Consider the following 190,865-nt stretch of genomic DNA (forward strand, 5'->3'; position numbering starts at 1 on the left):
CGCGACCCCTCCATCGTCCAACCACAACGAGCCAGCCACAAGATCCTTTCCCCGCCCTGCACTGGCGCCGAAGGCGCCCCCTCCGCTCGATACGCCCTCTCCGAGGGCTACTCGATCAACATGAAGCGCCCACGCGCAGACGGCAGAGCTACCAGAGCATGCTGGTCGAAGTGCCGCGCAGCGGCGCCCCCGTGCTCATGGAAGAGCCGCGCAGCACCGCCCCCATGCTGGTCGAGTAGCCGCGCAGCGGCGTATCGAGACCGACGCGTCCGAGCACCGGCCACGCGTCTCGGGCTGGATCCGGCGCGCGGTTCGCCACTTTCTGCGGTTCTGAGCCGGAGGGACCAGCAGAAAGTGTCGAATCGGGACGAGCGGCGCCCGTGATCCGGCACGAACGGTCGTCCGCCGGCGCGGAGGACGACCGTTCGTGACGGATCGGCGGGGGCAGCGCGGGTCAGTGCTGCGGGTCGCCGCCGAGCTGGCCGATGGGGGGCAGGGGGCCGCCGTCGTCGGCGCCGGTGCGGCGCCAGCGGGCGACGGCGTTGCCGAGGTGGTAGATCACGAGGGCCGCGGCTGCGCCGAGCACGATGCCGCCGAGCTCGAAGCCGCCGGAGCTGAAGGAGAAGCCGGCGATCGCGATCACGAGGGAGACGGCGGCCGTGTACTGGTTGACCGGGCGGGAGAAGTCGACGCGGTTGTCGATCCAGATCTTGATGCCGATCACGCCGATGAGGCCGTAGAGCGCGGTGGTCGCGCCGCCGAGGACGCCGGCCGGGATCGAGTTGAACACCGCGCCGACCTTGGGCGAGAGGCTGAGCAGCACGGCGGTGACGCCGGCCACCCAGTAGGCGGCGGTGGAGTAGACGCGGGTCGCGGCCATCACGCCGATGTTCTCGCCGTAGGTGGTGGTGCCCGAGCCGCCGAACGCGCCGGAGACGGTGGTCGCGATGCCGTCCGCGATCAGGGCGCGGCCGGTGTGCTGGTTGACCGAGGAGTCGGTCATCGTGGCGACGCCGCGGACGTGTCCGACGTTCTCGGCGATGAGCACGAGCACGACGGGCAGGAACATCGCGATGCCGGACCACGTGGATCCGGACGCGAAGTCGGGGAAGCTGAACGGCGGCAGGCCGACCCAGGCGGCGTCGGCGACGGCGGAGTAGTCGATCTCCTGGCGGATCAGCGCGACGACGTAGCCGATGACGACGCCGACGAAGATCGAGACGCGGCCGAGGAAGCCGCGGAAGAAGACGCTGCCGAGGATGATCGCGGCGAGCGTGACCGTCGCGGTGACCGGCGCCTGCTGGAAGCTCGACCAGGCGGTCGGGGCGAGGTTGAAGCCGATCAGCGCCACGATCGCGCCGGAGACGACCGGGGGCATCAGGCGGTCGATCCAGCCGAGGCCGGCGAACTGCACGACGAAGCCGACGAGCGCGAGCAGCACGCCGACGGCGACGACTCCGGCGAGCGCCGATCCCGTCCCGCCGACCGCCGTCGCCGCGGTGACCGGGGCGATGAACGCGAAGCTCGAGCCGAGGTAGCTGGGCAGCTTGTTGCGGGTGATCAGGAGGAACAGCAGCGTGCCGACGCCCGAGAAGAGCAGGGTCGTGGCGACGGGGAAGCCGGTGAGCACGGGCACGAGGAAGGTCGCGCCGAACATCGCGACGACGTGCTGGATGCCGATCGCGACGGTCGCGGGCCAGTTGAGCCGCTCGGCGGGGCCGACGACGGCTCCGGGCGCGACGGTGCGGCCGTCGCCGTGCAGGGACCAGATGGGCATGGGGCTCCTCGGCGGGAAGGGGGGATGGGGGCGCTTCAGAGTAGCGAGGCGGCGGGCGGGCGACGGCGGCGGTCCGGCGGACCTCCGGCACGCGGAATCGGCTCCGGCACGCGGGAAGCCGCCGGAACCACGAGCCGGAGCTCGAATCACGAGCCAGAGGTACGCGGGGCGACCGGTGGCGCAGCTCCGGCACGCGGAATCGGCTCCGGCACGCGGGAAGCCAGCAGAACCGCGAGCCGGAACCGAAACCGCGAGCCGAAGGTGGGCGGGGCGGGCGGAGGCGCACCTCCGGCACGCGGAAACCGCTCCGGCACGCGGGAAGCCAGCAGAACCGCGAGCCGAAGCCGGAACCGCGAGCCGGAGGATCTCGGCGCGGGCGGAGGCGCACCCCCGGCACGCGGAAACCGCTCCGGCACGCCGGGATCCGGCAGAACGACGTGCCGGAGCCGGAATCGCGTGCCGGAGGTGCTCCGAGCAGGCGGCGCCGGCGCTCCCCGTGACGCAGCCGGGAGCCGGATCGGCGCGCCGGTGAAAGAACGGCGGGCGTGCCGGACAGGAGGGAGCATGAGGCACATGCCAGCTCCCCTCGCGGGTCCCGACCGCTTCGCCGCGCTCGCCGGCGTGGTCGCCGACCCCGTCCGCCGCTACCTCTGGCGCCGCACCGACGAGGCCACGGCCGACGACGTGCTCGCCGCCACCCTCGCCGTGCTCTGGCGCCGCGTCGCCGACGTGCCGGAGGACGACCCGATCGCCTGGTCGATCGGCGTCGCCCGGCTGCAGCTGCAGAACGCGCGCCGGATGCAGCGGCGCCAGGTCCTGCTCACCCACCGGATCGCCGTCGTCGACCCGCCGCAGGAGGTGCGCGACCCGGACGGGCCGTCCGCCACCGACGACGCCGTGCGCTTCGTGCTCTCGCGGCTGCGCGAGTCCGACGCCGAGCTGCTGCGGCTCTGGTCGTGGGAGGAGCTGGACGCCCGCGGGATCGGCGAGGTCCTCGGGATCACGCCGAACGCCGCGTCGATCCGGCTGCACCGCGCCCGCCAGCGCTTCGCGGAGCTCTACGAGAGCCGCGCCGCCCAGGACCCGACGACCTCAGAAGGAGGAGCACGATGACCGCGATCGAGGACTCGGAGCTGCGCCGCCTGGTGCGCTCGACCGACCCGGCGGAGGGGCTCGCCCCGCTCACCCGCGCGCAGCTCGCCGAGCACCGGGAGCGGGCGATGGGCGGCCAGGCTGTGGGCGGGCAGGGCACCGACCCCCACGACTCCGACCCCGCCGCCGTCCGCCGCCGCCGCTCCCCCTGGCTGATCGTCGGGGTCGGTGCGCTCGCCGTGGGCGCCGCCGCGTCGCTCCTGCTCCCCTTCGCCCTCGGCGTCACCACCGGCGGCTCCGCCTCCGCGCTGCGGCTGCCCGCGACCGGCGGGCCGATGGACCAGTGCGCCCCGGTCACCGCCGAGGCGCTCGCGCCGTCGCAGCTCGCCTTCCGCGCCGAGGTCGCCTCGATCGACGACGGCACCGTCACCCTGCGCGTGATCGACCGGTTCGCCGGCGACGTCGGTGACGCGGTGACGGTGACCCAGGCGGCGGAGTCGGCCGTCGACGGGGCCCCGATCGTCTTCGAGCGCGGCATCGACTACCTGATCGCCGCCGACGGCGACACGATCCTCACCTGCGGGCTGAGCGCGGCCGACTCCCCCGAGCTGACGAGCGTGTACCGGGAGGCGTTCGCGCAGCGGTAGTCGCCGGCCTCAGGCGAACAGCCCGAGCACCCACCCGAGCACCAGCGGGCCGAACGCCACGGCGAGCACCCCGAGCCCCAGCACGAAGCCGACGAGGCTCACGCGCGCGCCGCGGAGCGTCTCGTCCGCGCGCAGCCGGTTCCGGGCGCCGAGCGCCAGCACGATCGCGACGACGGCGAGCGCCGACGCGAGCAGCGGGACGCCGACCAGCAGCGCGCCGAGCACCGCGACGCCCGCGCTCGCGAGCGCGCGGGAGTCGACCGGTCGCGGAGTCGTGCGGGTCTGCTCGGTCATGCTCCGAGCCTGGCACAGGGCGGCGGACCGGGGTGAGCCACCCGCCCGGTCGCACGCGCACCCCCTCGGTGGCAAGGGGCTCTGCAAACGCCAGGAGCGCGGCGGAGGGTGGGAACACCGACGATCCTTCTGGAGACAATGGTGTACTTCCACGTTCAACGACTCATCACCGACATCGAGCAGGACGAGCCGGATCCGGCCGCCGCGAACGCGCTGCAGGAGGGCCTCGGCGGGCAGTTCGGCGAGATGCGCACGATGATGCAGTACCTCTTCCAGGCGATGAACTTCCGCACCGAACTCTCGGCGAACGAGCAGGCCCCCGAGGGCGTGCCGTCGACGATCGCGCCGGAGCGCTTCGAGGAGTTCTCGCCCGGGCTGGACCCCGAGCTGCTCAAGCTCATCCAGACCACGGCCGAGATGGAGCTGGACGAGATCACCTCGTTCTACGGCCCCACCGCGAAGTAGCACGACCCCTCCGGTCCCGCGCGGTCGCTTCCGCGCGGGACCGGTCCGTTCCCAGGAGACAGGCCCATGCCGACGTTCCGGCTCCTCGAACCCCGCCGCCCGGCGGGTGTCCCTCTGCACGAGCTCGGCGACGCGTCCGCGCTGATCGGCGACGGCGACGTCCTGATCCGCAGCGTCACCCTCGCGCACCGCGAGATCTCCCCCGGCGCGCTCTTCGCCGCACTGCCCGGCCGGCGCCGGCACGGGGCGGACTTCGCCGACGAGGCCGCCGCGGCCGGAGCGGTCGCCGTCCTCACCGACGAGGCCGGGCTCGCGGCCGCGCGGGCGAGCGGCCTGCCGGTGCTGGTGTCCGCGGATCCCCGGGCCGCCCTCGGCGCGATCGCCGCCCGCGTCTACGGCACCGACCGCGACCGTCCCCAGCTGCTCGGCGTCACCGGCACCAACGGCAAGACCAGCACCGCGCACCTGCTCGACGCGGTGCTGCGCCGGCTCGGCGTGCCCTCCGGCCTCAGCTCGACCGCGGACCGCCGCAGCCGCGACACCGTCGTCGCCAGCCGCCTGACCTCGCCCGAGGCGCCCGAGCTGCACGCGCTCCTCGCCCGGATGCGCGAGGACGGCGTCGAGTCCGCCGCGATCGAGGTCAGCGCGCAGGCGCTCATCCGCTCGCGGGTCGACGGCCTCGTCTTCGACGTCGCCGGCTTCACCAACCTCAGCCACGACCACCTGGACGACTTCGGCGACCTCGGCGCCTACCTCCGAGCGAAGCAGCGGCTCTTCCGCCCCGACCGCAGCCGGCGCGGCGTCGTCGTCGTCGACACTCCGGAGGGGCGGACGGTCGCCGCGGAGGCGGAGGTGCCGGTCGTCACCGTCGGCTCCACCGCCGAGGCGGACTGGCGCGTGGACGTCCTCGCGCTGAGCGCCGACGCGACCCGGTTCCGCCTGACCGCGCCCGACGGCTGGGGCGTGACCACCTCCGTCCCGCTGATCGGCCGGCACATGGCCTCGAACGCGGCGCTGGCCCTGGTGATGCTGATCCAGGCGGGCCACGACCGCGACGCGCTCGCCCGCGCCGTCGCCGACGGCATCGACGTCGCCGTCCCCGGCCGCACCCTGCTCGTCTCCGGCGAGGCCGGGCCGCGGCTCTACGTCGACTTCTCGCACACCCCCGACTCCGTCGCCCGGACCGTCGACGCCCTCCGCGAGGTCACGCCGGGCCGGGTGCTGGTGATCCTCGGCGCGGACGGCGACCGCGACCCGAGCAAGCGCGCGCCGATGGGCCGCGCCGCCGCCGAGCGGGCCGACCTGCTGATCGTCACCGACCACCACCCGCGCTTCGAGGACCCGGCGCGGATCCGCCGGGCGCTGCTCGACGGCGCCCGCGACGGCCGCTGCGAGGTGCAGGAGATCGCCGAGCCCGCGCAGGCCGTGCGCGCCGCCGTCGGCCGGGCCGGGGCGGACGACTCGATCCTCTGGGTCGGCCCGGGCGCCACCGACTACCGCGTGGTGCTGGATCAGGACCTGCCGTACTCGCCGCGCGCCGATGCGGCGCTCGCTCTGGCGGAGGCGGGCTGGGCGGTCTGAGCCGCCGGCTCCCACGGCCCCGTGCTTGACTGGCCGGGTCGTCGCGACCGGAGGGGGTGCAGGTGTTCTCCTCCCTCCCCGTGCGCCGAGTGCAGAAGCACCCCTCCGCGCTCGAGTCCGTCGTCTGGCCCGCGACCCTGCCGCCGGTGCGCCAGGTGCTCGACGAGGGCTGGGACCTCGGCCCCGTCTCGGTGATCACCGGTGAGAACGGCTCCGGCAAGTCGACGCTGCTCGAGGCGATCGCGCTCGCCTACGGGCTGAACGCCGAGGGCGGCTCGACCGGCGCGATGCACTCGACCCGCGTCTCGGAGTCGGACCTCTCCCAGCAGCTGCAGCTCGTGCGCGGGGCGGGCGCCTCGAAGCGCGGCTTCTTCCTCCGCGCGGAGACGATGCACGGCTTCTTCACCTACCTCGAGGACATCGGCCTCGGCGATGCGGATTACCACGAGCGCTCCCACGGCGAGTCGTTCCTCGACATCGTCGTGAACCGCTCCCGGATCCGCGGGCTCTGGCTGCTCGACGAGCCGGAGTCGGCGCTCTCGGTCTCGGGCTGCCTCGCGCTGATCGGGCAGCTGCGGTCGCTGGTGGCGGGCGGCTCGCAGGTGATCCTCTCGACGCACTCGCCGGTGCTGGCGGCGCTGCCGGGCGCGGACCTCTACGAGCTCGGCGAGTGGGGCCTCCGCCGCTCGGAGTACGACGATCTGGACCTCGTGCGCACCTGGCGCGGCTTCCTCGGCGACCCGCAGCGGTACCTCCGGCACCTGGACTGACCGGGGCCGCGCACAACATCAGCTGAGAAGGGTGGGCCTCCTCTGTGGGGGGGAGGGACCCCCTTCTCAGCTGATGTTGTGCAGCGCTCACCGGCAGGCCGGCGCGGTCAGGCCGTTGAAGGCGAAGCTCTCGCCGGGATGGGCGGGCCGGATCGACGCGCGCAGGTGCTCGAAGGCGGCCTGCGTCGTCGCGCCCGCTCCGGGCGTCGCCGCGCACTGCAGCGACGACGAGGCGAAGGAGTCGACGACGGGCCCGGAGCCGTCGGCCGCCTCCGCCGCGATCTCGGCGCCGATCGCGTAGCCGCTCCCCCGGTCGGTCATCGCCGTCATCGTGCCGAGCACGCGCGGCCAGACGACGGAGTCGCGGAGCGAGCGCGGGGTGGACCCCCCCGGCGACCCCGTCAGCGCGACGTTCAGCACCGCGCCGTTCAGGTGCACCGTCGACTGCCGGACCCCCGAGAAGGAGCCGTCGATCTCGCGGGCGAGGCGCACGATCTCGTCGGCCGGGCGCTCCTCCTGCACGCGGATCGAGGCGGCGCCGCGCGACTCGGTCGCGGGCTGCTCGATCGTCCAGTCGAGGTCGCCCTCCGTGAGGGCGGAGCGCTGCTCGAGGAGGAGATCGAGCGCGTCGAGTGCGGTCGCCGCACTGGTCGGGGCGAGGACGATCGCGAGGACGGGGTAGCTCTCGACCGTCCGCACAGAGAGGCTCCCGTCGATGCCGCGGCGCAGGGCGTCCCAGGCGTCGACCGGTGCCGTGCGCTCCCGCGGGTCCGCGATCGACAGGACGTCGTCGCCGACCCGCAGCACCAGCTCGCTCGAGCGCCGCCCCGCCGGAGCCGCGCCGAGCGCCGCGTCGATCGCCTCGGACGCCGTGGCCGCGACGGCGACGAGGCGCTCCGCCGGACAGTTTTCCCGGGCGGTGACCTCGACGTCGAAGACCGCCTGCTCACCGCGCACGAGGAGCGGCGCCGGCCGCCAGTCCGCCCTCGCGCTCTCGACGCAGTCGTCCGCCGACAGCGCCAGCTCGAGTCCCTCCGCAGGCCCCGTGCCGGTCGCGACGACCGCGATCGTCAGAAGTACCGCCGCGCCCGTGAGCGCTCGTCCCCGTCGTCCCACGCCGTTCCCCCGTCTTCGCTTGCTGCCGTGTATCGAAGGCGAGAGTATCGATTTTCGATAGGAATCGCATGTCTTTCGATATGCTGGCCTCTCGACACGCACCCCTTCCGACCCAGGAGCCCCGCATGCCCCGACCCGTCCTCCACGCGCTCCGCACCCTCCTGCTGGTGCTGCTGCTCGGCTGCGTGCTCGTGCAGCTCGCCGTCGGCCCGGTCGCCCGCGAGGCGCTCGACGGCGGGCCGGTCGACGCGGTGCTCGTCGCCGTCGTGGTTGCCGGGCTGCTCTGCGTCGAGGCCGTGCTGATCGCGGTCTGGCGGCTGCTCAGCCTGGTCCGCGACGACACGCTCTTCGCGGGCGACCACCGCTCCGACCTCTGGGTCGACCTCGCGATCGGCGCGTTCGTCGCCGGCGCGGTGCTGGCCGTCGTCGGCGCCGTCGCCTCGCTCGCCGCGGCACCCGCGCCCCTGCCGGCCCTCGCCTTCGGGCTGGTCGCCGTGGCGAGCGCGACGACCGCGCTGATCGTCGTGGTGATGCGGCGCCTCCTGCACCTCGCGGTGGCGCAGCGCAGCGAGCTCGCCGAGGTCGTCTGATGGCGATCGTCCTGCACCTCGACGTCGAGCTCGCCAAGCGCAAGATGTCGGTGACCGACCTGGCCGCCGCGGTCGGCATCACCACCGCGAACATCTCGATCCTCAAGAACGGCCGCGCCAAGGCCGTTCGCTTCTCCACCCTCGACGCGATCTGCGCGGTCCTCGACTGCCAGCCCGGCGACATCCTGAGCCGCGTGCCGGATGAGGAGGGGAGCGATGCCGAACTCGTCGGAAGCGGTGCGGACGGCTGATCGGAGACTCCCGCAGGGCGAGCGGGTCCTGGCGGCGGGAGTCGTGCAGCTGATGGTCGTCGTCGTCCTCGCCGTCCTCGGGCCGATCGCGCCGACCTACGGACTGCTCGGCGCCGACCGGGGGGAAGCGCTGTGGTGGGGCACGATCGTCCTCGGCGACGTCGTGCCGACGGTCCTCGGGATCGAGCTGGTCCTGCTCGCGAGCGGCTGCCTCACCGTCCTCGTCGGCGTCTGCCTGCCGTGGACGCAGCGGACTCCGTCGACGACCCGGAGCGTCGTCTCGGGCGTGGCCGGTCTGGCCCTGGCGATCTGCGTCGTGTGCTCCGTCTTCTTCTCGCTCGTCTTCGCTTTCAGCGCCTACCAGGTGCTCCCCGGCGCGAGCGACTCGGGCTGCCGCCTCGTCGTGCGGGAGTCCGCGTTCCTCCTCCTGGCCGATGGCGCGATCGGCGTGCTCCGTACGGGGTCGGCGGTCGTCGAGTGGCAGGAGGACTACTCCGCGGACGACGGCCACGCGCCGTTCAGCGCGGACGACTACGAGCTTCACTGGAGCGGGGACGTGGCGCAGCTGCGGCTCGGGATGAAGCGGATCCAGCCCGTGTGGCTCGAGGGCGACGGCCTGCTCGACTGCTCCCGCTGAGAGCGCTCCCTCCACACCCCGCGAAGGGGGACATCGGGCGCGCTCGATCGTCTCCGCGCCGAAACAGGCGTGCAACATCCGGCTCCGAGACTGGGGAGGCTCCAAGCCCCCTCCCACTCGATCCGAAGGTTGTCGCTTGTCCACCACCCCCTCGTTCCGGAGGGTCGTCCGACTCTCCGCCGCCACCGCCCTGTGCACCGGACTCGCACTCGGCACCGCCCTCGCCGCCCCCGCGGCGCTCGGCGCGACCACTCCCCCCGTCGACGCGGCCGCCCCCGCAGTCGTCGACCTCAGCATCACCGACGCCCTGGCGCTCCTGCAGTCCGGCGCGACGACGTCCGTCGCCCTGACCCAGCGCTACCTCGACCGCATCGCGGCCTACGACGACCCCTACGGCGACCAGCCCGGTCTCGCCGCGGTCATCCTGGCCAACCCGGACGCGCTCGCCACCGCGGCCGAGCTCGACGCCGAGCGCGCGGCCGGCTCGATCCGCGGCCCGCTGCACGGCATCCCGATCCTGGTGAAGGACAACTACGCCACGTTCGACATGCCCACCACCGCGGGCAGCGCCTCGCTGCACACGTACCAGACGAAGCTCGACTCGACGGCCGTGCAGCGCCTGCGCGACGCCGGCGCGATCATCCTCGCGAAGACCAACATGGCGGAGTTCGCCTGGCACGGCACCTACACGCTCAGCTCCGAGCGCGGCCGGACGAACAACCCCTACAACCAGGCGAACAGCGCCAGCGGCTCGAGCGGAGGCACCGGCGCGGCCGTCGCCGCCGGCTACGCCCCCGCGGGCCTCGGCACCGATACCTGCGGCTCGATCGTCGGACCGAGCGCGCACCAGAGCCTCGTCGGCTACCGGCCGACCATGGGCCTGACCAGCGTCACGGGCATCGTCCCGCTGTCGCCGCGCCAGGACGTCTCGGGACCGATGACGACGACCGTCACCGACGCGGCCCTCCTGATGGAGGTGCTGGCCGGCTACGACCCGACCGACCCGCTGACCGTCATCGCGGACCAGCAGGACAGCTCCACCTACGTCGAGGGGCTCAGCGACACCGCGCTCGAGGGCAAGCGCATCGGCTACGTGCGCTGGGACTACGAGGAGGACCCGGCCCGCCCGGGCCTCGCCGAGACCACCGGGCTCGTCGACCAGGCGGTCCTCGACCTCGCCGCGCAGGGCGCCGAGATCGTGCCGGTGCCGACCTTCACCCGCGAGTTCGTGGCGAACACGCTCGTCAGCGGCGGCTACCTCGACCTGCGCCCCGGCATCGACGCGTTCTTCGCGGACACCGAGGCCACCTGGCCCGAGGGCCTCGCGGGTCTCACGGAGCCGGTCGACGCGCTGACCTTCTCGGACGTCATGGCGGACGGGAAGACCTCGCTGCTGCCCGACGACGTCGCGTTCTTCAACAGCAACGCGGACATCCCGAACCCCGCGTACGACGCGGCGATCGCGGCCCAGGACGCGGGCAAGCTGGCGATGGACCAGTTCTTCATCGACAACGACCTCGATGCCCTGGCGATGCCGACCAGCGCGACGGCGGCGACCCCCGACTGGGCGGGCACGACGTTCTGCGACGTCGGCGCGAACACCGGAGTCCCGACGGTCTCGCTGCCCGCGGGCTTCACCTCGACCGGGACCGCCGCCGGCCTCGAGCTGGCCGCCCCGCGCAGCCAGGACGCGGCGCTGCTCGCGATGTCGTACGACTACGAGCAGGCGACACTGAACCGCGTCGCCCCGGCATCGACCCCGGAGCTGGCCGCCGCGCCGACCCCGGAGCCGACGGCCTCGCCCACCGCGCCGCCGGTCGAGCCGACGGCGGAGCCCACCGTGGCGCCGACGGGCGAGCCGACCGTGGCGCCCACCGTCGCGCCGACCGCGACGGCCGGGCCCGTCGCGCCGGCGCCGACCGCGACGCCGAAGCCCACGGCGAAGCCCGCCGCGTCGCTCGCGCACACCGGCGCCGAGGGCACGACGGGGCTGGCCGCGCTGGCCTTCGCCCTCATCGCCGGCGGCGCAGGTGCGCTCGCGCTGACCGCGACGCGCAGGCGCACCGCCCAGAAGTAACCACCGCACGGCAGGCGGGGTCGGCGGAGTTCCGCCGGCCCCGCTTCCGCGTCTCGGCCGCGCAACATCAGCTGAGAGCGCGTCTCATCGCCGATGAGCGACGAGGCCCACTCTCAGCTGATGTTGCGGAGAGCTTCCGCGGCTCGGCCGGCGCCGCCCATGCTGATCGAGTAGCCCGCGCAGCGGGCGTATCGAGATCCACCACCGCCGGAAGTCGAGCCAGCAGACCCCGCACCCTCAGGCGGCCACCGCGACCGGCTCGCTCCGCGCCCGCGGCGCCCAGCCGACGGCGATCGCCGCGACGGCGAGCGAGAGCTGCCCGACCCACGGCAGCACCGCGGACACGACCGACGCATCGCCACCGCTGGTCGCGAACGAGTCGGCGATGGACATCCCGATGCCGAAGCCCGTGAAGAAGCGGAAGAAGATCGCCGCGCCGACCAGCGACAGCATCACGATCACGAGCCGCCGCGGAGTGAGGGCGTCGCCCGCGCGGTGCACGGCGAGCGCCGCCACGAACAGCGCGGGCACCGTCCAGAAGGCCGCCCAGATCGCGGTCGCGACGAGCGTGCCCGTGATCGAGAAGCCGTCGCGCTCGGCCAGCAGCCGGTAGATCGTGGCGAGATCGGTGCCCGGCACCTTGGTGAGCGGATTCCAGACCAGCAGGTCGACCCCGCCGACCACGACCACGGCGACCACCAGCGCCGCCCCGCCCAGTGCGATCGGCACCCGCTGCGCCCGCGACGCGGTCCGATGCTCCCACACGATCGGCCGCGTCCCGCCGATCACCGCGACACCGGTCGCCAGCCCCGCGCTCGACACCAGGAAGCCCAGGAGCGGCAGCCACCACGGCGCCCCCGGCATCAGCACCCCGCCCGCCACCATCGCCGGCCCCGCGATCGCCGCGAGCAGCGACACCCGCGCCGTCCTCGTCTCGGCGGCGCGCGCGGCCCCCGCCATGTGCGCGGCGCCGACCAACCCGACGACGAGCGCCAGCCCGATGAGGACCCGACCCGTCGCCTGCATCACCGTGAGCACCCCCGCGGAGACCCCCTCCGGCACGACTCCTCCGCCGGTCAGGTACCCGCCGATCAGGATCACCGCGGCCGCCGTCAGCAGCCCGAGCCCGCGCCGCGCCAGCCGCCGCGGCCGCAGGAACCGCGGCTCCCCCGAGTGCACCGGCAGCCCGCGGTCGAGGGTCGCGCTGAGCACGAGCGCGCCGAGCACCACGTCGCGGCGCTGCAGCCCCGCCTCGCCGGCACCGGCGACGTCGGCCCGCCACTCCTCGAGGTAGCGCTCGCGGGCGAGCGGCGGGAGCAGAAGGGCCAGGAGTCGCAGCAGCAGGTCGATCACGCGCGGGCCTCCACTCCGGACAGCCGGACCGGCCGGGCGGCGGCGGCCTCGAACCGCGCGACCGCGGTCGCCGCCGCCTGCGCCCCCTCGCTCGTCAGCTCGTAGAGCCGGCGCCGCGGACCGCTGCGCTCCGTGTCCGTCTCCCACGCCGACGACACCCAGCCGGCCCCCTCGAGCCGCTCCAGGATCGGGTACACACTGCCTGCCGGACGCCCGGTTCCCTTGATGACGAGCATCCCCCAGGTCGGCCCGGAGGCGTCGAGGAGCGCGCGGAGCACGTCCGCGGTCGCGGCGGTCATGCGGCTGAGCGGAGTCATGCGCCGAGGCTACCTATGTAGAGATAGAACGGTCAACCGCGCTGCTGCGATACTCGCGGCATGACCGCGTACAACCCCGCCGTGTATCCCGAGCCCACCCCCGGCACCGGCCCGCAGCCCCCGAAGACCGGCAACGGCCTCGGGCTCGCCTCGCTGATCATCGGCATCGTCGCGCTCGTCGGCGCCGTGATCCCGATCGTCAACTACGTCTCCGGCTTCGTCGCCTTCGTCGGCCTGGTGCTCGGCGTCATCGCGCTGTTCCTCAAGGGCAGGAAGAAGGGAACGGCGATCGCCGGCGTGATCCTCAACGCCCTGGCGATCGTGCTCGCGATCATCCTGGCGATCGTCTACACCGCCGGCTTCGCGAGCGGCATCTCGAACGCCATCGCGACCGCGCAGGCGTCGGCGACGTCCGGCACTCCCCAGACCCTCGTCTACGAGGTCACCGGAGCGGGCACGAGCACGTCGATCGTCTACTCCACCCTCGACGGCGCGAACTCCGGCGTCGAGCAGGCCGCCGCCCAGCCCCTCCCCTTCACGAAGGAGCTGCAGGTCGACAGCACCGCCTTCCAGGCGTTCTCCGTCACCGCGACGAACGGCGCCGACGACGAGGGCGACATCACCTGCCGCATCACCCTCGACGGCGAGGTCCTCGCCGAGGAGACCGGTACCGGCGCCTTCGGCTCGGCCGTCTGCATCGCGACCCCGCGGTAGGACGTAACGCGACATACGCCACCATCAGCGGCGGCGACTGCTAATTTGTCGTTGATTTTTAAGCGAGGTCGAGCTGTGACAAATTCAGCAGTCGCCCGTCCTGGGCGCGGGCGTCCCAGCCGGGACGACGTCTTCCGGCGCTTCGCTACAGCGATCGACGAACTCGCCAACTATGGAGGACTGCCCAAGCCTCATGAGGCGAAGAAGCTGTGGGATGACCTCTGGCATCTCGAAGCGCACCACTCGACCGCCATCGAGGGCAACACTCTTGTTCTGCGGGAAGTGGAGCAGCTGCTCGAGCAGGGCCGCGCGGTGGGCTCGAAAGAGCTCAAGGATTACATGGAGGTGCTGGGCTACGCGGAGGCAGCGCGCTGGGTGTACCAGCAGGCGATGGAACCGACATCTTGGGGACACGACAGCCTCGTCGTCGTCACCGAGGTCCGCCGTATTCACGCCGTCATGATGGCGAAGGCCTGGGACGTTGCTCCTCACCCGGACGCCCAGGACTCTGAAGCGCCGGGGAACTGGCGTCGACACGAGATCCACTCCTTCGCCGGCGGGATGAAGCCACCAACCTTCATGCTCGTTCCTGCAGAGGTCAGCGCATGGGTGGACCGCGCCAACTCGATGCGCCGCCGTCTCGACGCAGGCGAGCTCTCCGTCGGTCAGGTTCCGGAAGAGCTCGCCAAGCTGCATCGTGAATTCGAGGCGATCCACCCCTTCATCGATGGAAACGGCAGAAGCGGACGTCTCTTGTTGAACCTGCTGTTGATCCGGCTGGGCTGGCCGCCGGCCATCATCCTGAAGGAACAAAGGGTGAAGTACCTCCGGGCCTTGCAGCGCTCCGACGAGGGAGACGACGGTCCCCTCGCGGAAGTCATCAGCCGATCCGTCATCGACAATCTGCACCGCCTGATTCCCAATATCGCAGGACCGGCGAAGTACGTTCCACTGGAAGCGCTCGCGGACGAGGAGTTCAGCCTCCTCGCGCTGCGGCAGGCCGCCGCTCGAGGGAGGCTGGAGGCGATCATCGGTAGCGACGGACGGTACCGCTCGAGCAAAGCGGCGGTCGCCGACTACCGCGCATCCAAGTACATCCGAACAGCAAAGTAGATCTGAAGGACCGGCCCTAAGGTCGCTCCTAATGAAAGTACTCGTCCTTCTCCAGGACGGGCGGCGCTGTCTGCCAGCATGAAGACCTGCACTCGACGAGGGGGACATCTGTGGGGATCGTGAAGTGGCTTCTGAGCCTGCTGGAGACAGTGCCGACGCCCGAGAAGCCGGCGGGTACGACCGGCGCAAGGGTCCCCGCCTTCGCCGTCATCGACGTCGAGACGACAGGCCTCTCCCCTCGGCAGGACCGCATTCTCGAACTGGCGATCGTCCGCACCGATGCGGCGGGAGTCGTGGTCGACGAGTGGGTGTCCCGCTTCGATCCTGAAGGCCCGGTCGGCGCCACCCACATCCACGGCATCCGGGCGTCGGACGTCGCCGGCGCCCCGCTGTTCCGCGACCTCGCCCCGACCATCGCCGCCGCACTCGGCGGAGTCACGATCGTCGCCCACAACGCGAAGTTCGACACGGCCTTCCTCCACGAGGAGTTCCAGGCGGCGGGATGGGCGGTTCCCAGACTGTCGACCTTCTGCACCATGGACGGAAGTCACCACTACCTCCCGGACCTTCAGCGCCGACGTCTCGCCGACTGCTGCTGGGGTGCCGGCGTCGAGCTGGTCGACGCCCACTCCGCACTCGGTGACGCACGCGCCACGGCAGCACTGCTCCGCAGCTACCTCACCGCCGATCGTCGTCGCCCGCATCCGACGCTGGCCGCACTTCCGCGCACACCGCTCTGGCCGAGCGCGCCGTCTCGAGCCGCTGTCTCGCGGCGCCGCGACGCCGGAGCACGGCGGAGCGCTCCCGTCCGCCTCACGCCGAAGCGCCGAGAGCAGCAGCCCCTCGTGCAGCAGCTGACGAACGTCGGCCTTCTCGAGCTCATCGACGAGGGCGCGCCGGTCGGAACGATCGCCTACCTCGAGCTGCTGCTCGACTGCCTCACCGACGGCGACCTCTCGGTGTCGGAGGCGTCCGCCCTCGATGAGCTGACCCGGACGTTCGGCCTCTCCGCGGCGGATGTCGCCTCCGCCCACACGGCGTTCCTGCAGGCGCTCGCGCACCGGGCCCTCGACGACGGCCGGGTGTCGCAGTCGGAACGGCAGCAGCTCCTGGCCCTCGCCGCCCTGCTGTCCGTCCCGGCGAACTCGGTCAAGACCCTCATCGAGCGCGCGGACGCCGCGCGGATCACCCGGCTGAGTGCCGGGCTCGGGCCGCTGCCCCGGATCTGGGCGCACGGCGCTCCCCTCCATGTCGGCGACCGCGTCGCCTTCACCGGTTGCGACGAGAGTCAGCGCGAGAAGCTGGAACGACGCGCCGAGCAGCTCGGGGTCCGGGTGCTGGGCAACGTCTCCCGCCTGACCGCGGTCCTCGTCGCAGACGGCTCCTTCTCGGGCGGCAAGCACGAGCGCGCCCTCGAGTACGGAACTCGGATCGTCCATCCGGACACCTTCGAGATCCTCCTCGAGCACCTCCAGCCGGCACGCTCGTCCGCCGAGCCGGAGACGCGCGCGACGCCTGCCGCGCCGCGCTCCCGACCTTCCGAAGTGGTCGTCGCTCTGCCGTCCGAGGCACGCTCGACGGCGTCCCCCTCCGAGATCCGCAGCTGGGCGCTGGCGAACGGCCACGACGTCGGCGTTCGCGGGCGGCTTCCGAAGGACGTGATCGCGGCGTTCGAGGCGGCGCGCCCGAGGGCATAGGCCCCACCGGATTCACCATCGACGCGACGGCGGGATTCGAACCCGCGTCAGCGGTGTTGCAGACCGCTCCCTGGCCTCTCGGGCACGCCGCGATGGCGGCGGGAGCCGGTGTTCACGCACCGGATCCCGCGTGCATCCAGGGTGCTGCCCGGACGCTCGCGAGCGAAGCCCACTACCCCCGATGACGGGGCGTTTCGCCGTGTGACGCCGTGAACTGCACGCTCGCGGGCAGGCGAGGGCCTAGCCTCCGAACGTGAACGAACGGCCCGAAGCGGCGACCAGGACCGGGACATCGAGACGCCCCCGGCGCCGCGCCCTCGTGATCGGCGGCGTAGTCGCCGTGCTGGTCGCGATCCCCGTCGGGCTCGTGGCGCTCGCGCTCAGCGACTGGGGCGACCCGACGGCCGGCACGGTGCCGCCGGAGGGCGACGGCCGGGTGCTGGTCGCCCGGCTGCTGCCCGTGCTCGACGACGACGCGGCGATCGCCGAACTCGTCCCCGCCGACACCGCGGAGCAGCGGGCGACGATCACGCGGTTCTGCTCAGACCTGGTCGGGAACGATCCGGTCGTGACGATCTACGACGCGATCGTGCCGACACCGTTCAGCGTCTCCCTGCACACGGTGCCGCAGCCGGGAGTCGCCCCGCACCAGTGCGCGCTCGGGTTCAGCTGGGTGAAGGACGAGGGCTGGCACGTCGGCGCGGAGGCGAGCCGCCTGGACTGACCCCGCGCCGACGCGGCCGGCTACTTGCGGAACATCCGGGCGGTCGTCTCGAAGAGGCCGGCGACCGGGCGCTGCTGCTCGCCCTGCTGGGCGCCGAGGACGATGATGACCGCGGTCAGCACCGGGATCGCCCACTGGGTGACCTTCTGGACGCGGAGTGCGGTCGTCAGCTCGTCGGAGTTGCTCGACGACGCCTCGGTGACGCCCTTCGCGCCCTCGTCGGCGTGCTTGGCCTGGGTCGCGCCGGCGATCGCGGCGGTGACGGAGGCGGCGCCCGCGAGACCGGTGACGATCGTCTTCACGACCGTGTTGGTGCGGCTCTCCTGCTGGTTCGCCAGGCGGGTCTTGTTGGAGAGGATCAGGCCGATGCCGCCGACGCCGTGGGCCGCGATCGCGGCGAGCTGCACGGGGGTCCAGCGGGCCCAGCCGTTCGCGGCGAGGCGCAGGCGCTCCGACGGGTCGGAGGAGGTGGACGCGGCGCCGTTCAGGCCGACGGCGCCCATCAGGGAACCGCCGAACCAGGCGGCGGCGCCGAGGTCGTGGAGGCTGCGGACGAGCGTGTTGCGTGAGGGCATGGAGGCCTCTTCCTGTGCGGGTCGTCTGAGGGTGGCTGGCTCCTGACGGTACGCGCGTGCCCGCGAAACGAACGGGGCTTGACCTCTCGGCCGTGGCGCGCTCGAGTGGAGCGGTACCGACCCGAGGAGCGAGCACGATGAGCGACGACACGACCGACGACGAGAAGCGCGGGATCCGCGACGACTTCCACGACGCCGTGAACATGACGGCGAAGGAGATCGAGGGGTGGCTCGAGAAGGACGAGTCGAAGGAGGTCGGCCAGAAGCCGGCGAGCGGCGGCGAGTCCGTCGGCCACCACAGCGGGCGCCGGATCATCGACATCCTCGGCACCAAGCAGGCCGACCTGAGCGAGGACGACTACGCGCACATGAAGAAGGTCACCGGCTACGTCGCCCGCCACTCGAAGCAGCGGCCCTCCGGCGACGTCACCGAGACGAAGTGGCGGTACTCGCTGATGAACTGGGGCAACGACCCGCTGAAGGGGTGAGCCGGGCCTCGCTGCCGAGGCGTCCCCGAACCGTCGAGACGTCCCTGTACAGCGGGACGCCTCGACGGGAGCAGGACGCCTCGGCGGCCTACGTGCCTGCGGTGGGCGGATCTCGATACGCGCGCTGCGCGCGCTACTCGATCAGCATGGAGGGGGCATCAGCACGGGGACGCGGGCAAGCAGGCGAGTCCGCACGACGGAGGCGTAACCCGCCACGTGACGTGCGTACGGCACCATGCTGGTCGAGTAGCCGCGGGACGCGGCGTATCGAGACCCACCCCGTGAGAACAGCCGCCCTAGGCGTCCGACCGCGGCCCTGTGCATGCTGGTCGAGTAGCCGCGGGACGCGGCGTATCGAGATCCACCCCGTAAGAACAGCCGCCGCAGGCGTCCGACCGCGGCCCTCCATGCTGGTCGAGTAGCCGCGGGACGCGGCGTATCGAGACCCGCCCCGTAAGAACGGCCGCCGCAGGCGTCCGATTGCCGGCCCCAGCGCGCTGGTCGAGCAGCCGCCGCAGGCGGCGTAGCGAGTGGAGCGCCGTCGAAGCCAGCGCAGGGCGGCAAGGAGACCGACGTCCTTGCGGTGGGCGGGTCTCGATACGCCCCTCCGGGGCTACTCGACCAGCATGTTCGAGGGCGTCATCCAGGTAGATCCCGCCGTCAGTCGACCGCGCAGCTCGCGTCGATCGGGCCGATCACGCCGCCGGTCACCGGGACGATGCCGCAGTTCGGGAAGCCCGCGCGCGGCCGGTGCGCGGGGTCGATGGCGCGCAGGAGGCTGCCGAGCACCGTGCCGTGGGTGACGACCAGCACGTCGCCGTGCTCGGCGGCCGGCAGGATCAGCGCGAGCGCCGCCTCCACCCGCTCCCGGACCGAGGCGGCCGTGTCCGCTCGGCCGGAGGGGTCGTGCCGGTGGATCGCGTCGATGACGCTGTCCAGGCCCGCGTCGGTCATCCGCGGCCAGTCCGCCGAGGCCGGCACGTAGGTGTAGCCGTGGTCCGCGAAGACCGGTTCCCAGAGCGACGTGTTCGGCTGCCCCTCGAAGCCGCCGAAGTGCCACTCCCGCAGCGTCGTCGTCGGCACCGGCTCGATCGACGGATGCCCCGCGAGCGCCGCCGCGGCCGTGGTCCGCGTCCGGGTCAGGTCGCTCATGAACGCCGCGACCAGCGGCACCCCGCGCATCCGCTCCCCGAGGGCCGCGATCTGCCGCTCGCCCCGCGAGGTCAGCGGCGAGTCGCACCACCCTTGCAGCTGGCCGTTGACGTTGAACAGCGTCTGGGCGTGCCGGACGAAGTGGACGGTGCCGCGGGTCATGGTGCTCTCTCCGTAGTGATGGACAGGACGGGAACGCGCCCTACTCCGGCGCCGCCCGCGCGATGTGCAGCGCCAGGAACGCCACCTCCTCGTTCGGCAGCTCCGCACCGTACTCCGCCCGCACGAACGCGCGCACCCGCTCCGCCGTCGCCACCGCCCGCGGATACCGCGTGCTGAGGCTGGTGAAGAGGAAGTCGTCCGAGCTGACCAGCAGCCCGCCCGAGAAGAACCGCTCGGCGAAGTACTGCAGGTGCGCCACGAAGCGCGCCGAGCGCAGGTCCTCGCGGTCCAGCGCCGCCCCGCTCGTGTGCTGGATGATCGCGGTCACGGAGCGGATCAGCTGGACGATCCGCAGCGAGTCGATGCCGACCTTGCCCAGCTCCGCGTTGGCGAGGTGGAAGGCCACGTTCGCCGCCTCGTCGTCCGGCACGTCCACTCCGAGCCGCGAGCGCATCGCCGCGACCGCCCGCTCCCCCACCGCGTACTGCACGGGGTAGACCGAGCGCATCTCCCAGGCCAGCCGGTTCGCGACCGCGAGCCCGCGCCGCTGCCGCTCCACCGCGAAGTGCAGGTGGTCGGTCAGCGCGAGGTACACGTGCGGGTCGAGCTTCAGCCCCTGCTCCTCCGCGTCGGCGACGACGGCCCGCGTCAGCTCGACGAACTCCGGCGGGATCTGCGCCAGCAGCTCGACGAGGTTCCGCTGGTCGGCGTCGTCGAGCGCGACGAACACCTGGTCCACCGCGGACGCCTCGATCACCTCGCCCGCCTTGGCGCCGAAGCCGATCCCCTTGCCGAGCAGCACCCGCTCGGCGCCGCGCTCGTCGACGACGAGCACGACGCTCGAGTTGAGCACCTTCTTGATGGTCTGCATGCGTGTCTCCGTCGACGGCGTCTGCGCGGCCCGGCAAGCGGGTGGAGCGAGGAGGGTCATCCCAGGTCGGCGCCGTTGGACGCGATGACCCGCTGGTACCAGAAGAAGGAGTCCTTCCGGTACCGGTTCGTGCTGCCATGGCCGAGGTCGTCCATGTCGACGTAGACGAACCCGTAGCGCTTCGAGATCTGCGAGCTGGAGGCGCTGATCAGGTCGATCGGCGCCCAGCTCACGTAGCCGAGGAGCTCCGCACCCTCGTCCACCGCCTGGATCATCTGCTCGAAGTGCGCGCGGAAGTAGTCGATCCGATAGGGGTCGTGGATGCGGGGATCCTCCCCCTCATTGTCCGATGCGACGAGCTCGTCCCGCATCCCGAGCCCGTTCTCCACGATGAACAGCGGCTTGCCGTAGCGGTCGTAGAGGTCGATCAGCGAGATGCGCAGGCCGACCGGGTCGATCTGCCAGCCCCACTCGCTCGACTCGAGGAACGGGTTCTTCACGCCGAGCACCGTGTTGCCGGGGGTGCGCTCGGCGTCCGGGCGCACCGACTCCGTCATCGACATGTAGTAGCTGAACGAGATGAAGTCGACCGGGTGCTCGCGCAGCAGCTCGGCGTCCCCCTCCGCGAACGGGATCTCGACGCCGCGTGCAGCGAGCGCGCGGAGGGCGAGGCGCGGGTAGGCGCCGCCGGCCTGGACGTCGGTGCAGAGGTAGAGCATCCGCTCCTTGGCCTGGGTGGCCGCGACGTCGTCGGGGTGGCAGGTGTTCGGGTACGTCGTCAGCATCGTGAGCATGCAGCCCATCCGCGCCTCGGGCCAGAGCTCGTGCAGGATGCGGGTGACCGACGCCGACGCGACGAACTGGTGGTGCAGCGCCGTGTAGCAGGCCTGCTCCACACTCCCCTCGACGGTCTCCTCGATGATGCCGCCCGAGGTGAACGGGTGGCGGATGATCCCGTCGATCTCGTTGAACGACAGCCACATGTCGACGAGGTGGCCGAAGCGCTCGAAGCAGGTGCGGGCGAAGCGCTCAAACAGCTCGATCGTCCGGCGCTCGACCCAGGCGTTGTGCTTGAGGGCGAGGGCGAGCGGCGGGTCGTAGTGCGAGAGGGTGACAAGCGGCTCGATGCCCAGGCGCCGCATCTCGGTGAAGAGCGCGAGGTAGTAGGCGATGCCCTCCTCGAGCGGCTCCGCCTCCTCCCCCGTCGGGTAGAGCCGGGTCCAGGCGATCGAGACGCGGAGGGTCGTGAAGCCCATCTCCGCGAAGAGCGCCAGGTCGCCGGGGTAGCGGTGGTAGAAGTCGATGCCGCGGCGCTTGGGGTAGTACTCGGTGTCGTCGTCCGCCATCGCCGCGGTGATGCTCGCCACCGTGTTCTGATGGTGGATCGCGTACTCCTTGGGGTCGGCCTTCGGCTTGTAGGAGGCGACGTCACTGACGGCCGGCCCGCGCCCGCCCTCGCGCCACGCGCCCTCGACCTGGTTGGCGGCGAGTGCGCCGCCCCAACGGAATCCCTCAGGCAGCGCCATCGGCGAGCTCCTTCTCTTTCTGGGTGACGGTGATGATCGCATCGCCCGCCGACACGCGGTCGGCGGGCTCGATGAGCACGGTGTACTCGGCCGAGTTGGTGATCAGCACCGGGGTGGTGGTGTCGTAGCCGGCGGCGGTGATGGCCGCGAGGTCGGCGGTGAGCAGCAGCTGCCCGGCCTCGACGCGCTCGTCGACGGCGACGTGCACGTCGAAGGGCGCGCCGTCGAGCTGGACCGTGTCGAGGCCGACGTGGATGAGGGCCTCGACCCCGTCGTCGCGGCGCAGGCCGATGGCGTGCTTGGAGCTGAGGACGGCGATGACCGTGCCGGCGAACGGCGAGCGGACGACGCCGTCGGTCGGGCGGATGGCGATGCCCTCGCCGAGGACGCCGGCCGAGAAGACGGGGTCGTTCACCTCGCTGAGCGGGATGACGTCGCCGCTGAGCGGGGCGGTGAGGGCGGTCGCGTCGTCGGCGTCCTTCGCGACCACGTCGCCGAGGGCCTGGACGCTGGCGGAGGCGTCGTCGCGCCAGATGATGAAGGAGACGACGAACGAGACGGCGACGGAGATCAGCAGGCCGATGACCGCGTTGAGCAGGTTCCACGGGTTGAGCCCGTCGATGAACATCGAGATGCTCGCGACGCCCGGGCTGACCAGCGCGAACGCGGCGACCTGGGTGGCGCCGATGTAGGCGCCGCCGACGACGCTGCCCGAGATCACGGAGATCAGCGCGCGCTTGTTCTGCAGGGTGACGCCGTAGAGGGCGGGCTCGGTGATGCCGAAGAGGGCGGAGAGTCCGCCGGAGAAGGCGGTCGCCCGCAGCGCCGCACTCTTGGTGCGCAGGGCGATCGCGAGGCTGGAGCCGGCCTCCGCCGCGTTGTGCGCGAGCGAGGAGGCGAGGTAGAAGGTGTCCTTGCCCGCGCTGGCCATCGTCGCGATGGTCGGCGGGATGAAGGCCTTGTGCATGCCGACCGAGATGATCAGCGGCAGGACGCCGGCGAGGAGCGCGACGGCCACCCAGCCGAGCGCGCCGTAGAGGCCGATCAGGGCGCCGGTGAGCATCGAGCCGAGCCAGTAGCCGAGCGGGCCGAGCAGGAAGATCGTGGCAGGCGCGACGATGACGAGACACATCAGCGGCACGTAGAACGTGCGGATCGGGCCCCAGGAGTGCTTCGTGAAGAAGCGCTCGACGACCGAGAGCAGGAGGACCGCGAGGATCGCCGGGAACACCTGCGCGTTGTAGGCGATCACCGGGACCGGGATGCCGAAGAGGGCGACGCCGCCCTCCTGGTTGAGCAGCGTGGTGAATGCCGGGAAGACCAGGACTCCGACGAGTCCGAGGGCGAGCGGCCGGTTGACGTCGAGCTTCTTGGCGCTCGTGTACGCGACGAGCAGCGGCAGGAAGCCGAACACCGCGTCCGGGATGGCGGACAGCAGCTTGAAGTTGTCACTGGCGGGGTCGAGCCAGCCCACCGCGGAGGCGAGGACGAGGAACGACTTGAAGATGCCGGCGCCGGCGATGGCCGGGATGATCGGCGTGAAGACGCTGACGACGAAGTCCATGATCGTCGCGCCGAGCCGCTTGAGCGACCGCGGCTGCTTGGTCTTGGGGGTGGTCGCCTCGGTGCCGCCGCGCAGCTTCTCGACCGCCGCGTACATCTCGGCGACGCCGTTGCCGACGATGACCTGCGTCTGCGGCCCCATGACGACGCCGATCACGCCGGGCACCGCCTTGAGGGCGTCGACATCGGCCTTCTGGTCGTCCGCGAGCGCGAAGCGCAGGCGGGTCGAGCAGTGCTGCAGCTTCGAGACGTTGCCGGCGCCGCCGACGTGCTCGAGGATCGCCTTCGCGCTGTCCTGGGTACTCATCGGTACTCCTTCGGGTGTGTGGGGGACGCGCGCTTCCCTGCGCTGTGCTGCGTGTTGTCCTGCCGTCCGTCGCTGTCCCCGCCCCGTCATCGGCGCGTCAGGAGGCGTCCGGGCACAAAAAAAGGACCCGACGACGCTTCGTACGCGTTTCGTCGGATCCTGCCTGCACGACCAGTCACATGTCCGAGAGCGAACGTAACACGGGGGTGGCGGGGGCGTCAAAGACGCGGGCGGAGGCGCAGCATGCCGGGCGGCTCGGCCTCGAAATTAAGGCTGAGCGCTCGGAAGGCAGCACAAGTGGGCGGATAGCGCCCCTCAACCTTCGTTGCGAGGGTGCCCCATGATGGAGTCGTGGATGTCCTCGAGGTTGTTGCTGCCGTCATCGAGAGCGACGGCCGCATCCTGGCCTGCCGCCGCCGACCCGAGACGGACAGCAGCGGGGCATGAAAAAACCGGCGAATCCACCCCGTCAACGTGAAATCGTAGAACACGAGAGTTGATATTGCTCATCGCCACGGGCTCTCCATCGCACAAATTGCATTCGCTCCCAACCCTAACCTGGAGATAATTCGGCCGTCGTCATCAACCAAGAAGTAAATCCGTCCATATTATTCCCGACACTTGCGGCACGCATGCCACTCATCAAGGTACCTGCTCAATCTTCCGCCAATCGCCCCCGACGATCACGGGCGGTGATCACCACTTCGGACTTCGATGCTGCAAAGACACTAAGGTTGAATAGCGGTTGGGAGCACGATCTGAAGCTCGCGACTCAGCGGCGATAAGGAAGCAGACTCGAGCGCGGCCTTCATCGTGGCATAAGCCTTCTTCTCAAGCTGACGGATGCGTTCCCTGGACACTCCCATCAGCACGCCGACCTCGTCGAGCGTGCGAGCCTCGGCCCCGTCGATCCCATAGCGCAAGACGATGGCGAGGAGCTCTTTTTCATTCAGCAGTCCGAGCGCGGCGCCGAGAAGATCTTTGGTGATCCCCCTGAAGCCGATGTCCCAGACGTAGTCGGGCGTTGTGTGCTGCTCGCGCGTCAACACTTCGAGCAGTGTCGCCTCGCCCTCTTCCCCAAGCTCGACGTCGTAAGAAAGCACTCCGAACGACGCCCCAGTGAGCTCCTTCACCTTCGCTACCGACAGGTCCGCGAGGCGGGCAAGACTTTCAGCCGTTGCTTCTAGCCCGCGCCCCTCGAGCTCCGCCTGCGCCCTTCGAAGCTTCCCCAGCTGCTCATGCGCATGAACAGGAATACGTATAGCTCGCCCCTTGTCGGCAAGGGCGCGGGAAATACTCTGCCGCACCCACCAGGTGGCATAGGTGGAGAACTTGAAGCCTTTGCTCGGATCAAATTTCTTGACCGCGGTAAGCAGGCCGATCGAACCCTCCTGTACTAAGTCGAGCATCTCGAGGCCTCGTCCGCTGTATCGTTTCGCGATACTTACGACAAGACGAAGGTTAGCAAAGACCATCGCATCAAACGCTGCATTGCCCCGGTCGACTAGATTTCCGTAGAGGCGTCTATCGGCACGAGAGAGCTCCTCCGTATTCCTGAGGCGTTCGAGCGCGAGCACCCCGACATCAGATATCGTCGCGAGCCGCACCTCGTCTTCGGCCCTGAGAAGGTACCCGCGAGAAATCTTGCGCAGGTGGTCATGGAAGGCGTCATCTGTCAGGTAAGCCTTACCATCGGAGGCGGCGAGCCTCACCGCGATGCGCATTCTTGGCGTGTCGAGGAAGCTGGGATCGAGCAGCGTGGCGACCGAATCGATGTCCACATCGTCGTGCTCAGATACCGGCCCGCGGTCCTCCTCGTCGTCATCCGATGGCGGACCATCGAGGTCAGCGCTCGTCGATGTGCCGGAGGTGGCCTCCTCGGTGGCGGTGCTCCCATCGAGGAGGTCTCGCTCGACTGTCTCGGTGGGAACTGGTAGCCGAGACGCCACCTCCTTCTCCCGCAGCACTTCGACCGCTAGCGAAACATCGGCGGTCGTCGCGAACGCGGTCGACAGCGCACGCACGTTGTCGAGCGAGACCGGGTACGCCTCGGCCAGAGCGCGCACAAGTGCCGCCAGTGATACATCTACGTATGTTGGAACCACCGGTACCCCCGTTCTAGCCCGCAGATCGAGGGCCATCCGATGGCCTATGTTGACAGAAGGGTTCGACAACGCTTCAGTCGCTGGAGAATCCGACATCATTGACGGCGCGACAAAGGCGAGCGAGTGGATACCGACAAAGCGACCCCCGGCGACGTCCGCGACCGATTCGTCCGATTTCTCGAGACGGAGCTGATCGGACCGACGGACGGCGAGACAGAGACGCTCACCGATCCCCCGCATCGGCGCTACCTCGCCGGCACGCTCTACCCGCGCCCGAACGAGGAATTGATCGCGAGCGCGGACGATCCGCGCCGGGAGCAGTCGGACCTCGACGACGAGAGTGACCCCGTGGCCTACGACGGCGTCGCCGAGAGCGACATGCAACCGACAGATGCACCGGTCGAGGCGAGTACCCGTTTCCTGCCGTCGTCGCTCGGGATCTCTTTCTTCACCACGGCGGACTCGATCGCTGTCAAATTTTCAGCAGGGCGGTACACCACCGTTGAGGCTCCGCCGCCCGAGGGCGCGAAGCGCGGCGAGCGGACGTGGGACCGCCAGCCGACGATGCAGGAGCAGCTCGCGGTGTCGGGCGCGGTGCGGGACAGGCCGGTCTTGGAGGACGGACGTGGACTAATAGATGTCCGGTGGCGCGACCGTACGGGTGGGCATCTGGTCACAGTGACTCTCAGCAACTCCGCTCGCGCCTCGACCCGGAAACCCGAGCAGATGTGGGACGACCTCCTGACGCAGGTTGAGCTCTCGGTCGAGTTGCCGCCAGGCACCCTTCTTGAGTATCCGGCAGTGGCGAGTGAGACCTTCGACGAAGAAGAGCTTGAGCTCCGGCTCCAATACCGCGAGCACACGAACTATGCCGTGGGACACGGCGCAGCACCAGAGTGGTCCAGAGACGGCACGTCTGACCGAATTCGAGCGAAGACCGTTCCCCTCTCCCTCGTTCACGGGACCCTCACGGAGCTGTCGGACCACTGGCAGGTCGATACGCTGGCATTCGACTCGACCGCGATGGCGGACCCTAAGACGAGCCGCATGGCGATCTGCTCAGCACTGGATTCGCTGGTCACCGCATACGGCCAGTGGCGGCGCGGCCTCGATATGACGTCGTCCGCCGCTGATCGCATCATTGGTCGGGTGGGAAGCACGGAGACCAGGATGGGTGCGGGTGTGGAGATCCTCCGCACCGACGACGTTGCTTGGCGTGCGTTTCAGCTGGCCAACCGCGCGATGGTCCTGCAATACCAGCGAGGCACGAAGGCATACGCCGGTGTGAGACGATCCCTTACTGAACCGGCTGATCTCGATCCAGAGGCGATGCGGTCGCCGCAGGGACGTCCGTGGCGCCCCTTCCAGATCGGCTTCTTCCTCGACATCCTGCCGGGTCTCGTCGATGCGTCGCACCCGGACCGGGAGCTAGTCGACCTGATCTGGTTCCCCACCGGAGGCGGAAAGACCGAGGCGTACCTCCTCGTCGCCGCTTTCGAAATCTTCCGACGGCGGCTTGTGGATGGCGAGTACGGCGCAGGAACGGCTGTTCTCAGCCGCTATACGATGAGTCTGTTGACTGCTCAGCAGTTCCAGCGAGCTGCCGGAACGATCCTCGCCTGCGAGATGATCCGCCGCGAGCAAGAAGACTTGGGCTCTTCGCCGATCTCGATCGGGCTATGGGTCGGAGAAGCGACCACGAAGAACAGGTTCGCTGACGCTCGCAAAGTGTTCGTTTCCACACGCGAAGACTCGGAACCAAGCGATGTTTTCATTGTCGATCGATGCGGGTGGTGCGGAACCGAGGTGATGCCGCGCCGCTTCTCGGAGGACGACGCCGCCTATGGGGTCAGGGCCAGCAGCACGCACTTCGCCCTTCACTGCCCTCGTCCCGACTGCCCCTTCCACGACAGGCTTCCCGTACATGTCGTCGACGATGAGCTCTACGAAGAGATCCCGACCTTCGTGCTCGGAACTGTAGACAAGTTCGCCGATCTCGCGTGGCACGAACGGGGAGGTGCTTTTCTCGGCAACTCAGGCGCCTTCGCACCGCCATCTCTGATCATCCAGGACGAGTTGCATCTGCTCACCGGCCCTCTCGGTACTACTGTCGGGGTTTACGAGCACGCGATCGAGCTGGCGTGCGAGCGCGAGGGCCGGCCGCCGAAGGTGGTCGCCAGTACCGCGACCGTCCGGCGAGCGAGCGAGCAGGTGAAAGGGCTTTTCGGTCGAGATGTCGCCGTCTTCCCCCCACCTGGTATCGACGAGGCAGATTCCTTCTTCGCGCGGAGGGACGAGACGGGTCCGGGCCGCCTCTACCTCGGGCTGATGCCGCAGGGTCATACCTCCGACACCGCGATCGTGCACACCCTCGCCGCCCTCTTGCAGGGACCTGCAGCCATGGCGCTCGAGGGGAGGGAACGCGATTTGTTCTGGACCGTCGTCGCCTACCACAGCTCCCTCCAGGAGCTCGGACGAACGATGACAATCGCGCGCGACGACGTGCCTCTACGCTTGGCGGCGCGTTTTGGAGAGAACGCCCGACAGCTGCTCGCTGATGACGTCGAGGAACTGACAGCAAACGTCCCGAGGGCCGAGCAACCGCGTCTGCTCGAGCGTCTAGGGCTCACCGCCCAGACGGACGACGCAGTCTCTGTCCTCGCTGCTACCAACATGTTCTCGGTCGGCGTCGACGTGCCCCGACTCGGACTGATGCTAGTCAACGGTCAACCGAAGGGGACCTCCGAGTACATCCAGGCCACGAGCCGAGTCGGACGAGCCGGACCGGGACTCGTCGTCAGCGTTTTCCGCTCTGCAAGGCCTAGGGACCGATCGCACTTCGAGACGTTCAGCGCCTACCACAGCGCCCTCTATCGACACGTGGAACCGACTAGTGTCACCCCGTACTCTCCGCCGTCGCAGCGGAGGAGTCTCCACGCTGCACTCGTGATCCTCGCTCGGTTCGGTGCGGGCTTTCGAAATAACGGCGATGCGGGCCGAGCATTCCCACACGGAGAAAGCGTCATTCGAGATTACGCCGAACGTCTACTTGCCGTTGTCGCACGGGTCGACCCATCCGAGGTGAACTCCGCCCGAGCCACACTAGAGATATTCATCGAGCACTGGGAGGAGAAAGCAGTTGAGACGAAGCTGGTCTACAACGACCCCAGCGGTCTTGACTCACGCCTGCTCAAAGGATTCGGGCAGAGCGGTGAGGGTAATGCGACACTCCGCTCAATGAGAAACGTCGACGCCCAGACCTCACTCTACGTTCGGGGCAGAACTTACAAGAAAGCAGGAAAGAAGTGAGTGAGGACCAACTTCGACAGTCTCAGGTGATCGCGCCCAATGGAGTAGGGGCGATCTTCGACGTATCTGGTCAATCTTTCGTCGTCGAATCCACTGCGACTTGGTTCCACCAGCAGTCGGTGAAAATCGAGGTACACTCTCCTCGTCTGTCCTCAGCACTCCGGGTCTCGAAGTTCTTCGCACCTCCGGCCGACAACCCCGACTTCCGGTTCGGATCGTCGAGTGGACAGCGCCTTCCGGTCACGCGATTCCCTTCTTGGCTGTTCTGCGGCGCGTGCCGCTTGATGGTGCGGTGGAGTTCAGCCATGGAGGACCTGAACCCGAGCGCTGTTTGCATGGCTTGCAAAATCACGAAGAAGAAAAGCTTTCGACTCGTCCCCATGCGCTGGGTCCAGATCTGTGAAAGTGGTCACCTGAGCGACGTCGACTGGAGGTGGTTCGCGCACTCTTCGACGCGTGCATCCTGCGAGAAGCGGGACGGGCTCAGGTTCCGATCGAGTGGTGGAACCGGTGCCGGCCTGGCCTCGGTCGAGGTGAGATGCGACTACTGCGCTTCCGGCCGATCGCTCGCGGATATCAGTGACCCGCAGTTGGCGACGCGGCTCGGGCTGAAGTGCGTCGGGCGCCATCCCTGGGACCGATGGGAAAAGGGCGCAATCTCCTCGTGCACACGAGAACCTCGTGTGGTTCAACGAAGAGCGAGCAACGTCTACTATCCCGAGGCGCACTCGGCTATCGAGGTGCCCTTCGCCACTCCTGACTTGTCACCCGCCGATCGGGCGGTCGTCAACCACCCGTTCCTCAAGGGGGTCATCGACGCCGTCATTGAGGGTAATGAGGCCTTGGCCCTCACCCTTGCAGCAGGTCTCGCACCGATGCTCTCTCGCTCCGCGCATGAAATTCTTGCCCTCGCGACTGCCGAGTCCGGGACGAACGGCAGCGATTTCGCCATAGACACCCCAGGAACAGTCGACGAAATTGCGGAATCAGAATGGGCCGCCTTCACCAATGCGGAGCCTTTCGCCACGGATGACTTTCGCACTCGCATCACCTCTCTCCAGCCAATACTGAACGGTGCAGCAACGGGAGCGCTCGCCGCTCTCGTCACGCGGGTGACACTCGCTGACGCTCTCCGGGAGGTCCGGGCATTCAGCGGGTTCCGACGTGTCACGCCAGGGACGGAGTCGGACTTCGTGCGAGCCGACGGACGCGGCTTCCATGAGACACCGCGTCCCACATGGCTCCCGGCCATTGAGATCCGGGGTGAGGGTATCTTCCTGTCGTTCGACGAGTCAGCACTATCGTCATGGGAGTCCGACCCTCGGGTTGCAGACCGCGTGGCGGGCCTCGGCGAGAAGGCCGCTCGTTCTTTCATGTGGAGCCGCCTGCAGAGGCGAACGGGCCCGAGCATCTCGGCTCGGTACGTCATGCTCCACACGCTCGCGCACCTGCTCATCCGGCGGCTGTCGTTCGAAAGCGGCTACGGAGCGTCATCTCTGCGCGAACGTATCTTCGCGCGCACGACCGCAGCGGGGGAGGTCGTATTCGGTGGACTCCTTATCTACACCGCCGCGGGAGATGCCGAAGGGACGCTCGGCGGACTCGTTCGTCAGGGCGAGCCCGGACGACTAACTCCGGCGTTGCTCGGCGCACTCGACGACGCGGCGTGGTGCTCTGCCGACCCGCTCTGCAGCGAGCAGCACACGGTCTCGCTTGACGGGCTGAATCTCGCTTCGTGCCATGCCTGCACGCTGGTTTCTGAAACCAGCTGCGAGAACGGAAACTTCCTTCTCGATCGGACGCTCGTCGTCGGTTCGGACGACGTCCCCGGCTTCTTTGCGCCCGTCCTGGAGGCCGCTGCTCTTTCGCAAGTGCCATGAGCATCGATCGCTCCCACCGCTGGAACGTGCACTTCGATCGACTCTCTGAGTACCAACATGCCGCGATCGCCCTCCCTTTCGGGTCGCCTCAGCTGGTCGTTGGGCGCTCCGGCTCGGGACGCAGCACAGTCGCGGCGTTCCGAGCAGCGACACTCCTCCAAGCGGGACCCCCTGTGAGTAGACCGCGACCCGTCATATTGAGCACCTCCGTCTTGAGGGCCCGTCGAATGCGCCATCTTTTGGGTCCTCTTGCGGAGGACGTCGACTTGATGACTGTTACGGAGTGGACGGTCAGGCGGTTTGAGACACTTACCGGCGAGCGCGCTCCCGCGCCGTCGGAGGTCGATTGGATTCGACTCGGGCTGGCGGTCGCTGCCACAGGCGCTCCACGCGTCCGCTCCGTGGTAGTCGATGACGCGCATCACCTCCAGGACGACCAGCTGATGACCCTGCGCCTGATGACTGAGGACCTTTTCGTCACAACCGACGGAATCGCCGCTCGGTCAGTCTCGGCTGCGACCGGGATCGACCCCGGCACAAGTCTCGACCGCCGGAGGCGGCAGCCGAGGGGCGTGCTGGCCGTCGCCGCCGCCTGGGGCGGCGACGCCCTTGCTTCCGACCGCGAGGGCAGCCATATTGAGGGCATCATCGATATCGCGCCAAAGAGCGGTCGACTGGCAATTGAAGCAGCGCTGGCACGTTACCGTCAGGACCGCAGCCTTCGCCTTGCGATCGTCCCGATGCATCCTGAGCATGTCGGTCGGATCGCGGATCTGCTCCTCCGCCTCGGCCTCGGTCGGAGCCGTCTGTTTAGCAGCGATGTACCCTTCTCGGCGATTCGCTCCTGGGACGTGGGCGCGCACGGCATTTACGTTCTGCAAGCGGGCCAGCTCGAGGGGCTCGAGTTCGACGACATCGTCGTGACGGGTCTGGAACGACTCGAGGAGGACGTCACTGAAGCGCCAGTTCGGCGCCGCCTGCTCGCAGTGACGAACGCCACGACGCGACGGCTAGGACTTCACTGGATGAGCGTGTCCGCCGCGGAGCCATCCGCGATCAGAGTCCTTCGGGCGAAGGGGATTCTCCAATGACGGGCTCAGCTACTGAACCCCGCGCTTGGATGATCGATCTGATTGCGACCGCCGCGACCAACATGTCCTCGTGCTCCCACACGCGCACCGAGAGCCAGCCCTGCTCTGCGAGCCGCGAATCGGTGTCGCGGTCCCTGGCAACGTTGCCCGCGAGTTTCGTCTCCCACCATGTTGCGTTCGCGGCGGGCGCGCTTGCATGCTGCGGACACGAGTGCCAGAAACAGCCGTCGACGAAGACAGCGACCCTGACCTTCAAGAACAGAGCGTCCGCCCGCCTCCTAGGCATGCCCGGCAGCGGAGCCTCTATGCGGTAACGGAGACCGAGCGCGTGCATCGCGCGGCGGAGTGACAGCTCCGGAGCAGTGTCTCGTTGCTTCTGTCGAGACATCCTCGCCGACACCGCAGGCGATGACGCGGCTCCCGCCCCTGCTGCCGTCAGCGGAGGCGGCGCCGATCCTTTTCGACTATCGTCCGGAGATGTGTCCACGCCAGCATTGTCACCCGCGGACGAGCGCGCTCCGATGAAGAGCGACACGATCCGGACCCTCGATCTCTTCGCAGGCGCGGGGGGCTTCTCTGCAGGTCTCCACAGCGCGAGCGACCGCTTCGTCACAGTCCGAGCAGTCGAGTTGGACGTTGCAGCCGCAGCCAGCTACCGCGCGAACTTCGGGGACGTGGTGTACACGGGCGGGATCGAGAACTGGCTCGACGAGGAGGACGTGCCTCAGGTCGACCTCGTCGTCGGGGGCCCGCCCTGCCAGGGCTTCTCCCCGCTGGGCAAACGCGCGGAGGATGACCACAGGAACTTTCTGTGGGAGAAGTACGCAGAGACGGTCCGCCGTGCGCGCCCCACCTACTTCTTACTCGAGAACGTGCCCGCGTTTCTCAGGTCACCGCAGTTCGACGTGTTCTCAGAAGCACTCCTCGACGGCGGGATGCTCGACGAGTACGAGGTTGAGGCCTTCGTCTTGAACAGCGCACATTACGGCGCGGCTCAAATTCGAAAGCGGGTAGTCGTCATCGGCCGCCGCCGCGGGTTACCACCTGTAGGCGCCCCTTCGGAGACCCACGCAACCGACTACGTCCCTCTCTCCAAGGTTTGGACGGGTGTTCCCGCCGAGCTGACCCAATCGGAGCTACCGGACTACGTGGTGCGACACGAGAAGAAAATGCTCCCTGGACCGTTTCGAAGCGATGAGTTACATCTCGCCAGAACTTACAGCTCGACTTCACTACTTCGGTTCGCGGCTATCCCCGAGGGAGGAAACCGCTTCGATCTCCCTGAGGAACTAAAGGCACCGTGTTGGCGAAAGCATACAAGCGGATCAGGTGACGTCATGGGACGCCTCACGTGGACCAAACCTTCCGTTACCATTCGGACCGAGTTCTTCAAGCCCGAGAAGGGGCGCTATCTTCATCCCACTGAGCATCGTGCTATCACGCACTTCGAAGCTGCTCGGATTCAGGGCTTCCCAGACGACTACAATTTTGTCGGTTCAAAATCGGCCATCGCCAAGCAGATCGGCAATGCGGTACCGATTCCGCTTGGTGCCGCACTCGGGCGACACCTCCTCACGGCCATCGACCGAGAACGATGACCCAAATAATCGACATTCGAAGACGATGAGTGCGCCCTACTCCGTTGACGCCAACGAGAAGCGCCTCTCCTATCATTAAGGTTTTTCGAACTCGCCGAATTAACGGGACTCGTCAAAGCCGCCGCCGACCAAGGCTGGCGATTGTTGTCGACTCGTCGGAAGATGCGCCAATCATCTAGCACTCAGTGCACGGCAAGGAAGACCAGGAGCGACGCGATCAGGAATGCGAAGACGGCGACAGCAGCGCCGATCACGGGAATCCACCAGATGCGACGCGACCTGTCGCGGCGCAGGAGCGCGACGATCGTCAGGAGGGCCGTCAGCGAGACGGCGCCAGGGACGAGCCAGGTCGCGAAGGCGAGGAGTTCGTAGTCGCAGACGCCCGGTGCTCCGCCGCAGGCGTCGACCGCCATGTCCTCGATCAGGACAAGGAAGAACAGGATCGCGCCGAACACCAGGAGCAAGACGAGGAGCAGGATCGCGGTGACGCGGTCCTCGCCTGCGGAGAGGCGGCGGGCGCGGCGCTTGCGAGACACGCGAAGGCTGAACGGCTCCGCCGTGTCGTCCCAGTCCGGGTCAGCGTCGAAGGCCATCGTGCCGCTCAGGGTAGCGGGGTAAGGCGGATAGATACCGGTGGTCGCGCGGACCGACGCGCATCAGCACCCGACCAGCACCGCCTCCGCCGCCTCCCGGGCCTCCGCCCCGATCGCCAGCTCGTAGGCCCCCAGCACCCCCACGAACTGCTCCACGTACCCGCAGCGCAGCTCCGGGGCCGGCGGCAGCCATTCCCCCGGGCCGGCGTCGCTCTTGGACTGGTTCGTGTCGTCCGTGGCGGCGACGAGGTTCGACGGGTCGTTCGCGAACAGCAGGCGCTGCTCGTCCGTCCACGCCCACGCGCCGTGGTGCCAGGCCCAGCCGAGGGCGACGACGTGGTCGATCTGCACGAGGCGCGACGTGTCGCTCCCGGAGACGAACGACACCGCGGTGCCGTCGTACGGGTCGACCAGGGTGCCGGAGAGGACCTTGCAGTCGCGGGTGCCGGGCTTGAAGACCGGGTCGAGCAGGTCCCGGCCCAGGATGTCGTTGCGGGTGTCGCAGCCGTTGCGGTCGACGTCCTTCCAGGACTCGCCGAACAGGTCGCGGTCGTAGGGGACGTCGGCGCGGCCGTCATCGACGGGCAGCGCGGCGAGGGTCGCCAGCGCGAGCGCGGCAGGGTCGGCAGGGTCCGCCGTCGGCGACGCAGGGACGGACGCGGACGCGGTCGGCGCGGTCGTCGCGGCAGCGGCGGACGGGATGGCCGTCGCGGGAGCGGCCGAAGCAGGAGCGACCGAAGCGGGCCCAGCAGCGACACCGGACGACGCAGACCCCGCCCCCGGCGCCCCGACCGTCTCCCCCACTCCCACCACCGCGAACGCGACCGCAGCGACACCGACGGCCGCGACGATCCACGCCCACCACGGCGCCCGCCGCACCCGCCGATACCGGGCCGGAGCCCCCGGCCGCCCAGCACCCCGCGAGAGCCCCGGAGCCCCCACGCGCCGCACCCCACCGGGCCGCGGCGGCGGCGGCCTCCCGACCACCGACTACACCCCCGAGTCGCCGTCAGCCGGGACGACGGGCGCCGAGGCCCGCACCGCCCCGTCCCACAGCCGGATCGCCGCGCGCGGCACCGGCCCGACGACGTCCACCCGCCACACCAGATCCACCGGCGACCCGGTCGACGCCTCGAACGGCACGACGTGGATCGGCGCCGACGGGTCGAAGCGCAGCCGCTCCTGCAGCCGCGACGGCGCGACGAGGAAGCTCGTCACGCGCTCGTGGTAGCGCTCGCCCACCTGCAGCTCGGTCAGCACCGTGGCGCTCACCGGGGTCATCGGGTCGGCGCGGGTCAGCGAGTCGAGCAGGAAGTCGTCCCACGGGACGTCGAGCTCGACGCCCTCGAAGTCCTCGGGGCGGCGCAGCGCGTTGAGCGGATTCGTGCCCATCGGGCGGACCCGCGGGCGGGCGATCGCCTCCTCGTCGCGCTGCACGGAGGCGACGATGTCGGCCAGGCGCGGGGCGGCGATCCGGGTGAGCAGCGACTCGTCGTCGAGGGCGCGCAGCAGCATCCGCCGGGTGTGGTTCGACGAGTGCGGGAGGTCCTCGTCCAGCGCCGACAGGCCGAAGCCCTGGCCGGCTCCGTAGTCCGCGGCCATCTCCTGCACGAGCGACTCGAAGGCCTCGTGCCGCCAGCCGCGGCGGACGAGCTTGGACGTCATCGCGGCGCGCATGCGGGCCACCGCCGCCGTCTCCTCGCCGCTGACGGTCGCGAGGCGCACCGCGAACGGCATGGCGCCGCGCTCCACATCGAAGGTCTCGTGCTGCAGCCAGACGGGCGGCACGTGCCACGGCCGGTGCACGGCCTTGGACAGCAGCACCAGCCACTCGACGGCCTGGCGGTGCACGGAGCGCAGGCGCGCTGCCTCCTCGCGGGCGCGGCGGGCGCTGCGGCCGTAGTGCGCGAGGCGGGTGCGCTCGAGCTGGATCCGCCGCTCGAAGCGCGACCAGCCGGCGTGGTACCGGACGAGCGACACCAGCGTGATCAGCACCCCAGCACCGGCGAGGCCGACCAGCACCCACAAGAGCACAGAGGTGATCAGCCCGGGATCGAAGCTGCCCGCGGGCTGCCGCGAGGCGTAGTCGTTGACGAACCAGATGCCGACGCCGACCACGATCGCGAGCGCCAGCACGGTGACCCAGCCGACGAGCAGCGTGCGGTGGAACTCGCGGCGCAGGCCCAGCAGCTCGCCGGGGCGCTGCGGGCGGATCGCGTCGATCTCGCCCTTGAGGTACGCGACCTCGTCCTCGGCGCGGCGGCGCTCGGCGCCGATCCGGTCGAGGAAGCGCCAGACGAACGAGGAGCTCTGCCGGCCGGCCCACAGGTCGTACTCGCCGAGCGCCTGCAGGCGGCCGGAGCGGCGCGCCTCGGCGTCGTAGGCCGACACGGGCGGCTCGACGGGCTCGGGAGCCTCCTCCAAGGGGACCTCGATCTGCACGACGGTCCGCGGCTCGGCGGCCTCGCCCTCGACGAGCGTCTCCTGCGCGGGCGGCGCGAACGCGGCGGAGTCGGAGGACCCGGCCCCGGACTCCTCCGCTGCGGGCGCCTGAACGGCGTCGGGAGCGGCCTCGACCGGCACCTGCGCGGCAGCCGCAGCAGCCGCCGCCTCGGACGCCGACACCCAGTTCTGCAGCCGCTCTCGCGGATCCGCGAGCGCCAGCGCGTACCAGTCCACCCGCTCCGGGAACCCCGGCGGCACGTCGTATCCCGACGACACCCACGGGTCGTCCGGCAGCGCGAGCACGTCGCCCACGCGGCCGAACACCGGCACGGCCCCCTCGACGGGCGCGAAGCCCGCGTCGCGGAGGTCGGCGCTGCCGTCGAGCGCGCCGAAGACCAGCTCGCGCAGGCCGGCCCAGAGCTGCGGCGTGGTGCGGACGTGCGCCATCGCGGCGGGCGCGTCGGCCTCGGCGCGGGCGCGGCCCTCGTCGTCGCGGAGGTGCTCGAGGTCGGCGACCAGGAGCCGGTCGCGGACGTCCAGCACCTCGTCGTAGTCGGCCCCGACCACGGCCGAGCCCTGCGAGGTGTGCAGGGCGCGGGTCACCGAGCGGTTCGCGCTCGAGGTGATCCAGAGCACGGCCCAGCGCGGGATCTGCACGAGCTTGCCGGCCGAGAAGGCGAAGAAGCGGCCGATCTGCGCCCAGAAGCCGATCCGCTCGGGCTCCGGCACGTCGAGCGAGCCGGCGGAGTCGTAGGTGAGCGCCCCGCCGTCCAGGCGCAGCGCGCCGGCGACCATGCTGTCGACGTAGCCGGCGATCTGGCCGTCGTCGATGTAGGCGGTGCCGGGCGGCGGTGGGCTGACGCTGGGGTCGATCAGCAGCGAGTCGGGGCGGGCGGCGTTCTCGAGCACCCCCGCGGCGACGCGGCGGCCGAGCGACTCGGTCAGCACCGCGTTGAGGAACACCCGGGAGATCCAGACGGAGTCGCCGCCGTCGGACTCGCGGCTCATCAGCTCGACGCTGCCGTCGGTGACGCCGTTCCACAGCCCGGCGACGCTCGCCAGGTGGGTGAGCGTGAAGCCGGTGAAGCGCTCGTCGTCGCGGACGAAGGCGTCACCGGACCACGGGCTCGAGCGGTCCTCGGGCGAGGCGATGACGACGAAGCCGTGCTCGTGCGCCTCCACCCGCTCGCGCAGCTGGAACGCGGTCGGCGCGCAGATCAGCGTGACCCGGCGGAGCTCCGTGGTCTGGTCGGCGAGGGTCGCCGACGGATTCGGCAGCGGCATCGACGTGCGCACCCAGCGGCTGACGAGGTCGGCGACCGCGTCCTGCGCCTCGTCGGTCTCGCGCTCGGGCAGGGCCGAGCGGAGGGTGACCAGGCGGACGAGGGCGAGCGGCTCCTCCGCCAGCGCCTCGAACAGGTCGACCGCGATCGCGACCGACTCGAGGTCGGCGCCCACGCCGAGCACCACGGCCTCGATCTGCGGCGGCGCGTAGGGCGAGGTCTTGACGTGCTCGGGCAGCACCCAGAGGGCCTGGCCGAGCAGGCCGGTCTTCGTCCACTGCGCCGCCAGCTCGAGCAGGGTCTCGCCCTGCGCGCCGCTGGGCAGCAGGACGATCGCCGCCTTGCCGTCGGGCCAGAAGCCGGCGGGCCCGTAGCCGTCCGGGCGGATCTCCGGGGGCACGCTCAGACTCCGGAGTCGCGCGGACCGGTCGAGACGACCGACGACACCAGCCCCAGCAGCGCCTCGCGGAACTGCTCGCGCATCTCCCAGGTGACCGGGTAGTCGTAGACCGAGACCATGTCGTCCTGCTGCACGATGTCGCTGTCGAAGCGGGCGAGCTCGGCGGTCAGGTAGGCCTGCACGGCGGAGCGGCGCGACGCGAGGTCGCCGTCCGCACTGCCGGCGCGGGACGACTCCGGCACCGGAGCACCGGTCGGCAGCGCGCCGGTCTGCAGCCACTCGGCCAGCTCGGTCTCCTCGCCGCGGCTGCCGCCGAGCGAGATCAGCACGCGGTAGGCGGCGAGTGGCGCCAGCGTCCCGTCGACGTTGCAGAGCGCCATCGCGATGGCGAGCGACTGCAGCACGACGCCCGGGAAGTCGGCGGGCCGGGCATTGCGCTCGCTCAGCAGCGGGTGCGGGAAGTCCGCCAGCGCGCGGGTCGCCGGGTCCCAGACCGAGAGCTTGGGGCCCTTCTCGCCCTGCGAGGCGTCGACGGCGAGGCGGCCGAGGGCCTTGGCGACGTACCAGCCGCGGATCATCGACTCGATCGCGCGCGGGTCCGCGGGGATGCTCTCGCCGAGCAGGCGGGCGCGCTTGAACTTCCAGAACGCCTCGCGGCTGTCCTGGGTGTTCGACTGCGCGAGCCAGCCGCGGGCGATCGGCTCCATCACGGAGTCCATCACGATGGGCTCGTAGGGGAAGCCGGACATCGCGAAGACCTCGATGCCGTCGACCTTCTGGTCCTGGAACCACGACTCGCTGGTCGCGTCGTCCCAGACGCCCATCTGGCCGAGCACGCCCTTGGTCACCTCGTACATCTCGGTGCCGGCGCGGAACGGGATCGAGCTGAAGACCAGCGAGGTGTCCTCGTTGATCGCCTTGCCGTGCACGGCGCGCAGCAGCGCCGGGTTGAGCTTGACCAGCGGCTCGCTGGCACCGAGGGCGGCCTGGAGCTGCTCGCGGTAGCGGTCGCGGCGGGCGGCGAAGACGTCGGGCGGCAGCACCTCGGAGTCGAAGAAGCCGAGCAGGTCCTCGCCGATGTAGGCGGCGAACGGCGTGCCGTCGCGCTTCATCCACGCGCGGGCGCGGCCGACGTAGACCTCCGGGTCGGTCGCGAGTTCGAAGGAGGCACGCTGGGCCGGGTTGGCGACGGCCGGGTCCGCGGTGACGGTCGGCTTCCAGGTGCGCGGGTTGCCGACGAGCGACCAGGAGCCCGCGTCCGACTCGCTGTCCGGGCTGACGCCGACGAGCTGGTCGGCGAGGACGCGCAGGACGGCGTCCTGGTACTTGGCGTCGCCGTCGACGGAGGCGCGCACCAGCTTCTGGAACTCGGCCGGGTACTTCTCCGGCTCGACGAGCATCCGCTCGTTGGGCGCGGGCCAGTACTTGCGCGGCACGGTCTCGTCGACGCGGCGGGGCCAGAACTCGTAGGCGTTCTCGCGGTCGTCGCTGGTCTTCCGCGAGTGCACGCGCTGGAGCAGCGCGGTGCGGGAGCCGTCGAGGTAGTCGGCGAGCGGGCCGAGGAAGGTCTCGCGCAGCTCGGCGAGCAGCGCCCAGGCGGAGTCGCGGAGGGCCGCCTCGGAGGACCACTCGAGCGCCTGGCCGAGGCGCTGGATGGCGAACTGCACCGCCTCCTGGTCCGGGCGGATCGACTGCTGATTGGCCGAGGTGCGCAGCTCGTCCGAGACGAGCGAGCTGAGGGTGCCCACCCACTCCTCGTGCTGGCGGGCCTCGACGCGCAGCGCGTCGACGGTGCCCTTGAGGCCGCGCTCGAGGCGGCGGAGCATCGCGGTGACGACGGGCAGGCCGTCCTGGGCGACGTAGCGCGAGACCGTCTCGAGGATGTGGCCGGGCATGGTGCGCGTCCACTCGTCGAGGCGGCGCTGGCGGGCCTCGCGGTCGCGCTGGAGCAGGCGCGGGCTGTGCCGGGTGAACTCGTTGACGAGCCGGTCGGTCCAGGTGGTGATGTCGGTGCCGCCCTGGCGGTCGAGCGACTCGGGGCGGGAGAGCTCGTCGTCGGCGCCGCGCTGCAGCTCGGCCTTGATCAGGTCGAGGGTGCTCTGGTCGCGCAGCGCGTCGGTGACGTCGTTGTGCTCGGCGGTCTCCTCGTTCAGGCGCAGCTCGCGGAGGAAGCGCTGGTACTCGCTGTCGGCCGACTTCTCGATGTACTCGCGCTCGGTCATCCGCTCGAACTGCGGGTCCTCCTCGGCGTGCGCGAAGAGCATCCGGTCGATCGCGGAGCGGGCGAAGCGCTCGGCGGAGTACTCCAGGAAGCGCTCGCGGCCGAGGGTGACCCGGCCGAAGCCGATCGAGGAGAACGGCGGCGAGTGGTGCGCGGGGCTCATCAGCCCGGAGTTGTCGGGCAGCACGTTGGCGGCCGAGCGGGCCTGCCAGTTGCCGGACGAGTAGGCGATCATGTCGTCCTGCACGCGCTCGTCGATCATCCACGCGGTGAGGCTGGTGGCGACGGCGTCGTAGACGGCGTTCTGGTCCTCGAAGGTGACCTTGCTGTTGCTGCGGCCGACGATGAAGGGGTACGCGGCGCCGACGCGGTCCATCGCGGCGCCGTAGGAGGGCGCGACGCCCTTGGTGCGCAGCAGCTCGAGGGTCGCTGCGGAGGGCGTGTCGGTCCAGAAGCCGTTCATCGTCTCGGAGATCGCGGCGAGCGCGTTGCCGGGCATGCCGGCGGTGACCGAGAGCTGATCGAAGACGTCGGGCGCGTAGAGCATGCTGAAGAACTGGTTCGACCACGGGTACTGCTTCGCGGTCGACTTGATGATCTCGATGATGTCGAGGAACTGGCCGGCTCCCGAGCCTCCGGCGACCGACGAGATCACGATGACGATCGGGCTGCCGTCTCCGCCGTCGTCGCGGGCGCGCAGGCGCTGGCCGAGGGTCTGCAGCTCGGCGAGCGACTCGGCGTCGTTCATCTTCCCGATCGCGAGGCGCGCGGCCTGGGCGATCTCCTTGGTGGCGGCGAGCGCGACGGCGCGGCCGACGGCGCGGTACTGGCCGGCGCCCTTGGTCACGTCGACCTTGACCAGGCGCGGGTCGGGCAGCTGGCGCTCGATGTCGTGGCGCATCGCGTTGTTGGTCGCGTGGGCGCTCGTGATCGAGCCGTGCACGATGTCGAAGGTCGCCGCGGTGCTGACCAGGCCGCGGTAGTCCTGCCGGGGCAGGAACGGCGCCTGGTACTCCATGCCGTCCTGGACGGTGGGGGTGTCGAAGTGCAGGAAGCGCCAGGCGGCGGGAATGCCGCCCTCCCAGCCGAGCTGCTGGAGCTTGAGCTCGAGCTGGTACTTGATGCCGCGGAGGGTCTTGCCGCCGGAGCCGCCGACTCCGATCAGGAGGAAGGGTCTGAGCATGAGGTCCTGCTTTCGTCTGGTCGCGCGGTGTTCCTGCGGTAGCGCGGTGTGTCGTGTGTCGTCGTGCGGGCGGTGCCGGGAGGCGGAGCGCCGTCAGCGACTGCGGGGCGGAGGGGTGCGGGGGCCGGCCCGGCCGGGCGGCGGGGGTGGCGGGGTGGAGCCGCCGGGCCGCGGGGGCGGCGGTCCGCCGGGGCGGCCGGGGGCGCCCTGCGTCCGAGGCGGCGGGCCCCCGGGGCGCGGGGGCGAGGAGGGGCGGGGCGGGGTCGCGGTCGGAGTGCCGCTCTGGGCGCTCCGCGGCGGGACGGAGGAGCGGGCCTCGGCGGCCGCGGGCTGGGCGGCGGGCACGGGCTGCTGCGGCTCCCGGCGCTCGGGGCGCTTCGCCGCTCGCTCGCGGCGGAGCACGTCGACCGTCTTCCACGCGGGCTCGCCGGAGTCGCGGAGCAGATCCTCGAGGCGTCGCTCGTACTGGCCCTCGTCGTCGCGGTCGACGCGGTGGTAGAGCACGGCCGTGGCGCGCACGGGCTCGTCGCCGCGGGGACGCTCGAGCTCCTGCTCCGAGACCACGATCGCCCAGAAGACGTCGAGCGGGAGGGCGGAGAACTCGACGCCGCCGTTGCCGAGCGGCCGCCCCGCGGAGGTGCCGCGGGTGCCGGTGCGGGAGGCGACGATCTCGCCGCCGGCGGGCGGCCCGACGCGGTAGCTCGGCGCCTTGAGCGGCCACCACGGCACGTGCGCGCGGAGCCGGCCGAGCTCGGGGTCGGGCAGCTCGCGCACGCCCGTCTCGCTGCGGAGGTAGCGGAAGCGCTCGTCGAGGCGGCCGTGGGTCAGCGCCGAGCGGACGCCCTCCGGCGTGATCTCGACGGGGATCGTGCCGCGCTGGAACGAGCCGTTCATCGCGATCTTCGCCTTCGCCCGGTTGAAGAGGTACAGGCCGAGCAGCGGCAGGAGCACGCCGAGCAGCAGGAGGACGAGCGCGACCAGGCCGATCGCCGCGGCGTTCACCGGGAAGGTCGACGGGAAGGACAGCGCGACGGTCTGCGGGGCGCTGCTGCCGCCCGCGGTGCGCACGTCGAGCGGGAGGGTCGCGGCGACCGACGAGTCGGCGGCGACCGGGTTCTCGGCCGAGACGGTCACGGTGCGCGCGGCGCCCTGCGCGACGTCGAGGCAGGAGCCCGGCGCGAGGGCGGTGCCCGACTCGTCGGTGAAGCTCCACTGCCAGGCGTCGGCGCGGTCGGCGTTGTCGCTGGTGACGGTCGGCGCGGCGGAGAGGCAGACCTGGCCGTCGCCGCCGGCGGTCGGCCCCTGGATCGCGAGAGTGCCCTCCGCGCGGCCGTCGGCGCCGGTCAGCTCGCTGAGCACGAGCGGCGAGGCGACGCTCGGGAAGGCGGCGGGCAGCACGGTCGTGATCCGCTGCTGCGTGGTGACCGGGGCGAGCTCGATCGCGTGCTCCGCGGTGGTCAGCGGGTCGAGCGAGGCGGTGACGAGCAGCTCGGAGGCGGTGACGTCGGAGGGCAGCGGGATCGTGATGACGCCGGAGGCCGCGTCGATCGCGGCGCCAGGCAGGTCGGCGGTCGCGCCGTCGGCGGTGCTGGTCGCTGCGAAGTCCGCCTGCCCGAAGACGGAGAGGTCGACCGGCTGGCCGTCCGGGTCCTGGACGCGGGCGGTGAGGGTCGCGGAGAGCGTGCCGTCCTCGCCGCGCTGCACCTGGTTGGCGTCGTCGAAGACGATCCGCAGGTCGCTGAACGCGAAGACCTCGGTGGTGCCCGGCGAGGTCAGCGTCCACTGCCCCTGCAGCTCCGGCCGGTCGACGGTGATCTCGAGCCGCGAGACGCCGGAGGACTGCGTGACCGTGACCTCGGGGGCGGTGGCGGAGGCGGAGAGGGTGCCGAGTCCGGAGGAGGCGGGCGCCTGCAGCGTCCAGCCGTCCTTGACCACGGCCTGGATCCGCGCGACGCCCGGGTCGACCCAGAAGGAGCCGTTCGCGTCGAGCGCCTCGGACGCGCCGCCGGCGATGCGCGCGCCGAGCTGGAGGAAGACGGAGGCGAGCGCGTCGGGGTCGGAGGCGTCGACGACGGCGCCGCGGACGGAGCCCTCGGGCGCGACGGCCGGTCCGCAGGTCGCGGTGCCGCCGCCGTAGGCGCCGCTGCCCTCGACGAGCGGCCACATCACGCGGGCCTCCTCGCGCTGCTCGCCGTCGGCCAGGAGCGTGCCGAGCACGACGACGCCGGCCTGGCGGAGCGCCGCGAGCAGGCCGTTGCCCTCGGGCTCATCGCCGTCGGGGTCGATCCGGACGCCGCAGAGCGCGTTGGTCGCGTCGGCGGTGGCCTGCGCGGAGCCGAGATCGATCTCGCCGTCGGTCAGCCAGATCACCAGCTGGCAGGCGGAGCCGGCGCTCGGCTGGTTCTGCAGCGCGGTCTGCACGCCCTGGAGTCCGGCGAGCCAGTTGGTGCCGCCGCCGGGGGTCTTGTCGCGGATCACGCCGGCGAGCGCCTCCGGGCTCTCCCGCGACCACGGCCGCCAGTCGACCGCCGGCTCGAAGGCGCGGCTGAAGAAGGCGGCGCCCCAGTTGACGGTGAGCGAGTCGCGCAGGCCGCCGAGCTCCTGCAGGCTGCCCGCGAGGATGCCGGCGCGAGCGACGTCGGGGTCGGAGCCGCGGCCGTCGTCGCCGCCGGTGTTCAGCGAGCCGGAGCTGTCGACGAGGTAGTAGACGTTGAGGACGTCGGAGGAGGAGAGGCAGGTGCGCAGGTCCTCGATCGCGCCGCGGCCGATGTCGGTGAGCGAGGCGGTGCTGGCGGCGGTGCCCGTGGTCGCCGCGCTCGCCGGCTGCGCCGCCGCCCCGAGTCCGAGGACGAGCAGGAGCGCGGTGACCGCGATCGCGAGGGCGCGGCGGATCACGTGCCCAGCCACTCGGAGATCGGGACGCTGATGTTGAGGACGTGCCAGGCGCCGAGCACGAGCGCCGCGGCCGACAGCCAGTAGAGGGCGCGGGTGAAGCGGGCGTCGGGCACGAAGCGGCGGGCGTCGCGGAGGGAGTGCGCGCGCTGGGAGGAGAGGTCCCAGCCGGTCGCGAGGAAGACGAGCAGCGGCGTCAGCACGTAGCCGGCGACGCTCAGCCAGACGGCGCTGCCGCGCACCAGCGGGAGCGGCAGCCCGAGCACGCGGACGGGCGCCGAGGCGACGGAGGCGGCCACGACGGCCAGCACGAGGCTCACGACGAGTCCCGCGGCACCCACTGCGAGAGGCAGGATGCTGGCGGTTCGTCGGGCCGCGGGGGCTCGGTCACGCACGGTCGACACCGCTCCACCCTCCGCTGTCGCAGCTGAACGCTCCCTGTTGGGGGCGGTCCTCCAGTATGCGGACCCCGCCACGAGCCGCCAAACCCCGCACTGGGGCTTCGGGTCTCGAGCATGCTGATCGAGTAGCGCGCGGAGCGCGCGTATCGAGATCCACCCCGCCCGCACCCCCGGCCGCACGCCCCCGCCCGGATGGTTGACTGGCCCCATGGAGATCGTTCTCGGAGTCGTCGGCCTGCTCGGCGGCCTCATCGTCGCGGCCGCCGCCGTGGTCGCCGTCGTCATCGGCCGGCGCCGCGCGAAGCCGGCCTCGCTGGTCGACATCGACGTGCGCCTGTCGCACGCGGGCGACGACTGGTGGCGGGTCACCGCGACGGTCCGCAACCTCGGCCGCACCGACCTGCCGCCGACGACCTTCGTCGCCGATCGCCCGATCTCCTTTGTCCTCGCCGGCTCCTCCTCCGCCGAGTGGTACGGCGGCCCGCCGCAGACCCCCGAGTGGTCGATCGACCCGTCCGGCTCCCTTCTGCTCGCGCCGCTCCTCCTCTCCCGCGGCGTCCCCGTGAGCGCGACGGCCGTCGTCCGCGGTCGCCCGGAGGTCCGCATCGACGCGCCGCTGCGCTACATCCCGGTCCGCGAGAACGTGGTCGAGACGACGGGAGCGGCGCACGCCTGGGGCGAGCCGGCGCCCGCCGCCGCCACACCCTCTCCCGACTCCTCCGCCCCGCCCGCTCCGCAGCGCCTCGTCGACGCCCCCCTCGAGCCGCGCCCCGAGCGCGAGAGCGTGCTCCGCGGCGGCTTCGGCATGTGGTCGGCGATGTCGGCGGGAGGGCTCGGCGCCGTCTTCATCGGCGTCGGGATCGCACTCTCGCTGGCCGGCCTGAACTCGACGCCCCTCGGCTCCTCCGGCGTCGTGCTGATCGGCGCCGGCCTGACCGGCCTCGTCGGCACCCTCGTCATCCGCCTGCTCCGCCGCTGGCTCGAGCCGCCGGCCCTCTGGCGCACCCCGCGGCAGCGCCTGCGCCGCCCCGGCACGATCATCGTGCTCGTCCTCGCCTACGCCGGCCTCGCGCTGTTCTGCCTCGAGTTCCTGGTCGAGGACGTCAGCGGCGACACCACCTGGGTCGCGGGAGTCGCCGTGCTGCTGCTCCTCGCCGCGCTGCTGGGCACGGGCCTCGTCGGCTTCCTCCGCCTGGTCGTGCTGCTCGGCGTGCGACGCGCCTCGCGGGGCGCGACGGCCTGACCGCCGCAGGGAGCCCTGTCACCGCCGGAGCGCCTCGATCGGCTCGATCCGCGCGGCCCGGATCGCCGGCGAGAGCCCTGCGAGCACCCCGACGAGCGTGCCGAGCAGCGGCGCACTCGCCGTGACCAGCGGATCGAGGATCGCGGTCCACTGCTGCAGGGCGGCGTTCGCGACGACGACCGCGATGCCGGCGGCCGTGCCGAGCAGACCGCCGAGGGTCCCGGTGATCCCGGTCTCGAGCAGGATCTGCAGGAAGACGTGGCGCGGCCGGGCGCCGATCGCGCGCCTCAGTCCGATCTCGGGGGTGCGCTCGAGCACCGCCACCAGCGTCGTGTTCGCGATGCCGACCGCCCCGATCAGGAGGATCACCGCGGCGAGCGCCAGGAAGAGGTCGGCGAGCGAGGCGGTCACGCTCTCCGCCAGCGCGAACCGGTCCGGCGGCGCGGAGGTCTTCATCGTCGCGGGAGCATCCGGCCGCAGCGCGAGCGGGAGCTGCTGCGCGACGACACCGGCGGCACCGACCTCCGTCTCCACGAGCAGCACGGCCGGCGCGCTCGTGCTCGGCGGCCCGTAGACCTGCCGGGCGACCGAGGCGGGCAGGTAGATCGTCGAGGCCGCGAGCGGGTCGCGCCCGGCCTCGCCGAGGATCCCGACCACCGTGTAGCCGACCCCGCCGAGGAACACGCTCGCCTCGCCCGCCACCGGCGGCAGGCCGAGCTGCCGCGCCGCTCCCGCGCCGACCACGGCGACCGGGACTCGCCGCTCCTCCTCCCACGCCTGGATCGCGCGGCCCGAGCGGAACGACGCATCGGCGGCCGTGAACCAGCCCGGCGTGGCCGCGGCGACGGTCATCGGAACGGCGGAGCCGAGCCCGTCCGGACGGGAGGAGACGGGCGTGGACCCGCTCGGCAGCGTCCAGCTCACTCCGGAGGCGACGACTCCGGTCAGCCCGTCCGCCCGACTCTCGGCGTCGGACGGGAAGCCGTCCACGGTGTCGGAGGCGTCGCTCCCGCCCGCGTCGGTGACGGTCACCTGCGTCGCCTCCAGCAGCGAGAACTCCTGGGAGATCTGCCCGGACGCCGTCGCCGTGAGCCCGAGGACGACGACGAACGCGCCGACGCCGAGCAGCGGCCCGAGCAGGGTGAGCACCGTCCGGGTCGGGCGCTGGACCAGGCCGGCCAGCGCCTCGCGCAGGAGGTCGGCGGCTCGCAGACCGCTGGTCGGGAGCGACGGCGCCATCAGCGCAGGCGCCCGTCGCGCATCCGCACCGTTCGGCCGGCGCGGGCGGCGGTCGTCGGGTCGTGGGTGACGACGACGACCGAGACCCCGTCGGCGTGCAGCTCGTCGAAGAGGTCGAGCACGCGCTCCGCGGAGCCGGAGTCGAGGTTGCCGGTCGGCTCGTCGCAGAGCAGGAGGCTCGGCCGGATCACGAGCGCACGCGCGATCGCCACCCGTTGCCGCTCGCCACCGGACAGCGTCCGGGGCAGCGCATCGAGGCGGTGGCCCAGGCCGACGCGCTCCAGCGCCTCCCGAGCTCGCGCCGTGCGCTCCGCCGCGTGGACCCGGGCGTAGAGGAGACCGAGCGCCACGTTCTCGGTCGCGGTGCGATGGCTGAGCAGGTGGAAGTCCTGGAAGACGAAGCCGATGCGCAGCCCCCGCAGGGAGGTGCGCTGCACCTCGGTCAGCCGGGTCACCTCGATGCCGTCGAAGCGGTACTCGCCACCGCTCGGGGTGTCGAGGAGCCCGAGGAGGTGCAGGAGGGTCGTCTTGCCCGAGCCGGACGGCCCGACGAGCGCCAGGTAGTCGCCGCGCGCGACGGTGAGGTCGATCCCGAGGAGCACGGTCGTCTCGGGCGGGCCGGGGAAGCTGCGGCGGACGTCGACGAGCGCGATCACGGGAGTGCCGGCATCTGCCTCAGCCCTCGACTCAGCCGACGACGACACGGTCGCCCTCCTCGAGCACCGCGCCCTCGGCCGGAGTGACCTCGACCTCGCCCTCGGCGATGAGCCCCGTCGAGACCGCGACGGTCACCCGCTGGCCCCCCTCCGACTGCAGCACGGTGACGAAGGTCGTGCCGTCGTCCGCCGACTGCACGGCCACGACCGGCACGACGAGGACGGGCGCCGGAGTCTCGCCGACGGTGACCGTCACGCGGACGTTCCGTCCGCGCCAGTCGGCGGGAAGAGCCGGCGACGGCGTGACCGTGAGGGGGAAGCCGGGCGCGGACTCCGTGCCCTCCGACGCACCCTCGGCGGCGCCTCCCCCGCTGTAGGCGCCGAGCGCGGTGACGGTCCCCTCGGCCTCTCGGCGGTCGACGTCGTCCACGACGGCCACCTTCTGGCCGGCGGCGAGCTGCTGCTCGCGCCCGGCCGGAACGATCGCGGAGACGATCGGATCGCCGACGTCGAGGGTGAGCAGCGCTCCGGTCGCGCCCGCCAGCGGCGCTCCGACGGGGAGATCGAGGCTGCCCACGGTGACGGGGAAGGAGGGGACGAAGACGGTCTCCGCGAGCGGCATCTCGACCCCCGTGCGCGCTCGGAGCGCCGCGAGGGCGTCCTCAGCGTCGGCCTCGGCGCGGGTCGCGAACTCGACCGCGAGCCGCGCCTGGGCCTGCGCGACGTCGTCGACGGCCTGAGCGAACTCGAGCGCGGCGGTGGCGCGCTGCTGCTGGGCGGCGACGACGGCCTGCTGCGCGCCGCTCAGCTCGGCCGCCTCGCCCTCGTTCACGTCGGCGGTCGTCAGCGCGTCGAAGCCGCAATCGGAGTAGAGGGCGGCGACCGCGTCCTTCGTCGCGCCGCCGAAGTGCCCGTCGACGTCGTCGGCCGCCAGATGGCCGAGCACGACCAGCGCGTTCTGCAGCTGCTCGACGTCTGCTCCCTCCGCCCCGGGCTTCAGGTCGCGGTAGGCGGGGGTCGCCCCCGGCAGCGCGAGGACCGGGCGACCCGAGACCTGCGCGAGGACGTCCCCCGCCTGGACGGCGGCGCCGACCGCCTTGGGCAGCGCCGTGACGATCGCCGCTCCGCCCGCGGTGGAGACCGCCGGCAGCACCCTGATCGTGCTCGCCGCCGCGACGGTCCCGCGCACCGTGACCGTCCCGGTGAGGACGCGGCGCGCCACCGGCTCCGTGAGCGTCGTCGGCGGAGGGGCGGCCTGGTCGGCCGCCTGCTGCGCGGGCGAGCGGATCGAGAGCGAGAGCAGCAGCCCGGCGGTCGAGAGGACCGCCGCCGCGATCGCCGCCCAGAGCAGCAGCCGCTGCCGCCGCTCCACCGGGGTCCGTCGGGGAGCGCGCGAATCCGTCACGGTGCACTCCCCCTCTCGCTCATCGATCGTGCTGATTCCTCTCGACCACGACTCTCTCCTCGCCTTCTCCAGAGGCACACTGATCCATAGGAAGAAGGCACAGTGATCCATCGAAAGAAGGCGCAGAGATTCTCCGGGAGAAGGCCACCTGGAGAATCGTCCGATAGAGCGCAGATACCGTCCGTCTCGACGATTCTGCGGACCCCTGCGAGATTACCGACGCCGATCACCGGACGGAACGGTCGGCGCGGATCGTCGCCTGCCGCCCGCCCCTCATCCCGCGTGTTCTCGGGGAACCGAGTGCCCGATCGAAGCAGCGGACCCGCGATAACGCGCCGCCTCTGGCCGTGGCCACCACGGCCGCCCTACCGTTTCCCGCATCACCTTCTCATGGAGAAAGAATTCCGACCTTCGGTCGGCTTCTCGCGCGTCGATCCGCATTTCATCGCCGCCTTCCACTGCGCATCTCCACTCGAACCCGAAGACGATGAGAACGGATCATTCATCATGAAGAAGCAGTCACTGACCAAGGCCATCGCCGCTGTCGGCATCGGAGCCGCCCTCGCGATCACCGCGTCCGTCCCCGCCCACGCGATCACCCGGTCCGATTGCGGCACCCGCACCGACTTCCTCAAGTTCCACACCGGGAACCACTGCTACGCGAACAGCGGCACCGCCGCGGATCGGCTGACCTCGCAGCAGACAGTGGGTGCGGGCAACAACGGCGGATTCTTCACCCTGTCCGGCGGTGGTGACGTCCCCTTCGAGCCGGGATGGGGCACCAGCTACGCGACGCCGCAGACGGTGATCGTCGAGCACATCGACTGACCGCCGGAGGAACGCGGTGAAGACTCGAACGCTGAGGGCGACGGTGGTCCTCCTGCTGTCTGCTCTCGCTGTCGCCGGTGTTCTCAGCGGGTGCGCGCCGGGAGTGCCGTCAGGGGACGAGAGCGGGGAGCCCGCCCGTCCCGAGCCACCGCTCGGCCCCATCAGCACCCCGACGGATCCGTCGCAGATCGTCCGGCCGATCGATCAGTACATCCCCGATACGCAGCTGGTCCTCCGGCTCGTGCGCGCCGAGCGCGCGAAGCAGATCGCCTGCCTGCGCGACGGCGACGACGAGCGGATGATCGAGTGGCCCCTCGACGAGGAGGCGGTCCTCGCCTTCCTCGGCGACGGCCAGGTCGAGGACATCCGGTCGAAGCTCTGGGGGTTCTTCGATCCGAAGAACGCGAGTCGCTTCGGCTATGCACGCGCGGGCGGAGACCTTGGCGCTCTGCCGAGTGGTGTGCCGCCGGGGGTCACGCCAGACGAGTTCGCCGCGTGCTCGATGTCCGTGCACGGGTCCTTCCCCCTCGGCGACGGGGGCGGGGCGTTCTCGGCCCGGTACCCGTCCGCCCTCCCCGACGGCGGACCGCCGGTCCCCTCCGGAGACAGCCGCGTCGAGGCGGTGGTCGGGGCCTGGAGCGCCTGCATGACGAAGCGGGGCTTCGACTACCCGGATCCCGTGAGCGCGGAGTTCGATCCGCGGTGGGGCGTCGGCGCCTCGAACGTCGGCGCCGAGCAGATCGCGACCGCCACCGCGGACATGGACTGCAAGGCCGAGACGAACCTCGTCGGGATCGAGCTCGCGGTGCAGTCCGCGTACGACCAGGAGTACATCGAGTCCCATCGGGAGGCGCTCGAGAACATGGCGGAGGTCATCGCCGACTACATCGGCGACGTTCCGGACGACTCGAAGCGCTGAACGGGTGCGCCGGTCAGGCGCGCGGCGGTCAGGCGCGCGGCGGAGCGGTCGACTCGCGGACGACGAGGCTGGTGGCCAGCTCGATGCGGTGCGAGAGGGGTGGGATGCCGTCGTGCATCCGGACGAGGGTCTCGAGGCCGAGGCGGCCGAGGTCGTGCATGGGCGTGTGCACGGTCGAGAGGAGCACGGCGGTCGGCAGCGCGGCGAAGGTGTCGTCGTAGCCCATCACGCTCAGGTCCTCGGGGACGCGCAGGCCGGCCGCGATCGCGGCGCGGATCGTCTGCAGGCCGTCGATGTCGTTCGTGGCGACGACGGCGGTCGGCGGAGCGTTCAGTGCCAGGAGCTCCGGCACCACGTGCTCGGCGGATCCCATCCCCCGCTCGGAGACGAGGGCCGGGTCCTCCGGCAAGCCCGCCGCGGCGAGCGCCTCTCGGTAGCCGCCGTAGCGGGCGCGGAGGCCGGGGTTGCCGGCGTCACCGCCGACGAAGGCGATCTTCCGGTGCCCGAGCGAGACGAGGTGCTCGGTGGACTGCTGCCCACCCACCCAGTGGTTCGAGCCGACGCTGACCACGGACGGGTCGAGCGGGTTCGGCGCGTCGACAGCGACGAGCGGGAGCGAGGCCTCCGCGGCAGCGGCCACGATCTCGGCGTCGATGGCGGTGGTCACAGCGAGGATCCCCAGGTGCCCCTTCGCCGCGACCGAGCGGACGAACGCGGCGTCGAAGCGCAGCGTCTCGTCGGCGGAGCCGCTCGGCGCGAGGACGCCGGTCGTGACGTCGACGCGCTCGCTCTGCGCGCCTCCGACGACGCCCTCGAGCACGCGCAGCGAGTAGACGCTGAGCAGGGTGTCGAAGACGACGGTGACGCCGCCGCCGACCCGGGGCGCCCGGGTGCTCGGGCTGTAGCCGAGCTCGCGGAGGGACTGCTCGACCCGCGCGCGCGTCGCCGCCGACGCGCCGGGTCGCCCGTTGAGCACCTTCGACGCGGTCGCCTTCGAGACGCCGGCGTGCGCCGCGACGACGTCCAGCGTGACGCGCGTGTCCGGCGTGCGGGCCACAGGCCCTCCTCTCAACGGTGCCCCGACCCTACCGAAACAGTTTCCTCCCCGCCCCCTGACCTGGCGCGCGCCCCGTCGCGCGTCGCGAGATGCCACTTGTGCACGCGACACGCCGTAAGAAGCGTGCACAAGTGGCATCTCGCGGAGGGGGAGGGAGGACTCGGGGCGTCATATCGATTCGACCGGCAGGGGACCCGCTGGTTGGATACCGAGTATGAGTAGGCATGTCGTCGTCGTCGGGGCCGGTCTCTTCGGGGCCGCCACCGCGCTGCACCTCGCACGCGGGGGCGCCCGAGTCACGCTGGTCGAGTCGGGGGACGCAGCGCGCGGCACCACGGCGGCCGGCGCCGGCTTCGTCGGCCTGTGGGCCGCGGGCTACGCCTGGTACTGGAACGAGTCGGAGCGCGACCTCGAGCAGTACGGCCTCGACTTCTACCGCGCCCTCGCCGTCGATCCCGACCGCGGCGCCGTCGACATCCTCCTCCGCGAGACCGGCAGCGCCTGGCTCGCCGTCACCGAGGAGGGCGTCCGCGACCACCTCGGCCCGCTCATCCAGCACCCGCTGCGACCGCAGGGCGCGCGCGAGCTCTCGCCGCAGCAGGCCGCCGAGCTCGTCCCCGGCCTCGACGCGAACGCGCTCACCGGCGGCTTCCTCCAGCCCGACGGCATCCAGATCAGCGCCCCCGACGCCGGGCTCGCCCTGGTCGCCGCGGCCCGCGCGGCCGGAGTCGAGATCGTCGAGCACGCGCCCGTCACCGAGGTCCTCGCGACCGACGGCCGCGCGAGCGGCGTCCGCACCGCCGACGGCCGCACCTTCTCCGGCGACAGCGTCGTGCTCGCCGCGGGCTCCTGGACGAACGAGCTGCTCGCCCCGCTCGGCCGCCGCCTCCCGCTGGCCCGCGTCGTCGCGAGCCGCCTCACCACCGCGCCCTTCGGCCTCCCGCATCTGCCGACGCTGATGCTGCCCGAGCTCGGCGGCCTCTGGGTCCGCGAGCACCTCGGCGGCCTCACCTACGGCAACGGCGTCGGCTACGAGCCGCTCGGCGAGTCCGCCGCGGACCGCCGCCCGCAGCGCAGCGACCTGGTCGAGGCGATGGACGCGCACCTCGCTCCGCTGATCGCCCGCCTGATCCCCGCCTCCGCCGACGCGCTGCGCGAGACCGAGTGGACGCAGGGCGTCGTCTCCTACACCGCCGACCGCCGCTTCCTGGCCGGCCCCGTCCCCGAGCTGCCCGGGCTGTTCGTCGCCGCGGGCGACAACGAGTCCGGAGTGACCCACGGGCCCGGTCTCGGCCGTCTCGTCGCCGAACTGGTCCTCCACGGCACCACGACACTCGGCGACGCCGAGCGCTACGCCCCGGCTCGCTTCGCCGCTCAGCAGTTCCCCGACGAGGCCGCCGTGCGCGCGGCGATGCCGGCCCGGCGCCTGGTCGACGCGGTGACCGCCCGATGACCGACCGGGACGTCGCCGTCGTCGGCGCGGGCCTCGTCGGCGCCGCCGCCGCGCGCTCCCTCGCCGAGCGCGGCGACCGCGTCCTGCTGTTCGAGCGCTTCGAGCGCGGCCACGACCGCGGCTCCTCGCACGGCGAGACCCGCATCTTCCGCCGCGGCTACGCGGAGGACGACTACCGAGCGATGACCGGACGGGCGGCCGCCGAGTGGGCGCGGCTCGAGCGGGAGTCGGGCCGGAGCCTCTTCACCGCGACCGGCGCGATCGACCACGGCGACGCCTCCGCCCTGCTCGCGATCGAGGAGGCCTTCGCCCGCGACGGCATCCCCTGCGAGCGCCTCGACGCCGCCGAGGCCGCCGCACGCTGGCCCGGCCTGCGCTTCGAGACCGACGTGCTGCTGCATCCGGAGGGCGGCCGGCTCGATGCCGCCGCCGCGATCGAGGCGCTGCTCGGCTCCGCGGAGTCGCACGGGGCCGTCGTCCGGGCGAGCACCGGCGTCCGGGCGATCGAGGAGCGCGCCGGCGGCGTCCGCGTCGTCACCGACGAGGGTCCGCTGCTCGCCGACGCGGTCGTCGTCGCCGGCGGCTCCTGGACGCCGGGACTCCTCGGCGGGCTGGTCGCCGCGGCCGGCCGCTCCCTCCCTCCGCTGCGGATCACGCAGGAGCAGCCGGCGCACTTCACGACGGACCTGCCGCTCGACGCCTGGCCGAGCTTCGTGCACCACCGCGGCGACGAGCCGACGATCTACGGCCTGGCGACCCCGGGCGTCGGCGTGAAGGTCGGCGAGCACGGCACCGGCCGCGTCGTCGATCCGGACCACCGCGACTTCCGCGCCGAGCCCGAGCGGCTCGCCCGGCTCGTCGAGTACGTCGCCGACTGGCTGCCGGGCGTCGACGCGGCGAGCGCCGACCCGATCTCCTGCCTCTACGACATCACGCCGACCGAGGACTTCGTGCTCGACCGCGTCGGCCGCGTCACCCTCGCGACCGGCTTCTCCGGCCACGGCTTCAAGTTCGGGCCCGTGCTCGGCGAGCTGCTGGCCGACCTGGTCGACGGCGCCGACGCGCTCGACCGCTTCCGGCTCGCGACCCTCTAGATCTCCACCACTCCCCCGCACCACGGACGAAAGCAGCAGCATGCAGACACTCCGCGCCCTCGGCGCCCTCGCCGCCCTCGGCACCGCCGTCGCCCTCGCCGGCTGCACCGCCCCCGGCAGCTCGAGCGACTCCGCCTCGGGCGAGCGCCTCGTCATCGGCACGACCGACTCGATCGTCTCGCTCGACCCGGCCGGCGCCTGGGACCGCGGCAGCTTCACACCGCAGAACCAGATCTACCAGCACCTCCTGAGCTACGCGGACGGCTCGACCACGCCCGTCCCCGAGGCCGCCGAGGAGTGCGGCTTCGACGACGCGACGACCTACCGCTGCTCGATCGCGCCCGGCCTGACCTTCTCGAACGGTGACGAGCTGACCGCGTCGGACGTCGTCTTCTCGTTCCAGCGCGTCGTCGACATCGCCGCGGACAACGGCCCCTCGCCGCTGCTCGCGAACATGGAGTCGGTCGCGCAGGACGGCGACGACGTCGTCTTCACCCTCGCGGTGCCGAACGACCAGACCTGGCCGTACGTGCTCTCGAGCATGGCCGGGCCGATCGTGGACGAGGAGGTCTTCCCCGCCGACGCGCTGCTCGACGACGCCGACGTGATCGGCTCGGGGCCCTACTCCGTGCAGAACTACGAGGCCGGCGGACTGCTGCAGCTCGCGGCGAACGAGTCCACCTCGAGCCCCGCGCCGAAGACCGCCGACGTCGTGCTGCGGCCGTACACCTCGTCGACGAACCTGCGTCTCGACGTGGAGAACGGCGCCGTGGACGTGGCCTACCGCTCGCTCACCGCGACCGACGTCGAGGACCTCCGCGGCAACGCGGACCTGCAGGTCGTCGACGGCCCCGGCGGCTCGGTGCGCTTCCTCACCTTCAACGTGAACACCCAGCCCGGCGGCACTCCCGAGCAGAAGCTCGCGATCCGCCAGGCCGTCGCCTCGCTGGTCGACCGCGACGAGCTGTCGGAGCAGGTCTACCGCGGCACCTACACGCCCGCCTACTCCGTCGTGCTCGACGGGCAGACCGGCGCGACGCAGGCCTTCGCCGACGCGTACGGCACGACCCCCGACGCGGACGCCGCCGCCGCGATCCTCAGCGCCGCCGGCGTCTCGACCCCGGTGACCCTGCCGCTGCAGTACACCTCCGACCACTACGGCCCCGACTCCGACCAGGAGTACGCGCTGATCAAGTCGCAGCTGGAGTCGTCGGGCCTGTTCACCGTCGACCTGCAGTCGACCGAGTGGACCAGCTACGTGAAGCAGCTCTCGCCGGACGCCGGCTACCCGGCCTACCAGCTCGGCTTCTTCCCGGACTACCCGGACCCCGACAACTTCCTCCGCTCGGCCTACTCGACCACCGGCGCCTCCGTCGCCAACGGCTACTCGAACCCGGCCGTCGACGCGCTGATCGACACCGAGGCGACCGCGACCGACCCCGCCGCGCGCGCCACCGCGATCGAGGCCATCCAGGCCCAGACCGCCGCGGACGCGCCGATCGTCCCGCTGCTCCAGGGCCGCGAGACCGTCGTCGCCGCCTCGGGCGTCACCGGCATCGAGGACACCCTCGACGCGACCTACCTCTTCCGCTTCGGAGCCCTCGCGAAGTAGCGGGGAAGCCGCTTCGCGTCTCAGTGGTGAGCGAAAGGACGCGGCTGCGCCGCGACATGCTGGTCGAGTAGCCCTGCAGGGGCGTATCGAGACCCGCCGTCATCAGCAGGGAGGGTCTGCAGACTCGTCCTGCTGACGCTCGTGGATCTCGATACGCCCGCTCCGCGGGCTACTCGATCAGCATGAATGCCACTGCGGACGACGGCTCCGGCCTCCCCCTGCTGGCCCAGCAGCCGCGCAGCGGCCCTTCCCTGCTGGTCGAGTAGCCGCGCAGCGGCGTCTCGAGACCCCGCGCCGTCAGCGGTCGACGAGCTCGGCCTCGGACCAGCCGTCGGGGGCGTCCTGGCCGTCGGGCGCTGCGGGCCGCCTCCGGCGATGCTGCGCCGCCGCGACCGCGAGCACCACGAGCAGCCCGAGCGCCGCGGTCATCACCGGCCCTGCCGCCTGGGACAGCGCCGACCGCCAGACGATCTCGATCGGGGCGGTCAGCGAGTCGCCCTGCCACTGGTTCGGCAGCACGAGGATGACCGCCGGGATCGCGAGCAGCGCGGCCCAGAGGACCAGGTCGAGGACGACCGCCCCGATCCACCAGGCGCGACCCGGCGTCATGCGCGCGACCGCCAGACGGCCTGCACGACGACGGCGGCGGCGAGGGAGCTGAAGCCCACGGTCAGCAGCGGTGTGGCGCTGAACTGCAGCAGCAGCCGGACGTACTGCTCGTACTCCAGCCGCTCGTAGACGGTGCTCGTCGTGTAGATGGCGAGCGTCGACCACCACAGCGCGGCCAGCCCGAGCGGGATGAGCACGACGCCGGCGATCGCGAGCGTCAGCGGGACCCGGCGGCCCAGAGGACGCACGGCCGTCGGCGCCTCGGGCTGCGGCGTCTCCGCGACGTCCTGATCCTCGGCGGCCTCGACAGCGGCGGGCTCCGGTACGGAGGAGAGGGCCGCGAGCGGCGACTCCGGCTCGGCCGCCTCCACGCGCGGGCTCGGATCCACGTGCGGCACTCGTAGGCCCGCACGCCGCGGACGCCGGTACGCGTCCTCCTCGCGGCGGCGCACCTCGGGCGCCGGCCCCTGGTACCCGCGCTGATAGGCGGCGTGGAACCGCGGATCCGTTCTGCTGCTGTCGACCATGACCGCCCCCGCCTCGTGCACTCGGAGTCCCATCCTGTCGCACGGCCGCCTGTGGAGGGGACCGCATCGTCAGGAGGGTCCGCGACCGCCTCCCGCGGGCAGCAGCTCGACGAGCACACCCTCGCCGAGCTCGACGTCCTCCTCCGCGTCACCGTCGACATCCTCGGCGGTGGCACCCCGCCCGGCGCGCAGGAGCCCGATCGCGAGGGCCGTCGCCGTCATGGCGAAGGCCGCTGTGCCGAGTGCCGGCGCACCGGGCCAGAGCAGAGTGGACACGATCGCGGCCAGCGGAACCTGGTCGCCCTCGGTGTAGCTCCAGTTGTCGGGCTGCACGGCCGAGACCCAGCAGGCCCCGACCGCCAGTGCCCAGAGCAGGGCGGTGTAGCCCAGGAGCAGGGGCCACCAGCCACCGCGGCCGCTCATGAGCGTGCCGCCCGCAGCGCGATCGCCGCGCCGATCGAGAGCAGCCCAATGGTGATGGCAGGGCCGGCCAGGTAGTTGGTGATCGCGCCGACGAACTGATCGAACTCGTTCGGCTGGACTCCGATGCTCCCGTAGATCGACGACGTGGCGGACCAGATCAGACCCACTCCGGAGACCAGGAAGAGCACTCCCAGCACGGCGAGCGCGAGCGGGATCCGGCGATCCAGCGCGGACGGCCGGCGGGGCACGGCCGGCCCGGACTGCTTCTCGATCTCGTCGACCGGTGCCTGCTCACCGTCCGGCTCCACGACGGCGGAACCGCTGTGAAGTGAAGGAGGGGTCGGCGGAGACGAGGGCTCCGACGACCGCGCAGATGCCGGTCGCCGCACCCGACTCGGCACGACCGCCTCGGGAGTCGTCGAGCGGCGCCGCCCCTGCGCCGCGTCGCCTCCACGCGGCCGGCGGAACCGCTCCTCCGCCGGCGCCACGGAGGCGCTCGGCGCCCCCTGCCCCTGATACCCCCGCTGATAGGCGGGATGGAACCGCGGATCCGTCCGGGTGCTGTCGGTCATGAAGTCCCCCACTCCGTGCGCGAGCCCCCATCCTGTCGCAGACCCGCGACGAACGGCGAGCGCGGCGATCAGCGCGCGGAGGCGACGCTCGCGCGGCTCGGCAGGCTCACGCAGCCGGCGCCGACGAGCAGCAGGGCGATCATCACCGCGGTCAGCGCGCCCCAGCCGCCCGCCTCGACGACGAAGCCGAGCAGCCAGCCGCCGACGCCCGAGCCCACGTAGAAGGCGATCGTGTAGACGGCGCCGGCGTGGCCGCGGAGGGCGGGGGCCGCTCGCGCGCCGGTCCAGGCCGCGCCGGTGGCGTGCACGGCGAAGAAGCCGGCGGAGAAGAGGACGAGCCCGATGACGACGACCACGATCAGCTCGGAGAGCATCACGAGCAGCCCGACGATCATCGCGGCGACGCCGATCCGCATCACGACTCGCGGGCCCAGGCGCGGCGCCCAGACACCGGCGAGCCGGGAGGTCGCGGTCCCGGCGAGATAGGTGAGGAACAGCAGCGAGACGAGCGCCGGCGGCAGCGCGAAAGGCGCGGCCTCGAGCCGGAACGCCAGGTAGTTGTACACCGCGACGAACACGCCGACGACGAAGAACGTCTGCGCGGCGACCGCGAGCAGGACCGGGTCGCGGAGCACCTGCGCGATCTTGCCGCGCCAGCCGCCCTCGCCCCGCGGCGCCCGCGCGACACCGCCGCGGGGAGCGAGCAGGACGAACGCGACGGCCGCGAGCGCGCAGACGATCGTGACGGCGAACAGCGCGCCCCGCCAGCCAACCGCGCTCGCGAGCGGACCGGCGAGGAGCCGTCCGGCGGCTCCGCCCAGCGTCGTCCCGGAGACGTAGGCCGCCGCGGCGGCGGTCGCGCCCGCCCCGCCGACCCGGTCGTGGATCGCCGCCACGGCGAGCGCCGGCACCGCGCCGAGCGCCGCGCCGCTGAGGAACCGCAGCACGAGCAGCACCTCGAAGGACGGTGCGACGCAGGCGAGCAGGGCGAGCACCACGGAGGAGAGCACCGCGATCCGCATCGACTCCAGCCGCCCGATCCGCTCGGCGATCGACGCCCAGGGCAGCACCATCAGCGCGAGTCCGACGGTCGCCGCCGAGACGGTCAGCGCGGCGTCCGAGGCGGAGATCCCCCACTCGCGCGAGAACTGCGGGAGCACGCCCTGCACGGCGTAGAGCTCGGCGAAGGTCGCGAGCCCGGCGGCGAGGAGGGCGATCGTCAGCCGGCGCTGCGAGACGGGAGGAGCGTCGACGGCGAGGCGAACGCTGGTGCTCATCCTCCGAGGCTAGAACCGCGGCGAACGCATGACCAATGCCTGTCGCGTGCCGACCTATACGCTGGAGGCATGGATGAGCCCGCGATCCTCCGGCTGCTGCCGACGCTCGTCGCCGTCGCACAGACCGGGAGCGTCACCGCCGCGGCCGCCGAGCTCGGCGTGCCGCAGCCCACCGCCAGCCGCTCGCTCGCGCGCCTGTCGGAGCTGGTCGGCGCTCCCCTGGTCCGCCGCGAGGGCCGAGGCGTCGTGCTGACCGAGGCCGGCCGGCGGCTCGCGGACGTCGCGCAGGACGGCCTCGCGCTGATCCGCGCGGGCCTGACCGAGGTGCAGCAGGCCCGCGACCTCGAGGACGGCCGCATCGCGATCGCCTTCCAGACCCTGCTCGGCGAGACCTTCGTTCCCGACGTGATCCGGCGCTTCCGCCGCCGCTGGCCGCGCGTCGGCTTCGGCCTCCGCCACGGCTCGCGCGCGCTGTGCCTCCGGGCGGTCGCCGACGGCGAGTCGGAGCTGGCGATCGTCGCCGACCCGCCGGAGCTGCCGGGCACCACCACGACCACGCTCTACACGGAGCCGCTGCTCGCCGTCGTCGACGACCGGCACCCGCTCGCCTCCCGCCGCTCCGTGACGGTCGAGGAGCTGCGCGGCCTCGACCTGATCATGCTCTCGCCCGGCTACGGCCTGCACGAGTCGGCCCGGCGACTGCTGTCCTTCGAGGGGCGCGATCCCGAGCCGGCCTTCGAGGTCGGCGACTACCGGGCGGCGCGCGGACTGGCCGCGGCGGGCCTCGGTCTGACGATCCTGCCGCCGAGCCCGTCCTCGATCGAGGACGGCGTGCGCGAGATCCCGATCGACGACCCGCGGGCCGTCCGCGAGATCGGCGTGCTCGTCCGCGACACCGGGAATCCGGTGGTGCCGGAGTTCGTCGAGGCCCTGCGCGCGGCGGCCCGAGCGCGCGTCCGGATGCGCTGACGCGCGAGGACTCTTCTGTCAAGCACAGGCACACGGGGCTCCTGTGCAGGATGCTCGGAGAGGATCCACTTCCCCCCTCACCGCGCACCATCAGCAGCCAGGACGGTCCCGGTCATGATCCTTCTCCGCACCCACTCCAACCGCTGGATCGCCCGCGCCCGCCGCACCGGCGTCGTCCACGGCCTGATCACCTTCGCCGACGACCTGCCGCAGCCCGTCTTCCGCACCCTCCGCCTGGACGCCGCGACCGGCGAGCGCGTCCTGCTGCGCGACACCGACACCCTCGAGGTCGCCTTCGCCGTGCTGATCGCCGCCGTCGAGCGGGCGCGCCTGGCGGAGGTCGCGGCACCGGCGGAGGACGACGTGGACTCCGAGGGTCGGGCTCCTCTCGCGTCGGTCGCGGTCCTCGCCGAGCCCGACTCCTTCGAGCCGGACGAGCCCACCGACCCGCTGGAGGACGCCGTCGCGGCGTGACGCGCGACGCGTTGAGGACCACCCAGCAAATAGTCAGATATAACCTTCTGAACAGAATCGTTCAAACGGTTATATCCTGCCTTCATGACCCGAGTCGACGCTGCGATACCGCTCCAGGAGCTGCTCTCGGACGCAGGAGCAGCAGCGCGCATCCTCAGCCCGCGCGACGTGCAGATCACCCCTCCCTCCGGAGCGCGGATCGATGTGCGCCTCGTCTTCCTGTCCCGTCCTCCCACCGCGCGCGAAATGCGCCAGCAGGTGGGGGCGGCGGCTGCAGGAACGACAATCGGATTCGTGACCCCCCGGATCAACAGCATCAGCCGACGTGTCGCGCTCGCCGATCCTCGAGTGGCGCTCTTCGGCACCACCGATGGAGTCGTCATCCTTCGCGGAGAAGAACTCACCCCGGCAGCGGACGATCGGCAGCCGAACAGCGGGCACCGGCGTGTGTCCTCCGCGCTCTTCGCGCTCCAGCGAGTCCTGACGAGGACACCTGAACCTCGGTTCCAGTCGGAGCTGGCGCGCGAGTGCGGGGTCTCGCAGGTGACCGTCTCGAATCTGCTCGCAGCCGACTCGGGCCTGGCGGAGAAGACCACCCGTGGATGGATCGCGCGCGACCCCCGCTCACTCCTCGACCGGTTCCTCACGGACTATCCGGGCGCAGGCGGCCTCTCGCAGCTCTGGTACTCGAGCCGGCCGGTGATCGAACAGGCTGAACGCGCTTGGAAGTCGGGCCCGAGGGCACTGCTCTCCGGCGACAGCGCCGCCGACGCGATCGCCCCCTGGAGGATCCCGACGTCCGCCGTCCTCTACGCGGAGAGCAGCCTCCCGCTGGAGTCGTCGGGCTTCGCGGAGACGGATTCCCCTGAGGCCACGCTGCGGGTCGTCGTTCCGGCGGACCGGACTCTCTGGGCGACGGCGACCGCGTGGTATCCGACCGGGAGGACGGTCGACCCGCTCATCGCCGCCTGGGATCTGAAGCGGACCGGCGGTTCCGACGTGGACGAGGCCGTTGATCACCTCCTCGACAAGGAGCTGGCATGGTTCAGATGAGGTCCGTCGTCCTTCCCTCGACGTCCGGAGCCGATGACGCCGCGCTCCACGCCCTGAAGGACGCGTCGCTCGCGATCGCCGACATGGAAGACGCCTGCATCGTCGGCGGGCAGATGGTGGCACTTCTCTCCGGTGCGTACCCGAGTCCGGGATCGATCGTGCGCCGGACCGCCGACGCGGATGCCGCGGTGTCCCCGCTCATCGCCGCCCAGGGGACGCTGCACGACGTGCTGATCGGGCTCGGATACACGCCGGCGGCAGGCAACCACTACACCTCGGGTGCACGGGTGATCGATGTCCTGGTGCCGTCCCTGACGGGAAGGTTCGAGAGCACCGAGCACGGCGGCCGGGGATTCGACAGTGCGCCCGGTCTGGATCTGGCACTGCACGGAACGCTCGAACTCAACGTGACGGCGGTCCTGCTCGACCAGACGCACCTCGCGTTCTCGTCCGGGACCACATCGCGGAGGTCTGAGGGAGGAGGGCCCGACGCTCGGAAGCGTCGGGCCCTCCGCACTCAGAGCGTCAGCGTGTGCGCGCCCGAGGCGAGCTCGCGGTCCTCGGTGCCGGCCGTGCGGACGACGGCGGTCGCGCCCTCCGGGACGGTGACGGCCAGCTCGATCGCGTCGCCGCGGCGGTCCCAGCGGACGGAGGCGAGGCCGTGCGGGGTCTCCAGCGTGGACTCCGCCCAGTCGAGGTCGGTGCCGGGCTGCGGGGCGACCAGGAGGCGGGAGTAGCCGGGCTCCAGCGGCGCGAGACCGCCGACGACGCGGTGCAGCCAGTCGGCGACCGCTCCGAGCGCGTAGTGGTTGAAGCTCGTCATCTCGCCCGGGTTGATGGTGCCGTCGGGCAGCATCGAGTCCCAGCGCTCCCAGACGGTCGTCGCGCCCATCGTCACCGGGTACAGCCACGACGGGCACTCGCGCTGCAGCAGCAGGCGGTACGCGGCGTCGATGTGCCCGGTCGAGGAGAGCGCGTCGGTGATGAAGGGCGTGCCCGCGAAGCCGGTCGAGATCGTGTAGCCGCTCTCAGCGACCAGCTCGGCGAGGCGGTCGCCCGCCCAGCCGAGCTCGTCGTCGTCGAGCAGGCCGAAGACGATCGCGAGGGAGTAGACGGTGGTGCAGTCGCTGAAGACGCGCTGGTCCGCGACGTACTTCGCGCGGAAGGCCTCGCGCAGCTCGGCCGCCATCGCGGTGAACTCCTGCGCGTCCTCGGTGCGTCCGAGCACGGCGGCGCTCTGGGCGACGATGCGGGCCGTGCGGTAGGCGCAGGCCGTGGCGACGACGCCGGTGTCGGCCTTCGCGTCGGCGGGCTTGTCGGGCGCGGCGTCGGGGTCGAGCCAGTCGCCGAACTGGAAGCCGGTGTCCCAGACCCCCGAGTCGGAGAGCTTCGAGCGCACCCGGCGGGCGTGCGAGGCCATCGACGCGAACGACTCCTCGAGCACGACCGGGTCGCCGTAGGCCTCCCAGACCGCCCACGGCACCCAGGCCGCGGCGTCGCTCCACAGCGCGGTGGAGTCCATGGGCGGGAAGCTGGTCTCGGCCGCGCGGCGCTTCAGCACGTCCGGCACGACGAACGGGACGGCGCCGTCGTGGTGCGCCTGCTCGAGGGCGAGGTCGCGGAGCCAGTCGCGGAGGAAGTCCTCGGCGTCGGCGAGGTAGACGGCGGTCGAGGCGAAGGCGGCGATGTCGCCGGTCCAGCCGAGGCGCTCGTCGCGCTGCGGGCAGTCGGTCGGCACGTCGAGGAAGTTGCCGACCATGCCGCGGTAGACGTTGTCGTGCAGCTGGTTGACGAGGTCGTCGGAGCTGCGGAAGGTGCCGATCCGGCGCAGGTCGCTGGAGACGACGACCGCGGTGAGGGCGCCGTCGGCGATCGACTCCTCGGGCCAGCCCTCGACCTCGGCGTAGCGGAAGCCGTGGAAGGTGAGGGTCGGCTCGAAGACGTCCGCGCCGCCCGAGAGGGTGAAGCGGTCGGTGGCCTTCGCCTCGCGCAGCGGGCGGACGCCCAGCTCGTCGTCCTCGAGGACCTCGGCGTGGCGCAGCGTGACGACGCTCCCCTCCGGGCCGGTGACCTCGACGCGCAGCCAGCCGACGAGGTTCTCGCCGAAGTCGACGAGGGTGCGGCCGGACGGGCTCGTCCAGATCTTCAGCGGCGCGACCTCGCGCAGTCGGCGCACCGGCGGCGCGATGTAGGGCTCGAGCGTCGAGAGGTCGACGTCGAGCTCGCGGGTCGCGGTCCAGGCGGAGTCGTCGAAGCCGGCGCTCTTCCAGCCCTGCGGCTCGAGGCGGGCGTCGATGTCCTGGCCGTCGTAGATGCTGTCGGCGGTCGTCGATCCGGTCGCGGCGCGCCAGGAGTCGTCGGTCGCGACGACCTGCTCGGCGCCGTCCGCGAAGGTGATCCGCAGCTCGGCGAAGCCGGCGATCTCGGTGCCGTAGGGCTCGGCGCCCTCGCCCCAGGTCAGGCGGCCGCGGTACCAGCCGTCGCCGAGCGCGAGCGCGAGCACCACGGAGTCGCCGGAGATCAGGCTCGTGACGTCGTGCTCGGAGTAGCGCAGGCGCCACTCGTAGCTCGTCCAGCCGGGAGTGAAGAGCTCGTCGGAGACGGGCTCGCCGTCGATCCAGGCCTCGACGACGCCCAGCGCCGAGAGGCGGAGGGTCGCGGAGACGACGTCGCCGTGCCCGGTCTCGAGGGCGGTCTCGCGGCGGAGCAGCGGGGCGGCGTCCAGGGCGGCGGCGGGCGCCGTGAAGCGGGCGGTCCAGTCGGTCATCATCGTCCTTCTGTCAGGAGTGGTCGGGGTGGTCGGAGTGGTCGGAGTGGTCGGGATGGTCGGGGTGTCAGGGGTTGCCGTGGGCGGTCGGCCGGTGGCGCGGGGCGCCCGGCGCGGAGGAGGAGCGGATGCGCAGCACGGGGGTGAGCTGGAAGTGCACCGGCTCGGTCCGGCCCTCGAGGCGCTCGAGCAGGAGGCGCACGGCGCGGTCGCCGAGCTCCTCGCCCGACTGGTCGACGGTCGTCAGCGAGATCCCGGGGTGGCCGGCGACCTCGATGTCGTCGTAGCCGACGATCGCGACGTCGGCCGCGGTGAGCCCGAGCTCGTCGCGCGCCCAGAGCGCGTCGAGCGCGAGCGCGTCGTTGCCCGCGAAGACGGCGGTCGGCCGGTCGGGCGAGCGGAGGAGCTCGAGCGAGCGCTCGTAGGCGTCGAGGCGCTCCGTGCCGAGATGGACGACCTGCAGCTCGTCCGCGAGACCCGCCGACACCATCCGCTCGCGGTACCGGACGAGACGCACCGAGTGCGGCGCTGCGGCCACCCGGCTGGTGATGTCGTCGCTGATGGTGAGGTGCGCGATGCGGCGGTGCCCGAGCTCCAGCAGATGATCGAGGACGAGGTCGGTCCCCGCGACGTCGTCGTTGGTGACGGTGTCGTAGCCGGTGGAGTCGTCGTGCCGGCCGAGCATCACGATCGGCGTGCGGGCGGCCAGCCGCTCGAGCCAGGCGGGCTCGACCATCGGCGAGACGGCGATCATCCCGTCGACCTGGCGGTCGAAGAGCGCCTCGATCGCGCGGAAGCCCTCGCCGGAGTCGCTCTGCGCGGGAGCGACGATCAGCTGGTAGCGGCTGCCCTCGAGCGCGGCGGAGGCGCCGGTGACGATGCGGTTGAAGAAGGAGTTGCCGAGCGAGGGCACCTCGACGCCGATGGTGAAGCTGGCCCCGCGCATGGCGCGAGCCGCAACGCTCGGCCGGTAGTCGAGCTCCTCGATCGCGGCGGTGACCCGCTCCCGCATCGAGGCGCTGACGCCGTAGGCGTTGCGGATGACCTTGGAGACCGCGGCCCGCGAGACGCCGGCGTGCAGCGCGACGTCCTGGATGGTCGCGGGGCCGGTGTGGCCGGTCTCGATCGAGCTCATCATCGCCTCCTCGCGCTGCCTGTCGTGCTGTGCGTGCCGTGGCGGACGCGCCCCGATCGGGGCCTCCGCGAACGCCACTGTAACGGTTCATTCTCGATCGTGTAGATCGATCCACGAATTTGCCCGTTTTCGTTGACACGTTTCACGGCGCGGACGTAGGTTCTCCCTGCGTCGCCCCGCGGCCCGGCCTTCCGAACGGTCCGGCGAGCAGGACGACAGCCCCCGGGCACCCCCGCAACGAAGAAGTTGTCCCTACATGGAGGTAGTGATGTCGACCCGACAGAACCGGCGAGCAGTGCTCGCCCTCGGCGCAGGAGGAGCGGCTCTCGCTCTCGCGCTCACCGGCTGCAGCACCGGAGGAGGAGGCGATTCCGCCGATGGCTCCACGCTGAGCGTGCTCATCGACAACCAGACGGCGACCGTCGAGCTCTGGGACGCGCTGAAGACGAAGTTCGAGGAGGAGAACGACGGCATCACCCTCGACATCGAGACCCGGCCGCAGGGCAGCGAGGGCGACAACCTGATCAAGACGCGCCTCGCCACCGGCGAGATGAACGACGTCTTCGCCTACAACTCGGGCTCGCTCTTCCAGGCGCTGAACCCCGACCAGAACCTCGCGCCGCTCTCGGACGAGGCGTGGGTCGACTCGCTCGACGAGGGCTTCCGCACCGTGGTCTCGACCGACTCGGACCTCTACGGCATCCCGCTCGGCCAGGCGATGGGCGGCGCGGTCCTCTACAACAAGGACGTCTACAGCAGCCTCGGACTGACCGTGCCGAAGACCTGGGACGAGTTCATCGCGAATAGCGAGAAGATCAAGGCCGCCGGCGACGTCGCGCCGATCATCCAGACCTACGGCGACACCTGGACCTCGCAGCTCTTCGTGCTCGGCGACTTCGCCAACGTGCTGGAGCAGGACCCGGAGTGGGCGACCCAGTACACGGCCAACGAGGCCAAGTACGTCGACGAGCCCGCGCTGGCCGGCTTCGAGCACCTGCAGCAGGTCGCCGAGTCGGGGCTGGTGAACGAGGACTACGCCTCGGCCACCTACGACGACGGCGTCCGCATGGTCGCGACCGGCGAGGGCGCGCAGTACCCGATGCTGACCTTCGCGGCCGGCCCGCTGATCCAGAACTACCCGGACTCGCTCGACAAGGTCGGCCTCTTCCCGCTGCCCGGCGAGTCGGCCGACTCCAACCCGCTGACCGTCTGGCAGCCCAACGCGGTCTACGTGCCGAAGTCGACCGAGGGCGCGAAGCTCGAGAGCGCCAAGAAGCTGATGGCCTTCCTCGTCACCCCCGAGAGCTGCGACATCCAGAGCGAGATCGCCGCGCCCCAGGGTCCGTTCGTGATCGACGGCTGCACGCTGCCCGACGACGTGCCCGCCCTCGTGTCGGACATGCAGCCCTACTTCGACAGTGGTGACACGGGCCTCGCGCTCGAGTTCCTCTCGCCGATCAAGGGACCGGCGCTCGAGCAGATCACCGTCGCCGTCGGCTCGGGCATCACGCCCGCCGCGGAGGGTGCTCAGCAGTACGACGACGACGTCACGAAGCAGGCCAAGCAGCTCGGCCTCGACGGCTGGTGAGCCGCGGGGGCCGGGAGCGGAGGCAGCCCCTCCGCTCCCGGCCCCTTCCCCCGGGCGCACCGCCCTCCCACCCCTCCCCCGGCCGATCGACGGAGATCTGATGACCGCAACGATGGAGAAGCGCCCGGCCCGGCGCTCCGAACCCTCCCGCTCCCCCGAGCCGCCGAAGCGGCGCAAGGCCATGAAGAGCCCGTACCCGACGTGGTTCTACCTCCCGGCCGGCGTCTTCTACGTGGTCCTGTTCCTCGTCCCGACGGTCGCCTCCCTCTACTTCTCCCTCACCCGCTGGACGCTCTTCGACTCGACCTTCATCGGCTTCGAGAACTTCGTCGAGTTCTTCCAGGACCCGGCGCTGACGACCGGCTTCGTCAACACCTTCATCTACGCGGCGATCACCTCGGGCCTGAAGATCGTGCTCGGCATGGCGCTCGGCGTGCTGCTGAGCTCGCAGATCATCGGCCGCGGCTTCCTCCGCAGCGTGGTGTTCTTCCCCGTGCTGGTGTCCACGATCGGCATCGGCATCACCTTCAAGGTGCTTCTCGACCCCTTCGACGGCCTGATCAACCAGGGCCTCGCGACGATCGGCCTCGCCGGGCCGGGCTGGCTCACCGACCCGCAGTGGGCGCTGTTCTCGGTCGCGCTCGTCGACGTCTGGAAGGGCGTCGGACTCGCGACGCTCATCTACATCGCCGGCATCGTCGCGATCCCGCAGGACTACTTCGAGGCCGCCCGCGTCGACGGCGCCGGCGCCTGGCACAACTTCCGGCACATCACGCTGCCGCTGCTGCGCCCCGCCACCGTGACGGTGATCCTCCTCTCGCTGATCGGCGGGCTGCGCTCCTTCGATCTGATCTGGGCGATGACCAAGGGCGGGCCGGGCTTCACCAGCGACGTGGTCGCCTCGGTCATCTACAAGCAGTACCAGGCCGGCTTCTACGGACTCTCGACCGCCGGCAACGTCATCCTCTTCCTCGTCGTCGCAGCGCTGATCTTCCCGCTGTCGGCCTGGCTCAACCGGAAGGACAAGGAGCTGTGACCACCACGCCGCTCACGCCCGCCCCGCTCTCGCCGACCCCGCTCCAGGACGACCCGCTGCGCGCCAAGGTGCGCCAGCGCGGCGTCGGCCGCGGCTCCCGGACCTGGCGCTACGGCGGCGGGATCCTCGCGATCGTCCTCGCCGTCCTCGTCTTCATCGTCCCCTTCCTCTTCATCGTGCTCACCGCCGCGAAGACGCAGCAGGAGTCGTCGCTGCTCGGCTTCACCCTGCCGACCCAGTGGGTGTTCCTCGAGAACCTGCAAGAGGTGGTCTCGGCGCGGAACTTCGTGCTGCTGCGGGCCTTCGCGAACAGCGCGATCCTGACGATCGTCTCCGTGACGGTGATGGTGGTCCTGGCCGCGATGGTCGGCTACGTCCTCCAGCGCCGCCGCTCGAAGTGGAACCCGCTCGTCAACGGCTTCGTCCTGGCCGGCCTGATCATCCCGCCCGCCGTCGTCCCGACGATCTGGGTCCTGCAGGGCCTCGAGCTCTTCAAGACGCTGCCCGGCCTGATCGCGGTGCACGTCGCGTTCGGCCTCTCCTTCTGCATCCTCCTGTTCCGCGCCTTCGTCTCGACGATCCCCCGCGAGCTGGACGAGGCGGCGACCATCGACGGCGCCGGTCCCTTCCGCCTCTTCTTCACCGTGGTGCTGCCGCTGCTGAAGCCGGTGATCGTGACGGTGATCGTCGTGCAGGCCGTGACGGTCTTCAACGACTTCACCTACGCGCTGTACTTCCTGCCCGGCGACGACAACGCGACCGTGCAGCTGACCCTCTACAACTTCTCCTCGCAGTCGGTGTCCTCCTGGAACCTGCTCTTCATGGACGTGCTGCTCATCACCATCCCGCCGCTGGTGATGTACATCTTCTTCAACCGCCAGATCGTCGCCGGCATGACGTCCGGAGCGGTCAAGGGCTGAGCGGAGCCGCCTCTCCTTCGGCCGGGTGCTCCCCCGGCGGGCGCCGCTCGGTCCAGCGGGCGATGTCCGACGGGGGCTCGGTCGTGGGGAGGTCCCGGGGGCCGACGAGTCGGCGCAGCCGGGCCGGTCGGCGCGAGCGGGTCAGGGCCGTGCGCCAGCGGACGTCGACCATGGCGCGCTGGAGCGGGTCGATCGGCTGGAGGACGCCGTCGATCCGCTCCTCGATGCGCACGAGCGGCGGGCGGACGAGGTGCAGGCGGCGGCCGGGCTCGCGCTCCGGATCGGCGCGGCCGGCCCGGGTACGGAGCTGCTGCTCGAGCTGCTCCGGATCGCGGGCCGACCAGGCGCTGACGCCGACGCGGCCGTCGGGCAGGGCGAAGCGCTCGGTGATCCGCAGCGGGAGCTCGTCGTGGGGGTGGGTCATCGTTCGTGCCTTCCGGTGGAGAAAAGAGGAGGAGGATCAGCGCTCGACGGGAGTCGCGGTGCGCCGTCGGCGCAGACGCCTCGCGGCGAGGAGGCCGCCGCCCGAGAGCAGGAGCAGTCCGCCTGCCAGCGCGACCGGGCTCACCGCCGTCCCGCTGACGGCGAGCGCCGTCGGCACGGGGCCGACCGGGGGCACGGACACCGCCGCGCAGCTGGCTGTCGGCTCGTCGTCGCAGGGGTGCTGGACCGAGGTCGGCGGGAAGCCCGGCGGCAGCCGCTCGATCCGCGCGCGATTCGCGATCGTCCAGGCGTCGACGCCGTCGGCGACCCGCCCCGTCACGGTGAAGACCGTCGAGGCGCCGGGCGCCAGGGCCAGGCCCTCGACCTCGAGATCGGCGGAGGCGGGCCCGCCGTCCCGCGAGATCGTCACGTCGGACAGGTGCTCGAGGGTCGGGACGTCGGTGAGGGTGAACCCCTCCGCGGGACGGGCGCCGATGTTCGCGACGACGATGCGGAAGCCGGCGCGGCCGCCGTGCGCGACCGTCGGCTCCAGTGCGGTCTTCGCGATCGCGAGACGGCCGTCGGCCCCTGGCGCAGGGACCTCGGGTACCGGCACCTCGGGCACCGGAACATCGGGCACCGGGACCTCGGGCACGGGCACCTCGGGCACGGGGATCTCGGCGCAGGAGAACGCGGCGTCGTCCGGGCACGGGTGCCGGACCGCGGGAGGCTCGAAGCCGCCCGGCTGCTGCGAGATCGTCGCCCGGTTCGGCACGGTGAGGGCGTCCCGGCCGTCGGCCACCCGGCCGCTGACGTGCAGGGCGATCTGCCCGCCGGCCGGAATCGCGAGCCCGGTCACAGGCTCCGTCGCGGGCTGGACGCCTCCGGCGCCGTTCTCGATCACGGCGTCGAGGAGGTGCTCGAGCACCGGGACGTCGGTGACGGTCACGTCGGCGGCGTCGAGCGAGCCCGAGTTGCCCACGACCACGTCGAAGCCGGCCTGCCCGCCGTGCTCGGCCGACGGCCGGGAGGCAGTCTTGTCGATCCACAGCGCCCCTCGGCCGATCGTGTGGGGGACGGTCGCGCACGGGTTCTGATCGGTCGAGACTCCCGAGGCCGAGGGCGCGAAGGCGGTCCCCGCGAGGCAGGCCGTGTTGGTGAGGGTGCGGTCCCCCGGCCGGTCCGTGCGCACGACGACCTCGAAGGAGAGCTCGGCGACGGTGCCGACCGGCAGGGTCCCCGCCGCCCAGACCAGCCGGCCCGTCGCCGGATCGACCGTGGCCGTGCCGTGCGAGGTCCGGATCGAGGCGGTGTCGAGGTCGGCGTCGTCGAGGACTCCCCGGTCGAGGTGGTCGACGACGGCCGCATCGCGGGCGTCCCCCGAGCCGTCGGAGGTGAGGGTCAGCCGGTACGGCACCCGCGCGCCCGGCCGCAGCGGGACGTCGGACGGCATCGACGAGCTCTTCGCCAGGGTGACGTGAGGGGTGAGAGCGCCGAGCCCGGCGACCGCCGTCGCGCCATCGGAGCCGGCGGCCCAGTCGTCGATCGCGCGCAGATCGCCGTAGGAGCCGTGGACGGAGTCGTTCGCGTTCGGCACGCGATTTCGGCCCGAGTCGTCCGCCTCCCAGCCGTGGACACCAGCGCTCGAGTCCGCGCCAGCGGCCGGCGAGGTGACGGCGGAGGTGACCGAGTAGCGCTCGCCGTTCGAGTCGGCGAGCAGGTGGTCGTCCCAGTGCAGGGCGGACGGCGCCGCATCGCCGCCGGTGGAGCGCACGACGGACAGGCCGCCGCCCGACGTCTCCGCATCGACACGGGTGACGTGGAACTCGTTCGTCCGCCCGATCGAGGCGCGGAAGCGGACGTCGGAGTCGGTGGTGTCGACCGCGTCGCCGCGCGCGTCGAGGCCGTCCCAGGCGATGTCGAACGGGCCGGGCTCCGCGACGATGCGGGAGAGGTGGACGTCGCGCGGGCCGTCGTAGGCCCCGTCCCCGTCGGCGTCGATGTCGGCCGCGACCGTGCCCGGCTGGGTGCCGAGCGTGCCGACGAGGGTGCCCGCGTTCGAGCCGGAGCCGGAGCGTCGATAGGCGAGCCCCTCGATCGTCGGGGCGGCGTAGGCGGGCGCGATCGCGGCCGGGAGATCGGCCGCGGGCGGGTCCAGGAAGAGCTTGTAGGTCTGCAGGCCGTCGATGCCGGAGCGCCCGGACGCCTGGACGTACTGCGCGCCGACCCCCTGCGCCTCGGTCGACTCCGGCATCGGCACGGACAGGTACGACGGATCGGAGGACCCGACCCGGACGTTGCCCTTGTTCGTCGCCTGGAGCGTCGAGGCGACGCCGTCGTAGTCGCGGAGCGTCAGGTCGTAGCGCGCCCCGGTCTCGGTGATCGCGTGCAGCGTGAACGTCGCGCGGCGCTCGGCGGGTGTCGCGTAGCTCGTCCTCGCACCCGACTGGATCCCGAAGGAGGTGGACCAGACCCGGCCTGCGAGCGGCGCGCCCGCCGCCGTGGCGACCCCGATGCTCCAGACCAGGTCGACGGGCGCCGTGACGTCGGCGTCGGTCACGATCACGCGGAAGACGCCGGTCTCCGAGGCGACGAAGTCGCCCCCGGCCGCGACCGACGGCGGAGCGCCCCGCGGGAAGACCTGCGCGTCGAGCACGGCGCCGTCCGGCGCGAGGATCGAGGCGGTGCCGCCTCCGGTCTCGCCCTCCCCCGTGCCCGACCCGCCCTTCAGCGGGTGCAGCTCGGCGCTCAGCCGCTCGCCCTTCTGCAGCCAGGCCGAGACCGTGGTCGCCCCCGCGTTGGTGGATCCGCCGTGCAGCAGGGTGTTCTCGATCGTCCTGCGCGGTGCCGGTGGCGCGGCACCCGCGGGCGGGCTGCTCGCCGTCACTCCGAGCAGCCCGCCGACGAGGGCGGTGCACAACCCCGCTCCCGCGAGCTGCCGGACGGCTCTCCCCCTGCGCCGGCCGGGGTGCCCCGTCCGTTCCGTTCGACTCATCCGCTCGTCCCTCTCCTCGGCCGCCCGCGCTCGCTGCGCCGGCGGCGGTCGTTCAGCCCCGTGGGAAGGAGAGTAATGCTCACCTCGATGTGGCTGAGCGCCTCTGCGGTGATCGGTGGACAACTCCGCGGCTCGGACGATGGGGAGGAGTAGCGTCTCCGGCGCCGGACGGCGACGGCGCGCGGGATCCGTGGCACGCTCGTGGAGACCGAAAGGCCGTGATGACCACCGCACCTCCCTCCGCTCCGACTCCCTCTCCCGCTCCGCTCGCCGGCGTCCGCGTGCTCGAGCTGGGCAACTTCATCGCCGCCCCCACCGCGGGCCGCCTGCTCGCCGACTTCGGCGCCGACGTGATCAAGGTCGAGCGCCCCGGCACGGGCGACGAGCTGCGCAAGTGGCGGCTGCACCCCGGATCGACGACGTCGATGCTCTTCCACACCCTCAACCGCAGCAAGCGCTCGGTCGCGCTGGACCTCCGCACGGAGGAGGGCCGCGACGCCGTCCGCGGGCTCGCCGCCGAGTGCGACGTCGTCCTCGAGAACTTCCGCCCGGGCACCCTCGAGCGCTGGGGCATCGGACCGGACGTGCTGAACGAGGCGAACCCCGAGCTGGTCATCGGCCGCATCTCGGCGTTCGGCCAGACCGGGCCGCTCTCCAGCCGTCCGGGCTTCGCGGCGGTCGCCGAGGCGATGGGCGGCTTCCGCGAGCTGGTCGGCGATCCGGACCGCCCGCCCGTCCGCGTCGGCGTCTCGATCGGCGACTCCATCGCCGGCCTCTACGCCGGATACGGGGTGATGATGGCGCTCTTCCAGCGCGAGACCCGCCGCGCCGCCGGACTCGGCCCGGCACCGCTGGTCGAGCGGGTGATCGACGTCGCGCTCAACGAGGCGATGTTCTCGATGATGGAGTCGCTCATCCCCGACTACCAGGCGCACGGCATCGTCCGGGAGCGCGTCGGCGGCCGGATGGAGGGCATCGCGCCGACGAACGCCTACGTCTGCGGCGACGGCTCCAGCATCGTCGTCGCGGCCAACGGCGACGCGATCTTCCAGCGCCTGATGGCGATCATCGGCCGCGCCGACCTGGCCGAGGACCCGGACCTGCTCACCAACGACGGCCGCTGGCGCCGCCGCGACGAGCTCGACGCCGCGATCGGCGCCTGGACCGCCACGACGACCTCGGACGCGGCGCTCGCGATCCTCGACGAGCGCGGCGTGCCCTCGGGCCCGATCCTCACCGCCGCGGACATCAGCACGAACGAGCAGTACGCGGCCCGCGGCATGATCCAGAAGTTCGACGTCGACACGGGCGCCGGGATCATCGAGGGCGTCGGCTTCCCCGGCATCGTCCCGGTGCTCGGCGACCGCTCGCTCCCCATCCGCACGCTCGCGCCCGCGCTGGGCCACGACACCGAGGAGGTCCTGGCGATGCTCGGACGGAAGCCGATCGACGACGCAGCGGCGGAGGAGACCCGATGACCGCCGCTGACCGCACCGTCCGGCTGCGCGACGTCACCCTCCGCGACGGACTGCAGCTGACCGGCAAGCTCCTCTCGACCGAGCGCAAGGTCGAGCTGGTCCGGGCGCTCCTCGCGGCGGGCGTCCCCGAGCTGGAGATCGGCTCGCTCGCGCGGGGCGATCTCGTGCCGCCGATGGCCAACACCCTCGAGGTCGTCGCGGCGCTGACCGCCGAGGAGCTCGAGCACTGCTGGGTCTGGGTGGCGACCCCGCGCCACATCGAGCGAGCGGCGGCGGCCGGCGCGCGAAACTTCCAGTACTGCCTCTCGGCGTCCGACTCCCACAACCGGGCGAACATCGGTCGCAGCACCGAGGCCAGCCTCGAGGCGATGCCCGACGCCGTCGCCCTCGCGCACGCGGTGGGCGGGCGCATCCAGCTCTGCATCGCCACGTCCTTCACCTGCCCCTTCGAGGGCCCGGTGCCCGAGGAGCGGGTGCTCGCGATCGCGAACGACCCGCGTGCGGCGGGCGCCGAGGACGTCGTGATCTGCGACACCCTCGGCCAGGCCCACCCCGAGCAGGTGTTCTCACTCGTCTCCCGGGTCGCCGCCGAGACGCCGCCGCGCGAGATCGTCTTCCACGGTCACGACACCTGGGGAGCCGGCGTCGTCAACGCGCTGAGCGCCGTCCGCGCCGGCGCGACCGTCGTCGACGGAGCGCTCGGCGGTCTGGGCGGCTGCCCGTTCGCGCCCGGTGCGAGCGGCAACACCGCCACCGAGGACCTCGTCTTCGCGATGCGCCCCGACTGGCTCGACACCGAGCGCTTCGCCGAGCTGGTGCGCCAGTCCGAGCGGCTGCTCGCCGACGTCGAGGAGCCGAACCGCTCGAAGGCCCGCCAGGGCGCCCGCTCGAAGGCCGAGGCGTTCCCCTGGGTGGTCGCGGACGCAACGGCCTGAGGCACGTTCCCGCGGGCGGATCCGCTTGGAAGAGCTGCCCGCAGCCTTTGCTGGTCGAGTAGCCCCGCAGGGGCGTATCGAGACCCGCCGTCACCGGCAGGGCGGGTCTGCAGACTCAGGTGCTGACGGTGGTGGATCTCGATACGCCCGCTCCGCGGGCTACTCGATCAGCATGGGCAGGGCCGCTCGGCGGACTGGTCGATCACTATGGGCGGGCCCGCTGCGCGGGCTCCTCGGTCCGCATGCGCGGGCCCGGTCCGCTGGCTGCTCGATCGGCAGGGTTCGCTGCGCGATCGGCGGCCGAGGGCGCGTCGGTCAGGCCGGGACGGGCTCGCGCGGGACGCGGGGCTTCGCGGCCGAGGTGAGGAGCGAGGCGAGGGCGACCAGCACCAGGACGACGGCCATCGCGCCGCGGAGGCCGAAGTGCTCGCCGAGGAAGCCGAGCAGGGGCGGGCCGACGAGGAAGGCGATGTAGCCGGCGGTCGCGACCGCGGCGACGGCGGAGGTCGGGTCCTCGCTCTCGCCCGCGGCGGAGAGGGTGACCGGGAAGCCGAGGGCCGCGCCCAGGCCCCAGAGGACGACGGCTGCGCCGGCCACGACGGCGTTGTCGGCGAAGACGACGATGCCGATCCCGACCGCCGAGACGAGGGTGCTCGCCAGCAGCACGGTCGCCTTGCCGAAGCGGGCCAGCAGGGGGGTGCCGAGGAAGCGGCCGACGGTCATCGCCGCGGCGAAGGCGGTGAACACCACGGTGCCGACGGTGGCGGAGACGCCGTGGCCGTCGACCATGAGCAGCGGCAGCCAGTCGGTCGCCGAGCCCTCGGCCAGCGCCAGGGCGAGCACGATCAGGCCGAGCATCAGCACGCGCGGCTGCTGCCAGACCGGCGTCGAGCGGACCTTCTCGCGGGGAGCGCCGGCGACGGCGCGCTCGACCCGACCGGTCTCGACCGGGATGGAGCGGATGACGGTGAGCAGCAGCGCGAGCGCGACGACCGCGACTCCGACGAGCTGCCAGACCACGGGGAAGTCGATCGCCGTCAGGCCGATGCCCGCGACCGCGCCGGTGACGGTGCCGAGACTGTAGAAGCCGTGCAGCGCGGGCAGCACCGAGCGGCCGGTGAGCGTCTCGAGCGCCGCTCCCTCCACGTTGAGCGCGATCTCGGAGATGCCGATCCCGAAGCCGACGAGGGCGAGGCCCGCCGCGACACCGAACGGCGTGGAGAGCTCGGCGAAGAGGCCGGTCAGCGCGATGCCGGTGACGAAGGAGGCGCCGCCGATCACGACGGTGAAGCGCACCCCCTGCCGGCGGACGACGGCGGCGGAGGACAGGACTCCGCTCATCGAGCCGACCGAGAGGCCCAGCAGGACGAGGCCCATCTCCGCGGTCGAGGCGGCGAGCAGGTCGCGGACCGCCGGGGTCCGCACGACCCAGGAGGCCATTCCGATGCCGAAGACGAGCATGAAGGCCGAGATGGCCAGGCGGCGCTTCGCGGCGGAGACGGGGCGGGACGGCATGACTACGACGGTATCGCCCGGGGGTGGACGGCAGGCGCCGCAGGACGATCGGGGCGCCCGTCAACCTCCTCCGCCGGCACGCGGGCCGCGGCTAGCGTCGAGGAGGGCCGGTGCCGCGGAACGACGGCGCCCCGCCCGCTCGACGACCCCGGAGGACCCCATGCCCGACCAGTACACCTTCACGAATCCCGCCACGCAGTACCCGAACGTCACGCCGCCGGTGCAGCAGCAGCCCGAGCCGGGCCTCCAGTCGCGGATGACGCCCGTCCCGGACCTCGGCGAGGACAGCTACCGCGGCACCGGCCGCCTGACCGGCCGCCGCGCGCTGATCACCGGCGCCGACTCCGGCATCGGCGCGGCGGTCGCGATCGCCTTCGCCCGCGAGGGCGCGGACATCGCGCTCGCCTACCTCCCCGACGAGGAGGAGGACGCGCAGCACGTCGTCGAGCTGATCCGCGCGGCCGGACGCACCGCCGTGACGATCCCGGGCGACCTGACCGACGCGCAGTACTGCCGCGACCTGGTCGCGAAGGCCGTCGAGGGGCTCGGCGGCCTCGACACGGTCGTCAACGTCGCCGGCAAGCAGGTCTGGCAGGACGACGTCCTCGAGCTCAGCGACGAGCAGTTCGAGACGACGTTCGCGATCAACGTCTTCGCGCCGTTCCGCATCATCAAGGCGGCGCTCCCGCACCTCCCCGCGGGCTCGACGATCATCAACACGGCCTCCGCGGAGGCGCACACGCCCGCGCCCGACCGCCTCGACTACGCCATGACCAAGGGCGCGATCAACAACCTGTCGAAGGGGCTCGCCCAGCAGCTCGCGTCGAAGGGCATCCGGGTGAACGTCGTCGCACCCGGTCCGACCTGGTCGGTACTGCAGGTGACCGCGGGTGTCGACCCCGAGAGCCTTCCCGAGTTCGGCTCGAGCGAGGCGCCGATGGGCCGCGCGGCGCAGCCGGCCGAGCAGGCGCCCGCCTACGTCTTCCTCGCGTCGGCGGAGTCGAGCTACGTGGTCGGCGAGACGCTGAACGTCAACGGCGGGATGGTCTCGCCGTAGCCGATGCCGCCGGGTCGGCGCCCGCCCTCTACCGTGGAGGCATGAGGACGAGGCGCCGGCTCCTGCCCGTGGTCGCGGGCGCGCTGCTCGTCGTGAGCGGGATCGTCGTGGCGGCGACCACTCCGCGCGAGGTGTCGTTCGGCTGGTTCGCGTACGCCCCGCTCTCGGAGACGATGTTCTCGCCCGGGACGATGGTCGTCACTCCCGGCCTCGCGACCGCCGCCGCGCTGATCGTGCTCGGGCTGCTCGTGCTGGCGTTCTGCGCGGGCTGGCTTCTCGCCCGACGGCGACTGCGTACCGCGAGTGGAGCATCGGGACAGGGCTCCTGACGCCTCGGTCCGCGCGCCTGCGCTGTGACGCGGCGCGAGTCGGCGACGGACCTCGGGTTGGCGAAACGCAGTCCGGCTCGCTGAGTCGGGAGGATTCCACGAGCCGAAGGTGATTCCGCGAGCCGGAGCTGGGCGTCGGCGGTGGCGCTCGTGACGTTCGGCACGTGGATCCGGGTCCGGCTCGTGGGATCGGCCGGTTCTCACGAGCCGAGGCTGTTCCTGCGAGCCGAGGCCGATGCGGGTGGACCTCCGGCACGTGGAACGAGGCTCGGCTCGCCGGATCGAGTCGATTCCACGAGCCGGAGCTGACTCCACGAGCCGGAGCAGATCCCACGAGCCGCCGCTGAGCAGGAACATCTCACGCGAACGGACCCGAACCGGGCCCTGTGCCCGGAGCGGAGCCCGATTACCGTCCACTCGCTCGCGGCTCCGACTGCGACTGGACGGGAAACGGGCCCCGCGTGGGTGTCAGGGCCCGTTCCGCGTCCGGTCGCGGAGCCGCCCCCGGGAACCGGCCCGCCGCTAGGGTGAGCGCACCCGCCGCCGCTGCGATCCCCGCGCGACCGGGACACCGAGAGGCGGCCGCCGTGGTCCCCGACATCAACCCGTGGGCGGTCGGACTCGCCACCCTGTCGACGATGCTCGTCGGCTCGATCTGGTACACCCCGAAGGTCTTCGGCACGCTCTGGATGCGCCTGGCCGGCATCAGCCGGGAGCAGATGAGCAGCCGCAGCGCGGTCGTCCCGATCCTCGTCACCGTCGTGGTCAGCCTCGTCACCGCGCTCGTCCTGGCCGGCTGCGTCGACATCGCGCACGCCTTCTACGGCGGCAGCTGGTTCGCGAACTCGGTGATCACCGGGCTGTTCCTCTTCGTCGGCTTCACCGCCGCGCGGATGATCACCCACGACGCCTTCGAGGGCCGCCCGGCCAAGCTGACGATCCTGAACATCACGCACGAGCTCGTCACGATCCTCGTGATGGCCGTGATCATCGGCCTGCTGCCGGCCTGACGCCGGCCCCGCCCCGGCGCCCCGGTCAGCCCTCCGGCAGCTCCGCGAACGTGCGCTTGGCGCCGTTGTACCAGCCCATCGACTGCACGGGGTGGCGCCAGCGGTTCTTCATCTCGTTGCGCGCCTCGTCGTGCGTCGCATCGCCGGCCTTCACCGCGTCGCGCAGGTGCCGGTCCTGCAGTGTGATGACGACGTCGGCCGTGTCGCCGCGGTGCTCGAGATCGCAGGGTCCGCCGAGCTGGCGGCAGGTCATGGTCTTCATCGGGTGCTCCTTGTGTCGGGCCCCGGGTGGGCCTCTCTCCTGGTCGACGGCCGGGCGGCCGCCGATGTGACACGACACGCCGGGGCGAGGTCAGCCCGCGTCGACCACGGCGCCCTCGCGCCGGCGGATCGACGCCAGCACGGCCGGATCCGCCCGGAAGACGACGGCGGTGACCCGCCCGTCCTCGACCGTGAAGTCGAACGCGACCTGCGGGGCACCCCGGTGGAACCAGGCGGCGCCCGGCCGTCCGTCGACGACCGCGGCGAGCGCCGCGTGAGCGCTGCCGTCGAAGAAGGCGGCCACGGCCTCACGGCCGTCGATCCGCTCGGGGGTCCCCGCGGCGAGCGCGTCCGCATCCGCGCGGATGCTCGCCCCTGGCGCCAGCAGCAGCAGCAGGCGCGCGAGGTCGCCGCCGCGCGCCGCCGCCATGAAGGCGTCGACCACCTGCCAGTCGGCGACCGGCCCGTCCGCGGGTCCGGCCGTGGTCTTGGCGCGCGCCCGCGAGGCGAGCTTGCGGGCCGAGACCGCGCTGCGCCCGAGGATCTCGCCGATGGTCGCGAAGTCGACGCCGAAGCTGTCCGCCAGCACGAACGCGACGCGCTCGTTGGGCGTCAGGGTCTCGACGACGACGTGCAGGGCCTGGCCGACGGCCTCGGCGCGCTCGAGGCCGGCACTCCCCGTGCCCACGCCTTCCACGCCCGTGCCGGTCTCGACGAGCTCGGCGGGCTCCGGGATGCGCGCGCGCAGCCGGTCGAGGCAGAGCCGGGTCGTGACCGTCGTCAGCCAGGCCGGCAGGTTGTCGATCGCGGCCGTCGTGCCGTGCAGTCGCAGCCACGCCGACTGCACCGCGTCCTCGGCCTCGTGGTGGTCGTCGAGCAGCCGCGAGGCGAGCCGGGTGAGCCGGCCGCGCTCCGCCTCGAAGGCGACGGCCTGCTCATCGTCGGAGCCGGACACGTGTCCTCCTGACCGGACCTGCGGCGGGGACAGCGCGACAGGGACGCCCCCAGTGTCGCGGCCGACCGCCGATCCGACAAGAGCGGCGCCTGCATCACTCGAGGAGCGGTGAGGAGTTGCATCCCGACGTGAGAACCCCGGCCGTCACACGTCGGTGCGCTGCGCCGGGGGCTGAGGCACACACGGTACCCCTGCCTCCGGTGCGGCCCGCGGCCCGCGTCAGCGGTCCGCGCGCGCGTCCTCCGGAGCCTCCGACCGCACCTCGGCGGCCGGGGCTGCGAGGCTCTCGCGGTGCAGGCGCTCCGCCTCCTCGCCGCCGACGGCCTCGCCGCGGGCGACCATGCCGGACTGGTCCGACAGCGGGATCTGCTTGAGCAGCAGCGCGAGCACGAAGGCGATCGCGATGAAGGGCAGCAGGTACCAGAACACCGGCGCCAGCGACTCCGCATAGGCGCGAACGACGCCGTCGCGGACCTCGTCCGGCAGGGCGTTCAGCGCCTGCGGGTCGAGGGTCGCGGTGGCCGCGCCGACGTCGGCGACGCCCGCGTCGGTGAAGACGCCGGTCAGCTTCTCGGCGAGGGAGTTGGTGAAGATCGTGCCGAACACGGCCACTCCGAGCGAGGCGCCCACCTCGCGGAAGTAGTTGTTCGTGCTGGTCGCCGTGCCGATCATCTCGGGGGCGACGGCGTTCTGCACGACGAGGACGATGACCTGCATGATCAGGCCGAGCCCCGCGCCGAAGAAGAAGAGGTAGACGCAGATCAGCGGGATCGGGGTCTCGGCGGTCAGCGTCGTCATCGCCGCCATCGCGAGGCCGGTGAGCAGGGCGCCGACGATCGGGAACGCCTTGTAGCGGCCGGTGCGCGAGATCGCGATGCCCGAGTAGATCGACGTGCCCATCAGGCCCGCCATCATCGGCAGCATCAGCAGGCCCGAGGCGGCGGCGGAGGTGCCGGACGCCATCTGCAGGAAGGTCGGCACGAAGGCGATGGCGGAGAACATGCCGAGGCCGAGCGTGAGGCCGATCGCCGTCGCGTTCACGAAGATCGGGTTGCGGAAGAGGCTGAGCGGGATGATCGGGTCCTCGGCGCGCGACTCCACCCAGATGAAGCCGGCGACCGCGGCGATCAGCCCGGCGCCGAACGCCCAGGTCTCGAGGGCGCCCCAGCCGTGCGCGGCGTCGCCGCCGAAGTCGGTGAAGAAGATCAGGCAGGTGGTGGCGATCGAGAGCAGCAGCACGCCGGGGACGTCGATCCGCTTGGTCGCGCGCTTGCTCGGCAGTGTCAGCGCGAACCAGGCGATGGCGAAGGCCGCGATGCCGACCGGGATGTTGATGTAGAACGCCCACTGCCAGGTGAGGTGGTCGACGAAGAGGCCGCCGAGCAGCGGGCCGGCGACGGCGGAGAGGCCGAAGACGGCGCCGAGCGGGCCCATGTACTTGCCGCGCTCGTTGGCGGGCACGATGTCGGCGATGATCGCCTGCGACAGGATCATCAGCCCGCCGCCGCCGAGGCCCTGCAGCGCGCGGAAGACGACGAACGACCAGAAGTCGCCGGCCAGCGCGCAGCCGACGGAGGCGAGGGTGAACAGCGCGATGGCGATCAGGAAGAGCGTGCGGCGGCCGAGGACGTCGCCGAACTTGCCGTAGATCGGCATCACGATCGTGGTCGCGAGCAGGTAGGCGGTGGTGATCCAGGCCTGGTGCTCGACGCCGCCGAGCTGGCCGACGATGGTCGGCATCGCGGTCGAGACGATGGTCTGGTCGAGGCTGGAGAGGAGCATGCCGGCGATCAGCGCGGAGAAGATGATCCAGATCCGGCGCTGCGTGAGCAGGAGCGGAGAGGCGGTGGCGGGGGCGGTCATGGTGTCCTCGGGGTCGGGTGGGGCGAGAGGGAGCGGGGGCGGGCTGGTCGGCGCGGCGGGGGCCGGGTCAGCCCAGGAGCAGGCGCGTCACGGCCGCGATGCGGTCCTGCGCGAGGCGCTCGAGCGGCACGGAGCCGTCGGAGTCGAGGTAGGCGCCGACGGCGCTGCGGATCACGGTGCCGGCCGTCTGCACGGCCAGCAGCACGGACGGCTCGGCGGGGTCGAGGCCCTCGCGCCGCGCGACGAGGTCGGCGACGAGCAGGTCGCGCTGCGTGCCGACGTCGAGCAGGGCCTGCAGGAGCTTCGGCTCGCGGTCGGCGACGGCGACGAACTCGCGGACGCTGTCGGCGTTCAGGCCGATCGCGGCGAAGTGCACCGCGCCGAGGGCGACGAGGGCCTCGAGCAGCGAGACGCCCGGGCGGCGGGTCAGGAAGTCCGCGACGCTGTCGTCGTCGAGGCCCTCCTCGGGCCGGCCGACGATCGCGTACTCCTTGCTCGGGAAGTAGTTGAAGAACGTGCGGCGCGAGATGCCGACCTCCTCGCAGAGCTCCTCGACGGTGAAGCCCGAGAAGCCGTGGCGGATGGTCAGCTCGCGGGCGGTGCGGGCCAGCTCGCCGCGCCGCTCGGCCGCGCGCTGGTCGCGCCGGGTTGCGGTCGCATCTGCTTGCATACTGTGCATCATTGCACCATCGGGGTCAGGGTGCAATGCTACGAGTGTCGCGCAGCCGTGACCCCCGTCCGGGTGACTAACGGCCCTCAGCGGCGACCGGGGGCGCACCGTTCGATACCGTCATCGCGGAGGCGAGACACCGTCTCCGCACGCAGACTCGGGGGGACGATGTCGCAGCAGACCAGCCAGGACCCGGCGATCGGCGCCGACGCACCGCTCGGGGCGGCCGACGACCGGGACCGCCGCGCCGCCGTGATCGAGGCGCTGGGCCTGATGGGCTCCGGCCCCGAGGAGCGCTTCGACCGGATCACCCGGATGGCGCAGGAGCTCTTCCAGGTGCCGGTGGCGGAGATCCACATCCTCGACGAGACGACGCTCTTCACGAAGTCGCCGCAGCCCGAGGGGCCGGTGTCCTACCCGCGCGCGGGGACGTTCTGCGACGCGACGCTCGCCCAGCGGAGCACGCTCGTCGTCCCCGACCTCGGCGCCGACGGAGCCTGGGCGCAGCACGTGCACGTCTCCGGACCGCCGCACGTGCAGTTCTACGCCGGCCGCCCGCTCACGGTGGACGACGGCCTGCAGCTCGGGACGCTCTGCCTGCTCGACTTCGTCCCCCGCGCGCTCAGCCCGGAGGAGGAGCTGCTCTTCGAGGAGTTCGGCCAGTGGGTCGAGCGCGAGCTGCGCGACACCGCGGAGTGGGACCGTGCCGCCGACGTGCAGGCCCGCCTCTCCCCCACCGCGTTCCGCCACCCCGCCGGCTACGACCTGGCCGGTGCCTCGCTGCCCAAGTGGCAGATCTGCGGCGACTTCTACACCTGGACCGCGACCGAGGCGGTCGTCGACCTGACCCTCGTCGACGTGATGGGCAAGGGCACCGGCGCCGCGATCCTCGCCGCCGGCATCCGCGCGGCGTTCCGCGCCCGGGCCGGCGGCGCTCCGGACGCGGTGGTCACCGCGGTCAGCGAGCAGCTGCAGCCGGACTTCTCCGCCACCGAGACCTTCGCGACGCTCTTCCACGGCCGGCTCGACACCGCGACCGGCCGGGTCGACTTCGTGGACGCGGGCCACGGGCTCACCGTCCTGCTCCGCGCCGACGGGACCTTCCACCGCCTCGCCGCGCTCGGCCTCCCCCTCGGCATCGCGGAGGACGGCGGCTGGGTCACTCAGACCGTCGATCTGGCCGTCGGCGACTCCCTGGTCTCCTTCACCGACGGGGTGCTCGACCTCTTCGACGGGACCCTGCAGTCGCTCGTCCTCGCGGCCGACCTGGTCCGCACCTCCGAGGGCGCCATCGGCTTCCTCACCGCCCTGACCGCGCTCGCCGGCTCCGGCCGCGCGCTCGACGACATCACCGCGCTCCTCGTGACGCGGACCCACGACACCCCGCGCCCCGCCGCGGACACCGACCAGGAGCAGGCATGACCTTCAGCACCGAGACGATCGCTCCCGGCGTCGCCGTGATCACGGCGGCGGGCCGGCTCAATCTCGCCGCGGCGCGGGATCTGCGGACGGAGGTGCGCAGCGCTCTCGACGAGGGCAGCAGCCGCATCGTCGTCGAGCTGAGCGAGGTCACCTTCATGGACTCGTCCGGGCTCGGCGCGCTCGTCGCCTGCCTCAAGAGCGCCCGCCAGGCCGGGGGCGACCTCCGGATCGCCGCCCCGAGCGAGCAGGTCACGATGGTGCTCGAGCTCTCCAACCTCGACCGCGTGCTCGTCGGCTACGCCTCGGCCGGCGACGCGTACCGTGACTGAACGCACCCTCGCCTTCCGGACGCCGCCCGACGACATCGAGCTCGTGCACGACCTGCTCGACTCGCTCTTCGGCGAGTGCGCCGATGTCGGCGCCCGCGACCGGATGGAGTTCGAGACGGCGCTCGTCGAGCTCGTCTCCAACGTGATCCAGCACGCCGTCTCGACCACCGCGGTCCTCTGCCGCCTCGTCGTCTCCGTCGACGACGAGGCGCTCCGGGCCGAGCTGGTCGACACCGCCGACCCGCCCGGCGTCGACACCGGCCCGCGGGAGATGCCGGACGCGTTCGCCGAGTCGGGTCGCGGGATCGCCCTCATCCAGGCGCTGGTGACCGCCTTCGACTACGAGCGCACGGCGAGCCGCAACCTCTGGTCGATCCGCAAGGACCGCGCCCTGCAGGCCTGACGCGCGGGGTCGCTCGCGCTCAGCCGATCGTGTGCGCCGTGATGACCGCCGCGGCGCGCGCGAGGTCCTCGACGACCTCCTCCGCGCCCAGGTGCGGGGACGCCCGCAGCACCTCGACGCTGACCGCGCCGTAGCGCTCGTCGACCGCCGCGAGCAGCGCGGTGCCGGAGTCGGTCAGCCGGAGCAGGACGCTGCGCCGGTCCTGCGGGTTCGAGACGCGGTCGAGGTGGCCGGCCTTGGCCAGCCGGTCGAGCAGCGCGGTCACCGCTCCGGTCGTCAGCGACAGCTCGAGTCCCAGCCACTTGGGCGTCAGCCCGGGCGACTCGGCGAGCGCCTCCAGCGCGCTCAGCTCCGAGATCCCGATCCCGGCGTCGAGGGCGACCGCGGCGCGCAGGTGGCGCTGCGCCGTCTCGAGCTGCCGCAGCGCCTGCCGGAGGGCCGCGCCGGCGGGCTGCTCGCCGCTGTCGGCGGGGGGTGTGTTCTCGGGATCCATGCGGCCTTCTCGGGTGTCGGAGCGGGGGTGGGAGCGGGTATCGGAGCGGCGATGTCGCCGTCGAGCTGACTGTCCCCACAACAGGGGGTAATGGAACGATTGCAAAGTATCTTTGCCATCAAGTAACTTACTCGACAAGCCAGAAAACACCCCACAGCGAACTGCACGGCAGTTCACCTTCTACCCGATCAGGAGTCCTGTCATGTCGAACCACACCGCAAAGCGCAAGCGCGTCCGCTTCGCCCCCCTCGTCCTCGCCACCAGCGTCGCCGCCGCCGCGCTGCTGTCGGTCTCGATGTCCGGAACCCTCTCCGGCTTCGTCGCCAGCATCACCAACACCAACAACACCGCCGCCTCCGGCTCGCTCGTCATGGAGGAGAAGTCGACCGGCACCACGCCCGTCACCTGCCTCAGCACCGACGGCGGCTCGGTCAGCACTAACACCGCGACCTGCTCGACCATCAACAAGTTCGGCGGCTCGACCACCATGGTCCCCGGCCAGACCGTCAGCACCGCGATCACCATCAAGAACGCCGGCACCGTCTCGGCCAACACCTTCACGCTGACCCCGGGCGCCACCTGCGCCCAGTCGGTCAACACCGCCGCCGGCTCCTCGGGCACCGCGACCGACTTCTGCTCCAAGCTGAACGTCGTCATCACCTCCGGCAGCACCACCGTCTACAGCGGCACCGCCGCCGCGCTCGCCGGCACCGCCGCCAAGTCGCTCTCCGCCGCCCCCGTCACCGCCGGCACCAGCACCCCCTTCACCATCGCCGTCACGCTCGACTCCTCGGCCGGCAACACCTACCAGGGCCTGTCCGCCTCGCTCCCCCTCACCTGGACCTTCGCCAGCTGATCGAGCCTCCCCGGCTCACGCCGATCGAGGAACCCTCGATCGTCACCTGATCAGCTCATGCTGATCGAGTAGCCCGCAGAGCGGGCGTATCGAGATCCACCACCGAAGACCGCTTCCCCCGAAGCACCCGCCCCACCCCGAGAAACGCCCCCGCAACACCCGACACCCGCACCCCGGGGGCCGCCGCCCAGGCGGCCCCCACCCCGCCGAGGAGGTGGACCCGTGACCACGCTGCAGACCCGCCCCGCCCCCGCGCTCCCCGGATCCACCGCCGTCCCCACCGGCACCGCCTCCCCCCTCACCCCCGCCACCCCCGTCTCCACCCCCGAGCCCCGCTCCCCCCGCTCCCGCCTGCGCACCGTCGCGACCTGGACCGTCAGCGCCCTCGTCGCCGCCCTGGTCGTCACCGCCTTCCTCTTCCACGCCTCCGGCGGACGCTGGTTCATCGTCCAGACGCCGTCGATGGGCACCGCCGCTCCCGTCGGCACCCTGGTCCTCACCGCCCCGACGCCCCTCGAGGACATCCGGGTCGGCGACGTCGTCAGCTTCCACCCCACCACCACCCCCGACGAGACCTACACGCACCGCGTGGTCGACCTCGCCGACGACGGCACCCTGGTCACCCGCGGCGACATCAACGGCGCGACCGACCCGTGGGCGACCGGCGCCGAGCAGCTGATCGGCAAGGTCGTCGTCGCGCTCCCCGGCGCCGGCTGGCTCGCGAAGGGCCTGCCGATGCTCCTCGCCGGCTCCGTCCTCGTCCTGCTGCTCACCCGCCTGCTCTCCTCCCCCACCCACCGCGCCGCGATGCGGGTGCTGGGGATCTCGCTCGTCGCCTCCTTCACCGTGTTCGTCCTCCGCCCGTTCGTCGGCATCGTCGTCCTCGAGGCGACCGTGGAGAACGGGCAGACGGACGCCTCGCTCGTCTCGGTCGGCATGCTGCCGATCCGCGTGACGGCCGTCGGCGGCACCCACGCCGACCTCGTCTCCGGCCAGGTCGGCAGCATCCAGGTGCCGGCCAACGGCGAGGACTTCTACAACGTGTCCTCGGCGCTGCACCTGCCGCTCTGGGGCTGGATCCTCTTCGGCGCGGTCTGCGCCACCCCCGTGCTCTGGACGATGCTGGTCGGACTCCCCTCCGAGGCCGAGCCGCGCGGCGAGCACGGCCGCCGGGCCCGCGCCGCCGAGACCGCCGAGACCGAGTCGGCCACCCGATGAGCCGCCACCGCCGCACCCGCTCCGGCCTCCTGGCCCGCCTCCGCTCCGCGGCGCCGCGGACCCCGCGCACCACCCTCGCCGCGCTGCTCGTCGCCGCCCTCTCGGCCGTGCTGTTCCTCGCCCCCGCCACCTCCGGCGCCTACGTCGCCTCCATCCGCAACTCGAACAACACCGTTGGCAGCGCGGCGGCCTTCTTCACCTGCGACTCGGCGCTCGCCGCCGACAGGGGCGACGCGCTGTTCTCCTACACGCTCGCGCAGGCCACCGGAGCGACGACCGCCGTCGACACCGACTCCGGCGCCTACCCCGGCACCTACCGTCCGGCGATGACCAGCTCCGCGACCACCCCGAAGGCCTGCCCGCGCGACGCCGGCGGCTCCTGGCTGCTGAACGGGACGAACGGCTACCTCAGCACGCCGCTGCAGCTGGCCAACCCGACCACCTTCAGCACGGAGATCTGGTTCAAGACCACCGTCGCGGGCGGCAAGCTCTTCAGCTTCAACAGCAGCCGCGACACCGCCGGCAGCCAGTACGACCGGCACACCTACATCGGCGCGGACGGCCGCCTCGTCTTCGGCATCTACAACAACGGCGTCCAGTCGATCACCAGCCCGAACCCGGTCAACGACGGAGCCTGGCACCACGTCGTCTCCACCCTCTCGCCGACCGCCGGGACGAGCCTCTGGCTCGACGGCGTGAAGGTCGCCGGCAACACCGCCTTCCGCAGCGCGGAGAACACCACCGGCTACTGGAAGATCGGCTACGACACCCTCGGCGGCTCCTGGACGAACGTCGGCCCCGCCTCCTTCTCCGGCAGCCTGCGCTACGCCGCCGTCTACTCGACCGCGCTCACCGCGACCCAGATCCAGAACCACTACAACGCCGGTCGCTGAGTCCCTGCTCTGCAGCCGCACCGCTCCGCCCTGCACCGCCTCGCCCGCTCCCCTCCGCACCCGAACGGACCCCGCCATGACCAGCACCCCCGCGCCCGGACTCTCGCGCCGCTCACTCACCACCACCGCCCTCTGGACCGTCCCCGTCGTCGCCGTCGCCACGGGCGCACCCCTCGCCGCCGCGTCGACCACCCCCTGCACGAGCGTCACGCAGTTCGCCGCGACGAACGCGAGCGGCAACCCCGCCGTCCTCGGCGCGACCTCCGCGTCCGGCCGCACCTCGACGATCCGCATCACCTCGACCCTCGCCGCCGGCACGACCGACCTCTCCGGCGGCACGCGCTACAACATGAGCCAGAACGGCTCGGGCTGGGCCGGGAACGCTCCCGGCGGCGTCCCCTCCGAGTACTCCTTCGCCGGCTTCGGTCCGGCGGGAGCGCTCGTGCTCAATCAGCGTCGCGAGGGCGACCTCGCCGTCCTGCCCACCCCCGGATCCGACGCGCAGACCCTGACCTTCGAGTTCCGCGACGCCGACGGCGCGCTCTTCGACCCCGTCGACTTCCAGCTGACGGTCTTCGACATCACCTCGAACACCGACGCGAACTCGTGGGTGCCGACCTACTGGGACGCCGTCGGCTTCAGCACCGAGCCGACCTCGATCGCCACGTCCGGCTCGCTCCCCGGCACCGGCGCCGGCACCCTCGCCGACCCCTTCCGCCGCGCGACCGGGAACGAGTACACGACGGACGGCGTCACCCGCTCCGACACCTTCCGCTTCGGCGTCTTCCCCTCGGGCAGCACCCTCACCTACACCCAGCACGACGGCCGCCAGGGCTGGCACTTCGTGTCGCTCACCGACCTCCGCTTCGGCGCCGACGACTGCTAAAGTCGTCCCGGACGCGTTGCTTGCGACGCTCCACTTCCGAGGCCCACGCGAGAGCGTGGGCTTTCGGCGTGAAAAGGCCGGTGTGCTCCACGGGCGTGTTTCATGGGGCGATGCACATCGCCTACCTCGACGAGTTCGGTCACATCGGACCCTACGTCTCCCGCGTCGACCCGAGGTACAAGACCCATCCGGTCTTCGGATTCGGTGGGATCGTGCTGCCCGCTGATCGCGTGCGGAGCTTCGGCTCCTTCTTCTTTCAGATGAAGAACCGTCTCCTGGCCTGGGAGCTGCAGCAGTCGGACGTCCACCCCAGTCGCTGGGAGAAGAAGGGCAGCGCCCTCCTCACGACGACGAACATCGAGCGGTATCCGGAGGTGCGCCGGGCGATCAACCGCATTCTCGCCCGCCTCGAGAAGGACGGCGGCCAGGTGTTCTTCTACGGTCAGCTGAAGCCGCTCGGAGACCCCTCCGTCGTTCTCGAGACGACGCGGAGCCGCTACGACCACGCCCTCATCCAGACGATCATCCGAACAGGACAGGCTCTCGACCCGGCCACGGGCTTGATGATGGTGCTCGACGAGGTCGACGACAAGTCCCGTATCGAGGCGTTCGCCTCCGCGAGCGGCTTCATCTACAGCGACGCACGCGGTCGCCACCTCATCGAGCCGCCGATGCAGGTCGAGAGCCACCTCTACCAGACCGTTCAGGCCGCGGACTGGATCTGCGCGCTCCTCGGCCGGATGAGCGCCTACCTCCTCGACACGGAGTGGTCGGAGTACGAGTGGGCGGACCGCTACTTCGCACGTCAGCTGGGCGCAGTGACGATGAGGCGCAGCAAGGTGTGGGACTGCGACGACGACGCGCGGAGCATCACCAGGGTCTCCCTCCTCGGCGATTCGGGTTCTCCCCGAGCGCTGCCAGGATGAGGGCATGCGCGCTCTCGTCCTCGACTCCGTCCGCGGCGAGCCGGAGGTCCGCGACGTCCCGACGCCGGTCGCCCCGGCCGACGGCGTCGTCGTGCGGGTGCTGGCCACCGGGCTGTGCCGGAGCGACTGGCACGCCTGGGCCGGGCACGACGACATCGCCTTCCCCCACGTCCCGGGGCACGAGCTCGCCGGCGTGATCGCCGAGGTCGGGCCCGAGGTCCGGAACTGGGCGGTCGGCGACCGGGTGACCGTGCCGTTCGTCTGCGGCTGCGGCCGCTGCGAGTGGTGCCTGCAGGGCGACGCCCAGGTCTGCCCGGACCAGGAGCAGCCCGGCTTCACCCATTGGGGCTCGTTCGCCGAGTCCGTCGCGCTGCACGCGGCCGACACCAATCTCGTCGCGATCCCGGAGGGCGTCGACTTCGCGACCGCCGCGAGCCTCGGCTGCCGCTTCGCCACCGCCTACCGCGCGCTCGTCGGGCGGGCCCGGGTGCAGCCCGGCGAGTGGGTGACGGTGATCGGAGCGGGCGGCGTCGGCCTCAGCGCCGTCATGGTCGCGCACGCGCTCGGCGCCCGCGTCATCGCGGTCGACCGGAACACCGCCGCCCTCGAGGTCGCGGCGAGCGTCGGCGCCGAGCACGTCCTCCTCGCCGACGGCCGCGATCTGCCGGCCGCCGTGCACGCGCTCACCGGCGGCGGGAGTCACGTCGCCGTCGACGCCGTCGGCAGCGAGCAGACCTGCGCCGACGCCCTCCTCAGCCTGCGCCGCCGCGGCCGGCACGTGCAGATCGGCCTGCTGCCGCCGGTCGAGGGCCACCCGCGCGTGCCGATGGCGCGCGTGATCGCCTGGGAGCTCGACGTCCTCGGCAGCCACGGGATGGCGGCGCGCGACTACCCGGGGATGCTCCGGCTCATCGAGCAGGGCGTCCTCGCCCCGCAGCGCCTGATCGAGCGCACCATCGGACTCGAGGAGGCGGCCGAGCTGCTCCCCGTCTTCGACCGCTCGAACCCCGCGGGCATGACGATCATCGACCCCACTGGTCGCCGGTAATCGCTTTCCGATACGCTGGCCGGATCATGCAGCGCAGACGAGACGACCGCAGCCGCCCGCTCTCCGGAGTCCGACCGTGATCCCGCGGATCGGGCTCGTCGGCATCGGCGGCTACGGCGCCTCGCACCTCGGCGCCGTCCTCACGGCGCACCGCGACGGCCGCGTCCGGCTCGTCGGCGTCGCCGACCCCCGACCGCCGGTCGAGGGGCTGCTCCCCGACGGCGTCGCGCACCACCCCGACGCGACCGGCCTCTTCGCCGCCGGCGGCACCGACGTCGTCATCATCAGCACCCCGATCCACACCCACGCGGCGATCGCCCTCGCGGCGATGGACCACGGCAACGACGTCCTGCTGGAGAAGCCGCCCGCCGCCTCGCTCGCCGAGTTCACCGTCATCACGGAGCGCGCCGCGGCGACCGGCTCACTCGTGCAGGTCGGCTTCCAGAGCCTCGGCTCCTCCGCGATCCCGGCGATCCGCGCAGCCCTGGCCGACGGTGAGATCGGCGACGTCGTGCGCTACGGCGCCTCGGGAGTCTGGGTCCGCGACGACCGCTACTGGTCGCGCTCCCCCTGGGCCGGCCGCCGCACGCTCGACGGCGCGGTCGTCGCCGACGGCGTCCTGACCAACCCCTTCTCGCACGCGACCGCCACCGCCCTCGCGATCGCCGGCGCCGACCGGCTCGAGGACGTCGTCGACGTGCGGCTGGACCTGCGCCGCGCGAACGACATCGAGGCGGACGACACGTCGGTCGCCGTGCTGACACTGGCCGACGGCCTGCGGGTCACGACCGCGGTCACCCTCTGCGCCGAGCGGCCGGAGGAGCCCTCCGTCGAGATCGTCGGCACCCGCGGGACGCTGCGGTTCTACTACACGCTCGACGTGGTGCAGCTCGTGCGCGAGGACCTGCCGCCGCGCACGCTGCAGTACGACCGGATCACGCCGTTCGAGGGGCTGCTCGCCGCCCGAGAGCTGGGCACGCCGCTGCACGCCGGGATCGAGCGCACCGGCGGCTTCCTCCGCCTGCTCGAGGCGGTGATGGCGGCTCCGTCGCCGCGCGCGCTGCCCGCGGACGCCTGGCGCGAGGTGCAGGACGTCGAGGGGCGCCACCGCGTGGTCGACGGCGTCGAGCACGCACTGCAGGAGGCGCTGCGCCGCGAGACGACGTTCGACGCGCTGGATCTGCCGTGGAGCTGAGCTCGCTAGGCCTCTAGAGAGCTCATTGGTCCTCGAGAAGAAGGAGCCCGGTCCGCCGCTCACCCTCCAGCGACGGCGGACCGGGAGTTCAGGGGTGCGCCGCTCAGAGGTGCGGCGACACCGTCTCGGCGAAGGACGCGACGACGCGCTCCGCGACCTCGGGGTACGCCGTGTCCCAGACCTCCTGGTGGAAGATCTCGACCTCGACGTCGCCGGCGTAGCCCGCCTCGACGACCGCGCGGGTGAGCGATTCGAAGTCGATGACGCCCTCGCCCGGGTAGCGGCGGGCGAGCAGCACGTCGGCCGGCAGCGGGGTCGCCCAGTCGCAGACCTGGTAGCTCGCGATCCGGCCCTCCGCTCCGGCGCGGGCGATCTGCGCGAGGACCTGCGGGTCCCACCAGATGTGGAAGGTGTCGACGACCACGCCGACCGCGGCCGCGTCGAACGGCGCGGCGAGGTCGAGGGCCTGGCCGAGCGTCGAGACGACGGCGCGGTCGGAGGCGTACATCGGGTGCAGCGGCTCGATCGCGAGCTGCACTTTCGCCGCCGCGGCGTCGTCGGCCAGCTCTGCCAGCGCGTCCTGCACGCGGGCCCGGGCGCCGACCACATCGCGCGAGCCGGCCGGCAGTCCGCCGGCGACGAGCACGAGCGCGGGGGCGCCGAGCGCGGCGGTCTCCTCGATCGCGCGGCGGTTCTCGTCGATCGCCGCGCGCCGCTCCGGCCCCTCGGGCGCGGTGAAGAAGCCGCCGCGGCAAAGGGAGGAGACGCGCAGGCCGGAGTCGGCGACGAGGCGCACGGCCTCCGCCAGCCCGACCTCGGCGACCGGCTCGCGCCAGAGGCCGATCGCGGACATCCCTGCCGCGGCCGTGGTGTCGAGCGCCTCGGCGAGCGACGCGTGCTTGATCGTGGCCTGATTCAGCGACAGGCGCGGGTCGGCGCTCACGCGGGCACCGCCTCGACCAGGTGCAGCCCCTCGACGGAGCGGGTCACGTCGACCCCGTTCAGCGCGAGCAGTCCGGTCCAGCGGTCGGCCGCGAGCTCCGGCCGTTCCAGCGCGCCGGAGGCGTTCGCGAGCCGGACGATCTCGGACAGGTGCGGCAGCGAGCGCGCGGAGTGCAGCCCGCCCACCATCGAGAAGGCCGGCTGGTGACCGTTCAGCCAGGAGAGGAACGCGACGCCGGTCTTGTAGTACTGCGTCGGCGCGGCGAAGACCTGGCGCGAGAGCGCCTCGGTCGGGCCCAGCACGCGGCGGTACTCGGCGGTGTCGCCCGCGTCCAGCGCCTGGATCGCAGCGGAGGCGCTCGGCGCCAGCGCGGCGAAGGCGCCGAGCAGCGCGTCCGACCAGCGCGGCGTGCCGTCGGCGTCGGGGGCGCCCTCGATCAGGCCGACGTAGTTGAAGTCGTCGCCGGTGAAGAGGGTCGCGCCCTCGGGCAGCCGCGAGCGCAGCGCGATCTCGGCGTCCGCGTCCAGCAGCGACATCTTGATGCCGCGCACCGAGTCGAGGTTGTCCTCGATGATCCGCTGCACGACCGGGAAGGCGTCGACCGGGTCGGCCGCGCCGAAGTAGCCCTCGAGCACGCCGTCGAAGGCGGTGCCCAGCCAGTGCAGGACGACCGGCTTCGTGGCGCGGGCGAGCACGGCGGCGTAGACGCGCTCGTAGTCGGCGGCGGTCTCCGCGGCGCGGGCGAGGTGCCGGCTGGCCATCAGCACGACCTCCGCCCCCGCGTCCTCGGCGAAGGCGAGCTGCTCGATGTACGCGTCGATGACGGTGTCCAGCGGGACGACGTCCTCGGTGAGCTGGTCGGTGTTGATCCCGACCACGAGCGCCCCGCCGACCGAGGCGGCCTCGGCGGCGCTGCGGCGGATCAGCTCCTGCGTCGCGCTCCAGTCCAGTCCCATGTTGCGCTGCGCGGTGTCCATCGCGTCGGCGACGCCCAGGCCCCAGGACCAGACGTGGTGGCGGAAGCCGAGCGTCGCGTCCCAGTCGATCTGGGCCGGGTGGCCGGGCCGGTTCTCGCCGTGCACCAGCGGCACGACGTGCGCGGCCGCGTAGGCGGTGCGCGAGCGCAGCGGGGCGGTGGGCCTCGTGTGCGCGGGCGCCGGGAGCAGCTCGATGGAGCGGGTCGCGCCGTCGGCGCCGAGGAGGGTCAGCCCGCTCACTGGACGGCGCCCGCCTGCACGAGCACCTCGGCGTCGGCGGCGGCGTCGAGCGCGGCGACATCGATCCGGCGGCCCTCGCGCGAGGACTCCAGGCCCAGCTCGGCCAGGCGCACGCCACGCGCTCCGGCGAAGAAGTCGTACTCGTGCGGAGCGTCCTCGACCACGTGGCGGATGAACTGCTCCCACTGGGTCTTGAAGCCGTTCTCGAACACGTCGTTGACGGGCAGCTCCTGCCAGTCCTCGGCGTAGTCGTGCGTCTCGGGCAGGTCGGGGTTCCAGGTGGGCTTGGGGGTCGCGACCCGCGGCTGGATCTTGGCGCCGAACAGGCCGACCACGGCCGAGCCGAGGGTGCCGTCGACCTGGAACTCGACGAGCTCCTTGCGGTCCACGCGCACGGCCCAGGAGGAGTTGAGCTGCGCGGTGATGCCGCCGGCGAGATCGAAGATCGCGTAGGCCGCGTCGTCGGCCGTCGCGGTGTAGGGCGCGCCGTTCTCGTCGACCCGGGTCTCGATGTGGGTGGTCGCCTTGGCGTAGACGCCCTCGATCGGTCCGAAGAGGTTCTCGAGCACGTAGTTCCAGTGCGGGAACATGTCGACGATGATGCCGCCGCCGTCCTCGCTGCGGTAGTTCCAGCTCGGGCGCTGGGCGGCCTGCCAGTCGCCCTCGAAGACCCAGTAGCCGAACTCGCCGCGGACGCTGAGGATGCGGCCGAAGAAGCCGGAGTCGATCAGGCGCTTGAGCTTCTGGAGGCCCGGCAGGTAGAGCTTGTCGTGCACGACGCCGTTCTTGATCCCGGCCTCCTTGGCCAGCTCGGCGATCTCGAGCGCCTCGGCGTACGACTCCGCCGTGGGCTTCTCGGTGTAGATGTGCTTGCCGGCGGCGATCGCCTTCTTGATCGCGGGGACGCGCGCCTTCGTCACGAGGAAGTCGGCGTAGACCTGCCACTTCGGGTCGGCGAGCGCGGCGTCGAGGTCGGTGGTCCAGTTCGTCAGGCCGTGCTTGCCGGCGAGCTCGGCGAGCTTCGCCTCGGAGCGCCCGACCAGCAGCGGCTCGACCTGCACGCGGGTGCCGTCGGAGAGCAGCACGCCGCCCTGCTCGCGGATCGCCAGGATCGAGCGGACGAGGTGCTGGCGGTAGCCCATCCGGCCGGAGGCGCCGTTCAGGATGATCCCGAGGGTGGGGGTGGTCGACTCTGACACGGTGGGCCTTTCGAGGAGTGGGAAGCGTTTTCCTGATGCTAGCCGCGGACCGGTCCCGCGGGCAAGCGCTTTCCCATCCAGCGGAGGAACGGTGGTGGCCGGGTCTCGATACGCCCTTCGGGCTACTCGACCAGCAAGGGATGGCCCACGTCGACGCGTTCCCCGCGCACTCCATGCTGATCGAGTAGCCCGCGCAGCGGGCGTATCGAGATCCACCCCCGTCAGAACAGGCGTCTGCAGACCTGCCCTTCGGGGGACGGCGGGTCTCGATACGCCCCTGCAGGGCTACTCGACCAGCACGACGCACGCTACGCGGGCGGCGCGGCCCGCGGCGGGGTGCTCGCGCGCAGGACGACGCGGGTGGGCAGCTCGACGGAGGCGCCGTCGGCCTCGTCGCCGAGGGCCGCGGCGACGGCGCGCTCACCGAGCGCCGCGAGCGGCACCGCGACCGTGGTCAGCCCCGGGTGCACGTCCTCCGCGATGGGCGCGTCGTCGAAACCCGCGACGCCCATGCCCGTGCCGGGCTCGACTCCCGCCGCGCGCATCGCGGAGGCGACGCCGACCGCCATCAGGTCGGTCACCGCGAAGACGAGATCGATGTCGGTGGAGCGCCCGGCCAGCAGCGCGGCCGCCGCGTCGAACGCGCCGTCCCGGGTGAGCGGCGCCTCGACGATCAGATCCGGATCGACGCTCACCCCCGCCGCGGACAGCCCCTCGAGGAACCCCGCGACCCGGTCGGACGACGTCAGCACCGCCTCCGGACCGCGCACGATCGCGCAGCGCCGGTAGCCGGCCTCGGCGAGCGCCGCCGCGAGCGCGCGGGCTCCGGCGCGGTTGTCCACCTGCACCGAGGGGAACGGCAGCCCGCCCTGGCTGATCATGGCGACCCGCCCGCCGGACGCCTCGTAGGCCTGCAGCTCGGCGATCAGCGCGTCGCGGTGCCGGTCGGCGGCGAAGCGGCTGCCGGCCAGGACGATCGCCCGCGGCCGCCCACCGCGCAGTGAGCGGACCAGGCCGAGCTCCTTGTCCGGGTCGCGGTCGGTGACGGCGATCCGCACGTCCAGCCGCGACGCGTCCGCCGCGCCGATCACTCCGGAGGCGATGCCCGAGAAGTACGGGTCGGTGATGTCGCTGACGAGCAGCGCGATCGTCGAGGTGGTCCCGCGCGCGACGGCCTGCGCCGCCGGATTCGCGGAGTAGCCCAGCTCGGCCGCGGCCGCCTCGACCCGCTCGCGGTACTCGCCCTGCACCTTGCGCGCGCTGCCGTTGAGCACCCGCGAGGCGGTGGCCAGGGACACCCCCGCCGCCCGGGCGACGTCGTGCAGCGTCGCGGCGGCGGTCGTTCGTCGTGCTGCCACGGTGCTCCTCGGGGTCCGGCGGCGGCTTCCCGCGCGCTCGCCAGTGTACGGAGGAGCCGGGATCGGGCGGGAGCGGGTGTCCTCGACGGGCGGTCGCGCTCAGCTCGCGTCGAGCGGAGACACCCCGGTCAGCTCGACGGCGCGGTCCCAGAGCCGGCGCGCGGCGTCCCGGTCGCGGGCAGCGCGGTTCGGGTTCACCTGGCGCGGCGCCCCGCGGACCTCGCCGAGGCCGCCCGGTCCGTAGTAGGCGCCGGAGCGCGCGTCGGGCGAGGTCGCCGCGAGCAGCGTCGGCAGCGCGCCGTCGTCACCGCTCTGCCCGACCGTGCGCATCAGGGCGCCCATGATCGCGCCCTGCCCGTCGCCGGTGTGCGTGTGCAGCTCCGTCACCGACATCCCCGGGTGCGCGGCCATCGAGCCGACGCTCGAGCCGGCCCGGCGGAGGCGCCGGTGCAGCTCGAACGCGAAGACCAGGTCGGCCAGCTTGGACTGTCCGTAGGCCGGCCACGGGCTGTAGCGGCGGCGCTCCCAGTTCAGGTCGTCGAAGTCGAGCGTGCCGAAGCGGTGGGCGAGGCTCGAGAGCGACACCACGCGGTCGGCGATCCGCGGCAGCAGCAGCCCGGTCAGTGCGAAGGGCCCGAGGAAGTTCGTGCCGGACTGCAGCTCGAAGCCGTCCGCGGTGCGCCCCTCCGGGACCGCCATGATGCCGGCGTTGTTGACCAGCACGTCGATCGGCCCGGTCGCCTCGGCGAACTCGCGCACCGAGGCGAGGTCGGCGAGGTCGAGGCGCCGGACGACGACGTCGCCGCCCATCCGCTCCGCGGCTCGCTCGCCCTTCTCGACGGTCCGGCAGGCGAGGACCACGCGGGCGCCGTGCTCGGCGAGCGCCCGCGCGGTCGCCTCCCCCAGTCCGCTGTTCGCGCCGGTGACGACGAACGTCCTGCCGGTCTGGTCGGGGATGTCTGCGGCGCTCCAGGAGGTCATCCGCCCACCCTAGATTCCGGGCGTGCACGCCACCTGGACGCCGGTCAGTCCTCGGTCCAGCGGTACCAGTGCGCCAGGACGACCGGGCCGAGCTCGAGAAGAGGAGAAGCGTCCCGTCGCCGGCGCTCCTCGGCGCTCCCGGTCAGGCCGATCCGGGCCTCCGGCGACATCGGCAGGATCTCCAGGAGGACGTCCCCGGAGCCCGCGTTCAGCGCGTCCAGGTCGAGCACCCACGGTCCGCCGTCCCAGAACTGATCGGCGACGGCCTCGCCGCCGACGAGGATCCGGGCGACGTCGCCGGCCCAGTGGATCTCGAGCTCGCGCCGCTGCGCCGCCGGATCGGTCTCCGGCAGCTCGAGCCGGTGCGCGGCCGCGGCGGCGAAGTCGGCGTCCCGGGGTGCGGAGGCGCGCCCCGCGGACTCGCCGTAGGACACCGGCACGGCGTCGCTCGCGCGGAGCAGGGGCGCCTCGACCGCCTCCGTCTCCGGCCGCATCGACGCCGCCGATCCGGCGACCGGGACGAAGCGCTGCCCTTCCTGGTCGTAGGCGCGCGGCAGGCGACTCCCCGCCCGGACGTCCCCCGCGATCCGCCCCGCTCCGTCGAGCCAGACCGGGTCCTCCGACAGCACGAGGCGGCGCTCCCCCGAGCCGGCATCGACGAGCACCGACGCCTCCTCACCCGCCTCCGCGGACAGGACCAGCACCGAGCACGCGCCGCCGTCGGCCTGCGCCCGCACCAGCACCGGCTCGTCGACGTCGAGGCGGAGGAGCGCGCCGTCCTGCCGCTCCCCGTCCACCGCCAGCCGCGTGCCCTCGGCGAAGGCCAGCTCGGCGACGACGCCCGCGGCCGCCACCAGGACCAGCGTCGGCTCCGCCCCGTCGAGGAGCGTCAGCGGCGTCGCGGTCGCCCAGTCCAGCCGGACCCCGCCGACCGTCAGGCGCACCGGCCAGACCGCCAGCGTCCCGGCCGGCACCGGCGTGCTCACCGAGGGGAACCGCACGACCTCGTCGTCGAGACCCATCTCGAGCACCACGCCCGGGTGCTCCGGCAGCGGCTCGTGCGGCTGGTGCCAGGTGACGAAGACGAAGCCGCTCGCCCCGTCGCTCCGCAGCGCCCAGCGGAGCGTCTCGGTGTCCTGCTGGCTCGACGGCAGCTCGTCCGGCAGCGTCGACGGCATCTGCGCGAGCCTCTCGCCGAAGGCCTCGAGGAAGGCGTGCTGGCGCCGCAGCAGCGCGAGGGTCGGCGACGGCCGGCCGCTCGCCCCGATCGGCGCGCGGAAGTCGTAGTCGAACCGCGGCAGGTCGTTCGGGTAGCCGGTCGCCTGCGACTCCTGCAGCCCGTCGGCGACGGCGCCGCGCGGGTTCGTCCCGCCGGCGTACATGTAGTAGCCCTGCCAGGCCGAGCCGTTGCCGATCTTGGTGTGCGCGACCGCCGCGATGTCGAGCGGCTGCACGGCCGGGCGCCGATGGTAGGCGGTGGCCATGCCGCCGCCGAGCTCGCAGGTCGCCGGCGGGTAGTCGAGCGAGGGGGCGCGGGGCGTCACCGCGTCCGTCGTCGCGCCGCGGACGTCGGCGCCGATCCCCGGGTCGTCCCACTGGTGACTGAAGAAGAAGTGGTCGCGGAACGTCGAGTCCCACGGCGAGTCCGACTCGACCCAGAAGCCGTCCGCGTAGCCGCCGAACAGCGGCAGCACCTCGTCCAGCGGCAGGTCGGCGCCACCCCAGCCCGTCGACGTCCAGATCGGCGCCGTCAGCCCCGCCTCCCGGGCCAGGCCCTTGAGGGTCCGGATGTGCCCGGGCTGGTCGTAGATCTCGTTCTCGATCTGGATCGCGACCACGTTGCTGCCCGGTCCGCACCGCGACGCCAGCTCGCCGCCCAGCGCGCCGAACCAGTCCCGGACGAGCGCGAGATACCCCGGGTCGTCGGTCCGGTGCTCCACCTCGGCGGCCTGCACCCAGTCCGGGAACCCGCCGTTGCGGACCTCGCCGTGGCACCACGGCCCCACCCGCAGCACGACGTCCAGGCCGATCTCCGCGCACAGGTCCACGAACGCGCCGACGTCGAGGTCCCCGTCGAAGCGGCGCTCCCCGCGCACCTCCTCGTGGTGGATCCAGATCGTGTAGAACGCCACGACGCTCACGCCGCTCGCCCGCATCAGCCGCAGGCGCTCCTCCCAGCGCTCGCGCGGCACCCGGCTGTAGTGCAGCTCACCGGAGACCGGGATGAAGGGCCGGCCGTCGCGCAGCACCGAGCGGCTGGTCAGCCGCCAGCGGTCGTGGCGGTCGACCGCGGTGCTCATCGCGGGCTCCCGCGCGGGCGCGGCCCACGGGAGGTGCCGCACGGTGGCGGCGCTGACGGTGTCCTGGCGTGCTGCGGTCATCGAGATGCTCCTTCGGATCCGGTCGACGATCCCGTCCACGCTAGCGGGAGGCCGATCCACACCCGCCGCCTCAGCGCCGCGCCCGCGTCGACGCGCGCGCGACCAGCTCCGGCAGGAACACCGTCTGCCGCGGGATCAGCTCCGGGTCCGCCGCCTCCTCGAGCAGCACGCGCAGCGCCGTCCGCCCGATCACGGAGCTCGGCTGCCGCATCGAGGACAGCGGCACGGCGGCGGCCGCGGCGAAGGAGATGTCGTCGAAGCCGATCAGCGCGATCTCGTCCGGCACCAGCATCCGCCCGTCCACGGCGAGCGCCTGCAGCAGCCCGAGCGCGACCAGGTCGTTGGCCGCGAAGAGCGCGTCGGGGCGGTCGCGCCGCGGCCGGGCCAGGATCCGCATCCCGGCGGCGACCCCCTGCGCGACGGTCAGCGCCGTGGTCGCCACCACCTCGAGATCGACCGACGCATCGCTGTTCTCCACCGCGACCCGAGCGCCCGCCAGCCGGTCGGTGACCTGGCGGATCTCGAACGGCCCGCCCACGAAGGCGAGCCGGCGCCGCCCGGTCGCGATCAGGTGCTCGGCCGCCATCCGCCCGCCGGCCACGCTGTCGACCGAGACCGAGCTGTAGCGGCCGTCCCCGCTGAAGCGGTCGACCAGCACGACCGGCACCCCGCGCCCGCGCAGCTTCTCCAGCCGCTGCGAGATGTCGCCGTACGGCGCGATCAGCACACCGCGCACCTGCTGCTCCTCGAACAGGTCGAGGTACTGCCGCTCGCGCGACGGGTCCTCGTCGGTGTTGCCGTAGAGCACGGCGATCTGGTGGCGCGACGCCTCGTCCTCCGCGCCGCGGACAACGTCGTTGAAGAACGGGTTCTGCCCGTCGAGCACTACGAAGCCGACGGTCGAGCTCACGCCGTTGCGGAGCTTCCGGGCCGCGTCGTTGCGCACGTAGCCGAGCGACTCGACGGCGGCGTTCACCCGGGCGAGCGAGTCGTCGGAGACCTCGTCCGGCCGGTTGAGCACGTTGGAGACCGTGCCGACCGAGACGCCGGCGCGCAGGGCGACGTCGCGGATGCTCACTCGCGCCACATCGCCTCCCCTGGGACGCCGAGCCGCATCTCGCGTTGACCGCTCCGGCTCAGCGTCCCTATAGTAGCGATGAAGCTGGATGAATCGATTCAGGTCCTCTTCATCCGAAGCCGGGACCTGACCGCGATTCCCCTCGATGAGGAGGTACCACCCGTGGCATCAGATCCGCCACCCGCACTCGAGCTCGCCCGCGTGGTCAAGGCGTTCGGCGCCGTCGTCGCGCTGCGCTCGGGCACCATCGCCGTGCACCGCGGGTCGATCCACGCGCTGGTCGGCGAGAACGGCGCCGGCAAGTCGACGCTCGTCAAGATCATCGCCGGAGTGCACCAGCGCGACGCGGGCGAGTTCCTCCTCGACGGCGAGCCGGTCGACTTCTCCTCGACCGCGCAGTCGAAGGCCGCGGGCATCGCCGTGATCTACCAGGAGCCGACGCTCTTCCCCGATCTCAGCGTCACCGAGAACATCTTCATGGGCCGGCAGCCCCGCGGTCGCCTCGGCCGCATCGACCGGAAGGCGATGCGCACCGAGGTCGTCGGCCTCTTCGAGCGCCTCGGCGTCCGGATCGACCCCGACCGCCCCGCCGAGGGCCTCTCCATCGCCGACCAGCAGATCATCGAGATCGCCAAGGCCATCTCGCTCGACGCGAAGGTCCTCGTGATGGACGAGCCGACCGCCGCGCTCTCCGGCGTCGAGGTCGAGCGCCTCTTCACCGTCGCCCGCTCGCTCCGCGACGAGGGCCGCGCGCTGATCTTCATCTCGCACCGCTTCGACGAGGTCTTCTCGCTCTGCGACACCATCACCGTGATGCGCGACGGCGCCTACATCTCCACCACCGCCACCGAGAACGCCACCGTCGACGGCATCGTCCGCGAGATGGTCGGCCGCGACATCACCGAGCTCTTCCCCAAGCAGGCGACCGAGATCACCGACGTCCTGCTCGAGGTGAGCGGCCTCACCTCGGCCGGCGTCTTCCACGACATCTCCTTCACCGTCCGCGCCGGCGAGATCGTCGGCCTGGCCGGCCTCGTCGGCGCCGGGCGCAGCGAGGTGGCCCGCGCCGTCTTCGGCGTCGACCCCTACGACTCCGGCTCGGTCACCCTCGTCGGCGGCCGGATCCCGGCGGGCAGCCCCTCGGCCGCGATGCGCGCCGGACTCGCGCTCGTCCCCGAGGACCGCCGCAAGCAGGGCCTCGTGCTCGACTCCTCCGTCTCGCGCAACATCACGATGGCGATCCAGAAGTCGCTGTCGAAGGGCGGCCTGATCACCGGCCGCGCCGAGAACACCGCCGCCCGCGACTGGGCCGCGCGCCTCGAGGTGAAGACCGACGCGCTCGACACCGTCGCCGGCACCCTCTCGGGCGGCAACCAGCAGAAGGTCGTGCTGGGCAAGTGGCTCGCCACGAATCCGAGGGTCCTGATCATCGACGAGCCGACCCGCGGCATCGACGTCGGCACCAAGTCCGAGGTGCACCGGCTGCTCTCGCAGCTCGCCGGGGAGGGAATGGGGATCCTGATGATCTCGTCCGAGCTGCCCGAGGTGCTCGGCATGGCCGACCGCGTCCTGGTGATGCGCGAGGGTCGGATCACCGCCGAGCTCGACCGGGCCGACGCCACCAGCGAGACCGTGATGCTCGCCGCCACCCGAGGAGCAGCCGCATGAGCACCGCCCAGGCGCCGACGCAGAAGCGCGTGCCGGCCGCGAAGCCCAACGCCTTCTCCTCCGGCTTCGGCTCCTTCATCCGGGCCCGCGAGACGGGCATCCTGCTCGCGCTGGTCCTCGTCGTCATCGCGACGACCGCGAAGAACCCGACCTTCCTCTTCTCCCCCGACGGCTGGCGCGACCTGCTGCTGACGCCGTCGATCCTGATCCTGATCGCGGTCGGCCAGGCCATCGTGATCATCACCCGCTCGGTCGACCTCTCGGTCGGCTCGATCCTGGGGCTGACCGCCTACCTCACCGGCCGGCTGTTCCTCGACGTGCCGGGGATCCCGATCCTCGCGGTCTTCGCCGCCGGCATCGTCTTCGGCGGACTGCTCGGGCTGATCAACGGCGCGCTCGTCGCGTTCGCGAAGGTCCCGGCACTGGTGATCACCCTCGGCACGCTCTACGCCTACCGCGGCATCAACGTCGCCTGGACGGGCAGCGACCGGATCAACGCGTCCGACATGCCCAAGGACTTCCTCGCCCTGGGCACCGGGCAGTTCCTCACCATCCCCTACCTCACGATCATCGCGCTCGTCGTGCTGGTCGCCGCGGGCTGGTACCTGCGCAACCAGCGCGCCGGCCGCGAGTTCTACGCGATCGGCTCCGACCCGGACGCGGCGCGGCTCTACGGCCTGCCCGTCACCCGGCGCATCCTCGTCGCCTTCGTCGTCTCCGGCGCGCTGACCGGCCTGGCCGGCGTGCTCTACGCCGCGCGCTACGGCACCGTCAACTCGCAGGCCGGCTCCGGCTACGAGCTCGACGCGGTCGGCGCCGCGGTGATCGGCGGCGTCGCGATCTTCGGCGGCTCCGGCACGGTCTGGGGCGCGGCGATCGGCGCGGTGCTGCTGCTCACCATCAACCGGGCCCTGCCGATCCTGGGCGTGCCCGACTTCTGGCAGCGCGCGGTCGTCGGCGTGCTGATCATCGGCGCGATCGTGCTCGACCGCGTGCTCTCCCTCCGACAGTCCCGCAAGCTCCTCGAAGAGAGGGACGACTCCTGATGAGCCTCGTCACCGACACCACCGCCGTGCGCACCGCGCGCGAGTACCGCGACTACGCCCGGCCGGCCTGGCAGCGCGTCCTGTTCAGCCGCGAGACGGCGATCGTCGTGCTGCTGATCCTCGTGATCGTCGTCGCCTCCGCCTCGGTGAAGAGCTTCGACAAGCCGATCACCATCACCTACCTGTTCCTCGACATCGCGCCGACGCTGCTGATCGCGCTGCCGATGACGCTGATCATCATCACCGGCGAGATCGACCTGTCGGTCGCCTCCACCGTCGGGCTGGCGAGCGTGCTCACCGGCACGCTGCACCAGGCCGGAGTGCCGTTCGAGGTCGCCGCGCTGATCGCGATCGTCGCTGGCGCGGTCGGCGGAGCGCTGAACGGCTTCCTCGTCACGGTGGTCGGGCTGCCCTCGCTCGCCGTCACGATCGGCACGCTCGCGCTCTACCGCGGGCTCGCGGTCGGACTGCTCGGCACCACCGCCGTCACCGACTTCCCCGAGTTCTGGACCGACCTCGCCAAGGCGAAGCTGGTCGGCCCGGTGCCGCTGGTGGTGCTGCCGTTCGCGATCCTGGCGATCGTCTTCGCGGTGGTGCTGCACTCCACCCGCTTCGGCCGCGGCGTCTTCGCCATCGGCCTGAACGACGAGGCGGCGATCTTCTCCGGCGTGAACGTGAACCGCACCAAGTTCATCCTCTTCGTGGTCTCCGGCGCCGTCTCCGCGCTGGCCGGCATCTACTACACGCTCCGCTACGGCTCCGCCCGCGGCGACAACGCGACCGGGCTCGAGCTGCAGGTGATCGCGGCCGTCCTGCTGGGCGGCGTCTCGATCTTCGGCGGCCGCGGCGCCCTGCACGGCGTGATCGCCGGCGTGATCCTGATCGGCGTGATCGCCTCGGCCCTGCGCCTCGCGAACGTCACCTCCGACGTCATCAACATCATCACCGGAGTGCTGCTCGTGCTCTCGGTGGTGTCCACCAGCTTCCTGGCCTGGCTGTCGCGACTGCGGCGCTCGGGCAGGAGACGCCCCTGATCCCGCATCACCGGCACAGCACCCGCACCACCCCGCACCACCCCCACAGCACCTCGACGAAAGGCAGACGATGATGTTCTCCTCCCGTGGGCGCCGCTTCGGCACCCTCACCGCACTGGCCGTCTCGGTCGCGCTCGTCGCGACCGGCTGCTCCGCCTCCGACGGCGACGCCGGCTCGGACGCCGGCAGCGACGCCGGCTCCGGCGACTACTCGATCACCTTCCTGCCGAAGAACCTCGGCAACGCGTACTTCGACACCTCCGACGCCGGCGGCGAGAAGGCCATCGAGGAGTTCGGCGGCACCTACGCCGAGGTCGGGCCCGCCGAGGCCTCCCCCGACGCGCAGGTCTCCTACATCAACACGCTCACCCAGCAGGGCGCCGGAGCGATCGTCGTCTCGGCGAACGACCCGAAAGCGATCTGCGACGCGCTGAACGAGGCGCGCGACAACGGCACCAAGGTCGTCACCTTCGACTCCGACACCAACGCCGACTGCCGCGACCTCTACATCAACCAGGCCACCGCCGAGGGCATCGCCAAGGCGCAGGTCGACCTGATCACCGAGCAGATCGGCGACAGCGGCGAGGTCGCGATCCTCTCCGCCTCCGCGAACGCCACGAACCAGAACGCCTGGATCGAGCTGATGGAGGAGGAGCTCACCGCGAACCACCCGGACGTCACGCTCGTCGACACCGTCTACGGCGACGACGACGACCAGACCTCGTTCGACAAGACCGCGGCCCTCCTGCAGACCCACCCCGACCTCAAGGGCATCATCTCGCCCACGACGGTCGGCATCGCCGCCGCCGCCCGCTACCTCTCCACCTCGGACTTCAAGGGCAAGGTCGCGCTGACCGGTCTCGGCACGCCGAACCAGATGCGCGAGTTCGTCGAGGACGGCACCGTCACCGCGTTCGCGCTGTGGAACCCGGGAGACCTCGGCTACCTCGCCGCCTACGCCTCGAAGGCCCTGATCGACGGCGACATCACCGGCGCCGAGGGCGACACCTTCGAGGCCGGCGACCTCGGCTCCTTCACGGTCGACGCCGACGGCACCGTCCTGCTCGGCGACCCCTTCACCTTCACCGCCGACAACATCGCCGACTTCGACTTCTGACCCGTTCCGCAGCCCTGCTGATCGAGTAGCGCCCACAGTGCGACGCCGTCCATGCTGATCGAGTAGCGCCCGCAGGGCGACGCCGTCCATGCCGATCGAGTAGCGCCCGCAGGGCGCGTATCGAGATCCACCGTCCATGAAACGGTGGGTCTCGATACGCCGCTCCGCGGCTACTCGACCAGCATGAAGTCACGCCGATCGAACGGCGCCTGCGCGGCATGCTTCTGAATCAGCCGCCTGCAGGGCGACCCCGTTCATGCTGATCGAGTAGCGCCCGCAGGGCGCGTATCGAGATCCCCCACCGAGAGGCCCCACCCCATGCAGCGCGTCTGCTTCCAGCTCCAGGTGCGACCCGAGCGCATCCCCGAGTACACCCGCCGGCACGCCGCGATCTGGCCCGACATGGCCGCCGCCCTGAAGGCCACCGGCTGGAACAACTACTCCCTCTTCCTCCGCCCCGACGGTCTGCTGATCGGCTACTTCGAGACCCCGTCGCTCGAGGCCGCCCGCGCCGGGATGGCCGCCACCGAGGTCAACGCCCGCTGGCAGACCGAGATGGCCGAGTTCTTCGTCGAGCTCGACGGCGCTCCCGACACCGGCTTCCTGCAGCTGACCGAGGTCTTCCACCTCGAGGACCAGCTGTCCTGACCCCTCCCCTCCTCCCCGACACCCATCGGACAGAGCCGCGGCTCCGAATGATGCACGGGGCCGATCGAGGAGGTAGTGCGGGATGTCGTTCAACAGCCGCCGCTGGCAGGTCCGCACCATCGTGGCGCGGGTCCAGGCCACCGCAGCACTCAGCACGTCGACGCTGGACACGGCCGCTCGCGCCGACCGCAAGCTCGAGATCCTCCGGATCGCGGACGGCGTCGACGCCGGGCGGGTCAGCAACGACGAGGCCGTCGCCGCGTTCGAGCGCCTGGCCCAGGACGTCGGCCACACTCCCGAGGCGCGGCTCGGTTGACGCCTCCGCACCCGGGCGCACCGTGACGGACGGCGCCCCGTCCGCGCAGGACGACCTCGTCCCGACGCTCGCCGACGGCGACCACGCCGCGTTCCGCCGGCTCTACGAGCGCACCGTCCGCCGCGTCCGCTCGATCACCGTCGGCATCCTGCAGGACCACGCGCAGGCCGAGGAGGTCGCGCAGGAGACCTACTTCGAGCTCTGGCGCTCCGCCGGCCGGCACGCGGTCCTCGAGGAGCAGCAGCACCTCGTCGCCGTCATCGCCCGCCGCCGCGCCATCGACCGGGTCCGCGCCGCGCAGTCCTCCCGCGAGCGCGACCACCGCTACGCGATCCACAGCTACCTCCGCGAGATCGACGAGGCGGAGTCGCACGGCGAGATCGCCGGCGAGTTCCGCCGTGCCGCGGCCGAGATCCGCCGCCTCGCCCCGAAGCACCGCGACCTGCTCTTCCTCGCCTACGTCCGCGGCCTGACCCACGCCGAGATCGCCACCGAGCTCGGCCTGCCGATCGGCACCGTCAAGACCCGCCTCCGCGACACCCTCGCCCGCCTCCGCCGCGAGCTGACGCCCCCGTCCCCCTGACCCGCACTGCACGCCGGTCGAGCACCCGCGCAGCGCCCCTGCATGCGGGTCGAGCACCCGCGCAGCGCCCCTCCATGCTGGTCAATCACCCGCACAGCGGCCCTCCATGCTGGCCGAGCACCCGCGCAGCGGCCCCTGCATGCTGGTCGAGTAGCCGCGCAGCGGCGTATCGAGACCCACATCCTCAGCACGGCGGCCCTGCAGCGTCCCCTCCGACGTCGTCATCGCCCGACGCGGACGCAGAACATCAGCCAGGAGCCCGTCTCATCGCCCATCAGCGATGACACGCGCCTCCAGCCGATGTTCTGCCGCCGCGGCCGCGCAACGGCCCCACCCCTGCTGCTCGAGCACCCGCGCAGCACCCTTGCATGCTGGTCGAGCACCCGCGCAGCGGCGTATCGAGACCACACACGCCGAAGCCCCCGCCCTCCGAAAGTGGAGAGCGGGGGCCACTGCGAGACCGTCAGCGCGTCAGAGCGTCTGCGCGAACGGGTCGAAGTCCACCGGCACCGCGGGCACCGGCGCGGACAGCGTGCTGTCGATCGCGACGAACTCGCCGCTCTCGGCCGACTCCTGCGCCGACAGCATGACGTCGAGCACGTGGAAGCCGAGCTCGCCGGTGGCCACGTGCGGGCGGTCCTCGGCGATCGCGCGGACCATGTCGAGCAGGCCGAGTCCGCGGCCGACGACCGTGCCCTTCTGCTCGATCTCGGTCCACTCCTGCTCGCCCCACTGGCCGTCGGCGATCGAGGTGCGGGCCTTCACGTACGCGGTGCGCCCCTCGAACTGGTTCGGGTCGGGGATCACGATCGACCCCTCCGTGCCGTGGATCTCGAAGACGCCGTGGCGCTCGAGCGCGGAGTCGAAGCTGAGCAGGCTCGACGCCTGCGGCCCGGTCGCGAACGAGGTCAGCACCTGCAGCGAGGTGGGCACCTCGACCGGGAACGTCGTCCCCGCGTCGGGGCCGGAGCGGATGACCCGCTCCTCGAGCTTCTTGCGGCCGAGGGCCGCGACCCGCTGAACCGGTCCGAACAGGCTGACGAGTCCGGTGAAGTAGTAAGGACCCATGTCCAGCAGCGGGCCCGCGCCCTCCGCGAAGAGGAACGCCGGGCTCGGGTGCCAGAGGTCCGGTCCGACCGTCTGGAAGACGGTGGACGCGAACATCGGCTCGCCGATCACGCCGTCCGCGATCGCGCGCTTCGCGGTCTGGAAGCCCGGGCCGAGCAGCGTGTCCGGCGCCGAGCCGACGCGCAGCCCCTTGGCGGCGGCGTCCTGCAGCAGCTGCGCGGTGCCCGCGCGGTCCAGGCCCAGCGGCTTCTCGCTCCAGACGTGCTTGCCCGCGGCGATCGCCGCGGCCGAGACCTCGACGTGCGCGGCGGGGATGGTCAGGTTGACGACGACCTGCACGCCGGCGTGCGCGAGGACGTCCTCCGCCGAGCCCCAGGCGGGGACGCCGTGCTTCTCGGCCTGGCTCTTCGCCCGGTCGAGCAGCAGGTCGCCGACGATGAGCACCTCGACGTCCGGGAACGACGCGAGGTTCTCGAGGTAGGTGTCGCTGATGACGCCGACGCCGATGACGCCGATCCCGATGGGCCCGCTCATGCCGCGTACCCGCCCTTCACGAGGAAGTCGTAGCTGGCCTGGATGTCCGCGAAGACGTCGCCGGGGGCGTTGTCGTACTCGATGACGGCGTACTTGATCGCGCCCTCGCCGGCCTTCAGCGCCTCGACGAGCTGCACGTCGCCCTCGCCCGGACGGCGCTGGTCGAGGGTGTCCGAGCCGAAGGCCGCGGCGCCGGGGGCGAACGGGTTCTCGGCCGGCGCGATGCCGTCCTTGACGTGCACCGCGACCAGGCGCGAGCCCAGCTTCGACACCAGCGCGGGGCCGTCCTGGCCGCCGGTCAGCGCCCAGAACAGGTCGAGCTCGATCTCGACGCGCTCGTCGGTCGTCGCCACGAAGCGCTCGTAGGCGGTCTGGCCGTCGAAGGAGGCGATGAACTCCTGCGCGTGGTTGTGGTAGCCGACCTTCAGGCCGAAGGTCGCGGCGACCTCGGCGGCCTTGTTCAGGCGGTCGGCGATGTCCGCCACGCCGTCCTCGGTCAGCCAGCGCTCGGCCGAGACGAACGGGTCGATGACGGTCTGGATGCCGATCTGCGCGGCCGCCTCGAAGACGACCTCGGGGGCGGGGGTGGGGATGGAGCCGTCCGGCGTCCACAGCTCGTCGGAGAGCAGCGGAGCGTGGCCGGTCGGCGAGGCGAGACCGCTCGCGTCGAGCGCGGCGCGGATCTCGGCGGGACGGCGGACGAAGTCGAACGCCTCGACGTTCTTCAGTCCGATCGCCGCGAGCTTCTCGAGCGAGCCGTTCGGGTCCTCGGAGAACTCCTTGGCCAGCGTGTAGAGCTGGATGGAGGCCAGGGGCAGAGTCATGATCGATGTCGCTTTCACTGGTGATGGTGGTGCGGGCAGGACTGTCGTCTCCGACCAGCCTGTCCTATGGACGTCCGAGAAAGGCCTATCGGACTTTCTTGATGGGGAGGATGACGAGTGCGCCGACCACTGCGGCCAGTGCGCAGACCGTGAACCACAGCCCGTAGTTGTTGCCGGTCGGGTCGCTGACGTAGACGAGGATGCCGCCGACCAGCGGCGCGAGCGTCTGCGGCAGCGCGTTGGCGATGTTGAAGACGCCGAGGTCCTTGCCGGAGTCGTCGGGGTTCGGCAGCACGTCGACGACGAGCGCCAGGTCCACGCCGACGTAGATGCCGTAGGCGAGTCCGAGGACCGCCTCGAGCACGTAGAAGGCGCCGATGTCCTGGACGAAGATCAGTGCGAAGGTGCCCACCGCGAAGAGCGCGGTCGAACTCCAGACGAAGACCTTGCGGCGCCCGATCCGGTCCGAGAGCCAGCCGGCGAAGTAGCTCGCGCCGACCAGCGTCACCGTGTAGATCAGCACGCTGGTGGTGATCACGGCCGGGATGCTCCCCTCCTCCACGCCGATGTGGTTGAGGAGGTAGAAGAAGCGGAAGGTGGTGAAGCCGAAGCTCGCGAAGATGATCAGGAAGCGCGACCACCAGGCCAGCGCGTAGTCGGGGTTCTTCACCGGGCTGACCCAGAAGGTCTCGGCCCAGTCGCGCAGCGTCGCGCGCGGCGGCGCCTGCGGCAGGCGCTTGTCGGGCAGCACGACCGCGAAGACGACCATGGCGGCGATCGCGAGGATCGACGGGGCGACGAACATCACGACCAGCTGGCCGGCGAACGCCTGGGCCACGTAGGTGCCGCCGAGGATGCCGACGTTCTGCGCGATGCCGAGCGCCGCGGTGATCTTGCCGCGCTGGAACTTCGGCACCTGGTCGGCGAGCGTCGCGGTGAAGGGCGCGAGCGTCATGTTCGCGCCGAGCTGGGCGAGCGACCAGCCGACGGTCGCGACGAGCAGGGTGGGGGCGAGCGCCATGATCGCGAAGGCGACCGTCATCAGCACCGTGCCGGTCACGATCCAGATCCGGCGGCGGCCGAAGCGGCTCGTCGTGCGGTCGGAGAGCCGGCCGACGACGACGTTCGCGATCGTGGCGAAGAGGGCGCCGAAGCCGCCGAGCACCGCCGCGGCGCCGGTCGCGCCGTCCTGCGCGATCTCGCCCGACTCGACGAGCGACTGGATCTTCAGGCCGATGCCGACGACCGCCGGCCCGAGCAGGGCGATGAAGAAGATCAGCTGCGCCGCGAGCAGCCAGAAGACGTAGCCCTTGGTCGCCGGCTCGGTCGGCTCGGAGAACGCGTGGTGCCCCCGCACCGTCGCCGTCGCGGTGGTCATGCCCGAGGGCATCCCCGCCGCGGATCCGCTGGACGTCGTCATGATCGTTCCCTCTCGTCATCGAGTGTGCAGAATCGAGCGGTCGTGCCCAAAACCTTGCGTCGTGTGGTTTTGAGTATGCAGGGCGGCTCACCTCGCCGCAACCGTCGGCCGCCCGAGACGCCGGTCGGGAGTTGCGCAAGATTCTGCCCCCACGACGCTAGCCCTCCCCCTCGCGCCCCCGCCGCCCCTCACCCGAGCTGGCGCGCGACGTCCGCGCCTGCAAGAAACCGCAGCACACGCGCCCGAATCACCGACGTCAGAGATGATCGAAGGTCTGTACGTTTCGAATAGCGAATTGTACAATCGGTGCATGTCGACCATCACCGTCTCGGATGCGCGAGCCAACTTCTCCGAACTGATCACACGCTCGCAGACCGAAGCGGTCTTCGTGGAGCGTCACGGTCGTCCGGAGGCCGTCGTCGTCAGCCCGGAGCAGTACGAGCGGATGATGGACGCCCTCGAGGACGTCGAAGACGCGCATGCCTTCGACGCGGCCATGGCGGAGGAAGGCGACAACATCCCCTGGGCGCAGGCCAAAGCGGACCTCGGCTGGGAATGAGCCGCTACAGGATCGAGCTGCGGCCTGCCGCCATGAAGGCGCTGCGGAAGATCGATCCGAACGATCGGAAGCGGATACAGGGCGTCATCGCCCTGCTCGGCGAGGACCCTCGACCACCGGGCGCGAAGGCGCTGCAGGGGCGGGCAGGTCTCCGCGTCCGCGTCGGCGACTACCGGATCGTGTACACGATCGACGACGGAGTGCTCTTGATCGTCGTGGTGACACTGGGCCACAGGCGTGACGTCTACGACCGCTGAAGAACCCGAGCTCCGAATCGAACCGGAGCGCAGCAAGCCGATCGAGAACCGCCATCAACCAATAACGGCCCGCCGAAGCGGGCCGTCCTGTTCTGTCTCAACCAGAGTGCTCCCGGAGGCATTCGACTCCAAGCTTCTGATCCGGGAAAGAGACGCAATACCCACAGGAGTCCATGCCGCGACACTCTGTGAACATCAGGCTTAGACATGGTTTAGACGGACAGCTTCGACCGCGCTTGCGATGCCGTTAAGGCCGCCGTCTGACTCGGTCTGTGACCCCCTAAAGAATGAAAACCGCCCAGCCCCTTGCTGCCGAGGCTAAGCTTTAAGGTTCAGTGTGCCACCAGCCGAGTTGAAGTGATGCCGCCGCTCCAAGCGTAACCAGCTCAATCGTTCGAGACATTCATCGTATCTGAGAGGCCGCAAATTGGACGATTTGGTAAGCGAACAGGACCAGTCGACGGCGACATACGAAGAGCTTTCAAGCACCTCAACAATGTGAAATGACTTTAGGTTGATCTTACGTGCCAATTTTCGCTTCACGCAATCCCGGCCTTCACTATACGGCGACATTTACTCACTGAAACGCCTCATGCAAGCGCCGTACTTTACCCTGCAGGCTACATAACTCCGTATTAATGGCGACTGGCCCAAAAAGATTCGCTGAAACAATGATACCCGTGCGCACGCGCAGTGGCGACCTTCCCGCTTAAAGGACGAAACGGGTTAGCTTTTCGATACTTGAAGATGCGCCCACACGAGCCGAAGCGCGGACCGGACCCGCCACAAGTGAGCCTGCTCAACGACGACCAACCTCGAAACGAACACGAAAGTTCTCGCGCGCCAGACAGGTGCGCGGTCAACTGCAGCCACGGATCCAGCTGTACGATCTGAAGATGGCTCCAACCGCTGATCATCCATGGGAAGACCAGGTCAGCAGCGGTCAACGTTTCGTCGGCGAGCCAACTCATGAGCGTCGGCTAATGCGGAGCCTTTCGCGGAGCGCTGGCAGCCTCTTCCACCCAGGGGTCGGACGTACCGCGTGGATCGTCCTTGAGCCTCAAGTTGGCGCTGGGCGCCCTGACGCAGTGGTGATCACAGCTTCCTCGGCAGCACTCGCGTGGTACAGAGCATCCGGACTGAGACTAGCCACTCCGTCTGCTGCAAAGGTCCTGATGGACGGTCCGGAGGACGCACTCGGACTGTCACGGGCATACGTGCGGGAGCTCCGTAAGTCCTTGAGTGGCGCGGGATGGGACAAGCAGACTTACCTTCGAGCTGCTTCCATCGTCTTCGATTCCATCGCAATAGAAGCGAAAATGACTGACTGGCGCGGAGCATTACGCCAAGTCGGAAAGTTCCGCGTAACGGTTCATCGTTCCGCAATCTTGATGCCGGTTGGTGCCGCCCAGCGCATCGCCCGTCCCACATTAGAGCTCTTTAGAACCGGCGTTCTTGCGGAGGCCGAGGATCAAGTTACGTGGCAGTCAACTCCTGGGAAATTTGCGCTGAATACCGCCGGCCGCGCATGGCTTTTAGAAATTCTTGTGAGAGGACTTGAAGCAGGATCAGCTTATAAACTCTCCGAGTTTCGAAACTTCACAAGAGCAGATTTCAGCGCTTCCACTCTCGGACGATAACGTGTCTCGAGTGGAATTCCAGCGTCTGCTATAAGCGCAAACCTAGCAATGGCACCCTCGAGACTCTTCTCAACCAAATCGATACGTTCAGAAGTGCCTCCCAACTGCGAAACGGTCGACGACCGGTTTGCGAGCAAGTTCAAATGCGACTCCTGAGCTTCGAGGCGTGAAATTGAATCAAAGCCGCGCGTCTGAAATTCCGCAACTTGCTCCTCGGTGAAAATCTCATCACGAATCTCTGACCTGTAAATCTCGTCCGCTTCCGACACTGCACGAAGTGGGGACCAGAGCTTTTGTAGATGCAGTCGAGGCGTGGCCGCTCTGCCGCCCTTGACGTCGGACGGCTGCCACTTCGAGGCATTGAACTGCCTCAGTGAATAGCTCCACCCGGACGCCATATGATCAGCACCAGCTGCGATGCCGAGAAGTCCTTCATTGTCCGAGTAACCCCAGGTGACCTCGTACCCGTTGAGTTCTGAGAGGTTATAGATCAGACGTAGTAGGTTCGTGAGCCGATCGACTGACCACGCAACCGGTGGGTAAGTCGTGTTAGATCGCCCGACCAGAATATAAAAGCCAGCGACTTCAAGCGTCGTAGCGACATCCAACCACTCGTCAACGTTTCGCCAAGTATCCAGCGCCACATCGTCGATAGCTAACGTAGCTATCGTCTTATGCGGTCCCCACGCTTCGCTTGCCGTTCGCGCGAGCTGAACAGCCAGAGGAGTCCAGACGTCAGCAAAGGAGGACTGGACAACTGAGGGTGCGATCCACCTCCCCTCAGGGTTGAGCCGGCGGTTCAGCTCACCGACAGCTTCAACCTGCTTACTGACTGTCTTGGCATCCTGGGACCAGTGCAGGTCTGAAAATTGAACGCCATGAGATTCATGTTTGCGTCCGAGCCCACGCGGAGCGGTCGAGTAGACGTAGGTCTGAGGATCGATCCGCACTTCGATCCCAAAGCGCCTCGCCTCATGCACGGTATTTTCAAGAGTTTGGGCGTCCTCGTCGGCCGCACTTAAGATCACGCCAGCGAGACGCCCGCCGCGCGCCAAGTTCTGCAGTTTCTGACCTTTACCGTAGCCATGCTGTAAGTAAAAGCTCATTCTTTCACCAAGACTCTCAGTGGTTCCTCGATAGTACGAAACCGCCGGTTCGGCTTCGGGGCCAGCATTCGGATGAGCACGGCCTGTAGTTCTGGCGAGCAGTTTAGCAATGATGAATCAACATTTTCGAATGTTAGTAGCTTATGAATATACTGCTCTCTCCGCGTTATATCGGGAGTGCGGAATGGGTGCACACCAGTCAATGCTTGATATCCGACGATCCCAATCAGGAATTGGTCGGTGCGTACATCGATCTCCGCATAGCGCCGCGCGCCAAACTGTTCCGGCGCGGCGTATATCGGCGTTTTTGGAGATTCATCGTAAGATTCAGTCAGGTCGGAGAGCCCCGTGTGTAATGCAATCCCTAGATCTATGAGAACTGGCGTATTTGCGTCATCGAAGACGATATTCGCTGGTTTTATATCACGATGCACTATACCTTCTTGCCAAAGAGCTTGCACTGCTAAAAGTAACGCAATTACAAGCGCCTCGGTCTGGTCTGCGTCTAAGGGGCCCCCCGCAAGTCGATCTTCAAGTGTGCCGCCTCCGTAATACCGCTCCTCGTACACGATGAATCTGCCGCCATTTATGTCTGTTACGACCGGCGCCGCCACCATCTGGGCGAGGTGGGGCGAGGACACGAGAGACATGCCCGCCAGTTCTCGGGCGAGACGCTCAGGTAGGGTTCCGACGTCTACCTCCTGGCCGTCGACTTCGAGCGCGACCGGATCTGTCAGGATCTTCAGAACGTAATCTGAGGGAGCCTCGCCACTGAAGCGGTACGCCACTTTGAATGTCCCACGGCCAAGCATCGGAACGTGAATCTGGTAGTTCGGAAACGCAGTTTGAACGTCAGCGTCTTCGAACGGCAAAGGCACATCAGGCACGCAACCCCCCCCTCAGGTTCTCCAACCCTAGTGCCTTGGGCGTGCTTGCGACGGGTGCCAGATTTCGCAGCCGCGATCCCGCCACAGCAAGCGAGCCCGTGGCCCACTGCAAAGCACCGTCGCCGCGCGGTTCCTGCGGCCGAGGTGGAGCTCAACTTCCCACCTGAATTCTGGAGGAAGACCCTCACGGCGAGGAATCAAAAGGCTGCCTGCAACAACGCGAAGTGGGGTGGCAGAGTCGCTTACGCACCGGGCGACGCGGAGGCGGTCATCGAGGCCGCCGACGGCAAGCCGACGGGTCAGCAGCATGACAGGAAGACCGGCAATCTTGGATCATTAGGGCATTTGGTAGTGACCTCAAAGCTCCCGGGGTCGAGGGACGAGGCCCCGCCGGACTATCGCTAGCTACGCCTGCCGCTTCGCCCGTGGGCGCACGTCCACGCTCTCTGCCCGATTACATTTGACGATCTCGTCCTCGTGTCTTGCATCGAGGAGGGGTATTGCTGGCGCCGTGTCTCGCACTTGCTACACGCTATCGGGGTACTTCTGGCACTCCTTGGAAGACCGAAAATTTATGTCATGGCCGAACTCGGCAACTCCGGCGCTCCACCGAATTGCAGCCAGATGATGGTCGCCATTGCCGAAAGTTCCTGGCAGGACGAGAGCAAGGTATTCGGCTAGCTTACTGCGCCGAAGGTCAGGACCAGCCTGGGCTTTCAGCCGTCAATTAGTCCGGGCTTGTCGAGGCCGATAAAGCGTCCAGGCTCGCCGACACAGTGCCGATTCGATGAAGAGTCTTCAGTAGTCGCAAGGTACATCAAGATATATGCGCGATCGCGTAGGTCCTCTGAACGCTCTGCGTCGAACCCAAAACCTACCGGCAGCCCCATCGGCTACTTCCAGGAGCGCGCTTGATCCACCCACCGACGCTGCTTCGGCGTCATGCATGAGCCCTCGCCCGCCATCAGTGGCGAGCGAGCGGCTCGCCGAGTCGTTAAACCAAGAACGGCCCGCCGAAGCGGGCCGTCCTGTTCTGTCTCAACCAGAGTGCGCCCGGAGGGATTCGAACCCCCAACCTTCTGATCCGTAGTCAGATGCTCTATCCGTTGAGCTACGGGCGCAGTCCATCGCGTGGCCTTGGGGGGCGCACGCAACGAGGTACGACTATACACATCGGGGAGCCCCTCCGCGAATCGAGCGGGCGCCCGCCCGGGCCCGCGTAGCGTGGCAGGCATGGAGGCCGCCGCGATCGAGCTCGTGCGCTTCGTCGTCTCGCCGCTGCACCGGTTCGAGGGGCGGCCGGCGGACGGCCCGATCCCCTCCGAGGGCAACGAGCAGCCCGAGCGGATCGAGATCCGCGCGGGACTCGGCATCGTCGGCGACCGCTACTTCGCCCAGCGCGCGCATCGCACCGCCGCGGTCACCCTCTTCGCGATCGAGTCGCTCGAGCACATCGCGGCGGAGCTCGGCCGTGCCGCGTTCGACCCCGCCGACACCCGCCGCAACATCATCGTGCGCGGCGCCGACATCGACGCGCTCGCCGGCCGCACCTTCGCGGTGGAGCAGGGCGGCGAGCGGATCGAGTTCCAGGGCGGCCGCCCGGCCAACCCCTGCGCCTGGATGGACGTCTCGCTCGCGCCCGGCGCCTTCAAGGCGATGCGGCGCCGCGGCGGCGTCCGCTGCGCTCCGCTCACCAACGGCGTCCTCCACATCGGGCCCGCCCGTCTGATCCTCCACCGCTCCGAGGACATGCTGATCTGAGCGGATCGGCCAGCGCCTAGGCTCTCCCCCGACCCGTTCCCGCCAGGCCGCTGCGCCGCGACACCCGAGGAGGCGCCCGTGCCCTACCCCGGCCGCCCCCTGCGCACCCTCGCCTCGAGCGTCCGCCACGGCCTGCGCGACGTCTTCTCCACCACGCGCTCCCGCCGGCGCGACCCGCGCCGCCGCTACAAGAACACCGACGTCTCCGTCCTCCGCGTCCACCGCCGCGACGTCTACGCCCGCGTCAACACCGTCGGCCACACCGGCGAGCGCACCTTCGTCCTCGTCCCGGGCATCGGCGTCGCCGCCACCTACTTCGAGCGGCTCGCCCCGGCGCTCAACGAGTTCGGCCCCGTGCACGCCCTCGACCTGCCCGGCTTCGGCGGCGTCCCGCACCCGCCGAACGCCCGGCACATGACCATCGGCGACTACGCCGAGCTCGTCGGCGCGGTCATCGACGACCTCGGCCTCGACGACCCCGTCGTCCTCGGCCACTCGATGGGCACGCAGGTCGTCGCCGAGCTCGCCGCGCGCCGGCCCGAGCTCACCACGATCGTCCTGCTCGGCCCGGTGATGAACCCGCACGAGCGCCGCATCCCCGTCGCCGCCTGGCGGTTCCTCCAGTCGAGCGTCCGCGAGCCGGTCCAGGTCGCCGTCCTCGCCGCCGCCGCGTACCTGCTCTGCGGCCCGCGCTGGTTCTCGCGGGTGCTGCCCGAGATGATGCAGTACCGGATCGAGGACGTCCTGCCCCGGATCCGCGCCTCCGCGCTGGTCATCCGCGGCGAGTACGACCGCCTCGTCCCGCGGGAGTGGGCCGAGGAGGTCGCCGAGTCGATCCCGCACGCGCGCGCCTGGGAGATCCCGGACGCCTCGCACTCCGTGATGCACGCCCACGCGGAGGAGGTCGCCCGGCTCTGCGTCGAGCACGCCCGCGCGCCGCAGCCCGACCGCGGCGAGTCCTCGCTGCGCCGCTTCCCGGACGACGAGATCGACCGCTCGCAGGAGGACGCCCCGATCGAGGACCCGCTGGGCGCGATCCGCGGCCGGGTGACCGAGCTCGCCGGCATCCTCGTCGACGACGACTCGCTGATCGCCGAGGGCAAGACCCAGCACGCGGAGGCGACCGACCCGTCCGCCCTGCAGGAGTCCGACACCGATGCCGGAGACGGCGACTCCGGGCCCGGCCTCTTCGACACGCCCGCCGCACGCTGAGCGCGGAGCCCGCTCAGGACTCCTCGCCCACGATCTCCTCGCGGATGCGCCGCAGGTCCTCGGCGAGCGCCCCCAGCAGGATCCAGTGCTCCGGGTGCGGGGTCACGATCACCAGCGGCGCGGTGAGCGCCGGCAGCTCGTCGGTGATCGGCTCCGGCTCCGGCACCGCGACCGAGGACTGCACGAGCAGCCGCAGGTCGTGCGCCGCCCGGTGCAGCTGCACCGCGATGTCCCCGATCGTCGGCTCGCCCACCAGCTCCTGGTCGTAGAGGTCGTGCACCGTGCGGGTCATCCCGCGCACGCGCGTCACGATGCGGGCGAGCCGCGGAGTGACGGAGTCCAGCGCCAGCAGCCGGTCGCGGTGCGCGGAGCGGCGCGGGTTGAGCCGCAGCGACTCCTCACCGGTCGCGATCGCCTCCTCCGCCTTGGTCTGCATGGTCTGCAGCAGCCGCGCGTTGATCAGCAGCTCGCTGAGGCGCTCCCGGCCGACCCTCGTCTCGAGCACGTCGGCCAGGTCGTCGAGCGCCGCGGCGAGCTGCGCGGTGAGGTCGCCGACGGCCCGCTCCGCCGGTGCGAGGGTGATCGGCGGGACGATCAGTGCGTTGACGACGATCCCGACGGCCGCGCCGATCAGCGTCTCGAGGATCCGGTCCACGGCGTAGTTCGGCGTCACCGAGCCGACCGAGAGCACGAGCATCGCGCTGATCGGGATCTGCACCGCGGAGGCGGGCGTCAGCCGGACCGCCCAGCCCACGGCGATCGCGGCGACGATCGCGCCGAGGACGATCGCGCTGTCGTCGCCGAAGAGCGTGCCGATCAGCGACCCGACGACGACGCCGATGATCACGCCGACGCTGCGCTCGAGCGCCTTGGAGAACGACTGGTTCACGCTGGGCGCGACCACCAGCAGCGCCGCGATGGCGCCGAAGACGGGCAGCGTCCCGGGGAAGATCAGCGCGGCGATGATCCAGGTGACGACGGTCGCCGCCGCCGTCTTGACCAGCTGCAGCACCGGCGGCCGCGTGTCCACGGTGAAGCTGGATGTGAGGCGCATGGCTCCACGGTAGCCGCGGCGTGCGGCCGCGGTCACCGCTCCGGCGCCGCCTCGATGCTCGCGAGCACCGCGCGCAGCCCCCGGGCGGCGTCGTCGCGGAGCGCGTCGGGCACCGCGACGAGCAGTTCCCGCTCCACGTCGAGCACCTCGGGGAAGGCGGCGTCGACCAGCGTGGTCCCCTCGGCGGTCAGCGCGATCAGTGCACCGCGCCCGTCCGCCGGGTTCGCGGTCCGCAGCACCAGCCCGCGGCGCTCGAGCGCGTGCAGCCGCTTCGTCACGGCCGGGGCGGAGGCGAGACCGATCGTCCGCAGCGTCGTCGGCGACTGCGGCGCGGCGAGCCGGCGCAGCGTCGTCAGCACGTCGAACTCGCCGCGGGTCAGCTCGAAGGCGGCGAGCCGCTCCTCGGTCGCGCGCACCAGCAGGGCGGAGGCGCGGATCATGCGACCCGCGACGTCCACCGCCGAGGTGTCCAGCTCGGGCCGCAGCCGGCGCCAGCCTGCACGGATCTCGTCGACGGCGTCCGGAGCCGCGCCGGGGTCCGGACGCGACGAGTCGCTCGACAGAAGATGATTCACGAGTAAAGTATATCTGGTTCACCCGTGAACGACCTCTCCGGCCGGTGCCGCTCGGACCCGCCCGCCGACCCGAGGACTCCGATGCCCGCCACCCCCTCCCTCCGCAGCGCGCTGCCGCACCCCCGCGAGCTGGTCGCCTTCGGCCCGCACGACGGCGCCCACCGCGTCGCTCTGCGCGCCGGGATCTCGATGGCGGTGCCGCTCCTCCTCCTCTGGGTCTTCGGCCGCACCGATCTCGCCCTCTACGCCACCTTCGGCGCCTTCACCGCGCTCTACGGACGCCGGCACACCCACCGCCCGCGCCTGATGATGCAGGCCTCGGCCGCCGCCTACCTCGTGGCGATGGTGACGATCGGCACCGCCGTCGCTCTGTCGCCGCAGCGCGACTGGCTGATCATCCCGGTGGTCACCCTCGCCGCCGTCGGCGCCGCCTACCTCAGCGACGCTCTGCACTGGCACCCGCCCGGCCCGCTCTTCCCGGTGTTCGCCGTCACCGCCTGCGCCTCGGTGCCGGTCGAGGCGACGCGGATCCCGGAGGCGTTCGCCCTCGCCGCCGCCTCCGCCGCCTTCTCGCTGCTCATCGGAGTGAGCGGGATCGCCGCCCCGCGCGCCCGGCTGCTGCCCGCGACGCCGTGGCGCCCCTCCTTCCGCGCCGCTGCCGTCCGCTCCACGACCCGCGCCGGGATGCTCCGCTTCGGCGCCGTCGTGCTGATCGCCGGCGCGATCCCCACCGCGACCGGCCTCGGCCACCCCTACTGGGCGATGGTCTCCGCCGTCGCGGCGGTCTCGGGCGCCGACGCGACCGCCCGCCTCGTCCGCGCCGGCCACCGGATGCTCGGCACCGTCATCGGCGTCGCGATCGCCGCCGCGCTGCTCGCCCTGCCGCTGTCCCCGCTGGCCACGATCGGCGTCGTCGTGCTGCTGCAGATGCTCGCCGAGCTCGTCGTCGGCCGCAACTACGGCCTGACCCTCGCCCTGATCACCCCGCTCGCGATCCTGATGGTCGAGCTCGCCCACCACACCGACGAGTTCGTCCTCCTGCGCGACCGCGCCCTCGAGACCGCCATCGGCGTCGCCGTCGGCGTGGCCGCCACCCTGCTGGCCCATGCGGTCGCCTCGCGCACGCACAGCGGAACCGCCGCCGCCCGCTGACCGACGACGCGCGTGCAGAGCACGTCACCCACCTCCAGATCTGCTCCAGATCGTGACAGAATCTGGAGCAACGAGAGGCGGGTGCGACGGTGAAGGTCCCCATGCCGCCCCCCGACTGGGCCGCGGTCCTGCACGGCGAAGGCCGAGATCGGATCGTCTCGGCGATGGTCGGCGCCGATCTCGACGACAGCGCCTACCTGCCCTGGGACAAGATCCGCTACCGGACTCCTCCCGCCGGCCTCACCGTCCAGGAACTCTGGGCGGCCCTCAAGCTCCGTCGTCAGTCCGGGCTGCGCACGGTCTCCCTCCTGTCGAAGGAAGGCAAGGCCTTCTCGTACACGCTCACCGATCACCTCCTCCGGAGGTGCGAGGAGATCGCGGCCCGCGCGAGCGGCACGATCTCGATGCCCGAGCTCGCCGTCTCTCAGGGGGACCGAGACCGGTACGTCGTCAGCTCGCTCATCGAAGAGGCGATCACCTCCAGTCAGCTGGAGGGCGCCTCCACCTCGCGCCGCGTGGCCAAGGAGATGCTCGTCTCCGGTCGCCGCCCCGTGACGAGGAGCGAGCGCATGATCCTGAACAACTACCGCGCGATGGAGCGCATCCGAGAGGTGGCCGAGGAGCGGCTCACCCCGGAGCTCGTCCTCGAGCTGCACCGCATCGTGACCGATGGCACGCTCGACGATCCCGAGGACGCCGGACGCCTCCAGCAGGAGAGCGACGAGCGCGTCCGCATCTTCGGAGACGACGACCAGATCCTGCACGTGCCGCCGCCGGCCGCCGAGCTCGCCGATCGGCTCGAGGCACTCTGCCGTTTCGCGAACGGCGAGGACGGCGACACCGCCTATCTCCCCGCTCCGCTCCGCTCGATCGTCCTGCACTTCATGATCGGCTACGACCATTACTTCGCCGACGGCAACGGCCGGACCGCGCGGATCCTCTTCTACTGGAGCATGCTCCGGCAGGGGTACTGGGTGACGGAGTACCTCACCGTCTCTCGGATCCTCAAGAACGCTCCGGCCAGGTATGCGGGCGCGTACCTGCTCACCGAGGACGACGACGGTGATCTCACGTACTTCCTCACTCACCACGTCGACGTCTACACGCGGGCGCTCGACGACCTGCAGAGACACCTCCAGCGCAAGAGCGCTGAACTGCGGGACATGAGAGCCCTGCTCGATCGCCGATCGAACGACCTCAATCCTCGGCAGCTCGCCGCACTGGAGTCGGCACTCCGCGATCCGCAGTCGGAGTTCACCGTGCACGGCCATGCCACCACTCACCGCGTCTCCGGAGAGACCGCTCGAGTCGACCTCCTCGGCCTCGAGGAAGCGGGGCTTTTCGTGCGCTCCCGACGGAGCAAGAGCTACGTCTGGCGCCCCGCCGGGGACGCGGGGCGCGTGGTCGAGATCGCTGCGGACGAATGACCGCTCGCTCCACCGTTCGATCCGGATCCCGGCGGGTCGGAACCTCGCTTCCTCACCCGAGCACGACGGAACCCCCGGTCGGCTCGCGCTGACCGGGGGCTCCACGGCGGGGGTCGGCGGGCGCCGGACCCGATGGGCCCGCCCGCCCCCGCACGAGGCGCGGAGTCGCGCGGCGGTTTCCCCCCACCGCGCGACCCTCACGCCTCAGCTAGGCGACGAAGCTCCACTTCTGGTGGTTGCCGCCGTTGCAGGTCCAGGTGCCCAGCTGCCGGCCCGCGGTCGTGCTCTCATCCGGCACGTCGAGGCAGGCGCCGCTCGCACGGTTGACGATGGTCTGACCGCTCAGCTGCCACTGCGACGTCTGTCCGGACGTGCAGGGCGCCTGCACCAGCGCGCCACCGGAACCCGAGCTCCCCGACTGCGCGAGGCAGAGCCCGCTGTGCTGCGTCTGGAACTGCACGTAGCCACCGGCCGACGCCCGGGCGAACACGGCGTTCGACCCGTTGCCGCAGGTCCACTGGACCACTTTCGAGCCGGTCGCGGTCGAGTCGTCCGCGACGTTCACGCAGAGTCCGCTCGAGGCCGACTTGATCGTCGACCGGGGCAGCGCCGGGGCGGCGTTCACCGTTCCCGCCGCGGTGTCGATGACGACCCCGTCCACCTCGGGCATGGCGACCGAGGTGTTCGACGGGAACTGCAGCGGCTGCCAGACGTAGCTGGAGTCGTTGACCGCGCCGTTGTTGGCGCCCGCCCAGCGGTCGCCCATGTAGAGGTAGGACGTGCCGGCGCTGCCGCTGATCGTCGCGACGTAGGTCGGCTGCGAGCGGTTGCCGGTCGGCCCGCCGAAGTCGGTCGGCGTCGACCACGGCCCTGTGATCTTCGTGGCCGTGGAGTACTTGTTCTGGTTCGGGCTCCAGCCGGTGGTCCCGGACGAGAGCGCGAAGTAGACGCCGTTGCGCTTGAAGATCGTCGGCGCCTCACGGGACTGGTTCTCCCAGTGCAGCCCCTGGAACGACTCGACGTTCGTGTACGACGCGTTGAGCTTGAAGATCGCCGTCGACGCGTTCGTCGTGGGGATGGCCGTCGACGAGAAGAGGTACGCCGAGCCGTCGTCGTCCTGGTACACCGTCATGTCGCGCGACTCGTAGCCCTGCGGCCGGAAGCTGCCCTGGTAGGCGTAGGAGCCGTCGATCGTGCTCGAGGTCGCGACCGCGACCCGGCCCTCCCAGTAGTTCTGCCCGTTCTCCCAGTGCATCCAGAGCACGTACTTCTGGGTCGCGGCGTTGTAGACCAGCTTCGGCCGCTCGATCGTGGAGACGTTCAGCTCCGGCGCCGAGTTCTTGGTGAGGATGTCGCCGCGGAACTCCCAGTTCTTGAAGTCGGTGGAGCGGTAGAGCGGCACCGAAATGAACCGATTGTCCGCGTCGGTGCTCTGACCGACCCAGTAGTAGTACTGCCCCACCTTGAGCAGCCCGGCGCCGTGCCCGTGGATCGGCTGGCCCTGGGTGGTGAGGAACTGCGTGCCGTTGGTGACGGTCTGCGGCGCCGCCGTCGCGGGCGCCAGGCCCGTGACCGCGACCAGCGCCGCCGTGGCGAGCGCCATGAGCGCCAGCCTGATCCGTCCTCGTCGTTTCGTCATTGAAACTCTCCTTCTAGTTGAGGGTCATCGAGGGGACGACCCACGTGGTGGTCGACATCGCCGGAGCGGATGCCGTGAACCGGTTGCCGGCGAGCGCGGCCGAGGGCAGCGCCGCGAGGTCCTGGGAGCCGCTGGTGCGCACCCCCGAGGCGGTCGCGGTGGCGGGAGCGAAGCGGCTGAGGTCGTAGGTGACCGTCGCCGGCGTCGAAGTGGTGTTCACCGTGACGAGGACGACGCGCCTGCCGGCCTCGTCGTGGAAGGCGACGGTGTCGTTGTCGCTCACGCCGATCACCCGGTAGCCGCGGCGGATGTAGCGGCTCCACTGCGCCATCGCCCAGAACTTCTTGTTCCGGGTGTAGCTCGACAGGTCCGCGGAGGCGTTGTTGAGGTCGGTGTCGAGCATCCCCCAGCCCCCGGAGTCGACCGCCTGCCAGTAGGCGAACGCGCTCGCACCGAGCCACTTCACGTCCCAGAGGATGTTCTGCGAGAGGGTCGTGCCGCTGGCGTCGCCGTTGCCGTGCTCGGAGTCCCAGATCCGCGTGCCGCGAGCGGCGGTCTTGAAGCCGGTCCGGTCGGAGCCCTCGTAGCTGTGCACGTTGTACTGCCCGACGAGCGCGCGGGTCTGCGCGGACCAGCTGTCCACCGTGTCGCGGCCGACGTCGATGCTCGTCTCGTCCGATGCCGCGATCCGTGTCGGCGAGCCCTGCCGCGCGAGCTCGTCCGCCAGAGCCTTGAGCATGGTCGCCTGGTTCGCCGGGAGCATCCGGTTGCCCTCCTGGCGGTTGCCGAAGGTCCAGTAGGCGGCGCTCGGCTCGTTCACCGGCGACAGCGTGCGGAAGGGCACGCCCCAGGTCGTGCGGAAGCGCTCGTTCACCGTCACGAGGTAGCGGGCGAAGGCCTCGTAGCTGTCGGGGCGCAGGTTCTCGGCGGCGTTCCTCCCCCCGGTGACGCTGCCCGAGATCGTCATCCACCACGGCGGCGAGTTGGCGAAGGACTCGGCGAGGAACTCGCTGGCCGGGATCCGCGACTTCGCTGCCTGCAGGAACCAGCGCTGATTCGGATCCGCCGACCAGTCGTAGGCCGCCGAGGCGGACGCGAGGTAGCCGGGGATGCGGGCGCGCAGATCCATGTGCCCGGGGTAGGCCGGGTTCTCGCCGCCGCCGATGTTGTAGCGGACGATGTTCAGCCCGAGACCCTTGTCGCGGTCGAAGAGCAGATCGGCGTAGGTGTCGCGCACCGCCTGCGTGCCGCCGATGCGGTGCGCGAACCAGCAGAGCGCCGTGCCGAAGCCCTCCCACACCGGTCCGCGCTGCGCTGGGTCGACGACCGCCGTGCCGGTGGCGGCGTGCGCGGGTGCGGCGCCCGGCCCGGCCACCGCCGTGACCGCGCCCGTGAGCGCTGCCGTGCCTGCGAGGGCGAGAAGCCCTCTCCTGTCCATCTTCATGGGTACCTCCTTGTACCTGTGGTGCTCGTGCCGCGGCGCCTGATCAACATCTCCGCCGCACGGATGTCCACGTCAACATCGCTTCGGTGAACGTAGCATGGCAGCGCAACCATCGCCAGTACGATGCGCGCCACGATGGTCAGGAGCCTCGGACGGGGGTCACTCACGTCCACGGGAGGATCGTCGTCCCCGAGCACCAGGAGCGACGCACCCGGGAACGACAGAACCCCCGGTCGGCTCTCGCTGACTCGGGGGTTCTGACTGGCGGTACCGATCGGGCCCGCCGCGGTGCATGCCGGCTCAGGTCACCGGTCTCATCGACCTTGCCGCCCCTCACCGCTGAGACGACGAGCGCACCAGAGCTGATCACCGCAGGAACGAAGCTGAGCAATGACTCCGCTGGGAAGCCCTGCACGATGAGCACGACACCGGCTGCGAGACCTCCGATGGCGAGGAGCTGCGACCCGATCGCTCCGACGATCACACCGACGGATTCCGCCCTGGTGAGCCGAGTCAGCGCTCCTGCGCGAGCATGTTCATTGGCGACATGCGCATCGACGATCTTCTCGGCACTGCCCGGGACGACGCGCTCGTATCCCTCGATCATCGCGACCGGAGGGAGAGGACCTCGAAACGATCGGCTTCGAGCGATCGCCTCTACCGTGCCGGAGCGTTCAGATTCTTCTTCGATTTCGGCGTCGATCGTTCGATCGATGAGACCTCGGTCGGCGTCGGGTGACCAAGCGCCTTCTTCATCTCGCCCAGGCGCCGTCTGTCGCCCGTCATTCCCACGAATGCTCCATGGGTCAGGCCCCTCATCGCTGCTCGAGCTGTCGGTGTCATCTGGCAAACCTACGTCCTCCGCCGGGCGAGAAGGAGCTCTCGCCATGTCATCGACCGAGAGCCTAGGCAGCTCAGACACCGGGGGTACGAGAGGCGCGTTTCCTCTGTCGCTCCACGTGACCAGCCCCCTCCTCGAGAGCTCGACAGCTGTCACCATCCGCCTCCGCCGACGGTGTCGCGCGGTCCGGGAACGACAGAACCCCCGGTCGGCTCTCGCTGACTCGGGGGTTCTGACTGGCGGTACCGGTGGGATTTGAACCCGATTGCCCTCCGCGCGTTCGCGGCACGGCGCCCCTCTCGCTCGTCATTTCAGGCATCGAGGGTCACACCGGGTCGCAGCGGGTCACGGAGCGCACCGCAAGTTGTGGGCAGAATGTGGGTGGAGATCAGTCGCGCTCAAACCAGCCTTTACCTCGTCCGCCTCGGCTCGAGATGCGCTTGAGCCCGAGCGCGTCGCGCAGACGCTTGGACAGCTCGTCGGCGTCGTGCTTGTGGCCGTAGTGGCGCAGGATCGCAATAGCTCGCTCGGCGAGGGCTACCGAGTCGTCCAGGTGTCGCTGCAGCACATCCTCGGGCGTCTCACGCTTCGAGCCGTCCGGTTCGTAACCGCACCAATCGCGGAGCTGCGCCAGCATCGGCTCCGTCTCATCTCGGTACCGCTCTCGACACTGCTCCGCGGACCGGTGACGCTTGATGCTCGGATCGATCACGTCGTCGAAGTCTTGGCCGTACCGGCACCACTCCCCCTCCTCGAGCTCGCGCTCGTTGACCCACTTGAGCACCTTCGTGGGTCGCGCAGCAGCGACGGCCTTTGCCATGCGGATTGCTCCCTCGATCGGAACGTTGAGGCCGTCTTCGTCGTAGAAGCACGGCAACCCTGCGCTGATCTCGTCGGCGCTCACACCTGCGATGCGCTCGAACTCCTCCTCGTCTCGGATGTAGCCGAGCTTGTAGTCGTACTCGGCGACGTGCTCGGGCATGTCGCTCATCGCGACGATCAGCGTGAGCTCCTCGACGGGGCTTGGTCGCCGGCAGCTCGTCACGGAAGCAATGGCTCGTTCGCGCTCGATCCACGCGTCGAGGTCGTCCCAGAGCACCGGTAGCTTGCGCATGGTGACCCATCGCTGCAAGCCCTCGAAGCGGTCGTCGACGAACTCGACCTTGGCCTTCGGTGTGGTGGCGCTCGTCCCCAAGCCCATGATCCTGACGGCGACCGGCGCCTTCTTCGGAGTCTCCTTGTACGCCCAAATCTCGCCGCGTTCCACAAGACGATCCAACCTGACGTTCTCCCGCTGCGCCAGCGGCGGCTCGAGCCCAGGTGCAACCGAACCCGATGACCGCCGTCATCGGGGACCAGGCCGACTTACCCCGGGTATGTCTATAGCTTGCTCCGCATGGACGATCCGGACTTTGCTGCGGACCGGACGAGCAAACTTACCAGCGGTAAGTGGACAGCTTGCTACGCACCAAGCACGTGTCCAGCAGCCGGAGGCGGTGGTCGAACTACCATCGTCGGGTGACCAGGAAAAGCGAGCGCATGGAGGCACTGACCCTCACGGCCGGCGACCTCGTAGTCTCGATAGCCATCCTGTTCCTGGTGCGGTCGATCGTCACGCTGCACCCCGTGGATGGCTACGGCGCCGGCATCCTGTTCGCGATCGGTCTGGGCCTACTCAGCGACCGATCGACCAGCCACATCGACCTCGGCGAAGGCCGTTCCGATCGCATCCGGAGCTAACGCAGCACTTCTCCTGAACTGCTCGGATCGTGGCCGCCACGGTGGGGCAAAACTGGCCCTGGTGCACGCAACGTCGGCCCGACACACTCACCTCATGGAGTGGGTGTTGCTCGTTGTGATTGTCGTTGTCGTGGTCGTAGTCGCGAAGTGGGTGCTGCCTCCCGGCAAGAAGTACCTCGCTCTCCACGATCAGGTTGCTCGCGAGCGGCGAGAGAAGCAGCAGATCTCCGCGGCCGGTTCAGCCGGACCCGCCTCCGCTGAGGGCGCATCTAGGCGCTCAGGAGACGCACCGACGAGGAATGCTCCGAGTTCGGACGCCCGCTTGCCGCAGGCGCCGCCTGCGTTCCCGGAGGGGACCCTCGATCTCCGCGAGCTCGAGAGCTTCCGTACGCGCATCAAGGGCACCGCTTACGTGGTTCCTGACGACCAACGTCTCGAAGTAGGTGGAACTGCCTACGCACTCATCCGCGAACCGTCGAACAAGCACGACCCGAACGCAATCGCTGTGCACGACGGACGCCGCAGGGTGGGCTACGTCAGTTCTGCTCGCGCTGGATCGATGGCGCCTGTTCTCGACATCATGGGCGCCCCCGCTTACCTAGTCGCTGGGGCAGCTCCTGGCGAGGCAGGCATCCGACTGTGGATGGATCTGCCGAAGCTAGACGCCCTCCGGCGATTCGCCAAGGGACATCGCCGCTAGAAGTCCCGGCGACACCGCTGTCCTTCTCGCCAGGCGACGAAAGCTTCCGCAGCTCCCCTGAGCGTGTCACCGCCGCCGACGACCCACTCGCTGCGCGTGACGCAGACGTAGGTTGGCCGGCCCTGGTACTCCACCAGCCTGATCCAGCCGAGATCCTCGCGCTTGTCGGCCATGCGCCATTCGTGCGCGACGACGGACCGCGAGACCATCGACAGCGGGGTCCAGTGGTGTGACATCCACCGATGGTGACGGGGACCACTGACAGCGTCACAAATGAGCGATTCGCTCGCCACAGGTCGTCTATCGGGCGTCAGCCAAGCGTGATCGCTCGGGGCTCTCGTTCGATGATCCCTCGAGCGACAAGCGTGTCGAACTCGCCGATCGACCGCATGACGTCGTCCATGACGGCTGCCATCTCGGCGTGGGCTGCAGGCATGAGATGGCCGTAGATGTCGACGGTGGTCGTGATCTTCTCGTGGCCAAGCCGCGCCTGCACGTACGGCATCGGAACGTTGGCAGCGATCAGCCAGGATGCGTGAGTGTGTCGGCAGTCGTGCGGGTTGGGTCGCTTGCCGATCGGCTGCAGTCCAGCTTCAGCGCACCGCTCGGGGTCGTTGGCGGCTGCTACGGCACGGTCCCAGATGCGCGTCTTGAACGATCCGTACCAAAGCCGTCCGCCGCCCTGCCCCGCAAAGAGGAGCACGTCACCTGCACGAGAGCTACCCAGCTGCATTACGAGCTCGGCGGCGAGGCTGACTGTGCGCCGAGATCGGTCCGATTTCGGCGGGCCGATGACGTTGCCCTTCTTCCACGCCTTGTCGATGCGGACGGTCGGGGGAGTGGCAGACAGCTCGACGTCCCCCCAGGTCAGCGCGGTCGCTTCACCCCAGCGCACCCCGGTGCCGGCGAGAAAGCTCACGAGCGGCTTGTAGTACTCGGGCACGAAGTGAAGCAGCGTGGCGAACTCCTGCCGTGACAGGAACACACCTTCGCGTGACCGTCCCCGTGACAACCGCACCTTGAACGCCGGGTTGTCCTCGATCAGCTTCTGCTGCACGGCCGAACCCAAGATCGAAGAGAGCAGTGCGTGATAGTTGCGGACCGTCTTGGGGGCAATCAGTACCCCGGGCGTCCGTCCAGATGGCTGCGACTCTTGCCACGCCACCCATCGGCCGATGTCCCGCCGCGTGATGTCCTCGAGTACCAGCTGACCGAGCACGGGTAGAAACGATCGACGCACGATGCTTTCGTAGCCGTCCCGCGTGCCGGGTTCGATGCCCGTCAGCATGCCGCTCTTGGCGTCTAAGTACTCGCAGGCGAACTCAGCGAAGGTGACCGTTTGCTTGCGCGGTTGTCGACGTGCGAACTCAAGCTCTTCTGCCGCTCGCGGGCCTGCAGAGTCGACGCGGCGACCGAACTGCTCCGCCGCTCTCGCATCCTTGAACGTTCTCTGCTTCATCTGCCCGTCGATGCGGTACTGCACGCGCCACGACATCGAACCGCCGGGGTTGAGCCGCGGCGTCACGCTCGCCATTAGCTGACCTCGGCGTCGAATCGAGGACCGACCGTGGCCGCAAGCAGATCGCCGTCCTGCGTGAGGAACCAGAGGACGCCGGGTTGCAACTCGAACTCGCGAGCTAAGCGCCGTGCGCTGAGTCGGCCCTGGCTCGGTTGGCGAACGAGCGCAAGGGCGCCTTCGGTCGTCGGCTCTACGGGCCGGACTCCAAGTACCCGCCGATCGGCGTCGAAGTACAGCGCCACGTGTGTTGCTTCACCTAGCAATCGCAGCGCTGCAGCATTGAAGGTCAGATCTCGGCGGTTGACCGAGAGGCGCACGGCCGGACTCGGATCACCGGCGGCCTGCGAGAGGAACGGCTCGAAAGGGAGCATCTAGCAACTATGACGCGCATATGACGCGCCGTCAACGAGCAAGCCTTCATGTCCGCGCGCATCTGTGTCAGCGCGCACCTCGGAGTCGTACATGTACCGCCCCGTCTCGGAGTTGATCATCACCTCAGCGTTGCGCCAGGCAAGCAGCCACGGCGCTTCGTCGCCGAGAGCTCGGTAGGCCTCCACGGCCGAGCCGAGGTAGCCCTGCGGCCTATGCGGGTGGTTCGGGTCGTAGCGGGTTCCCATCCGCGACAGTGACCCCGACATCAGACATGGGCGGCGGATAAGCTCGCGCCGTGAAGCGTCTACTGCTGGCCCTCAGCCTGGCCCTCGTGCTGACCGGCTGTTCCGCGAACGAGCCAGGGCCAGCCCTGACCACTATGCCGACCGCCACCGCGTCCGCGATGCCTACAACTTCCGAGTCAGCGACGACCGTCGCGCCCGCGCCCGCTGAGACTTCTTCCGCGCCCGCTACCGCAGCCACCGCCAACTCGATTCCGAGCCCGAACCCCGACCAGGAGGCGATGCTCGTCGCCTCCCTCAACGAAATCGATCCGGCTCTCGTCGGCGACGACGGGGTGGTGAATCACTCACGGGACCAATGCTCGTCGATCCTCGGAGGTGTTCCGCCGGAGGGGCTGATCTCGAGTACGAAGTCGAGGTTCGAGACGGCAACCTTCGCGCCGACCGATGAGCAAGCGACGGAGATCCTCGACGCGATCCGCTCGAGCGGCTTCTGCTTCACGCCCTGACGACAGCTACTCCCCTCGCTTCCATCTCTGCACAGTGTTGGTGGAGATCTCGGCGGCGGCTGCGAGTTCGCGGATGGACGCGCCTTCGTTGAGGAGGTCACGCACGACTTCGCGGAGTTCGGCTTCGGCGTCTTCGAGGGAGCGTTGTGCGGCTCTGAGGCGCGTTGTCTGCTCGTCGGTGAGCGTCTGCTTGACCCGGGGCATTCTGCAACCCTAGCCCGGAGCTACTTCGACGATCGAAGTGAGACCCGCCGGCTCACCAGTCACGAATGAGACACGCTGCGGTGATGAAGTCGTCTTCTTCCATGCCAAGCGGCGCCGAAGCAATATGAATCTCGCTGAAGCCAGCTGGCTGATACAGGGCTTCAAAGACTGCCTTGCGAGCGTCTACGACTGCGAAACGACCGCCAACGAACGACTTAGCTTGCGCGATTACTTGCTTCGCTTCATCCAGAATCACTGCGCCTGGCAACTGGCTACTTGTGTAGCGGTCGCTTCGAGCAAGTTCCGCAATGCTATACGTACCGGTAATATCCATCGATATGTCGCCCGAAAGCTTTTTCTTCTTACTGCCAGTAGCTTTTGTAAGATCGAGAGCCGTCATTCCAACTGTGAAGAATGCAGGAACATCAATGTCGCTGTCTTCGACCGGGCAGATAAAGACATACGTTCGACTATGTCCGTGTTGCTCATACCTGCCTACTTTGCCGCGAGCAAAATCCTGCAAGTGAGGTGAGCGTTTGCACTCGAAAGTACTGAGCCTCTCGTAGACCGCATCCCTAAGATCTGCGTACACGTCAGTTTCGAGCTCGGCGAGAGCTACGACGTCGTAGAGGACGGTCACGCCTTTCGGCTTGAGCGCCCACTCACGCGCATCTGAAGGGAGACGAGCGTACGATCGAGATCTTCACGGCGCGCCGGTCGCCTCGAAACGAAGCCCGGAGACGCCAGGGGTGCACTAGCCGAAGAACGGTCCAACTCGATCAATTGGTCGACACCAGATTCAGAGAGCACGTAGACACCACCGAGGGCTGTTGAAGCCATGTGAGGGCACTCCTTGCAGATAAGACCTTGTTACGCCAGAGGTCGGGTTTGGTCGCAATGAGCAAGTGTTTCACGGCCAGCTGCGGAGTGCGTCCCGGGCCGGTCAAATCCCCATACCAGGCTGACGCGCCCGTGAAGACTCCATGCTTTGGTCGGGTTTTGACCCCCACCCGGGGGGCGCAAACTGCCTTGTGTGGTTTCGACTGCGTCGAAACTCTACCATGCCCGCCAAACAGAGGTATGCTCGGATTCAGAGCTTGATCGCTGAGGACAGAGTGAAGGCTAATAAGAGACGAAATGGATCTGTCTCCTGAAGCAGAATGAACCCCCGAGATCTAAACCCGACGCGAACATTTCGGGCCAGACCTCGGGGGCTGGTCGTGCTAGTTGTCGTACAGGGCGAGGGCCTGCGACTGCTTACGGGTGATCTCTTTCGCCATGCGGCTCGGGTCGTACGAGTAGAAGACGCCGTTCTGGTTCACGACCGGCGCGATCGTCTTCGTGCTGCCAGCCCCGCCGCTCGAGCCGCCGTAGCCGGCTGCCACGTAGGACGGTCGGCTCCCGCCGAACACGCCGAGGCGCTTGCCGGCGTCAGCCCAGATGCCGATGTTGCGCCGCTCCTGCCCCGGCTTGCCGGAGATGTACGCTTCCCAGCGCGTCTCCGGCTCGGCGAACTTGTGGATCGAACCCGCCCGGCCGGCGTAAATGCCAGTCGGGAACCCGCCGTTCGCATAAGCGAAGATATTGCCATTAGCGGAGCCCGCCGAAGCACGTGCGTCCGAGAATGCGGCGCCGTTGGGCGAGTTGACGGTCGTCGTGATCGCGATGTTCCGATTCCGCGTGAGGTAGGCGATCTGCGCCTCGGCAGCGGCGACGCCGGAGAGCTCGACCGCCGTGGCAACGTCCTCAGGGATCAGGTGCAGGTTGTTGGCGTAGTTCTCGGCTGCCTGCCCGGTGATTCCGAATTGAGCGAGGGCGTCAATGAGAGCCGCCCTGCCCTGCTTGATGGCCTCCGTTGCCTGCTCCTGGCTTCCCGTCTGCTGCAGCGTGGCAGAGGCGGTGTTGAAGGCCGACTGAGCGATCGCGTCGAGCGCTGCCTGATTCTCGCGGCCCTCGGTAGTGCCGATGTCGAGCGAGGCGTTGAAGCCGTCGAGAGTCCCGTTCGCTTCCGCGTACGCATCGCGCTGCTTCTGCAGCGTCTCCACCTGAGCATCGATAGCGGCCTGGAACTCTCGAGCGGCAGCGTTCGCGTTGAGGGTGGTCGACCCGAAGTTGCTGATCGCGTCAGCCAGTGCCGAGATGTCGGTTTGCGCGTCCGTCGCGGCGCCGCTGAGAGCGCTCAGGGCGTCCTCGTTCTCCTTCGTCACCACTGCGGCATCTGCCTGCTCGCTCGTGAGCCCCGTCGTCGCGTTGGCGGCTCCCTGGGCCGAGGAGGTGTACTGCGGGAACAGGTCTCGCAGCTTCTGCAGGGCCTCCTTCGAGCCGTCCGTCTGCGCCTGCAGCTCTTTCCACGCCACCGCGGCCTGCTTTGTGTTGCCGGCCGCAACCAGCTGCGCCAAAGCCGCATCCATGTCCTTCACGCGGCGAGTGGTGTCGGCGGTGCCGTTGCCGAACAACTTCAAAACCGGCAAGTGATCGGCCAGGTCAGCGCCGAAGTCCTTGAAGTTGCGCGTCAGGTCGGAGAGCCCGCCGAGGTTGGTCAACTGTGACAGGCCGGACACACCGGACTCGATACCCGCGATGCGGATGTCGAACTGCTTCCGGATCGTGTCAGGCGTGGCGGAGACGGAGCTGAGGCTTTTCGCGAGCCCGTCGACCGTCGCGCGCACGCCGATCGCTTCCTGCCCCATCTGCACGAGATCGGAGGTGCTCCGAGCCGCCCAGTCAGCGACCGCGACCAGGGCCAACGCGCCGAACGCCTTGCCGACCATTCCGACCGCGGCGGCCGTCTTCGGAGCCTCCGTGCCGAGCGTCGTGAGGGCCGTTCGGAACGCGACGATCTTCGGGATCGCGACGAGCGCGGCGCCGCCAGTCAGGCCGAACGCTGTCACGAGGAGACCCATGCCCAGCGCGAGATCCTTGCTCGGGGTGCTCAGGTTCGTGAACGCCTGCACAATCCCAGTCGCCATCTGGACGATGGTCCGCAGTCCGCCGTCCGCAGACTCACCGATCCCGATCATCACCGAATCGAAGGCGCCGCCGAGCCCCTCGAGATCACCCATCAGGTTGTCGAGACGCTGCGCCGCCGTATCCGCGGCGTAGCCGGAGTCGTCTACCGCGTCGATCCACGTGCCGATACCCTCGGCACCGTTCTCGAAGACGACGGACGCGGCACGCACAGCGTCAGCTCCGAAGATGGTCTTCATCGCCGCGTTCTGCTGCTCGACAGACAGGCCGGAAAGGGAGTTCGCCAGGACACCAGCGAACTTCTCCATTCCGATGAAGTTGCCCTGAGCGTCATAAGCAGAAATGCCGAGCTCGTCCATCTTCTCTTTCGCCTCACCCGAAGTCGGGGTAAGCGCCTGAAGCATGGTCTTGAATGACGTACCGGCGTCGGAACCCGTCAGACCAGCAGCAGCGAAAGCGGCCAGGGTGCCGGTGGTCTCCTCGATGGTCAGGCCGGTCTGATCGGCTACCAGACCGCTCTGGTTCAGCGCAGCGCCGAGATCCTCGACGGAGCCCTGCGCCTTCCCAGCGCCTGCCGCCAGAAGGTCGGCGACGTGTGGGATATCGGAGCCGGCCAGGCCGAACTGCGTGAGTGCCGTCGCCGCGATCGTCGCCGCGTCCGCGACCTCGAGACCTCCCGCAGCCGCAAGATCCAGCGAACCGGACAGGCCACCCGCCAGGACGTCGGTCGTCGAGATCCCGGCCTTCGCCAGCTCTTCGATCGCGCCGCCGGCCTCAGTCGCCGAGTAGACGGTCGAGGCGCCCGCGTCCACAGCGGCCTGCCGCAGAAGATCCATGTTGCCCGCGGTCTCGTGCGTAGCAGCCTGCACGAACGACATCTGCTGGTCGAACTCGGCGAACTTTGTCACCGCCACGGCAATGCCAGCGCCCGCCGCAAGCCCCACCGCGGATATTCCGCGGCCGAGCTCGTCGAACTCGGCCCTGTTCTGCTGCGACTCGGCAGCGATACCGCGCGCGAAGTCGGTCGTCGCCGCGCGAGCTCGGGAGAGGTTCGCCATGAAGCCACTCACGTCCGCGAGCAGTGACACCCTTACAACTCTGTTTGAAGCCATCAGATCCTTTTCTCAATCTCCACAGGGGTACGAAAAGGCCCCACCAGAGAACCCGGTGGGGCCTGTCTTGCTTCGTGCTATTCAGTTGGTTCGTGAGCTGGTGCCTGGCGGCCGCTAGTCGCCTGCTGACGGCGCGAGAACGCGTTCTCAATCACACGTTCAGCGGCTCTAGCGAGTCGGCACTCGCTAGCACCGCACGACTGCTGACTCGCCTTCATCAGGGCCGTCTTTCCACAGAAGCGGCACTGACGAGCTAGCCGCGTCGGCCGCGCTCGTGGCTCATGCCCGGGTGGAAAGCGGCTTAGAGAGGCGGTGCGTGCCAGCCGCGAGCGCTCCCCCGGCGGCACCCCTTCCCATCGGGCGCGACCGCCTGATGCGGCGATGGCACAACGCGCGGCACGATCGAGCTCCAGTCGAGGCCGTCGGCAACCCGGCCCGCACCACGACGGCCGTCGGCCCACCTGCTGAGCCCGGGCGAACGCGGCCCCGCAGCGCGCGCAAAGCAACGTCTCAGTCATCGTCATTTCCCCCAATCGGCTCGATCGCGGACCCGAGAAAACGGGCCCGAAGCGCACGCAGGACGTAAGTTGCTATCCGGCGGTTTCCTTCGCTGCGAGAGAGCGGTCACCCCCACCCTCCTCCTCTGAGCCGCCGGCGCTCGGATCAACTGCTGGCGCTACGGCTGAGACAGCGTCACCTTTGATGACAGAGCCGGTCGACGTGCGGTGGTGTCGCTGAAGACCCTGCACGAATCCAAAGGCGCCGAGCGACCAGCCCAGCAGTAGTGCTGGGCTGGCAATCCACCACCACCATTCCTGCGCGTTGAGTAGCTGCACTGTGAGCCACCACGAGACACCGAGGAAGACGATCCCGAGCACGACTGAAGTCGCGTCACGTCGCTTCTCACCTCCAGTGGCCAGCGTGGTGACGTCCTTTCCGATGCGTTCGAGAAGTACCTTCCGCGCTGTCAGGGTGTCTGGCAGAGCGTTGTAGATCTCGATGTCGCGCAGGATGTCCGCTCGCGTGTTCCTCAGGAGGCGGGGTGCCTGGATCACGCCCGCCAGGATCACCCCGGCTGCGGCGATGATTGCTACCAAGATGTTCTCTGTCATGCCCCGGACCATAGGGCGCTCCGCGGGCCTGGGTTGTGCGACGCGCCCCTTCGTTACTGGGTCGGGATGTCGTTGCCGTCGGAGTCGATCTCGACGGCGTTGCCTGCGCTGATGAGGTGTCGGAGCGAGGACGCGGCGAGCTTGTGGCTCGTGAGGATGTCGCCGGCCGTGTGCCCGCCGCTGTCCTTCATCAGTCGCACGCGTACCTCGGGCTCGAGGGGCTGGTCTCGTCGATCGTGGCGAGCGAGGCCGTCCGCGTCGGTGGTGAAGTCCTCGCCTTTCACGATGGGATCGACGACCGCCTTGACGTACGAGGCGGCTCCGCGGATCGCGGAGATGCGGTTGCCGCCGTACACGATCTCGGTGTCGCCCCATTCGCCAGCGCCGCCACCTCGGACGGTGATGGGAACCCCGTCGATCTCGAGCCCGTCGCGCGGGACACCGAGCTTGTGCAGGCGCGCGGCCCACCCTCGCACCGCGGTGTTGCGTCCGTCGAAGGCGAGGAGTACCTGCTCGAGCGCGGTGTTCAGCCCGGCGATCGAGGCTGCTGCCTGCTCGGTGCTCAGCGCGGGGTCGGCCAGCATCTCGCTGATGGCGGCGCGAATGTCGGCTTCGGGTCCGCGTGCGCTGTCCTCCTGTTCCAGTGCTCGACGTGCGGCGCTGAGCCTGGCGGCGACGAGTGCGCGTTCGTCGTCGAAGCGGGCGAGGGAGGCTCCGTCGACGTTGCCGGCGAGCGCGGACTGCTCGAGGCTGATTCGCTGCCGGTCGAGCTGCTCGAGCTGGCGGGTCAGGTCGTCGTGCGCGGTCTGGACGGGGGTGGTGATCGTGAGCATGTGCGCCTCCTGGGCTAGTGGTTGAAGATTCGGGCGACCATCGAGTCGATGTCGGTCTCGGGTGGGTTGGCCTTCTCCGTCGTGTCGATCGCGCGCTGGTTGTCGGTCATCGATGTAGCGAGGGTCCGCCACTGCTCCTGTGCGAGCTCGAGGGCCGGCTGGCGGGCGCCGGTTGCGCCGATCTTCGCGATGACGAGGCCGGCCTGTTCGATCTCGTCGGCGTAGGTGGCGAGCGACTCCGAGGGCGGCAGGTCCGCGTTGCCGAGGATCTGCAAGTCGGTCGCGGTGATGGGTGATCCATTCGCGGCGGACTCGAGCAGGAAACGGACGGGATGGTTCTTGGGAAGGTGGGTCATGGGATCAGCTCTCTCGGTCGCCTCGAGGATGACGCGATCTTGGTGGGGAGAGAAAGGTTGCCGCCCCGGTGGTCCATCGGATCGGGCAGCCTGAGGGGGTAGGGGGTGGGCCTGTTCGTGCTTCCGGCGCTTGTGCGAGGCCACGAATGCAGACCCACCCCGTCATGTCACTGGGGTCAGTACTCGCCGTCCGCCCATGCCTGAACGGTGTGCCCGGTTACTCCGTCGACCTCACGCGGTGCCTGCGGTTCAGCGAAGGCGAACACGCTCGAGTCGATCGGCTCGGTGCTGATCTTCCAGAGCTCGTTGAGGTCGGCGTCGTCCTTGTCGTGGGCGTTGGCGTAGGTGTTGATGACGTCCACCTGCTGCCGTTCGTAGGCGACAGCGAGGAGCGCACGAACGAGGGTGGTGTCGCCGGAGATCTCCGCACGGCGCATGAGTTCGACGGCCTGACGCTCTCCCTCGCTGGTGGTGGGGTCGATGGCGCTGGCCCGATCGAGAGCGTCGCGGTAGCTGATGGCGTGGCTGGCGTCCGTGGTGTTGGGGATGCCGAAGAGCTTGCGTTCGAGTGCCTGCTTTTGGGTGGTGCGGGTGGCGTTGGTGTCGGCGGCGAGGGTCTCGATCTGCTTCTTGGCGTCGAGCCAGGCACGGGCGATCTGGTCGCGCTTCTCGATGGCGCTGATGCGGGTGTTCGCCCGGATGCTGTCGACGGTGGTGGTCATGGTTGCTCGGATGGCGCTGCTCTTCTCGTCGACGGGCGAGAGAGTCTGGGCGGGTGCGGGGTTCATTCGTGCTCCTGTTCAGGGCCGACTGGCGTTCCAGTCGGGTCGATCTGGATGTAGCCGGCGCCGCGGAGTGCGGCGACGACGTGTTCTGCGAGCTCGCCGAGGATGTCGCTGCGGGCGGATCTCTCGGCTTGGAGGCGCGCCTCATGTCGGCGGGCGAGGGTGCGCCACCGATCACGGTCAGCCGTCATCTCCTCTAACAGGTCAGTCACGAGTCCTCGGCAAGCTCGGTGACCTTCGTGCGCAGCTCCTTGTTCTCGCCGAGCAGCGACACGACTCTGTCGGCGAGTAGGAGCACGAGTCGCTGCCCCGCATCCCAGTCGCCGTAGTAGGTCTGGTCGAGCGCGAGGAGCGCGACGACTGCCGCCCTGTCGTTCGCCATCATCGCGAGGATGAGACGGCTCATACGGATCTCGTCTTCGTCTTCGATCGGCAAGCTAGGCCTCTTCCCTCTCGTGCTCGTGCTTGTGGTGGTGTTCGTACAGCTCGGGCTGGTGGAGCGCGATGCATCGATGAACGTCCGGAGAGACGGTCACTCCTTCGGGCATGACGAGGAGGAGGGCGTCGGGGGTTGTGGCGAAGTAGCCGCCGTGCGCGTAGATCTCCGCGAGTGCTACGGCGAGTGAGAGCGTCATGGCGTCTCCTGCTGATGACGAGGGGTTGGGAAGAGGCTCACGATCGCGGGCGGTCCGTCGAAGGCGTCAGCCAAGGTGTCGAAGGTGTCGGGCCTCAGGGTGGTGACACCTTTGACGCCTTCGGTGACACCTTCGTGGTCGAGTTGCCAGACCCAGCCGGCCCCGAACGCGGACTTCACGCTCTGGATCTTTGGGTTCCTGCAGCGTCTGCGGGCGTTCTTCATCTCGGATTCGTTGAAGCCAGCTCCTCGACCGGCCTTGATGACGTCGGCCGCGTTCGCCTCCTGCGCTTCGGTGCTCCGGATGTAGTCGAGGACGAAGGCCTGTGCAGCGTTTCGGTCGTCTTGCTCGTCCTCGCTCCCCCTGTTGATGACGTCGTGCACGGTCCTGTCGGTGACGCCGAGGTCGATTACACGAGCTACCTGAGTCAGCTCGCCGTCGTCGGTAGGGACGTCGACCGACTCGAGGCGGAACGCGAGGGACTCGCCCGCCGCGGCTGAGTAGTTCGACTTGTCCACTGAGACGATGCGATCACCGGTCTCCTCGTCCTCGGCGAACACGAGCACGGAGCGTGCTGCGTCTCGGAAGGCGGCGGAGCCCGTCAGCTTGTCGCTCACCGAGCCGGCTCCCTTGTTGAAGTGGCTAACGATCACGACGGCGGTGCGCGTCTCCTGCGCAACGGTCGCGAGGCGGTCCATTGCCGCGCGAACGTCCTCGCGCTTGTTGAGGTCGCCGGAGACGATTGAAGAGGCAGGGTCGAGCATCACTAGTCCGGCCTTCGTGACCTCGATCGCTTCGCGCAGTCGGTCGACATCGAGAGGCATGACCGGCGAGCTCGTGGAGGACTCGCCGCCTTCATAGGTTGTTCGGACCTCGAAGCGGTGGACTCGCTCGAGGTCGGCGCCCGCTGCGATGAGCCGGGGAACCATGACGGCACTCCAATCGTCTTCTGGCCCGACGATCAGGGCGTCGGTCGGCGTTCGGACGTCGCCGGTGAGCCGGCCGTGGGTGAGGTCTGCGATCCGAGCGAGGACCCAGGAGGACTTACCGGCGCCTCCCCTGCCGGCGCAGACGGTGAGGGTCGATAGCGGGATCAGGCCGGGGATGAGCCAGGGCTGACGTAGCGATTTGATGTGTGAGGCGCGCGTGAGGTGGAGGGTGCGGGCGGCTTCTGTCATGCGGCTTCCTCCTTTCGGGAGGGGAGTTCGGTGAGGTCGATGTGGCCGGACATGACGTCCTGCCAGTACTTCTCTGCGGCGCTGTCGATGCGGCGCAGCTGGTTCGCTCGGGAGTCGTAGGCGGCGCCGTAGTAGCGGTCGGCGTCGGCGTTCGCGTGGTCGACTTCGGCTTGGCGGGAGGCGCGGCCCTCCTCGTAGGCGAGGGTCCAGAAGCCCGCGAGACCGGGCGTGAGCTGCTGCAGCCCGATCTCGCCAGCGATGAGGCGCCAGAGCGTCTCCTCTAGTTGCGCGTCGACGGAATGCCCGATCAGTCGTCCGTCCGTGACGACGCCTCCTCCGTGCTGGCGAGGATCACGCGCGGCGAGAAAGCGTCGTGCTGGTCGAGGCCAACGACGCGGTAGTCGCCGATGTAGAGGAACTGCATCTGGCTGTCGGAGTCTTCGTCCTGCCAGGACCACCGGGTGCCGGGAGTCGTGAACTGGTCGGCGTGCGCGTCGAGGTCGATGTGAAGCGCGACGACGGCCTCGTACTCGGTGGCGACGAGCGAAACGATGGAGCCGATCCTGCCGACGACGTCCCGTGACACGTGCGAGGTGGGGATCGAGAACATCTCGCGGGCGTTCAGCGTGTCGGCCTGGCGAGAGGCTGTGGCGAGTGCGACCGAGGCGGCGAGGGCCTGGTCGCTGGTCAAGGCGCCCTGGAGGTTCGCTTCGACCTGCCAGGTGTTGGAGGGCAAATCGTGAACAGCGTTGATCTCGAGGGCGGAGTTCGGGCAGGGAAGCTCGAGCCAGCTGCGGGGATCGTCCGTGTCCTCATCGACGGTGACCGTGATGGCGGATGCGAGGAGGTCGGCGCGCTGATCAATGACGAGGTGGCGCCAGTCGGCCAGAGCGGTCGGCTTCTGCTTGACGGTGGTGGGCTGTAGAGTCATGGGACTAGTTCCTTCGGATTCGTGAGACTTTTCGGTGGGAGTACTGCCGGTCGGGCCTGCCAGGGCTTCGACCGGCTTTTTCGTGCGGGTCACGTGTTGGACCTGCGGCTCTTGACTTGGATGCGGCGCGACTTCCCGGAGCGCGTTGGTACCGATTCGCAGTTGATGAGTACGGCTTCGAGTAGCCCCGACTCGATCAGGTAGATGTCTCCGGTTGGACCGCTGATCTTGTAGTTGCCCGGGGTCAGGTTTTGGACAGCTCGATCACCTGTCGGGTCCCGGTAGGTCAGGGGGTTGAAGTCAGGCGCCCGAAGGTCGGCCTGAGGCGGAGCGAGGCGGCGGCTGTCTATGCCGGCACCGCCTGGCCTGTCTGCGTCCGTCGCGCGGACTCGATGTAGGCAGCGACGTCGGACTCCGCGTATCGAATGACGCGCGACGACATCCGCCGATATGCGGGCCCGGTTCCTCGGTAGCGCAGGTTCTTGAGCGAGCTGACCGTCAGGCCCGTGATCTCGCTCACTTCCTCGGGCGACATGAGCTTCTCCATAACAACCTCCGTGGTCTGTGTCTTGGTGGCACATTCTGTGTCCTGATGGAGAACCTACGCCGCGACTGGCGATGTGTCAACGGGAGCGATATTGTGTCTGTATGACATCACGAGCTTCCACGGGACTAGGCGAGCGCCTTGCGCACTACCGACGAGCGAATGGGCTCTCCGCAGCGCAGCTCGCGTCCAGAACGAACGGAGAGCTCTCGCGGGCCGTGATTGCGAACATCGAGAGCGGAAGGCGCTCAGACATCACCGTCGACCAGATGCTTGCGCTTGCCTGGGCTCTCGGAATTCCGCCGGCCGCCCTCGTCCTCCCCCTCGACGATCCGCTCGGCTGGGTGCGCATGCCTGGGTACGAGGAAAGCGAAGTGCCCACGATTCAGGCGATCTGGTGGTTCAACGGGTCGAACGCGTTCTCGGACATCCGGGGAGCGTCGCAGGCGTCGGTGATCGCGCGGTCGAGACTTCGCACTGCAGAAGAGCTTGCCTTCTCGGAGGCGTTCTTCCGACGACGCACAAGCCAGAACGCTGAAGCTGACGTCATCGAGGAAGCGCGCATCGCCTTCGAGAAAGCGAGGGCTGAGGCTGTCGCGCTGGGCATGAAGGTGCCCGACGCGCTCTAATGGCCACGATCGAGCCTTACGTCACCGCTAGCGGGAAGCGCTACCGAGTTCGCTACCGCAAGCCTGATCGCTCCCAGACAGACAAGCGTGGCTTCAGAACGAAGCGCGACGCCGAACTCTTCCTGGCCTCAGTCGAAGTGTCGAAGGCTCGAGGAGAGTACGTCGATCCGACGATGAGCCGGATCACGATCGGGGAGCTTGGAGGAGGGTGGCTCGCCTCACGGACGCACCTGAAGCCCTCTTCGCTACGGCCAGTCGAGATCGCGTGGCGCCTCTATGTGGAGCCGCGATGGGGGCGCACGCCGGCCCATGCCGTGCAGCACTCAGACGTGCAGAGCTGGGTTTCCGCGATGACAACTGGCGACGAGAAGACCGGCACGACGGCCAAGAGCGCAACGACCGTTCTGCGCGCCTACGGCGTCCTTGCCGCGATCCTCGATGCGGCAGTCAAAGACCGTCGCATCCTCTCTAACCCAGCGCGAGGTATCGACCTGCCACGGAAGACCGGGAAGCGGCGCGTCTACCTCTCTCACCAGCAGGTGCACACCCTCGCTGAGGCGGCCGGCAAGAACGGCACCTTGGTGGAGTTCCTCGCCTACACCGGCCTGCGCTGGGGAGAGGCCACTGGACTTCGCGTGGGCGACGTGGACCGCAAGCGCCGACGAGTGCAGGTGCGCGAGAACGCGGTGAGTGTTGGCGGGCGAATCATCGTCGGCACACCAAAGTCGCACGAGGCCAGGTCGGTGCCGTTCCCGCCTTTCCTAGACGAGCCGATGCGCTCGCTGACGGAGGGACGTGACCCGACGAGCATCCTCTTCGGGGACGGTGTCAGCTATGTCAGGACGCCCGATGGGCGCCGCGGCTGGTTCGTTTCGGGGCTCCGCAAGATCCAGGCCGCTGATCCGCACTTCCCCACGATCACGCTGCACGGACTCAGACACACCGCCGCGTCTCTGGCGATCTCTTCGGGGGCCAACGTGAAGGCTGTGCAGCGGATGCTCGGGCACGCATCGGCAGCGATGACGCTCGACACCTACGCTGACCTGTTCGACGACGACCTGGACGCCGTGGCCGTCGCAATGGATTACGCCCGGTCGCGCGCAGTTGTGGGCAAATAGTGGGCAAGAGCTACTCACGGCAAAGCGAAAGGCCCCCTACTTCCGCAGTATGACTGGGATGTAGGGGGCCTTCTCGTGGCGGTACCGGTGGGATTTGAACCCACGGTGGACGCAAGCCCACACATGTTTTCGAGACATGCTCCTTCGGCCGCTCGGACACGGTACCGAGGACGAGTGTACGCGAGGCTCCGGAATCCCGCCAATCGGCGCGGGAACCGCGGCCGAGCGCGGGCGTGCGGCCGGCGCCGAGGCGTCAGGCGGGCTCGGGCAGGAGGAAGGCGAGCACCCGGTCCCACTCGGAGACGGCGAGGAGATGGCCTCGGCCGGGCACGACCTCGAGGCGCGAGTCGGGCAGGCGGGCGGCGTACCACTCGCCGTGCTGGCGGCCGACGGTCGCGTCCTCGCCGCCGTAGAGGAGGAGCGCCGGGGCGTCGACCGTCTCGACCGCGAAGCCCCACTCCTGGAGGGTGTAGCCGACGATGTCCGCGGCCTGGCCGAGATTGCCCTGGGTGACGGCGCGCTCGAGCATCACCAGGAGCCGCTCGCGGACGCCCGGCGCCTCGAGCACGTCCTCGTCAGCGGCGTCCCCTCCGAGCACGCCGAGCAGCGACTCGGGGGTGGGTGACGGACCGAACGCCGTGTCGAGCGCGGCGGCGAGGGAGCGGACGGCCTCGTCCACCGGCAGCTCGCGCAGGTGCTCGAGCATCGCCCGGTTCTGCTCGCCGACCCACGGCACGGCGTCATCGGGCGCGGGAGTGCCGAGGACGGCGACGCGCCCGACCAGGCCCGGGTAGTTGGCCGAGAGGGCGAGGGCGACGCGGCCGCCCGCCGACCAGCCGGCCGCGGTGACGGAGGCGATGCCCGCGGTGGCCAGGTACTCGGCGATGTCGGCGGCGGCCTGCTCCGGGCTCGCCCCGGCGCCGGCGCCGGCGGGATCGACGTCGGTCAGCAGCTCCGAGGCGCCGTAGCCGGGGCGGTCGAACGAGACCAGCCGCACGCCGTGGCGGGCGGTGGCCGCGGGGTCGGGATCCAGTCCGGCGGCGCCGGGCGCGGGGTGCGCGAGCACGACGACGTGCTCGGCGTCCTCCGGGCCCGACCAGACGACTCCGAGCGCGCGGCCGGACTTGAGGGTGTGCACCGTCGAGGTCATGGGCCCAGTCTCCCGCAGACGACCGACACCGCCCGTGCGCCGCTCTGGTGCCGCCGGGACTCCTCCCCACCGGGACGTCCGCCCGGCTGTCCACCGACCGGGCGCGGCGCGTTCGCATGTCGGCGGTGCCCGCTATTGTCGAAGACACGTTCGAAGGAGCGCTCCGATGTCGGAGGCCGGCCGTAGCGTCGCCGGTGCTCCCTCGCTCTACCTCTGCCCCGCACTCCCCCGGCCCGGAAGGACCCCATGGCCTCCTCGAAGACGCGCACCGCCGCCTACCGCTGCTCCGAGTGCGGCTGGACGACCGCGAAGTGGGTCGGCCGCTGCGGCGAGTGCCAGCAGTGGGGCTCCGTGATCGAGAGCACCGAGCGCACCGGCCTCGTCCGCGCGGTCGCGGCCGTCGCCCCCACGGCGGCGCGGCTCGCCAAGCCGATCACGCAGATCGAGACCACCTCCGCGGCGCACCGCCCCACGGGCGTCGGCGAGCTCGACCGGGTGCTCGGCGGCGGCATCGTCAACGGCGCCGTCGTCCTCCTCTCCGGCGAGCCCGGCGTCGGCAAGTCGACGCTGCTGCTCGAGGTCGCCTCGCGCGCCGCCGCCGAGGGCCAGCGCGTCCTCTACGTCAGTGCGGAGGAGTCCGCCGCCCAGGTGCGGATGCGGGCCGAGCGCACCGGCGCCATGCACGACAGCCTCTTCCTCGCCGCCGAGACCGACCTCGCCACCGTCCTCGGCCAGATCGACGAGGTCCGCCCGGACCTCCTCATCGTCGACTCGGTGCAGACCGTCGCGAGCGACACCGTGGACGGCCTCCCCGGCGGCCCGAGCCAGGTCCGCGAGGTCGCCGCGACGCTGATCCGCGTCTGCAAGGAGCGCGCGCTGCCCCTCGTGCTCGTCGGCCACGTCACCAAGGACGGCTCGATCGCCGGCCCGCGCCTGCTCGAGCACCTCGTCGACGTCGTCTGCCACTTCGAGGGCGACCGCCAGACGGCGCTGCGCTTCGTCCGCTCGCTCAAGAACCGCTTCGGCCCGACCGACGAGGTCGGCTGCTTCGAGATGACCGCCGAGGGCATCGCCGAGATCCCCGACCCCAGCGGCCTCTTCCTCAGCCGCACCCGCTTCCCCACCCCGGGCATCTGCGTCACGGTCGCGATGGAGGGGCGCCGCGCCCTGCCCGTCGAGATCCAGGCCCTCGTCATCGCGAACGACGGCGACCACCCGCGCCGGGTGACCAACGGCGTGGACGCCTCCCGCGTCGCGATGATCCTCGCGGTGCTCGAGCGCCAGGCGGGCATCCCGCTCCGCCGCTGCGACGTCTACGTCTCGACCGTCGGCGGCGTGAAGCTGATGGAGCCGGCCGCCGACCTCGCCATCGCCGTCGCGATCGCCTCGGCCCACGCCTACACGCCGCTGCGCCCCGGCATCGCGGCCTTCGGCGAGATCAGCCTCTCCGGCGACATCCGTCCGGCATCCGGCGCGAAGCAGCGCGCCAACGAGGCCACCCGGCTCGGCCACCCCTCCCACCTGGATTCCAGCGCCTTCACCCTCTCGAGCGCGATCACCCACGCCCTCGTGCCGGTGCCCACCCGCATCCCCGTCGGCTGACGGCCCCCGCGCCGGACCGCCGCCCTAGGCTGACGCCGTGAGCAGCGACACCGAGCGGGCCGGCACCGACCAGGACCGTCCCGCCACGGACGGAGACTCCGCCCCCGCCTCCGCACCGGCGGTCCGCCGCCGCCGCTTCCCGATCCCCGCGCTGCTCGACCAGGCCTTCTTCGTCCTCGGCGGCGTCGCGGCGACGCTGCTGGCCGTCGTCCTCGTCACCGACGGCGTCCGCTCCGGCTGGGCCCAGATCGGCTTCTACGTCGCCGTCTGGGTCCTGGTCGCGTACCTCGTGCTGCCGCGGCTGCACCGGATCCTCACCCGGCTCTACGTGCCCGACTACTTCATCGGCCGCGCGCGCACCAGCGACGGCCTGCTCGGCGACCCGGTCAACCTCGCCTTCCAGGGCAGCGACGCGCAGCTGGTCCACGCGATGACCTCCTCCGGCTGGACCCGCGCCGACGAGGTCACGGTGCGCAGCAGCCGGCGGATCATCACCGCCACGCTCACCCGCCGCAGCTACCACCGCGCCCCCGTCTCGCCGCTCTTCGTGTTCGGGCGGCAGCAGGACGTCGCGTTCCAGCAGGAGGTCGCCGGCAACCCGGGCAAGCGCCACCACGTGCGCTTCTGGCGCTGCCCCGAGAACTGGTTCCTGCCCGGCGGATTTCCCGTCGAGTGGGTCGCCGCCGGCACCTTCGACCGCAGCGTCGGACTGTCGCTCTTCACGCTCCAGGTCACGCACAAGATCTCCCCCGACACCGACCAGGAGCGCGACCACATCGTGGCGAGCCTCCGCGAGCACCACCCCGAGGCGACGGTCGACGTCATCCAGGACTTCTCCACCGGCTACCACTCCCGCAACGGCGGCGGCGACTCCATCGTCACCGACGGCGACCTGCCGGTCGTCGACCTCCGCGCGATCCCCCTGCCGTCCGGGGCCGCCGGGCGCGACGCGATCGCCCCCGTCGCCGCCACCGAGCTCGCCGGTGCACTCGGCACCTCGTCCGCGACGGTCCTCCGCCGGCCCGTCACCACGCACGTCGGCGCCCTGATGCTCGTCGCCCGAGGCCTCGCGTACGCGCTCCAGGCCGTGCTGCTGCTCGCCGGCGCCGCCTCGCTCGACGACCTGACCTGGCTCGACGGCGGCACCGCCACCGCGGGCGGCTCCACACTCGACGAGGCCTCGACCCGGCCGATCGCCGCCGCCCTCCTCGGGGCGGCGACGCTCCTCTGGCTGCTCCTCGGCGCGCTCGTGCTCCGCGGCTCCGGGACGGCCCGCCTGCTCGCCCTCTCCTCCAGTCTGCTCAGCACGATCACCGCCTTCGCCGCGGTGCTCCAGGGCGGCGCGGCGATCAGCCTGCAGACCAACCTCGGCAGCGTCGCCTTCGACATCCTCGTGCTGCTCGCCCTCTCGAGCCGCAGCTCCCGCGACTACGCGGCCGCGAAGAGCCGGCTCCGCGCCGGGAGCAGATCGAGACGGGCTGCTCGCGGCCGGACGGGCTAGACCCCGCCGCCTCCGCCGCCGCCCCCGCCACCGCCGGAGCTGCCGCCACCACCGGCGCCGCCGCTCGACGAGCTCGACGAGGAGCCGACGAAGCTCGACGCGGTCGAGGAGAACGAGGAGATGCTCCCCGCGAACGCCGCGGCGTGGAATCCCGTCGACCCCGAGTACCAGACCGGGCTCTCGCCCGTCTGCTCGTAGGCGGTCGCGAGCGCCGCCGACCACTCCTTCTCCAGCCCGAGGAGCACCGCCCACGGCAGCAGCCGCTCGGTCACCTCGACGACCTCGACCGGACCGACGCTGCGCCGGTCGGCACCGCGGGGCGACTGCAGCATCGCGAACCGGTCCGCCTCCGCCAGCCGCAGGTACAGCTCGAGACCCTTCAGGTGGTCGCGCAGCTCCGCGCCGGCCGCGGTCAGCGGCACCTTCGCGAGCAGGACGCAGACCAGCGCCCCCACGACCAGCGCCGAGAGGAGCAGCACGATCGGCAGAGCCCCGCCGAGCGCCGCCCCGAGCAGGAGCGCCCCGGACAGCACGACGCCGACGACGGCGACCACCGCGAGCACGATCAGCAGCACGGAGCCGCGCACCGTCCCGGAGCGCCGCAGTCCCTCCTCCACGACCCGCGCGGACATCACCGTCTGGAAGGACGACACCGCCTTCCCGAACTCCTTGTCCTTCCCGCTCAGATCACGGACGGCCCCCGGCGTGGGCGACGCTCCGAACGCGATGTCGAAGAACTCCCGGTCGACGGGAGGGACGACCCGTGGTCGGCCGGCCCGTCGCGGCGCGGCCGTCGCCGGATCGAGCACGCGGAGCAGGAAGCCCGGCTTCCTCCCCGAGTCCTTCTCCTCGACCCGGACCAGCCCGCGGACCGCCGCGTCGAGCAGCGCCGCGGCCGGTGCGCGCGACGACCGCCCGCGCAGCGCCGCGGAGAGGAAGAGCCCCTGCGCGGGCGGCTCGTACTCGGCGATCACCGTCGGGCGCCCCGGAGCATCGCGCAGCACGGTCGCACGCCGACGGATCGCCGCGACGAGCACGCCGAGCAGCACGAGCATCGACGCCAGCTGCGCCCAGGCCCAGCCCGAGGCGAAGTAGCCGTCGTCGCGCGGCGTGAAGGTCCCCGGCGCGAAGCCGACCGCGACCGTCACGTTCTCGTACGCCGCCAGGTCGGTCCCGCTCGCGGTCACCACGGCGCCGTCGCGGCCGATCGAGCAACCGTCGGTGGAGCCGGCCGAGCCGCGGTAGCAGGACGCGGTCCCGGTCGCCGCCTCGGCCAGGCCGCCGGTGAGCCGGATCCGGACGTCGTAGCGGTCGAAGGGCTGCCGCCACTGCGTGCCGTTCGCGTCCCAGTAGAACTCGTCCTCGCCGCTGCTCGTGCCGGAGCCGGGCAGCGTCACGTCGTGCTGGGTGTAGGTGAAGACGTAGGTCTGGCTGCCGCTGACGAAGCCGTCCGCGGCACTCGTCACGAGGAGGATCCCGTCCTCGGTCTCGGTGTCGACGGGCCGAGCCCGTCCCGTCTCGTCCGTCACCGACACCAGGTCGACGCCGGTCGGGTAGCCCTGGTACTCGAGCGGGATCGCCCGCTGCATCCCGCGGTTCTGGTCCTCGGGGAACTCCGCGACGAACGTCTCGACCGTCGTCAGCGTCGAGCGCCCCTCGGCGTCGCGGCCGAGGTCGTAGTCGACGGCGTAGCGGGAGAAGCGGAAGTCGTCGACGCCGCGTGCTGGTCCGCCGACGGCAGCGGCGCCGATGGCGGCGGCGCCGACGGCAGCGGCGGCGACCGGCTCACCCACGTGGACCGCCCGCAGTGGCCCGGCCGCCGCCGTGGGCGCCCCCGCCAGCGCGGCCGCGAGCAGCATCCCCGCCGCTCCCGCGGACAGCCCGGGTCCGCGCGCTCCGGAGCCCCGCCCCCTCGGCGTGATCGCGGACAGGAGCCGGCGGAGCGTCCTCATCATGTCCGTGAGCGTACGCGCGCGTGTTCCGCGCCACCTCCCCCTGAAGGGCGACAGGCGGGACGGACTACTGCAGCAGGAACTGCGTCGTCGACCCCGACGGGATCCCCGCGACCGAGACCGACAGGTTGTACGCCGCGCCGCCCCCCTCGACAGCCTCGCGCCCGCCGGAGCAGGTGTCCGGCGAGGAGCGGGTGCGGTCCCAGGTGATCGAGCTGCCCGTCACCGAGGTGCCGGCCGGGAGCAGGATCTCCAGGGACGACGCACCCGTCTGGCAGTCGGTCGAGGTCCAGACCGGGTCGGACCCGCTGGTGATCGTGAAGACCTGTCCGCTCGTCCCGGCGTCGATCACGCAGTCGGTGCTCGAGATGTTCGCGAGCGACAGCGAGAGCTGCGGCGCCTCGTCCGGCCCGTAGCTCGTCGCGTCGGTGACGGCCGTGACCGCGACGGTGTCGGCGGTGCAGGCGGCGGCGTCGGCGGGCGGCGAGCCCTCCGGCGCCGTCGAGGGGTAGAGCGTCGGCAGCGACGCGGCCGTCGGGCTCGCGCTCTCAGCGGCTCCGCGCGCGCCCGCCCACGGCTGCAGCGAGACCAGCACGGCGATCCCGGCGATGATCACCAGGAGCGCGAGGATCAGGCCGGCCCTGCGCCGCCGGTAGACCCGGGAGGGCAGGCGGCGGGGAGGCGGAGTCACCGACACAGGCTACGACGCGCGAGCGCTCAGAGCGTCTTGAGCATGCGGGTGTTGCCGAGCGTGTTCGGCTTCACCCGGGCGAGGTCGAGGAACTCGGCGACGCCCTCGTCGGGAGAGCGCAGCAGCTCGGCGTACACCTCGGGGTCGACGACCTTCTCGCCGATCGGCGCGTAGCCGTGGCGCTCGAAGAAGCCGACCTCGAAGGTCAGGCAGAACAGGCGCTTGAGCCCGAGCTCCCGCGCGTCGTTCTCCAGGCGCTCCAGGATGTGGTGGCCGACGCCTCGGCCGAGCCAGTCCTTCGCGACGGCGAGCGTGCGGACCTCCGCGATGTCGTCCCACATCACGTGCAGCGCGCCGCAGCCGATGGCGGTGCCGTCGCCGGACTCCGCGATCCGGAACTCCTGCACGGCGCCGTAGAGCACCACGCGGTCCTTGCCGAGGAGGATGCGCTCGTTGACGAGCGGCTCGCTGAGCTCCTGGATGAAGGGGACGTCGCTCGTGCGCGCGCGGCGCACCGGGTACTTCCAATCGGCCATCCGACAAGCGTACGGCCGAACGACGACGAGCCCGTCCCTCCGCGAGGAGGAACGGGCTCGCTGTCGTGCTGTGCGGGTGCTACGCCATCAGGTCGGGCGTCGCCGGGCCGGCGGTCGCCGCTCCCGCCGTCGCACCGGCGCTGATCGAGATCAGGCGCGGCGTCGTCGTGAAGACGAACTTGCCCTCCGCGAAGTCCACGTGCACGTGGTCTCCGGCACCGAGCTGGCCGTGCAGGATCTGCTCGGACAGCTGGTCCTCGATCTCGCGCTGGATCGCGCGGCGCAGCGGGCGGGCGCCGAGGGCCGGGTCGAACCCGACCTCGATCAGCCGCTCCTTGGCCGACTGCGTCAGCTCCACCGTCATGTCGCGGTCGAGCAGGCGGTCGCCGAGGCGGCCGATGAACAGGTCGACGATCTGGAGCAGCTCGGGCTTCGACAGCTGCGGGAAGACGATGACGTCGTCCACGCGGTTGAGGAACTCGGGCTTGAAGTGCTTCTTCAGCTCCTCGTTGACCTTGCCGCGCATGCGGTCGTAGCCGGTGGCGTTCTCGCCCTCGATCTGGAACCCGACGGGACCACCGGCGATGTCACGCGCACCGAGGTTGGTGGTCATGATGATGACGGTGTTCTTGAAGTCGACGACGCGCCCCTGGCCGTCGGTCAGACGACCCTCCTCGAGGATCTGGAGGAGCGAGTTGAAGATGTCGGGGTGGGCCTTCTCGATCTCGTCGAAGAGGACCACGCTGAAGGGCTTCCGGCGGACCTTCTCGGTGAGCTGGCCGCCCTCCTCGAAGCCGACGAACCCGGGAGGGGCGCCGAACAGCCGCGAGACGGTGTGCTTCTCGCCGTACTCCGACATGTCGAGCGAGATCATCGCGTTCTCGTCGTCGAAGAGGAACTCGGCGAGCGCCTTGGCGAGCTCGGTCTTTCCGACGCCCGTGGGGCCGGCGAAGATGAACGATCCCGAGGGGCGCTTCGGGTCCTTGAGGCCGGCGCGGGTGCGGCGGATGGTCCGCGAGAGGGCCGCGATGGCCTCCTCCTGGCCGATGACGCGCTGGTGCAGCGCCTTCTCCATGAAGACGAGCCGCGAGGACTCCTCCTCGGTCAGCTTGAAGACCGGGATGCCGGTCGCCTGCGCGAGGACCTCGGCGATCAGGCCCTCGTCGACGACGCCGGTCGCCTTGACGTCGCCCGACTTCCACTTCTTCTCCAGGCGCAGGCGCTCACCGAGCAGCTGCTTCTCCTCGTCGCGGAGCGACGCGGCCTTCTCGAAGTCCTGATCCTCGATCGCGGCCTCCTTCGCGGTGCGGACGACGGCGATCTTGTCGTCGAACTCGCGCAGCTCCGGCGGGGCCGAGAGGATCGAGAGGCGCAGGCGGGCGCCGGCCTCGTCGATCAGGTCGATGGCCTTGTCGGGGAGGAAGCGGTCGCTGATGTAGCGGTCCGCGAGGTTGGCGGCCGAGACGATGGCACCGTCGGTGATGGACACCTTGTGGTGCGCCTCGTAGCGGTCGCGCAGGCCCTTGAGGATGTTGATGGTGTGGGGCAGCGACGGCTCCGCGACCTGGATCGGCTGGAAGCGGCGCTCGAGCGCGGCGTCCTTCTCGAAGTGCTTGCGGTACTCGTCGAGCGTGGTCGCGCCGATGGTCTGCAGCTCGCCGCGGGCGAGCAGCGGCTTGAGGATCGAGGCGGCGTCGATCGCGCCCTCCGCGGCCCCTGCGCCGACGAGGGTGTGGATCTCGTCGATGAAGGTGATGATGTCGCCGCGGGTGCGGATCTCCTTCGTCACCTTCTTGAGGCGCTCCTCGAAGTCACCGCGGTAGCGGGAACCGGCGATGAGCGAGCCGAGGTCGAGCGTGTAGAGCTGCTTGTCCTTGAGCGTCTCGGGCACGTCGCCGCGCACGATCGCCTGGGCGAGGCCCTCGACGACGGCGGTCTTGCCGACGCCGGGCTCGCCGATCAGGACGGGGTTGTTCTTGGAGCGGCGGGAGAGGATCTGCATGACCCGCTCGATCTCCTTCTCGCGCCCGATGACCGGGTCGAGCTTGTTGTCGCGCGCCGCCTGCGTGAGGTTGCGTCCGAACTGGTCGAGGATCTGCGAGCCGCCCTGAGGCTGCTGCTGCTCACCGCCCACGGCGACCTGCTCCTTGCCCTGGTAGCCCGAGAGGAGCTGGATGACCTGCTGGCGCACCCGGTTGAGGTCGGCGCCCAGCTTGACGAGCACCTGTGCGGCGACGCCCTCGCCCTCGCGGATGAGGCCGAGCAGGATGTGCTCGGTCCCGATGTAGTTGTGGCCGAGCTGCAGCGCTTCGCGCAGGGACAGCTCGAGGACCTTCTTCGCACGCGGCGTGAAGGGGATGTGGCCGGTGGGCTGCTGCTGCCCCTGGCCGATGATGTCCTGGACCTGCTCGCGCACCGCGTCGAGCGAGATGCCGAGGGATTCGAGCGCCTTGGCGGCCACTCCCTCGCCCTCGTGGATCAGGCCGAGCAGGATGTGCTCGGTCCCGATGTAGTTGTGATTGAGCATCTTGGCCTCTTCTTGGGCCAGGACGACGACGCGCCGTGCGCGATCGGTGAATCTCTCGAACATGCTGTCACTCCCTACAGAACCCGCAGGGGTGGGCTCCGATAGCTCGACTGTAGCCAGCGCTCCCCCCGGTCGGACCCCCTGTTCGCCCTGGGCGTGAGGACCGATTTCTATGCACAGACATAGACTTCCGCTATGAGCAATCTGGAGGAGCATCCGGACGAGCACGCGGTCGCGTCCGAGCCGGTCGCCGCGTCTCCCGTCGAGATCCTCGAGGCGCGACTCGTGCCGCTCGGCGGAGCCCGCGCCATCGAGGTGCGGCGCACCCTCCCCCAGCGCTCGCGCTCCACGATCGGCGCCTGGTGCTTCGCGGACCACTACGGTCCGGTGCACCTCGGCGAGGAGACGGGGATGGACGTCCCGCCGCACCCGCACACCGGACTGCAGACGGTCAGCTGGCTCTTCGAGGGCGAGATCGACCACCGCGACAGCGTCGGGAGCCACCAGCTGGTGCGCCCGGGCGAGCTCAATCTGATGACCGCCGGGCGCGGCATCTCGCACTCCGAGGTCTCCACCGGCGCCGAGCCCGTTCTGCACGGCGTGCAGCTCTGGGTGGCGCTGCCCGAGGAGGCGCGCCTGGGCGAGCCGTTCTTCGAGCACCACCGCGGCGTGCGGGTGGAGCTGCCCGGTGCGACGGCGCAGGTCTTCGTCGGCGAGCTGCTCGGCGCCTCCGTGCCCGCGAGCGTGTTCACCCCGCTCGTCGCCGCGCAGCTCGACCTCGAGCCGGGCGCCCGCGTCGAGATCCCGCTCGAGACCGCGTGGGAGCACGGAGTGCTGGTCGACGCCGGCCCGCTCGAGGTGGACGGCGTCGACGTCCCCCGCTCCGACCTCGCCTACCTCGCGCGGGGTCGCGACGTGCTGGTGCTGACGGCCGGGGACGCGGGCGCCCGGGTCGTGCTGATCGGCGGCGAGCCGTTCCCGGACCAGCTGGTGATGTGGTGGAACTTCGTCGGCCGCAGCCACGACGACGTCGCCGCCGCGCGCGAGCGCTGGCAGAGCGACGTCATCGCGGGCGGTGACGCGGACGGGCCGTTCGGCAGGGTCACGGGTTACCCCGGCCGGGCACTGCCGGCGCCGACCCTGCCGACCGTCCGGCTGAAGCCGCGCCGACGCGCCTGAGCGCGCCGGCGCCGGTCCGGCTCAGGAGGACCGGCTCAGGAGGCTCCGGCCGCCTTCTCCTTCTCCTTCGCCGCGCGCTTCTCCGCCGCCTCGCGGTCGGTCGCCTCGGCGGTCTCGCGGAACGCGCGGCGCGGATCCTGCAGTGCGCTCATCGGCGACAGGTCGCGGCGCGAGACCGCGTCGACGACCCAGCCGGCGATGATGCGCCACTTGCGGTCGAGGGTCGGCACGGCCGCCCCGTGGTACGCCCGGTGCGCGAGCCAGGCGGGCACTCCGCGGAGCTTCACGCCCTTGATGACCCCCGCGCCCTTGCCGATCCCGTACTCGGCGACCGTGCCGACGGACACGTGCCGGTACTCCTCGACCGGGCCGCCGGTGATGTCGGCGATGATGTTGCGCGCCAGCAGCTTGGCCTGGCGGACGGCGTTCTGGGCGTTCGGCGGGTAGTACGCGGGCTGCTTCGCGGCGGTGAGGTCGGGAACCTGCGCGCCGTCGCCGGCCGCCCAGGCCGAGCCGACGGGCTCGCCGTCCTCGGTGATCACCCGGAGGCGCGCGTCGGCCATCACGTGGCCCTTCGGCCCGCGCGGCGCATCGGTCGCGTCGAGGATCGGGTTGGGCTTCACGCCCGCGGTCCAGACGATCGTCGCAGCGGGGATCCGCTCGCCGCTGGAGAGCTCGACCACGCCGTCCTCGCAGGAGGGCATCGTCGTCTTCAGGTGCACGTGCACGCCGCGCTCGCGGAGGTGGTCGAGCGTCCAGACCGAGAGCTCCGGGCCGACCTCGGGCGCGACGCGGTCGAGCGCCTCGACGAGGTGCCAGGTGACGTCGCCCATCGAGAGCGACGGCTGCGCGGCGAGGGTGCGGCGGCTGAGGTCGAGCAGCTCGCTGAGCGCCTCGACCCCGGTGTAGCCGCCGCCGACGAAGACGAAGGTGAGCAGGCGCCGGCGCTCGGTCGGATCGGTGGTCAGCGCGGCCTTCGCGATGTTCTCGATGACGCGGTCGCGCAGGTGCGCCGCCTCCTCGACCGTCTTGAAGCCGATGGCGTGCTCGGCGAGACCGGGCGTCGGGAAGGTGCGGGTCACCGCGCCGAGCGCGAAGACGACGTGGTCGAAGGGCAGCGTGCGGCTGGTGCCGTCCATCGCCGCGACGGTGGCCGAGCGCTCGGCCAGGCTGACTCCGGTGATCGCGCCGCGGACGATGCGGGTGCGCTTCAGCGCCTGCACCAGCGGGACCGTGACGTGGCGCGGCTGGACGTGCCCGCCGGCCACCTCGGGGAGGAGCGGCTGGTAGGTCATGTAGGGGTTCGGCTCGACGACGGTGACGTCGATCGGCGTCGCTCCGCGGAGCTTCTCGAGGCCCCAGGCCGTGTAGAGGCCGACGTAGCCGCCGCCGAGGATGAGGATGCGCGTCGTTCTGCTCGCCGCCATGACGTTCCCTTCTGAAGTGCCGGCCCCGGAAGGACCGACGGCCCACCGTGCTGAGGACGCTCCGACGCTACGCCGGGCGCCTCGGGCAGCACAGGGCCTTGCGCGAGTCGCCGTCACCCGCAAGCGACGAGGGCGGGCGAGGACGGGCGGCACAGCGCACGAGGGCCGGCTCAGCCCGCGGCGAGGTCCTCCCCGTTCAGACGGCGGCGGTACTCGCTCGGGGACAGTCCCGTCTCGGTCGCGATCGCGCGCCGCAGCCGCTCGGGCGACGAGAAGCCGGAGCGCCGCGCGATGTCGCTGAGCGGGAGGATGCTCGACTCCGGCGTGCCGACCAGCCGCAGGGCGTTCTCGGTGCGGACGTCGGAGATGAGCCTGCGCAGGGTCGAGCCGCGCTCGTCGGCCACCGCGCGCTGCAGCGTGCGCAGGCTGACCCGGCAGCGCCGCGCCACCGTGCTCGGGTCGAGCGTCGGGTCGCTGTAGTCGGCCTGGATGACCTGCAGGGCGGCCTCGACCATCTCGTGCAGACCGAGGCGCTCGCGCGAGCCCTCCTCCCGCTCCGAGCCGAGCAGCCGGGCGAGGCGCAGGACGGTGCCCTCGAGGTACTCGGCCTGCACCGGGTTCTCGGGGTCGAGCTCGGCGAGGAACGCCCGCAGCATCGTCCGCGCGGTGTTCGTCGTCGAGGTGGCGGGGACGAGCCGCACCGGATCGGCGCGGCGGCGCTCGGAGACGCCGTTGTCGGCGCAGAGCACGAGGAAGCGGGCCGGACGGGACGTGCGGACGACGACCGGATCCTCCGAGGAGAGGGCGAGCCCGCCCTCCTCGACCTCGAGCAGGCCGGACGACGTGTCGACGGCGAGGACGCCGTCCATCGGCAGGAGGAAGACCGAGGAGCCGTCGACGGCGCTCGCTCCGGGCCAGCGGACGGCGAACGGCGTCGAGACGACGTGGACCACGCGGACGCGCTCGGTCGCGGCGATGGCGAGGTCCATCCGGAAGCCGGACGACGTCGGCACGGAGACGTCCACCGTGCGGCGCAGTGCCACGGCGCCCGCTGAGCCCCGGAGCCGCACGGCGCGGGCTCCGGCACTCAGCGGGACGCAGAGCGGATTCAGATGGGAGGGACGAGGGATCACGAGGGCGACTCCGATCGAAGAGGAGCGGACGTCGAGGAACGTTCGCCTTCGGAGCGTAACAAGAAGTGAGAGAGTCTCGCCATTCCTGAGCGAAGCTCGAGCCTCCCCTATTGGAGGGCCGAGGTGAGCCGCGCCAGATTGTCGAGGATCGTCGAGCGCAGCGGCTGCTGGCGCCACTCGCGCAGTGTCAGCTCGCGGGAGTGCTCCCGGTAGTCCTGCTGCACCTCGCGCAGGTCCTCGACGAAGTCGGAGCCGCGCACCATCAGCGACACCTCGAGGTTGAGCGTGAAGGAGCGCATGTCCATGTTGCTCGAGCCGATCACGGCGACGTCGTCGTCGATGGTGAAGTGCTTCGCGTGCAGGATCGTGGGCTTGCGGTACATCCAGATCCGCACGCCGGCGGTGAGCAGCGTCTCGTAGTAGGAGCGCTGCGCGTGGTAGACGACGGCCTGGTCGCCGATCTCGGAGACGAAGAGCTCGACGTGCACGCCGCGGCGGGTCGCGGTCGTGATCGCGTAGAGCATCGCCTCGTCGGGGACGAAGTAGGGGCTCGTGATGATGATCGACTTCTGCGCCGAGTAGAGCAGCGCGAGGAAGAGCCGGAGGTTGTTCTCGCCGTCGAAGCCCGGACCGCTCGGCACCACCTGGCAGTCGATGGTGTCGCGCTGCTGCAGCGCCTCCATCGGCTCGGACTCGCGCAGGAGCAGCTCGTCCGTCTCGCTGTACCAGTCGGTGATGAAGATCGCGTTGATGCCCTGCACCACCGGGCCCTCGAGGCGCACCATCAGGTCGTGCCAGTGCAGGCCGCGGCGGATGTTGCCGCGCTTGTTGTAGCTCGAGTCGACGACGTTCTGCGAGCCCATGAACGCCGCGTTGCCGTCCACGATCAGCAGCTTGCGGTGGTTGCGGAGGTCCGGGCGCTGGTACTGGCCGAGCCACGGGCGGACGGGGAGCATGTAGGACCAGCGCGCACCGGCCCGCTCCAGCGCCCTCAGGCGGCGGTGCGTCCCGGTGTAGTAGCCGGGGACGCGGATCGACGCGATGTGGTCCAGCAGGATCCGCACCGTCACGCCGCGGGCGACGGCGCGGTCGAGCGCGTCGAAGAACGGGGCCGTCGTCGCGTCGGCGGCGAGGATGTAGAACTCGCAGTGCACGTAGCGGCGGGCGCGGTCGATCTCGTCGGCCATCGCGCGGATGGTCTGCTCGTAGCCGCCCTGCAGGCGGGCGTCGTTGCCGCCGACGAGGGGCATCGCGCCGAGGTTGCGGTTGAGGGTGACGACGGACTCGAGCCAGAGCGGCCAGGGGTGGTCGCGGGCGACCCGGTCGATGCCCTCGGTCGACTCGAGGATGAAGCGGTTGATCTCCTCCTGCTTGCGCCGGCGCTTGCGCGGCAGCCGGTAGCTGCCGATGAAGAGGAAGAGCAGGATGCCGACGTAGGGGATCAGGAAGATCGCCATCAGCCAGGCGAGGCCGGTCGTCGGGCGGCGGTTGCGCGGGACGACGATGACCGCGATCACGCGGACGACGAGCTCCACGACGATCGCGCCGACCGCGAGGACCAGCGACCAGTCGGGAGTGTTCACGCGGGCTCTACGCCGCGTCGCGCGGGGGCAGACCGCGGCGGGCCCGCTCCTGCGCCTCGATGCGGTCGTAGGCGCGGCGCTCGTTGCGGTCCGAGCGGATCAGCGCGCGCATGATGAACCAGAAGAGGAGTCCGATGGTGACGGTCGGCACGAGTGCCCACAGTCCTTGATTCCACAGCTCCCAGTCCATGGGGGCGATCCTACCCGGCCCGGCCGGGAGCGGGCCCGGAGCGGCCGCTCAGCGAACGGGCCGGACGGACCGGACCCCCGGCGGCCCGGTGCGGCTCAGCTGCTCTCGATCGACTGGTTGAGGGCCGACGCGTCGGCGTTCAGCCCCTCGAGCTCGGCGCGCAGGCCGTCGTAGATCGCGACGTCGGTGTCGATCGCGGCCCGGGTGGCGTCGATCGCCTCGCCCCGCGCGAGCAGGTCGGCGCGCTCGGCGTCGAAGGCGGCGTCCGAGGCGAAGTCGCCGCTGTCCGCCCGGGCGTTGAAGGAGTCGATCTCGGCGTTCAGCGCGTCGTACTCGGCGTTGTTGGCGTCGATGCGCGCGGTGAGGTCCGCGTACATCGCGTCGATGCGGGCGACCAGCTCGGTGATGCGGTCCTCGAGGTCGGTGAAGACCGCCTCGTACTGGGCGTTCAGGCCGACCACGACCGATCGGTCGGCGAAGTACTCGGCGTAGTGCGCCTCGAGCGCGGGCGGCAGGTCGGCGACCTCGGTGCCGAGGATCGAGTGCAGCTCGTTGACGCGCTCGCCGAGGCCACCGGTGCGGTAGAGCTCCAGGCGCTCGGCGATCGGGCCGTCCTGCGGCAGGGCGGCGTAGGCCGCCTCGAGCTGCGCACCGACCTCGGCCTGCTCGGCGGCGTCCATCCGGACCCACGCGGCGTGCAGCATCTCGTGCGCGGCGGTCACGTCGCGGATCCCGTCGAGGTCGGGGTTCTCGACGTCCGAGATGTAGATGTCGCTGCCGGTGTAGCAGCCGAGCACGATCTCGTCCGAGGCGCCGTAGCCGCAGAGCGCGTTGAAGCCGGCCGTCGGCTCGACCGAGGGGTTCGAGGCGTAGTAGAGGGCGCGGCCGCGAGTGGACATCGCGGTGCGGTCCGCGAAACCGGTGATCGTGCCGTCGGGGGTGAACGACTCCGCCGCCCGCTGATCCGCCAGCGCACGGCCGACATCGGCGGAGTCGACGAGCACCGAGCCGGCGACCGCCGCGCCCACGCCGAACTGCGCGAGGGTGAGGACGCCGGCGACGACCGTCGCGACGATGCTGGATGCCCTGACCACGCCTCGAACCTACTTGACCAGCGGGAAGAGGATGGTCTCGCGGATCCCGAGACCGGTGACGGCCATCAGCAGCCGGTCGATGCCCATGCCCATGCCGCCGGTCGGGGGCATGCCGTGCTCGAGCGCGCGGAGGAAGTCCTCGTCGAGGCGCATCGCCTCGTCGTCGCCGGCCGCGGCCTGGAGCGCCTGCTCGACGAAGCGCTCGCGCTGGACGACCGGGTCGATCAGCTCGGAGTAGCCGGTGGCCAGCTCGAAGCCGCGGACGTAGAGGTCCCACTTCTCCACGACGCCCGGGACGCTGCGGTGCGCGCGCACCAGCGGCGAGGTGTCGACCGGGAAGTCCATCACGAAGGTGGGCCGGACGAGGTCGCCCTTGACGAAGTGCTCCCAGAGCTCCTCGACGTACTTGCCGTGGGTGGGCACGTGCACCTCGACGCCCTCGCGCGCGGCGAGCGTCTCGAGCTCGACCAGCGGGGTCTGCGGGGTGATCGCGATGCCGGCGGCCTGCGAGAGGCTCTCGTACATCGAGAGGCGGTCCCACTCGCCGCCGAGGTCGTACTCGGTGCCGTCGGCCCAGGTGACCACGTGCGAGCCGGCCACGGCGAGCGCCGCGTTCTGAATCAGCTCCTGGGTGAGGTCGGCGATGCTCGAGTAGTCGCCGTAGGCCTGGTAGGCCTCGAGCATCGCGAACTCGGGCGAGTGCGTCGAATCGGCACCCTCGTTGCGGAAGTTGCGGTTGATCTCGAAGACGCGCTCGATGCCGCCGACGACGGCGCGCTTGAGGTAGAGCTCCGGCGCGATGCGGAGGTAGAGCTCGGTGTCGAAGGCGTTCGAGTGCGTGGCGAAGGGGCGGGCCGAGGCGCCGCCGTGCATCACCTGCAGCATCGGGGTCTCGACCTCGAGGAAGCCGTGGTCGACGAAGGTCTTCCGGAGGGACGCGTTCACGGTCGAGCGGGCGATCACGGTCTCGCGGGCCTGCGGCCGCACGATCAGGTCGAGGTAGCGCTGGCGCATCCTGGTCTCGTCGCCGAGCTCGTTGTGCAGGTTCGGCAGGGGGAGGATCGCCTTGGCCGCGATGCTCCACTCCGACACCCAGACGGAGAGCTCGCCGCGCTTGCTGGAGAGCACCTCGCCGGCGACGAAGAGGTGGTCGCCGAGGTCGACGAGCTCCTTCCAGCTCGCCAGCGACTCCTCGCCGACGTCGCCGAGCGAGACCATCGCCTGGATCCGCGAGCCGTCGCCGGCCTGCAGCGTCGCGAAGCAGAGCTTGCCGGTGTTGCGCTGGAAGACGACACGGCCGGCGAGGCCGACCCGCTCGCCGGTCTTGACGTCGGGCTCGATGCCCTCGTGGCGCGCGCGCACCGCGGCGATGGTGTCGGTGACCGCGACGGACACCGGGTAGGCACCGCCGCCGAGGTCGTCGCCGGCCAGCTCGATCAGGCGCTCGCGCTTGGCCAGGCGCACGGCCTTCTGCTCGGAGGCCTCCTCGGGCGTGGGCTCGGACGGGGGCACGGGGGCGCCGGGAGTGTCGACCATGTCAGAACGCGGGTGCTTTCGGTTGGAGGCGGCGGGCGCGATCAGGCGAGCAGGATCGGGCCGTTGTCGAGGAGCCGGGTGGAGCCGACGACCGCGGCGACGAGCACGAGGGCCGGGCCGCGGTGGTCGTCGTCGACCGGCAGGAGCGTCGCCGGGTTCGCGACGACGAGGTAGTCCAGCTTAACCAGCGGCTCGCCCATCGAGGCGGACTGCGCGGCCGCGATCACGGCGTCGATGCCGCGGTCGGCGGCGGAGGCGGCGGCCTCGAGCAGCAGCGGGATCGTCCGGGCGGCCCGGCGCTCGCGGGCGTCGAGGTAGCGGTTGCGGCTGGAGAGCGCGAGGCCGTCCTCCTCACGGACGGTGTCCACGCCCTCGATCGCGACGGGCAGATCGAGGTCGCGCACCATCCGGCGGACGAGGAAGAGCTGCTGCGCGTCCTTCTGCCCGAACATCGCGACGTCCGGCTGGACGATGTGCAGGAGCTTCGAGACGACGGTCAGCATGCCGTCGAAGTGGCCGGGGCGCGAGCGGCCCTCGTACAGCGAGCCGACCTTCCCGGCGACGACGCGGGTGGAGGAGGGGCCGTCCGGGTACATCTCGGCGACGCTCGGCGCGAAGACGTGGGCGACGCCGCGCTCCTCGAGCAGGGCGACGTCGGCCGCCAGGTCGCGCGGGTAGCGGTCGAGGTCCTCGTCCGGGCCGAACTGCAGCGGATTCACGAAGATCGAGACGACGACGACGTCCGCGATCTCCCGCGCCCGGTCGACGAGCGCGAGGTGCCCGTCGTGCAGCGCGCCCATCGTCGGCACGAGGGCGATCCGCGCCCCGGCGCGCCGCGCCTCCTGAAGGGTCTCCCGGAGCTCGCCGATGCGTTCGATGGTGCTGATCACCCGAGAACCCTACCGGCGAGGCGGAGTCCGGTGATCGAGGAGCCCGCGCCACGGGCACCCTCCATGCCGATCGAGTAGCCCGCGCAGCGGGCACCCTTCTTGCTGATCGAGTAGCCCGCGCAGCGGGCGTATCGAGATCCACCAGCGTCAGAGCAGAGGTCTGCAGGACCGATGTCCTGGCGACGCCGGGTCTCGATACGCGCCTCCGGCGCTACTCGACCAGCATGAGGGGGGCGCTTGCAGCGCTGCTCGAGTACCCCGCGCAGCGGGCGCCTTTCATGCTGATCGAGTAGCCCGCGCACCGGGCGTATCGAGATCCACCACCGTCAGAGCAGAGGCCTGCAGACCCGCACTGCTGATGACGGCGGGTCTCGATACGCGCCTCCGGCGCTACTCGACCAGCATGGGGCGCGCCTCCGGCGCTCCTCCGTCGGCGGGGCGGCGTCAGCCGGCCGCGCGGATGGGGCGCGCCTGCGGCGCTCCTCGGCCGGCGGGGCGGCGTCAGCCGGCCGCGCGGATGGGGCGCGCCTGCGGCGCTCCTCGGCCGGCGGGGCGGCGTCAGCCGCCCGCCGGCACGGAGGGCGGCGTCAGCCGGCCGCGCGGCGGAGGGCGTCGTCGACGGAGGAGCGGACGAGGCTGGAGAGGAAGAAGCCGGGCTTGTCGACGCCGATGCCGGCGAGGAGGCCGGCGGCCTGCTCGACGATGGCGGTAGAGAACGTGGTCGCGGTCGAGACGGCCTCGGCGTAGGCGGGGCGGTCCGCCTCCGCGACGGTGACCGGCTCGCCGCCCATCTCGACGACGAGGGCCTGCGCGATCGGCAGCACCGGGCCGGGCGCGGTCACGGCGAAGTACGTCTCCGCCAGGCGCGCCAGGTCGAGGCTGGTCCCGGTGAACGTCATCGCCGGGTGCACGGCGAGCGGGATGACGCCCGAGGCCAGGGCGGGCGCCAGCACGCCGAAGCCGTGCTCCGCCGCGGTGTGCAGCACGAGCTGCCCGGGCTGCCAGGCGCCGGTCGCGGCGAGGCCGGCCACCAGCGCCGCGATCTCGGCGCCGGGGACGGCGATGATCACCAGCTCGCTCCGCTCGACGAGATCGGGGATCGCGAGCACCGGAGCGCCGGGCAGCAGGGCGTCGACGCGCTCGCGGCCGGTGTCGCTCGTCGTGGCGACGCCGACCACGGCGTGCCCGGCGTTGGCGAGCGCGGCACCGAGCACCGGGCCGACGGGTCCGGCGCCGATGATCCCGACGCCGAGGCGTCCGTCGCGGCGGGCGTCAGGCATACGGGTCCCCCTCGGGTGCGGCCCACGCGTCGCGGGGCATCGGAGCGGCGGCGGCGCGCCGCCCCCAGTGGTGGCTGGCGTCGCGCTCGGCCGCGGCGGTCCCGGCGCGGCCCACCCTCTCGAAGAAGGCGACGCCGTCGGCGACGCTCATCACCGGCACCAGCGGCGTGACCGGGCCGGCGACCGTGTGCACGCGCGCCGAGGCCAGCCCGAGCATCCGCTGCAGCGGCCCCTGCTGCACGCCGACGCTCTGCATCCGGGCGAGCGGGACGACCGTGACGCGGCGCCAGACGGCTCCGCTGCGCAGGACCACGACGTCCTCCGCCAGCCGGAAGCCGGTGCGCCGCCAGGAGAACGGCCGCAGCAGCATCGCCGAGCGCGGCGCGCTGGTGAAGCCGGGGGCGTCGCGGCGCCGGAGCGCGTCGCCGACCGGGGTCGCCTCGGCGCCCTCGTCGTCGCCGGGCAGCAGCAGCGCGAGCACGCGCTCGACGGCGGCGAGGTCGCCGACCGGGAGGATCGTGGTGTTCGGCTCGCCGTTCGCACCGCGGGACGCCGCGTGGCCGGCCCGGTCGATCTTCACCTGCCACCAGCCGAACGGCCGCCAGAGCAGCGGCTGGGTGATCTCCACCGCGTGGATCCGGCCGGGCGGCAGGGTGTCGCTGCTGGTCGAGAGCACGCCGTAGCCGACGCGCACGCCGTCCGGCGTCGCGGCGATCGAGTAGCGCAGCGAGCGGACGAACTGGCGGATGTAGTAGCTGCCGGAGCCGATCAGGCCGGGCAGGATCGCGATCAGCACGTAGGGCGAGCCGTAGACCGAGGTGAGCACGACGGCCACGATCGCCACCACCAGGAAGACGGTGAAGCCGCTGAACACCAGGGAGCCGAGCAGCCGCCCGGGCGGGATAGAGACGACCGACTCGGGCGGAGCCTGCTCCTCCGGCTCGGCGAACTCCTCCAGCCGGCGCGCCAGGAAGCCGCCGGCCGGCGCCTCCCCCGCGACCGCCTCCCGCTCGCGCACCCCCGACGCCAGCCGCAGGATGTCGCGCCGCAGCGCGTCGACCAGCCGCGAGCCGAGGTAGGAGAGCTGCACGTTCGCGTCCTGCCCGGCGACGCTGACCTCGAGCTTGGCCGCGCCGAAGAGCCGGGCGAACAGCGGGCGCTGCACGGCGATGCCCTGGATGCGGTCGAGCCGCGCTCGCCGGTTGGTGCGGAACAGCACTCCCGAGCGCACCTCGACGATCTCGTCCGTTATGCGGAAGGTGTGCATCCGCCAGGACAGCCAGAAGGCGAACACGGCGACCGCGAGACCGGCCGCCACGGCGAGCAGCGCCCAGCCGATCAGCCCGCGATCGATCAGGGCGTCGACCGGGTCGCCGCTCTCGTAATCGCCCGGGCCGGGGAGGAAGAGCTCGAGCAGGCGCTCGCGGAGGTTCGTGATCAGGATGCCGAGGACCACCAGCAGGCCGATCCCGCCCTTGAGCACGGGCGTCGCGGGGTGCAGGCGGTGCCACTCGCCGTCGGCGAGGTCGGTCTCGATGCCGCGGACGGCCGCAGGAGCCTCGTTCACAGGCCGGCCCGGCGCGACTCCGCCAGTTCGACGAGCCGATCGCGCAGCTCCTCCGCGTCGCCGTCGACGAGCCCGGGGATGCTGACACCGGTCGCCGCGGCGGCGGTCACGAAGCGCAGGTCGGCCAGGCCGAGGGCGCGGGCGAGCGGCCCGCGGTTGACGTCGATCAGCTGCATGCGGCCGTAGGGCACCGAGACGAAGCGCTGGAACATGATGCCGCGGCGGAAGAGCAGGTCGTCCTCGCGCAGCCGGTAGCCGTACGCGCGAGCGCGTCGAGGCGCCACGATCAGGAGCGTGACGGCGAGGATCGCCGCCGCGAGGACGAGGATCCAGGCCCAGTCGACGCCGATCAGCAGCAGGAAGGACGGCACGGCGAGGAGCACCACGCTGGAGACGACGGCCGAGACGACCTCGACGGCCACGTACTTCGGCGAGACGCGCCGCCACGGACCGGCGAGGTCGAGGCGGCCACCGGTCGCGCGCTCGGGACCGGCGGAGTCGAGCCCGACGCCCTCCGGGTGGACCGCGTCACGCCCCGGCTGACTCGCGTCAGGCTCCGGCAGAACCGCGTCCCGCACGGGCCGGACCGACTCGCGCTCCTGCTCGAGCGCCGCCTCGCGGCTCCGCGCCTCACGCCGGCTCAGCGGCTCCGGGCTCAGCGGCTCCGGGCTCAGTGGCTCCGGAACGGCCGCGGGGGTCGCCTCCTGGTCGTCGGCCATGATGACGTCCTCCCTGCCTGCGTCCGAGCGGGCGTCGGCGTCAGGCGTGGTTCACCTCGCCGACAGCGGGGTCGTCGTCGTCGGTCGGCGGGATGGTGCACAGGTGCTCGGCGACCAGACCGGCCACCAGCAGGACGATCGCGCCGACGATGGCGGCCACGTCCTGCCACACGGAGCCTAGCGAAGGCACCACCGGCCGGCTCAGCAGGTAGACGAGCACCCCGCCGGAGGCCCCGAGGAGCAGGGCGCCGACGAGACTCGACGCCTTGGCCAGCACGACGACGCGCATCGCGCGGAACGGATCGAGGGGGCGGCGGAGCGTCCCCTTGGTCGCGCGGTGGATCGGGATCGCGAAGCCGATCACGAGCGCCGCGACCACCACGAGCGTCAGCGGGACGGTGAGCGGCGGGATCAGCACCGGGCGCCCCGCGGAGGCGATGGCCAGGTCGATCAGGAAGCCGGCGACGGCGCCGACGAGGGCCAGGCCGAGCAGGGAGCTGATGCGGGTGCGCTTCACGGAGTGCTGCTCTCGGGGTCGGTGCGGCCGGGGGCGGGGGCGGTCTCGGAGGTTCGCGGGCGCCGCCACGCTATCGCCTCGGGCCGATCGGTCACCCGGTCCGTCGCGCGGGCGCGCAGCTCGGCGATCGGGCCGCGCCCCGCCAGGACGGCGTGCGGCTCCACGTCGAGCCACGGCTCGAGCACGAAGGCGCGCTCGCCGGCGCGGGGGTGCGGGAGCGTGAGGTACGCGTCGTCGCGGACGACCCCGCCGACCGCGATCAGGTCGATGTCGAGCGTGCGGTCACCCCAGCGCTCCTCGCCGTCGCCGCGGATCCGCCCGCCGGCGCTCTCGATCGCGGCGGTCGCGGCGAGCAGGTCGTCGGGCTCGAGGGTCGTCGAGCCGATCACGACCGCGTTGAAGTAGGCGGGCGCGTCCTCGTCGGCGCCGTCGAGCTTCCAGGCCGGCGACTCGACCACCTTCGAGACCGCGTCGAGGCGGAGCCCGGGCGTCGTCGCGAGCGCACGCACGGCGGCCTCGAGGTGCGCGAGCCGGTCGCCCAGGTTGCTGCCGAGGGCGAGGACGACGCGGCGCTCGGGCAGCAGCCGCTGCTGCCGCGGCCTCACGGGCGGACCCGGGTGATCTGCACCGCGACGTCGTCGAACGGCAGTGGGATGGGCGCGTCGGGCTTGTGCACGGTGATCCGCACCACCTCGGCGGCGGCGAAGCTCAGCGCGACCGCGGCCAGGCGCTCCGCGACGGTCTCGATCAGGTCGACCGGGTCGCGGGTGACGGCGTCGGCGAGGGCGATCGCCAGCTCCCCGTAGTGCACCGTCTCGGCCAGCGCGTCGCCGCTCGCCGCCGGAGCGAGGTCGAGCCAGACCGTGGCGTCGATGACGAAGTCCTGGCCGTCCTCGCGCTCGAAGTCGAAGACGCCGTGGTGCGCGCGCACCCGCAGGCCCGTCAGGGTGATCGAGTCGCGCAGCGCGAGCGCGGCGGCGTCGAGCGTCGGCGGAGTGGCGGCGGAGCGGGCGGGGTCGGTCACGGGAGCTCCTCCTGGAGGCGGGCGCCGAGCGCGAGGGCGCGGGCGCTCGAGCGGACGTCGTGCACCCGGACGCCCCAGGCGCCGCGGTCGACGGCGGCGAGGCTCAGCAGCGCCGTCACGTCGTCGCGCTCCGCCGCGGTCGAGCCGGCCGGCGCGAAGGGCGCGAGGAAGCGCTTGCGGGAGTGGCCGACCAGCACGGGCAGGCCCAGCGAGACGATCGCATCGAGGTGCGCGAGCAGCGCCCAGTCGTGGCCGCCGTCCTTCGCGAAGCCGAGTCCGGGGTCGAGGATCAGGTGCTCGTCGCGGATGCCCGCCGCGCGAGCGGCGTCCACGCGGCGCTCCAGCTCGGAGCGCACCTCGGCGACCACGTCGGCGTAGGAGGCGAGCTCCGTCATCCCGGCGCTGTGACCGCGCCAGTGCATGGCGATGTAGACCGCGCCTCGCTCCGCGACGAGCGGCAGCATCGCCGGGTCGGCGAGCCCGCCGGAGACGTCGTTGACGACGACCGCGCCCGCGTCCAGGGCGGCCTCCGCCGTCGCGGCGCTCATGGTGTCGATGCTGACCCGGACACCCTCGGCCGCGAGCGCGCGGACGACGGGCAGCACCCGCCCCTGCTCAGCAGCGGCGTCGACGCGCGCGGCGCCGGGCCGGGTCGACTCCCCGCCGACGTCGACGAGGTCGGCGCCGAAGGACGCGGGGCCGTCGCCGATGGGGCGGGTCATCCCGAGTCCGTGCTCGACCGCGTCGTCGACGGACAGCCAGCGACCGCCGTCGCTGAAGGAGTCGGGGGTGACGTTGAGGATCCCGAGGAGCGCGGCGCGGTGGCCGGGTGCGAGATCGGTGACGGCGAGGCCCACGTCAGGCCTCCCGGGCGGCGCCGATCAGCGCGATGATCTCGGCGCGCGCGGCGGGGTCGGCGAGGGTGCCGCGGGCGGCGACGGTGACGGTCGAGCTGGCCCTCTGGCGCGCGCCGCGCAGCCGGACGCAGCCGTGCTCGGCGTCGACGACGACCAGGACGCCCTCGGGCGAGAGGCCGGCGTCGAGGACGTCCGCGATCTGCTCGGTGAGCCGCTCCTGCAGCTGCGGCCTGGACGCGACGGTCTCGACGACCCGCGGGAGCTTGCCGAGGCCGACGACCCGCTCGCCCGCGCGGTAGGCGATGTGCGCGACGCCGGCGAAGGGCAGCAGGTGGTGCTCGCAGACGGAGCGGAAGGCCAGGTCGCGGACGACGACCGTCTGGGTCGCCGGCGGCTGCTCCCCCTCCTCGACGACCGCGAAGGTCTCGGCGAGGTGCGAGGCCGGGTCGAGGTCGAACTCGCCGAAGAACTCCTCGTAGGAGTCGGCGAAGCGCTGCGGGGTCGTCGAGAGCCCCTCGCGGCCCGGGTCCTCCCCGATGGCCGCGAGGAGCTCGGCGACGGCGGCCTCGATGCGCACCCTGTCGACCGGCACGGTGCTGCTACGCCGTCGTCGGGCGCGGGTTGATCAGCGGCGGCCGCTGCGGGGCAGCGGGCTCGGAGCTCTCCGAGACGACCGCGCCGTCGGTGGCGCCGGCGTCGATCGGCGCCTTGGCGGGCGGCATGGCGATCGGCGGGAGGTCGGAGAGCGGGCGCTTGTCGCTCGAGAGCCACTGCGGGCGCTCGTCGATCTTGCGGACGTCCTTGAAGATCTCGGCCAGCTGGTCGTGATCGAGGGTCTCCTTCTCGAGGAGGTCGGCGGCGAGGCGGTCGAGGATGTCGCGGTTGGCGTTGATGACCTGCCAGGCCTCGTCGTGCGCCTGCTCGATCAGCTGCCGGGTCTCGAGGTCGACGCGCTCGGCGACCTGCTCGGAGTAGTCGCGCTGGTGGCCCATGTCGCGGCCGAGGAACATCTCGCCCGAGGAGGAGCCGAGCTTCACCGCGCCCACGTTCGAGGACATGCCGAACTCGGTGACCATCTTGCGGGCGATCGAGGTCGCCTTCTCGATGTCGTTCGAGGCGCCGGTGGTCGGGTCGTGGAAGACGATCTCCTCCGCGACACGGCCGCCCATCGCGTAGGCGAGCTGGTCGAGCAGCTCGTTGCGGGTGGTCGAGTACTTGTCCTCGAGCGGCAGGACCATCGTGTAGCCGAGGGCTCGGCCGCGCGGGAGGATCGTGACCTTCGTGACGGGGTCGGTGTGGCGCATCGCCGCGGCGGCCAGGGCGTGGCCGCCCTCGTGGTACGCCGTGATCAGCTTCTCCTTGTCCCGCATGACGCGGGTGCGGCGCTGCGGACCGGCGATGACGCGGTCGATCGCCTCGTCGAGCGCGCGGTTGTCGATCAGCTGCGCGTTGGAGCGGGCCGTGAGCAGCGCGGCCTCGTTGAGGACGTTCGCGAGGTCGGCGCCGGTGAAGCCCGGCGTCTTGCGGGCGACGACCTCGAGGTCGACACCGCCGGCGAGCGGCTTGCCGCGGCCGTGCACCTCGAGGATCTTCTTGCGGCCGAGCATGTCGGGGGCGTCGACGCCGATCTGGCGGTCGAAGCGGCCCGGGCGCAGCAGCGCGGGGTCGAGGATGTCGGGGCGGTTGGTCGCCGCGATCAGGATGACGTTGGTCTTGACGTCGAAGCCGTCCATCTCGACCAGGAGCTGGTTGAGGGTCTGCTCGCGCTCGTCGTGCCCGCCGCCCATGCCGGCGCCGCGGTGGCGGCCGACGGCGTCGATCTCGTCGACGAAGATGATGGCCGGCGAGTTCTCCTTGGCCTGCTGGAACAGATCGCGGACGCGGCTCGCACCGACGCCGACGAACATCTCGACGAAGTCGGAGCCGGAGATCGAGTAGAAGGGGACGCCCGCCTCACCCGCGACGGCGCGGGCCAGCAGGGTCTTGCCGGTGCCGGGAGGGCCGTAGAGCAGGACGCCCTTCGGGATCCGTGCGCCGACGGCCTGGAACTTGGCCGGCTCCTTGAGGAACTCCTTGATCTCGTGCAACTCCTCGATCGCCTCGTCGGCGCCGGCGACGTCGCCGAACGTGACCTTGGGCGACTCCTTCGAGACCAGCTTCGCCTTCGACTTGCCGAACTGCATGACGCGGTTGCCGCCGCCCTGCATGCCCGAGAGCATCAGCCAGAAGAACGCGCCGATCAGGAGGATCGGGAGGAGGAAGCCGAGAGCGGAGAGGAACCAGTTGGTCTGCGGGACCTCGTCGTCGTAGCCGTCGGACGGAGCAGCGGTGGTGACCGCGTCCACGACCTCGGCGCCGCGCGGTGCCACGTAGTAGAACTGCACCTGCTTGCCGTTGTCGCCGTCGTCCTGCGCGAGGGTCAGGTCGACGCGCTGCTCGCCGTCGACGATCTTCGCGGAGTCGACCTTGCCGTCGGAGAGGAGCTGGAGCCCCTCCTGCGTGCTGATCTGCCGGAAGCCCGACATCGTGATCAGCGAGGAGCCGATCCAGACCGCCACGATCGCGAGGACGACGTAGAGAATGGGACCCCGGAAGATGCGCTTGACGTTCATGAATGTTGCGGGCGCAGGCCCGGCACCTTTCTGACGAGGAAATGTGAGTGTCAGGCTACCTCCCGCTCTCTGAGCGCGCGCCACGCGTTCGCCCTGGGCGGAGGAAGCGCGGGCTGGGCGCGGGGCGGCGGCTGTTCGGCGCGCGGGACCGACTCCGGCACGCTGCCTCCATGCTGATCGAGTAGCCCGCGCAGCGGGGTTCATGCTGATCGAGTAGCCCGCGCAGCGGGCGTATCGAGATCCACCAGCGTCAGAAGACGAGTCTGCAGACCCGTCGTGCTGATGACGGCGGGTCTCGATACGCCGCTGCGCGGCTACTCGACCAGCATGCTGGGCGCCACCGCCGCAGGCGTCCTCCGGTCACGCCGTCGACCAGCATGCTGGGCCGCTCCGGTCACGCCGTCTCGAGGAGGGGCTCCGGGTCGCGCAGCGCCGGCGTCAGGCCGCGGCGGCGGCGGGCGGCGGCCAGCACGGTGACGGCGAGGGCGCCGAGCAGCCAGAGCGAGAGCACCAGCACGGCGTTCGCGACGCCGATGCTGCCGCCGGCGATCAGGGAGCGGAACGCCTCGACCGTGTAGGTCAGCGGCAGCACCCCGTGCACGGCCTGGAAGAAGGCGGGCGCCGTCTCGATCGGATAGGTGCCGCCCGCCGAGGAGAGCTGGAGCACGATCAGCAGCAGCGCGAGGAAGCGGCCGGGCGCGTCGAGCAGGGCGATCAGCGCCTGGTTGATCGCGACGAAGGTCAGGCTGGTGAGGACCGCGATCCCCATCAGCGCCGGGAGCTGCGCCATCTCGACGCCGACGCCGAAGCGGATCACCAGCGCGGCGAGCACGCCCTGCGCCACCGCCATCAGCGCGCCGGGGAGGTAGCTGCGCAGCGCGACCACCCAGGCGGGCCGGCGGGCGGCGAGCAGGCGCTCGCTCAGCGGCGCGCTCATCAGGTAGAAGGCGAGGGCGCCGACCCAGAGCGCGAGGGCCATGAAGTAGGGCGCGAGTCCGGAACCGTACTCGGGCACGCGGTTCAGGCGCTCGGTGTCGAGCGCGACGGGGGCGGCGGCGATGGCGCTGAGCGCCTCCGCCTGGTCCGCCGTGTAGGACGGGACGTCGGCGGCCCCGTCGGCCAGCTTCCCGGACAGCGTCTCGGAACCGGAGGCGAGGGAGTCGACCCCCGAGGCGAGGCTGCTTGCGCCGGTCGCGGCGTCCGCGCTGCCCTGCGCGGCGGAGTCGGCACCGGTGGCGAGGGCGTCGGAACCGGAGGCGAGCGAGGCGGTGCCCGAGGCGAGTGCCCCGGCCCCGCTCGCGGCGGAGTCGAGGCCGGTCGTCAGCGGGCCGACGCTGCCGGCGAGGGTGCCGGTGCCGGCGGCGACCTGCGCCGCTCCGGAGTCGAGGGAGGCGGCGCCGGTCGCGAGGGACTGCGCCCCGGTGCTGAGCGACTGCGCGCCGGAGTCGGCGGAGGCGGCTCCGGAGGCGAGCGACTGCACGCCGGTCGTGAGGTCGGCGGCTCCGGAGGACACGGAGGCGGCGCCCGCGGCGAGTGCGGTCAGCCCGCCCGAGGAGTCGCCGACGAGCGCCGAGGACCCGGCGGCGAGGGTCTGCGCGCCCTGGTCCGCGGCGGTCGCTCCGGCCGAGACTCCGGCAGCTCCCGACTCGAGCTGCGTGAGAAGGGCGAGGCGCTCGGTGTCGGTGAGGGTGCCGTAGCCGGCGATCAGCGACCGGAGGCCGGTGTCGACCGTCGCCGCTCCGGTGGCCAGGGCGGGAGTGCTCGCGGCCAGCGCCGCCGAGCCGTCGCGCAGCGTCCCGGCACCGGCGAGTGCCGCCGTCGCGCCGTCGGAGACGGAGGAGGCGCCCTCGGCGAGGGACTGCGCGCCGGTCGCGGCTGTCGCCGCTCCGGAGGACAGGGCAGCGGTGCCGTCGGCGAGGGTCGCCGCTCCGGTCGCCAGGTCCGCGGCTCCACCGTCGAGCGACTGCGCACCCGTGGCGACCGACTGCGCACCGGCGTTCAGCGCGGCGGCGGACGACGGCAGCGCGGCCGTCCCGTCGGCGAGCTGCTGCAGCCCGGAGGAGAGAGTCGCCGCTCCGTCCGCAGCGGAGCCGGCCCCGGCGCGGAGCGAGTCCGCCCCGGTGGCGAGCTGCGCGGTGCCGTCCTGCAGCTGCTCGAGGCCGACGACGAGCTCGTCCGAGCCGCTCGACGCGGTGGCCGCGCCGTCGGCGAGCTGCGTCGCGCCGTCGGCGGCCTGCTCGAGGCTGTCGTGCACGTCCGTGAAGCCGACGTAGACGTTCTTCAGGTACTCCTCGCCGACCTGCTTCTCGAGGGTCTGCGTGACCGTGCTGCCGATCGTCGCGGCGATGTTGCCGACGATCAGGTTGGCGCCGTCGTTCGTCGCGATCGACAGCCGGGCCGCGGTCGCCGCCGACGGGTCGTCCCCGCCGACCGAGGCCACGTCGGCCGAGAAGCCGGCCGGAACGGTCAGCACTGCGTAGACGGCGCCGGAGGCGAGCTCGCTCGCGGCCTCGTCGGCGTCGGTCCGCGTCCAGTCGAAGTTCGAGGCGGAGGTGCTCGTCGTCAGCTCGTCGGTCAGCGCGTCGCCGAGCGCGAGGGCCGAGCCGTCGGCGGCGGTCGCGCCGGCGTCCTCGTTCACGATCGCCGCGGGGACGGTGTCGAGGTGGTGGGTCGGGTCGAGGTTCGCCGAGGTCAGCAGGCCCGCGTAGATCAGCGGGATGAGCGCGATCGCGGAGAAGACGACGACGAGGCGCGGGGAGACGGAGCGCAGACGGTGGAGGAGCCGGGGTGAGCGGCGGGCGGCGGAGGCGGGCATGGTCCTTCTACTTCGAGGAGTCGGGGGCGGGGGCGGTGAGCCGCGGCGATGCGACTCCGGTGACGAGGAGCTCGGCGATCTCGGCCGAGGCGGAGGCGACCGGGCGGCGGTCGTCGCCGTCGAGCAGCCAGCCGACGACGAGCCAGACGGTCCCGGCGGCGAGGAAGACGGCGAAGCGCTCGACCCGGGCGCGGTCGCCCGCCTCCTGCGCGGCCAGCGGCGAGAAGGCGAGCAGCCGCTGGGCGAGGAAGGCGACGACCGACTCCTGGACGGAGCGGGCGGTGCCACCGCTCAGCGCGCGGCGGTAGAAGTCGGCGTGCTCGAGCAGCCCCGAGAGCAGGCCGCGGACGACGCGGGGCACCGCGGTCTCCCAGTCGTCCTGCGGCGAGGGCGGCACGACGGCGGCGAACAGCGCGTGCATGCGCTCCAGCGCGGCGGCCTCGACCAGCGAGGGCACGTCGCCGAAGTGCTGGTAGAAGGTCGGCCGGCTGACGCGGGCGGCCGAGCAGAGGTCGGTGATCGACGGCTGCTCGTCGCCGGGACGATCGAGCGCGACCGTGATCGCGGCGATCAGCTGCTCGCGCGAGCGGGCGAGGCGGGGGTCGGCCATGGTGCCTCCTTTACGTTCGTAACATACATTACATCCGTAAAGGAGCGGGAGGAAGCCCCCCGCTTGAGCGAGCAGCCGCGTCGCTCTCCTGCTGATCGAGTAGCCCGCGCAGCGGGCGTATCGAGATCCACCTTGGCCAAGAGGGAAGTCTGCAGACCTCCCTGCTGACGACGTTGGGTCTCGATACGCCCCTCCGGGGCTACTCGACCAGCATGAGAGGGAGACAGCAGCACTCCCGTTGCATGCTGATCGAGTAGCCCGCGCAGCGGGCGTCTCGAGATCCACCGTCACCGGACGTCGAGTCTGCAGACCTCCCAGCTGATGACGGCGGGTCTCGATACGCCCCTGCGGCGCTACTCGACCAGCATGGTGGCGCTCGGAGCGTCAGGTGGTCGGTGCCGCTCCGTCGGGCTCGGCGGCGAGGATCGTCGCGATCTCGGTGGTGTCGATCACGAGGGTGTCGTGCGGGGTGAGGCCCGGGCTCTTCGGGGTCGGCACGGGCAGGCGGACGAGCAGCGCGCCGGGGTCGACGCTGAAGCGGCCGCTCGTGGTGCGGCCGATCGGGTCGCCGTCGAGCTCGGCGAGCACGGGCTGGTCGAGCGAGAAGGAGAACTCGCGCCCCGGCCACTGGTGCAGGGACGCGAGGCCGTTGCGGTTGCCGGTCGCGACGTCGAGAGCGAGGCCGAAGCGGCGGCGCAGCAGCACCAGCTCGAGGTCGCCGTCGTCGAGGACCGCGCCGGCGGCGAGCTCGATGTTCGCCACGACCGAGCTGCAGTTGCAGGCCAGCACCATCAGGGTGCGGGTCGGCGGCTCCGGCTTGCCGTCGATCGTCAGCGTCACCTCGAAGCCGGCCTTGAACATCACCTCGGCGCCCGCCGCGACGTAGGCGCCCCAGCCGACCCGTTTCTTCAGCTCGTCGTCGGTCTTGTCCATGATCTCCGCGTCCAGGCCCACGCCGCCCATCACCATGAAGACGCGCTCCTCGCCGTCGTCGAAGGTCGCCGTGCCGACGTCGATCGCCCGGTCCTGCCCGAGCAGCGCGATCTCGACCGCGTCGGCGAGCGCGCCGAGCGGGATCCCGAGGTTCCGGGCGAGCAGGTTGCCGGTGCCGCTGGGCAGCAGTCCGTAGGGAACGGACGTGCCGCGCAGCACCGAGGCGACCGCCCGGACGGTGCCGTCGCCGCCCATCGCGCAGACGAGGTCGGCGCCAGACTCCAGGGCGGCGCGCGCGGCTCCGGCTCCGGAGTCGTCGACGCTGGTCTCGAACCAGAGCGGCTCGCGCCAGCCGGCGCGGCGGGCGACCGTGGCGACCACGTCCTGCGCGGCGCCGACGTCGTCGAACTTGCTCGGATTGATGACGACGGCGACCACGGGTCGCGCGGCCGTGGATCTCGCGGAGGGGGCTCTCACGCTCTCAGTCTGCTGTGCCGGGCGCCGGCTCCCGCACCGTGCGCCGCTCGAGGGTCGCCGCCGCCTCCGTCGCGAGGACCGCGCCGAGCTCGGCCGAGAGCGTCGCGGGCAGGGTCGGCGGGGCGTCCCAGCGCGGACCGGCGAGCAGGATCCCGCCGCGCTCGCTCGAGCGCCAGAGTGCATCGACGCTGCCGGTGACGAAGCGGCGGATCCGCGCGGCGGACGCGGCGTCGACCCCGTCCGCCGTCGCGAGGTCGACCAGGTGCCGGTAGGCGATCCCGCCGAAGAGCGCGCCGTCGCCCGCACCCTGGTCGACGAAGACGCCGTCGGGAGCGAGGCGCGTGAGCAGGTCGTCGGCGGTGCGGGAGGCGTGCGCGAGCAGCCGTGCATCCGGACGCAGCCGGTGCAGTGCGAGCGCCGCGCCGATGTAGACGCCGTGGTTGTAGCTGAACGCCCAGTCGTCGCGGGCCGAGCCGCCCTCGCGGCCGATGCCGTCGGCGACGAAGCCGGTGTCGTCGTCGCGCAGGCGCACGTGCAGCCAGTCGAAGGCGGCGCGGGCCAGCTCCTCGCGGCCGTCGGGGCGGAGCCGCTCCAGCCGCGCACCGAGGATCGCGAACGGCCCGTTCGCCGGCGCGTTCTTGTAGTCGAGCTGGCGGCGGCGCCAGGCCAGGCTCGCGCCGTGCCGGAGGTTCCAGCCTCGTGCGACCGCGAAGCGCCAGAGCCGGTCCGCGCGGTCGAGCCAGCGCCCCTCCCCCGTCGCCTCGCCGAGGCGGGCGAGCGCGCCGCCGAGCCACATCATGTCGTCGAAGTAGCCGTTGACCAGCCGGCCGCCGTTGCGGAGCCGGACGGCGCGGTGGATCCGCGAAGCGCGCTCGAGGTGCCCGGTGTCCCCGGTGCGCTCGAACGCGTCGACGGCGGCGTCGATCGCGTGCGCGAGCCACCAGTAGTCGAACTCGAGATCCGCGCGCAGCGACGTCGGGTAGCTCACGTGGTAGCCGAGCACCGGCACCGCGAAGAGCCGCTCGAGGCTCGACTGCGCCGCGTCCGCGCGGGCGTCGGCCCCGGACCAGTCAGGCGTAGACGTGGGGAGCGAGGATCGCGACATCGCGGAGGTTGCGGTAGCGCTCGGCGTAGTCGAGGCCGTAGCCGATGACGAAGTCGTTCGGGATGTCGAAGCCCACGTACGCGACGTCGACCTCGACCTTGGCGGCGCGGGGCTTGCGGAAGAGCGCGCAGATCTCGACGGACTCCGCGCCGCGGCTGCGCAGGTTGCCCTGCAGCCAGGAGAGCGTGAGGCCGGAGTCGATGATGTCCTCGACGATCAGCACCTTGCGGTCGGTGATGTCGGTGTCGAGGTCCTTGAGGATCCGCACCACGCCGGAGGACTTGGTGCTGCTGCCGTAGGAGGAGACGGCCATCCAGTCCATCACGATGTCGAGCTTGAGCTCGCGGGCGAGGTCCGCCATCACCATGACGGCACCGCGGAGCACCCCCACGATGAGCAGGTTCTCGCCGGCGTAGTCGCGCTCGATGGCGCGGGCCAGGTCGCGGATCCGCTCGTGGATCTCGGCCTCGGTGAAGAGGACCTCGGTGATGTCGTCGGCGATGTCGGCTGCTTCCACCCGGCCACTCTACGGGCGGGGACGCCCTGCTCCCCTCCGCGAGATGCCACTTGTGCACGCCTTCCACGGCGTGTCGCGTGCACAAGTGGCATCTCGCGGCGGGGAGATCACACGGGGGCGAAGACGAGAGTTGCGGAGACCCGGGTGGCGCGGACTCCGGGGAGGTCGACGCCCTTCTGGCCGTGCCAGTCGGTGACGAGGGCGGCGACGGCGAGGGTCTGGGCGCGGGAGAGGGCGACGCCGAACTCGTTCTGCACGACGAGGCGGATGATCCGCTGGCGCAGCGCCGGCGGGTCGGCGGCGAGGCCGCGCGCGTCGACCGTTACGTGGCCGTCGTCGTTCTGGCCGACGAGCTCGAGCGCCCAGTCGAGCGCCATCGCGTCGAGCGCGTCGCCGTCCTCGCGGAGCTGGTCGGCCGTGCGGGCGAGCGCCTCGGCGACTCCCGGGCCGAGCTCGTCCTCGAGCACCGGCAGCACCGAGCGGCGGACGCGGACGCGGGTGTAGCGCGGATCGTCGTTGTGCGGATCACTCCAGGGCTCCAGCCCGGCGTCCGCGCAGGCGGCCACGGTGCTCGAGCGCCGGATGCCGAGCAGAGGGCGCCGCAGCACCCCGCTCACCGCCGCCATGCCGTGCAGACTCGCGGCGCCCGCGCCCCGGGCCAGCCCGAGCAGCACCGTCTCGGCCTGGTCGTCGAGCGTGTGGGCGAGGAGGACCGCTGCGGCGCCCGTCGCCTCGACCGCGTCGTCGAAAGCGCGGTACCGCGCCGTGCGCGCCGCCGCCTCCGGGCCGTCTCCGTCCGGCAGCACCGACACGACCTCGCGCAGCACGGGGGCGAGGCCGAGGGTGTGCGCCTGCTCCGATGCGCGTCGCGCGACCTCCGCCGATCCGTCCTGGAGACCGTGGTCGACGATCACGGCGCCGGCCCGCCGGCCGCCGCGCTCGGCCTCGAAGGCGACCGCGGCGGCGAGGGCCAGCGAGTCGGCTCCGCCGCTCAGCGCGACGAGCACCAGGGCTCCGGATTCGAGCTCGTCGAGGCTCGCGCGCACCGCGCGCCGGATGTCGGCGACGGCGGGAGTCAGGCGGGGGCGATCGGGCACATCAAGTAACGTTAGGCCAGCGATCCGGCCTGCGAGCGCGCGTGTCCGCGCGCACTCCCCCGGCCGGTCCGACCCGCCGATGCGCCGCCCGCGGCGCCACCGACTCAAGGAGCGAACATGGCCGCATACGACGTCGTCGTAGAGATCCCCAAGGGCAGCCGCAACAAGTACGAGGTCGATCACGAGACCGGTCGCGTCTACCTCGACCGCGTGCTCTTCACCTCCTTCGTCTACCCGACGGACTACGGCTACTTCGAGAACACCCTCGGCCTCGACGGCGACCCTGTCGACGCGCTGGTGCTGCTCGAGTACCCCGTCTTCCCGGGCGTGGGCGTCTCCGTCCGCCCGGTCGGCGTGCTCAACATGAGCGACGAGGCCGGCTCCGACGCCAAGGTGATCGTGGTCCCCGCGAAGGACCCGCGCTGGCAGCACATCCAGGACATCTCGGACGTCCCGGAGCAGACCAAGAACGAGATCAAGCACTTCTTCGAGCGCTACAAGGACCTCGAGCCCAACAAGTGGGTCAAGGTCGAGGCCTGGGGCGACGCGGCCGAGGCCGAGCAGATCGTCCAGGACGGCATCAAGAAGCTGGCCGAAGAGGGCCACTGACCCTCACGGGTCTTCTCACGACGGAACCCGCCCCGTCGAGTCGACCGGCTGCTGCCGGCGCCTCGAGGGGGCGGGTTCTCGTGTCTTCGGGCGGTGCTGCCCGGGCGGAGCCGCGCGGGCGGCGCTACGCCGTCGGGCGGCCGACCATGCCGGTCGGGGTGCCCCAGATCGAGTGCACGCGCACCGGCGAGTTGGGGTTCGGCGCCTCGATCATCTGGCCGTCTCCGAGGTAGATCGCGACGTGGTAGTAGTCGCCGGGCGAGTCGGACCAGAAGAGCAGGTCGCCGCGCTGACGCTGGCTGTAGGGGACGAGCTTGCCCTCGTTCGCCATGGTGTTGTACTGGTTCGTCGCGGAGTGGGTGCCGATGTACTCGCCGGCGCTCGCGTACGACTGCTTGGTGAGACCCGAGCAGTCCCAGACGTCCGGGCCCATGCCGCCGAGCACGTAGCGCTCGCCGAGCTGCGCCATCGCGTAGGAGATCGCGGTCTCGACCTGGTCGACCTGCGGCTCCGGATTCGCCACCGGAACCGGCGCGGGCTGCGGTGCGGCCGGCTGCGGGAGCTGGACGGCGGGCTGCGCGGGGGCCGCCGGCGCAGCGGGCTGCTGCGGAGCCGGCTGCTGCTGCGGCGCCTCGGGCTGGGGGGCGACCGGTTGCTGCACGACCGGCGCCGAGGGCTGGTTCACGGCCGGCGCGGCCGGGCGGGAGCCGGACGACGAGGAGCCGGACGACGAGCCCGACGAGGGCTGAGCCGCGACGGGAGCGCTCGCGGCGGGCTGGGCGGCGGCAGCGTCGGCCTCGGCCTTCGCGGCGGCGGCGGCAGCGGCCGCGGCGGCCTTGCGCTCCTGCTCGCCGGCGAGGAACGCGGTCTCGATCTCGACGGTGGAGTCCTTGAGCAGCGCGAGCTGCGCGATGAGCTCCTCCGACTTCGCCTCCTGCGCCGCGAGGGCGCTCCGGGCGGAGGCGGCGGCCGCGTCGGCGCCCGTGCGGGCCTCGTCCGCGGCGTCGGACAGCTTCTGGTGCTCGACGACGGCGACGTCGGCCTGCTCGGCGAGCGACTCCGCGGTCTGCTTGTCGGCCAGGGCGTCGGCGTAGACGCGCTGCGACTGCTCGGAGAGCTGCGACATCGCGCCGAGCTGGTACAGCAGATCGCCCGCGTCCTGGCCCTTCGCGACGAGGCTCATCGAGAGGTCGCCGCCGGCGGAGCGGGAGAGGTGCGCGGCGAGGAGGCCGGCCCGCATCTGCGACGTGTGCGCCGTCGACGCCGCCGCGTTCGCGCGGTCCTCGAGCTCGGTGACGGCGGCGGCCGCGGCGTCGAGCGCCTCCTGGGCCTGGCGCCAGGCCTCCGCCTTCTTCATCGCGACGAGCGACGCGTCGTCGACCGAGGTCTGCAGCCCGCCGATCAGCGCGGTGATCGAGTCGATCTCGGCCTGCTTGCTCGCCTCGTCGGTCTTCGCGTTCTGCACGTCGTCCCACGAGGGGTACGACGGGTCGTCCGCCTGAGCCGGCACGATGCCGAGCGACGCCGTGACGGCGGTCACCGCGAAGGCGGCCGAGACCGCCAGCGGAAGACGGCCCTTCCAGGCCCGCTCACGCGGGGCGGGGGTGAAGCTGCGGGCGGTCTTCTGCGCGTCAACCAAGTGTGACTCCTCGTGCGGCCATGAAGGGCTGAGCGTCGACGGCGGTGCCGTTGACGCGGGTCTCGTAGTGCAGGTGGCAGCCGGTCGAGGCGCCGGTGGTGCCGACGGCGGCGATCTGCTGGCCCGCCTCGACCCGCTGGCCGACGCTGACGTAGATGCCGCCGGGCATGATGTGCGCGTAGCCGGTGCTGATGCCGTCGCCGTTGCTGATCTCGATCCAGTTGCCGTAGGTGCCGAACCAGCCGGCGTAGGTCACCGTCCCGCTGTGGGCGGCGAAGATCGGAATGCCGCAGCCGCCGGCGATGTCGGTGCCGCGGTGGTAGGAGCTGGTCGAGCCGCCGCCGGTGGAGAGGCTGCCGCGGGGGCCGAAGGTGCCGGTGATGCGGCCCGAGGCGGGGAGCACCCAGCCGGAGTCGCCGACCGCGGTCGAGCCGCCACCCGGAGACGGGGCGACCGGGGCGCTGTAGCCACCGCCGCCGCCGGATCCGCGGGAGGGAGCCGCTGCTGCTGCCGCCGCCGCGGCCTCTCGGGCTGCTGCGGCCCGCTGGCGGGCGAGCTCGGCCTGCGCCTGACGGGCGGCCTCCTGCTCGGCGAGGATGCGCTGGCGCTCGGCCTCGCGGGCGGCGACGCCGGCCTCGTAGTCGGCGACGGTCGTCGACTCCGTGTCGCGGAGGGCGGCCAGCTGCTGCTCGAGCACGATGCTCTGGTTCTGCTGCTCGGTGAGCGCGGCCTCCGAGGCGGCCTGCGCGGCCGTGGCCTCGGCGAGCTTCGACTCGGCGGCGACGCGGAGCTTCTCCCGCTCGGCCTGCGCGACCTTCGCCTGGTCGCCGAGCGACTCGGCGGTGTTCTTGGTGGTGCTGGCCTGCTCGTAGATGGCGTTGGAGCGCTCGACGAGCTTGGTCATGTTGCCGATGCGGCCGAGGAGGTCGTCGGCCTTGCCGCCCTCGCCGTCGAGGAAGATGTTGACCGAGAGGTCGGTGCCGGTGGTGCGGTAGAGCTGAGCGGCCAGGAGGCCCGCCTGCTGCGTCGCGGCGTCGGCCTGATCGGCACTGGCGGTGGCCTTGGCCTCGAGCTCGCTCGCCCGATCGGAGGCGTCGTCGAAGTCCTGCTGCGCCGCGAAGTACTCCTCGCCGCGCTGCTCGGCGACCTGCTGCGCCGCCGCGACCTCGCTCTGCAGGCCGTCGATCAGCGAGAGGATGCTGTCCACCTGCGCGGCCGCCGCCTGGGTGTTGCCCTTCGCCGCCTCGACGTCGGCCCAGCTGGGGTACTCGACCGCCTGCGCGGGAGTGGCGACCAGCAGGCCCGCGACCAGGGCCACCGCGGCCGAGACGAGGGCGGTGCCGCGGAGACGGCCGATCCGCGGCGCGCCGGAGCGGCGTGCGGGGCGGTTTCGGCGCGAAGAGTGGATCATGGGACCTCGGTGCTGGAGACGGACTACTCCCCCGGCGGCGGTGCGGCTCCGTCGCGAGGAAGTGGCGATTCCGACCCACACTAGTCAAGCCCTCCCCGTACGCCTAGGGATCGGCGTCGCCCGTCCGGGGCACAGGCGCGCATCGACGTGCGGCGGCCGACCCGCGATCGGCGCCCCTCCAGGGCCGATTTTGCATATCCGGCCGGCTGTCCCTATGCTTGCGTGTCGGTAGTCATGGTGGGTCGGCCGCAGGGTCGCCCCGGCGAGCTTCCGGCCCCATCGTTTAGTGGCCTAGGACACCGCCCTTTCACGGCGGCAGCACGGGTTCGAATCCCGTTGGGGTCACGGATGAGGACTACCACCGCAAGAGAAGTGCACCACCGCAGAACGGCCGGAGACGGACGGGATGTGAAAATCGAACAGCCTCGAAGGCAGTATGCTTGTCTTCGCAACGAGGCCCTGTAGCGCAGCTGGTTAGCGTGCCGCCCTGTCACGGCGGAGGTCGCGGGTTCAAGTCCCGTCAGGGTCGCAGAGAGGCCCTTCCGAGAGGAAGGGCCTTTTCCAGGAGACGACTCGTTCGTCTCCTCGCGGCATCGATGTCCTCGGACATCCTCGGCTGCAACGGCTCTGTAGCTCAGTTGGTAGAGCGCACGACTGAAAATCGTGAGGTCACGGGATCGACGCCCGTCGGAGCCACGGAAACCCTCGCCTAGCTTCTACATGGCGGGGGTTTCTTCCGTTAACTGGTCGGCCCGATCGCCGCGTGAGCCACCGTCCGGCCGCCGACGCGTGACGCTCCTGCCTCGGTCCCCTCCGGGACGGGTCAGTAGAGCTTCGACCGAACGGCATCCACGAAGTCCGGCACCCCGGCGCGGGTGAGCGCGAGCAGGAAGTCGTCGACGGTCATCGCCGGAGAGTCGTACCCCTCGACGAGTTCGACAAGAGCGCGGAGCGTCGGCGCGCGGTAGAGGTCGAGCTGGTCCAGCAGGGATGGACGATCTCGAGGTCGAACGGCTCGACGGACGCCGGCGGGAAGTCCTTCGTGTTGAACGTCACCAGCACCTCTGCACCGCCACGGACGGCGGCCGCGAGGACGTGCCGATCCTTCTCGTCGTTCGCCATCGTCGGTACCAGGTCGTCGTAGCCGGAGACCATGGCGTCGGCGAAGTAGCGCTCCATCGTCCCGACGCGCTTCTCGACGAGAAGCGGATCCTCCCCGTTCTTCACCAGGTTCTTCGCGAGCTCGAACAGGACGTCCTTCGACCACAGCGGCCGGTAGAGCCCGCGATCAGCGAGTTCGAGGACGAAGTCGTTGAGCAGAGCGCCGTAGAGGACGTTGGTGTCGAAGAAGGCCGGGAATCTCACTCAGCGTCGAGCTCCGCACGCCGCTTCACCGCAGCAGGATCGCCCACCTGGACCTTCGCGCTCAGACTCGCCTGCCGCAGCTCGCGCAGCGCGGCGCGGCGTTCGGCGCGGAAGTCCGCCTGATAGGCGACCAGGTCCTCCAACCGGACCCGACGGTGACGACCGGGCTTGTCATGAGCGATGTCGCCCGCTTCCAGCAGGCGGACCAGCGTCGGGCGACTGATCCCGAGGAAGTCCGCGGCCTGCTGCGTCGTCATCGTCGTCCCCTGCGGGACGACCGTGATGCCCTCGCCCGCGGCGAGGGAGTTCGTCACCTGATCGAGGATGCGGAAGATCTCATCGGGGATGGGGCGGGCCCTGCCCTGGGGGTCGACGAGCGCCGCCTTCGACGAGTTCTGCGCGAGGAAGATCTCGAGCTCTCGCATCAGCGCGGCGAAGTCGAGGATTTCGTCCCGGGCGGCGGCCTCGGGGAGGTACGTCTGGGCCTTGCGGGCACCGCGCGGTCGATCGGTGGACGTGCTCATGGCGTCGATGATACTCGGGAGAAACGAAAGAATCGAACATTTCCGAGGGGCCGAGAGGTTCGTCCTCGTGCGGCACCGATGCTCTCGCGCATCCCCGCCCCTACGGAATCCTCGGCTCGTCGAATCGGCCTCGGCTCGCGAGAACGGCGCGAACCGGCGTGCCGGACGTGGTTCTGCGAGCCCGAGGTGCGCTCCGGGCGCTCAGCTGGGCTGCGTAGCCTGGGCGGGCCATGAATCCCGCCGCCTTTCCGCCGCCCGATCCGTCGACCGTCGCCCCCGAGCAGCCTGCCGTCGCCGCCGCGCCGGCGCAGGGTGGGCCCGTCTTCGCCTGGGCACCGCCGCCCGAGCCGCAGCCGTCGGTCGACGCTCCGTACTCCTCTCTCCTCTATCTGCCGGATCCGCGGGTGCGCTGGGGACTGCCGACGGCGGCGCTCACGATCGCCGGGATCGTGCTGCCGCTCGCGCTGCTGATCGTGCTGTTCGGCTTCGGGGTGCTGCCCTACTCCCCCGGGCTCGTGTTCGCGGGGTCGTTCGCCAGCTACCTGGTCGCGCTCGTCATCCCGTTCGCCGCATCGAAGCTGCGCGGGCTGGGGTCGCTCGCGGCCGACTACGGGCTGCGGTTCCGCTGGATCGACGTGCCGATCGGCATCGGGCTGGGGATCGGCGTGCGGCTCGCGATCGTCGCCGTGCTGATCGTGTTCTCGCCGCTGCTGGGCGAGGCGGAGAGCAACCTCGAGCTCGACCCCGATCCGCTGTGGTTCGTGCTGAGCTCCGTGATGATCCCGGTGCTGGTCGCTCCGATCGTCGAGGAGATCCTCTGCCGCGGGGTCGTCATGCGGGCGGTCCGCAACCGGATGCTGCGGACGAAGGGCGATGCGGCACCGCCGACCCGCGGACGGCGCGTCTGGGCGGCGTTGTTCAGCGTGATCGCGTCGACGCTGGTCTTCGCCCTGCTGCACGGGCACCAGATGGTGAACCCCGCGACGGTGGTCACGCTGGGGACGACGACGGTGATCGCCGGGCTCGCGCACGGCTGGATCTCGACGGTGACCGGGCGGCTCGGCGCGGCGATCGTGTCGCACGCGACGCTGAACGGTTCCGCAGTGCTGCTGCTGGTGCTGGTGACGGCGCTGGGGTAGCCCCGGCGACGGTGGATCTCGATACGCCCGCTGCGCGGGCTACTCGATCAGCATGGCGTCGGAGCGGGCTGCTTGAACGGTGCAGCGGGTCAGACGTCGAGGATGCGGAGGACCGGGTCGAGAGGGAGCTCGCCGCGGACCTGGCGGTGCAGGCGCTCCATGTCGGCATCGAGGGCGGCGGCGGTGCGCGCGGCGTCGGACAGGCCGTCGAGCAGCTGCTGCGGGACCTGGCGGTCGTACTTGTAGTAGATCTTGTGCTCGAGGCTCGCCCAGAAATCCATCGCGATGGTGCGGAACTGGACTTCGACGCAGACGTCGACCGAGCCTCCCGAGAGGAACACCGGCACCTCGACGATCGCGTGCAGGCTCTTGTAGCCGTTCTCCTTCGGAGTGGCGATGTAGTCCTTCACCTCGAGGACGCGGACGTCGGCCTGCGAGGTGAGCATGTCGAAGACGCGGTAGACGTCCGAGACGAAGCTGCAGGTGATCCGGACGCCCGCGATGTCGGTGACGGCGGCGGCGATGCCCTCGAAGGAGGTGTCGCAGCCCTTGCGCTCGATCTTCTCGATCAGGCTGTCGGCCGACTTCAGCCGGCTCGACACGTGCTCGATCGGGTTGTACTCCCGCATCTCGCGGAACTCCTCCTGCAGGATCGTCACCTTCGTGACGATCTCGTCCATGCCGAACTTGTACTGCAGCATGAACCGCGCGAAGTCGTCGCGGAGGGCGCGGATCTCGGCGACCGTGCCGGCGTCGAGCGCCTGCGCGACCTCGTCGCTGAGCGGGGGGACGGCGGGCGCCGCGCGGTCGGGAGATCGGGGTTCCACGGGGAGTCACCCTACGCGCGGGCACCTCGGGCCCGGATGTGAAGCGCCATCGGGGTTCCGAGGAGTCCCGGCTCCGTCCTGCGGGGGACGATCCGCGCAACCCCCGCTGGCTAGCGTCGGAGGATGTTCTCCGCTCTGAACGTCTTCGGCATCCTCTACATCGTCGCGGCCATCGCGGTCGTCGTGATCATGCTCGTGCTCGCCGTGCTGCTCTGCCGGCTCGCGATCGCCGCGCGAGAGAACCAGCTGGCGACCGTGCGCCTGCGCGAGCTGCAGATCGAGCGGCTGCTCCTCGACGAGGAGTGAGCACGGCGGGCTGCGCGGCGCTCGGGTGAGCACACCGGCCGGAAGCACCGGTCAGGGCAGCGCCGGACGCACCTCCGGGCGGGACACCTTCGGGATCAGCAGCCCGAGCACCACGGCGACCACCGCGCCGATCGCGCCGATGACGAACGTCGTCTCGAACGCCTCCGAGCTCGGCAGGTCGACGGCGCCGACCGAGACGGTCAGCTGCGCCAGCACGGCCGCGGTCACCGCGGACGAGAGCGTAGTGCCGAGGGTGCGCATCAGCGAGTTCAGGCCGTTCGCCGCCGCGGTCTCGGAGGCCGGCACCGCGTGCATGATCAGGGTCGGCATCGCGGCGTAGGCGAGGCCGAGGCCGACGCCGATCAGCGCGTTGATCACGAGGATCTGCCAGACCTCTGCGCCGAACGGGAGGATCAGCAGGTACGACACCGCGATCAGCGCCGCTCCCGAGACCAGCACCAGACGCGGTCCGGACTGCGCCGAGAGCCGGGCGGCGAGCGGCGAGGTCGCCATCATCGCCAGGCCCGAGGGCGCCAGGACCAGGCTCGCCACGATGAGGCTGAGGCCGAAGCCGACTCCGGACGCGGCCGGCAGCTCGAGGCGCTGCGGCAGGGTGATCTGCGCGCCGAAGAAGGCGAAGCCGACGGCCACCGAGGCGAGGTTGGTGAACAGCACCGCGGGGCGGGCGGCGACCCGGAGGTCGACGAGCGGGCTCTCCTGGCGCAGCTCGTACCAGCCCCAGATCAGCAGGACCGCGACGCCGCCGAGGCCGGAGCCGAGGATGCCGGGGCTCGTCCAGCCCGCGTCGTTGCCGCGGGAGACGGCGATCAGGATGCCGCTGAGTCCGATGGCGAGGCCGATCGTGCCGACGACGTCGAAGCGGCCGGGCGAGCGCAGGGTCGAGACGGGGATGACGAGGAGCACGAGGACGATGTCGAGGACGCCGAGTCCGGCGGACATCCAGAACAGCACGTGCCAGTCGAGGTTCTCGGCGACCAGGGCGCTGAGCGGCAGGCCGAGCGCGCCGCCGATGCCGAGCGTGGCGCTGACGAGGGCGATCGCGCCGGGCAGGCGGTCGCGGTGCAGGGTGTCGCGGAGGATCGAGATGCCGAGGGGGATGACGCCCATCACCGCACCCTGGAGGGCGCGGCCGACAACGAGCGTCCAGACGTCGTCCGCGAAGGCGCAGACGATCGAGCCGAGCACGAGGACGACGAGCGCGGCGAGGGCCATCCGGCGCTTGCCGTAGAGGTCGCCGAGACGCCCGGAGACCGGGGTGAGGATGCACGCGCTGAGCAGGGTCGCGGTGATCACCCAGGCGGTCTCGCTCCGATCGGCGCCGAGCAGGGTGGGCAGCTCCGACTGGATCGGGACGACCAGCGTCTGCATGAACGAGGCGCTCATCCCCGCGAAGGCGAGGACGGCGGTGATCAGGCGGGGGCTGGGCGAGCGGGTGAGCGAGCGTCTGTCGGAGTCGGGCACTGCGGTCCTTCGTGTCGGCGGCGTGCAGGAGCGGGGCGCCGGTGGTCCGGCGTCCTGCAGGGCGGGTCGTATTGCTCAGCTTTGCATCGCCGGGCCTCTGAGCCGAACCGACCGATGCTCGGAAACCTTCCCGATCGCTCTACCGGGCTGCCAGGCGCGGGACGAGGATGGGCGCATGATCGAGATCGAGAGCTGGATCGCCGGCTACGAGAAGGCCTGGGCGACGGACGACCCCGCGGATGTCGCGGCGCTCTTCACCGAGGGCGCGGAGTACTTCACGTCGCCGTACGCGGAGGCGATCACGCCGCGGGAGGCGATCGTGGAGTGGTGGGTCGCGGAGAGCGAGCCGGACGACCCGACGTTCGCGTGGGGGCTCGTCGCGCTGACGGAGACCACGGCGGTGGTGGAGGCGCGGACCATCTACCCGTCGGACCGCACGTACCTGAATCTGTGGGTGATCCGCTTCGCGGAGGACGGGCGGGCGTGCTCCTTCACGGAGTGGTACATGGAGGAGCCGAGCGACTCGGTGAGCTGAGGGGGCGGGGTCTCGATACGCCGCTGCGCGGCTACTCGACCAGCAGGCAGTCCATGCTGATCGAGTAGGGCGCGGAGCGGCCGTATCGAGCGGAGGGGGCGCCTTCGGCGCCAGTGCAGGGCGGGGAAAGGATCTTGTGGCTGGCTCGTTGTGGTTGGACGATGGAGGGGTCGCGG

At 71.0% G+C, this 190,865-nt stretch carries 171 protein-coding genes, 6 tRNA genes and 1 pseudogene; 73 read left to right on the forward strand and 105 right to left on the reverse strand.

What is annotated here, in order from left to right; translation table 11 throughout:
• Positions 1-454 precede the first annotated feature (454 nt).
• A complete protein-coding gene (locus EDF43_RS17775; protein ID WP_123446681.1) occupies positions 455-1,777 on the reverse strand; it encodes a solute carrier family 23 protein in 1,323 nt (440 codons plus the stop codon).
• A gap of 573 nt (positions 1,778-2,350) precedes the next feature.
• Here EDF43_RS17775 and EDF43_RS21985 point away from each other — a divergent pair.
• The gene (locus tag EDF43_RS21985) at positions 2,351-2,890 is read left to right on the forward strand and encodes a sigma-70 family RNA polymerase sigma factor (RefSeq protein ID WP_123446682.1); all 540 of its coding nucleotides are present in this window, start codon (positions 2,351-2,353) and stop codon (positions 2,888-2,890) included.
• Positions 2,887-3,516: a hypothetical protein gene (locus EDF43_RS17785; RefSeq protein WP_132437902.1), complete on the forward strand. Its 630-nt coding sequence runs from the start codon at positions 2,887-2,889 to the stop codon at positions 3,514-3,516. Before EDF43_RS21985 ends, EDF43_RS17785 begins: the two co-directional genes overlap by 4 nt.
• A 9-nt stretch (positions 3,517-3,525) precedes the next feature.
• Here the strand turns inward: EDF43_RS17785 and EDF43_RS17790 are convergent, their stop codons facing one another.
• Positions 3,526-3,810: a hypothetical protein gene (locus EDF43_RS17790; protein ID WP_132437903.1), complete on the reverse strand. Its 285-nt coding sequence runs from the start codon at positions 3,808-3,810 to the stop codon at positions 3,526-3,528.
• 141 nt (positions 3,811-3,951) lie between these two features.
• On the opposite strand from EDF43_RS17790, the pseudogene EDF43_RS22430 reads away from it, so the two are divergent.
• The 3 genes and pseudogenes from EDF43_RS22430 to EDF43_RS17805 form a co-directional block, all read left to right on the forward strand.
• Positions 3,952-4,101 (forward strand): annotated as a pseudogene (locus EDF43_RS22430) (manganese catalase family protein); the annotation flags it as partial.
• Positions 4,102-4,341: 240 nt separating this feature from the next.
• Complete coding sequence (locus EDF43_RS17800) at positions 4,342-5,856, forward strand: UDP-N-acetylmuramoyl-L-alanyl-D-glutamate--2,6-diaminopimelate ligase (RefSeq protein ID WP_132437905.1); 1,515 nt, start codon at positions 4,342-4,344, stop codon at positions 5,854-5,856.
• 56 nt (positions 5,857-5,912) lie between these two features.
• Entirely contained in the window at positions 5,913-6,626 is a 714-nt protein-coding gene (locus EDF43_RS17805; protein WP_243581243.1) for an AAA family ATPase, read from the forward strand.
• A gap of 87 nt (positions 6,627-6,713) precedes the next feature.
• Here the strand turns inward: EDF43_RS17805 and EDF43_RS17810 are convergent, their stop codons facing one another.
• A complete protein-coding gene (locus EDF43_RS17810; RefSeq protein ID WP_132437906.1) occupies positions 6,714-7,742 on the reverse strand; it encodes a hypothetical protein in 1,029 nt (342 codons plus the stop codon).
• Between the two features lie 125 nt (positions 7,743-7,867).
• Between EDF43_RS17810 and EDF43_RS17815 the strand changes: the two genes are divergently transcribed.
• From EDF43_RS17815 to EDF43_RS17830, 4 genes are all read left to right on the forward strand, one after another.
• A complete protein-coding gene (locus EDF43_RS17815; protein ID WP_165909172.1) occupies positions 7,868-8,332 on the forward strand; it encodes a DUF2975 domain-containing protein in 465 nt (154 codons plus the stop codon).
• Positions 8,332-8,583: a helix-turn-helix transcriptional regulator gene (locus EDF43_RS17820; RefSeq protein WP_132437908.1), complete on the forward strand. Its 252-nt coding sequence runs from the start codon at positions 8,332-8,334 to the stop codon at positions 8,581-8,583. The genes EDF43_RS17815 and EDF43_RS17820 overlap by 1 nt, the downstream gene beginning before the upstream one ends.
• Positions 8,549-9,220, forward strand: coding sequence for a hypothetical protein (locus EDF43_RS17825; RefSeq protein WP_132437909.1), 672 nt, complete (start codon positions 8,549-8,551; stop codon positions 9,218-9,220). Before EDF43_RS17820 ends, EDF43_RS17825 begins: the two co-directional genes overlap by 35 nt.
• Positions 9,221-9,356: 136 nt before the next feature.
• Positions 9,357-11,297: an amidase family protein gene (locus EDF43_RS17830; protein ID WP_132437910.1), complete on the forward strand. Its 1,941-nt coding sequence runs from the start codon at positions 9,357-9,359 to the stop codon at positions 11,295-11,297.
• Positions 11,298-11,534: 237 nt separating this feature from the next.
• On the opposite strand, the gene EDF43_RS17835 is transcribed toward EDF43_RS17830, so the two are convergent.
• Positions 11,535-12,650 (reverse strand): hypothetical protein, encoded by a 1,116-nt coding sequence (locus EDF43_RS17835; RefSeq protein ID WP_132437911.1) that lies wholly within the window; start codon positions 12,648-12,650, stop codon positions 11,535-11,537.
• Entirely contained in the window at positions 12,647-12,967 is a 321-nt protein-coding gene (locus EDF43_RS17840) for a helix-turn-helix transcriptional regulator (protein ID WP_132437912.1), read from the reverse strand. The genes EDF43_RS17835 and EDF43_RS17840 overlap by 4 nt, the downstream gene beginning before the upstream one ends.
• A gap of 60 nt (positions 12,968-13,027) precedes the next feature.
• Between EDF43_RS17840 and EDF43_RS17845 the strand changes: the two genes are divergently transcribed.
• The 3 genes from EDF43_RS17845 (at position 13,028) to EDF43_RS17855 (ending at position 16,491) form a co-directional block, all read left to right on the forward strand.
• Positions 13,028-13,681, forward strand: coding sequence for an MmpS family transport accessory protein (locus EDF43_RS17845; RefSeq protein ID WP_132437913.1), 654 nt, complete (start codon positions 13,028-13,030; stop codon positions 13,679-13,681).
• Between the two features lie 75 nt (positions 13,682-13,756).
• Positions 13,757-14,794, forward strand: coding sequence for a Fic family protein (locus EDF43_RS22555; protein WP_132437914.1), 1,038 nt, complete (start codon positions 13,757-13,759; stop codon positions 14,792-14,794).
• Positions 14,795-14,904: 110 nt separating this feature from the next.
• Entirely contained in the window at positions 14,905-16,491 is a 1,587-nt protein-coding gene (locus tag EDF43_RS17855; protein WP_132437915.1) for a histone-like nucleoid-structuring protein Lsr2, read from the forward strand.
• Positions 16,492-16,512: 21 nt separating this feature from the next.
• Here the strand turns inward: EDF43_RS17855 and EDF43_RS17860 are convergent.
• Positions 16,513-16,583: transfer RNA gene (locus EDF43_RS17860), tRNA-Cys, on the reverse strand.
• A 161-nt stretch (positions 16,584-16,744) separates the two neighbouring features.
• On the opposite strand from EDF43_RS17860, the gene EDF43_RS17865 reads away from it, so the two are divergent.
• Positions 16,745-17,215, forward strand: a complete 471-nt coding sequence (locus tag EDF43_RS17865) for a hypothetical protein (RefSeq protein WP_132437916.1) — start codon at positions 16,745-16,747, stop codon at positions 17,213-17,215.
• Between the two features lie 20 nt (positions 17,216-17,235).
• On the opposite strand, the gene EDF43_RS17870 is transcribed toward EDF43_RS17865, so the two are convergent.
• A complete protein-coding gene (locus EDF43_RS17870; RefSeq protein ID WP_132437917.1) occupies positions 17,236-17,790 on the reverse strand; it encodes a hypothetical protein in 555 nt (184 codons plus the stop codon).
• Positions 17,791-17,927: 137 nt separating this feature from the next.
• On the opposite strand from EDF43_RS17870, the gene EDF43_RS17875 reads away from it, so the two are divergent.
• Positions 17,928-18,278 (forward strand): DUF3140 domain-containing protein, encoded by a 351-nt coding sequence (locus EDF43_RS17875; protein ID WP_123736695.1) that lies wholly within the window; start codon positions 17,928-17,930, stop codon positions 18,276-18,278.
• A 660-nt stretch (positions 18,279-18,938) separates the two neighbouring features.
• Here EDF43_RS17875 and EDF43_RS17880 read toward each other — a convergent pair.
• From EDF43_RS17880 to EDF43_RS17905, 5 genes are all read right to left on the reverse strand, one after another.
• A complete protein-coding gene (locus tag EDF43_RS17880; protein WP_132437918.1) occupies positions 18,939-19,592 on the reverse strand; it encodes a histidine phosphatase family protein in 654 nt (217 codons plus the stop codon).
• Positions 19,593-19,632: 40 nt separating this feature from the next.
• Positions 19,633-20,463 (reverse strand): PRD domain-containing protein, encoded by an 831-nt coding sequence (locus tag EDF43_RS17885; protein WP_132437919.1) that lies wholly within the window; start codon positions 20,461-20,463, stop codon positions 19,633-19,635.
• Between the two features lie 56 nt (positions 20,464-20,519).
• The gene (locus EDF43_RS17890) at positions 20,520-21,989 is read right to left on the reverse strand and encodes a family 1 glycosylhydrolase (RefSeq protein ID WP_132437920.1); all 1,470 of its coding nucleotides are present in this window, start codon (positions 21,987-21,989) and stop codon (positions 20,520-20,522) included.
• Positions 21,976-23,859: a beta-glucoside-specific PTS transporter subunit IIABC gene (locus EDF43_RS17895; protein WP_132437921.1), complete on the reverse strand. Its 1,884-nt coding sequence runs from the start codon at positions 23,857-23,859 to the stop codon at positions 21,976-21,978. The genes EDF43_RS17890 and EDF43_RS17895 overlap by 14 nt, the downstream gene beginning before the upstream one ends.
• A gap of 728 nt (positions 23,860-24,587) precedes the next feature.
• Complete coding sequence (locus tag EDF43_RS17905; RefSeq protein ID WP_165909173.1) at positions 24,588-26,000, reverse strand: sigma-70 family RNA polymerase sigma factor; 1,413 nt, start codon at positions 25,998-26,000, stop codon at positions 24,588-24,590.
• Between the two features lie 87 nt (positions 26,001-26,087).
• On the opposite strand from EDF43_RS17905, the gene EDF43_RS17910 reads away from it, so the two are divergent.
• From EDF43_RS17910 to EDF43_RS17920, 3 genes are all read left to right on the forward strand, one after another.
• Complete coding sequence (locus tag EDF43_RS17910) at positions 26,088-29,273, forward strand: helicase-related protein (protein ID WP_132437924.1); 3,186 nt, start codon at positions 26,088-26,090, stop codon at positions 29,271-29,273.
• Positions 29,270-31,153, forward strand: coding sequence for a DUF1998 domain-containing protein (locus tag EDF43_RS17915; protein ID WP_279389011.1), 1,884 nt, complete (start codon positions 29,270-29,272; stop codon positions 31,151-31,153). The genes EDF43_RS17910 and EDF43_RS17915 overlap by 4 nt, the downstream gene beginning before the upstream one ends.
• 443 nt (positions 31,154-31,596) lie before the next feature.
• Positions 31,597-32,244 carry a hypothetical protein gene (locus tag EDF43_RS17920; RefSeq protein WP_132437926.1) on the forward strand — a complete coding sequence of 216 codons (648 nt, stop codon included), beginning with the start codon at positions 31,597-31,599 and terminating at the stop codon, positions 32,242-32,244.
• On the opposite strand, the gene EDF43_RS17925 is transcribed toward EDF43_RS17920, so the two are convergent.
• A complete protein-coding gene (locus EDF43_RS17925; protein ID WP_132437927.1) occupies positions 32,210-32,632 on the reverse strand; it encodes a very short patch repair endonuclease in 423 nt (140 codons plus the stop codon). The genes EDF43_RS17920 and EDF43_RS17925 overlap by 35 nt on opposite strands.
• Positions 32,633-32,765: 133 nt before the next feature.
• Here EDF43_RS17925 and EDF43_RS17930 point away from each other — a divergent pair, with 133 nt between their 5' ends.
• Positions 32,766-33,842, forward strand: coding sequence for a DNA cytosine methyltransferase (locus EDF43_RS17930; RefSeq protein ID WP_132437928.1), 1,077 nt, complete (start codon positions 32,766-32,768; stop codon positions 33,840-33,842).
• A 182-nt stretch (positions 33,843-34,024) separates the two neighbouring features.
• On the opposite strand, the gene EDF43_RS17935 is transcribed toward EDF43_RS17930, so the two are convergent.
• The 6 genes from EDF43_RS17935 to EDF43_RS17960 form a co-directional block, all read right to left on the reverse strand.
• Positions 34,025-34,435 (reverse strand): hypothetical protein, encoded by a 411-nt coding sequence (locus EDF43_RS17935; RefSeq protein WP_132437929.1) that lies wholly within the window; start codon positions 34,433-34,435, stop codon positions 34,025-34,027.
• 63 nt (positions 34,436-34,498) lie between these two features.
• Complete coding sequence (locus EDF43_RS17940; RefSeq protein ID WP_132437930.1) at positions 34,499-35,314, reverse strand: HNH endonuclease family protein; 816 nt, start codon at positions 35,312-35,314, stop codon at positions 34,499-34,501.
• 111 nt (positions 35,315-35,425) lie between these two features.
• Positions 35,426-38,563, reverse strand: coding sequence for a hypothetical protein (locus EDF43_RS17945; protein WP_132437931.1), 3,138 nt, complete (start codon positions 38,561-38,563; stop codon positions 35,426-35,428).
• A 2-nt stretch (positions 38,564-38,565) separates the two neighbouring features.
• A complete protein-coding gene (locus EDF43_RS17950) occupies positions 38,566-41,967 on the reverse strand; it encodes a tubulin-like doman-containing protein (RefSeq protein ID WP_132437932.1) in 3,402 nt (1,133 codons plus the stop codon).
• 93 nt (positions 41,968-42,060) lie between these two features.
• Positions 42,061-44,862 (reverse strand): hypothetical protein, encoded by a 2,802-nt coding sequence (locus tag EDF43_RS17955; protein WP_132437933.1) that lies wholly within the window; start codon positions 44,860-44,862, stop codon positions 42,061-42,063.
• Entirely contained in the window at positions 44,859-45,263 is a 405-nt protein-coding gene (locus EDF43_RS17960; protein ID WP_148060007.1) for a hypothetical protein, read from the reverse strand. The genes EDF43_RS17955 and EDF43_RS17960 overlap by 4 nt, the downstream gene beginning before the upstream one ends.
• 205 nt (positions 45,264-45,468) lie before the next feature.
• On the opposite strand from EDF43_RS17960, the gene EDF43_RS17965 reads away from it, so the two are divergent.
• Positions 45,469-46,503, forward strand: coding sequence for a hypothetical protein (locus EDF43_RS17965; RefSeq protein ID WP_132437935.1), 1,035 nt, complete (start codon positions 45,469-45,471; stop codon positions 46,501-46,503).
• Positions 46,504-46,521: 18 nt separating this feature from the next.
• Here EDF43_RS17965 and EDF43_RS17970 read toward each other — a convergent pair whose 3' ends face one another.
• From EDF43_RS17970 to EDF43_RS17980, 3 genes are read right to left on the reverse strand one after another with little or no spacing between them, the layout of a single operon-like run.
• On the reverse strand, positions 46,522-47,742 hold the full coding sequence (locus EDF43_RS17970) for an ABC transporter permease (RefSeq protein WP_132437936.1): 1,221 nt from the start codon (positions 47,740-47,742) through the stop codon (positions 46,522-46,524).
• The gene (locus EDF43_RS17975; RefSeq protein WP_132437937.1) at positions 47,742-48,446 is read right to left on the reverse strand and encodes an ABC transporter ATP-binding protein; all 705 of its coding nucleotides are present in this window, start codon (positions 48,444-48,446) and stop codon (positions 47,742-47,744) included. Before EDF43_RS17975 ends, EDF43_RS17970 begins: the two co-directional genes overlap by 1 nt.
• Positions 48,430-49,803, reverse strand: a complete 1,374-nt coding sequence (locus tag EDF43_RS17980; protein ID WP_165909174.1) for a peptidoglycan-binding domain-containing protein — start codon at positions 49,801-49,803, stop codon at positions 48,430-48,432. The genes EDF43_RS17975 and EDF43_RS17980 overlap by 17 nt, the downstream gene beginning before the upstream one ends.
• A gap of 507 nt (positions 49,804-50,310) precedes the next feature.
• Between EDF43_RS17980 and EDF43_RS17985 the strand changes: the two genes are divergently transcribed.
• Complete coding sequence (locus EDF43_RS17985; RefSeq protein WP_132437939.1) at positions 50,311-50,631, forward strand: hypothetical protein; 321 nt, start codon at positions 50,311-50,313, stop codon at positions 50,629-50,631.
• Between the two features lie 16 nt (positions 50,632-50,647).
• A complete protein-coding gene (locus EDF43_RS17990; RefSeq protein WP_132437940.1) occupies positions 50,648-51,550 on the forward strand; it encodes a hypothetical protein in 903 nt (300 codons plus the stop codon).
• A gap of 28 nt (positions 51,551-51,578) precedes the next feature.
• Here EDF43_RS17990 and EDF43_RS17995 read toward each other — a convergent pair whose 3' ends face one another.
• Positions 51,579-52,607 carry a LacI family DNA-binding transcriptional regulator gene (locus EDF43_RS17995; RefSeq protein WP_165909175.1) on the reverse strand — a complete coding sequence of 343 codons (1,029 nt, stop codon included), beginning with the start codon at positions 52,605-52,607 and terminating at the stop codon, positions 51,579-51,581.
• Positions 52,608-52,821: 214 nt separating this feature from the next.
• Here EDF43_RS17995 and EDF43_RS18000 point away from each other — a divergent pair, with 214 nt between their 5' ends.
• Genes EDF43_RS18000 through EDF43_RS18010 form a run of 3 tightly spaced genes read left to right on the forward strand, consistent with a single transcriptional unit; the run spans position 52,822 to position 56,766 of the window.
• Entirely contained in the window at positions 52,822-54,060 is a 1,239-nt protein-coding gene (locus EDF43_RS18000) for an FAD-binding oxidoreductase (protein WP_132437942.1), read from the forward strand.
• On the forward strand, positions 54,057-55,154 hold the full coding sequence (locus EDF43_RS18005) for an FAD-dependent oxidoreductase (protein ID WP_132437943.1): 1,098 nt from the start codon (positions 54,057-54,059) through the stop codon (positions 55,152-55,154). Before EDF43_RS18000 ends, EDF43_RS18005 begins: the two co-directional genes overlap by 4 nt.
• A gap of 40 nt (positions 55,155-55,194) precedes the next feature.
• Complete coding sequence (locus EDF43_RS18010) at positions 55,195-56,766, forward strand: ABC transporter substrate-binding protein (RefSeq protein WP_132437944.1); 1,572 nt, start codon at positions 55,195-55,197, stop codon at positions 56,764-56,766.
• 297 nt (positions 56,767-57,063) lie between these two features.
• On the opposite strand, the gene EDF43_RS18015 is transcribed toward EDF43_RS18010, so the two are convergent.
• The 5 genes from EDF43_RS18015 to EDF43_RS18040 all read right to left on the reverse strand — a co-directional run bounded on the left by EDF43_RS18015 (position 57,064) and on the right by EDF43_RS18040 (position 60,174).
• Positions 57,064-57,375, reverse strand: a complete 312-nt coding sequence (locus tag EDF43_RS18015) for a hypothetical protein (protein WP_132437945.1) — start codon at positions 57,373-57,375, stop codon at positions 57,064-57,066.
• Positions 57,372-57,902 carry a hypothetical protein gene (locus EDF43_RS21990; protein ID WP_165909176.1) on the reverse strand — a complete coding sequence of 177 codons (531 nt, stop codon included), beginning with the start codon at positions 57,900-57,902 and terminating at the stop codon, positions 57,372-57,374. Before EDF43_RS21990 ends, EDF43_RS18015 begins: the two co-directional genes overlap by 4 nt.
• Before the next feature lie 69 nt (positions 57,903-57,971).
• Complete coding sequence (locus EDF43_RS18030) at positions 57,972-58,325, reverse strand: hypothetical protein (protein WP_132437948.1); 354 nt, start codon at positions 58,323-58,325, stop codon at positions 57,972-57,974.
• Positions 58,322-58,633 (reverse strand): hypothetical protein, encoded by a 312-nt coding sequence (locus tag EDF43_RS18035; RefSeq protein WP_132437949.1) that lies wholly within the window; start codon positions 58,631-58,633, stop codon positions 58,322-58,324. The genes EDF43_RS18030 and EDF43_RS18035 overlap by 4 nt, the downstream gene beginning before the upstream one ends.
• 332 nt (positions 58,634-58,965) lie before the next feature.
• On the reverse strand, positions 58,966-60,174 hold the full coding sequence (locus EDF43_RS18040) for an MFS transporter (RefSeq protein ID WP_132437950.1): 1,209 nt from the start codon (positions 60,172-60,174) through the stop codon (positions 58,966-58,968).
• A 69-nt stretch (positions 60,175-60,243) separates the two neighbouring features.
• Here EDF43_RS18040 and EDF43_RS18045 point away from each other — a divergent pair, with 69 nt between their 5' ends.
• The 3 genes from EDF43_RS18045 (at position 60,244) to EDF43_RS18055 (ending at position 62,670) form a co-directional block, all read left to right on the forward strand.
• Entirely contained in the window at positions 60,244-61,143 is a 900-nt protein-coding gene (locus EDF43_RS18045; RefSeq protein ID WP_132437951.1) for a LysR family transcriptional regulator, read from the forward strand.
• Between the two features lie 114 nt (positions 61,144-61,257).
• The gene (locus EDF43_RS18050) at positions 61,258-61,617 is read left to right on the forward strand and encodes a hypothetical protein (RefSeq protein WP_132437952.1); all 360 of its coding nucleotides are present in this window, start codon (positions 61,258-61,260) and stop codon (positions 61,615-61,617) included.
• Positions 61,618-61,785: 168 nt separating this feature from the next.
• On the forward strand, positions 61,786-62,670 hold the full coding sequence (locus tag EDF43_RS18055; RefSeq protein WP_132962524.1) for a hypothetical protein: 885 nt from the start codon (positions 61,786-61,788) through the stop codon (positions 62,668-62,670).
• Positions 62,671-63,187: 517 nt separating this feature from the next.
• Here the strand turns inward: EDF43_RS18055 and EDF43_RS18060 are convergent.
• Positions 63,188-65,437 (reverse strand): alpha-L-rhamnosidase, encoded by a 2,250-nt coding sequence (locus EDF43_RS18060; protein ID WP_207901837.1) that lies wholly within the window; start codon positions 65,435-65,437, stop codon positions 63,188-63,190.
• A gap of 67 nt (positions 65,438-65,504) precedes the next feature.
• Entirely contained in the window at positions 65,505-66,572 is a 1,068-nt protein-coding gene (locus tag EDF43_RS18065; RefSeq protein ID WP_132437955.1) for a LacI family DNA-binding transcriptional regulator, read from the reverse strand.
• 268 nt (positions 66,573-66,840) lie between these two features.
• Here EDF43_RS18065 and EDF43_RS18070 point away from each other — a divergent pair, with 268 nt between their 5' ends.
• The 3 genes from EDF43_RS18070 (at position 66,841) to EDF43_RS18080 (ending at position 70,116) form a co-directional block, all read left to right on the forward strand.
• Positions 66,841-68,160 (forward strand): extracellular solute-binding protein, encoded by a 1,320-nt coding sequence (locus tag EDF43_RS18070; protein WP_243646358.1) that lies wholly within the window; start codon positions 66,841-66,843, stop codon positions 68,158-68,160.
• 100 nt (positions 68,161-68,260) lie between these two features.
• A complete protein-coding gene (locus EDF43_RS18075) occupies positions 68,261-69,196 on the forward strand; it encodes a sugar ABC transporter permease (RefSeq protein ID WP_123705466.1) in 936 nt (311 codons plus the stop codon).
• Between the two features lie 68 nt (positions 69,197-69,264).
• Positions 69,265-70,116, forward strand: a complete 852-nt coding sequence (locus EDF43_RS18080; protein WP_123447045.1) for a carbohydrate ABC transporter permease — start codon at positions 69,265-69,267, stop codon at positions 70,114-70,116.
• On the opposite strand, the gene EDF43_RS18085 is transcribed toward EDF43_RS18080, so the two are convergent.
• Positions 70,106-70,540: a hypothetical protein gene (locus EDF43_RS18085; RefSeq protein WP_132437957.1), complete on the reverse strand. Its 435-nt coding sequence runs from the start codon at positions 70,538-70,540 to the stop codon at positions 70,106-70,108. The two genes, EDF43_RS18080 and EDF43_RS18085, sit on opposite strands and share 11 nt — an antisense overlap.
• Positions 70,541-70,576: 36 nt before the next feature.
• Positions 70,577-73,459: a DUF11 domain-containing protein gene (locus EDF43_RS18090; protein ID WP_132437958.1), complete on the reverse strand. Its 2,883-nt coding sequence runs from the start codon at positions 73,457-73,459 to the stop codon at positions 70,577-70,579.
• 296 nt (positions 73,460-73,755) lie between these two features.
• Between EDF43_RS18090 and EDF43_RS18095 the strand changes: the two genes are divergently transcribed.
• Positions 73,756-75,012 carry a CoA transferase gene (locus tag EDF43_RS18095; RefSeq protein ID WP_132437959.1) on the forward strand — a complete coding sequence of 419 codons (1,257 nt, stop codon included), beginning with the start codon at positions 73,756-73,758 and terminating at the stop codon, positions 75,010-75,012.
• Positions 75,009-75,947: a hydroxymethylglutaryl-CoA lyase gene (locus EDF43_RS18100; protein WP_132437960.1), complete on the forward strand. Its 939-nt coding sequence runs from the start codon at positions 75,009-75,011 to the stop codon at positions 75,945-75,947. The genes EDF43_RS18095 and EDF43_RS18100 overlap by 4 nt, the downstream gene beginning before the upstream one ends.
• Before the next feature lie 315 nt (positions 75,948-76,262).
• Here EDF43_RS18100 and EDF43_RS18105 read toward each other — a convergent pair whose 3' ends face one another.
• Positions 76,263-77,462: an MFS transporter gene (locus tag EDF43_RS18105; RefSeq protein ID WP_123736658.1), complete on the reverse strand. Its 1,200-nt coding sequence runs from the start codon at positions 77,460-77,462 to the stop codon at positions 76,263-76,265.
• Between the two features lie 160 nt (positions 77,463-77,622).
• On the opposite strand from EDF43_RS18105, the gene EDF43_RS18110 reads away from it, so the two are divergent.
• The 3 genes from EDF43_RS18110 (at position 77,623) to EDF43_RS18120 (ending at position 79,858) form a co-directional block, all read left to right on the forward strand.
• On the forward strand, positions 77,623-78,519 hold the full coding sequence (locus EDF43_RS18110; protein ID WP_132437961.1) for an SDR family oxidoreductase: 897 nt from the start codon (positions 77,623-77,625) through the stop codon (positions 78,517-78,519).
• A gap of 41 nt (positions 78,520-78,560) precedes the next feature.
• Positions 78,561-78,848: a hypothetical protein gene (locus tag EDF43_RS18115; protein ID WP_132437962.1), complete on the forward strand. Its 288-nt coding sequence runs from the start codon at positions 78,561-78,563 to the stop codon at positions 78,846-78,848.
• Between the two features lie 587 nt (positions 78,849-79,435).
• On the forward strand, positions 79,436-79,858 hold the full coding sequence (locus EDF43_RS18120; RefSeq protein ID WP_123732730.1) for a DUF1761 domain-containing protein: 423 nt from the start codon (positions 79,436-79,438) through the stop codon (positions 79,856-79,858).
• 25 nt (positions 79,859-79,883) lie between these two features.
• On the opposite strand, the gene EDF43_RS18125 is transcribed toward EDF43_RS18120, so the two are convergent.
• The 4 genes from EDF43_RS18125 to EDF43_RS18140 all read right to left on the reverse strand — a co-directional run bounded on the left by EDF43_RS18125 (position 79,884) and on the right by EDF43_RS18140 (position 83,607).
• Entirely contained in the window at positions 79,884-80,120 is a 237-nt protein-coding gene (locus tag EDF43_RS18125) for a hypothetical protein (RefSeq protein ID WP_123736654.1), read from the reverse strand.
• 90 nt (positions 80,121-80,210) lie between these two features.
• Positions 80,211-81,074 carry a sigma factor gene (locus tag EDF43_RS18130; RefSeq protein ID WP_123736653.1) on the reverse strand — a complete coding sequence of 288 codons (864 nt, stop codon included), beginning with the start codon at positions 81,072-81,074 and terminating at the stop codon, positions 80,211-80,213.
• Positions 81,075-81,293: 219 nt separating this feature from the next.
• Entirely contained in the window at positions 81,294-82,937 is a 1,644-nt protein-coding gene (locus tag EDF43_RS18135) for an MDR family MFS transporter (protein ID WP_123736652.1), read from the reverse strand.
• Positions 82,938-83,004: 67 nt separating this feature from the next.
• The gene (locus EDF43_RS18140; RefSeq protein ID WP_165909177.1) at positions 83,005-83,607 is read right to left on the reverse strand and encodes a TetR family transcriptional regulator; all 603 of its coding nucleotides are present in this window, start codon (positions 83,605-83,607) and stop codon (positions 83,005-83,007) included.
• Positions 83,608-83,775: 168 nt separating this feature from the next.
• Here EDF43_RS18140 and EDF43_RS18145 point away from each other — a divergent pair, with 168 nt between their 5' ends.
• The 3 genes from EDF43_RS18145 to EDF43_RS18155 are packed head-to-tail and all read left to right on the forward strand — an operon-like array spanning position 83,776 to position 85,761.
• Positions 83,776-85,029 carry a GAF domain-containing SpoIIE family protein phosphatase gene (locus EDF43_RS18145; protein WP_132437964.1) on the forward strand — a complete coding sequence of 418 codons (1,254 nt, stop codon included), beginning with the start codon at positions 83,776-83,778 and terminating at the stop codon, positions 85,027-85,029.
• Positions 85,026-85,358 carry an STAS domain-containing protein gene (locus tag EDF43_RS18150; RefSeq protein WP_123446750.1) on the forward strand — a complete coding sequence of 111 codons (333 nt, stop codon included), beginning with the start codon at positions 85,026-85,028 and terminating at the stop codon, positions 85,356-85,358. The genes EDF43_RS18145 and EDF43_RS18150 overlap by 4 nt, the downstream gene beginning before the upstream one ends.
• On the forward strand, positions 85,351-85,761 hold the full coding sequence (locus EDF43_RS18155; protein ID WP_132437965.1) for an ATP-binding protein: 411 nt from the start codon (positions 85,351-85,353) through the stop codon (positions 85,759-85,761). Before EDF43_RS18150 ends, EDF43_RS18155 begins: the two co-directional genes overlap by 8 nt.
• A gap of 19 nt (positions 85,762-85,780) precedes the next feature.
• Here the strand turns inward: EDF43_RS18155 and EDF43_RS18160 are convergent, their stop codons facing one another.
• On the reverse strand, positions 85,781-86,254 hold the full coding sequence (locus EDF43_RS18160) for a MarR family transcriptional regulator (RefSeq protein ID WP_132437966.1): 474 nt from the start codon (positions 86,252-86,254) through the stop codon (positions 85,781-85,783).
• A 202-nt stretch (positions 86,255-86,456) separates the two neighbouring features.
• Here EDF43_RS18160 and EDF43_RS18165 point away from each other — a divergent pair, with 202 nt between their 5' ends.
• The 7 genes from EDF43_RS18165 (at position 86,457) to EDF43_RS18195 (ending at position 93,276) form a co-directional block, all read left to right on the forward strand.
• The gene (locus EDF43_RS18165; protein ID WP_123736647.1) at positions 86,457-87,110 is read left to right on the forward strand and encodes a hypothetical protein; all 654 of its coding nucleotides are present in this window, start codon (positions 86,457-86,459) and stop codon (positions 87,108-87,110) included.
• A gap of 222 nt (positions 87,111-87,332) precedes the next feature.
• A complete protein-coding gene (locus EDF43_RS21995; RefSeq protein WP_165909171.1) occupies positions 87,333-88,328 on the forward strand; it encodes a signal peptidase I in 996 nt (331 codons plus the stop codon).
• The gene (locus tag EDF43_RS18175) at positions 88,325-89,221 is read left to right on the forward strand and encodes a LamG domain-containing protein (RefSeq protein WP_123736646.1); all 897 of its coding nucleotides are present in this window, start codon (positions 88,325-88,327) and stop codon (positions 89,219-89,221) included. Before EDF43_RS21995 ends, EDF43_RS18175 begins: the two co-directional genes overlap by 4 nt.
• Positions 89,222-89,297: 76 nt before the next feature.
• On the forward strand, positions 89,298-90,107 hold the full coding sequence (locus EDF43_RS18180; RefSeq protein WP_132437967.1) for a hypothetical protein: 810 nt from the start codon (positions 89,298-89,300) through the stop codon (positions 90,105-90,107).
• A gap of 110 nt (positions 90,108-90,217) precedes the next feature.
• Entirely contained in the window at positions 90,218-91,033 is an 816-nt protein-coding gene (locus tag EDF43_RS18185; protein ID WP_132437968.1) for a DUF3800 domain-containing protein, read from the forward strand.
• Between the two features lie 4 nt (positions 91,034-91,037).
• Positions 91,038-92,081 carry a zinc-dependent alcohol dehydrogenase family protein gene (locus EDF43_RS18190; RefSeq protein ID WP_132437969.1) on the forward strand — a complete coding sequence of 348 codons (1,044 nt, stop codon included), beginning with the start codon at positions 91,038-91,040 and terminating at the stop codon, positions 92,079-92,081.
• 76 nt (positions 92,082-92,157) lie between these two features.
• Positions 92,158-93,276, forward strand: a complete 1,119-nt coding sequence (locus EDF43_RS18195; protein ID WP_132437970.1) for a Gfo/Idh/MocA family oxidoreductase — start codon at positions 92,158-92,160, stop codon at positions 93,274-93,276.
• 103 nt (positions 93,277-93,379) lie between these two features.
• Here EDF43_RS18195 and EDF43_RS22440 read toward each other — a convergent pair whose 3' ends face one another.
• The 7 genes from EDF43_RS22440 to EDF43_RS18230 form a co-directional block, all read right to left on the reverse strand.
• A complete protein-coding gene (locus EDF43_RS22440) occupies positions 93,380-94,219 on the reverse strand; it encodes a sugar phosphate isomerase/epimerase family protein (RefSeq protein ID WP_132437971.1) in 840 nt (279 codons plus the stop codon).
• Positions 94,216-95,436 carry a DUF993 family protein gene (locus EDF43_RS22445; protein ID WP_132437972.1) on the reverse strand — a complete coding sequence of 407 codons (1,221 nt, stop codon included), beginning with the start codon at positions 95,434-95,436 and terminating at the stop codon, positions 94,216-94,218. Before EDF43_RS22445 ends, EDF43_RS22440 begins: the two co-directional genes overlap by 4 nt.
• Complete coding sequence (locus EDF43_RS18210) at positions 95,433-96,578, reverse strand: Gfo/Idh/MocA family oxidoreductase (RefSeq protein ID WP_123447046.1); 1,146 nt, start codon at positions 96,576-96,578, stop codon at positions 95,433-95,435. The genes EDF43_RS22445 and EDF43_RS18210 overlap by 4 nt, the downstream gene beginning before the upstream one ends.
• 365 nt (positions 96,579-96,943) lie before the next feature.
• Positions 96,944-97,993, reverse strand: coding sequence for a LacI family DNA-binding transcriptional regulator (locus EDF43_RS18215; protein WP_123736640.1), 1,050 nt, complete (start codon positions 97,991-97,993; stop codon positions 96,944-96,946).
• Positions 97,994-98,092: 99 nt separating this feature from the next.
• Positions 98,093-98,974: an oxidoreductase gene (locus EDF43_RS18220; RefSeq protein WP_132437973.1), complete on the reverse strand. Its 882-nt coding sequence runs from the start codon at positions 98,972-98,974 to the stop codon at positions 98,093-98,095.
• A 44-nt stretch (positions 98,975-99,018) separates the two neighbouring features.
• The gene (locus EDF43_RS18225) at positions 99,019-101,355 is read right to left on the reverse strand and encodes a beta-galactosidase (protein ID WP_132437974.1); all 2,337 of its coding nucleotides are present in this window, start codon (positions 101,353-101,355) and stop codon (positions 99,019-99,021) included.
• 70 nt (positions 101,356-101,425) lie between these two features.
• Entirely contained in the window at positions 101,426-102,442 is a 1,017-nt protein-coding gene (locus EDF43_RS18230) for a LacI family DNA-binding transcriptional regulator (RefSeq protein WP_123705492.1), read from the reverse strand.
• A gap of 153 nt (positions 102,443-102,595) precedes the next feature.
• On the opposite strand from EDF43_RS18230, the gene EDF43_RS18235 reads away from it, so the two are divergent.
• From EDF43_RS18235 to EDF43_RS18265, 7 genes are all read left to right on the forward strand, one after another.
• Positions 102,596-104,101, forward strand: a complete 1,506-nt coding sequence (locus EDF43_RS18235; RefSeq protein ID WP_243646359.1) for a sugar ABC transporter ATP-binding protein — start codon at positions 102,596-102,598, stop codon at positions 104,099-104,101.
• A complete protein-coding gene (locus EDF43_RS18240) occupies positions 104,098-105,147 on the forward strand; it encodes an ABC transporter permease (protein WP_132437976.1) in 1,050 nt (349 codons plus the stop codon). Before EDF43_RS18235 ends, EDF43_RS18240 begins: the two co-directional genes overlap by 4 nt.
• Positions 105,147-106,181 (forward strand): ABC transporter permease, encoded by a 1,035-nt coding sequence (locus EDF43_RS18245; RefSeq protein WP_132437977.1) that lies wholly within the window; start codon positions 105,147-105,149, stop codon positions 106,179-106,181. The genes EDF43_RS18240 and EDF43_RS18245 overlap by 1 nt, the downstream gene beginning before the upstream one ends.
• Before the next feature lie 70 nt (positions 106,182-106,251).
• Positions 106,252-107,298: a rhamnose ABC transporter substrate-binding protein gene (gene rhaS / locus EDF43_RS18250; RefSeq protein WP_132437978.1), complete on the forward strand. Its 1,047-nt coding sequence runs from the start codon at positions 106,252-106,254 to the stop codon at positions 107,296-107,298.
• Between the two features lie 318 nt (positions 107,299-107,616).
• Entirely contained in the window at positions 107,617-107,946 is a 330-nt protein-coding gene (locus tag EDF43_RS18255) for an L-rhamnose mutarotase (RefSeq protein ID WP_132437979.1), read from the forward strand.
• Between the two features lie 82 nt (positions 107,947-108,028).
• Positions 108,029-108,262 (forward strand): hypothetical protein, encoded by a 234-nt coding sequence (locus EDF43_RS18260; RefSeq protein WP_165909178.1) that lies wholly within the window; start codon positions 108,029-108,031, stop codon positions 108,260-108,262.
• 22 nt (positions 108,263-108,284) lie between these two features.
• Entirely contained in the window at positions 108,285-108,845 is a 561-nt protein-coding gene (locus tag EDF43_RS18265) for a sigma-70 family RNA polymerase sigma factor (RefSeq protein ID WP_132437981.1), read from the forward strand.
• 471 nt (positions 108,846-109,316) lie between these two features.
• Here the strand turns inward: EDF43_RS18265 and EDF43_RS18270 are convergent, their stop codons facing one another.
• The 3 genes from EDF43_RS18270 to EDF43_RS18280 form a co-directional block, all read right to left on the reverse strand.
• Positions 109,317-110,447, reverse strand: a complete 1,131-nt coding sequence (locus EDF43_RS18270; RefSeq protein ID WP_132437982.1) for a Gfo/Idh/MocA family oxidoreductase — start codon at positions 110,445-110,447, stop codon at positions 109,317-109,319.
• Complete coding sequence (locus EDF43_RS18275; RefSeq protein ID WP_132437983.1) at positions 110,444-111,271, reverse strand: sugar phosphate isomerase/epimerase; 828 nt, start codon at positions 111,269-111,271, stop codon at positions 110,444-110,446. Before EDF43_RS18275 ends, EDF43_RS18270 begins: the two co-directional genes overlap by 4 nt.
• Before the next feature lie 85 nt (positions 111,272-111,356).
• A complete protein-coding gene (locus EDF43_RS18280) occupies positions 111,357-112,691 on the reverse strand; it encodes an MFS transporter (protein WP_207901839.1) in 1,335 nt (444 codons plus the stop codon).
• A 310-nt stretch (positions 112,692-113,001) separates the two neighbouring features.
• Here EDF43_RS18280 and EDF43_RS18285 point away from each other — a divergent pair, with 310 nt between their 5' ends.
• Both EDF43_RS18285 and EDF43_RS18290 read left to right on the forward strand, forming a co-directional pair.
• A complete protein-coding gene (locus EDF43_RS18285) occupies positions 113,002-113,250 on the forward strand; it encodes a type II toxin-antitoxin system Phd/YefM family antitoxin (protein ID WP_132437984.1) in 249 nt (82 codons plus the stop codon).
• Positions 113,247-113,507 carry a type II toxin-antitoxin system RelE/ParE family toxin gene (locus tag EDF43_RS18290; RefSeq protein ID WP_132437985.1) on the forward strand — a complete coding sequence of 87 codons (261 nt, stop codon included), beginning with the start codon at positions 113,247-113,249 and terminating at the stop codon, positions 113,505-113,507. Before EDF43_RS18285 ends, EDF43_RS18290 begins: the two co-directional genes overlap by 4 nt.
• Positions 113,508-115,080: 1,573 nt before the next feature.
• Here EDF43_RS18290 and EDF43_RS18295 read toward each other — a convergent pair.
• The 3 genes from EDF43_RS18295 to EDF43_RS18305 all read right to left on the reverse strand — a co-directional run bounded on the left by EDF43_RS18295 (position 115,081) and on the right by EDF43_RS18305 (position 118,261).
• Positions 115,081-116,253: a hypothetical protein gene (locus EDF43_RS18295; RefSeq protein ID WP_132437986.1), complete on the reverse strand. Its 1,173-nt coding sequence runs from the start codon at positions 116,251-116,253 to the stop codon at positions 115,081-115,083.
• Positions 116,250-117,140, reverse strand: a complete 891-nt coding sequence (locus EDF43_RS18300; protein ID WP_132437987.1) for a serine/threonine-protein kinase — start codon at positions 117,138-117,140, stop codon at positions 116,250-116,252. The genes EDF43_RS18295 and EDF43_RS18300 overlap by 4 nt, the downstream gene beginning before the upstream one ends.
• A gap of 1,048 nt (positions 117,141-118,188) precedes the next feature.
• Positions 118,189-118,261: transfer RNA gene (locus tag EDF43_RS18305), tRNA-Arg, on the reverse strand.
• 112 nt (positions 118,262-118,373) lie between these two features.
• Here EDF43_RS18305 and EDF43_RS18310 point away from each other — a divergent pair.
• Positions 118,374-118,901 (forward strand): MOSC domain-containing protein, encoded by a 528-nt coding sequence (locus EDF43_RS18310; protein WP_132437988.1) that lies wholly within the window; start codon positions 118,374-118,376, stop codon positions 118,899-118,901.
• A 78-nt stretch (positions 118,902-118,979) separates the two neighbouring features.
• The gene (locus EDF43_RS18315) at positions 118,980-120,113 is read left to right on the forward strand and encodes an alpha/beta hydrolase (protein ID WP_243646360.1); all 1,134 of its coding nucleotides are present in this window, start codon (positions 118,980-118,982) and stop codon (positions 120,111-120,113) included.
• A gap of 13 nt (positions 120,114-120,126) precedes the next feature.
• Here EDF43_RS18315 and EDF43_RS18320 read toward each other — a convergent pair whose 3' ends face one another.
• Together EDF43_RS18320 and EDF43_RS18325 are read right to left on the reverse strand one after the other, a co-directional pair.
• Positions 120,127-121,167 carry an FUSC family protein gene (locus EDF43_RS18320; RefSeq protein WP_123736631.1) on the reverse strand — a complete coding sequence of 347 codons (1,041 nt, stop codon included), beginning with the start codon at positions 121,165-121,167 and terminating at the stop codon, positions 120,127-120,129.
• Between the two features lie 32 nt (positions 121,168-121,199).
• Positions 121,200-121,742 carry a MarR family transcriptional regulator gene (locus tag EDF43_RS18325; RefSeq protein ID WP_132437989.1) on the reverse strand — a complete coding sequence of 181 codons (543 nt, stop codon included), beginning with the start codon at positions 121,740-121,742 and terminating at the stop codon, positions 121,200-121,202.
• A gap of 81 nt (positions 121,743-121,823) precedes the next feature.
• On the opposite strand from EDF43_RS18325, the gene EDF43_RS18330 reads away from it, so the two are divergent.
• Together EDF43_RS18330 and EDF43_RS18335 are read left to right on the forward strand one after the other, a co-directional pair.
• Complete coding sequence (locus EDF43_RS18330) at positions 121,824-122,894, forward strand: FUSC family protein (RefSeq protein ID WP_132437990.1); 1,071 nt, start codon at positions 121,824-121,826, stop codon at positions 122,892-122,894.
• A gap of 101 nt (positions 122,895-122,995) precedes the next feature.
• On the forward strand, positions 122,996-124,321 hold the full coding sequence (locus EDF43_RS18335; RefSeq protein ID WP_243646361.1) for a Fic family protein: 1,326 nt from the start codon (positions 122,996-122,998) through the stop codon (positions 124,319-124,321).
• A 208-nt stretch (positions 124,322-124,529) separates the two neighbouring features.
• Here the strand turns inward: EDF43_RS18335 and EDF43_RS18340 are convergent, their stop codons facing one another.
• Positions 124,530-125,960: an RICIN domain-containing protein gene (locus EDF43_RS18340; protein ID WP_207901841.1), complete on the reverse strand. Its 1,431-nt coding sequence runs from the start codon at positions 125,958-125,960 to the stop codon at positions 124,530-124,532.
• A gap of 13 nt (positions 125,961-125,973) precedes the next feature.
• Entirely contained in the window at positions 125,974-127,404 is a 1,431-nt protein-coding gene (locus EDF43_RS18345; RefSeq protein WP_132437992.1) for a glycoside hydrolase, read from the reverse strand.
• Between the two features lie 547 nt (positions 127,405-127,951).
• Here EDF43_RS18345 and EDF43_RS18350 point away from each other — a divergent pair.
• The gene (locus EDF43_RS18350) at positions 127,952-128,143 is read left to right on the forward strand and encodes a hypothetical protein (protein ID WP_132437993.1); all 192 of its coding nucleotides are present in this window, start codon (positions 127,952-127,954) and stop codon (positions 128,141-128,143) included.
• 490 nt (positions 128,144-128,633) lie between these two features.
• Here EDF43_RS18350 and EDF43_RS18355 read toward each other — a convergent pair whose 3' ends face one another.
• Positions 128,634-129,512: a hypothetical protein gene (locus tag EDF43_RS18355; protein WP_132437994.1), complete on the reverse strand. Its 879-nt coding sequence runs from the start codon at positions 129,510-129,512 to the stop codon at positions 128,634-128,636.
• 272 nt (positions 129,513-129,784) lie between these two features.
• Between EDF43_RS18355 and EDF43_RS22000 the strand changes: the two genes are divergently transcribed.
• Positions 129,785-129,985 (forward strand): hypothetical protein, encoded by a 201-nt coding sequence (locus EDF43_RS22000; RefSeq protein WP_165909179.1) that lies wholly within the window; start codon positions 129,785-129,787, stop codon positions 129,983-129,985.
• 696 nt (positions 129,986-130,681) lie between these two features.
• Here EDF43_RS22000 and EDF43_RS18365 read toward each other — a convergent pair.
• The 3 genes from EDF43_RS18365 to EDF43_RS18375 form a co-directional block, all read right to left on the reverse strand.
• A complete protein-coding gene (locus EDF43_RS18365) occupies positions 130,682-130,921 on the reverse strand; it encodes a hypothetical protein (RefSeq protein WP_132437996.1) in 240 nt (79 codons plus the stop codon).
• Between the two features lie 74 nt (positions 130,922-130,995).
• Entirely contained in the window at positions 130,996-132,210 is a 1,215-nt protein-coding gene (locus tag EDF43_RS18370; protein ID WP_165909181.1) for a site-specific integrase, read from the reverse strand.
• Positions 132,211-132,218: 8 nt separating this feature from the next.
• The gene (locus EDF43_RS18375) at positions 132,219-132,575 is read right to left on the reverse strand and encodes a hypothetical protein (protein WP_132437998.1); all 357 of its coding nucleotides are present in this window, start codon (positions 132,573-132,575) and stop codon (positions 132,219-132,221) included.
• 296 nt (positions 132,576-132,871) lie between these two features.
• Between EDF43_RS18375 and EDF43_RS18380 the strand changes: the two genes are divergently transcribed.
• Positions 132,872-133,327: a lipoprotein gene (locus EDF43_RS18380; RefSeq protein WP_132437999.1), complete on the forward strand. Its 456-nt coding sequence runs from the start codon at positions 132,872-132,874 to the stop codon at positions 133,325-133,327.
• Positions 133,328-133,333: 6 nt separating this feature from the next.
• Here the strand turns inward: EDF43_RS18380 and EDF43_RS18385 are convergent, their stop codons facing one another.
• The 12 genes from EDF43_RS18385 to EDF43_RS18440 all read right to left on the reverse strand — a co-directional run bounded on the left by EDF43_RS18385 (position 133,334) and on the right by EDF43_RS18440 (position 143,987).
• Positions 133,334-133,531: a hypothetical protein gene (locus EDF43_RS18385; RefSeq protein WP_132438000.1), complete on the reverse strand. Its 198-nt coding sequence runs from the start codon at positions 133,529-133,531 to the stop codon at positions 133,334-133,336.
• 52 nt (positions 133,532-133,583) lie between these two features.
• Entirely contained in the window at positions 133,584-134,171 is a 588-nt protein-coding gene (locus EDF43_RS18390; protein WP_132438001.1) for a hypothetical protein, read from the reverse strand.
• A gap of 583 nt (positions 134,172-134,754) precedes the next feature.
• Positions 134,755-137,586, reverse strand: coding sequence for a phage tail tape measure protein (locus tag EDF43_RS18395; RefSeq protein ID WP_165909182.1), 2,832 nt, complete (start codon positions 137,584-137,586; stop codon positions 134,755-134,757).
• A 614-nt stretch (positions 137,587-138,200) separates the two neighbouring features.
• Positions 138,201-138,722 (reverse strand): hypothetical protein, encoded by a 522-nt coding sequence (locus EDF43_RS18400; RefSeq protein WP_132438003.1) that lies wholly within the window; start codon positions 138,720-138,722, stop codon positions 138,201-138,203.
• A gap of 53 nt (positions 138,723-138,775) precedes the next feature.
• Complete coding sequence (locus EDF43_RS18405; protein WP_132438004.1) at positions 138,776-139,555, reverse strand: hypothetical protein; 780 nt, start codon at positions 139,553-139,555, stop codon at positions 138,776-138,778.
• 14 nt (positions 139,556-139,569) lie between these two features.
• Positions 139,570-139,911, reverse strand: coding sequence for a hypothetical protein (locus EDF43_RS18410; protein WP_132438005.1), 342 nt, complete (start codon positions 139,909-139,911; stop codon positions 139,570-139,572).
• A gap of 176 nt (positions 139,912-140,087) precedes the next feature.
• The gene (locus tag EDF43_RS18415; RefSeq protein ID WP_132438006.1) at positions 140,088-140,633 is read right to left on the reverse strand and encodes a hypothetical protein; all 546 of its coding nucleotides are present in this window, start codon (positions 140,631-140,633) and stop codon (positions 140,088-140,090) included.
• 271 nt (positions 140,634-140,904) lie between these two features.
• Positions 140,905-141,132 (reverse strand): hypothetical protein, encoded by a 228-nt coding sequence (locus tag EDF43_RS18420; RefSeq protein ID WP_132438007.1) that lies wholly within the window; start codon positions 141,130-141,132, stop codon positions 140,905-140,907.
• A gap of 1 nt (position 141,133) precedes the next feature.
• Positions 141,134-141,331, reverse strand: a complete 198-nt coding sequence (locus EDF43_RS18425; RefSeq protein ID WP_132438008.1) for a hypothetical protein — start codon at positions 141,329-141,331, stop codon at positions 141,134-141,136.
• The gene (locus EDF43_RS18430; RefSeq protein WP_132438009.1) at positions 141,328-142,509 is read right to left on the reverse strand and encodes an AAA family ATPase; all 1,182 of its coding nucleotides are present in this window, start codon (positions 142,507-142,509) and stop codon (positions 141,328-141,330) included. Before EDF43_RS18430 ends, EDF43_RS18425 begins: the two co-directional genes overlap by 4 nt.
• A gap of 307 nt (positions 142,510-142,816) precedes the next feature.
• Complete coding sequence (locus EDF43_RS18435; protein WP_132438010.1) at positions 142,817-143,533, reverse strand: hypothetical protein; 717 nt, start codon at positions 143,531-143,533, stop codon at positions 142,817-142,819.
• Between the two features lie 253 nt (positions 143,534-143,786).
• Complete coding sequence (locus EDF43_RS18440; RefSeq protein WP_132438011.1) at positions 143,787-143,987, reverse strand: helix-turn-helix domain-containing protein; 201 nt, start codon at positions 143,985-143,987, stop codon at positions 143,787-143,789.
• 101 nt (positions 143,988-144,088) lie between these two features.
• Between EDF43_RS18440 and EDF43_RS18445 the strand changes: the two genes are divergently transcribed.
• Both EDF43_RS18445 and EDF43_RS18450 read left to right on the forward strand, forming a co-directional pair.
• Complete coding sequence (locus tag EDF43_RS18445) at positions 144,089-144,613, forward strand: helix-turn-helix transcriptional regulator (RefSeq protein WP_165909183.1); 525 nt, start codon at positions 144,089-144,091, stop codon at positions 144,611-144,613.
• Positions 144,613-145,731 (forward strand): site-specific integrase, encoded by a 1,119-nt coding sequence (locus tag EDF43_RS18450; RefSeq protein ID WP_132438013.1) that lies wholly within the window; start codon positions 144,613-144,615, stop codon positions 145,729-145,731. The genes EDF43_RS18445 and EDF43_RS18450 overlap by 1 nt, the downstream gene beginning before the upstream one ends.
• A gap of 76 nt (positions 145,732-145,807) precedes the next feature.
• Here EDF43_RS18450 and EDF43_RS18455 read toward each other — a convergent pair.
• Together EDF43_RS18455 and EDF43_RS18460 are read right to left on the reverse strand one after the other, a co-directional pair.
• Positions 145,808-145,897, reverse strand: a tRNA-Ser gene (locus EDF43_RS18455).
• 87 nt (positions 145,898-145,984) lie between these two features.
• The gene (locus EDF43_RS18460; protein ID WP_132438014.1) at positions 145,985-146,881 is read right to left on the reverse strand and encodes an alpha/beta hydrolase; all 897 of its coding nucleotides are present in this window, start codon (positions 146,879-146,881) and stop codon (positions 145,985-145,987) included.
• Between the two features lie 246 nt (positions 146,882-147,127).
• Between EDF43_RS18460 and radA the strand changes: the two genes are divergently transcribed.
• Together radA and EDF43_RS18470 are read left to right on the forward strand one after the other, a co-directional pair.
• On the forward strand, positions 147,128-148,483 hold the full coding sequence (gene radA / locus EDF43_RS18465) for a DNA repair protein RadA (protein WP_123736624.1): 1,356 nt from the start codon (positions 147,128-147,130) through the stop codon (positions 148,481-148,483).
• 37 nt (positions 148,484-148,520) lie between these two features.
• Entirely contained in the window at positions 148,521-149,984 is a 1,464-nt protein-coding gene (locus EDF43_RS18470) for an LssY C-terminal domain-containing protein (RefSeq protein ID WP_132438015.1), read from the forward strand.
• On the opposite strand, the gene EDF43_RS18475 is transcribed toward EDF43_RS18470, so the two are convergent.
• The 4 genes from EDF43_RS18475 to EDF43_RS18490 form a co-directional block, all read right to left on the reverse strand.
• Positions 149,981-151,939: a DUF2207 domain-containing protein gene (locus EDF43_RS18475; protein ID WP_132438016.1), complete on the reverse strand. Its 1,959-nt coding sequence runs from the start codon at positions 151,937-151,939 to the stop codon at positions 149,981-149,983. The two genes, EDF43_RS18470 and EDF43_RS18475, sit on opposite strands and share 4 nt — an antisense overlap.
• Positions 151,940-152,003: 64 nt before the next feature.
• Positions 152,004-152,627 carry a hypothetical protein gene (locus EDF43_RS18480; RefSeq protein ID WP_132438017.1) on the reverse strand — a complete coding sequence of 208 codons (624 nt, stop codon included), beginning with the start codon at positions 152,625-152,627 and terminating at the stop codon, positions 152,004-152,006.
• Between the two features lie 26 nt (positions 152,628-152,653).
• Entirely contained in the window at positions 152,654-153,163 is a 510-nt protein-coding gene (locus tag EDF43_RS18485; protein WP_123446786.1) for an amino-acid N-acetyltransferase, read from the reverse strand.
• Positions 153,164-153,242: 79 nt separating this feature from the next.
• Positions 153,243-155,753 carry an ATP-dependent Clp protease ATP-binding subunit gene (locus EDF43_RS18490; protein WP_123446787.1) on the reverse strand — a complete coding sequence of 837 codons (2,511 nt, stop codon included), beginning with the start codon at positions 155,751-155,753 and terminating at the stop codon, positions 153,243-153,245.
• 132 nt (positions 155,754-155,885) lie between these two features.
• On the opposite strand from EDF43_RS18490, the gene EDF43_RS18495 reads away from it, so the two are divergent.
• The gene (locus EDF43_RS18495) at positions 155,886-156,869 is read left to right on the forward strand and encodes a pirin family protein (protein WP_132438018.1); all 984 of its coding nucleotides are present in this window, start codon (positions 155,886-155,888) and stop codon (positions 156,867-156,869) included.
• A gap of 35 nt (positions 156,870-156,904) precedes the next feature.
• On the opposite strand, the gene EDF43_RS18500 is transcribed toward EDF43_RS18495, so the two are convergent.
• The 22 genes from EDF43_RS18500 to tilS all read right to left on the reverse strand — a co-directional run bounded on the left by EDF43_RS18500 (position 156,905) and on the right by tilS (position 180,852).
• Positions 156,905-158,296, reverse strand: coding sequence for an FAD-dependent oxidoreductase (locus EDF43_RS18500; protein ID WP_132438019.1), 1,392 nt, complete (start codon positions 158,294-158,296; stop codon positions 156,905-156,907).
• A 170-nt stretch (positions 158,297-158,466) separates the two neighbouring features.
• A complete protein-coding gene (locus EDF43_RS18505) occupies positions 158,467-159,339 on the reverse strand; it encodes an AraC family transcriptional regulator (RefSeq protein WP_123736619.1) in 873 nt (290 codons plus the stop codon).
• Between the two features lie 197 nt (positions 159,340-159,536).
• Positions 159,537-161,012, reverse strand: coding sequence for a cardiolipin synthase (gene cls, locus EDF43_RS18510; protein ID WP_123736618.1), 1,476 nt, complete (start codon positions 161,010-161,012; stop codon positions 159,537-159,539).
• 7 nt (positions 161,013-161,019) lie between these two features.
• Complete coding sequence (locus EDF43_RS18515) at positions 161,020-161,202, reverse strand: hypothetical protein (RefSeq protein WP_123446793.1); 183 nt, start codon at positions 161,200-161,202, stop codon at positions 161,020-161,022.
• Positions 161,203-161,297: 95 nt separating this feature from the next.
• Entirely contained in the window at positions 161,298-162,296 is a 999-nt protein-coding gene (locus EDF43_RS18520; RefSeq protein WP_132438020.1) for a hypothetical protein, read from the reverse strand.
• A gap of 9 nt (positions 162,297-162,305) precedes the next feature.
• Positions 162,306-163,832 (reverse strand): lysine--tRNA ligase, encoded by a 1,527-nt coding sequence (lysS, locus tag EDF43_RS18525; RefSeq protein ID WP_123736616.1) that lies wholly within the window; start codon positions 163,830-163,832, stop codon positions 162,306-162,308.
• Between the two features lie 41 nt (positions 163,833-163,873).
• Positions 163,874-164,722 carry a pantoate--beta-alanine ligase gene (gene panC / locus EDF43_RS18530; protein ID WP_132438021.1) on the reverse strand — a complete coding sequence of 283 codons (849 nt, stop codon included), beginning with the start codon at positions 164,720-164,722 and terminating at the stop codon, positions 163,874-163,876.
• Between the two features lie 587 nt (positions 164,723-165,309).
• Positions 165,310-166,002, reverse strand: a complete 693-nt coding sequence (locus EDF43_RS18535) for a DUF2520 domain-containing protein (protein WP_132438022.1) — start codon at positions 166,000-166,002, stop codon at positions 165,310-165,312.
• Positions 165,995-167,569 (reverse strand): PH domain-containing protein, encoded by a 1,575-nt coding sequence (locus EDF43_RS18540; protein WP_132438023.1) that lies wholly within the window; start codon positions 167,567-167,569, stop codon positions 165,995-165,997. The genes EDF43_RS18535 and EDF43_RS18540 overlap by 8 nt, the downstream gene beginning before the upstream one ends.
• A complete protein-coding gene (locus EDF43_RS18545) occupies positions 167,566-168,288 on the reverse strand; it encodes a PH domain-containing protein (RefSeq protein ID WP_132438024.1) in 723 nt (240 codons plus the stop codon). The genes EDF43_RS18540 and EDF43_RS18545 overlap by 4 nt, the downstream gene beginning before the upstream one ends.
• 40 nt (positions 168,289-168,328) lie before the next feature.
• Entirely contained in the window at positions 168,329-168,805 is a 477-nt protein-coding gene (locus EDF43_RS18550; protein WP_132438025.1) for a DUF3180 domain-containing protein, read from the reverse strand.
• Positions 168,802-169,410, reverse strand: coding sequence for a 2-amino-4-hydroxy-6-hydroxymethyldihydropteridine diphosphokinase (gene folK / locus EDF43_RS18555; protein WP_132438026.1), 609 nt, complete (start codon positions 169,408-169,410; stop codon positions 168,802-168,804). The genes EDF43_RS18550 and folK overlap by 4 nt, the downstream gene beginning before the upstream one ends.
• Positions 169,407-169,829: a dihydroneopterin aldolase gene (gene folB, locus EDF43_RS18560; protein WP_165909184.1), complete on the reverse strand. Its 423-nt coding sequence runs from the start codon at positions 169,827-169,829 to the stop codon at positions 169,407-169,409. Before folB ends, folK begins: the two co-directional genes overlap by 4 nt.
• Entirely contained in the window at positions 169,826-170,686 is an 861-nt protein-coding gene (gene folP / locus EDF43_RS18565) for a dihydropteroate synthase (protein WP_132438027.1), read from the reverse strand. Before folP ends, folB begins: the two co-directional genes overlap by 4 nt.
• A 1-nt stretch (position 170,687) precedes the next feature.
• On the reverse strand, positions 170,688-171,278 hold the full coding sequence (folE, locus tag EDF43_RS18570; protein ID WP_132438028.1) for a GTP cyclohydrolase I: 591 nt from the start codon (positions 171,276-171,278) through the stop codon (positions 170,688-170,690).
• Positions 171,279-171,285: 7 nt separating this feature from the next.
• The gene (gene ftsH / locus EDF43_RS18575) at positions 171,286-173,298 is read right to left on the reverse strand and encodes an ATP-dependent zinc metalloprotease FtsH (protein ID WP_123705529.1); all 2,013 of its coding nucleotides are present in this window, start codon (positions 173,296-173,298) and stop codon (positions 171,286-171,288) included.
• Between the two features lie 394 nt (positions 173,299-173,692).
• The gene (locus EDF43_RS18580) at positions 173,693-176,113 is read right to left on the reverse strand and encodes a YhgE/Pip domain-containing protein (protein ID WP_132438029.1); all 2,421 of its coding nucleotides are present in this window, start codon (positions 176,111-176,113) and stop codon (positions 173,693-173,695) included.
• Positions 176,114-176,120: 7 nt separating this feature from the next.
• Positions 176,121-176,723, reverse strand: a complete 603-nt coding sequence (locus EDF43_RS18585; RefSeq protein ID WP_132438030.1) for a TetR/AcrR family transcriptional regulator — start codon at positions 176,721-176,723, stop codon at positions 176,121-176,123.
• A 384-nt stretch (positions 176,724-177,107) separates the two neighbouring features.
• Positions 177,108-178,133 (reverse strand): diacylglycerol kinase family protein, encoded by a 1,026-nt coding sequence (locus EDF43_RS18590; protein WP_165909185.1) that lies wholly within the window; start codon positions 178,131-178,133, stop codon positions 177,108-177,110.
• A gap of 4 nt (positions 178,134-178,137) precedes the next feature.
• Positions 178,138-179,238, reverse strand: coding sequence for a glycoside hydrolase family 76 protein (locus tag EDF43_RS18595; RefSeq protein WP_132438032.1), 1,101 nt, complete (start codon positions 179,236-179,238; stop codon positions 178,138-178,140).
• Positions 179,204-179,755, reverse strand: coding sequence for a hypoxanthine phosphoribosyltransferase (hpt, locus tag EDF43_RS18600; protein ID WP_123446809.1), 552 nt, complete (start codon positions 179,753-179,755; stop codon positions 179,204-179,206). Before hpt ends, EDF43_RS18595 begins: the two co-directional genes overlap by 35 nt.
• A gap of 107 nt (positions 179,756-179,862) precedes the next feature.
• Entirely contained in the window at positions 179,863-180,852 is a 990-nt protein-coding gene (tilS, locus tag EDF43_RS18605; RefSeq protein ID WP_132438033.1) for a tRNA lysidine(34) synthetase TilS, read from the reverse strand.
• A 117-nt stretch (positions 180,853-180,969) separates the two neighbouring features.
• On the opposite strand from tilS, the gene ppa reads away from it, so the two are divergent.
• Positions 180,970-181,461, forward strand: coding sequence for an inorganic diphosphatase (ppa, locus tag EDF43_RS18610; protein WP_123446811.1), 492 nt, complete (start codon positions 180,970-180,972; stop codon positions 181,459-181,461).
• A 124-nt stretch (positions 181,462-181,585) separates the two neighbouring features.
• On the opposite strand, the gene EDF43_RS18615 is transcribed toward ppa, so the two are convergent.
• Together EDF43_RS18615 and EDF43_RS18620 are read right to left on the reverse strand one after the other, a co-directional pair.
• The gene (locus EDF43_RS18615; protein WP_132438034.1) at positions 181,586-183,100 is read right to left on the reverse strand and encodes a C40 family peptidase; all 1,515 of its coding nucleotides are present in this window, start codon (positions 183,098-183,100) and stop codon (positions 181,586-181,588) included.
• Complete coding sequence (locus EDF43_RS18620) at positions 183,093-184,511, reverse strand: peptidoglycan DD-metalloendopeptidase family protein (RefSeq protein WP_243646362.1); 1,419 nt, start codon at positions 184,509-184,511, stop codon at positions 183,093-183,095. The genes EDF43_RS18615 and EDF43_RS18620 overlap by 8 nt, the downstream gene beginning before the upstream one ends.
• Positions 184,512-184,783: 272 nt before the next feature.
• On the opposite strand from EDF43_RS18620, the gene EDF43_RS18625 reads away from it, so the two are divergent.
• From EDF43_RS18625 to EDF43_RS18635, 3 genes are all read left to right on the forward strand, one after another.
• A tRNA-Glu gene (locus EDF43_RS18625) sits at positions 184,784-184,856 on the forward strand.
• A 110-nt stretch (positions 184,857-184,966) separates the two neighbouring features.
• Positions 184,967-185,040, forward strand: a tRNA-Asp gene (locus EDF43_RS18630).
• A 94-nt stretch (positions 185,041-185,134) separates the two neighbouring features.
• Positions 185,135-185,207, forward strand: a tRNA-Phe gene (locus tag EDF43_RS18635).
• Between the two features lie 207 nt (positions 185,208-185,414).
• Here the strand turns inward: EDF43_RS18635 and EDF43_RS18640 are convergent.
• Together EDF43_RS18640 and EDF43_RS18645 are read right to left on the reverse strand one after the other, a co-directional pair.
• A complete protein-coding gene (locus EDF43_RS18640) occupies positions 185,415-185,876 on the reverse strand; it encodes a PIN domain-containing protein (protein ID WP_207901843.1) in 462 nt (153 codons plus the stop codon).
• Positions 185,873-186,400 carry a helix-turn-helix domain-containing protein gene (locus tag EDF43_RS18645; RefSeq protein WP_123705537.1) on the reverse strand — a complete coding sequence of 176 codons (528 nt, stop codon included), beginning with the start codon at positions 186,398-186,400 and terminating at the stop codon, positions 185,873-185,875. Before EDF43_RS18645 ends, EDF43_RS18640 begins: the two co-directional genes overlap by 4 nt.
• Positions 186,401-186,630: 230 nt before the next feature.
• Here EDF43_RS18645 and EDF43_RS18650 point away from each other — a divergent pair, with 230 nt between their 5' ends.
• Positions 186,631-187,539, forward strand: coding sequence for a type II CAAX endopeptidase family protein (locus tag EDF43_RS18650; protein ID WP_132438035.1), 909 nt, complete (start codon positions 186,631-186,633; stop codon positions 187,537-187,539).
• 89 nt (positions 187,540-187,628) lie between these two features.
• Here the strand turns inward: EDF43_RS18650 and EDF43_RS18655 are convergent, their stop codons facing one another.
• Positions 187,629-188,240 carry a GTP pyrophosphokinase family protein gene (locus tag EDF43_RS18655; protein ID WP_123732880.1) on the reverse strand — a complete coding sequence of 204 codons (612 nt, stop codon included), beginning with the start codon at positions 188,238-188,240 and terminating at the stop codon, positions 187,629-187,631.
• 249 nt (positions 188,241-188,489) lie between these two features.
• Here EDF43_RS18655 and EDF43_RS18660 point away from each other — a divergent pair, with 249 nt between their 5' ends.
• Positions 188,490-188,672, forward strand: a complete 183-nt coding sequence (locus tag EDF43_RS18660) for a hypothetical protein (protein ID WP_132438036.1) — start codon at positions 188,490-188,492, stop codon at positions 188,670-188,672.
• Between the two features lie 51 nt (positions 188,673-188,723).
• Here the strand turns inward: EDF43_RS18660 and EDF43_RS18665 are convergent, their stop codons facing one another.
• Entirely contained in the window at positions 188,724-190,154 is a 1,431-nt protein-coding gene (locus EDF43_RS18665; RefSeq protein ID WP_243581140.1) for an MFS transporter, read from the reverse strand.
• Between the two features lie 175 nt (positions 190,155-190,329).
• Here EDF43_RS18665 and EDF43_RS18670 point away from each other — a divergent pair, with 175 nt between their 5' ends.
• Positions 190,330-190,689 carry a nuclear transport factor 2 family protein gene (locus EDF43_RS18670; RefSeq protein WP_132438037.1) on the forward strand — a complete coding sequence of 120 codons (360 nt, stop codon included), beginning with the start codon at positions 190,330-190,332 and terminating at the stop codon, positions 190,687-190,689.
• Positions 190,690-190,865 lie beyond the last annotated feature (176 nt).

The sequence above is a fragment of the Rathayibacter sp. PhB179 genome, assembly GCF_004345345.1.
GTDB classification, from domain to species: Bacteria; Actinomycetota; Actinomycetes; order Actinomycetales; family Microbacteriaceae; genus Rathayibacter; species Rathayibacter festucae.

What these genes read in the sequence shown, in the direction of transcription:
- EDF43_RS18175 (WP_123736646.1), top strand. Translation starts at nt 88,325, where the DNA reads ATGAGCCGCCACCGCCGCACCCGCTCCGGCCTCCTGGCCCGCCTCCGC.
- EDF43_RS18030 (WP_132437948.1), bottom strand. Translation starts at nt 58,325, where the DNA reads ATGAGCGGCCGCGGTGGCTGGTGGCCCCTGCTCCTGGGCTACACCGCC.
- EDF43_RS18185 (WP_132437968.1), top strand. Translation starts at nt 90,218, where the DNA reads ATGCACATCGCCTACCTCGACGAGTTCGGTCACATCGGACCCTACGTC.
- EDF43_RS18010 (WP_132437944.1), top strand. Translation starts at nt 55,195, where the DNA reads ATGCAGACACTCCGCGCCCTCGGCGCCCTCGCCGCCCTCGGCACCGCC.
- EDF43_RS18335 (WP_243646361.1), top strand. Translation starts at nt 122,996, where the DNA reads ATGCCGCCCCCCGACTGGGCCGCGGTCCTGCACGGCGAAGGCCGAGAT.
- EDF43_RS18280 (WP_207901839.1), bottom strand. Translation starts at nt 112,691, where the DNA reads ATGACGACGTCCAGCGGATCCGCGGCGGGGATGCCCTCGGGCATGACC.
- EDF43_RS18320 (WP_123736631.1), bottom strand. Translation starts at nt 121,167, where the DNA reads ATGCGCCTCACATCCAGCTTCACCGTGGACACGCGGCCGCCGGTGCTG.
- EDF43_RS18415 (WP_132438006.1), bottom strand. Translation starts at nt 140,633, where the DNA reads ATGACCACCACCGTCGACAGCATCCGGGCGAACACCCGCATCAGCGCC.
- EDF43_RS18475 (WP_132438016.1), bottom strand. Translation starts at nt 151,939, where the DNA reads ATGATGAGGACGCTCCGCCGGCTCCTGTCCGCGATCACGCCGAGGGGG.
- EDF43_RS18495 (WP_132438018.1), top strand. Translation starts at nt 155,886, where the DNA reads ATGAGCAATCTGGAGGAGCATCCGGACGAGCACGCGGTCGCGTCCGAG.
- EDF43_RS18660 (WP_132438036.1), top strand. Translation starts at nt 188,490, where the DNA reads ATGTTCTCCGCTCTGAACGTCTTCGGCATCCTCTACATCGTCGCGGCC.
- ftsH (WP_123705529.1), bottom strand. Translation starts at nt 173,298, where the DNA reads ATGAACGTCAAGCGCATCTTCCGGGGTCCCATTCTCTACGTCGTCCTC.
- EDF43_RS18670 (WP_132438037.1), top strand. Translation starts at nt 190,330, where the DNA reads ATGATCGAGATCGAGAGCTGGATCGCCGGCTACGAGAAGGCCTGGGCG.
- EDF43_RS18145 (WP_132437964.1), top strand. Translation starts at nt 83,776, where the DNA reads ATGTCGCAGCAGACCAGCCAGGACCCGGCGATCGGCGCCGACGCACCG.
- ppa (WP_123446811.1), top strand. Translation starts at nt 180,970, where the DNA reads ATGGCCGCATACGACGTCGTCGTAGAGATCCCCAAGGGCAGCCGCAAC.
- EDF43_RS17800 (WP_132437905.1), top strand. Translation starts at nt 4,342, where the DNA reads ATGCCGACGTTCCGGCTCCTCGAACCCCGCCGCCCGGCGGGTGTCCCT.
- EDF43_RS17815 (WP_165909172.1), top strand. Translation starts at nt 7,868, where the DNA reads ATGCCCCGACCCGTCCTCCACGCGCTCCGCACCCTCCTGCTGGTGCTG.
- EDF43_RS18085 (WP_132437957.1), bottom strand. Translation starts at nt 70,540, where the DNA reads ATGACCCACCCCCACGACGAGCTCCCGCTGCGGATCACCGAGCGCTTC.
- EDF43_RS18500 (WP_132438019.1), bottom strand. Translation starts at nt 158,296, where the DNA reads ATGGCGGCGAGCAGAACGACGCGCATCCTCATCCTCGGCGGCGGCTAC.
- EDF43_RS18050 (WP_132437952.1), top strand. Translation starts at nt 61,258, where the DNA reads ATGATCCTTCTCCGCACCCACTCCAACCGCTGGATCGCCCGCGCCCGC.
- EDF43_RS18110 (WP_132437961.1), top strand. Translation starts at nt 77,623, where the DNA reads ATGCCCGACCAGTACACCTTCACGAATCCCGCCACGCAGTACCCGAAC.
- EDF43_RS18655 (WP_123732880.1), bottom strand. Translation starts at nt 188,240, where the DNA reads ATGCTGCAGTACAAGTTCGGCATGGACGAGATCGTCACGAAGGTGACG.
- EDF43_RS18385 (WP_132438000.1), bottom strand. Translation starts at nt 133,531, where the DNA reads ATGCCCCGGGTCAAGCAGACGCTCACCGACGAGCAGACAACGCGCCTC.
- EDF43_RS18040 (WP_132437950.1), bottom strand. Translation starts at nt 60,174, where the DNA reads ATGAGCACCAGCGTTCGCCTCGCCGTCGACGCTCCTCCCGTCTCGCAG.
- EDF43_RS18485 (WP_123446786.1), bottom strand. Translation starts at nt 153,163, where the DNA reads ATGGCCGATTGGAAGTACCCGGTGCGCCGCGCGCGCACGAGCGACGTC.
- EDF43_RS17985 (WP_132437939.1), top strand. Translation starts at nt 50,311, where the DNA reads ATGAAGAAGCAGTCACTGACCAAGGCCATCGCCGCTGTCGGCATCGGA.
- EDF43_RS18270 (WP_132437982.1), bottom strand. Translation starts at nt 110,447, where the DNA reads ATGAGCGGGCCCATCGGGATCGGCGTCATCGGCGTCGGCGTCATCAGC.
- EDF43_RS18150 (WP_123446750.1), top strand. Translation starts at nt 85,026, where the DNA reads ATGACCTTCAGCACCGAGACGATCGCTCCCGGCGTCGCCGTGATCACG.
- EDF43_RS17775 (WP_123446681.1), bottom strand. Translation starts at nt 1,777, where the DNA reads ATGCCCATCTGGTCCCTGCACGGCGACGGCCGCACCGTCGCGCCCGGA.
- EDF43_RS18365 (WP_132437996.1), bottom strand. Translation starts at nt 130,921, where the DNA reads ATGTCACACCACTGGACCCCGCTGTCGATGGTCTCGCGGTCCGTCGTC.
- EDF43_RS21990 (WP_165909176.1), bottom strand. Translation starts at nt 57,902, where the DNA reads ATGGTCGACAGCAGCAGAACGGATCCGCGGTTCCACGCCGCCTATCAG.
- EDF43_RS18460 (WP_132438014.1), bottom strand. Translation starts at nt 146,881, where the DNA reads ATGACCTCGACGGTGCACACCCTCAAGTCCGGCCGCGCGCTCGGAGTC.
- EDF43_RS18400 (WP_132438003.1), bottom strand. Translation starts at nt 138,722, where the DNA reads ATGACAGAGAACATCTTGGTAGCAATCATCGCCGCAGCCGGGGTGATC.
- EDF43_RS18515 (WP_123446793.1), bottom strand. Translation starts at nt 161,202, where the DNA reads ATGGACTGGGAGCTGTGGAATCAAGGACTGTGGGCACTCGTGCCGACC.
- EDF43_RS18100 (WP_132437960.1), top strand. Translation starts at nt 75,009, where the DNA reads ATGACCGCCGCTGACCGCACCGTCCGGCTGCGCGACGTCACCCTCCGC.
- EDF43_RS17820 (WP_132437908.1), top strand. Translation starts at nt 8,332, where the DNA reads ATGGCGATCGTCCTGCACCTCGACGTCGAGCTCGCCAAGCGCAAGATG.
- EDF43_RS18340 (WP_207901841.1), bottom strand. Translation starts at nt 125,960, where the DNA reads ATGACGAAACGACGAGGACGGATCAGGCTGGCGCTCATGGCGCTCGCC.
- EDF43_RS18255 (WP_132437979.1), top strand. Translation starts at nt 107,617, where the DNA reads ATGCAGCGCGTCTGCTTCCAGCTCCAGGTGCGACCCGAGCGCATCCCC.
- EDF43_RS18490 (WP_123446787.1), bottom strand. Translation starts at nt 155,753, where the DNA reads ATGTTCGAGAGATTCACCGATCGCGCACGGCGCGTCGTCGTCCTGGCC.
- EDF43_RS22000 (WP_165909179.1), top strand. Translation starts at nt 129,785, where the DNA reads ATGGAGGCACTGACCCTCACGGCCGGCGACCTCGTAGTCTCGATAGCC.
- EDF43_RS17870 (WP_132437917.1), bottom strand. Translation starts at nt 17,790, where the DNA reads ATGCCCTCACGCAACACGCTCGTCCGCAGCCTCCACGACCTCGGCGCC.
- EDF43_RS17890 (WP_132437920.1), bottom strand. Translation starts at nt 21,989, where the DNA reads ATGGCGCTGCCTGAGGGATTCCGTTGGGGCGGCGCACTCGCCGCCAAC.
- EDF43_RS18095 (WP_132437959.1), top strand. Translation starts at nt 73,756, where the DNA reads ATGACCACCGCACCTCCCTCCGCTCCGACTCCCTCTCCCGCTCCGCTC.
- EDF43_RS18350 (WP_132437993.1), top strand. Translation starts at nt 127,952, where the DNA reads ATGCGCATCGACGATCTTCTCGGCACTGCCCGGGACGACGCGCTCGTA.
- EDF43_RS17875 (WP_123736695.1), top strand. Translation starts at nt 17,928, where the DNA reads ATGAGCGACGACACGACCGACGACGAGAAGCGCGGGATCCGCGACGAC.
- EDF43_RS17825 (WP_132437909.1), top strand. Translation starts at nt 8,549, where the DNA reads ATGCCGAACTCGTCGGAAGCGGTGCGGACGGCTGATCGGAGACTCCCG.
- EDF43_RS18295 (WP_132437986.1), bottom strand. Translation starts at nt 116,253, where the DNA reads ATGAGCTTTTACTTACAGCATGGCTACGGTAAAGGTCAGAAACTGCAG.
- EDF43_RS17790 (WP_132437903.1), bottom strand. Translation starts at nt 3,810, where the DNA reads ATGACCGAGCAGACCCGCACGACTCCGCGACCGGTCGACTCCCGCGCG.
- EDF43_RS18000 (WP_132437942.1), top strand. Translation starts at nt 52,822, where the DNA reads ATGAGTAGGCATGTCGTCGTCGTCGGGGCCGGTCTCTTCGGGGCCGCC.
- EDF43_RS17885 (WP_132437919.1), bottom strand. Translation starts at nt 20,463, where the DNA reads ATGCAGACCATCAAGAAGGTGCTCAACTCGAGCGTCGTGCTCGTCGTC.
- EDF43_RS21985 (WP_123446682.1), top strand. Translation starts at nt 2,351, where the DNA reads ATGCCAGCTCCCCTCGCGGGTCCCGACCGCTTCGCCGCGCTCGCCGGC.
- EDF43_RS18375 (WP_132437998.1), bottom strand. Translation starts at nt 132,575, where the DNA reads ATGCTCCCTTTCGAGCCGTTCCTCTCGCAGGCCGCCGGTGATCCGAGT.
- EDF43_RS17785 (WP_132437902.1), top strand. Translation starts at nt 2,887, where the DNA reads ATGACCGCGATCGAGGACTCGGAGCTGCGCCGCCTGGTGCGCTCGACC.
- EDF43_RS18005 (WP_132437943.1), top strand. Translation starts at nt 54,057, where the DNA reads ATGACCGACCGGGACGTCGCCGTCGTCGGCGCGGGCCTCGTCGGCGCC.
- EDF43_RS18645 (WP_123705537.1), bottom strand. Translation starts at nt 186,400, where the DNA reads ATGAGCACGTCCACCGATCGACCGCGCGGTGCCCGCAAGGCCCAGACG.
- radA (WP_123736624.1), top strand. Translation starts at nt 147,128, where the DNA reads ATGGCCTCCTCGAAGACGCGCACCGCCGCCTACCGCTGCTCCGAGTGC.
- EDF43_RS18425 (WP_132438008.1), bottom strand. Translation starts at nt 141,331, where the DNA reads ATGACGCTCTCACTCGCCGTAGCACTCGCGGAGATCTACGCGCACGGC.
- EDF43_RS17880 (WP_132437918.1), bottom strand. Translation starts at nt 19,592, where the DNA reads ATGACCCGCGGCACCGTCCACTTCGTCCGGCACGCCCAGACGCTGTTC.
- lysS (WP_123736616.1), bottom strand. Translation starts at nt 163,832, where the DNA reads ATGGTCGACACTCCCGGCGCCCCCGTGCCCCCGTCCGAGCCCACGCCC.
- EDF43_RS18105 (WP_123736658.1), bottom strand. Translation starts at nt 77,462, where the DNA reads ATGCCGTCCCGCCCCGTCTCCGCCGCGAAGCGCCGCCTGGCCATCTCG.
- EDF43_RS18015 (WP_132437945.1), bottom strand. Translation starts at nt 57,375, where the DNA reads ATGACGCCGGGTCGCGCCTGGTGGATCGGGGCGGTCGTCCTCGACCTG.
- EDF43_RS18125 (WP_123736654.1), bottom strand. Translation starts at nt 80,120, where the DNA reads ATGAAGACCATGACCTGCCGCCAGCTCGGCGGACCCTGCGATCTCGAG.
- EDF43_RS18190 (WP_132437969.1), top strand. Translation starts at nt 91,038, where the DNA reads ATGCGCGCTCTCGTCCTCGACTCCGTCCGCGGCGAGCCGGAGGTCCGC.
- EDF43_RS18445 (WP_165909183.1), top strand. Translation starts at nt 144,089, where the DNA reads ATGACATCACGAGCTTCCACGGGACTAGGCGAGCGCCTTGCGCACTAC.
- EDF43_RS17925 (WP_132437927.1), bottom strand. Translation starts at nt 32,632, where the DNA reads ATGTCTCGACAGAAGCAACGAGACACTGCTCCGGAGCTGTCACTCCGC.
- EDF43_RS17950 (WP_132437932.1), bottom strand. Translation starts at nt 41,967, where the DNA reads ATGCTCAGACCCTTCCTCCTGATCGGAGTCGGCGGCTCCGGCGGCAAG.
- EDF43_RS17930 (WP_132437928.1), top strand. Translation starts at nt 32,766, where the DNA reads ATGAAGAGCGACACGATCCGGACCCTCGATCTCTTCGCAGGCGCGGGG.
- EDF43_RS18430 (WP_132438009.1), bottom strand. Translation starts at nt 142,509, where the DNA reads ATGACAGAAGCCGCCCGCACCCTCCACCTCACGCGCGCCTCACACATC.
- EDF43_RS18045 (WP_132437951.1), top strand. Translation starts at nt 60,244, where the DNA reads ATGGATGAGCCCGCGATCCTCCGGCTGCTGCCGACGCTCGTCGCCGTC.
- EDF43_RS18060 (WP_207901837.1), bottom strand. Translation starts at nt 65,437, where the DNA reads ATGACCGACTGGACCGCCCGCTTCACGGCGCCCGCCGCCGCCCTGGAC.
- EDF43_RS18580 (WP_132438029.1), bottom strand. Translation starts at nt 176,113, where the DNA reads ATGCCCGCCTCCGCCGCCCGCCGCTCACCCCGGCTCCTCCACCGTCTG.
- EDF43_RS18070 (WP_243646358.1), top strand. Translation starts at nt 66,841, where the DNA reads ATGTCGACCCGACAGAACCGGCGAGCAGTGCTCGCCCTCGGCGCAGGA.
- EDF43_RS18585 (WP_132438030.1), bottom strand. Translation starts at nt 176,723, where the DNA reads ATGGCCGACCCCCGCCTCGCCCGCTCGCGCGAGCAGCTGATCGCCGCG.
- EDF43_RS18210 (WP_123447046.1), bottom strand. Translation starts at nt 96,578, where the DNA reads ATGGGCTACCGCCAGCACCTCGTCCGCTCGATCCTGGCGATCCGCGAG.
- EDF43_RS18260 (WP_165909178.1), top strand. Translation starts at nt 108,029, where the DNA reads ATGTCGTTCAACAGCCGCCGCTGGCAGGTCCGCACCATCGTGGCGCGG.
- EDF43_RS18285 (WP_132437984.1), top strand. Translation starts at nt 113,002, where the DNA reads ATGTCGACCATCACCGTCTCGGATGCGCGAGCCAACTTCTCCGAACTG.
- EDF43_RS17905 (WP_165909173.1), bottom strand. Translation starts at nt 26,000, where the DNA reads ATGGCCCTCGATCTGCGGGCTAGAACGGGGGTACCGGTGGTTCCAACA.
- EDF43_RS18545 (WP_132438024.1), bottom strand. Translation starts at nt 168,288, where the DNA reads ATGGCCGACGACCAGGAGGCGACCCCCGCGGCCGTTCCGGAGCCACTG.
- EDF43_RS17845 (WP_132437913.1), top strand. Translation starts at nt 13,028, where the DNA reads ATGACCGCGTACAACCCCGCCGTGTATCCCGAGCCCACCCCCGGCACC.
- EDF43_RS18225 (WP_132437974.1), bottom strand. Translation starts at nt 101,355, where the DNA reads ATGACCGCAGCACGCCAGGACACCGTCAGCGCCGCCACCGTGCGGCAC.
- EDF43_RS18275 (WP_132437983.1), bottom strand. Translation starts at nt 111,271, where the DNA reads ATGACTCTGCCCCTGGCCTCCATCCAGCTCTACACGCTGGCCAAGGAG.
- EDF43_RS18595 (WP_132438032.1), bottom strand. Translation starts at nt 179,238, where the DNA reads ATGTCGCGATCCTCGCTCCCCACGTCTACGCCTGACTGGTCCGGGGCC.
- EDF43_RS18310 (WP_132437988.1), top strand. Translation starts at nt 118,374, where the DNA reads ATGGAGGCCGCCGCGATCGAGCTCGTGCGCTTCGTCGTCTCGCCGCTG.
- EDF43_RS18165 (WP_123736647.1), top strand. Translation starts at nt 86,457, where the DNA reads ATGTCGAACCACACCGCAAAGCGCAAGCGCGTCCGCTTCGCCCCCCTC.
- EDF43_RS17920 (WP_132437926.1), top strand. Translation starts at nt 31,597, where the DNA reads ATGACCCTGCGCCTGATGACTGAGGACCTTTTCGTCACAACCGACGGA.
- EDF43_RS18330 (WP_132437990.1), top strand. Translation starts at nt 121,824, where the DNA reads ATGCCCGCCACCCCCTCCCTCCGCAGCGCGCTGCCGCACCCCCGCGAG.
- EDF43_RS18450 (WP_132438013.1), top strand. Translation starts at nt 144,613, where the DNA reads ATGGCCACGATCGAGCCTTACGTCACCGCTAGCGGGAAGCGCTACCGA.
- EDF43_RS18140 (WP_165909177.1), bottom strand. Translation starts at nt 83,607, where the DNA reads ATGCAAGCAGATGCGACCGCAACCCGGCGCGACCAGCGCGCGGCCGAG.
- EDF43_RS18075 (WP_123705466.1), top strand. Translation starts at nt 68,261, where the DNA reads ATGACCGCAACGATGGAGAAGCGCCCGGCCCGGCGCTCCGAACCCTCC.
- EDF43_RS17895 (WP_132437921.1), bottom strand. Translation starts at nt 23,859, where the DNA reads ATGAGTACCCAGGACAGCGCGAAGGCGATCCTCGAGCACGTCGGCGGC.
- EDF43_RS17965 (WP_132437935.1), top strand. Translation starts at nt 45,469, where the DNA reads ATGGAGATCGTTCTCGGAGTCGTCGGCCTGCTCGGCGGCCTCATCGTC.
- EDF43_RS18245 (WP_132437977.1), top strand. Translation starts at nt 105,147, where the DNA reads ATGAGCCTCGTCACCGACACCACCGCCGTGCGCACCGCGCGCGAGTAC.
- EDF43_RS18220 (WP_132437973.1), bottom strand. Translation starts at nt 98,974, where the DNA reads ATGACCTCCTGGAGCGCCGCAGACATCCCCGACCAGACCGGCAGGACG.
- EDF43_RS18115 (WP_132437962.1), top strand. Translation starts at nt 78,561, where the DNA reads ATGAGGACGAGGCGCCGGCTCCTGCCCGTGGTCGCGGGCGCGCTGCTC.
- EDF43_RS17970 (WP_132437936.1), bottom strand. Translation starts at nt 47,742, where the DNA reads ATGGCGCCGTCGCTCCCGACCAGCGGTCTGCGAGCCGCCGACCTCCTG.
- rhaS (WP_132437978.1), top strand. Translation starts at nt 106,252, where the DNA reads ATGATGTTCTCCTCCCGTGGGCGCCGCTTCGGCACCCTCACCGCACTG.
- EDF43_RS18405 (WP_132438004.1), bottom strand. Translation starts at nt 139,555, where the DNA reads ATGCTCACGATCACCACCCCCGTCCAGACCGCGCACGACGACCTGACC.
- EDF43_RS18135 (WP_123736652.1), bottom strand. Translation starts at nt 82,937, where the DNA reads ATGACCGCCCCCGCCACCGCCTCTCCGCTCCTGCTCACGCAGCGCCGG.
- EDF43_RS18440 (WP_132438011.1), bottom strand. Translation starts at nt 143,987, where the DNA reads ATGGAGAAGCTCATGTCGCCCGAGGAAGTGAGCGAGATCACGGGCCTG.
- EDF43_RS18620 (WP_243646362.1), bottom strand. Translation starts at nt 184,511, where the DNA reads ATGATCCACTCTTCGCGCCGAAACCGCCCCGCACGCCGCTCCGGCGCG.
- EDF43_RS18065 (WP_132437955.1), bottom strand. Translation starts at nt 66,572, where the DNA reads ATGAGCTCGATCGAGACCGGCCACACCGGCCCCGCGACCATCCAGGAC.
- EDF43_RS17935 (WP_132437929.1), bottom strand. Translation starts at nt 34,435, where the DNA reads ATGGCCTTCGACGCTGACCCGGACTGGGACGACACGGCGGAGCCGTTC.
- EDF43_RS18535 (WP_132438022.1), bottom strand. Translation starts at nt 166,002, where the DNA reads ATGCCTGACGCCCGCCGCGACGGACGCCTCGGCGTCGGGATCATCGGC.
- EDF43_RS18240 (WP_132437976.1), top strand. Translation starts at nt 104,098, where the DNA reads ATGAGCACCGCCCAGGCGCCGACGCAGAAGCGCGTGCCGGCCGCGAAG.
- EDF43_RS18345 (WP_132437992.1), bottom strand. Translation starts at nt 127,404, where the DNA reads ATGAAGATGGACAGGAGAGGGCTTCTCGCCCTCGCAGGCACGGCAGCG.
- EDF43_RS17840 (WP_132437912.1), bottom strand. Translation starts at nt 12,967, where the DNA reads ATGACTCCGCTCAGCCGCATGACCGCCGCGACCGCGGACGTGCTCCGC.
- EDF43_RS18650 (WP_132438035.1), top strand. Translation starts at nt 186,631, where the DNA reads ATGAATCCCGCCGCCTTTCCGCCGCCCGATCCGTCGACCGTCGCCCCC.
- EDF43_RS18410 (WP_132438005.1), bottom strand. Translation starts at nt 139,911, where the DNA reads ATGACCCACCTTCCCAAGAACCATCCCGTCCGTTTCCTGCTCGAGTCC.
- EDF43_RS18180 (WP_132437967.1), top strand. Translation starts at nt 89,298, where the DNA reads ATGACCAGCACCCCCGCGCCCGGACTCTCGCGCCGCTCACTCACCACC.
- EDF43_RS18290 (WP_132437985.1), top strand. Translation starts at nt 113,247, where the DNA reads ATGAGCCGCTACAGGATCGAGCTGCGGCCTGCCGCCATGAAGGCGCTG.
- EDF43_RS18160 (WP_132437966.1), bottom strand. Translation starts at nt 86,254, where the DNA reads ATGGATCCCGAGAACACACCCCCCGCCGACAGCGGCGAGCAGCCCGCC.